General features: G+C 59.5%; 129 protein-coding genes and 1 pseudogene. 111 read left to right on the top strand and 19 right to left on the bottom strand.

Features of this window, described 5'->3' with window-relative positions; translation table 11 throughout:
• From ROTMU0001_RS06515 to ROTMU0001_RS06505, 3 genes are all read right to left on the bottom strand, one after another.
• Positions 1–273 (bottom strand): helix-turn-helix domain-containing protein (locus ROTMU0001_RS06515; RefSeq protein WP_044142744.1); only part of this gene is annotated, 273 nt, incomplete at its 3' end.
• 149 nt (positions 274–422) lie between these two features.
• On the bottom strand, positions 423–1,163 hold the full coding sequence (locus tag ROTMU0001_RS06510) for a DsbA family oxidoreductase (RefSeq protein WP_005508804.1): 741 nt from the start codon (positions 1,161–1,163) through the stop codon (positions 423–425).
• Between the two features lie 191 nt (positions 1,164–1,354).
• A complete protein-coding gene (locus ROTMU0001_RS06505; RefSeq protein WP_005508803.1) occupies positions 1,355–2,482 on the bottom strand; it encodes a polysaccharide deacetylase family protein in 1,128 nt (375 codons plus the stop codon).
• 177 nt (positions 2,483–2,659) lie between these two features.
• Here ROTMU0001_RS06505 and ROTMU0001_RS06500 point away from each other — a divergent pair, with 177 nt between their 5' ends.
• The 10 genes from ROTMU0001_RS06500 (at position 2,660) to ROTMU0001_RS06455 (ending at position 18,244) form a co-directional block, all read left to right on the top strand.
• On the top strand, positions 2,660–3,769 hold the full coding sequence (locus ROTMU0001_RS06500; RefSeq protein WP_005505793.1) for an App1 family protein phosphatidate phosphatase: 1,110 nt from the start codon (positions 2,660–2,662) through the stop codon (positions 3,767–3,769).
• Between the two features lie 774 nt (positions 3,770–4,543).
• On the top strand, positions 4,544–4,768 hold the full coding sequence (gene nrdH / locus ROTMU0001_RS06495) for a glutaredoxin-like protein NrdH (protein ID WP_005505794.1): 225 nt from the start codon (positions 4,544–4,546) through the stop codon (positions 4,766–4,768).
• Positions 4,769–4,842: 74 nt separating this feature from the next.
• A complete protein-coding gene (gene nrdI, locus ROTMU0001_RS06490; RefSeq protein WP_005505795.1) occupies positions 4,843–5,373 on the top strand; it encodes a class Ib ribonucleoside-diphosphate reductase assembly flavoprotein NrdI in 531 nt (176 codons plus the stop codon).
• Positions 5,346–7,526, top strand: coding sequence for a class 1b ribonucleoside-diphosphate reductase subunit alpha (nrdE, locus tag ROTMU0001_RS06485; protein WP_005508802.1), 2,181 nt, complete (start codon positions 5,346–5,348; stop codon positions 7,524–7,526). The genes nrdI and nrdE overlap by 28 nt, the downstream gene beginning before the upstream one ends.
• A gap of 147 nt (positions 7,527–7,673) precedes the next feature.
• Positions 7,674–8,651 carry a class 1b ribonucleoside-diphosphate reductase subunit beta gene (gene nrdF / locus ROTMU0001_RS06480; RefSeq protein ID WP_005508801.1) on the top strand — a complete coding sequence of 326 codons (978 nt, stop codon included), beginning with the start codon at positions 7,674–7,676 and terminating at the stop codon, positions 8,649–8,651.
• Between the two features lie 288 nt (positions 8,652–8,939).
• The gene (locus tag ROTMU0001_RS06475) at positions 8,940–9,983 is read left to right on the top strand and encodes a zinc-dependent alcohol dehydrogenase family protein (RefSeq protein ID WP_005508800.1); all 1,044 of its coding nucleotides are present in this window, start codon (positions 8,940–8,942) and stop codon (positions 9,981–9,983) included.
• Positions 9,984–10,216: 233 nt separating this feature from the next.
• Positions 10,217–11,929, top strand: a complete 1,713-nt coding sequence (locus tag ROTMU0001_RS06470) for a formate--tetrahydrofolate ligase (RefSeq protein ID WP_005508799.1) — start codon at positions 10,217–10,219, stop codon at positions 11,927–11,929.
• Positions 11,930–13,267: 1,338 nt separating this feature from the next.
• A complete protein-coding gene (locus ROTMU0001_RS06465) occupies positions 13,268–14,041 on the top strand; it encodes an MBL fold metallo-hydrolase (protein ID WP_044142739.1) in 774 nt (257 codons plus the stop codon).
• A 126-nt stretch (positions 14,042–14,167) separates the two neighbouring features.
• Complete coding sequence (uvrA, locus tag ROTMU0001_RS06460) at positions 14,168–17,056, top strand: excinuclease ABC subunit UvrA (RefSeq protein ID WP_005508797.1); 2,889 nt, start codon at positions 14,168–14,170, stop codon at positions 17,054–17,056.
• A gap of 45 nt (positions 17,057–17,101) precedes the next feature.
• Positions 17,102–18,244, top strand: a complete 1,143-nt coding sequence (locus ROTMU0001_RS06455; RefSeq protein ID WP_005508796.1) for a GNAT family N-acetyltransferase — start codon at positions 17,102–17,104, stop codon at positions 18,242–18,244.
• A gap of 200 nt (positions 18,245–18,444) precedes the next feature.
• On the opposite strand, the gene ROTMU0001_RS06450 is transcribed toward ROTMU0001_RS06455, so the two are convergent.
• Entirely contained in the window at positions 18,445–19,926 is a 1,482-nt protein-coding gene (locus ROTMU0001_RS06450) for a glycoside hydrolase family 1 protein (protein WP_005508795.1), read from the bottom strand.
• Between the two features lie 142 nt (positions 19,927–20,068).
• Here ROTMU0001_RS06450 and ROTMU0001_RS06445 point away from each other — a divergent pair, with 142 nt between their 5' ends.
• The 8 genes from ROTMU0001_RS06445 (at position 20,069) to ROTMU0001_RS06410 (ending at position 31,952) form a co-directional block, all read left to right on the top strand.
• Positions 20,069–20,767 carry a lipoate--protein ligase family protein gene (locus ROTMU0001_RS06445; RefSeq protein ID WP_005508794.1) on the top strand — a complete coding sequence of 233 codons (699 nt, stop codon included), beginning with the start codon at positions 20,069–20,071 and terminating at the stop codon, positions 20,765–20,767.
• A gap of 68 nt (positions 20,768–20,835) precedes the next feature.
• The gene (locus tag ROTMU0001_RS06440) at positions 20,836–21,726 is read left to right on the top strand and encodes a fumarylacetoacetate hydrolase family protein (RefSeq protein ID WP_005505816.1); all 891 of its coding nucleotides are present in this window, start codon (positions 20,836–20,838) and stop codon (positions 21,724–21,726) included.
• A gap of 870 nt (positions 21,727–22,596) precedes the next feature.
• Complete coding sequence (locus ROTMU0001_RS09165) at positions 22,597–25,311, top strand: Rib/alpha-like domain-containing protein (protein WP_005508793.1); 2,715 nt, start codon at positions 22,597–22,599, stop codon at positions 25,309–25,311.
• A gap of 301 nt (positions 25,312–25,612) precedes the next feature.
• Positions 25,613–26,038, top strand: coding sequence for an ArsR/SmtB family transcription factor (locus tag ROTMU0001_RS06430; protein WP_005508792.1), 426 nt, complete (start codon positions 25,613–25,615; stop codon positions 26,036–26,038).
• Positions 26,039–26,170: 132 nt separating this feature from the next.
• Entirely contained in the window at positions 26,171–28,204 is a 2,034-nt protein-coding gene (gene thrS, locus ROTMU0001_RS06425) for a threonine--tRNA ligase (RefSeq protein WP_005508791.1), read from the top strand.
• Positions 28,205–28,394: 190 nt separating this feature from the next.
• A complete protein-coding gene (locus tag ROTMU0001_RS06420) occupies positions 28,395–30,242 on the top strand; it encodes an AIPR family protein (RefSeq protein WP_044142736.1) in 1,848 nt (615 codons plus the stop codon).
• Between the two features lie 819 nt (positions 30,243–31,061).
• Positions 31,062–31,328: a hypothetical protein gene (locus ROTMU0001_RS06415; RefSeq protein WP_005508789.1), complete on the top strand. Its 267-nt coding sequence runs from the start codon at positions 31,062–31,064 to the stop codon at positions 31,326–31,328.
• A 42-nt stretch (positions 31,329–31,370) separates the two neighbouring features.
• Entirely contained in the window at positions 31,371–31,952 is a 582-nt protein-coding gene (locus ROTMU0001_RS06410; RefSeq protein WP_044142733.1) for a hypothetical protein, read from the top strand.
• Between the two features lie 78 nt (positions 31,953–32,030).
• Here ROTMU0001_RS06410 and ROTMU0001_RS06405 read toward each other — a convergent pair whose 3' ends face one another.
• The 3 genes from ROTMU0001_RS06405 to ROTMU0001_RS06395 form a co-directional block, all read right to left on the bottom strand.
• The gene (locus ROTMU0001_RS06405; RefSeq protein WP_005508788.1) at positions 32,031–34,937 is read right to left on the bottom strand and encodes an FAD-binding and (Fe-S)-binding domain-containing protein; all 2,907 of its coding nucleotides are present in this window, start codon (positions 34,935–34,937) and stop codon (positions 32,031–32,033) included.
• 355 nt (positions 34,938–35,292) lie between these two features.
• The gene (locus ROTMU0001_RS06400; protein WP_005508787.1) at positions 35,293–36,282 is read right to left on the bottom strand and encodes a restriction endonuclease; all 990 of its coding nucleotides are present in this window, start codon (positions 36,280–36,282) and stop codon (positions 35,293–35,295) included.
• Positions 36,283–36,407: 125 nt separating this feature from the next.
• On the bottom strand, positions 36,408–37,364 hold the full coding sequence (locus tag ROTMU0001_RS06395; protein ID WP_005508786.1) for a hypothetical protein: 957 nt from the start codon (positions 37,362–37,364) through the stop codon (positions 36,408–36,410).
• Positions 37,365–37,602: 238 nt separating this feature from the next.
• On the opposite strand from ROTMU0001_RS06395, the gene ROTMU0001_RS06390 reads away from it, so the two are divergent.
• From ROTMU0001_RS06390 to ROTMU0001_RS06265, 26 genes are all read left to right on the top strand, one after another.
• A complete protein-coding gene (locus tag ROTMU0001_RS06390; protein ID WP_005508785.1) occupies positions 37,603–39,162 on the top strand; it encodes a potassium channel family protein in 1,560 nt (519 codons plus the stop codon).
• 494 nt (positions 39,163–39,656) lie between these two features.
• The gene (locus tag ROTMU0001_RS06385) at positions 39,657–40,304 is read left to right on the top strand and encodes a hypothetical protein (RefSeq protein ID WP_005508784.1); all 648 of its coding nucleotides are present in this window, start codon (positions 39,657–39,659) and stop codon (positions 40,302–40,304) included.
• 87 nt (positions 40,305–40,391) lie between these two features.
• Complete coding sequence (locus ROTMU0001_RS06380; RefSeq protein ID WP_005508783.1) at positions 40,392–40,967, top strand: HIT family protein; 576 nt, start codon at positions 40,392–40,394, stop codon at positions 40,965–40,967.
• 503 nt (positions 40,968–41,470) lie between these two features.
• The gene (locus ROTMU0001_RS06375; protein ID WP_005508781.1) at positions 41,471–42,655 is read left to right on the top strand and encodes a hypothetical protein; all 1,185 of its coding nucleotides are present in this window, start codon (positions 41,471–41,473) and stop codon (positions 42,653–42,655) included.
• A 224-nt stretch (positions 42,656–42,879) separates the two neighbouring features.
• Positions 42,880–44,163: a Mur ligase family protein gene (locus tag ROTMU0001_RS06370; RefSeq protein WP_005508779.1), complete on the top strand. Its 1,284-nt coding sequence runs from the start codon at positions 42,880–42,882 to the stop codon at positions 44,161–44,163.
• A complete protein-coding gene (locus tag ROTMU0001_RS06365) occupies positions 44,163–44,930 on the top strand; it encodes a type 1 glutamine amidotransferase (RefSeq protein WP_005508778.1) in 768 nt (255 codons plus the stop codon). Before ROTMU0001_RS06370 ends, ROTMU0001_RS06365 begins: the two co-directional genes overlap by 1 nt.
• Before the next feature lie 133 nt (positions 44,931–45,063).
• Positions 45,064–45,822, top strand: a complete 759-nt coding sequence (locus ROTMU0001_RS06360; protein ID WP_005508777.1) for a YebC/PmpR family DNA-binding transcriptional regulator — start codon at positions 45,064–45,066, stop codon at positions 45,820–45,822.
• A 294-nt stretch (positions 45,823–46,116) separates the two neighbouring features.
• Positions 46,117–46,806 carry a crossover junction endodeoxyribonuclease RuvC gene (ruvC, locus tag ROTMU0001_RS06355; protein WP_005508775.1) on the top strand — a complete coding sequence of 230 codons (690 nt, stop codon included), beginning with the start codon at positions 46,117–46,119 and terminating at the stop codon, positions 46,804–46,806.
• Positions 46,807–47,036: 230 nt separating this feature from the next.
• Positions 47,037–47,657 carry a Holliday junction branch migration protein RuvA gene (ruvA, locus tag ROTMU0001_RS06350; RefSeq protein ID WP_005505871.1) on the top strand — a complete coding sequence of 207 codons (621 nt, stop codon included), beginning with the start codon at positions 47,037–47,039 and terminating at the stop codon, positions 47,655–47,657.
• 171 nt (positions 47,658–47,828) lie between these two features.
• Positions 47,829–48,815, top strand: coding sequence for a Holliday junction branch migration DNA helicase RuvB (gene ruvB, locus ROTMU0001_RS06345; protein WP_172855776.1), 987 nt, complete (start codon positions 47,829–47,831; stop codon positions 48,813–48,815).
• A gap of 355 nt (positions 48,816–49,170) precedes the next feature.
• Positions 49,171–49,530, top strand: coding sequence for a preprotein translocase subunit YajC (gene yajC, locus ROTMU0001_RS06340; protein ID WP_005508773.1), 360 nt, complete (start codon positions 49,171–49,173; stop codon positions 49,528–49,530).
• Between the two features lie 99 nt (positions 49,531–49,629).
• Positions 49,630–51,321 carry a protein translocase subunit SecD gene (gene secD / locus ROTMU0001_RS06335; RefSeq protein ID WP_005508772.1) on the top strand — a complete coding sequence of 564 codons (1,692 nt, stop codon included), beginning with the start codon at positions 49,630–49,632 and terminating at the stop codon, positions 51,319–51,321.
• A 2-nt stretch (positions 51,322–51,323) separates the two neighbouring features.
• Entirely contained in the window at positions 51,324–52,502 is a 1,179-nt protein-coding gene (gene secF / locus ROTMU0001_RS06330; RefSeq protein ID WP_005508771.1) for a protein translocase subunit SecF, read from the top strand.
• A gap of 381 nt (positions 52,503–52,883) precedes the next feature.
• Positions 52,884–55,361, top strand: a complete 2,478-nt coding sequence (locus ROTMU0001_RS06325) for a RelA/SpoT family protein (RefSeq protein WP_005508770.1) — start codon at positions 52,884–52,886, stop codon at positions 55,359–55,361.
• Between the two features lie 309 nt (positions 55,362–55,670).
• Positions 55,671–56,894, top strand: a complete 1,224-nt coding sequence (locus tag ROTMU0001_RS06320; protein WP_005508769.1) for a DUF3320 domain-containing protein — start codon at positions 55,671–55,673, stop codon at positions 56,892–56,894.
• Positions 56,895–56,937: 43 nt separating this feature from the next.
• Positions 56,938–60,375 (top strand): helicase-related protein, encoded by a 3,438-nt coding sequence (locus ROTMU0001_RS06315; protein WP_005508768.1) that lies wholly within the window; start codon positions 56,938–56,940, stop codon positions 60,373–60,375.
• 124 nt (positions 60,376–60,499) lie between these two features.
• A complete protein-coding gene (locus ROTMU0001_RS06310) occupies positions 60,500–63,541 on the top strand; it encodes a DNA methyltransferase (protein ID WP_005508767.1) in 3,042 nt (1,013 codons plus the stop codon).
• A gap of 185 nt (positions 63,542–63,726) precedes the next feature.
• Positions 63,727–64,998 carry an AlbA family DNA-binding domain-containing protein gene (locus ROTMU0001_RS06305; protein ID WP_005508765.1) on the top strand — a complete coding sequence of 424 codons (1,272 nt, stop codon included), beginning with the start codon at positions 63,727–63,729 and terminating at the stop codon, positions 64,996–64,998.
• 243 nt (positions 64,999–65,241) lie between these two features.
• Positions 65,242–67,308, top strand: coding sequence for a hypothetical protein (locus ROTMU0001_RS06300; protein WP_005508764.1), 2,067 nt, complete (start codon positions 65,242–65,244; stop codon positions 67,306–67,308).
• A gap of 283 nt (positions 67,309–67,591) precedes the next feature.
• Positions 67,592–69,259, top strand: a complete 1,668-nt coding sequence (locus ROTMU0001_RS06295) for a chromosomal replication initiator protein DnaA (RefSeq protein ID WP_005508763.1) — start codon at positions 67,592–67,594, stop codon at positions 69,257–69,259.
• Between the two features lie 633 nt (positions 69,260–69,892).
• Positions 69,893–70,141 (top strand): hypothetical protein, encoded by a 249-nt coding sequence (locus ROTMU0001_RS06290; RefSeq protein WP_005508762.1) that lies wholly within the window; start codon positions 69,893–69,895, stop codon positions 70,139–70,141.
• Between the two features lie 272 nt (positions 70,142–70,413).
• Positions 70,414–71,124, top strand: coding sequence for a DUF6318 family protein (locus ROTMU0001_RS06285; protein WP_005508761.1), 711 nt, complete (start codon positions 70,414–70,416; stop codon positions 71,122–71,124).
• Between the two features lie 496 nt (positions 71,125–71,620).
• Positions 71,621–72,286, top strand: coding sequence for a hypothetical protein (locus tag ROTMU0001_RS09215; protein WP_005508760.1), 666 nt, complete (start codon positions 71,621–71,623; stop codon positions 72,284–72,286).
• A gap of 189 nt (positions 72,287–72,475) precedes the next feature.
• A complete protein-coding gene (locus ROTMU0001_RS06275; RefSeq protein WP_005508759.1) occupies positions 72,476–73,213 on the top strand; it encodes a DUF6318 family protein in 738 nt (245 codons plus the stop codon).
• Positions 73,214–73,305: 92 nt separating this feature from the next.
• Positions 73,306–74,013, top strand: coding sequence for a DUF6318 family protein (locus ROTMU0001_RS06270; RefSeq protein WP_005508758.1), 708 nt, complete (start codon positions 73,306–73,308; stop codon positions 74,011–74,013).
• Positions 74,014–74,141: 128 nt separating this feature from the next.
• Positions 74,142–74,804: a DUF6318 family protein gene (locus tag ROTMU0001_RS06265; RefSeq protein ID WP_005508757.1), complete on the top strand. Its 663-nt coding sequence runs from the start codon at positions 74,142–74,144 to the stop codon at positions 74,802–74,804.
• A 170-nt stretch (positions 74,805–74,974) separates the two neighbouring features.
• Here ROTMU0001_RS06265 and ROTMU0001_RS06260 read toward each other — a convergent pair whose 3' ends face one another.
• A complete protein-coding gene (locus tag ROTMU0001_RS06260) occupies positions 74,975–76,243 on the bottom strand; it encodes a DUF349 domain-containing protein (protein ID WP_005508756.1) in 1,269 nt (422 codons plus the stop codon).
• A 302-nt stretch (positions 76,244–76,545) separates the two neighbouring features.
• Between ROTMU0001_RS06260 and hisS the strand changes: the two genes are divergently transcribed.
• Positions 76,546–77,907, top strand: a complete 1,362-nt coding sequence (hisS, locus tag ROTMU0001_RS06255; protein WP_005508755.1) for a histidine--tRNA ligase — start codon at positions 76,546–76,548, stop codon at positions 77,905–77,907.
• Between the two features lie 372 nt (positions 77,908–78,279).
• On the opposite strand, the gene ROTMU0001_RS09210 is transcribed toward hisS, so the two are convergent.
• Both ROTMU0001_RS09210 and ROTMU0001_RS09270 read right to left on the bottom strand, forming a co-directional pair.
• Positions 78,280–78,741, bottom strand: a complete 462-nt coding sequence (locus tag ROTMU0001_RS09210) for a DUF559 domain-containing protein (protein ID WP_230457244.1) — start codon at positions 78,739–78,741, stop codon at positions 78,280–78,282.
• Between the two features lie 309 nt (positions 78,742–79,050).
• Positions 79,051–79,236 (bottom strand): annotated as a pseudogene (locus ROTMU0001_RS09270) (type IV toxin-antitoxin system AbiEi family antitoxin domain-containing protein); the annotation flags it as partial.
• A gap of 408 nt (positions 79,237–79,644) precedes the next feature.
• Here ROTMU0001_RS09270 and aspS point away from each other — a divergent pair.
• The 39 genes from aspS to hemW all read left to right on the top strand — a co-directional run bounded on the left by aspS (position 79,645) and on the right by hemW (position 127,164).
• On the top strand, positions 79,645–81,417 hold the full coding sequence (gene aspS / locus ROTMU0001_RS06245) for an aspartate--tRNA ligase (RefSeq protein WP_005508747.1): 1,773 nt from the start codon (positions 79,645–79,647) through the stop codon (positions 81,415–81,417).
• A 191-nt stretch (positions 81,418–81,608) separates the two neighbouring features.
• Positions 81,609–82,136 carry a P-loop NTPase family protein gene (locus ROTMU0001_RS06240; RefSeq protein WP_005508746.1) on the top strand — a complete coding sequence of 176 codons (528 nt, stop codon included), beginning with the start codon at positions 81,609–81,611 and terminating at the stop codon, positions 82,134–82,136.
• Positions 82,137–82,243: 107 nt separating this feature from the next.
• Positions 82,244–82,678, top strand: a complete 435-nt coding sequence (gene dtd, locus ROTMU0001_RS06235) for a D-aminoacyl-tRNA deacylase (protein ID WP_005508744.1) — start codon at positions 82,244–82,246, stop codon at positions 82,676–82,678.
• A 150-nt stretch (positions 82,679–82,828) separates the two neighbouring features.
• A complete protein-coding gene (locus ROTMU0001_RS06230) occupies positions 82,829–84,340 on the top strand; it encodes a replication-associated recombination protein A (RefSeq protein ID WP_005508741.1) in 1,512 nt (503 codons plus the stop codon).
• A 680-nt stretch (positions 84,341–85,020) separates the two neighbouring features.
• Positions 85,021–85,653: a 30S ribosomal protein S4 gene (gene rpsD, locus ROTMU0001_RS06225; RefSeq protein WP_005508739.1), complete on the top strand. Its 633-nt coding sequence runs from the start codon at positions 85,021–85,023 to the stop codon at positions 85,651–85,653.
• 305 nt (positions 85,654–85,958) lie between these two features.
• Complete coding sequence (locus tag ROTMU0001_RS06220; protein WP_005508737.1) at positions 85,959–86,387, top strand: DUF948 domain-containing protein; 429 nt, start codon at positions 85,959–85,961, stop codon at positions 86,385–86,387.
• On the top strand, positions 86,387–86,881 hold the full coding sequence (locus ROTMU0001_RS06215) for a hypothetical protein (protein ID WP_005508736.1): 495 nt from the start codon (positions 86,387–86,389) through the stop codon (positions 86,879–86,881). Before ROTMU0001_RS06220 ends, ROTMU0001_RS06215 begins: the two co-directional genes overlap by 1 nt.
• Positions 86,882–87,013: 132 nt before the next feature.
• Positions 87,014–89,701 carry an alanine--tRNA ligase gene (gene alaS, locus ROTMU0001_RS06210; protein ID WP_005508735.1) on the top strand — a complete coding sequence of 896 codons (2,688 nt, stop codon included), beginning with the start codon at positions 87,014–87,016 and terminating at the stop codon, positions 89,699–89,701.
• A 2-nt stretch (positions 89,702–89,703) separates the two neighbouring features.
• Positions 89,704–90,267: a Holliday junction resolvase RuvX gene (ruvX, locus tag ROTMU0001_RS06205; protein WP_005505922.1), complete on the top strand. Its 564-nt coding sequence runs from the start codon at positions 89,704–89,706 to the stop codon at positions 90,265–90,267.
• Complete coding sequence (gene mltG / locus ROTMU0001_RS06200) at positions 90,264–91,457, top strand: endolytic transglycosylase MltG (RefSeq protein WP_005508733.1); 1,194 nt, start codon at positions 90,264–90,266, stop codon at positions 91,455–91,457. The genes ruvX and mltG overlap by 4 nt, the downstream gene beginning before the upstream one ends.
• Before the next feature lie 254 nt (positions 91,458–91,711).
• Complete coding sequence (locus ROTMU0001_RS06195; RefSeq protein ID WP_005508732.1) at positions 91,712–92,647, top strand: shikimate dehydrogenase; 936 nt, start codon at positions 91,712–91,714, stop codon at positions 92,645–92,647.
• A gap of 119 nt (positions 92,648–92,766) precedes the next feature.
• The gene (gene aroC / locus ROTMU0001_RS06190) at positions 92,767–93,984 is read left to right on the top strand and encodes a chorismate synthase (protein ID WP_005508730.1); all 1,218 of its coding nucleotides are present in this window, start codon (positions 92,767–92,769) and stop codon (positions 93,982–93,984) included.
• Complete coding sequence (locus ROTMU0001_RS06185; protein ID WP_005508729.1) at positions 93,984–95,618, top strand: shikimate kinase; 1,635 nt, start codon at positions 93,984–93,986, stop codon at positions 95,616–95,618. Before aroC ends, ROTMU0001_RS06185 begins: the two co-directional genes overlap by 1 nt.
• Positions 95,619–95,643: 25 nt before the next feature.
• Positions 95,644–96,771 carry a 3-dehydroquinate synthase gene (aroB, locus tag ROTMU0001_RS06180; protein WP_005505930.1) on the top strand — a complete coding sequence of 376 codons (1,128 nt, stop codon included), beginning with the start codon at positions 95,644–95,646 and terminating at the stop codon, positions 96,769–96,771.
• A gap of 228 nt (positions 96,772–96,999) precedes the next feature.
• A complete protein-coding gene (gene efp, locus ROTMU0001_RS06175; protein WP_005505932.1) occupies positions 97,000–97,563 on the top strand; it encodes an elongation factor P in 564 nt (187 codons plus the stop codon).
• Positions 97,563–97,973 (top strand): transcription antitermination factor NusB, encoded by a 411-nt coding sequence (gene nusB, locus ROTMU0001_RS06170; RefSeq protein ID WP_005505934.1) that lies wholly within the window; start codon positions 97,563–97,565, stop codon positions 97,971–97,973. Before efp ends, nusB begins: the two co-directional genes overlap by 1 nt.
• Before the next feature lie 563 nt (positions 97,974–98,536).
• On the top strand, positions 98,537–99,232 hold the full coding sequence (locus tag ROTMU0001_RS06165; RefSeq protein WP_005508727.1) for a hypothetical protein: 696 nt from the start codon (positions 98,537–98,539) through the stop codon (positions 99,230–99,232).
• Between the two features lie 238 nt (positions 99,233–99,470).
• On the top strand, positions 99,471–100,145 hold the full coding sequence (gene pyrR, locus ROTMU0001_RS06160; RefSeq protein ID WP_005508726.1) for a bifunctional pyr operon transcriptional regulator/uracil phosphoribosyltransferase PyrR: 675 nt from the start codon (positions 99,471–99,473) through the stop codon (positions 100,143–100,145).
• Positions 100,142–101,143 (top strand): aspartate carbamoyltransferase catalytic subunit, encoded by a 1,002-nt coding sequence (locus ROTMU0001_RS06155; protein ID WP_005508724.1) that lies wholly within the window; start codon positions 100,142–100,144, stop codon positions 101,141–101,143. The genes pyrR and ROTMU0001_RS06155 overlap by 4 nt, the downstream gene beginning before the upstream one ends.
• A gap of 30 nt (positions 101,144–101,173) precedes the next feature.
• The gene (locus ROTMU0001_RS06150; protein WP_005508723.1) at positions 101,174–102,475 is read left to right on the top strand and encodes a dihydroorotase; all 1,302 of its coding nucleotides are present in this window, start codon (positions 101,174–101,176) and stop codon (positions 102,473–102,475) included.
• 144 nt (positions 102,476–102,619) lie between these two features.
• Entirely contained in the window at positions 102,620–103,159 is a 540-nt protein-coding gene (locus tag ROTMU0001_RS06145; RefSeq protein WP_005508722.1) for a PH-like domain-containing protein, read from the top strand.
• Between the two features lie 165 nt (positions 103,160–103,324).
• Positions 103,325–104,512 carry a glutamine-hydrolyzing carbamoyl-phosphate synthase small subunit gene (gene carA, locus ROTMU0001_RS06140; RefSeq protein ID WP_005508720.1) on the top strand — a complete coding sequence of 396 codons (1,188 nt, stop codon included), beginning with the start codon at positions 103,325–103,327 and terminating at the stop codon, positions 104,510–104,512.
• Positions 104,513–107,833: a carbamoyl-phosphate synthase large subunit gene (gene carB / locus ROTMU0001_RS06135; RefSeq protein WP_005508717.1), complete on the top strand. Its 3,321-nt coding sequence runs from the start codon at positions 104,513–104,515 to the stop codon at positions 107,831–107,833.
• Entirely contained in the window at positions 107,833–108,708 is an 876-nt protein-coding gene (gene pyrF, locus ROTMU0001_RS06130; RefSeq protein WP_005508716.1) for an orotidine-5'-phosphate decarboxylase, read from the top strand. The genes carB and pyrF overlap by 1 nt, the downstream gene beginning before the upstream one ends.
• A 409-nt stretch (positions 108,709–109,117) precedes the next feature.
• A complete protein-coding gene (mihF, locus tag ROTMU0001_RS06125) occupies positions 109,118–109,498 on the top strand; it encodes an integration host factor, actinobacterial type (RefSeq protein ID WP_005508715.1) in 381 nt (126 codons plus the stop codon).
• 41 nt (positions 109,499–109,539) lie between these two features.
• A complete protein-coding gene (gene gmk, locus ROTMU0001_RS06120; RefSeq protein WP_005505951.1) occupies positions 109,540–110,097 on the top strand; it encodes a guanylate kinase in 558 nt (185 codons plus the stop codon).
• Positions 110,098–110,408: 311 nt separating this feature from the next.
• Positions 110,409–110,867, top strand: coding sequence for a DNA-directed RNA polymerase subunit omega (gene rpoZ / locus ROTMU0001_RS06115; RefSeq protein ID WP_005508713.1), 459 nt, complete (start codon positions 110,409–110,411; stop codon positions 110,865–110,867).
• Positions 110,868–110,897: 30 nt separating this feature from the next.
• Entirely contained in the window at positions 110,898–112,337 is a 1,440-nt protein-coding gene (locus ROTMU0001_RS06110; RefSeq protein WP_005508712.1) for a bifunctional phosphopantothenoylcysteine decarboxylase/phosphopantothenate synthase, read from the top strand.
• Between the two features lie 370 nt (positions 112,338–112,707).
• On the top strand, positions 112,708–113,622 hold the full coding sequence (gene rapZ, locus ROTMU0001_RS06105; protein WP_005505957.1) for an RNase adapter RapZ: 915 nt from the start codon (positions 112,708–112,710) through the stop codon (positions 113,620–113,622).
• Between the two features lie 108 nt (positions 113,623–113,730).
• A complete protein-coding gene (locus tag ROTMU0001_RS06100) occupies positions 113,731–114,783 on the top strand; it encodes a gluconeogenesis factor YvcK family protein (protein ID WP_005508706.1) in 1,053 nt (350 codons plus the stop codon).
• Positions 114,784–114,891: 108 nt separating this feature from the next.
• Positions 114,892–115,857, top strand: a complete 966-nt coding sequence (whiA, locus tag ROTMU0001_RS06095) for a DNA-binding protein WhiA (protein WP_005508705.1) — start codon at positions 114,892–114,894, stop codon at positions 115,855–115,857.
• Positions 115,858–116,078: 221 nt separating this feature from the next.
• Positions 116,079–117,236 (top strand): ComEA family DNA-binding protein, encoded by a 1,158-nt coding sequence (locus ROTMU0001_RS06090; protein ID WP_044142719.1) that lies wholly within the window; start codon positions 116,079–116,081, stop codon positions 117,234–117,236.
• Positions 117,236–119,245 (top strand): ComEC/Rec2 family competence protein, encoded by a 2,010-nt coding sequence (locus tag ROTMU0001_RS06085; protein WP_005508702.1) that lies wholly within the window; start codon positions 117,236–117,238, stop codon positions 119,243–119,245. Before ROTMU0001_RS06090 ends, ROTMU0001_RS06085 begins: the two co-directional genes overlap by 1 nt.
• A 182-nt stretch (positions 119,246–119,427) precedes the next feature.
• Positions 119,428–120,462 (top strand): DNA polymerase III subunit delta, encoded by a 1,035-nt coding sequence (holA, locus tag ROTMU0001_RS06080; RefSeq protein ID WP_005508701.1) that lies wholly within the window; start codon positions 119,428–119,430, stop codon positions 120,460–120,462.
• Between the two features lie 15 nt (positions 120,463–120,477).
• Positions 120,478–121,125: a type II toxin-antitoxin system PemK/MazF family toxin gene (locus ROTMU0001_RS06075; protein WP_005508700.1), complete on the top strand. Its 648-nt coding sequence runs from the start codon at positions 120,478–120,480 to the stop codon at positions 121,123–121,125.
• Between the two features lie 261 nt (positions 121,126–121,386).
• The gene (gene rpsT / locus ROTMU0001_RS06070) at positions 121,387–121,650 is read left to right on the top strand and encodes a 30S ribosomal protein S20 (RefSeq protein WP_005508699.1); all 264 of its coding nucleotides are present in this window, start codon (positions 121,387–121,389) and stop codon (positions 121,648–121,650) included.
• 1,068 nt (positions 121,651–122,718) lie between these two features.
• Positions 122,719–123,744 (top strand): PAC2 family protein, encoded by a 1,026-nt coding sequence (locus ROTMU0001_RS06065; RefSeq protein WP_245534289.1) that lies wholly within the window; start codon positions 122,719–122,721, stop codon positions 123,742–123,744.
• 96 nt (positions 123,745–123,840) lie between these two features.
• Positions 123,841–125,682: a translation elongation factor 4 gene (lepA, locus tag ROTMU0001_RS06060; protein WP_371260001.1), complete on the top strand. Its 1,842-nt coding sequence runs from the start codon at positions 123,841–123,843 to the stop codon at positions 125,680–125,682.
• A gap of 195 nt (positions 125,683–125,877) precedes the next feature.
• A complete protein-coding gene (hemW, locus tag ROTMU0001_RS06055) occupies positions 125,878–127,164 on the top strand; it encodes a radical SAM family heme chaperone HemW (RefSeq protein ID WP_005508697.1) in 1,287 nt (428 codons plus the stop codon).
• A gap of 642 nt (positions 127,165–127,806) precedes the next feature.
• Here hemW and ROTMU0001_RS06050 read toward each other — a convergent pair.
• Together ROTMU0001_RS06050 and ROTMU0001_RS06045 are read right to left on the bottom strand one after the other, a co-directional pair.
• A complete protein-coding gene (locus ROTMU0001_RS06050; protein WP_005508694.1) occupies positions 127,807–128,226 on the bottom strand; it encodes a DUF4870 domain-containing protein in 420 nt (139 codons plus the stop codon).
• A gap of 264 nt (positions 128,227–128,490) precedes the next feature.
• Positions 128,491–129,360 (bottom strand): DUF3097 domain-containing protein, encoded by an 870-nt coding sequence (locus ROTMU0001_RS06045; protein ID WP_005508692.1) that lies wholly within the window; start codon positions 129,358–129,360, stop codon positions 128,491–128,493.
• A gap of 232 nt (positions 129,361–129,592) precedes the next feature.
• On the opposite strand from ROTMU0001_RS06045, the gene dnaJ reads away from it, so the two are divergent.
• The 26 genes from dnaJ to ROTMU0001_RS05910 all read left to right on the top strand — a co-directional run bounded on the left by dnaJ (position 129,593) and on the right by ROTMU0001_RS05910 (position 163,042).
• The gene (gene dnaJ, locus ROTMU0001_RS06040) at positions 129,593–130,729 is read left to right on the top strand and encodes a molecular chaperone DnaJ (protein ID WP_005508690.1); all 1,137 of its coding nucleotides are present in this window, start codon (positions 129,593–129,595) and stop codon (positions 130,727–130,729) included.
• A gap of 162 nt (positions 130,730–130,891) precedes the next feature.
• The gene (locus ROTMU0001_RS06035) at positions 130,892–131,671 is read left to right on the top strand and encodes a 16S rRNA (uracil(1498)-N(3))-methyltransferase (RefSeq protein WP_005508688.1); all 780 of its coding nucleotides are present in this window, start codon (positions 130,892–130,894) and stop codon (positions 131,669–131,671) included.
• A gap of 112 nt (positions 131,672–131,783) precedes the next feature.
• A complete protein-coding gene (locus ROTMU0001_RS06030) occupies positions 131,784–132,911 on the top strand; it encodes a PhoH family protein (RefSeq protein WP_005508687.1) in 1,128 nt (375 codons plus the stop codon).
• A gap of 3 nt (positions 132,912–132,914) precedes the next feature.
• Complete coding sequence (ybeY, locus tag ROTMU0001_RS06025; RefSeq protein ID WP_005508686.1) at positions 132,915–133,436, top strand: rRNA maturation RNase YbeY; 522 nt, start codon at positions 132,915–132,917, stop codon at positions 133,434–133,436.
• A gap of 9 nt (positions 133,437–133,445) precedes the next feature.
• Positions 133,446–134,900, top strand: a complete 1,455-nt coding sequence (locus tag ROTMU0001_RS06020) for a hemolysin family protein (RefSeq protein ID WP_005508685.1) — start codon at positions 133,446–133,448, stop codon at positions 134,898–134,900.
• 125 nt (positions 134,901–135,025) lie between these two features.
• Positions 135,026–136,168 (top strand): GTPase Era, encoded by a 1,143-nt coding sequence (locus ROTMU0001_RS06015; protein WP_005508682.1) that lies wholly within the window; start codon positions 135,026–135,028, stop codon positions 136,166–136,168.
• A 139-nt stretch (positions 136,169–136,307) separates the two neighbouring features.
• Positions 136,308–137,747 carry an LCP family protein gene (locus ROTMU0001_RS06010; RefSeq protein WP_044142714.1) on the top strand — a complete coding sequence of 480 codons (1,440 nt, stop codon included), beginning with the start codon at positions 136,308–136,310 and terminating at the stop codon, positions 137,745–137,747.
• 400 nt (positions 137,748–138,147) lie between these two features.
• Positions 138,148–139,896, top strand: a complete 1,749-nt coding sequence (gene leuA, locus ROTMU0001_RS06005; RefSeq protein ID WP_005508679.1) for a 2-isopropylmalate synthase — start codon at positions 138,148–138,150, stop codon at positions 139,894–139,896.
• 184 nt (positions 139,897–140,080) lie between these two features.
• The gene (locus ROTMU0001_RS06000) at positions 140,081–140,983 is read left to right on the top strand and encodes a hypothetical protein (protein WP_005508678.1); all 903 of its coding nucleotides are present in this window, start codon (positions 140,081–140,083) and stop codon (positions 140,981–140,983) included.
• Positions 140,984–141,215: 232 nt separating this feature from the next.
• Entirely contained in the window at positions 141,216–142,064 is an 849-nt protein-coding gene (locus ROTMU0001_RS05995; RefSeq protein WP_005508677.1) for an undecaprenyl-diphosphate phosphatase, read from the top strand.
• Positions 142,065–142,222: 158 nt separating this feature from the next.
• On the top strand, positions 142,223–143,539 hold the full coding sequence (mshC, locus tag ROTMU0001_RS05990; RefSeq protein ID WP_005508676.1) for a cysteine--1-D-myo-inosityl 2-amino-2-deoxy-alpha-D-glucopyranoside ligase: 1,317 nt from the start codon (positions 142,223–142,225) through the stop codon (positions 143,537–143,539).
• A 147-nt stretch (positions 143,540–143,686) separates the two neighbouring features.
• Positions 143,687–144,028 (top strand): type II toxin-antitoxin system RelE/ParE family toxin, encoded by a 342-nt coding sequence (locus ROTMU0001_RS05985; RefSeq protein WP_044142711.1) that lies wholly within the window; start codon positions 143,687–143,689, stop codon positions 144,026–144,028.
• Between the two features lie 50 nt (positions 144,029–144,078).
• The gene (locus tag ROTMU0001_RS05980; protein ID WP_005508675.1) at positions 144,079–144,387 is read left to right on the top strand and encodes a helix-turn-helix domain-containing protein; all 309 of its coding nucleotides are present in this window, start codon (positions 144,079–144,081) and stop codon (positions 144,385–144,387) included.
• Between the two features lie 254 nt (positions 144,388–144,641).
• Positions 144,642–145,718 carry a tRNA (adenine-N1)-methyltransferase gene (locus ROTMU0001_RS05975; protein WP_005508672.1) on the top strand — a complete coding sequence of 359 codons (1,077 nt, stop codon included), beginning with the start codon at positions 144,642–144,644 and terminating at the stop codon, positions 145,716–145,718.
• 134 nt (positions 145,719–145,852) lie between these two features.
• Positions 145,853–147,679, top strand: a complete 1,827-nt coding sequence (gene arc / locus ROTMU0001_RS05970) for a proteasome ATPase (RefSeq protein ID WP_005508671.1) — start codon at positions 145,853–145,855, stop codon at positions 147,677–147,679.
• Positions 147,680–147,795: 116 nt separating this feature from the next.
• Positions 147,796–149,607 carry a depupylase/deamidase Dop gene (dop, locus tag ROTMU0001_RS05965; protein ID WP_005508670.1) on the top strand — a complete coding sequence of 604 codons (1,812 nt, stop codon included), beginning with the start codon at positions 147,796–147,798 and terminating at the stop codon, positions 149,605–149,607.
• A 189-nt stretch (positions 149,608–149,796) separates the two neighbouring features.
• Positions 149,797–149,991, top strand: a complete 195-nt coding sequence (locus ROTMU0001_RS05960; protein ID WP_005506016.1) for a ubiquitin-like protein Pup — start codon at positions 149,797–149,799, stop codon at positions 149,989–149,991.
• A 29-nt stretch (positions 149,992–150,020) separates the two neighbouring features.
• Positions 150,021–151,493, top strand: coding sequence for a Pup--protein ligase (pafA, locus tag ROTMU0001_RS05955; protein WP_005508669.1), 1,473 nt, complete (start codon positions 150,021–150,023; stop codon positions 151,491–151,493).
• A gap of 217 nt (positions 151,494–151,710) precedes the next feature.
• Positions 151,711–152,769 carry an FKBP-type peptidyl-prolyl cis-trans isomerase gene (locus tag ROTMU0001_RS05950; RefSeq protein ID WP_005508668.1) on the top strand — a complete coding sequence of 353 codons (1,059 nt, stop codon included), beginning with the start codon at positions 151,711–151,713 and terminating at the stop codon, positions 152,767–152,769.
• 115 nt (positions 152,770–152,884) lie between these two features.
• The gene (locus ROTMU0001_RS05945) at positions 152,885–153,280 is read left to right on the top strand and encodes an FKBP-type peptidyl-prolyl cis-trans isomerase (protein ID WP_005508667.1); all 396 of its coding nucleotides are present in this window, start codon (positions 152,885–152,887) and stop codon (positions 153,278–153,280) included.
• 155 nt (positions 153,281–153,435) lie between these two features.
• Entirely contained in the window at positions 153,436–155,697 is a 2,262-nt protein-coding gene (locus tag ROTMU0001_RS05940; protein WP_005508666.1) for a WYL domain-containing transcriptional regulator, read from the top strand.
• Positions 155,698–156,134: 437 nt separating this feature from the next.
• Positions 156,135–156,380 carry a Sec-independent protein translocase subunit TatA gene (tatA, locus tag ROTMU0001_RS05930; protein ID WP_005506024.1) on the top strand — a complete coding sequence of 82 codons (246 nt, stop codon included), beginning with the start codon at positions 156,135–156,137 and terminating at the stop codon, positions 156,378–156,380.
• A gap of 133 nt (positions 156,381–156,513) precedes the next feature.
• Complete coding sequence (gene tatC, locus ROTMU0001_RS05925; RefSeq protein WP_005508665.1) at positions 156,514–157,395, top strand: twin-arginine translocase subunit TatC; 882 nt, start codon at positions 156,514–156,516, stop codon at positions 157,393–157,395.
• Between the two features lie 284 nt (positions 157,396–157,679).
• A complete protein-coding gene (locus ROTMU0001_RS05920; RefSeq protein WP_005508663.1) occupies positions 157,680–160,748 on the top strand; it encodes a DEAD/DEAH box helicase in 3,069 nt (1,022 codons plus the stop codon).
• 246 nt (positions 160,749–160,994) lie between these two features.
• Positions 160,995–162,173 (top strand): hypothetical protein, encoded by a 1,179-nt coding sequence (locus tag ROTMU0001_RS05915; protein WP_005508662.1) that lies wholly within the window; start codon positions 160,995–160,997, stop codon positions 162,171–162,173.
• Between the two features lie 134 nt (positions 162,174–162,307).
• Positions 162,308–163,042, top strand: coding sequence for a polyprenol monophosphomannose synthase (locus ROTMU0001_RS05910; RefSeq protein WP_005508660.1), 735 nt, complete (start codon positions 162,308–162,310; stop codon positions 163,040–163,042).
• Positions 163,043–163,270: 228 nt separating this feature from the next.
• On the opposite strand, the gene ROTMU0001_RS05905 is transcribed toward ROTMU0001_RS05910, so the two are convergent.
• The 6 genes from ROTMU0001_RS05905 to ROTMU0001_RS05880 form a co-directional block, all read right to left on the bottom strand.
• The gene (locus tag ROTMU0001_RS05905) at positions 163,271–163,609 is read right to left on the bottom strand and encodes an RNA polymerase-binding protein RbpA (RefSeq protein WP_005506034.1); all 339 of its coding nucleotides are present in this window, start codon (positions 163,607–163,609) and stop codon (positions 163,271–163,273) included.
• Between the two features lie 189 nt (positions 163,610–163,798).
• Positions 163,799–164,794, bottom strand: a complete 996-nt coding sequence (locus ROTMU0001_RS05900; protein ID WP_005506035.1) for an SPFH domain-containing protein — start codon at positions 164,792–164,794, stop codon at positions 163,799–163,801.
• Positions 164,795–164,873: 79 nt separating this feature from the next.
• Positions 164,874–165,323: an NfeD family protein gene (locus ROTMU0001_RS05895; protein ID WP_005508657.1), complete on the bottom strand. Its 450-nt coding sequence runs from the start codon at positions 165,321–165,323 to the stop codon at positions 164,874–164,876.
• Positions 165,324–165,855: 532 nt separating this feature from the next.
• Complete coding sequence (gene trpD / locus ROTMU0001_RS05890; protein ID WP_005508656.1) at positions 165,856–166,926, bottom strand: anthranilate phosphoribosyltransferase; 1,071 nt, start codon at positions 166,924–166,926, stop codon at positions 165,856–165,858.
• A 113-nt stretch (positions 166,927–167,039) separates the two neighbouring features.
• Positions 167,040–167,393 (bottom strand): HesB/IscA family protein, encoded by a 354-nt coding sequence (locus ROTMU0001_RS05885; protein WP_005506039.1) that lies wholly within the window; start codon positions 167,391–167,393, stop codon positions 167,040–167,042.
• Between the two features lie 247 nt (positions 167,394–167,640).
• Positions 167,641–169,035, bottom strand: a complete 1,395-nt coding sequence (locus tag ROTMU0001_RS05880) for a M20/M25/M40 family metallo-hydrolase (RefSeq protein WP_005508653.1) — start codon at positions 169,033–169,035, stop codon at positions 167,641–167,643.
• Positions 169,036–169,150: 115 nt separating this feature from the next.
• Here ROTMU0001_RS05880 and ROTMU0001_RS05875 point away from each other — a divergent pair, with 115 nt between their 5' ends.
• Positions 169,151–169,780, top strand: coding sequence for a DUF3043 domain-containing protein (locus ROTMU0001_RS05875; protein ID WP_005508652.1), 630 nt, complete (start codon positions 169,151–169,153; stop codon positions 169,778–169,780).
• A gap of 172 nt (positions 169,781–169,952) precedes the next feature.
• Here ROTMU0001_RS05875 and ROTMU0001_RS05870 read toward each other — a convergent pair whose 3' ends face one another.
• A complete protein-coding gene (locus ROTMU0001_RS05870; protein WP_005508651.1) occupies positions 169,953–170,609 on the bottom strand; it encodes a DUF6318 family protein in 657 nt (218 codons plus the stop codon).
• Positions 170,610–170,800: the final 191 nt, after the last annotated feature.

Below are 170,800 nucleotides of genomic sequence, written 5' to 3'. Positions count from 1 at the left end.
TCGCACCATCGCTTCAGGCTTACTCATCCCACCGTCAACCACGGCCTTCGCTGCGGCGACCTTGGTCTCATAGTCGTATCTGGCCTGTTTTACTCCCATGGCAAGAAGCCCGCTCCTCCCGATGACGCGGTACATTTTCTGCCACTCTCTCACAGTCGCGGCGGACACACCAAGCTTTCTGGCGGTCAAACGATAGCCACGTCCCTTCTCAAACATTTGCGCTGCCTGTTCCCGAAGCAAACGGTCATGTCTTAATCCCAGATGCTCAGACATGAAAAGCCTCCTGTTTCTTGGACTTTAATTTTGGTGTCCAAGAAACGGGAGGCAGTTCAAAATAGTACGAGGGGGCTTCGCTATATCTGTGGGTGCTAGCCGGGGGCGTTAGGGGAGTAGCACCCCCGCCGCGCCTCCCTCAGCGGCTATTAGGAGCAGTTGCCGTTCATATCGCAGGACGGACCCGCCTCCGCAGCACCGTCACCTGCCGCGTCACCAGCCGCGCCCGCCAGCGGGTTCAAAAACTCAACACGGTGAGTCTCCTCCCACACCTGACGCAGCGCCTGCACCAGCATTTCCGCAGGCTGCGCACCACTGACCGCCCACTTCGACTCAATCAAGAAGAACGGCACACCATTAATGCCCAGCTGGCGCGCCAACTGCTCATCAGCACGCACATCCGCCGCGTAACGGTCGCTCTTCAACACCGCCTCAACCTCGGCAGTATCCAGGCCAATCTCAGAAGCAATATCCAGAATCGACTCGTGATCCTGCACCGAACGGCCCTGCGTAAAGTACGCCAGCTTAAACGCCTCCTGCGCCGCCGACGCCAAGCCCTGCTCCGCCGCATAGTGAATCACACGGTGCGCATCAAACGTGTTACCGTAGCGTGCCTGACGCCAATTGAAATCCAAACCCACCTCGCGGGCACGCTCCGCCAACGACTCCTGGCTCGCAATCGCCTGCTCCAACGACATCTGATACTTACCGGCAATCATCTCAGGCAGCGAACCGGCAGGATGCTCCGTAGCCGACGGGTCCAGCTCAAAACTATGCCACACCACCTCAACCTCGTCACGGTGCTCAAACTCGGCGAGCGCCTGCTCCAGGTTACGCTTGCCCACGTAGCAGAAGGGGCACACAACATCGGACCAAATATCAATACGCATGTTATCTATTCCTCTCATACTCGGATGCGGCACACTGCCGCCCTGTATGCTCACCTAACGCCCCGGCTACCGTGTTTATTCCCGCCGGGTACGGCAAAGCCCCCTCGCGCCGGTTCGTACAGAATCCCTGTATAGGAATGTCCGTACAGGAACCGGGTTATGGGGGCTTAGCACACGCGAAATACGCGACCCTATCGGCGGGCAGCCGCCGGTGCGGTCGTGGCAGTAGCCGCGGGAGCAGTCGTAGCCGCAGGTGCGGCGGTCGCACGAGCCGGCGGAGCCGTAGTGGTTGCCGCCGCAGGTGCAGTCGTAGCCTGCTGGGTCGCCTGCTGATTTGCTGCTGCCTCATCCTCATAGCGGGTGGTCGGAGCCTCAGTAGTCGGCTCCGGGGTAGGGGCCGGCGCCTCCGTAGTCGCCTCGGGGGAGGGGGTGTTCTCCTCCGGGGTGGGGGTCGGCGAAGGAGCCGCCGCCTTAATCTCTTCCTCGGATGCGTCACCGTAGTAGTCACGAATCGTCACCGCAGTCAGGCCGCGGTCATCGAGCAGGCCCTTCACCTTATCCAGAATCGGGATGATCGTCTCGTAGTTCAGGTGACCCAGCACAATCTGCTGCGGTAGCATGTAGCGGATGCAACGCATGTAAATCACGCGGGAGCTGGTCTTCGCCTCGTCACCGGTAGTGCCGTTCCACATGACCGGGCGGGTAAAACCAATCTCACCGGCAGCCTTCAGCACCGCATCGTTGTAGCGGCCATACGGCGGGCGGAAGTACGGCTTCGACGAGACACCGAACATGCTCATAATCTCGTCTTCGTTACGCTGCAGCTCTTCCTTCACACCCTCAGCATCCAGGGTGGTCAGGTCAGCGTGGTTGTAGGTATGGTTCGCAACCTGAATCTGGCCGCTCTGAACCAGCGGACGCAGCAACGACACATGCTCCTTAAAACCGGTGTAAGAAGCGTTAATGAAGAACGTCAGACGAGTATTCGTACGCTTCGAGAACTCAGCGTAGCCGCGAATCGCCTCCGGGCTTGCGCCGTCATCAACAGTCCACGCAACATACTTGCCGTCACCAACGAGGGAGTTGCCGATACCGGGCCATTCGCGCGGCTTATCAACCGGGTTGCCAGCAGCGGCAACCGTTGGCGAATTCGTGGGTGCGGGGCGAGTAGCAGCAGAGGTCTCGCCGCCAGCCTGATACGGGGTGAAATTACCGCTGGTGCCGTCGTAGTCATTCGACTTCTTCGAGCAGGCAGCAATCAGCGGAAGCATAGCAGTGCCGAGCACAAAAAGTCGGCGGTTAGGCTGTGAGTGGGTCATACTCTCCAGGATAACGCCCCCACCTGCAAGGAACGAATCTGAACAGCGAATACACCCTAAATAATGTGCACATCACACCGCGCGCTCAGCACCACAGTATTAATAGGTATAAAAACTAGGTATAAGAACACAAAATCCTAAAGCCGCAAGCCGGTAACGCTCCGCTACACTAGTGGGATGGAGAATTTGGGCACTCACGAACTGCGCAACCTTGTGAACGATGCTGCCGACGAGGCAGTCAACATCGGCTACCGCGTTGCAGACCGGCTGCACAGGTGGCGCGAAAAGCGCGCCATCGCCGCCGGTCGCGAGCCTATCCTTGTGCCCACCGAAGGCTACGGCCGCGCCGCCTCCGAAGGAAACCCCGGCTGGGTCCGCATCATCGCCCGCGCACTCTACAAGACGGTCAACCTCGAACGCCTGCTACAGGTCGTAGAAGGCACCCAAGACACCGCCAACCCCATGCGTGGCTGGCGCTCCTTCACCGCAACCGCAATGTCCGATGCGCCCGTCACCATCGTCATTGACGGCACCAAGTACGAGGCGTATACCGACCGCGGCGGCGTGCTCGACGTCAAACTCAGCATCGACTTGGAACCCGGCATGCACGAAGTCATCATGTACGTGCCCGGCTCCCGCGCCGTAGCAACCAGTGTCTACATCGTTCCCGAAAGCCAGAAGCTCGGCGTCATCATGGACGTCGACGACACCGTCATGGTCACCATGCTGCCGCGCCCCCTCGTCGCCGCCTGGAACTCCTTCATTCTCGACGAGCACGCACGCATCCCCACCCCCGGCATGGCGGTCATGACCGACCGTATCCGCCGCAGCCACCCGGATGCACCGTTCATGTACCTGTCCACCGGCGCCTGGAACATCACCCCGACCCTGCGCCGCTTCCTCAGCCGCAACGGCTACCCGCGCGGCACGTTCCTGCTCACCGACTGGGGCCCCACCCCCGACCGCTGGTTCCGCTCCGGCACCAACCACAAGGTCGAGTCCCTGCGCCGCCTCGCCGAGGAATTCCCGCAGATGAAATGGATCCTAGTCGGCGACGACGGGCAGCGCGACCCGTACATCTACAACGGCTTCGCGGTACGCTACCCGGACAACGTGGCGGCAATCGTCATCCGCAACCTGACCGTGGGGGAGACCATGCTCGCCTCCGGCCGCGTGTGGAGCGACTACCGCGCCGAACAGATGATGCGCTCGCCGCTGTGGATTGAAGCCACCGACGGCGTAACGCTCAGTAAGAAGCTGCGCGAGCTGGGCCTGATTGATTTCTAGCCGGTTACTGCTCGCCGGTTGCTAAAACCAGCGCTGATACCCAGTAAACCCACCGTGAATACCGTGAAATACCGGTATATGCGGTGGGTTTTGGTGTTTCAGCGGAATTAACCAACTTAAACCCACGACACACCGGCTGCTGAAAAAGAGTTAAAAATCTTTTCTACAGCCTTAATCACATAGCTTAAACCCGCTCGAAGGGGGTTAACCCCCGCCTTTAAGAAAGTCCGTTCTGCTTTAAAACCGCGCCGTTCCGCGCAAGAACGGGCGAGAGTTAAGATCTCTTTAAAATCAAGCCCGAATCTTCCGGGTTTTATGCCCCCAAACGCATACATGAGGTTAACTGAACCTCAACTCAGCGGGCGAATGAACCCTTAAAAATCCTGACCAACTTAAACCCCACCTGTGGATAACCCGGCACACCCCGCGAAAATACGGCGAACTAGCCCCGCGGCAGGGTGTGGATAAGCTGTAGACACCCTCTCTTAAGTGGGTTCAACTGTGGGTTTATCGAACGAAACACGACCCTCGCACCACATCATCTTGTGGTGCAGAAAAATCTCGACACTAGATGTAGTATTAATACTCGGTTCCACCACTACGGCACTTTTAGGCGCCCTGCCCCAGCGCAGGAAACCGCCACGCCCCACTAGGAGGGGGTAGCGGACGGCACAGCGCCCGCCGTAAACAACACGTGGCGAACCACCGACGAAACACGCCAGATTCATTCACGAGATAGCCCCGCCCGAGCGGGAGAAAGTAAGAGGCACTCCCATGGTAGTGACCGTGTACACCAAGCCCCAGTGCGTCCAGTGCAACATGACCTACCGCGCCCTCGACGCGAAGGGTATCAGCTACACCAAGGTTGATATCACCGAAGACGCTCAGGCCCTCGAAATGGTCAAGTCCCTCGGCTACATGCAGGCACCCGTCGTCATCGCAGGCGACGAGCACTGGTCCGGCTTCCAGCCCGACAAGATCAACGCTCTGGCAGCGTAACAACCCTGCCGAAACCCGTACAAACGGAAAATCGGCACGGAACCACACCGGCACACGAGAATAAGGAGTACAGATTGAGTACCGCCCTCACGCCCAACCCCGTCGACGAGCACGCAGAAATCCGCAAGATTCTTATGGATGCACGCAACGCCTCCGAGGGTCGAGCGACCGAGGTCGAACTGGACGACACAGCGCCGCTCATCGTGTACTTCTCCTCCATCTCCGGTAACACCCACAAGTTCGTGGAGAAGATCCGTGCCCGCCGCCTCCGCCTGCCCCTGCGCACCGGCGAAGACACCCTCATTCTTGATGAGCCGTTCGTGCTCATCGTCCCCACCTACGGCAAGCCTGAAGGCGCCGGTAACGTTCCCCCGCAGGTGGTTAAATTCCTGAACGTGGAGCAGAATCGCCACCACATGCTCGGTGTGATTGGCTCCGGCAACACCAACTTTGGTCCGCTCTTCGGTATCGCGGCAGACATTGTCGCCAAGAAGTGCGATGTGCCCGTGCTCTTCAAATTTGAGCTCATGGGCACCGATTCAGATGTAGAAAAAGTCAACGAAGGATTGGAAGCATTTTGGACGCAAAACTGCCCTCAGCACTAGAAACTCTCGGTGCAGGCCACAACGGCAAGAGCGTGCCCGAGAAGTTCAAGGGTATGAGCTACCACGAGCTGAACGCACTGCTGAACCTCTACGATGAGAACGGCCAGATCCAGTTCGATGCAGACCGCCAGGCGGCACGTCAGTACTTCCTGCAGCACGTCAACAACAACACCGTCTTCTTCCACGACCTGGAAGAGAAGATCGAGTACCTGATCGAGAACCAGTACTACGAGCCGGAACTCTTCGACAAGTACAACTTCCAGTTCATTAAGAACCTGTTCAAGCGCGCCTACGCCGTGAAGTTCCGCTTCCCGACCTTCCTGGGTGCCTTCAAGTTCTACACCTCCTACGCGCTCAAGACCTTCGACGGTCAGCGCTACCTGGAGCGTTTCGAAGACCGCGTCTGCATGGTCGCACTGCTGCTGGCAGAAGGTAACGAGAAGCTCGCCGAAGACATCGTCGACGAGATCATCTCCGGCCGTTTCCAGCCGGCAACCCCGACCTTCCTCAACGCAGGTAAGAAGCAGCGCGGCGAGCTCGTCTCCTGCTTCCTGCTGCGCATGGAAGACAACATGGAGTCCATCGGTCGCTCCATCAACTCTGCACTGCAGCTCTCTAAGCGCGGCGGCGGCGTGGCATTCGCCCTGACCAACCTGCGCGAGTCCGGTGCGCCCATTAAGAAGATTGAGAACCAGTCCTCGGGCGTTATCCCCGTCATGAAGCTGCTGGAAGACGCCTTCTCCTACGCAAACCAGCTCGGCGCACGTCAGGGTGCCGGTGCCGTGTACCTGCACGCACACCACCCCGACATCTACGCCTTCCTGGACACCAAGCGTGAGAACGCTGACGAGAAGATCCGCATCAAGACCCTCTCCCTGGGCGTTGTCATCCCCGACATCACCTTCGAGCTGGCGAAGAAGAACGAGGACATGTACCTCTTCTCCCCGTACGATGTGGAACGCATCTACGGCGTGCCCTTCTCCGACATCAACGTCTCCGAGAAGTACTACGAGATGGTCGACGATGCACGCATCACCAAGAGCAAGATCAACGCGCGTGAGTTCTTCCAGACCATCGCAGAGATCCAGTTCGAGTCCGGCTACCCGTACGTGATGTTCGAAGACACCGTCAACCGCGCGAACCCCATCGCCGGTAAGATTATCATGTCCAACCTGTGCTCCGAGATCCTGCAGGTTTCTGAGCCGTCCACCTACCACGCTGACCTCGGCTACGAGACCGTCGGTAAGGACATCTCCTGCAACCTCGGTTCGCTGAACATTGCACTGACCATGGACGGCGACGACTTCGGCAAGACCGTGGAAACCGCGATTCGTTCGCTGACCTCCGTCTCCGACCAGTCTGACATCCGCTCCGTACCCTCCATCGAGCGCGGCAACGGCATGAGCCACGCCGTGGGTCTGGGCCAGATGAACCTGCACGGCTACCTGGCACGCGAGCACGTCTACTACGGTTCAGAAGAAGCACTGGACTTCACCAACATGTACTTCTACACCGTTGCCTACCACGCAATCCGCGCCTCCATGCAGATTGCTAAGGAACGCGGCCAGCGTTTCGAGGGCTTCGAGAACTCGAAGTACGCATCCGGTGAGTTCTTCGCAAAGTACATTGAGAAGGAATGGGCACCGCAGACCGAGCGTACCCGCGAACTGTTCGCTAAGCACCACATCCCCACCCGTGAAGAGTGGATTCAGCTGGCTGCTGACGTGGCACAGTACGGCATGTACAACCAGAACCTGCAGGCTGTTCCGCCGACCGGCTCCATCTCCTACATCAACGGCTCGACCTCTTCGATTCACCCGATCGCTTCGAAGATTGAGATTCGCAAGGAAGGCAAGCTCGGCCGCGTCTACTACCCGGCACCGTACATGACCAACGAGAACCTGGAGTACTACCAGGACTCCTACGAAATTGGTTACGAGAAGATCATCGACACCTACGCCGTGGCAACCCAGCACGTGGACCAGGGCCTGTCGCTGACCCTCTTCTTCCGCGATACCGCAACCACCCGCGATATCAACCGCGCCCAGATTTACGCATGGCGTAAGGGCATCAAGACCATCTACTACATCCGTCTGCGTCAGATGGCTCTTGAGGGTACCGAGGTTGAAGGCTGCGTATCCTGCATGCTCTAGCCCGAATGCTGTGACGCATTCAGCCTGAGCTGGCACACTATAACTAAAGACTGGAAGGGGCGGTTACGGTAAACACGCAAACCGCCTGCGCGACTGGCTGGCCGCGCGTGGCACCGTAACCGCCCCTTAAGAATCGGAGAATTACTAATGAGCGAAAAGGTGAAGCTCGTCGACCACGTGGTCGAGGCTATCAACTGGAACCGTATTGAGGACGAGAAGGACCTTGAGGTTTGGGATCGTCTGACCGGTAACTTCTGGCTGCCGGAGAAGGTGCCGCTGAGCAACGACGTGCCCTCCTGGAAGACCCTGACCGAGGAAGAGAAGCAGCTGACCATGCGCGTCTTCACCGGTCTGACCCTGCTGGACACCATCCAGGGTACTGTCGGTGCTGTGTCCCTGTTGCCGGACGCTGTGACCGCGCACGAAGAGGCCGTGTACACCAACATTGCGTTCATGGAATCCGTGCACGCAAAGTCGTACTCCTCGATCTTCTCGACCCTCGCCTCCACCAAGGAGATTGACGAGGCGTTCCGCTGGGCTGCTGAGAATGAGCACCTGCAGAAGAAGGCGAAGATTGTTCTGTCCTACTACACCGGTGACGACCCGCTGAAGAAGAAGGTTGCCTCCACTCTGCTGGAGTCCTTCCTGTTCTACTCGGGCTTCTACCTGCCCATGTACTGGTCTTCGCACGCGAAGCTGACTAACACCGCTGACCTGATTCGTCTGATTATTCGTGACGAGGCAGTGCACGGCTACTACATTGGCTACAAGTTCCAGCGTGGCCTGGCGAAGGAGTCCGCGGAGCGTCAGGCAGAGCTGAAGGAGTACACCTTCAACCTGCTGTACGAACTGTACGAGAACGAGGTGGCGTACACCCACTCCCTGTATGACGGTGTGGGTTGGAGCGAGGACGTGAAGAAGTTCCTGCACTACAACGCTAACAAGGCTCTGATGAACCTGGGCTACGAGCCGATGTTCCCGGCGACCGTGACTAACGTGTCCCCGGCGATCCTGTCGGCACTGTCCCCGAACGCTGATGAGAACCACGACTTCTTCTCCGGTTCCGGCTCTTCCTACGTGATCGGTAAGGCCGTGAACACCGAGGACGAGGACTGGGACTTCTAAGCGCCCCTTCTCGCCGTGAGAAAACCAAGCGGAACCCCCGCGTGTCCACTGTGGATGCGCGGGGTTTCCGCCGTTTAACCGGGCTATTTAACGTGCCAGGATGCCCAGGCTTCCCCGGTATAACCTGGCGCGGAAGCGCTGGGGAATCGGGGGAGCGGGAGCGGTTTTTCTGGTTCCGATTGCCGGAATTTTTACCTTCACCCCGTAGCATAAAAAATTATTGATATATCGGGGTGCGGGGCGTAGTCTGATACGACTAACCATCAACGCAGATTTGAAAGGAACATCATGCGTTCAGTTGTTATGGAAGCCCCCGGCAAGGTCGTCGTCAACGAAGTTGAGAAGCCGACCCTGCTCGAACCCACCGACGCCATCATCAAGCTCGCAGCATCCTGCATCTGCGGCTCCGACCTGTGGCCCTATCGCGGCGCACAGCCCGTCGACCACCGGGCAATGGGCCACGAATACATCGGCGAAGTCGTAGAGGTCGGCTCCGAGGTCACCACCGTAGCCCCCGGCGACTTCGTCGTAGGCTCCTTCTGCATCTCCTGCGGCGAATGCGAAACCTGCACTGCAGGCTACCCCTCCCGCTGCCTCAAGGCAATCGCAGCAGGCGACGCCTTCATCGGCGCACGCTCCAACGGCACCCAGGCAGAATACGCCCGCGTACCCTTCGCAGACGGCACCCTCGTCAAGACCCCTGCCGCACCCACCGCAGAGCAGATCCCGCACCTGATGGCGGCATCCGACGTGCTCGGCACCGGCTGGTACGCAGCAGACGCAGCGCAGGCAGGCCCCGGCAAGACCATCGTCGTTGTTGGCGACGGCGCAGTCGGCCTGAGCGCAGTCATCGGCGCTAAGCAGCTCGGCGCGGAGAAGATCATCATCATGTCCCGCAACCCCGAACGTCAGGCGCTCGCTAAGGCATTCGGCGCAACCCACATCGTGGAAGAGCGCGGCGAAGAGGGCATCGCCAAGGTCATGGAGCTCACCGACGGCGTGGGCGCACACGGCGTTGCGGAGGCTGTTGGCACCCAGCAGTCCTTCGACCAGGCTCTCGGCTGTGTACGCCATGGCGGTTACATCGGCTTCGTGGGCGTGCCGCACGACAGCTCCATCGGCACCGATAAGCTCTTCGGCAAGCAGGTTCACCTGGAGGGCGGCCCCGCCCCCGTGCGCAAGTACCTGCCGACCCTCATCGACCTGATTTACAAGGGCGAAATTGAGCCCGGTAAGGTGTTCGACATGGTTCTGCCCATCGACGAGGCAGCTAAGGGTTACGAGGCAATGGACCAGCGTACCGCCACCAAGGTTCTGCTGACCATGCCGTAATAGCCTGCTGTAGCGCCGGTTCCTATACCGGGTCCTGTACCGGCAGCCCAGCGTGTATGCGCTACTAATCCCCGCACCGACCCTGCCGCTCCACGTGAGCGTAGGGTGCCGGTTGCGGGGATTAGTGCATTAAAAATTGGGTTTATTTGCCACCTTCCGGCGAGGTGAGGGACAAATGAGTGAGCCAAGGCATAGAATAAAAGAGCATGATTCGTACAACTCGAAGGATGACAATGACGAAGAAGCCTTTCCCTTCCGACCTCGAAATCGCACTTGCCGCCGATCTTTGGCCTATTAACAAGATCGCAGCAGACAACGGCATCAGCGAAGATCGCCTTGAACCCTACGGCAAGTATGTCGCTAAGGTCCTCCTCGACGAAACCACCAACGCAGAGACCGCCCGCAAGCGCGGCTCCAAGTACATCGTGGTTACCGCAGTCACCCCCACCCCGCTCGGTGAAGGTAAGACCGCAACCTCCGTCTCCCTCGCACAGGGCTTCGCACAGACCGGCCGCAAGGCAATCCTGGCTCTGCGTCAGCCCGCAATGGGCCCGACCTTCGGCATCAAGGGCGGCGCAGCAGGCGGCGGCTACTCCCAGATCGTTCCCATGGAGAAGCTGAACCTGCACCTGACCGGCGACTTCCACGCCGTCACCGCAGCACACAACCTGCTTGCCGCCATGATCGACAACCACCTGCACCACGGCAACGAGCTGCGCATCGACCCGCGCGCAATCGAGTGGCGCCGCGTTATCGACATGAACGACCGCTCCCTGCGCAACATCGTCGTGGGCCTGGGCGAACGCATGGACGGCGTGGTCCGCGAGACCGGTTTCGACATCACCAGCGCCTCCGAAATCATGGTGATTCTCTCGCTGGCAACCTCCTTCAAGGACCTCCGCGAGCGCCTGGCAAAGATTGTGATCGGCCTGAACTACGACGGCGAGCCCGTCACCGCAGCCGATCTGAAGGCTGACGGCGCAATGTCCGTCATCCTGGCAGACGCAATCAACCCGAACCTGCTGCAGACCCTGGAGCACACCCCCGCACTGATTCACGCGGGCCCCTTCGGCAACATCGCAACCGGTAACTCCTCCGTGGTCGCCGACTACGTTGGTCTGGAGTACTCCGACTACGTGATTACCGAGGCTGGCTTCGGTGCCGATATGGGTGCGGAGCGTTTCTTCAACGTCAAGTGCCGCGTCTCCGGCCTGAAGCCGGACGCAGCAGTGCTCGTCGTAACCGTGCGCTCCCTGAAGTCCCACTCCGGCCTGTACAAGATCGTTCCGGGCAAGCCCCTGCCCGAAGGCATGCTGCAGGAAAGCCCCTCCGACGTGGAGAAGGGCGCAGAGAACCTGAAGAAGCACATCGAGATTGTGCGCAACTTCGGTGTTCAGCCGGTCGTGGCAATCAACGCCTTCCCGACCGACTTCGAGTCCGAGCACGAGACCATCCGCCGTATTGCTGAGGAAGCCGGTGCTCGCGTCGCTATCCACCGCGGTGTGGCTGAGGGCGGTAAGGGCACCACCGACCTGGCGGACGTGGTTGCTGAGGCATGTGACGACGTTTCGGATCTGAAGTACACCTACGATCTTGAGGACTCCATCGAGACCAAGATTGAGAAGGTTGCGACCAAGGTCTACGGCGCGGACGGCATTTCGATTGCTCCCGCTGCCGCTAAGCAGCTGAAGCGTTTCGCTGAGCTGGGCTACTCGCACCTGCCCGTGGTTATCGCGAAGACCCACCTGTCCATCTCTTCGGATGCAACTCTGAAGGGCGCACCGACCGGTTGGACCCTGCCCGTGCGCGAGGTTCGCCTGGCTGCAGGTGCTGGCTACGTCTACGCTATCTGCGGCACCATGCGCACCATGCCGGGCCTGAGCAAGAGCCCCGCAGCTGAGCGCATCGGCTTCGACGAGAACGGCGTGATGGTCGGCCTGTCCTAAGGCTTGTCCTAAAGCGGCTGTTCCAGCTGATTTATAGCTAGTGGAGGCGGCGCTCCTTCCCCACAGCGGGGGAGGGGCGCCGCCTTTGCTGTGGCCCTATGGTGCTTTTGTGGAATGCTCTGCCCCAGATACATGGAAGCATGAGGGGCGAATACGAGGTGTGCAACGCTTGAGGGCGGGGGAGCGGAGCTCTTGAAAACAGAATGAAACTAGGCTGCAACCAGGCAGCAACCAGGGGGAGTGAAGGATCCTGAAACCCCTGGTGGAGGGGTCTTTCAACCTTTCATTGAGGCTTCTAGGGCGCCTGTTTTGAGGGTGAAATTGGTACGTGCTGGTTAATAATTGGGCTCTATTTGTGCTTGAAGGTCAGGTTTTATTAAACAATCTATAGAGGTTGATTTTTTAGTGACACACTGTCTTGCATTTTGTGAAAATACGGCATTGACTAGGTATTTTGCTTTTTGAAAGGGGTTTTAATGGGTGCACTCAGTGAACCTGAAGGTGGGGCTGGTGTTATTGTTTTGTAATAAAACCTCTACTTTAGGGGGTACCTACAGGGATAAAACAGACCAATTGATTTTGCCCCCGCGCGAATAATTGTGCAGATTTTGAACGGTGAGCAGTACATTTTTTCCCGCTTATGAAGTTGCAAGTACTTGAAGATACTTTCACCTTAACCCTCTACTTCCGCAGAATACCGGGCTAAAACTGGGTATTGAACCTTTGGGATTGCCGAGTGTGGAGCTTAAGTTAAAGGTGCACTGAAGTGCCAAAAGAGGGAAATTCTAAAATTATTTTGGGTGAAATAAGTCACGCTAAAACTCGAAAAAAATGAAATTGGTACGTATGGATACCCTAAAAAACACCCGTTTTTATTACAGAATGATTACAATGAGGCGCGGGTCACTAAATCCGGCTCTCCGTACCAAATTGGGCGGTAAAACAGCCCCCAAAAAGTTCGCTACTATTGAGTCATCAAGTAATCGTGAGATTTCCAAAGTCCTCGGGTTGCTTGTGTTTGAGTGAGTGATAGATACCCCTGGGTGTCATGAGAAGCGACTGTGTATCGATGCGCAGTCGCTTCTCTGTTTAACTTTTGAATTTCAGTGGAACCTCAGCCGGGCGGGATCCAGCCGGGCTGAATCCAGCCGGAACCTAATCCGCGCTGAACCCAATCTGTATCGAGCGTGCTCCAGAATCTGTTCCCTGTGCATCCCGCACATGCATCCCGCACAGGCAACCCGTACATGTACCCCGCGCGTTCAACGCCGAATGCGCTGATGGGGGAGCGAACCGCATAGGCGCATGCTGTGCGGTCACAACCCCTACACTGGAACTATGACTACTTACCCCGAACCCACCCTCATCTTTGAGAACCCCGAACTGACCGTCCGTGCGTTCAGTGTCTCCGAGATGGACAACAGCGTCTACCTCATCACCATGCGCGCCACCGGCGAGCAGGTGCTCATCGACCCTGCAGACGACGCAGAAGAACTCTACGCTTTCACTCTCGACGCGCTCCTGAACGACTGCCCGCAGCTCGAACTGGCAGACGGCGAAGAACGCCGCGTGCGCGTCATGGAGAAGGAAGAGGACTTCAACTCCATCAGGCCCCGCGCAATCGGCCTGACCGGCATTCTGGTCACCCACGGCCACTGGGACCACATTCGCGCTATTAAGGAGCTCGACCACCTCACCGGTGCCGTGACCTCCGCGGGTGCAGCTGACGCTGCTGAGATTAAGGAACTGGAAGACTACACCGTCGAAGAAGAGCTGACCGGCGGCGAAAGCTTCGACTTCTACCTCTCCGACACCGTCATCCACGCCCTGCACGTGCCCGGCCACACCCCCGGATCCATCGTCTACACCCTCGAAACCACCTGGGAAGACGGCACCCCCGCAACCCTGCTGTTCACCGGCGACACCCTCTTCCCCGGCGGCGTGGGCAAGACCGACTCCCCGCAACAGTTCGGTGAGCTCTTCTCCAACGTGCTCGAAAAGCTCTTCGGCGGCTTCGAAGACGACGCCATCGTACTGCCCGGCCATGGCCGCTCCACCACCCTCGGCGACGAGCGCCCCCACCTGGAAGAGTGGGGAACCCGCGGCTGGTAAACCGCGCCTGCCAGTCCGCCTCATATAAGTACTGCACCCTCATGCCTTCACCGGCCGCATAATCCCGCTGGTGAAAGGCGTGAGGGTGTAGAATTTAAGTTCGAAGATAAGACGAAAGGATTTTCGATGACACCCCGCCCGGCACACGGTAGCACCGCACTCAAAGCGAACGATCTGACCAGTATCCGGGTTCAGGGTGCCCGCGAAAACAACCTCAAGAACGTAGACCTCACCATTCCGCGTGATGCGATGGTCGTCTTCACCGGCCTCTCCGGCTCCGGTAAGTCCTCCCTCGCCTTCGACACCATCTTTGCGGAAGGTCAGCGCCGCTACGTTGAGTCGCTGTCCTCCTATGCGCGTATGTTCCTCGGACAGGTCGACAAGCCCGACGTAGACTTCATCGAGGGCCTCTCCCCGGCGGTGTCTATCGACCAGAAGTCCACCTCCAAAAACCCGCGCTCAACCGTCGGTACCATCACCGAAATCTACGACTACATGCGTCTGCTCTGGGCGCGCATCGGCCACCCGCACTGCCCCGAATGTGGCGAAGAAATCACCCAGCAGACCCCGCAGCAGATCGTGGATATTCTGCAGGAGTACCCCGAACGCACCCGCCTGCAGATCCTCGCGCCCGTCGTCAGCGCACGAAAGGGCGAGTTCGTGGACCTCTTCAAGGACCTGCTCACCCAGGGCTACTCGCGTGCCCGCGTGGACGGCGAAACCGTGCAGCTCTCCGACCCGCCCAAGCTCGCCAAGCAGTACAAACACACCATCGAGGTGGTCGTCGACCGCATCGTCATTAAGGACGGTATTCACCAGCGCCTCACCGATTCCATTGAAACCGCGCTCAAGCTCGCCGACGGTCGCGTGCTCATCGACTTCGTGGACCGCGAGCAGGACGACCCTGAACGCACCCGCTCCTTCAGCGAAAACCTCGCCTGCCCCAACAACCACCCGCTGCAGATTGACACCATCGAGCCGCGCGCCTTCTCCTTCAACTCGCCGTTCGGTGCATGTAGCGCCTGTGACGGCATCGGCTCGCGCCTGGAGGTAGACACCGAACTGCTCGTGCCCAACCCCGACCTGACCCTCGGCGAGGGCGCTATCGCCCCCTGGTCGCAGGGCAAAGCAACCACCGAATACTGGCTGCGCCTGCTTGCGGGTCTGGGGGAGGAGCTCGGCTTCGACCTGAACACCCCCTTCAAGGACCTGCCCGCCAAGACCCGCGCCGCCATCCTGGACGGCAAGGACTACAAGGTTGAGGTGTCCTACCGCAACCGATTCGGCCGCGAACGCCGCTACACCTCCGGGTTCGAAGGCGTGAAGGCGTACATTAAGCGCAAGCACGAAGAAACCGAATCGGACTTCGCCCGCGACCGCTACGAACAGTACATGCGCCAGGTTGCTTGCCCCTCCTGCGGTGGCGCGCGCCTGAACCCGACCATCCTTGGCGTGAAGGTTGGCGGCCAGTCCATCGCAGACATTACCGACCTGTCCCTGGCTGACGCGCTCGCCTTCGTGCGTAGCCTGCAGCTCAGCGCCCGCGAAGCCAAGATCGGCGAGCAGGTCCTCAAGGAAATTGACGCGCGCCTGCAGTTCCTGCTGGACGTGGGTCTGGACTACCTGACCCTCTCACGCTCCGCCGGTACGCTCTCCGGCGGTGAGGCGCAGCGCATCCGCCTCGCAACCCAGATTGGTTCGGGCCTGGTCGGCGTGCTCTACGTGCTCGACGAGCCCTCCATCGGTCTGCACCAGCGCGATAACCGCCGCCTCATCGAAACCCTGACTAAGCTGCGCGATATGGGCAATACGCTTATCGTGGTTGAGCATGACGAAGACACCATGCGCGAAGCCGACTGGATCGTGGATGTGGGGCCCGGCGCCGGCGAGCACGGCGGCGAAATCGTGCACTCCGGCAGCTTTGAGGAGCTGCTGAAGAACACCAAGTCCATTACCGGCGACTACATGGCTGGCCGCCGCAGCATTGAGGTGCCCGCATCCCGCCGCCCCGTGGACAAGGAACGCCAGCTGACCGTGCGCGGCGCCCGCGAAAACAACCTCAAGAACGTGACCGTGTCCTTCCCGCTGGGCGTGTTCACCGCGGTGACTGGTGTGTCCGGCTCAGGCAAGTCCACCCTGGTCAACGACATTCTGTACACCTCCCTGGCGAACAAGCTCAACGGCGCCAAGCAGGTACCCGGCCGCCACAAGAGTATCGACGGCTTGGAACACCTGGACAAGGTCATTCACGTGGACCAGTCGCCCATCGGCCGTACCCCGCGCTCGAACCCCGCCACCTACACCGGCGTGTTCGACCACATCCGCAAGCTGTTCGCAGAGACCAGCGAAGCGAAAATGCGCGGCTACACCCCGGGTCGATTCTCCTTCAACGTCAAGGGCGGCCGCTGCGAGGACTGCTCCGGCGACGGCACCCTGAAGATTGAAATGAACTTCCTGCCGGACGTGTACGTGCCCTGCGAAACCTGCCACGGCAAGCGCTACAACCGCGAAACCCTCGAAGTGCATTACAAGGGCAAGACCATCGCCGACGTACTCGAAATGCCCGTGGAAGAAGCCGCAGAGTTCTTCGCTGCGTTCACCCCGATTGCGCGCCACCTGAACACCCTCGTGGACGTGGGCCTGGGCTACATTCGCCTGGGCCAGCCCGCAACCACCCTCTCCGGCGGTGAAGCGCAGCGCGTGAAGCTCGCAACCGAACTGCAGAAGCGCTCCAACGGCCGCTCCATCTACGTGCTGGACGAGCCGACCACCGGCCTGCACTTTGAAGACATCCGCAAGCTGCTCGCCGTGCTGCAATCGCTGGTGGACAAGGGCAATAGCGTCATCACCATCGAGCACAACCTGGACGTGGTCAAGTGCGCCGACTGGATTATCGACATGGGCCCCGAAGGCGGTAGCGGCGGCGGCACCGTCATCGCCGAAGGAACCCCGGAACAGGTGGCTCAGGTGAAGGGCTCGCACACCGGCGCGTTCCTTGCTGAAATCCTGAGCTAGCCGAGATTCTGAACTAGTCAAAAATTTGCCCTAGAGGAAACCTACGTGACTGATACTCAAGGAACCGAACCCACGCGGGGAGCTCAGGCAACCCGTGGCGCTGCGAACCGTGGTGCTGCGAACCGCGGCGCTGTGACCACCGCGGACCGTGCGCGGCACATCCTGCACACCCAGCTGGAGGCGGACTTCTGCCAGGCGCCTGGCTCGATTAGCCGCGCCCTCGAAGAGCTACGCGACTACCCGGACGCCGAGAGCCTGCCGCTGCTCGCCACCGTGCAGCCTCCCTCCGAGAAGATGGGCGCCGCACGCCGCCGCAACGACGACATCTGGGAGTTGCGCGTCGCCAACTACGCGAGCGTCGGCATTCTCTGCGCCAAACATCCGCGCGTGCTGGACAAGGCCATCGACTACATGCTCGGCGACCAGTCGAACTGGCTCGGCGACTACGCGCAACTGCGCCAGCTCAACGAACTGCTCACCCCCTACACCCAGCAGGTCAGCGGCACTAGCATCTACTACACGCCCGGCCGCGCCCTGCTGAACTCGGTCGTACCCGAGGGCGTGCAGGCGCAGGAGGTCAAGTGCGCCGTGCCCGGTGTGGGCATGATGCGTCGCGTTGACCCCGCCGAGCTGAAGGCTGCGTTGCTTGCCGAAATCACGGGCGAGCGCACCATCCGCAGGGAGGCAAACGCTTCCGCGGGTGCGCTTGAGGTTGACCCGCAGGACACGCAGGCGCGCGTAACCCGCCTGCGCGTGGAGCTGCTGGACGCTGAAAAGTTTGAGCGTTTCCGCGGGGATAAGCGCTACTCGAACGCGCTGGGCTTTAGCGTGACCCGCCCGGATGTGCTGGTGCTTGCCGCATACCCGGTGGATGGGGATACACCTGATGCACCCGCGGCGGGGGAGAGCCCCGCGCTCGCAGACCCTATCGCTATGGTTGGCCTGAGTGACGATTCGCCGATTATGCGCCAGATTGGCATTGACGTGCTGCCCGCCTTCCGCGGCGCGGGTATTGCGAGCGCCCTGGTGCGAGATGCCGCACGCCTGACCCTGGCGGAAGGGTACCTACCGTTCTACGGTACGAGCCCGTCGCACATGCTGTCGCAGAGGGTTGCGATGAATGCCGGGTTGGTGCCGACCTGGTGGGAGTACGTGTCCACCAGCCTGAATGACCTACCTATGGACTAGATTTGCCTACAGACTAGAGCCGCCCGCGCTAGGCATAACGACATGTAGAAAGCCCCCGAGATTCGGAGTCTCGGGGGCTTTTGCTGTACTAATTTCGCGGGCTGAGAGTTTCACGCGCTGCGGATTTCGTGTGCAGGGATTTTCGCGGGGTTCAGCGTCTAGGGTTGCCGCATAAGGAACAGCCTCTAGAGCCTTACCAGTTAAAGCTCCGCGCCGTTGCTGGCAATCACCTCGCGGTACCAGTGGAAGGACTTCTTACGGTAGCGCGCCAGGGTGCCGGTGCCGTCGTCGTTGCGGTCCACGTAGATGAACCCGTAACGCTTGGACATCTGCGCGGTGGAGGCGCTAATCATGTCGATGCAACCCCAGGTGGTGTAGCCGAGCACGTTCACGCCGTCCTCAATCGCCTCGCGTACCGCGTGCAGGTGCTGGCGCAGGTAGTCGATGCGGTAGTCGTCCTCCACGGTGAGCTCACCGTTCACCTCGACCAGTTCGTCGCGGGCGCCCAGGCCGTTCTCCACGATGAACAGCGGCTTCTGCCAGCGGTCCCAATACTGGTTGAGGACCACGCGCAGGCCGGTCGGGTCAATCTGCCAGCCCCATTCGCTGGCAGGTAGGGTCGGGTTCACCACGCCGCCGAGGATGTTGCCTTCGCCGCGTTCGCCTCGTGCCGGGTCGCCGGTCGCGCAGGTGGACATGTAGTAGCTGAACGACACGAAATCCACGGTGTTCTTCAGGTCCTCGCGGTCCTGCTCGGTGATGTTCAGCTCCACGCCCTTCTCACGCAGGGCACGCAGGAAGTAGCCGGGGTATGCGCCGCGCACGTGCACGTCACCGAACGCGAAGTTCGCCTGCTCCGTCTGCATGGCGGCGAGTACGTCGGCGGGGTCGGGGGTGAGCGGGTAGGTGGGCATGGCAAGAATCATGCAGCCGACCTGGGCGCCGGGCGCCAGTTCGCGTGCCGCAGCGGTGGCGCGTGCGGAGGCGACCAGTTCGTGATGCATTGCCTGGTACAGGTCGGCGTCGCTGAGCTGATCCGCCGGGGTGTTAATGCCGCCGGACATGAACGGCAGGTGCAGCATCGAGTTGATTTCGTTGAAGGTCAGCCAGTACTTCACGCGCTTGCCGTAGCGGGCGAACACGGTGCGGGCGTAGCGTTCGTAGAAGCCGATGAGTTCGCGGCTGGTCCAGCCGTTGTACTGTTCGACCAGGTGCAGCGGGGTTTCGTAGTGGCTGAGGGTGATGAGCGGTTCCATGCCGTGCTTTTCGAGCTCGTCGAGCACGCGGTCGTAGAAGGCGAGGCCCGCCTCGTTCGGGGTTTCTTCGTCGCCGCGGGGGAAGATACGCGACCAGGCGATGGAGAAGCGGAAGACCTTGAAACCCATCTCCGCGAGCAGGGCGATGTCTTCGCGGTAGCGGTGGTAGAAGTCGATGCCCTCCAGCTTGAGGTTGTCCTCGGTGGGTTCCGCGGTGCGCGGGTACAGGCCGCCGGCGGGCAGCACATCCTGCAGGCTGGGGCCCTTGCCGTCTTCGTTCCAGGCGCCCTCGAACTGGTTGGCGGCGGTGGCGCCTCCGAAGAGGAAACCGGCGGGGAACGCGCCGAGCGGTTGCGGTTCGGTCAGGGCCGGGTTGGAGTTGGGCAGAGGGGTGGTTTGGGCGGTGATGTGCTGGTCCTGATGCACGGCATCCTCCAAGGTGCTTTAGGTCTTTCTTCTACCCTAGCGGAGGGGGAGGGGGATTACTAGGTTTTAGCTACCCGGGTGGGCGTTTTCGCATTGTGGGGAGACGTAGGAGCTGTGGCGGGCGTAACCGTAAAATAGGAACGTGCAGATTATTCGAGAGACCGGCCCCGAGTCCGGCGATATCCTCATTCACCACGACCAGACGGTGCAGATGCTCCGCGAGGTGGCAAGCGGGCAGCGTGAAGCTACCCTACGCATGTATCAGCCGAACCCGACGGTCGCGTTCGGCCGCCGTGACGAACTGAACCCCGGCTTCGCGGCCGCCTCCGCGGCGTGCGCCAAGCACGGCTTCGAGGTGCTGGTGCGTAAGGTCGGTGGGCACGCCGCCGCCTACCATCAGGGGTGCCTGGTCGTGGACCATTTTCAGCCCGCCTCCGACGCCCGCAGCGGCAACACCCTACGCTACGAACTGTTCGGTTCCATGTACGCGCAGGCGCTCCGCGAGGTTGGCGTGGACGCGCGCATGGGCGAGATCCCGGGGGAGTACTGCCCCGGCGAGTATTCGGTGCACGCGCAGCTTCCCGCCTCCGCAGGTGGTGGCCGCATTAAACTGGTTGGCACCGCCCAGCGTGTGGTGACTGGCGGTTGGTGGTTCAGCACCGGCATCGTGGTCTCCGACTCTGCGCCGCTGCGGGCGGTCACCGCGGATGTGTACCGTGCCCTCGGCATGGAGCTGGACCCCGCCACGGTTGGCGCGGCGCAGGACGCGAACCCCGCCCTGCTCATGGAAGACCTGGAAGACGCCATCGTTGAGGTGTACGCCCAAAACGGTTTTCACTAGGTTGTTTTATTTCTGACTTTTATCCGTAACTTATTCGATATATCCCCACCTGAAGCGAAGGAGCATCCATGCGTTGGGCACAGATTAAAGACTCGAAGGGCAGCCGCGCGGTCTGCTTCTTCGAAGAGACCGTGTACGAGCTTCCGGCGAAGCTCAGCCCGCTACTGAATTTCTACAGCCGGTTCCGCCTGAACTTTGGCGACCCGAAGAACGCCGTGGCAATCCTGAAGGAGAACGGCGCGACCGTCATGGGCCACGGCGAGGAACTATGGAACTCCCTACCCTTTATTCGCCCGCTGGATAAGCCCGGCAAGATTGTGTGCGCCGGCCTGAACTACCGCGACCACGCCGCGGAAATGAACCTTGAGGTGCCCGAGCATCCGGCGCTGTTCGCGAAGTTCCCGAACGCGCTGATTGGCCCCGGCGAGCAGATTCGCATGCCCGCCGCCGACGGCACCGGCAGCACGAAGGTCGACTGGGAGGTTGAGCTGTGCCTGGTCGTGGGCGCTCGCCTGCGTAATGCCACGGAGGAGCAGGCACTTGAGGCTCTGATGGGGTACACGGTCATGAATGATGTGTCGGTGCGTGACTGGCAGGGTCGTTCCTCGGAGTGGTTCCAGGGTAAGAACTGGGATGCGATGACTCCGTTCGGTCCGGTGATTGTGAGCCCCGATGAGGTTGACCCGGTTGCCGGTCTGGAACTGGTCTGTGAGGTGGATGGCGTGGTGCGTCAGCGCGGCACGACGGCGGATATGGTGTTCACTCCGGCGCAGCTGCTGTCCTATATTTCGCGGTTTATGACCCTGGAGCCGGGCGACCTGGTGGCGACGGGTACCCCGGCGGGGGTTGGTTTGTCGCTGCATCCGCGTCAGTGGTTGAAGCCGGGTCAGACGGTGCGCACCCGTATTGAGGGCATTGGTGAGCTGGTGAATGTCTGCTCGGAGGCGGGCGCGCTGTAGTTATCAGGTAGCTCTGTGAGTAACCGCTATTGAACCCACGTGAACCCACGGAGGCGGGTTCGGCACCTGCTATTGGGTGCACCGCAAGGCACCCACAAATGAATATATATGCACCCCGCATGTGTTTTTGAGGCGCATGCGGGGTGTTTCTATGCTTTCTAAAGCTCCCGGTGGGCGGCTTGGAATTCTTGGAATGTACAGTGAAGGGCGTCCTGCGCGGGGGAGTGCGGTGCATGTATGGTTACACACTGTTAAACACACGCAAACTTTAAACTTTGACCTAAATTTTAGGGTTTTGGGTGGGTTTTGTGGGTCTATAGGGATGAAACAAGGGGGTGCTCCCCGGTGGTGATTGTGACTCGAAAGTGATCGATTGGGCTGATAGAAGCCCCTGTTTTAGTGACTGAGACCATATCTACCTTTGGTGCGGAATCCCAAATTGTGGTCACGTGTGAGAAATTCAACAGACCGTTTTGGCGCGTCATTCCGGGAACTTTGAGGTTGAGGGTTTAGTTTCCCGTGCGCATTTTTCGTTTTTCTGAAGCTAAACTCGCTTGACTAGGAGTAAAGCTAAAACACTGCGGTGCAAATTCCGAAAACCTGAACATCTATCAATGCACACAGATGTAAAGAAATATGAGTCTAAGCTTGAACCTTTAGCAAAAAATCGGTGCCCTGAATCACAAACTCGTTTTGCGTTCACCCCAAAGACTATGTAGGGTATGGGGATTATCTGAGAGTTTCCTGAGAATTCCTGCCAGAAGATCAGAACCCGCCCGGGTACACCCTCAGATGCATATTTCACTCACGTCCGTGTTTGTTCATACAAACGCACTCACTCAAACAAGCCGACACGAACGGAAGAAAAACATGACCACAACTGCAACCAAAAACCCGGCACAGCGCCCGGCAAACCGCCGCCGTGCCACCATCGCTGCCTCCGCAGCACTGGCAACCGTCATCACCGGCGCGAACCTCCCCGCGACCTTCGGTGCGACCGCCTCCACCCGCAACGTATCCGGTACCACCTGCGTCGACGCAGGCTACCGCACCGTGCCGACCCTCGCGAACATCACCAACGTCGCGCCCGGTCCGACCTGCTACTGGAACCCCGACCAGCAGGCACAGACCATCGACACTCTCGCACCCGTCAACTCCTCCCTCACCAAGGAGCAGCTGACCACCACCGAGAACACCTCGCCCCTGAGCGGCAAGCTCGCCAGCGACTCCTTCGCAGCCCAGAAGCTCACCGGCACCGAAGCCGTCGCGCCCAACAGCAGCGAAATTAGCCGCACCTTCCTCGAATACAGCGGCGATGCGGGCAACCACCCCGTCACCACCGCCATCAACGGCGGTACCCTCAAGAAGATTCGCACCCAGACCGTCGGCGGCCACGAGAACATCCCGACCCTCGCCGTGAACTCCGCGAACCCGCACCAGGAGTACGTCGAGGTCGTCTCCCGCGATGGCCGCGTCAACGCCAACGCAGAGAACAAGCGCATCCTGACCGGCGGCGTCCCGATCCCGAAGTGGCTCGCTGAGGACCACGGCCTCTCCGGCGACCAGTCCGTCGCCCTCTACGATGAGGCGACCGGCATCTGGCGCTCCTACTTCAAGTTCGTCAAGGATGCAGACGCACAGACCTACACCAGCACCGCCCGTGTGCAGGTCGGCGGCGGCAACGCGTCCACCCCCAAGAGCGCCAAGATTCAGTACGACAACGTTGGCCACGGCAACGCAGGCCAGACCGTCACCATCAAGGCGCCCGTCAGCATTGACGTGAAGTCCGGCAACGCCCGCACCTCCTACCCGATTGCTCGCGGTGCGAAGTTCCGCCTGGCGAAGAACGTGCCCGGCGCGTCCATCAACGAGACCACCGGCGAGATTACCTACAAGATTCCCGCAGGCACCCGCGGCACCGTGGACATTCCCGTGGCGGTTGACTACCCGGCAACCTACCACGTGTCCTCCGGCGGTTACATGCTCGCTAAGCCGAACTTCGGCGGCGTGGGCGAAGACAACTACTGGCTGACCCTCAAGAACGGCACCTCCTCCGTGGTGGGCCTGGCAAATGAGCTCACCCAGATTGGTGTGGACGAGCTCAAGGCCGGCAAGATCAACCACATGGTGTCCATCACCGCGGCTGACTACGCTGCACTGGTCTCCTCCTTCCCCGCGAAGGGTACCGACGGCAAGATTGACGCGAGCAAGTACCCGAACGCACCCCGCGCAGGTCAGCGTGGCTTCCTGCCCGCAAGCTTTGATGTGGAAGAGCACCTGGCAAACACCGGCCACGCTGACGACCAGCTCACCCGCATGATCCTGACCGCAATGAAGGAATACGGCTTCATCCTCACGGACCACAACCTCTTCACCAACGCATTCAACCTGGAGGCGGCAAGCTCCTACGCGCCCTACGCCCGCCAGGGTAAGAACGTGTACAAGGAAGACCCGCAGCTGGCGGCAATGTTCGCGAACTTCGTGCCCAGCGGCTTCACCGGCAACCAGTTCCCCTGGCAGCAGGTGCAGTGGATGCCCGTGAACTACACCGAGTCCGCTGAGAACACTGCACGCCGCGAGGGCACCCAGGTTCTGCCGCAGAGCAACAACCAGGCTGCCGACTCGAACGCTGACGCGCACAAGATTGCACGCCCCGTGACCGTGCGCCGCTCCGCCGTGCGCACCCCCAAGGCCGTGCGCATCAGCGACGCCGAGACTCAGAACGCGGCAGTGAACCAGGCTTCGGACGCCGTGAAGTTCAAGTACCCCTCGGATTCCTACGGTAAGACCGGCACCGGCTCCGGCGTGTTCTACCAGCCCGCCGAGCACCACGCCACCGTCTACTCCGGCGAGACCGCAGTCGCGCAGAGTGTTCACCAGTCGCACAAGGTTTCCCCGAACTACCGTTACGCGCGCGACTACAACTTCCAGGAAATCCAGCAGACCCCGAACTTCCGCCCCAGCCGCTGGGTCAACAAGGAGAAGGTCAACACTGCTGGCGGCCAGTTCTCCAGTGCGGAGACCGGCATCCGCTTTGCCTCCAACGGCAAGACCGGCACCTACTCGATCGACCTGAACACCCACGACGTTACCGGCACCACCTGGGATCTGCGCCGCGACAACGGCACGAACATCACCGTGAACCGCACCGGCAAGGCACCCGCACGCATGTCTGATGTGAAGGCGAAGAGGGGCTCCGCCGCGCAGCTGTACTCGATCCCGCTGAAGGTTCACGTGGTCGATAAGAACAGCCCCATCGCGCGTGAGGACTCCGTCTCCCTGTACTCGGGCACCACCCAGAACGTGGCTGTCCTGAACAACGACGAAGCATCCTTCGGCGCATACAGCCGCGGCGAAACCGTGAAGAAGCTCGAGCTGCTCAACCAGCGCGGCCAGGCCGTCAGCGCATACAGCGACGAATACGGCACCTACCGTGTGGTGACCCTGCCCGACGGCACCCAGGGCATCGCGGTATCTGCTAAGAATAAGCAGGGCTTCGCACCGCTGGTCCGCTACCGCGCAGTGACTGACAAGGGCGTAAAGTCCGCTGAAGGTTACCTGCAGGTGGCAGTCGCTAACCGCTAAGGGCCCGCTAGGGTTGCATGCCCGCGAGCTGATGCGCAGTTAGGGCACGGCGCTAGGCATTATGACCGCAATGTGATGAACCGCTCTAGGAGGGCGGTGGTCCACGATGTTGCCGCCACAATGACAGCGCACCGACAGCTGCACCGATAGTCACAACGGCATCGGAACAGCCGCATACAGCGCACCAGCAACACCAGCGAGCATCAGCGCACATAGGGGAGAGGGGCACGTCAAGAAAGCACGCCGCGCAGGCGTAACTTCCTTGACGTGCCCCCTTTCCTGTACATAAGGTGAAAATACTATGACTCAGAGCCAGCACACAGACCAGACCGAAACTAACACCACCCACACTGACCATGCCCACGAGCATGCATCGGATCATACCCACGAGGTGCCCACCAACGCGCCCCTCCTCGAAGGCAGCGGCCCCAAAGACTGGGAGGAACAGTTTGGCCCGTCCGTGGCGATTTTCTCTGCGCTAGCGAACCCGCTACGCCTGGCGATTGCGCACCACCTGATGCACCGCCCGCACAGCGTGAGCGAACTGCACACCTGCCTGGGCATTTCGCAGCCGCTCGCCTCGCACCACCTGCGCATCCTGCGTGAGGCGCACGTGATTGACCGTGAGCAGCAGGGCCGCACCACCATATACCGTCTGAAGGACGACCATATTAGCCACATTGTGGTTGACGTGTATGAGCATACGCGTGAGCATCATGCGGACTAGTTTGTCTTCAAGCTGAGCGTTGCCTGGGAGCCGTTGTAAGATAGTGTGTGTCCGTGCACCAGTACAGTGCGGAATAGTATGCGCACCGGCGGCGCCCCGAGTGGTACGCTTGCGCCTGAGTTAAGGAGACTTATGTCTGCCGCTGATTCTTCAGCAATTGTTATTAGCGTTTCTGGTGAGGAGCGCGAGGTCACCGCGAAGACTGCCGCTGAGCTGTTCGCTGACGACCCGAAGATCGTTGTGGCACGCGTGAACGGCGTGCTTGTTGATCTCTCCCACGAGCTGTCTGCTGGCGACTCCGTTGAGCCGGTTTTCATTCACGAACCGGACGGCCTGAACGTTCTGCGCCACTCCGCTGCGCACGTGATGGCGCAGGCGGTGCAGGAGTACCGCAAGGACGCCAAGCTGGGCATTGGCCCGTACATTACTGACGGCTTCTACTTTGACTTTGATGTGGCTGAGCCGTTCACCCCGGAAGATCTGAAGAAGATCGAGAAGTCGATGATTAAGATCATCAAGTCCGGTCAGCTGTTCCGCCGCCGCGTGGTCACCCACGACGAGGCTGTTGCCGAGATGGCGAACGAGCCGTACAAGCTGGAGTTGCTCTCCCTGACCCAGGGCCCCGGTTCTGGTGCGGATGCTGCCGAGGGCGCATCCGTGGAGGTCGGCGAGGGTGAAATCACCATTTACGACAACGTGCACCCGAAGACCGGTGAGACCGTCTGGAAGGACCTCTGCCGCGGCCCGCACCTGCCGAACACCAAGCTGATTGCTAACGGTTACGCCCTGATGCGTGCCGGTGGCGCGTACTGGCGCGGTTCTGAGAAGAACCCCATGCTGCAGCGTATTTACGGTACCGCTTGGCCGACTAAGGACGAGCTGGTGGCGTACAAGGAGCGCATCGCTGAGGCGGAGCGCCGTGACCACCGCCGCTTGGGCCGTGAGCTGGACCTGTTCTCCTTCCCGAAGAACATTGGCCCCGGCCTGCCGGTGATTCACCCTAAGGGTGGCGTGATTAAGCGCGAGATGGAAGACTACGTGCGTACCCGCCACATTCAGGAGGGTTTCCAGTACGTCAGCACTCCGCACATTTCGAAGGAAGACCTGTTCTACACTTCTGGTCACCTTCCGTACTATGCGGATGGTATGTTCCCGCCCATGGAGCTGGATAACGGTCATTACCGTCTGAAGGCTATGAACTGCCCGATGCACAACGAGATTTACCGTTCTCGTGGCCGTTCGTACCGTGAGCTGCCGCTGCGTTTCTTCGAGTTCGGCACCGTGTACCGTGACGAGAAGTCCGGCGTGCTGCAGGGCCTGACCCGTGTGCGCATGATTACTCAGGACGACTCGCACTCGTATGTGACGAAGGAGCAGGCACCGGACGAGGTGCGTCACCTGCTGAAGTTCATGCTGAGCCTGCTTGAGGACTTCGGCATGACTGACTTCTACCTTGAGCTGTCGACTCGCGACACTGAGGGTGATAAGAAGGATAAGTTCATCGGTACTGATGAGCAGTGGGAGGCGGCTACCGCGGTTCTGGAGCAGGTTGCGAAGGAGACCGGCCTGGAGCTCGTCCCGGATCCGGGTGGTGCTGCGTTCTACGGCCCGAAGATTTCGGTTCAGGCGAAGGACGCTATCGGCCGTACCTGGCAGATGTCGACCGTTCAGTACGACTTTAACCAGCCGAGCCGTTTCGGTCTGGAGTACCAGGCTGCGGACGGCACCGTGCAGGAGCCGGTCATGATTCACTCGGCGAAGTTCGGCTCGATTGAGCGCTTCTTGGGCGTGCTGACTGAGCACTATGCGGGCGCGTTCCCGGCGTGGCTGGCACCGGTTCAGGTGATTGGTGTGCCGGTGGCTGAGGCGTTCAACGACTACATGACCGAGATCGCTGACAAGCTACGCGCGCACGGCGTGCGTGTTGAGGTGGATTACGGTTCGGATCGTTTCACCAAGAAGATTCGTACCGCGTCTACCGAGAAGGTTCCGTTCATTCTGATTGCTGGCGGTGAGGATGCGGAGCACGGCGCTGTTTCGTTCCGTTTCCGCGGAAACAAGCAGGAGAATGGCGTGCCCGTGGATGAGGCTGTGGCACGTATTGTGGAGCATATCCGCAACCGCGTGAACGAAGACCCCAAGCCCAGCACGGAGGCTGCTGAGTAGTAGCGGTTAGGATGCGGGTTCGCCGGCGCGGCTAGACACAGATAACTGTGGTTGGCTAAGCCGGCGAACTTGTACCGACCCTATATATAGAAACCACCCCCTTTGCGGCGACAAGCTGCGGAGGGGTGGTTTTCAAAATAAGTTAGTAAGTACATTTTTCATGGAAGTTCCTTTAAGTTGGGAGACTTATATGACTATAAGCAATTATCGAATTGTTGAAAAAGCTAGCCTCGAAGCATACAATAATGCGGAGAAATCTGGAATATTTAAGAATATAGAAGAAATAGCCACCAAGGATAGAGAGCGTCTAGGATTCTATTTCTTTATATTAAGTAGTATTACTGGTGTCAAGGATATTAAAGAAATATCAGATATGATTATTGACACCGATTATATTCGAAGGACCACAGGTAATCCTAATAAAAATGATCTTGGAGTGGATGCTTACCATATAAAAAAAGATGGTGATGGGTATAAAATTAGTCTTTTTAACTTTAAATATAAAGATAACTATAGGTCAAAAGGATCGCTAACTGAAGATGATGTTAATTCGACGGTGAAATTTATTAACCACATTAGTAGCGAGCGCTTGGCCAAGATTGAAGAGGACCCAGAATATGAATACTCTTCACGAGCTATTAAAAATATTAAGAAATTAATGGATGGGAAGCCTGTATCCACCATAGAAATATATTTTGTCTCGAATAATAATATTCGAGCAAATAAAAATATATTTAGTGGATTTGAAGAATATAAAGTAACTGAGATGTGTTTAGAGGATATCGTGAACAGAATTACCAATGACCCACGGAATACGTCGGCAGTTATTCAAGTTAAAAAAGATCAGGTAATTGAATATGAAACTACTGGAGAAAAGCTGGGTAAATCGTGTATCTTCATTGCATCCCTATTCGAGCTGATGAGAATAACTTGTACTAATCAAGCCTATCGACTGCTTGAAGGAGAAGAAGGGGAAGAAGTAGCCGAAATAAATATTGATGATTTGAATAAAATAGAAATGGATAAATCTCTATTGGAGGACAATGTTAGAAATTACTTAGGTCGCACTAAATATAATAAAGACATAATTGATACAATTCGAGAAAGCGGAGATAGATTTTTTGCATATAATAACGGAATTACAATTATTGCGGATAGTGTTAATTCGAGAGCGAATATGCCATCTGATGTTAGTACTATCACTTTGGAGAATTTTCAAATTGTTAATGGTGGTCAAACTCTAAACTCAGTCTATGAATATATTGAGAATTCTGAGGATAAGACTGGTAAAAAGATAGAGTCGTTAAAAAATTCTTTCGTTCTTGTCCGTGCCTACTCGGTGGGATTGGCAAAACCTGAAGGGGAGAAGGAGGAGCTTGAATATTCATTAGGCGCCGAAATTGCGAAATATACAAATAGTCAGAATTCTATCAAGCCGGCTGATCTGCATGCTAATGATCCCATTCAAATTTCACTGCATTATTATTTGAGGCAATTTCAATATAATTACGTGCGAAAAAGTGGAAAGTCTGAATCTTTCTCCGGGTATCGTGATATAAACATGGAGTTAGCGGCTCAAATACTTATGGCAATTATGCGCGGTGAACCAGGTAAAGCTAGTAACAATAAGCGAGCATTGTTTGGAAAAGACTATAAGTCGATTTTTCATGATGGCCTGGATTTTAAAAATGTGAAAGAGTATATAGACTTTTATTTTAAGGTGTCGGATTATTATGAAGAAAAGGGGGTTAAAAGTGTTCAGCGAAAACTCTATACAATTTATGTTGGAAATAAATTTAAAGTAGGGGGTTTGCAAATTAAAACCATTAATTACTTAGAGGACTTCTTGGATTCTCGGGTTCAAAAATATATTAATAAAAAGAATGAAGAAGAAGGTAAAAAGAATGAGGAAGAGGTTAAAAATGGTGATGTTGGTCGAAAGATTAACTATCGTGTACTTATTTCTAAAGAGTTTAAAGAATTCCTGGATAGTGAAATTGAAGCAGAGATCGATAAGGAAAAAATAAAAATTGTCTAATGCCTTAGATGAGTGTGGGTCTACTAGTTTATTTGGCAATAATCTATTGGGGATCCTATGATTATTTACAATACTATTAATTTAATAGGTTTAAGTATTTGAAGGGCTGTAAAAATATATCCCAACTGACTAAATAGTTTGACTGCTTTTCGTTCATAGCCATATAGATGTGTTGAGAGGTCGTTGTCATTCAGTGTATAGGTAGTTGAGGTAAAGATGTGGGATCGTCGGTGCGTCTAACAACTGTTAGTTTCAGGTGGCGGATCTGCACTGAATCTGTATACAGATATATAGAAACCACCCCCCCTTTGCGGCGACAAGCTGCGGAGGGGGTGGTTTTTTGTGCGTCTTGAGGGGGCGAGGATGGGGGAGTGCGGTTGGGTGCATAAAGTTGTGTTGTGAGGGGAGTTTTTAGCTCCAGAGTGCTAGCGTGGTAGTAAGGCGAACGTCCATAGTCATTCAGAAAAAGGGTAGCTGGATGGTCCTGAAAATGATGTATCGCTATTGATTATTGAGGGAGCACGAGCGTATGAAGTCGAATAAGTATGTTCCTGTCGGGATGCTGTTCTTGATCCTGGCAATTATCTTGAATGTAGTGTCAAATGTCAGCGACCTGGTGCTTGGAATTCTCTATGGCATCTCAATAGCAGTATTGATTATTGGACTATTTAATAGTCGAAAATAGATGCTGCGACAGACGAAAACAGGCCCGGCGGGTCATCCGATTGGATAGCCTGCCAGGTTCTTCGGGAAGCAAAGTTTGGTTCATGAAGAAGTAGCAGCCTTTATCGTAGAAGGCGCATTTGAAAGGATTGAAGAATGGCAAGCATTGAAGTGATGAAAGAACGAGCTCGCATCGCGGGACGCTTCAACCTGTCTGCTCGCCGAAACCCGGAACACAAGGCACTTGTTGCGCTCGCTGCGCAGAAGGCGGGAGGGGAGTGCCATGTTATCCCCGTTGCTCCCGGCGAAGATGAGGCTGACGTACTCGACCGTGCACGCAAGGTTGCGGGCGGTAAACCGGTCATTATCGTGACAGAGGCTGACGGGGAGCTTCGCGCCCGCCTTTTCAATACAGATATATAAATATCTGCGCTATCGTTCAAGAATTTCTATGAGGAGAATTTGGTGGCTATTAATATGGAAACCACAGCAAAATATATAGCAGACAAAAACCTTTTCTCGAAAGCTTTCTGCGTTTTCGTATCTGCTTACTCTATGTCGGTAATTTACTCTCTCTGGAACCATACAGGACTGAGCGGCCTCATGGGTATTTCAAAATTTCTTGAATGGGTTCATTTTGACGCTCTAGCTAAGCCAGTTGCCGATGTTGCTACTTTCCTTCAGCAAGAACCCTTGTCCGGGTCGCAGAGTATAATTTGTATTTTTGGATGGATATGCATGTTTGTTAGTGCTATTTCCATGAAGCAGATCAGGAGTGGAGGGCTGCAGATTGTAGCCTTTACGCTATGGGTGTTTACGTTGTGGGATTTTCATGCATTTAATTTTCTGGGGATTTTTTCTTTAATTTTTCTGGCGGCTTTATCTTTTTCAGAGCAGAATCCGACATGTTTACGGGATAAGAAGTCGCGTTCTGAAGTATTGGAGAGCATGCTTGTGCTGATGTTGTATATAGGGGTTTATGTAGTGTATATACCACTTGCATTTATTGCGATATTTAGCGGAATGTGGTCGTTCAAAAATAAATGATTAGCGAGGGACCCGGCGGACTATCACATAAGATAGCCCGCCGGGTCCCTTCTTTCGTCAGCTTATGCGCTCAACCCGTTAGCGGGTGGTGCGTTCGAGCAGCTGCAGCACGTTCTGGTAGCTGTGGCCGGTTGCCTCGGTCATACCCTGCTCGCAGGTGCGGTTCGCCGAAATGTATGCGGCGAACTGCTTCTGCTCGCTCAGCTCAGAAGCCTCAGCCTCCGTAGCGCTCGCCGTCAGCTCCGGGTGCAGCATACCGCGGTCACCCGCGTAACCACAGCAACCCCAGTGCTTCGGCACGTACACATCGTCACTCATCGCGTTCGCAATCTTCTCAAACGCAGGCTGAGTGCCCAGGTGAGTCATGGAGCAGGTCGGGTGCAGTGCAACCGACGGCAGGGGAGCGGACACGGTCAGCTTGTCCAGCATGTTATCGGCGGCGAACTGCACCGCGTCGTACATGCGCAGACGCGAGTAGTCCGGCTCGCCCGGCTTCAGGCCGTTCACGATCTTGTGCTCAAGCGCCTTAATAACCTTCTCACGCATCACCTCAAGGCCCTCAGTACAGGACGAAGCGTCACACACGACCGGCAGGCGGCCACCGTCAGTAGCCTCCCACAGGGACTTCAGCACGCGGTCGCTCATGATCGAGTAGCCGTCGGTGAAGCCCTTCGACTTCCACGGGGTGGAGCAGCACATCTCACCAATATTGTCGGGGATGCGGTACTTCACGCCGGTACGCTCGCACAGGCGGATGAACGCCTGGGTTGCGTTGACCGGGTCGTGCTTACCGTCGCCGTCCACGCCGCCGAACATGGAGTTCACGCAGGCGGGGAAGAACACAATCTCAGCGGTTGCGTCCTTGTGCGGCTTACGTGCCGGGCCACCGACCGGCAGGTCCTTCTTGTAGGAAGGAACCATGTCGTCGCCCATGACCTTACGGGCAATGTTGGTGGTACCGTGCACCACGAGGAACGGCAGCTTCTTAGCCACAGTCAGGGACTTACCGGCAACCTTATCCATGATGCCCCACTGCTGTGCGGCGACCTTCCAGCCGGTAGCGGCCAGCTTGTTCTGGTTCTCAGAACGCAGGCGGCGAATCAGGTCACCGGTGTTGATGTTCACGGGGCAGCGGGTCTGGCACATGCCGTCCACTGCACAGGTCTCAATGCCGTAGTACTCGTATTCCTTACGCAGGCGCTCAGCGAGCTCGTGATCGCCGTTCGCCTCAGCGGCAGCAATCTCACGGCGCAACACAATACGCTTACGGGGGGTCAAAGTCAGGTTACGGGAGGGGCAGACCGGCTCACAGTAGCCGCACTCCACGCAGCGGTCGACTTCTTCCTCAACGGTTTCGGCGACCTTCAGGTCGGTCACGTAGTCGGTGTCCGGCTCGGCGAGCAGAACGCCGGGGTTCATGAAGCCCTTCGGGTCAATGAGGCGCTTAATCTGGCGCATCACGTCGAAGAGCTCGTCACCGAACTGGCGGCTCACAAACGGAGCCATGATGCGACCGGTACCGTGCTCAGCCTTCAGCGAGCCCTCGTTACCCAGAATCAGCTGCACCATTTCCTCGGTGAAGTCGCGGTAGCGGTCCAGCTGCTTCGGGTCGCGGAACTGCTCGTTCAGCATGAAGTGGATGTTACCGTCCTTCGCGTGACCGAAGATCACGGAGTCCTGGTAGCCGTGTGCGTCGAACAGCTTGGTCAGGTCGCTACAGGTGTTGCCCAGAACCTCAACAGGAACAACCACGTCTTCCAGCAGCGCGTTAGTGCCGGAGCGGCGGTTACCCGCAACGGTGGTGTACAGGCCGCGGCGGGCAGCCCACAGTGCGTTACGCTCAGACAGCTTGCTGGTCATCGACACCGGCGATGCCACGGGCAGGCTCTTAAACATGGGTGCGGCTGCGGCGGCAAGGTCGCTCAGCTCCTGCTCGGAGTTGCCCTGGAACTCAACCAGCAGAGCGGCGTGGTCCTTCACGTCAATGGCGGCGAGCGCCTCCGCAGCCTGACCGGTACGCTGAGCCACACGAATACTGGTGGCGTCCATCAGCTCGACGGTAGCGAGCTTGTTAGCAACCAGTTCGGGCACGGAGCGTGCAGCATCAATCAGGTTGTCGAACACGAGCAGGCCGGTGGAAATGTTCTTCAGAATCGGCAGGGTGCGGTAGGTTGCCGAAGCGACGAAGCCGAGGGTACCCTCCGAACCAATCAGCAGGTGCTGCAGAATGTCCACGGGGGTTTCAAAGTCGACCAGGGAGTTCAGGCCGTAACCCATGGTGTTCTTCATGGAGTACTGCTGGCGGATCTTCGCCATGGATTCGGGGTTCTCGGTGACGCGCTTGCGCAGGCGCAGCAGGCCCTCGTGAAGTTCAGGTTCGAGGGAGCGTAGCTTCTGGTCGGCGTCCGGCTCGGCGGTGTCGATGATGGTGCCGCTGGGTAGCACGAACACCATGGAGTCCAGGGTGTTGTACGTGTTGTACTTGGTGCCCGACGACATACCGGAGGAGTTGTTAGCGACCACGCCACCGATGGTGCAGGCGGACCAGGATGCCGGGTCGGGGCCAAGCTTGTAGCCGTAGGGTGCCAGGTAGTTGTTGACCATCATGATGGTCGCGCCGGGCTGCACGCGCACCTTCTTGCCGTCTTCAAGGACCTCGATCTTCTTGAAGTGGCGGCGGGTGTCGACCATCAGGCCGTCACCGCTGGACTGGCCGGAGAGGGAGGTGCCGCCGGAGCGGAAAGTGAGCGGCAGGCCGAGGTCGCCGGCTGCGCGGAAGATGTTTGCGACGTCTTCGGCGGAGTCGGGGCGGACCAGGCCGGCGGGCACGAGCAGGTAGTGGGATGCGTCGTGTGCAATAGCGAGGCGTTCGAGTTCGGAGACGCTGGATTCGACGGCTTCTGCGCGTGCATCGGAAAGTAGACGGTTGAGGGTGTCCTCGTAGGGGGACTTGAGTGCTTCGGACGTATTTGACACGACGGTCATGATCTTGCTTCCTTACTGGTGACAGGTGTGTGAATGCTGTCCTTATTCCAGTATCTGCTCTTGAACACCGTCTTTTCCTGTTAGCTATGGCTAAGCTTGGCGACTACTTGTCACCATAAAGGGGGTGGGTCATACACCGTGCCGATGGGCGTTTTTGCTGCGTATTTGCTGGTTTTCCGGGGGAATACGCCCGGGCCTACGGAGGCGCACCCGTCACATTCTGAACGCCGCGGCTGCCCTTAGGCACGCCCGCCGAGGGCCGTAACATTCCTGTGGCTAACCAAAAAGGCGGCTAACCCAAAAGAAAGCGTGAGGCAGAAAGCTACATGCTTTCCACCCCACGCTTGTGTAACGTTTAGGCTTCGTCGAAGAAGTCCTCGTCAATCCTCTTGATGGTGTAGGTTCGTTCCACCTGCACACCGATACCATACTTCACCATAAGACGGGCCAGCTGATCACCATCCACCAGGACCACTGAGGTGCTGCCGCTGAGCTTCTTGGCGAAATCTCGAGCATCGGTGGTGAAAGAGCTCGAGGTGATGAAAACACCCTGTGTGCCCTCTGCATGTACCGCACCGACAAACTCCTGGATAGCCGGTCGGCCTACGGTGTTCTTTTCACCGTATCGCTTGGCCTGAACGTAAATCTTTGACAGGCCTAGTGCGTCTTGGTCGATAACTCCATCGATACCGCCATCGCGGGATGCCTGAGTGACAATACCACGCTCTTCGGCACCGCCGTATCCCATGGCAAGCAGAATATCTATCACCAGTTGTTCAAAAGCATTAGGAGAGATGGAACGTACGCGCTCCAAAATATCGTGCACGAGCGCGGACTCCAGCTGAGCGATACTCTCATCAATGAGCTCTTGGGGAGTGTTCTCATCTACGTTCGTCGGTTCGGATGTGCTGTGGGCTACATTAGGTGCGTTATTCTTCGCGCCGCTCTTAGACAGCTGAGCCGGGGTTTCCGAGGCGGAATTCGACTTAACGCTGCGAACAATCTCCGCGACAATCTCAGAAGGGAGACCTTGAGGATACTGAGCGGTAAGCTTCTTGCCCTCGTCTGAAATCTTCTGACGGCCGCGGCCCGGCGATTCGACGGCCCCCCACTGCTTGAGGTAGGTGAGACCCCAGCTAATGCGGTCCACGTACACGAGGCGTCGACCGTTCGACATGAGCTCCTTCATCTGGTCAGGAGAGAGCGCGGAACGTTTGGCAACGGCGGCATAGATTTCCTTATTACTGCGTTCGCGGCCGTCGGCCAGGTAGTTCAGAATAGCCGGAATGAACTCGTAGAACTTGGGCACTACAACCTGAATATGGTTGGGTGACTGAGCGGTCATAGGTATCTCCATTGATCGATAACGGCGGGTAGTCCGTTCCTAATATACCTCTGTTACAAAAGATAATCGTTGTAGGGAGAACCTGTTTTCCCTTGTGTAGGATTTATTGGTACTACGTCGAACTGTTAGGCGCGGCCGCCGAGGGCCGTAACATTCCAGCTAGCAGTACTATCGGGCGTCACCACACCACAAAACAGGGGAGAACCCGCCGAAGCACGCACCCCCAAATCCTCCACAAACACGCGGCCACCCGCAGGCACACTACGCTCCTTACGATCCACACCCGCACAATACACCGTCATCTTCGCATCCGAACGGTTCTCCACCGCAACCGAACCGCCGCCCGATTTCGACACAGTATCGTGCACAAAACCGCGGCTTCCCTGCATCTGAATCTCACCAACCTCCGCACTCTGACTCGTCAGCGGCACGCTATCAGGCGCCACAAACTCACCCGAAGAATCCGCGCCCGCCGTACGAACCGACACCATCCACTCAGCATCATCAGTCAACTGCGACGTCGAAGCCGTCACACGCGCCGAACTATACGGCACACTCACCGCACCGGCAGACTTCGCGGAACCAGAAGGACCGGAACTAGAAGAGCTTGGCGCCGACGCGCTCGCCGTATTACGAACCCACACGCCCGCACCCTCACCCGAGCCGCCAGCAACCACCTCAACCGTGGTGCCCGAACCGTCCGAAACCGAAACCTTCATCGTGCCCTCCGGCTCACCGCGACGCTCAAACTCCACATACGAATAGGAGGCGGGCGCCGCCGGTCCCTCAAAAACCGCCTCCTCAACAGGGCCGCGACCCGTAAACAGGCGGGAACCCTCAGAATCCTGAAGCACCGGCGCCGTCGCGTGACTTGCCGCAGTCGGTTTAGAAGAAGCCTCCGCAGAAGCAGAAGGGGAGGAGTTCAAGGTAGCGCATCCGCCCAGGGCGGCGGCGAGCGCACCGGAGAAGCAGAGGCTCGTGCCCAGCTGACGGAAACTCTGCTGACGGAAGCTCAGCTGGTGGAAACCCTGCTGACGGAAGTTCGGCAGGCGGAAGAAGAAAGCGGTGGTGTGTGAAGGCATGAGGCACTCCGATGTGCGGGTCGGCAACGCTACGGGGCAGTAACACAGCCGGATAGCGCAACAGAGGTGATGGGTACACCACATATTGTGTCAGGTTAAATGCCCGCAGTGCAAAGACCGACCGGCAGCGTAAAGACCGCCGCACAGTGCCAAAACCACGGCGTAAAGACCGCCGCCTAAAGGCCACAGTGCAACGAAATAGAAACGCAAACGCAACGCGCAGAGTATCATTCACACTATGGATAAGGCGGAACAGAACCAGGCAGAAAACACGGTAAAGAACGGCACAGCACCCAAGGCATCGGCGGGGAATACGGGGAAGACCTCTGGAAATATCTCGGGCAACACTGCGGCGAGTAGCCCGGCGAACAGTCCGGCTGAATCTGCCTCGGCGGAGGCTACCGCTCCCGACATGGAAGCAGTACAGGTTGATGCCGTGCAGATTGATAGCGCCCGCCTGGACAGCACCCACTCCGTCTACTCCACCGACCTGGACCCCAACGACGACTACGAAGAGGTCGTCGAAGAGTACGCCACCACCGATGCGCCGGACGGCACGCACCGCGAGGAACGCCGCATCACCCGCACCACGCATCACCCGCACGGCAAGCAGGGCGACCAGAAAGCAGGCACCCAGGGTAACCCTGATGGTGCCGCCGAGATTATTGACGCGGGCGAACCTGAAACGCACACCACGACCATCCGCACGGTCACCCGCACCGTCACGGACCCGCCGCGTCGTGCCCCGCGCACCCGCTTATTCCGTACGCTCAGCAAGTACCGCGGCGAGAAGAACCTGGCGGCGTGGGAGGAACGCTCCTCCCGGCCCATGTTCGTGGCGTCCGTGCTGTACCTGCTCGCGTTCGCCGCGCCCATCATGAGCACACGCATTCAGGAGCCGTACGATGCGTACCTCAATATCATTCAGATGATCCTGTGGGGCCTATTCGCCGCCGACTACTGCATTCGCCTGTACCTGGCGCCGCGGCGACTCTACTTCATCACGCATAACCTGATGAACCTGGCGATTGTGCTGCTGCCGGCGTGGCGTATTGTCAGCTTCCTCGCCATGATTTACATGACCGCCAACCGCCAATATAAGAGACTCTCAGAGCTGGCGATGAAGCTCTTCGGATACACTGCAATCTTCATCATCATGTTCGCCCTGGCGATCTATTCGGTGGAGTCCTCCGAGCCGGGCGCGATGATCCGTGACCTGCCCACCGCCTACTGGTGGACGTTCACGACCCTCGCCACGGTCGGTTACGGCGACGTCTACCCGATCACCGGTATCGGCAGGGTTATCGCCGTGGTCGTCATGCTGTACGGCGTGGGTATGGTCGCGGTCGCGACCGGTGCGCTCGCCAGCTGGATTATCGAAAAGATCGGTGGCAGGGAGGAGCAGGAGTATCCCGCAACCAAGGCTGACGTGGACGACCTTAGACAGGAGATTTCTGAGTTGCGTGCCCTGCTGGCTCGTGAGTACGCGCGCCGTGAGGCCCACGACTACACGCTGCGCGAGGTCGTGGATGAAGACGGCGTGCACCCGGTTCCTTCGGAGGCGGAGGCGGCACGCCGCGCCGGTTTCAGCGCCGCTGGGTTTAGCGCTGCTGATTTTGCCGCTCCTGGCGCTTCTGCAGATGCTCCGAACGCCGCACCTACTGAGGAATCCGCCGAGTCTTCGGCATCTCATGAGGTTGCGGTGCGCGAGCAGGAGCCGGTCGCCCTACTGGAGGAGACCCGCCAGACATTCACGATTATTCGTGAGAAGTTCTCGTTGCGTTCCCGCAAGCAGTAGTCCGCTCGCAAATACCCTGCGGACAGTAACCGGGCTGTAGCGGCTCGGTTGCGGTAGCGCAGATAGCAGCGCAGATATGACAGTTTGGTTGAGGCTCGGCACTCAAACCCACACCGCATACCCGTTGTGGCGGTGGGTTTGGGTGCCGAGCCCACGTTAAGGCAAGACGAAGGCAAGAAAACTGCCACCCACGCCACCATGCGGGATATTTCGCCTTGTCGAGGCAAAATTAGCCCGTGGAGAGTGCAAATTGGGGCTCGTGTGCGTGAAAAACCCCTCAACTTAAGGTCTAATGTGACCAAACTATCTTTTTAAAACTGACCGCTACTGGTGAAACTCCTAGCCAGAGCCTATAAACTATCTACTGTGCCGGTTATCGAACGCCCTGTAGCCTCAATGCGCTACGGGGTGTTGTCGTATCCCCACCTCACTCACGGGGAGGCACCACTCAACTCACAAACTCACTCAAACACATACTCTGTTAGGACACATTCGTGGTACCTAAGTCCACTCTGGGCGCGCTTGCTCTACTCGGCGCACTCTCCCTCACCGCGTGCGCACCCGCACCGAATAACGCCTCCGCAAGTGCGGTTGTTGACCCCGCAGCTTTTGAAACCGTCGAGCCTAGCGCCGTTCCCGCCCCCGGCGACGACAGTACCGGAATTAAGGCGGCGGTTATTGCCTCGCAGGATCCGTCGATTCACCCGACCGCGACCCAGCCCACTGAGACCCCCGCGCCGGATAGCACCAGTAACCAGGAGCCTGCCGCATCCGCCGTGACGGCTGTGCCCTCTTCTGCGCTCGCGACTCGTTCGACTGCGAGTGCTGACGGCACCTGGGTTCAGCAGGACTCCACCAACCTCGAGAACTACATGGACGCCGTCATTCACGACGGCATTATCGAGGTCACCTACCACCTGAACCACGAAGAGCTGGCAACCCCCTTCTGGGTCGGCACTTTCGAGGCGAAGACTGGCAACTTCAGCTACATTTCGCACGTGGACCATGCGAAGCTGAGCCACGCGCCGTACGCCTCCGATAAGGAAACCAAGGAATTCGTCATGGAGGACGGCGTGCTGAGCTTCCCCATGACCTATGAGGGAGCCACCCGCATCATTCACCTGGAAAAGCAGCACAGCTAAGCGCGCTGCCGGGGGAGTTATCTCATATCTGGCACGCATGACGGACGGGGCGTTCCCGTTGCCGCGTGCGGGCTATAGAATGGGACTATGAGCGAGAACACGACCCCCGAGCATGGCACCGCAGCCTCGGTGCAGGATTCCTTCGAGCTGCCCAGCGCACCGGACCAGTTCCAGCGCCTGTGGACCCCTCACCGCACCGCCTACGTGAGCGGTGGCCAGAAGGACTACACCGAGAAGACCTGCCCCTTCTGCACTGCGCCCAGCCGCAGTGACGAAGAGTCGCTGATTGTGCACCGCGGCGAGCATGCCTTCGTGATTCTCAACCTCTACCCGTACAACCCCGGTCACCTGCTGGTCTGCCCGTACCGCCACATCCCGTTCTATGACGATGCGACCGAGGCAGAAACCATGGAGATTGCGCAGCTGACGCAGCTCGCCATGAAGGTTCTGCGCGAGGTGTCGCATAATGACGGCTTCAACATTGGCATTAATCAGGGCAAGGTGGGCGGCGCGGGCATTGCTGATCACCTGCATCAGCACATTTTGCCGCGCTGGAGTGGAGATACGAACTTCCTGCCGATTATTGCTCAGACGAAGACCATGTCTCGCACGCTGGATGATATGCGCTCTGCGATTGCGGAGGGGTTTGCCCGCCTCAGCTAGATGGCGTGGCTCATCCGTCAGATAGTCTGGGTGGCTTGGTGATTTTGAAATTTTGCACTAATTGCTTCAATTTGCCAGCTAGTGCATAGAAATTCTGCGTCATAAATGCGCAGATTGGGCAGTCGATGCGTATTTGAATGATGTTATGTCCATTGGATATGGCAAAGTTTTAAATGCAGCGACGCTGTTGGGAAGCTTCCGGCTTCCAGAAACACCGCATAGCTCACCGAAAAATAGCGGTCACCGATCGCTTTCGGACTTGGCAGGGTAAGCACCCTGCCTCAACCACAGAGGTCAGCGCCTCAGCTGAGAACCCACCCCGTCGTGCGTGAACGCACGGCAACACTGCGGGGGTGCGGATCAGCGTGAAGGACGCTGGCCTCTTTTGCTTTCCGAGGATGTGCGCCTGTATCGAACGCTTAGATGTGCCGCCAATGGTTTGATGCCCGGATGCACCGCACCCCGCGAGAAAGAACCAGCCAGACCCGCTAGAGTGGAATGCTATGGACTACCCCAACCTGCTTGAAACTGCTTTCGACGAGTTTGCTGCTGCGCCCGCCGCCGGTAATGGTGCCGGTGCCGGTAATGAGGCCGCCGCTGGTGATTCTGCAGGCGCGCCGCAGCTACTCATCTGGAGGCAGATCCGCTGGTCCAACCGCCGCCCGCTCATTGAGGTGGAACCGGTCGTGCCCGGCGGGGTCCCTGAAGGAGCTCATAACCGGGTATCTCAGACGGCGAGGGAGAGCACCCCTAACCAGGAAAGAAGCCCCGCGCAGCGTGGCGTTCCAAGTGGGGTTCGCATCCAGATTCCGTTGACCCCCGGCGCCTACCTGGGGTTGCGCATTCCGCGCGATATTGAGGGGGAACTCTACCGCTACTGCGCCGGCTATACCACCGGCACGAGCAATGACGCCGCCCCCGAATCCGCGGGAATCCGCCGCGTACCCTGCCCCGAGGGTACCCGCATCCAGCGTGGCCAGCAGTGCCCGCGCTGCACTGCCCGCGACGAATTCACCGCCCTGCACAGCGCGCACCTGTACCCCGGAACGCTCACCGAATCCATGCGCGCCTACGCCATGCTGGAGCATCGCCTCTACATCGCGACTTTCCCCGACGGCACGCACAAGGTTGGCACCAGCTCACTGCATTCGACCCCGCGCCGCCTGGACGAGCAGGCGGTCGCCACCGCCACCTACATTGCGCTCGCACCCGACGGGCTTGCCATTCGCCGCGCCGAGGACGCCGTGACCGCCCTCGCGAAGATTCCGCAGGTCAAGCAGGTGGCGAGCAAGTACCGCGCCTGGACGAACCCGCTGCCCGGCGCGCAGCTTCGTACTGCCCATCAGGAGGCGGTCGCCCGCGCCCGCGAAGCGCTCGCCGAACTGGCGCGCACCGACCCGGAGGTGCCGCTCACCGCCCTGGATGAGCCATGGATTCCGTCGCTTGCCATGAACCGCCCGTATGCGGCACTGCGTGCGCAATCGCCCGAACCGCTGGCACCCTGTGAATCTGGTCTGGAGAGCGGGGCAGCTGGCTTCTTTTGTACGGGCGCGGCGGGTCAGTTTTTGAGCGCCCACACCGGCGATGCTGACGCGGCGTTCCTGGTGAATACTGCCGCGTGGCGGAATGTGCTGGTGGAGCCGGCGCAGGAGTTCACGCGGGTGAGGGTGCAGGGTTCTCTGTTCTAGATGGGTTCACTGTACTAGGCGGGCTCGCTGTTCTAGTACCCCCGGCGCTTCGCTCTAGCCGGAGCCCCGCGCCAATACCCTCACCCCAAAAACCCCGCCGCACCAAACGCCCACACCACCCCCTCCGCACAAAACCCCCTCACCAAAACCCCCGCACCCCGCCCCGTCCGGCATGAGCGAACGAGCCCGGCGGACCATTCAGCCGCTGGCGTGCGTGTACTAAAATGGTAAGCATGTCCAAACCCCTCATTCGTCTTCTCGGCCAGGGCGTACGCGCCGCGACTAAGCTTCGCGGCGGCGGCTCCGCCTTCCCCGGCCTTGTCATGGAAAAATTGCACCCCGACTTCGTCGCTGAAGAGCTCGCGAAGCTGCCCTACGGTGTGGTTGTTGTCTCCGGTACGAACGGTAAGACCACCACCACGAAGATGGCTGTGCAGCTGCTTGAAGCTCAGGGTCTGAAGGTTTTCACTAACCGCACCGGTTCGAACTTTGTGCGCGGTGTCGCCGCGGCACTGCTGGGCGAGATGACCCTCAGCGGCAAGCTTGACGCTGATATTGCTGTGCTTGAGCTGGACGAGGCGCACGCCGTGCACTTCGTCAAGGCCGTCAAGCCCGACTACGCTCTGCTGCTGAACGTTCTGCGTGACCAGCTGGATCGCTTCGGTGAGATTGACACGACCCGCCGCATGCTGGCGACCGTCGCCTCCGCAACGACCGGCACCGTGGTGCTCAACCGTGAGGACCCGCGCATCCGCTCCCTCGCCGAGAACGTGCAGCCGGGCGTGACCGTCAAGTATTACGGTCTGGATGAGTCCCTGCGCTCGTACTTCCCCTCGGATGATGAGATGCGCGGCGGCACCGTCGCGAAGGCAACCCTGCCCGAGGCAGACGTCACCCTGACCGCGTTCTCCGGCACCTCCGCAACCTTCGACCTGGCGGGCGTGGAGCGAGTCGGCGAGATCAACCTCTACGGCATTTACAACATCTTCAACGCCGCTGGCGCTATGGCACTGACCCGCGCCGTCATGGGCGAGAAGCTCAACGAAGATAAGCTCATCGCGGAGCTGGCGAAGATTACCCCCGCCTTCGGTCGCGGTGAGACTCTGAACGTGAACGGCCGCCCGCTGCAGCTGCTGCTGGTGAAGAACCCGAGCGGTTTCCGCCTGTCCCTGGCGAGCGCGAACGCTGACGACTACGCCACCATGATTACGATTAACGATCAGTACGCTGACGGTCGTGACGTGTCCTGGCTGTGGGATGTTGACTTCGACAGTTTGAAGAAGACCGGCGTGCAGATGGTTTCGGGTGTGCGTGCCTGGGATATGGCGCTGCGCCTGGAGCATGACGGCGTGAAGGTTGACGAGGTCAACGAGAACCTCGCCGATGCGCTCAAGGGCTTCATTGCCTCCAGTGATAACGCGCCCATGCGTATTTTCTGCACCTACACCGCAATGCTGGCTCTGCGTGAAGAGCTCGCAAAGATCACTGACGTTGAGAGGGTTTCCTAATGACGGCAACTCACACTTTTGAGGGCACCCCCGCCTCCGGCCCCAATAACGGTAAGACTCTGCGTATTCTGCAGCTGTACCCGCTCGACATGAACATTTACGGCGACTGGGGTAACACTCTGGCGTTGGCTCGTCGCGCGCAGGCGCACGGCTTTGACGTGCAGATTCTGGACCACAACCCCGGTCAGCCTTTCCCGGAAGATGTTGACATTATTCTGGGTGGCGGCGGCCAGGACTCGGGTCAGTCCGTGATTCAGGATGACTTGCACGCGAACGGTGACACGCTGCGCTCGCTGGCTGAGGCTGGCGTGCCGATGCTCGTCATTTGTGGCCTGTACCAGCTGTTCGGCAAGGAATTCCGCACCCGTGAGGGTGAGGTGCTGAAGGGTATCGGCATTTTTGATGCGCACACGGTCGGCGGCGATGACCGCCTGATCGGCAACATTGTTGAGGAGTCTGAGGAGTTCGGCACCGTGATTGGTTTTGAAAACCACTCGGGCCTGACCTACCTGGGTTCCGGATGCACCCCGCTGGCTACCGTCACCAAGGGTGAGGGCAACAACGTGACCGATGCGTACGAGGGTGCGCGCGTGCACAACGTGATTGGCACCTACCTGCACGGTTCGCTGCTGCCGAAGAACCCGAAGATTTCGGACTACCTGATCGAGCAGGCGGCTAAGCGTAAGTTTGGCGAGTTCACGCCGAACACGATCGACGACTCGCTGGTGGAGAAGGCACGCGCTTCGGCTGCGTCCCGTCCCCGCTAGCCTATTCCTGGTGGTGGCGTGCACTTTCTGAGGTGGTGTGCGCCTCCGCTACGGTATAGTTGATTGAGTTATAGTACAGTGCGCGGGGCGTTTCGCCGTGTCCGTGCAGAGGTTTTGACTAAGGGAGATACGAATGTCCGGTCACTCTAAATGGGCGACTACTAAGCACAAGAAGGCTGCTATCGACGCTAAGCGCGCGAAGGCTTTCGCGAAGTTCATTAAGGCAATTGAAGTTGCAGCACGTATGGGTGGCGCTGATATTGCTGGTAACCCCGCTCTTGACCTGGCTGTGTCGAAGGCGAAGAAGAACTCCGTTCCTAACGACAACATTGACCGCGCAATCAAGCGTGGCGCTGGTCTGACCGGTGAGACCATTGACTACACCGAAATCATGTACGAAGCACGCGGCCCGCAGGGTACCGCTCTGTACATTGAGTGTCTGACCGATAACCGTAACCGTGCAGCGTCTGAGGTTCGCCTGGCTGTGACCCGTAACGGCGGCACCATGGCTGACCAGGGTTCGGTTGCGTTCCTGTTCGAGCGTAAGGGCGTTGCTGAGGTCACCAAGACTGACGGTCTGACCGAGGACGACGTTCTGATGGCTGTTCTGGATGCAGGTGCCGAAGAGGTTCTGGACGAGGGCGACGTGTTCACCGTTGTTTCCGCACCGACCGACCTGCCCGAGATCCGTAAGGCACTGGACGAGGCTGGCCTGGAGTACAACAACGACGACCCGGTCTTCCGCCCGACCATGCAGGTTGACCTGGACGCTGAGGGTGCTAAGAAGTTCATGAAGCTGGCAGACGCTATTGAAGAGCTCGACGATGTTCAGAACGTCTACTCGAACGCTAACGTTTCTGCTGAGGTCATGGCAGAGCTGGAAGCTGAGTAATCACAGCGGAGCAATCACTCGGGTTCTGATATCTGATGCTTGAAGAAGCCGCTCCTTTAACCGAGCCGCCGTAGGGTGGCTGGTTGGGGGAGTGGCTTCTTAGCGTCTGGGGCTATTTTGGGGATGCGCCGGGTACTTTTCGCGGGACGCGCGGTGACTGTTCACGCGGTGATTGTTTACGCGGTGACCGCGCTTGTGGGGACTGTTCTCGTGGCACGCCCCGGTGCCGGGTGCTAGGATTCTGAAGGGCTAGAATCTAGATATTCTAGAGGGAGTTTGTCGAAAGGGGAGATGATGGCCGCCGCTCAACCTGCCGCACGCGATAGCATGCGTGAGAACCATGCCGCCACTGCCGTGGAACGTGTGCCGGGTGCAACCCGCATCATGGGTGTTGACCCCGGTCTGACCCGCTGCGGCTTCTCCATGCTCGATATGACCGCCGACCGTAAGGCGCACTTCGTGAACGTGGGTGTTGCCGGCACCATCCCGGCGGAGTCCCTGGACCAGCGTATTCTCTGGATTTTCAACGCCGCCTCCCACTGGCTCGACACCTACAAGCCGGATGCCCTGGCGATTGAGCGTATCTTCGCGCAGGAGCAGGTGAACACGGTGATTGGTACGGCGCACGCTTCGGGCGCGGTGATTTCTGCGGCGGCAATGCGCGGCGTGCCGGTGTTCTTCCATACCCCTTCGGAGGTGAAGGCGGCGGTGACCGGTAGCGGCCGCGCCGATAAGGCGTCGGTGGGTCGTATGGTGACCCGTATTTTGGGGCTGGATTCCATGCCGAAACCTGCCGATGCTGCCGATGCCTTGGCGATTGCGATCTGTCACGGTTGGCGTGGCGGCGGTATCGGTTCGGGTATCAACATGGCGGCCCAGACGCAGACTCACCAGGGTTCACGCCCGGCGCAGGCTCGCCGTGGCGGGGCGTTGACTCCGGCGCAGCGTGCCTGGATGGAGGCGGAGGCACGCGCTCGCCGCTAGAGGTGCCGCCGCTAGAGCTACTTTCGTGGGCTTTTTCGTACCTCTTGCTGGCTCGCATGTATTCGCTAAGAAGTTCGAATATATGCTTGATTTCAGAAGAAATATTCTAATATACTTGTAGTGTCTCCCCGTTGAACTGGGGGAGTGCGTTCTGTGGGTGCCGGAGTTCCCGGTGCTCTCACACTGCCGCGAGCCTCATTCCTGGGCGCGGTGTTGAAAGGTGGAGAGAAATGATTGCATCCCTGACCGGTCGTGTGGCTCAGGTGGGCCTTGATCATGCGGTGATTAACGTGAACGGTTTCGGCATGCTCGTGTACGCTACCGCGCGTACTCTCTCCAAGCTGCGCACCGGTGAGGAAGCTACCGTGCTGACCACCATGATTGTGCGTGAAGAGTCGATGACTCTGTACGGTTTTTCGGAGCCTGCCGAGCGTGAAGTGTTCGATATGATGCTTTCGGTTTCCGGTATTGGCCCGCGTATTGCTCTGGCGGTGTTGAGTGTTCACACTGCCGCTGAGGTGGAGCGCGCTGTGGCAACCGGTGACGATAAGGCGTTCACGAAGGTTCCCGGTATTGGTCCGAAGGGTGCCCGCCGTATTGTGCTGGAGCTTGCCGGCAAGCTGATTCTCAGCGATGGCCAGACCGATGAGCTACCGCTGAGCCAGGGCATTGTCTGGAAGCCGCAGGTGCTTGACGCTCTCACCTCCCTGGGCTGGAGCGAGAAGGACGCTTCCGCCGCTATTGACGCTTACGTGCAGCACAACCCTGCCGCAGAAACTGAGCCGGTGGGTGTGGCCCTGCGCGGTGTGCTCGCCTCCTTGGGTACTCAGAACACGGTGGGCCGCCACTAAGCGGCGCGCCCTGTTCGACGTATCCCACTCAAACTTTTGTGAAAGAAGAATTCTATGAGCCAGAATCCCTATGAGCCGCAGCCCGCGGCGTCCCTGGTTTCCGGCGGGTATTTTCCCGGTCAGGTGCCCGGCACTCAGGCATCTTCAGCTCCCGCCCAGCGCCTGGTGGCGATGGAAGAAGAGCCTGAAGAGAAGATGATTGAGGCGGCACTGCGCCCTAAGTCCCTGGATGACTTTGTGGGTCAGCGCCGTGTGCGTCAGCAGCTGTCCCTGGTGCTGGAGGCTTCGAAGATGCGTGGCCGTAGCGCCGACCACGTGCTGCTGTCGGGCCCTCCCGGTCTGGGTAAGACCACTCTCGCAATGATTATTGCGGCAGAGATGGAGGCGCCGCTGCGCATCACCTCCGGCCCGGCAATTCAGCATTCGGGTGATTTGGCGGCGATTCTGTCTTCGCTGACTCCCGGTGAGGTTTTGTTCCTGGATGAGATTCACCGTATGAGCCGCCCGGCTGAGGAAATGCTCTACATGGCGATGGAAGATTTCCGTGTGGACATTGTGGTCGGTAAGGGTGCGGGTGCGACCTCCATTCCGCTGGAGCTACCGCAGTTCACCCTCGTGGGTGCGACGACCCGTGCGGGCCTGCTACCCGGTCCTCTGCGTGACCGTTTTGGTTTTACCGGTCACCTGGAGTTCTACTCGGTGGAGGAGCTTGAGCTGGTGCTGCGCCGCAGCGCGGGCCTGATGGACATGCAGATTACCTCCGAGGGTTTCACCGAGATTGCCGGTCGTTCTCGTGGCACGCCCCGTATTGCGAACCGCCTGCTGCGTCGTGTGCGTGACTGGGCGCTGGTGAACGGCGTGGACCGCATTAACGCGACCGATGCCGCAACCGCGCTGGATATGTACGAGGTGGATTCGCGCGGCCTGGACCGTCTGGACCGCGCCGTGCTGGAGGCGCTGATTCACAAGTTCGGCGGCGGCCCGGTGGGTCTGTCCACCCTCGCCATTGCGGTGGGTGAAGAGACGGAGACCGTGGAGACGGTTGCCGAGCCGTACCTGGTGCGTGAGGGCCTGATTGGTCGTACCCCGCGCGGTCGTGTGGCTCTGCCCGCGGCGTGGGAGCACCTCGGCTTGGAAGCGCCGGAGATTCAGCTCTAGATCCGCATCAGCTTTAGCCCCGCACCAGCTGATAACACTGTAGTAGCCCGTGGGAGGTAGTAACCTCCCGCGGGCTTCTCTGTGCCCCGGTAGCTTTTCTGCAGACGTGGCAAGCTCTTCTACCGGTTCTGCAGGCGCTGTCGGGTTCCATTGGGCTCTGCCGGTCTTTACCAGCGACATAAAATTACGCCGAGAGAGTCCAAAACTCAGGTTAACCTCACAAAAACGCTGGTTCGGGTCACTAAAGCTCATGCTCTCGCGTAGGATGGATACGTACTGTATCTACGATTCCACACCTTCTGGTACGCTCAACCCTCGCGGTGAGCGGCACGGGTGCGGATGTGAAAGTGAGACCATGGATTTTAACCTCCTGATTATGATCGCCATGATGGCGCTGCTGGCATGGATGATGTTCTCCGCCCAGAAGCGTCAGCGTAAGCAGGTGGAGGCGCTGCAGGCAATGCGACGTGCGCTCGTCCCCGGTGATCAGGTGATGACTGCTTCCGGCGTCTACGGCACCGTTGTCAGCACTGACTTTGAGAACAACAAGCTGCAGCTTCAGATTGCAGAGGGCGTTGTGATTACTGCGTCCATGAACGCGATCCTGAACCTTGTTGAGGAGGAAGCCCCCGCAGCGCCCCTGACCGAGGACGTGTACGAGGCTACCGCATCCGAAGCTCCCGCTTCCGATACCTCTTCTGATACTGCTAAGTAATTCAGCGCGTATGAGCCCGGCGCCCAGTGAGCGGCGTCGGGTTTTCGCGTTACGGAATCTGTAGAACACTCAATACTATTCACACGAAGAAGGAACATTATGGCTAAGCGTTCACCGCTTGCAGCCGCGCGAGGGGCGCTCCTCTCGATGGTCCTGCTCATGGTTGTTATGGCTGCCGGTATTTTCGGCAGCACCTACTCGGGAGGTTCTTGGGCACCGAAGCTCGCCCTGGACCTTTCGGGTGGTACTCAGATGATTCTTTCTCCGAAGGTCAATGGCTCTTCGGATGAGAACGTCTCCCAGGAGCAGTTGAACCAGGCGGTTGAGATTATTCGTCAGCGCGTTGATGGTGCCGGCGTTTCGGAGGCGGAGGTTACCACCTCCTTCGGCTCGGGTAATAACGTGGTTGTTTCGGTTCCCGGAACGATTAGCGCTGAGACTCGTCAGCTGATTCAGGCGTCTGCAAATATGACGTTCCGCCCGGTGCTGCTGTCTGGTGCCGGTACTGCGGTGGCTGAGGATGCCCGCACTGCGGACGATAAGCTGCCCAAGCCGTCCGCGGAGCCGACTGATGGTTCGGATCGTAACTGGATTACTGCGGACCTGTACAAGCAGTATGAGGCGAAGGACTGCACCGCGGCACGCAATGAGGACGCCGATAGCGCGGACCCGACTAAGCCGATGGTGGCGTGTTCCACTGACGGTCAGGAGAAGTACATTCTGGGTCCTGTGGAGCTGAGCGGTAGCGATATTTCTACCGCGAGCCACTCGCAGGAGACGACCGGTCAGGGCGTGACTACGGGCCGTTGGGCTGTGAACATTCAGTTCAACGATGCTGCTCGTGAGAAGTTCCAGAACATTACTTCTCGCCTGAACGCGATTCGTGCGCAGAACGCAAATGATCCGCGTGCCCGCTTCGCGATTCTGCTGGACGGCAAGGTGCTGTCCTCCCCGGTGTCGCAGGCAGTGATTTCTGACGGTAAGCCGCAGATTACCGGTAACTTCACCGAGCAGGAGGCGAAGGCTCTCGCCGATCAGCTCAAGTACGGTGCCCTGCCGATTAGCTTCACGATCCAGTCGGAGCAGCAGATTTCTGCGACCCTGGGTTCGGAGCAGCTGCGTGTGGGTCTGCTGACCGGCCTGATTGGTCTGCTGCTGGTGTTCGTGTACTCGCTGTTCCAGTACCGTCTGCTGGGCTTTGTCACGATGATGTCGCTGATTGTTGCGGGCATCATTTCGTACGAGGCGATTGCGCTGCTGGGTTGGGCGTTGAACTACCGCCTGTCCCTGGCTGGTGTGGCGGGTCTGATTGTGGCGATTGGTGCTACGGCTGACTCGTTCATCGTCTACTTTGAGCGTATCCGTGATGAGATCCGTGCGGGCCGCACGATCCCGTCGGCGGTGAACCACGGTTGGCAGCGTGCATCCCGCACTATTCTGGCGTCGAAGGCTGTGAACCTGCTGGCTGCTGTGGTGCTGTACGTGGTGTCGGTCGGTTCGGTGAAGGGCTTCGCGTTCACCCTTGGTTTGACCGCGATTGCTGACCTTGTGGTCGTGTACCTGTTCACCCACCCGATGCTGACTCTGCTGGCGAATACCCGCTACTTCGGTGAGGGTCACCGCCACTCGGGCTTGTCGCCTGAGTCGCTGGGTGCTACGCCGCTGTACCGTGGTGCCGGTCGCCTCCGCACCCCGGAGGAGAAGCAGCTGAGCATTGCTGAGCGTCGCCGTGCAGAGCGTGCTGCCGCTGAGGCTGACGAGTCTGCTTCTGATGAGAAGAAGGAGAGCTAAGCATGGCTACCGATGTGAAACCTAATGCTTTTGCCCGCTTCGGTAATGACCTGCATTCGGGTGCCCGCTCGTACCCCTTCGTGGGTAAGCGCCGCCTGTGGCTGCTGCTTGCGGCTGTGCTGATGGCGGTTTCGGTTCTGATTCCGGCTGTTGGTGGCGGCTTCAATCTGGGTATTGATTTCCGTGGCGGTTCGGAGTTCGTGGTCTCGAAGACCGCGCACGTTGATACTGCTACGGGTGAGCGCATTATTCACGAGAAGGCGAAGGACGCTTCGGATGTTCGCGTGACCAATATTGCGCCGGGTACGATTCGTGCCCAGATGAGCAAGCTCAGCGATGATGAGACTCTGCAGGTGAAGGCGGCTCTGCAGGAGGGTTACGGCGTCTCTGAGAATGACGTGACCTCTTCGTTTGTGGGCCCGACCTGGGGTGCGGATGTGACCCGTCAGGCGTTCTGGGGTCTGGTCGCGTTTGTGGTGCTTGCGCTGATTGGTATGGCGTTCTACTTCCGTACCTGGAAGATGTCGTTGGCGTCTATTGCGGGCCTGTTCTTCACCGTGGTGGTGACGGTTGGCCTGTACGCCGCGTTCGGCTTCGAGATTACTCCGAGTGCGATTATTGGTTTCTTGACGATTCTGAGCTACTCGCTGTACGACTCGGTGGTGGTGTTCGATAAGATTCGTGAGAACACCGAGGATGTGCTGGAACGCCGTGACACGACCTTTGCCGAGCAGATTAACCTGGCGGTGAACCAGACTCTGGTCCGTTCGATTAACACCGCTATTGTGGGTGTTCTGCCGGTGGGCGCGATCTTGTTCATTGGTGCGTTCATCCTGGGTGCGGGTACTCTGCAGGACCTGTCCCTGTCGCTGTTTGTGGGTATTCTGGTGGGCATGTTCGGTACGCTGTTCGTGTCTGCGCCGCTGTATGCTTCGCTGCGTTTGGGTGAGGCTCAGATTCGTGAGCACACCGCGAAGGTGGAGAGCGGCAACTTCAAGGACGCTGAGGTTGCTGACGAGGCTGAGGGCGATTCTTCGGAGGAGCCCGCCGAGGCTGAGAAGGCTGCGAAGTCTGAGGGATCTGCTGACAAGGCGACCGAGGACGAGAAAGCAACCGAGAAGCCCGCTAAGAAGCCGGCACGTGCAACCATTGAGATTCACCGCGTGAACCTGAACGGTTAGCCAACGTTCCGCCAGCGCTACTGGCGTTGCTAACGATAGGGGAGTCGATACCGAAAGGTGTCGGCTCCCCTTTAGCGTGCCCGCTGGTTTCTTTCCGCTGGTTTGCTCCCGCGGCGGCGCGGGGCAGCAGAACCGGGGGAGTGGCGCCTCCCTCATGCCCCGCTGAACCACCTCATGTACGCCAGCCTAATATTTCACAGGTCTAATATTTCACCGGCCTAATGTGTCACAGTGCGGCATAGTTTACGCGCATATTTTGGCTCATATCCGCGTGCTGGGTAGGATAAAGGTAGAAGATACTGCGCGCCCGCATCCACGCCTTTCAACGACGAGCAGATTCGGGGGCTCAGGTCATCGCTGTTACGTCCAAAGGAGCCCGGAATGAGTGCAGAACCTGCCGTGAACACCAACGCTGAGAACCCTGCAGGGACCGCCGAGAAGCCCGCGGTTCGGCCCGCTGGCCCGATTCCTCTGCCTGAAACTGATTCGTCTGACGCAAAGAAGAAACGCGGCTCGCACCGCGTCATGGCTGCTGGCGGACGTGTGCCCAACCGCCTGGTCTTCGGTAGCCGCAGCAGCAAGATGGAAGCATCCGACTCGAACGGCGGCACCATCCGTTTCTCCCCGATGATTGCGCCGGTCGTACGTGCCGTGCGCCGCTACCACCCGGACGAAGACATTCAGGTGCTGCAGCGCGCCTACGAGGTGGCGAACCGCTGCCACGAGGGTCAGAAGCGTAAGAGTGGCGACCCGTACATCACCCACCCGGTGGCTGTGACCGCGATTCTTGCGGAGATGGGCGCGACCGGCCCCGTGCTCGCCGCGGGTCTGCTACATGACACGGTGGAAGACACCGACTACACGATGGAGCAGCTCACCGAAGAGTTCGGTGAAGAGGTCGCCTACCTGGTCGATGGTGTGACCAAGCTGGACAAGATGACCTACGGCGAGAACGCCTCCATCGAGACGATTCGTAAGCTCGTGCTGTCCATGAGCAAGGACATCCGCGTGCTGCTCATTAAGCTTGCCGACCGCCTGCACAACGCCCGCACCTGGCGTTTCGTGCCGCAGGCTTCCGCCGCGAAGAAGGCGGAAGAGACCCTGAAAATTTATGCGCCGCTCGCGCACCGCCTGGGCCTGAACACGATTAAGTGGGAGCTGGAGGACCTGTCCTTCGCCGCTATGAGCCCGGAAATTTACGCCGAAATGGTGCGTATGGTCGGCGAACGCACCCCCGCCCTCGAAAAGTTCCTGAACGAGGCGCGCACCAAGATTACGGAGCGTCTGAAAGAGGTGGGCATCGACGCGACCGTGACGGGCCGCCCGAAGCACTACTACTCGATTCATCAGAAGATGAAGACGAAGGGCCGCAGCTTCGACGAGATTAACGACATCCTCGCCGTGCGCATCATGGTCGAGGAAGAGGCGGAATGCTACACCGTGCTCGGCCACGTGCTGTCCCTGTGGCCGTCGATGACTGGCCGTTTCAAGGATTACATTAAGAACCCGAAGAACAACAACTACCAGTCGCTGCACCTGACCGTGTACGGTCCGGGCAACCTGCCGCTTGAGATTCAGATTCGCACCTACAAGATGCACGAAGAAGCCGAGTACGGTGTGGCGGCGCACTGGCGCTACAAGGCGGCGTCGCGCGGCGAGAAGGTTGCGGCTCGTGGCGGCGCGCCCGCGAAGGACCCGAAGGAGCCGGGTACCCAGACCTCGGCGATGATGAACGTCGGCATCCTGCAGTCCATTGCGGAGATTTCGAACTCCAACCCGGAGTCGGAGAAGTTCTACGAGTCGCTCGCTGACACCCTCGACACCGACGAAATCGTCGTACTCACCCCCAACGGCGAGGCAATCGCCCTGCCCAACGGCTCCACCCCCGTGGACTTCGCCTACGCCATCCACAGTGAAGTCGGCGACCGCACGGTCGGCGCGAAGGTCAACGGCCGCCTCGTGCCGCTGCACACGGTCCTGCCCACCGGCGCGACCGTGGAGATTATGACCACGAAGAACGAAGACGCCGGACCCAGCGAGGACTGGCTGAAGTTCGTTCGCTCCTCACGCGCTCGCACGAAGATCCGCCAGTACTTCGCGAAGGAACGCCGCCTGGAGGCGCTGCTCGCCGGCCGCGAGATGCTCACCAAGAGCATGCGTAACAGTGAGTTGCCGTTGCAGAAGATGATGAGCCCGGAGATTATGACTCAGGTGGCTCAGCTGCTGCACAAGAACGATGTGGCGTCACTGTACCGTGCGATTGGTGAACACGAGATCGCGCCGAAGCAGGTCATTGACACCCTGGTTGAGGTGCACCGCGGCGACGAGCCGGCACCCGAGGTTGAGGTCAGCGACTTTGACGAGACGCTGCTGAAGTCGACCCGCAAGGCGATTGGCGATAACGGTGTGATTGTGCCGGGTGCTGAGGGTGTGCTGACGAAGATTGCGCGCTGCTGCACCCCGGTCCCGCCGGATGACATTATCGGCATTGTGACCCGCTATAACGGCATTTCGGTGCACCGCCGTGACTGCCCGAACATGCGTAACGCTGACGAGGAGCCGCGCGTGACCACGGTCGAGTGGGCGTCTTCGCCGACCGCTACGTACCGTGTGCAGATTCAGGTGGAGGCACTGGACCGTAAGGGCCTGCTGAGCGACCTGATTCGTGCTATCTCTGAGTCGGGCGTGAACATTCTGGATGCGCGCGTGCACACTTCGGAGGACCGCACCGTGGTGGACCGCTTCGCCCTGGAGCTGGGTGACCGCTTCATGCTGGAGCACGTGCTGAACGTGGTCCGTAACGTGACGGGCGTGTACAAGGCGTACCGCCTGACCGGCGCGAAACCCTCGGAGGCGTAGGCTCTTTAGAAATATCCTTCATGTGTTGATTTTTGGGTGCTGGTTTTTGTACTCTTGAGTTAACCGTTCGGCCCGCTACTCTTGATGGAGTAGACGGGCCGGATTTCTATTTTCTGGTCTTTACGTTGAGAAGCCACATGTGTTTCGAAAAGCCACTTCTTTGGTGGCTTCTCGAAACACATGTGGCTTTTCGCGGTTAAGCGGGTTGGGTTCCATAATGACGAACCAGTACGCACATGTTGTTCTCATTAGGCATAATGAATGTGGTGGCAATGGTTGCTGCAACACATACAACGAAATGGTTTTTATATGTCTATTGAAAAGGCAAACGCTCACATTTCCTCGTGCCTGTACTATCTGAGCCGTGAGCTTGACCCTCTGCTGACTGAGTTGTTGGCTCAGAAGGAGTTCATGCCTCAGAAGGTTCTTGAAGAGCGTGGCTGGACCATCATTTTGAAGATTCATGATGAGAATCGTGACCGCCTCCGTCACCCTGATCTCTACAACCCGAAGGACCTTCAGGTTCAGCTTCGTATGTTTACTGAAGGTGTGGGGCCCCCGAACAATAAGTTCCCTTTTGAACCTGACGGCGCTCGCAAGGTGCGCACTTATGCGCAGGACCTGCGTATTTTCCGTAATAAGAGCGCGCATTATGTCGATTTGGACCGCAATGACGCGGTGCGTATCTACGATTCGGCGGCTCGTCTTTTTGAGGCGTTGGGTGCGCCGGAGCAGCAGGCGTGGTGTGAGGACCAGCTGGACCGTGTGCATGCTGATTTGTTTGGTGCTGGTGAGGCGGCTCCGGTTCGTCGTGAGCTAGATGATGAGGTTCGTCAGGCTGTGTCGACTGCCCGTGAGGTGAAGACTGAGGTGTCTGCGCCTCGTGGTGCGTTTACTCGCCCAGCCCGTCCGGCACCGGTTTCTCGACCTGCTCAGACGGTGGCTCCTGCTTCGGCTTCTCAGCCGGCCCCGGTCTCTGATTCCTCGGTTCCTCCGCTGTGTCTTGTGGTGGGGGAGGGCCGTTACCCGTTTGAGCCGTGGGAGCCGATTTCGTTGGGTGACCGTGACATTTTTGATTCGCTGCGCAGTAAGCGTTCTAAGGATCAGATGTCTGCTGCTCTTGAAGAGATTGTGTCTGCTGAGGGTCCGGTTCAGGCTGATCGTTTGGCGACTTTGGCGGCGCAGTGCTTTGGCGTGAGCCGTTTGGCGAAGAAGAACCGCGACTGGATTATCCGTTTGGCGGACCGCATGCCCGAGCTGCAGGTGGATGAGCATAAGTTCGTGTGGCATGTTGAGGAGCCGCGCGAGGAGTATGGCGAGTTCCGTCCTTCGGTTGATGGTGCGGTGCGCGAGTTTGACCAGATTAGTCCGGTTGAGATTGCGAATGCTTGGCGCTTCTATGAGCAGAATCCTGAGCTGATGGATGAGGGCCAGGATGTTGAGTCGGCTGTGTTGGCGACTTTTGGCCGTAAGCGTCGTACTGCGAAGGTTAAGGCTCAGCTGGAGCTGGCTAAGGCGCTGTTGGCTGCCTAGTTTTCATTCATTTTTTATTCACTCACATGTAAAGGTTATTTTCATGGCTGAAATTTACGATAATCTTGGTTACCTTCCGCAGGGGGAAGGTAAGGGCGCGAAGCTTGCTGACGCGCTGCATCGCACGATGAAGTACTATGACCGTCTGGATATTGCGACGGGCTATATGAACTTGAGCGCGTGGGATGAGTTCGCTGATGAGATTGGTCAGGCTCCGTTTGAGCCGGGCACTCCGGTGGCTCGTATTCTGCTGGGTATGGTGCCGCGTTCGATTACGGAGCAGATGCATGCTGAGGCGCAGGCGGAGATGCGCGGCGAGTCGGTGTCTTCGGTGCCGAAGAATGATGAGCGTGCGGGTTATCGTGATGAGCTGGTTCAGCATTTGCGTGGTCAGCTGATGGCTGGTGGTACGAGCTCTGCGCGTCGTCAGGCTTTGTTGACTTTGAAGGAGCATTTGGAGTCTGGCCGTGTGCAGATGAAGGTGTATACGAAGCAGGCGTTGCACGGTAAGACGTATGTTGCGCATACTCCGAAGCCGGGCAATATGCATCCGGTGATGAGTTTTGTGGGTTCTTCGAACTTTACTCGTCCGGGTTTGCACACGAATTTGGAGCTCAATGTTGAGTTGACTGATTCGGATCATGCGGCGAAGTTGAAGAATTGGTTTGAGAAGCTGTGGCGTGAGCGTACGTCGTTTGATATTACCCGCGAGATTATTGATTTGATTGATCAGTCGTGGGTTGAGCCGGCTGACCCGTATGACGTGTATATGAAGGTCTGCTACGAGCTGTCTGAGGATGCTCGTTTTGGTGAGCAGGAGTATGCGCTTTCTCCGCGTTTGGAGCATATGCTGATGGATTATCAGAAGTCGGCTGCTCATACTTTGGCGCGCCGTTTGATGCGCCGTGGCGGCACGATGTTGGGTGACGTGGTGGGTCTGGGTAAGACTTTGACTGCGATTGCTGTGGCGTCAATGTTGCAGAATGAAGAGAATATGCGCGTTCTGGTGTTGTGCCCTAAGAACTTGGAGCAGATGTGGGATAAGCATCTGAGCGAGTATGACGTGGTGGGTAAGGTGGTTCGCTATTCGATGGCGGCTGCTGAGTTGCCTGATTTGGCGCGTTATCAGTTGGTGATTTGTGATGAGTCGCATAATCTGCGTAATGAGAATACGCAGGTGTGGCGTGCCATTAAGGAGTATGTCTCGCGTAATGAGTCGCGTGTTCTGCTTTTGACTGCGACCCCGTTTAACTTGTCGTTTAGTGATGTGAAGGCGCAGCTGGCTCTGTATCTTGATGAGGATGCTGACCTGGGCATCATTCCGGAGAAGGGTCTGGAGAAGTATTCGAAGAAGTTCGACAAGCTGGAGGGTAACCTGTCGACCTTGCGTGCTTTTGAGATTTCTGAGGAGCCGGAGGATTGGCGCACGTTGATGAGTGACCATCTGGTGCGTCGTACTCGTGCGTACACTAAGCGCCAGGCACCGACGGAGATGTGGACTTCTCCTGATGGTTTGGTGACGAAGGAGCGTAGCTACCTGGAGTTGTCGACGGGTAAGTTCTATTACCCGGATTGGGTGTCGCAGCCGGTGAGCCATAGCTTTAAGGCTGATGACCCCGCCCGTTTTATGGAGGATGACCAGACCCTTGATGATTTGAGGGATTTGCGTCTGCCGCGTTATGACATTTCTGGGTATGACAACCCGAATGCCCACCATTCTCCGGAGAATAGGGCGATTATTGAGGCGGCTCGTTCGGGTCGCGGTAATGTGCGTGGCTTTGTGCTTTCGGGCCTGTATAAGCGTTTGAGCTCTTCAGGCTATTCGTTTATTCAGTCGTTGACTCGTCAGTTGATTCGTAATGAGCTGTGGATTTATGCGATTGACTATCAGCTGAGTGTTCCGACGGGTAGTTTCTCGGATGACCAGTTGGGTCTGGAGGGTTCTGACGCGGCTGACTTTGAGTCTGTGGACGGCCTGCAGGTTCAGGATTTGAGCGGGAACCTGGAGCAGATGTATGAAAGCCTGGTTCAGAGTGCGCCGGCTCAGACGAAGTGGGTTTCCTCGACGGTGTTTACGTCTCGTCTGCGTGATGACTTGCAGCATGATAGCGAGCTGATTAAGGCTATGCTGAAGCGTTTTGGCGCGTGGGAGGTTGAGACTGACTCGAAGCTGCATGCGCTGCGTGATTTGATTGAGCAGAAGCACGCGAATGATAAGGTGCTGGTGTTCACGGAGTATAAGGACACTGCGTACTACATTGCTGATGGCCTGCGGAAGCTGGGTGTTGAGAATGTGGCTGCGGTGGCTGGTGATACTGATGATCCGGCGTCGTATGCTCGTCGTTTCTCGCCGGTGTCGAACCGTGTGCCGACGGAGCAGGCATCTGACGCGGAGGCTCCTGCTCTGAATGGTCCTGAGTTACGCGTGCTGGTGGCTACTGATGTGCTGTCTGAGGGTCAGAACCTTCAGGATGCTCACGTGGTGGTGAATTATGACTTGCCGTGGGCGATTATTCGTCTGATTCAGCGTGCGGGTCGTGTGGACCGTGTGGGTCAGGTTCATCATGAGGTGAATGTGTATCTGATTTCGCATCAGACGGTGGAGAAGACTTTGAAGTTGCGTTCGCGTATTCGTGAGCGTTTGGAGTCTGCGGCTGAGGCTTTTGGTGCTGATCAGGCGTTCTTTACTGATATGTCTTCTGATGATGCTACAGCTCGTACTCTTGAGGATTTCTACTCGGGCAACCTGGATAGCGAGGAGCCTGAGGAAGAGGGTATTGACGCGGTGTCTGAGGCTGCGGAGCGTTGGGCTGATTTTGCGAAGAATCGTCCTGAGCATGCTGAGCGGATTATGAAGATGCAGGATAAGCGTTTGGCGACTCGCGCGTTGCGCGGTGAGTCGAGCGTTCATCCGGCGGATGATAATGCTTTGATGGTGTCGTATGTGCGCACGAACTCTGAGATTGACCTGTTTGCGGTGAGGTCGTATGACCCGGCTACGGACAGCGCGAAGGAGAGCATGGTGCCGCCGGCGAAGGCTCTGGGCTTGTTCTATGCGGAGTATTCGACGCCGAGTCAGGAAACTGATCCGAAGGATTATGACCTGCAGCAGAAGTTGACTCAGTATGTTTTGCGGCAGGAGGGCACGACGCACGGTAATCTGCGTGGTGTGCGCCGTCAGGTGTTCCGTCGTTTCTACGGGGCTGATAGCACGGCTTCGCTGGATACTTTGGAACTGCAGGAGCGGGAGCGGAAGGTGCTGGATAAGCTGTACCATTACCCGCTGCGTCGTCAGGCTGAGTCTGAGCTTCGCCGTATGTTGCGCCGTAAGGCGGATAACCGCTCTTTGTTGGATGCGTTGTTGCGCATGCAGCAGGATGATGAGCTGTTGGTGAAGGAATCTGATATGCAGATGGCACGTGTGGTGTGTTCGTTGGCGATTTCGGATCCTGATTTTGCGGGTAAGAATCCCGTGCGTTAGTGCGCCCCGGGTGGGTGCTATGGCCTGTGGTGCGGGGCGCGGTGAAGCGTCTCGCACCGCGGGGCTGTGTGTAGTTTTTCTGTGAATCGGTTGGTTCACTATTCTCTTGTGAAGGAGCATTTTTATGGCCGTTGTGTGGCCTGATGATGACCTGGACCAGGCGCGTTCGTACCTGGTGGAGGGTCGCCTGGGTGATTTCTTTAGGGAATCTCTGGGCTGGGATGAGTCGGATTTGGGAGACTCCTCGTTTCAGACTGTGAAGGTGGATGACCCGCTGGTTCCTTCTGGCGTGTTGAACGTGGAATGCGTGTCGGTTCAGTCGGGCATTCCGGTGTGGGTGTGCCGTGTGGACCGTATTCCGTCGAATACTTCGCAGCTTGAGGTTGACCGTACGTTGCGTGCGTTGAGCATGCACCGCCTGTGCATTTTTGTGCAGGAGGGCGTTGGTTTTACGCCGCGTCAGGTGTGGCGTTGGCCGAGCGCTTCGTCCTCGCGTTTGACTCGTCATGAGCTGTTGGTGAAGGATGAGGCTCAGGTTGAGGCGTTGTTGGAGCGTTGTGCTCTGCTGTACCTGACTTCTGATGACATTGCGAATGGCGTGTCGATTCTGGGTCTTTTGGACCGTATGCGTCGTGGTTTTGACGTTGAGACGGTGAACGAGACGCGCGAGGCAACGAACCAGATGGCGGGTCTTTTTGAGTCGTTGGCGAAGGCTGGCATGTCGGAGGCTCAGATTTCGACGGTGATGGCGCGCCTGTTGTTCTTGTTGTTTGCTGATGATACGCAGATGTGGTCTGAGTCTGAGGATTCGAACTCGTTTGAGCGGATGATTCGTGGTACTCATCAGGAGGGTACGGATCTGGCGCAGCGCCTGAATGAGCTCTTTGACCTGTTGAATAAGAAGCCTTCGGGTGCCTCGGCTGTGGCGGATGCTCCGGAGTATCTGTCTGGCTTTAAGTACGTGAATGGCGGCATGTTTGCGGATGCTGTGCCGCTTCCTGCTGAGATGAGCGGCGCGGTGGCAAAGACGTTCCGTCAGCAGCTGTTGGCGACTTCGGAGCGTGATTGGTCGAAGGTTTCTCCGGCTATTTTCGGTTCGATGTTCCAGTCGGTGCGTGACGCGAAGACTCGTCGTGAGATGGGTGAGCACTACACCTCGGAAGAGGATGTGCTGAAGACCCTGAACCCGCTGTTCCTGGATGAGTTGCGGGATAAGCTCACGAACGCGGTAGATAAGTCGGATGAGCCGACTCGTCTGCGTAATCTGCGCCGTGAGTTGGCGAATATCCGTTTTATGGATCCGGCGTGTGGTTGCGGTAACTTCATCATTATTGCCTACCGTGAGATGCGTAAGTTGGAGCTGGATATTCTGGTGCGCCTGCGTAATCTGGGTCAGATTGATGAGAGTGAGCTGGGTTCGCTGGTCGTGGGTACGGCTGGTGTGAGTGAGGGCGTGCGTAAGCGTGCCCGCTCGATTGAGCCTTTGGTGACTATCGATAATTTCTATGGCCTGGAGCTTGACCCGTGGCCCGCCTCGATTGCGCGTACGGCGATGTTCTTGGTGGAGCGTCAGATGGACCAGAAGATGATGGAGGAGTTTGGCTATGCTCCGGTGCGTCTTCCTCTGGCTCATAGCGCCCACATTCTTGAGGGTGACGCCCTGACTGAGATTGACCCTGCTTCGGGTGAGCATGTGGATCGTGACTGGTCGAAGGTTCTGCCGGTGACCGCGCAGGATGTGGCGAATGGTGTGCGCGTGTATATTGCTGGTAATCCGCCTTTTGTGGGTCAGGCGAAGAAGGGCGATGAGCAGGATTTGGGTATGCGTCTGGCGTGGGGCAAGGACTATGCTGGTTACTTGGATTTTGCGACGGCATGGTTCGCTAAGGCTGCTCGCTACCTGAAGACCTTGCAGGAACAGTCCGAGATACTGGGCGTGACCGAGGTGCCGGGCGAGTTTGCTTTTGTGTCTACAAACTCGATTGTTCAGGGCCAGCCGGTACCTTCGCTCTTTGGTCCGCTTTTCCGTGATGGGTGGCGTCTAAAGTTTGCGTATCGTACGTTCCCATGGGAGTCGGAAGCTGCGGGTAAGGCGGCGGTGCACTGTGTGATTACGGGCTTTACTCGCTCGGAAGTTCCGGAGAAGCGTAGCGTGCGTGTCTTTGACTACGACTGGTCGACCCGCCAAACGGTAGAGCAGGAGCCGGTTCATGCTCTGAACGCCTACCTGGTGGAGGGCCCGAACGTGTTGGTGGAGAAGCGCTCCAAGCCTCTCTCCTCTTTGATTCCTGAGGTAGTACGTGGAAGCCAGCCGACGGATGGTGGAAATCTAATCGTTGAGGTGGAGGACTACCCGGTGGTTGCCGCTGACCCGGTAGCGGCTCGTTATCTTCGTCCTTTCGTTGGTGCTAAGGAGCTGGTGCAGGGACTGGAACGTTGGTGCCTGTGGTTGGAAGATGCCTCGGAAGAGGAAATTGCTTCGAGTCCGGTACTGAGTGCTCGCGTGGCGGGGGTTGTCCACATGCGTGTGCAGAGTACAAAGAAAGTAACGCAGGAGCTTGCACAAACTCCTCACCTATTTGGTGAAATGCGCCAGCCGCTGGAACCCTACGTGTGCATCCCATCTGTTGTCTCCGCGAATCGTCCGTTCTTCACCGTAAAACACTTTTCCCCTGAAACAATTACGAGCAACCTTGCATTTACTGCCATCGACCCAGATGGCTTCCTGTTTGCTCTCCTCTCCTCTTCTATGCTCATTACTTGGCAACGTACTGTCGGTGGTCAGCTGAAGTCTGATTTGAGGTTCTCGAATACGGTGGTGTGGAATAATCTTCCTTTGCCGCAGATTTCTGAGGAGCAGCGTCGTAAGGTGATTGCTGCGGGCCGTAAGGTGTTGGCTGCGCGTGAAGCGATTGAGGAGCGTGCGGGTGAGCCGGTGTCTTTGGCTGAGATGTATGCTTCGTTGGCGACGATGGATCCGGCGTTGCGTGCGGCGCATGATGAGTTGGATTCTGCGGTGGATGTCGCTTTTGGTGCGTCTCGTCGTTGTTCTTCTGAAGCGAAGCGCCTGGAGATTCTTTTCGAGCGCTATCAGGAGCTGACTGCGGCTGAGGAAGCTGCGAAGCCGGCTAAGAATCCTCGCGCTCGCAGGCGAACCGCTAAGTAGCTGGTTCGATAGGTGAAAGGGCTGTGTGCTGGCTGAGTTGCTCTCAGCGTGCGCGCAGCCCTCCCGCATACCTGCACACCCTGACCAATTTAGGGGCAGAAATTCTGCGAGGAATCTATACTGAGTTTTGAGGGCGGATAGCACTCAGAATCTATGGGTATTTCCTCTTTTGATAAGGAGTTCTAATGTTTACACCCATTCACCGTGCCCTGGGCTTAGAACCTGGGAATCTCACTCTTGAGATTATCAAAAAGGCCATTGAGGAAGGCCTGGAAGAGACCAGTGACCTTGACTGGAAAAAGGATCCGTACAACCCCCTAAAACCGGCATGGTTTGATGAAGTCGCAAAGGATATCGCAGCTATGGCGAATAGTGGCGGTGGCTGGATTGTATTTGGCGTGGCAGAAGAAGAAGGCAGTAAAAATAATGGGGCCTTCTCAATAAATCCCATTCAATGGTCCGCCGCTGATGAACAGCGCATTCTTCAAACGGCATACGGTAAAATTGGTCCGCCGGTCACTGGTCTTGAATTCTTTAAAATCCCTTGCGGAGAAAATCCTAATGAGGGGTATGTTGTGCTCATGCATATTCCTGATTCAGCGGAGGCTCCTCATTTTGCGAAGAAGGGTGATGATGCCTTTGTAGCACCACAACGTAACGGACCGCATACCGTGTTCATGACTGATAGGGATATTGAGCGTGGTTTCCGTGAGCGTTTCCAACGTGGCGTTGAGCAGGAAAAGACCCTGCAGGGGTACTTTGAACAGGCGGCAGAAGCACTCAACCCTGAACAAGGCGTATTCCTTGCCATTGCAGCTGTACCCGTAACACCTAAAATTTCAGCTACTCCAGTTTCGGAAGAATCTATGTATCAATATGCGAATCAAAAGTTAAATCCTGAATTTCTCCACAACTTTGAACGCACAATGTATGAAATAGGTTTTCCTCCAAATCCTGAAGTAAAGAAGGGGTACCGGCGATGGTTAATTCGAACCAATGTTAACAGCAAGGCCCAATACCGAAAATATTTTTGCGACAATGGTTCGATGCTGGCTTCATATCAACTTGGATATATCAGAAAGGGAAATGAACTATTCTATGATGAAAGTAAGAAAAACCACTGTCTTTCGAAGCATATAGAATTTGTCATAGCTGATTTTATGTCTTTACTTCGTTCCTATAGTCAGGAGCATAAAGTGTACGGGGCGTATAGGATTCGTGCTGGCCTAGTGGGGTCTTCAGATGATCCCATTACTATTAGAACTATCAGTAACTTTGACCAGGTTCTTGAGGAAAGTTACTCCGAACCCATTAAGCGTTTTCAGCCGGTGTCTACATTTATTGATCCGCTGGCACCGATTGAGGACATCCTGCCGCCGCTGTGTACTCTGGCTCTGGATATTGTGAATCAGGGCGGTATTCAGAACCTGCAGGTTATTGCTGGGGAAGAGTCTTAGCCGGATTCATATCCCGCCCAGAAGCCACATGTGTTTCGAAAAGCCACTTCTTTGGTGGCTTCTCGAAACACATGTGGCTTCTCTCCGTTCATGAGGGGGAGGCGGCTCGTGCCTTACCCCCGGGTAAATCCCGCCCCGCTTATCGTGTCAGGGGTCCGCCCTATTCTGTAATCAGAAGCACCGAAGCCCACGCGCCGAGAGCGTCGCAGCCTCCCAGCGCATCCGAGAGAAAGGACCGTCACCATGGCACGCAGCCCTGAAGCCGAAGCCCGTTACAAGGCCTACCAGAAGAAGTACCACGCCGAACGCAACGCCCGCGCCCGCTACTCCTACGAGCGACTCGAAAAGGCACACCGCGTCGTCGTCAAGGGCAAGGACCTCTCCGCCGAACTCATGCAGCGCCGCGCCCCCGGCATCACCGGCGAAACCCCCTGGGAGAAGGACCTGACCGTCCACCCCTACAAGTGGCGCCGCCAGGGCATGCCCAAGGACCTTCCCCGCTACGTGAGCAACGCGTTCGGTGATGCGGCCCCTTACGAATCCTTCACCGACCCGCGCATGCTCTTTGACTGCACCCTCTTCGACAACATGACTGATGAGGAAATCGAGTACTTCAACGACGAGAAGCACTGGGCCGTTGAGCGACCGGATACCGACATCACCCTCAAGAACGAGCTGGAGGGTGAGCCCGGCGTGTACGGCTACCTCGTGCACGTCAACCGTGGCCGTAAGGAGGTGAACAACCCTCCGAGGGGTCGCTCACGGTATAAGCGTAAGGACGGTAAGGAACTCGTCTGGGATGACCTGCGCCTGGACGCACCCTACTGGCAGGAATGCGGCGACTACATCTACGTGTACCTGAACGAGAAGGAAGCCCGCGATGCCTTCAAGCAGCAGAAGATGCGCCTGGATGATTTGAACCAGGAGGTGCGCCTGTACCGTTTGACTAAGCCCATCAGCATCAGTGATGCCCGTGAATGGTTGAACAGTGACCACCCGCTGCGCGAAGAGAAGCACGGCGCCATCACCCTGGACGCGTTCGGTACCGGCCAGTATGGCCGCCCGGGTGCGCTGCGTCTGCCGCAGCAGCCTGCCCCTGATGAGGACGAGCAGGACCGCATCGCTGAGGAAGAGTACTGGAACAGCCTCACCCCCGAAGAGCAGCAGAAGACCCTGGACGATCTGGAGTACTACCAGGCGTTGGAAGAGAAGCGTCGCCAGATCAATAAGGAACGCTGCGACGCCATGGAACCGATGTACACGGAGCGTTTCAACGTGGATGAGTACATGGCGTGGCAGGTGACGCTGGCTGAAAACAGCGTGGATGATGATCCTGAGGATGAATTCGCTGTTGAGTGGCTCAACAAGCTGCGTGAAGAGATTCCGAACATGCCTTTGAAAAAGAAGCTCGACTTCGTCGAAGAAGGCATGTACAGGGAAGATCCTAGCGGATGTGAAGAGACGCTGCGCACTCTGAACCTTGTTACTCCGTACGAGACGATGACCCGTTTGGTGGATATCATGCCGCTGAGCCAGAAGACGATTGAAGCTGCTGTGGCAGTGCACAAGAGCCGCCTGAAGCTTGGTATCGAGACCGAGAAGCTGGGTTTCCGCCGCAAGGGTGGTCAGTACCATCTGAATGAGGCGCAGGAGAAGTACGTGCGTGCTGGCCTGGTGGATCGTTACACCCGTGAAGGTGAGGACGGTTCAGCTGAGCTGATGCGCATGGTGTACGACAGCGACTGGTACCCCTGCCTGGAACCTGACCAGTACGAGGAGGAGGGCGGCTTCTCGTGGGAGACCATCAACATGGAGGACTACCGTGCTGGCCGCCTGCTGCCCTTCGGCGACGGTTTTCCCCGCGGGGCGTTTGGCCCCAAGCATGACCGTATCGAGTACCTGGCTGATCTGCTCAAGCGTGGTGAGATTGACGTCCCCACCTTCTGGAAGCGTGTGCAGGATTCCTCCTATGTGGCGGACCAGGAACGCTTCGGCCCTGAGGGAGAAGAATCCTTCATCATCACGAAGAAGAACTGGCGTCAGTTCCTTGAGTGTTGGGATGAAGGCCGCCCGGACGACTACGAACCGGACCCGTCGGTAGATGTATCGGTCTTCCCGAGGGCTCTTGGCGGCGATAGCTGGGATGAATTCCAGAACCGTTCGTACGATTGGCACACGAAGGATTGGGAAGCATGGATTGACTCGCTGCCCGATGACTGGTGGACTCTGAACACTGATGCGGTGGATGTGGCATCGTACCAGGTGGAGGAACCCCGTCTGGTCCCCGAAATGGTGAAGCACACGCTGTAGAAGACCGAGCAGCGCTAACAGCACCTGACGTACACCATCAATAGGAGGGCGCGGCGCACCCGCACAGTTGGATGCGCCGCCCCTCCGCCCACCGTCCCTCCTCCACCCACCAAACTCGCCGCTGAGAGCGCGCTCGCCGGTGAGAGTACAGCCGTCGCATCGCGATTTATCGCGAAAAATGCGCCCTTTCCCGCTTAGCCTGTCAGGGGAGTAGCGTACAGTAAAACACATCACACACCCACACAATCGAATCCGATAAACAACCACACCCCAAGGAGGGACCATGCCGCACAACGCCGTATCACACATCCAGCAGCAGTACGCCGCACACCACCCGCAATGCAACACCTTCGCCCTGGACAAGCCCAAGAGCGCGGCCTACGGCTACACGGCCGCCTTCATCGCGTTCAACAACGCAGACGGCACGCCCACCAACGAAACCCTCACCCTCGACAGCATCCACGCCGCCGCAGAATCCTGCCAGGTCATCGACATGGGCTTCGACTACACGCCCTTCTACGACGGCGAACCGGTCAACCCGCCCACCTGCCACCTCATCATGGGCACCAACTTCGGCGAATCGAACAAGAAGTATGCGCTTTCCTCGCTCTACGGCACGGCGCGTATCTACCTGATTACCGCCGACGCACCCACCGTCAAAGTCGACGGGTTCATGACGAAGCTGTCCATGTTCGTCAACAAGATGCGTAACAGCGAAACCTGGAACCGCGCCAAAGCATACATTCTGAGCACCTCACCGGCAGGGGAGGAGCTGCAGAGCTTCGCGTGCTCCTTCACCACCTTCGCCATGCCGCGCAAGTACATCGTGGACCACGAGAAGCCCTGGCGACCCGAGAAGGAAATCGTCGTCAACAACAGCCTGCAGATGGCATTCCGACCCGGCATTTTCTGGCCGAAGCAGTCCGCCGTGGACCCCTCGCGTCCGCTGACCGTGCGTGCCTCTGAAGGCCCCGCAACCTTCGACAGCCTCTCGGATCTTACCTGCGGCGGCGTCCCCGTTGAGAAGACGGCGAAAGCCCTGGAAAAGCGGCAGAACATCAACACCTACATCTACCACTTCGCCTACCCGAAGAACCTGGGGGAGCAGCCGAACCTCGCCGTCATCAGCTACATGGTGGATGTGCTCGCCCTGCACCTGCGCGAACTGGACAAGCTGCAGCTGGCACCGAACGCACAGCCGCCGCTTGAGTGGACCATGGAGGACATGCTTTTCAGTTCGGCGTTCGTTGTTCAGGATCTTGCCGAGCAGAGTGGCGTTCCTGAATGTGAGCATCTGTGGGTTCCTAGTGGTCAGCCGCGACAGCGTACACCGCACACCGGTCCGAAGCGCCCGGCTCCCGCTCAGCCCGCACCTACCGCGAAGCCCGCTCAGGAGGCGCGCCCGGCTCCCGCACAGCGTCAGGCACCTGCCCAGTCGCAGCAGCCGAACCCGCGCCCCGCGTACTCTAACCCGCCGCGTCCCGCAGCGAACCAGGCGGCGGCAAATCATGCAGAACCCGCGTACCAGCAGGCTCCTCAGCCGGCCCCTGAGTACCGTCCGAACCCGCAGGGATACCAGGCACAGGGCTACGCGGACGCCCCGCACCACGCAGAATCCCAGTACCGCCCCGATGCCCACTACCACTCTGATGCGCAATACCACCCGAGTGCTCAGTCGCAGGCAGACGCGTACCAGGCGCAGGGTTATCAGGATCCGAACTATCAGGCACCGGGTTACCAGGCGCAGGGCTACCAGGCGAACCCGCAGCACCCGCAGGCGAACTATCCGTACCAGCCGGCGCCTCCCCAGTACCAGCAGAACCCGGCGTATCAGCAGGATGCGCCGAGCCAGCAGCGTCCGGTTTTCCAGCCGACCCCCACGGGCACCCGCAACACTGGAAACCAGAAGGGTTTCTGGGGTAAGGTCGCATCATTCCTGAGGGGCGAGTAGACCCGAATGTAGCGTGGTAATCTCCCGCGACCGGCGGTAATCCGCCCAGAGGTATTCCAACCAGGCCAGTGGTATTCCGCCGAGAAGCCACATGTGTTTCGAAAAGCCACTTCTTTGGCGGCTTCTCGAAACACATGTGGCTTCTCACTGTTCATGAGGGGAGGGTCGGGGACTCCTTCGATAGGTTAGTGTCTTCGCCGTGGGTCTTTAACCCGCAGTGAAGACAGTAACCTATCGAAACAGCTAGCTACCCACCGCCGGTAAAAATTCAGTAATGACTTAGCAATTTCAGTTATGACTTAGCGTCTTTGGTAATGGTTAAAACCCCAGCCCAGAGTCACTAACCCATGGTCGAAGTCCGTAACCCATGACCGAATTTCCGCACGGTGTGTGGGAGGCGGGGCAACGGCACACAGGAGGCAAGCCCGTCCGCGCCTAATCTTCCGTGCGGCGGGGGAGTTTGGCGGGGGAGCGCGCCTCCAGAAAACCACTCGTCACGCAATATTTTTTTGGTGTTTTTCTCCGGCACGGGCGGTGCAGCCCCTTATCTTGTCAGGGGTGCCTCGTACCTTTGGTGATAGAGAACAACGACGCGTTCTCGCCCACTCCGCCGAGCGACCAAAGGAGCCCCTCATGTACACGGTTGGTTACTACAATGACGAAGACTTCCGCGCCTTCTACTCCGGCCAGGACGCCGCCAACATTGACGACTTCTTCACTGACAACGGCGAATACCTCATGGCGTACCTGCCGGAGGTGACCGACCGCGAGTTCCTCGCTGGCCTCCGCTACGGTAACGGCTGCGACGCGCTCTGTCAGAGCGGATACGCCCTTGACGAGGCAGAAGAGGCACTCCGCGACATGTACGCGCTCGCCGTGTAGCCCGCCCGCCCATGCCAGGCACCCTAGCGGTAGGGGTCCTGGCGTCTTTTGTTGCACCCAAACGCCACAACATGTGGTCATGTGGCTCAACGGGGTGCAAACGACCGCAAACATGCGGTAGGGTGGTAACTGTAGTGTTCTACGGCGCATTGATGCGCTTGTTAGGCGCACTACGGGGCTGTTTTCCTTCCGGTAGTCAGCTTGACCTGCGAATAATGGCCCGACTAGTAACTAAACAACACACCATCACCGACGATAGGAGCGTATCTTCTATGGATTCGACCATCTTTAATCGCCGTACCCTGTTGGGTAGTGGCGCACTCATGGGCTTTGGTGCCCTGCTTGCGGCCTGTGGCCAGCAGGCAAATAACGAGGCGGCAGCCACCGCATCCGCTGCGCCGAGCGAGACCGCTTCGACGTCTGCCGCGGCTTCGGAGTCGCCTTCGGCGAGTGCTACCCCGTCTACTGTCCGAGGCTACTCGGGCGGCTCAAAGGCGCCTGACGGGGAGTACCGTAAGGCTGACAAATATGGTCCCGCCCAGAACGTACCCAAACCCACCGCGCCTGAAGACGGATACCGCGAAAAATCCCTAGAAGGCCTCCGCAAAACTTTGGATGCCTGGATTCAGTGGGCAAATTACGGTACCGAAACCGGTGATTTCACAAAAGCACGCCAGTTTATTTCACCTTCATATGAAAACGAATTGAAAGCGTATGAAGATATTGAGGATCTCTACGCTAGTGGTGGTTGGGTCATTGGAGGAGTAGACCACTTTATTGCGGACGGTAACCCCTGGTCAGAAGATGGTGAAACCTATTTTTGGAAGGCGTACCGCGAGTGGGACTATGAGACCTATGTTGAATCTGACGGCAGCTGGCGCCGATGGGAAAATAAGGACAAGACTAAGAACACTTTTAAATTTGAGTTGAAGCATAATGGTCAACAGTGGGAGATTATGCGCTACGAATCAGTAGAGGATTAAAGCGATGAGTACACGTAAAGTTATTCTCCCCATTTTTATTGCTTTACAGGTCTTATGCTTAAATCCTGGTCCTGTTATTGCAGGGGTTACGACAAAAGAATGCTCCTCAGACAAAAGCGCTAAAGTCTGTCAAACGCAGAGAGTAAAAAGAGATAAAAACGCACCTGTAGGTGAACCAACAACTGGAACGAATAAGTCTGATAGCGAATATACGTCTCAGCAACCCAATTCAGAACCTAGTACCTACACCACCAAAGGCGCCAACGGCCTTACCCTAATTCGTTCCAAAAGTGACTCTAATATCCTTGGCTGCGTAAAGGACGGAAAGGTTGGACACGTAAAACTCAACAATCTCATCGTTCGTGACGATGGGTCCTACATCGATGGTGGCCTCGGCAAATATAGCCCCACCTCAGAAGTCTGTGTCCCTGACGATACCCGCACCCTGACCAGTGCCGACAGCCCAGGCCCTGCAGGTCCGACCTACGAAGAAGTTATGACGGAAATTCGCCACGCAGCAGAATCGCTAGAGCCGGGCAAACCCACCCTCCACCAGTCCTATAACAACCCCGCAGGCACCGGACGAGCAGAAGGTGACCCCAACGTCTACAAGGGCGACCAGATCAACTTCTACGTCGATGACGGTGGCCCCTACCGCCTCGAAGCAGACATGCTCGCCGGACACGTCGAAATTGAGCTCATGCCCTCCTCCTATGTCATCGAGTACGGCAATGGTGATACAGATACCAACTACACCGCAGGCAAACCGGTCACCACCTACCCTCGTGAGCGTCCGCGTCAGACGGATACCAGCTACGCTTACCAGCGTTCGGGTAACTTCCACGCGTACGCGACTGTGCACTATACGGCTCGTTTCCGTGTGGATGGTGGCCCGTGGCAGATGATGGAGGTGACCCCGCAGGCGACCAGTGACCCGTTGCTGGTGCGTGTGTGGTGGACCGATGTGGGACGCGTAGCCGGTGACTGCAGCTATGACGACACTCGTTGGGGCTGCAAGAACGATCCGACCATGGGCAAGAAGGATAACCCGAACCCGCGCCTACGTAAGGCCGATATTCGTACCGGTCAGCGTTGGCACCTCAACGATAACGGTGACGGGGACACAGAGTATTCGCTGCACCGCGACTGGCCCGACATGTAAGGCCGTTCCCCCACTATGGGTCTTATGCTGAGAAGCCACATGTTCGCCGAGAAGCCACTTTGTTTATGGCTTTTCGAAACGCATGTGGCTTCTCAGCTATCGGGGGTTCTTCCCCTTCGGCAGGTTAGTCTTCCGGTTTCTAGCCAGCCACCTATTCACACTTCACACCGATATGAGGAATGTATTTCCATGACTTCCAACCTTTTTACCCGCCGCGCACTGTTGAGCGGCGGCGCACTTGTGGGTGTTGGTGCCCTGCTTGCGGCGTGCGGCCAACAAGCCACCAACGAGGTGAGCGCATCTGCTACAACATCCGCCGCGCCGAGCGAGACTGCTTCGACGTCTGCGGCGGTATCTGATACTGCTTCTGCATCGGCTACTCCAAGCCCGAGGGTTACGCGCGGATACTCTGGTCAGTCCAAAGCACCCGACGGTGAATACCGTAAGGCGGACGGCTACGGCCCGGCTCAGAACGTCCCCGAGCCGCGTAAGGAACCCGCACAGTACCCCGAGACTGAAGAGGGTATCGACCATATGATGCAAGACTGGTTGACTGCCCATAACTATGCTATTCAGACCGGGGATTGCGCTCCGGTTTTCCGATACGTCGAAAAGACTTCTAAGGAATACCCGTTTTATGAGTACATTGAGGATCTTTATAAGCGCGGCGGCTGGGTTGTTGATGGGTTGGATGCTTACCGATCTGAAGGTGACTTGATTTATGACAATCAGCAGAAGTTCTACCGTATGAAGGTTCGTCGTTTCTGGACCACTGTTATGTATGTGGATTCTGATGGAGAAATTACCAAGCAAGCTAATACAAATAAAGATGACGATCTTTTCAATTACTTCTATAAATATTCAGATGGCTATTGGAAGATTATTGGTAGCGGAAAAGGGGATGCCCCTGAGAGCCATGGGCAATAAAGCGGAATAATACTGCTCATGCTGGTGACTTTCCGGTTTCTAACCAGCCTCCCTCTATTTACACACCACACCGATAGAAGGAATTTACTTCCATGACTTCCGTTATTTTGACCCGCCGCGCGATGCTGAGCGGCGGTACCCTTCTGGGTCTTGGTACCTTGCTTGCGGCGTGCGGTCAGCAGGCGGCTAACGAAGCGGGTGCTTCGGCGTCCTCGACTGCTGTGCCGAGTGAAACCGCCTCCGCATCTGCGGTAGATACCGGTTCTCCCTCTGCAACCCCGTCTACTGTTCGAGGCTACTCCGGCGGCTCAAAGGCGCCAGATGGAGAGTACCGTGGAGCTGACCCCAACGGTCCGGCGCAAAACGTTCCGAAACCTGCATCACCAGAGGACGGATACCGCGAAAAATCTAATGAAGGTCTTCGCAAAACACTCAACGCGTGGATTGAATGGAACAACTACGGCACCCAGACCGGAGACTACAGTCAAGCACGCAAATTCGTTGACAGCAGCTTCACGGAACTACTAGATTCCTACGAAGGTCTTGAATCCCTCTACAAGCGAGGCGGCTGGATTATTGCGGGGCTTGATCACTACATTGCTGACGGGAACCCCTGGATTGAGGGGGAGACTTACTTCTGGAAGGCGTACCGGGAGTGGGGTTACGTTATGTATGTTGAACCTAACGGTGATTGGAAGTCTTACGAGAATGACGCTAAAGATGATGACACGTGGAAGTTCTCGTTCAAGTACACCTCTGAGGGTTGGAAGATTATCGACTTTGAACAAGTAGATGACTAGATAGGAAATTTAAAGCATTTATTAGTATCGCAAGAATTCTTATTCTTGCTTCGAGAATTATTTCTCTATCTTCCACTTTCTAATCAGCATCCCCCATTCACACCACACCGATAGAAGGAATCTACTTCATGACTTCCGTTTTTCTTACTCGTCGAGCGTTGTTGAACGGCGGTGCACTCCTGGGCATGAGCACCCTGCTTGCGGCGTGCGGCCAGCAGGCTAATAACGAGGCGGCAGCCACGACTTCCGCCGCGCCGAGCGCGACCCCGTCTACTGTCCGCGGCTACTCGGGCGGATCAAAGGCACCCGACGGCGAGTACCGCCCGGCGGATAAGTACGGTCCGGCACAGAATGTGCCGAAGCCTAACGTTCCGGAGGACGGCTACAACGAAAAGTCTCTAGAGGGCATACGCAAGACGATGGATGCCTGGATCTTGTGGGGTAATTACGGTACTCAAACTGGCGATTACTCGATGGCTTTCAAGTTCATGTCCCCTACTTTTGAAGACGAACGTAAGGCCTATACAGGCGTCGAGGAGCTTTACAAGAGCGGCGGATGGGTCATTGGCGGTATAAACCATTATCTTGCTGACGGTAACCCCTGGTCCGAAGACGGTGAAACCTATTTCTGGAAGGCGTACCGCGAATGGGATTACGAGACTTATGTTGAATCTGACGGTAGCTGGCGCAAATGGAGTAATGACGATAAAACCGATGACACCTTTAGATTTGAGCTGAAGCACAACGGTCAGAAATGGGAAATCATGAATTATGAGCCCGTTGATGACTAGCCCCTCCAGCCGAGCCTAAAATTCCGCACCCTGCAGACACCCAGCAGAGACATCTCCGCAGACACGCAGAAGCCACATGTGTTTCGAGAAGCCACCAAAGAAGTGGCTTTTCGAAACACATGTGGCTTCTCGGCGTTAATTAGACCGTTATTTAGACCGTCGGCTAGACCCTAGTTGCCGAAGCCCTGCAGGGTTGCTGCCCAGGCGCGGCGCGCCTCCAGAGCTTCCTTAGCCTTGGCGATCTTCTTGGAGTCGCCGCCCTTCTCAGCTGCTGCGAGCTCTGCTTCCAGCTCGGCGAGGGAGCCCTCGATCTGTGCGAGCAGGGAGTTCGCGCGTGCCGCCTTGGCGGGGTCATTGCGCTTCCACTTTGCCTCTTCGGCGCCGTTGATTTCGTCCTGAATACGGCGCAGTTCGCCGTCGACGCGGCGCAGGTCGTTGCGGGGTACGCGGCCTGCCGCATCCCAGCGGTCCAGGATCTTCTCGAAGGCTGCCTTCGCGCCCTCAATGTCTTCGACGGGCAGGAGTGCGCGTGCTTCTTCGAGCAGCGCTTCCTTGACCTTGAGGTTTTCGGCGTAGACTGCGTCCTGCGCTGCTTCGGCTTCGTTGCGGGCGTTGAAGAATACGTCCTGTGCCGCGCGGAAGCGTGCCCACAGCTTGTCGTCTTCACGACGGTGGCCGCGGGGTACCTGCTTCCAGGCGCGCATCAGGTCGCCGTATACGCGGGAAGTCTCAGACCAGTCAGTCGAGGTGGACAGCTCTTCCGCACGTGCAATCAGCTCTTCCTTGGCGCGCTTGATGCGTGCGTTGCGGTCGTCGAGCTGAGAGAAGTGTGCGCGGCGGTTGCGGTCGAAGGTGGTGCGGGCTGCGCGGAAACGCTTCCACAGCTCGTCCTCTACGCTCTTTGCCAGGTGAATTTCGCGCTGTGCCTTCTTCCACGCTTCGAACAGTTCGTTCATGCGGGAGTGGGAGTTCTTCCAGTGAATCTGGTCGGGGTCCTGGCCGGCAATCTGCTCGGCTTCCGCGACGATTTCTTCGCGGACGGCGAGGGCGCGTTCACGGTTTTCGGTGCGTGCCTGCTGCTGCTTTTCGCCGAGTTCAGCGATCTGCTCTGCGAGGGAGATGAGGCGCTTCTGCAGGCCGGAGTAGTCGCCGACCATGTTGCGCACACCGATCTGTGCACCGATGGAGGTGATGCCCTTCTGCAAGTCTGCGGCGGGGGCGTTGTTGGCGAGGCGGGATTCGAGCAGGGCAACCTGCGCCTCGACGTTTTCAAACTTGCGGGCGAAGTAGCTGAGCGCTTCTTCTTCGGAGGCGCCGGGCAGCTGGCCTACGGCGTATTCTTCGCCGTCGACAATGACGAAGACGTGGCCGTCCTCGGAGACGCGGCCGTACTGGCGTGCCTTTTCGAGGTTTACAGTGTCGTCGGGTTTGGTAGTCACCGCTATAACTCTTTCACTCGGGGGTGCTGGGGGTGGGGCGCCTTTGCGCTGTTCCCCGTGGTGGGCACCCGTTTGGGTGTGCGTGTGCACCTCCTAAGCATAGCCTCTGTGGGGTGTGTGTGAGTAGTGTCTGGTCGTGTTGTGTTGTGGGCGAACCTGCCGGCTGCGGGTTTGCGTGGGTTTGTGTCGGGTGAGCTGGGGGAGTGGGTGCTGTGCTGGGGTGGGTGTTGGTATGATGGGTAGATATGCCCGGAGGTGTTCCGGGGTTTTGTTGTCGAGTTCTTTGTCAAGGAGTATCGCGTATGGCTCGCAAGGCTTCGCTGTCTGGTTTTCCCGAGTATCTTCCGGCTGAGCGGTTGGTTGAGAATCATGTTCTGGACACTTTGCGTGAGACTTTTGAGTTGCACGGTTTCTCCCCGATTGAGACTCGTTCGGTAGAGACTATTGAGCAGCTGCTGCGCAAGGGTGAGATTGACAAGGAAGTTTACGCAATTTCTCGCCTGCAGGAGGACGAGGCTGCGAAGGCTAAGGAAAAGCTGGCTCTGCACTTTGACCTGACCGTGCCGTTTGCCCGTTATGTGGTGGAGAACGCCGGTTACCTGAATTTCCCGTTCTCGCGTTACCAGATTCAGAAGGTGTGGCGTGGTGAGCGTCCGCAGGAGGGTCGTGCCCGCGAGTTCACTCAGGCTGATATTGACGTGGTTGGCGACGGCGAGCTGCCGTTCCGTTACGATGTGACCTTGGCGCTGGTTGTTGTTGATGCGCTGTCGAAGCTGCCGATTCCTGAGTTCAAGCTGCGTGTGAATAACCGCAAGCTGGCTGAGGGTTTCTATCTGGGCTTGGGTTTGACTGATACTGCGGCTGTTCTGCGTTCTATTGACAAGCTGGAGAAGATTGGTGCTGAGCGTGTGGCTGAGGAGCTGCAGGCTGAGGCTGGTGCGAGCGCGGATGCTGCCGTTGCCGCCCTGGAGCTGGCGCAGATCCGCACTGAGGACGCATCCTTCGTGGAGCAGGTGCGTGCGCTTGCTGCTAAGTATTCGGTGGAGCACGAGCTGCTGGATCAGGGTCTTGCTGAGCTGGCTGAGGTCATTGAGGAGGCGTCCCGCCGTGCGCCGGGTAAGGTGCTGGCTGACCTGTCGATTGCTCGCGGCCTGGACTACTACACCGGCACCGTGTATGAGACTGTTCTGGTTGGTCACGAGTCGCTGGGTTCGATTTGCTCGGGCGGCCGTTATGAGTCGCTGGCGTCGAACGGTAAGAAGACGTACCCGGGTGTTGGCCTGTCGATTGGTGTGACCCGTGTGGTGGCTCGTATTCTGTCGCAGGGTTTTGCGCAGGCGAGCCGTAAGGTGCCTTCGGCTGTGTTCGTGGCTCTGACGAATGATGAGGGCTGGTCGGCTGCGAATGATGTTGCGGATGCGCTGCGTGCCCGCGGTATCGCCTGCGAGGTGTCTGCGAATGCGGCGAAGTTCGGTAAGCAGATTAAGTACGCTGAGAAGCGCGGCATTCCGTTCGTGTGGTTCATTTCGTCGGATGAGTCGGGTGCCCCGGTTCACGAGGTGAAGGATATCCGTTCGGGTGAGCAGGTTGCTGCTGATCCGGCTTCGTGGATGCCGCCGGCTGAGGACCTGCACGTTCAGATTGTGCGTGCTGAGGGCCTGTAAACATTAGGGGCCTGTCATTTTAGGGCCTGTAATGCCTACGGTGTTTGGCCGCTGTAGTATCTGGCTGCTGTAATAATCTGGTTACTGTAGCCTGCATATGGATGTGTACCCGCCTGGTGGGGAGGATATTGACCTCCCTGCCGGGCGGGTCTTTTTGGTCGTCATCTTTTGTCGCGTGAATTTGTGCCATGATTTAGTGTCTTTTGCCATGGGTTCTTGATTTGGGTAATGACTTAGTGACTTTGGAGGGGGCCTTTAACCCGTACCAGAGTCACTAAGTCATGACTGAAATCCATAAGTCATCACCGAAAAACTGCACCCCACACGGAACACCTCCGCCCGTCTCCTTGGTCTTCGGCTGCCAACCCCGGCTTATTTCAGAAGTAGGTTCCGCAAATGGGTCACGACCTCCAGCTCTTTGTTGAAGATGTCTGCCCATGTAAGGTGCACGACCGTCCACCCGGCGCGGGCTAGGGCACGGTCGCGGGCGGCTTCGTAGCGGTCCCTGCCGGGGTGCTCCACGTATTTCTGTTCGCCGTCGAACTCGAGAATGACCCGCGCCTCGGGCCAGGCGAAGTCCACTCGATAGTTACGGCCCTCGCATGAAATCGGGTACTGCGTTACGGGGAGGGGCAGCCTGTGCTCCATGAGTAGGCACCGGGTGAGGCTTTCACCGGCCGACTCGCTGGATGCATCCACCGCCTGCGCAAGGAAAGGCCCTGCGGAACCGCCGTACCCGGTGAGGCTCAGTAGAATCTCGGTTACCTCGTGGGGCTCCATCAGTCCCCGCCGCATGATGGAGTCAGCGAGGACCACCGCCTCCCGAAAGGGCATGCTGCGCGCGCAATCCTGTAGCGTGCGAGCCACCGTCGTAACCATGATGGATGTGCCCGGCAACCTGGTGACTTCCTCGGGGCCAGTGGCGCTGTAACGCCGGGTGATTCTTCCCTTGTCAGAGGTGCTATGACTACAGCTATACACGCTTATCATTTGGGGAACAGAGAGTACATCAAGTCCCCATAGCGCCGCGGCTGATGTGTGGGAGAAGATCCCTTGAAGACCCATCATCTGAGCAGCGATGCACCGTACAGTGAGCCGCTCTTCGGGGGTGAGCGCTTGGGCATCGCGGGTGTAAATATAGGCTCCTCGCTGGATACGTTGCAGAGACCCTTCCGCCACTAGTTTGCGAATGCGTTTTGGTCCGATTCCTCGCAGGTTGAGCATCTGGGAGTTCAGCACGAATGGGTGTAGTTCTGCGGCGCGGGTAGTTTCTGGTGTAGCCGGTAGTACGTTTGGGACGCGTTGCCACGGAATAGTTGCGGTGTTCATAGGCTTTATCCTGGCAGGCTGTGTGAGGTTGTGGGGTTTGTTCGTGAAATCTGTGGATAACTTCGCGGATTCTACCGAAAAAGTGTTTGTCCACAGGCATGCGGTGTGGATTCCTCGGTAATACTTCGATAGGTTAGCGGCTTTTCGATAGGGTAATGCCTTCACCCCGGGTTAAAGACCCACGGCGAAGACACTAACCTATCGACCGCAGACCCCCACGAACCTGCCGCCCTACCTACAGCCCCGTCTCCGCGCCCCATTTTCTGGTGCCTGACTTGCCCCGACCCGCCATCGACCTGCCCGGAGGGGATACAATATATGAGGCGCACGCAGTGTGCGCATATCATCAACCGCGTGTACCCGGCTACTGTCTATAGTCGTGAGGTGCCCGCTATGAAAGGAATGTCTGTGCTTCGCACTCACACCAACGGCGAGCTGACCGCCGCAAATATTGGAGAGACTGTTACCCTGACCGGTTGGGTGGCTCGCCGCCGCGACCACGGTGGTGTCGCTTTCGTTGACCTGCGTGACCGTGAGGGTGTCACCCAGTGTGTTTTCCACAATGAGGCTGATTTTGAGCACCTGCGCAATGAGTATGTGCTGCGTGTGACCGGTCTGGTGACTAAGCGCCCGGAGGGTAATGAGAACCCGAACCTGGCGACCGGCGAGATTGAGGTTGAGGTGTCCGCCGTTGAGGTGCTGAACACTGCCGCTCCGCTGCCTTTCCAGATTGACGAGCACGTTGAGGTGGGTGAGGAGGCGCGCCTGCGCTACCGCTACCTGGATCTTCGCCGCCCGGAGCCGGCTCGCATCATGCGTCTGCGTTCGGACGCGAACCGTGCGGCACGTAACCTGCTGGCTGAGGACGGCTACATTGAGGTTGAGACCCCGACCCTGACCCGTTCGACCCCTGAGGGTGCGCGTGACTTCCTGGTGCCGGCTCGTCTGGCTCCGGGTTCTTGGTATGCTCTGCCGCAGTCCCCGCAGCTGTTCAAGCAGCTGCTGCAGGTGGGCGGTATTGAGAAGTACTACCAGATTGCTCGCTGCTACCGTGACGAGGATTTCCGTGCGGACCGTCAGCCTGAGTTCACTCAGCTGGACATTGAGGCTTCGTTCGTTGATCAGGAAGACATCATTGAGCTGGGCGAGCGCATCGTTGAGGCTGTGTGGAACCTGATTGATGTGAAGGTTCCCCGCCCGATTCAGCGCATGACCTACAAGGATGCGATGGAGAAGTACGGTACGGATAAGCCTGACCTGCGCTTCGGCCTGGAGCTGACTGAGCTGACCGAGTACTTCAAGGACACCACTTTCCGCGTGTTCAAGGCTCCTTACGTGGGTGCCGTGGTGATGCCCGGTGGCGCATCCCAGCCCCGCCGTACCCTGGACGCTTGGCAGGAGTGGGCGAAGCAGCGCGGCGCTAAGGGCCTGGCTTATGTCCTCATTCAGGAAGATGGCGAGCTGACCGGTCCGGTTGCTAAGAACATTACCGACGCTGAGCGTGCTGGCCTGGCTGAGGCTACCGGCGCGAAGCCCGGCGACTGCATCTTCTTCGCTGCTGGTGAGGCTAAGGCTTCCCGCGCGCTGCTGGGTGCTGCTCGTGTTGAGATTGGTCACCGTACCGGCCTGATTAAGGACGGCGAGTGGTCCTTCGTGTGGGTTGTTGACGCTCCCATGTTTGAGTCTTCTGCTGAGGCTACTGAGTCCGGTGACGTGGCTCTGGGTCACTCCGCGTGGACTGCTGTGCACCACGCGTTCACCTCCCCGAAGCCCGAGTTCCTGGACACTTTTGACACTGACCCGGGTTCGGCTCTGGCGTACGCTTACGACATTGTCTGCAACGGTAACGAGATTGGTGGCGGTTCGATCCGTATTCACCGCCGTGACGTGCAGGAACGCGTGTTCGCTGTGATGGGCATTGGCGAGGAAGAGGCTCAGGAGAAGTTCGGCTTCCTGCTGGATGCGTTCAAGTACGGCGCACCGCCCATGGGTGGTATTGCGTTCGGTTGGGACCGTATTGTGTCTCTGCTGGCTGGCGTTGATTCGATTCGCGAGGTTATTGCGTTCCCGAAGACCGGTAATGGTTTCGATCCGCTGACTGCGGCTCCTGCACCGATTACTCCGGAGCAGCGTAAGGAAGCTGGCGTTGATTTCAAGCCGAAGAAGAAGGACGAGGAGTAATTCTCTAGTCTTTGGTCGTGCGCCCCGTAGGGGGTGCGGGCCTGTGCGGCGTGGACCCGGCGGGCGTTGAGTTGTGCCGGGGTCGCCGTTGAGGGTGGGCTGTGTATTCTGCTGGTGCAGGGTCGCAGCCCACCTTTTGTATCAACTGGCGTGCGTGCCGATTTGTGTACTAACCAAAGTGGGAGGGGAGCATGCGTATTCTGATTGCCGGCCCGAGCGGTAGCGGTAAGACGACGTTCGCGGCGCGGTTGGGGCGCCTCCTGGACATTCCGCATACGGAGATGGACTCGTTGCATTGGGGTCCGAGCTGGACTCCGCGCCCTAGTTTTGAGGCGGATGTTCAGACACTCATTGAGCGGCCTGCGTGGATTACGGAGTGGCAGTATCCGCAGGTGCGCGGCCGCCTGCTGGAGCGTGCGGATGTGGTGATTTACCTGCGCTATAGCCGTGCGGTGGTCATGTGGCGTGTGGTTCGCAGGACGGTGTGCCGTGCGGTGACGGGTCAGAGGCTGTGGGCTGATAATGTGGAGCCGCCGCTGAAGAATATTCTGCGCGACCCGGACAACATGATTCGGTACACGTGGAGGAGCTACCCGCACGTCGGGGAGTTGCTGGCGGAGGCTCGCGGGCAGCATCTGCAGAAGCGTTTTATTGAGTTTCGTACCCCGCGGGCGGCGAACCAATTTTTGCGTGCCGTGCAGTTGCGCGGTGTGCTCTGAGGCGGTTGCCTCTAGAACTGCGGCTCCCCCTAAACCAGCCGCTGAGAGCGGTGTCGAAAGAGATGTATGAGCCCGGTGAAGGCCGGCTCCAAGTTGAAAGGTGAACGATGCGAGTAGTTATTCAGCGCGTGACCCGCGCGGCGGTGCGCGTGGCGGGTGAGACGGTCGGCGCGATTGACCAGCCCGGCTACCTGGTGCTGGTCGGTATTACGCACGGTGACGGTGCGGCGCAGGTTGCGAAGCTTGCCGATAAGACCGCGAACCTGCGCCTGCTGGAGGGGGAGAAGTCCCTGCTCGATGAGGGCGCACCCGTGCTGGCGGTCAGCCAGTTCACCCTGTACGGGGATGCGAAGAAGGGTCGCCGCCCCTCCTGGTCTGCTGCTGCGCCCGGCGCGGTGAGTGAGCCGCTGTTCAACGACTATGTTCAGGCGCTGCGTGAGCGTGGCCTGCACGTGGAGACCGGCGTGTTCGGTGCGGACATGCAGGTGGAGCTCGTCAATGACGGCCCGGTGACCCTGATTCTCGATAGTGAGACCCTCTAGGCCGGCGCTTTCGATAGGTTAGTGGATTGCCCCGGGGTTTAAAACCCACGGCGAAGACACTAACCTATCGAAAACCCGTGTGGTGTCACGCCGCGAGCTAAATCCGCACCCCGAACCCACCTCAAGCCTTTGAAACGATAGAGTAAGACTATGGCTGATTCCCTCTTTGATCTTGAGCTGCCCGATGACGGGGACCGCGTGAGCCTGATTGGTGCGCCCGCTGAGGAGCCCTCCTCGCGTGCCTCTGCCTCGCGTGCGCATTCTGCGCGTTCGGCATCTCGTGCGCCGTTGGCGGTGCGTATGCGTCCGCGCACGATTGATGAGGTCCTCGGCCAGGAGCATCTGCTGACTCCGGGTGCGCCTCTGCGCGTGTTGGCGGGGGAGAACGCCGGCCCGGCTGGCCCGTCCTCGGTGATTTTGTACGGCCCTCCGGGTACGGGTAAGACCACTCTGGCGCATGTGATTGCGCGCGCGCCGGGTCGTAAGTTCGTGGAGCTTTCGGCGATTACTGCGGGCGTGAAGGACGTGCGCGCGGTCATGGACCAGGCGCTGCTCGACCGTGACATGTACGGCACGACCACCGTGCTGTTCCTGGACGAGATTCACCGTTTCACCAAGGCCCAGCAGGATGCGCTCCTGCCCGGCGTGGAGAACCGCTGGGTGATTCTGGTGGCGGCTACGACGGAGAACCCGTCGTTCAGCATTATTTCGCCGCTGCTCTCACGCTCGCTATTGCTGCGGGTTCATTCGCTGGAGCAGTCCGATATTGAGCGTCTGATTGACCGTGCGTTGGCTGATCCGCGCGGTTTTGACGGTGCGGCGGTCATTGATGAGGATGCGCGCGCCCACCTTGCCGCGGTTTCTGGAGGCGACGCTCGCCGCTCCCTGACCTCGCTGGAGGCGGCGGCTGCGATTGCGTTTAGCGAGGCTGAAGCTGCGGGAAATGCCCCTGCAGAAACTGGCCCCGCAGAAACCGGTGCCGAAGAGACTGACCCTGCCGCGCCCGTGCGCATCACTCTGGCGCATGCTACGGAGGCGGTGGACCGCGCCGCGATCCGCTACGACCGTTCGGGTGATCAGCATTATGACGTGGTGAGTGCGTTCATTAAGTCCATGCGCGGCTCTGATGCGGACGCCGCGGTGCACTATTTGGCGCGCATGTTGGAGGGCGGCGAGGATCCGCGTTTTGTGGCGCGTCGCATCATGATTTTGGCGAGTGAGGATATTGGTCTGGCTGATCCGCAGGCGCTGCAGGTGGCGACGGCTGCGGCGCAGTCGGTGGCGCTAGTGGGCATGCCGGAGGCGCGTATTATCCTCTCGCAGGCGGTGATTTATTGTGCGCTCGCGCCGAAGTCGAACGCCGCGTATAACGCTATTAACCGCGCGATTGCGGATGTGCGTGCGGGTGCTTCGGGTCAGGTTCCGGTGCATCTGCGTGATGGTCATTATGCGGGGGCTAAGCAGTTTGGTCACGGCGTGGGGTATGTGTATGCGCATGATGAGCCGGGGCATGTGGCGGCGCAGCAGTACCTGCCGGATACTCTGCGCGGTACGGTCTACTACGAGCCCACGCAGCACGGTTTTGAGCGTACGTTGACGGAGCGTCGTGAGCGTATTCGCCGTATTTTGGATGCGGCTCCGGTGCAGGATACGACCCGTTAGCTTACGTGGCTCCCATCGAGCCGTCTACTACTTTGAGCGCTGACCACCGGGGGAGTGGCACGCCTCGGCCGGAAAGCAGCCGTATAGGGCTGAGCGCAAACAGAAAGCGGTGCGTAGTACCTCGGTAGTACTGCGCACCGCGTCAGAGTTTTGAGTTGTGATAGACGTCTTGACCGTCGGCCTTCCCGGAAGGGCGGACGCCAAGCTTGTTATGGTTTCTAGTCTAGGCGATATGGGGGTCTGATTCAAGCTATTCCCATAAAGACACAGGTTAAAAATAACGAAATGATTACAATCCAACATCTCGGCGCCGCAATTTTTCGGGGAAGTCGCACCTAAATAGCTCTGACGGGCATAAATAATTCCTGTGGGGTCGTGTGAGTAAGTATCAAAAACCCACACGCATAGTGATTTGAACCAAAGATTTCCCAAAAGGCTGGTAAAGCCCGGGTGCATCCGGTAAGCTTGACGGGTCTGGCAATTACTATGCCCGCATTTGTGCGAGCGTCAGTAATGTAGCTGCGGGGTACTCTGCCCCGAGCTCTCCGCCCCACCGCCGTACAGCAACGACCGAACCGGTCGCGTACGGATTCCGGCGGGGTCAACCGAGGAGGCCAGTATTCAACAGACCGAGGCCCCACCCGTGAGGGTGCAGGAGCCTCACATATGAAAGGTAGATTGTGGCTAAGCACAACCGCACCCGCCGTACCGTGCGTCAGTCCCGTGCCCTGGGCATTGCACTGACCCCGAAGGCAGAAAAGTACCTCGAGCGTCGTCCTTACGGCCCCGGCCAGCACGGCCGTGCCCGCAAGAAGGCTGACTCCAACTACGCTACCCAGCTGAAGGAAAAGCAGCGTCTGCGCGCTCAGTACAACATCCGCGAGGCACAGATGCGCCGCGCATACCTCGAGGCAAAGCGTACCGAGGGCCAGACCGGTAAGAACATGGTCGAGCTGCTCGAGACCCGCCTCGACGCTCTGGTTCTGCGTGCAGGCTTCGCCCGCACCATTGCACAGGCACGCCAGATGGTTGTTCACCGTCACATCATGGTTGACGGCGTTCGCGTGGACCGCCCCTCGTTCCACGTCAAGCCCGGCCAGCTGATCCACGTTCACCCCAAGGCTGAGAAGACCACCCCCTTCCAGGCTGCGGCTGCAGGTGAGAACCAGGCAGTTCTGCCCGAGGTTCCCGCATACCTGAACGTTGAGATCGAGAAGCTGCACGCAAAGCTTGAGCGTAAGCCCAAGCGCGAAGAGATCCCCGTGATCTGCGACGAGCAGCTGGTCGTTGAGTACTACTCGCGTCTGGCATAATCTCGATTTTTCGAGAAGCAACCCGTCCTGCACCATTCGGTGGGGGCGGGTTGTTCCCGTTTAACTCGCGGGTTTTCGGGGTATATACACTACAGGGCTGTGGCGCTGCGGAACCTGTGAATCTTCCGTCGCTGGGAGTTTCATGAGAGTTTAGGGGGCGCTTGAAGGATTTTTCGACTAAAATAGGGGATTGAACTGTGTATACAGTCCTGAACTGTATGCACAATCCGGCTGTACGCCACGGTGGCGTCCAGCTTTGTACGACTATTGATAAGCATCATGCATTGAGCGGAATGGGGTTATAGATGACCGGCGGAGATATTGCGGGCCTGATTGCAGCAGGAGTTTTTGCGATTCTGGTGGCTCTTCTTGCGCTACCCATTATTCGCCTGACCAAGGTGTTTGATGAGCTTATCGTGACGATTCGTTCGCTGAACCAGAGCACCGGCCCCCTCATCGAAGAGGTGACCCGCACTGTGGTGACCACCAATGAGCAGCTGGAGAAGGTTGACGACATCACCTCGAACGTTTCGGATGCGTCCGCGAACGTTTCTGCGCTGTCCTCGCTGGTGACCTCGACTGTGGGTCAGCCGCTGATTAAGGTTGCGTCCTTCTCGTACGGTGTGCGTCAGGCGTTCCGCGGCGGCAAGACTGGCGATGCACACGGCAACACCCACGCTGGCGGTCAGTACGGTTCGGCACAGTCCTCTTACTCTGCAGGCGGTGAAAACTAATGGGTCTGCTTCGTTCAGCTCTTCTGCTTGGCGCCGGCGCGGCGGTTGGTTACTTCGCTTCCAGGCGCGCCGCCTCCGAACCTGCTCAGCGTACCCCTGGCAGCGCCCTGCTCATGCGTGAGCACGGTGAGCTTGCCCTCAACCCGGAGTCTCAGATGGGAAAGTTCTTCGATTCGCCGATTGGCAAGCCCCTGCAGCCGTATGCGTTGCGTGCTGTTGAGTTCGCCGCCCGCGTGCGTGAGGGCATGCAGGAGAAGGAGATGGAGCTCAACGCTAAGGTGGAGCGCCAGAAGCAGGATCTGCGTCCTGGCTCCCTGGATACGTGGGACCGCCAGATGAGCTCGGCTGAGATTGAGTCCACGAACCGCCGCCTGGCTGAGCGTGAACTCATTGAGGTGGAGGCTGAGATCGCCTCCTTGGAAGAGGCTCAGAAGCGAGCGCGTGAGCAGCGTATTGCGCGTGACCGTCAGCTAGGCGACGGCTTCTTCAACTAGGTTTTTAAAGGTGGTGCTTTTGTCCGTTAACCACGGTACGAGGGTGGCTCGATTAGCCATTTTGCTCTCGGACAGGCACCATAGGTCAGTAGACTAATTTAGAATTTCGCACAGATTACTCTAAGGAACGAGATGCTCTCACAGGAGATTTCTAAGCGCTGGATCGATTTCTTCGCTTCCCGCGGCCATACTGTGGTGCCTTCGGCATCGCTGATTTCGAACGAGCCCGGCGCTATGTTCACCATCGCCGGTATGGTGCCGTTCATTCCCTACTTCCTGGGCCGTGAGACCCCTCCGTTCTCCCGCGCGACCAGCGTGCAGAAGTGCATCCGCACCCTGGACATTGAAGAGGTTGGTAAGACTGCGCGTCACGGTACCTTCTTCCAGATGGCTGGTAACTTCTCCTTCGGTGATTACTTCAAGGAGCAGGCGATTCCGTTTGCTTACGAGCTGCTGACCACCCCTCAGGATAAGGGCGGTTTCGGCCTGGATCCGGAGCGCCTGTGGGTCACCATTTATGAGGGTGACGATGAGGCCTTCGACATTTGGCACAACAAGGTGGGCTTCCCGGCTGAGCGTATTCAGCGTATGGGCATGAAGGAAAACTACTGGTCCACCGGTCAGCCCGGCCCCGCAGGCCCCGACTCGGAGATCTTCTACGACCGTGGCCCCGCGTACGGTAAGGAAGGCGGCCCGGCGGCTGACGATGACCGTTACATTGAGATTTGGAACCTCGTGTTCATGCAGTACCAGCGTGGCGAGGGCATCGGTAAGGATGACTTCGAGATTCTGGGTGATTTGCCGAAGAAGAACATCGATACCGGTCTGGGCGTTGAGCGTCTTGCCATGCTGCTGCAGGGTGTTGAGAACTTCTACGAGACCGACCAGGTTCGCCCCGTTCTGGACGCTGCTTCTAAGCTGTCCGGTAAGAAGTACCACGGCTCTGAGTCTGCTGAGGATGAGGGCTATGAGGACGACGTGCGTATGCGCGTGGTGGCTGACCACATCCGTTCCTCGCTGATGCTGATTGCTGATGGCGTGACCCCCTCGAACGAGGGTCGCGGCTACATTCTGCGCCGTCTGATGCGCCGTGCGATTCGCGCGATGCGTCTGCTGGGCGTTACTGAGCCCTGCCTGCCCGTGCTGTTCCCGGCTTCGCGTGATGCGATGAAGGGTGCGTTCCCGTACGTTGCTGACGACTTCGAGCGTATTTCCCGTATTGCGTACGCTGAGGAGAAGGCGTTCCTGCACACCATTGAGACCGGTACTGAGCGTCTGGAAGAGGCTGTTGCTGCCGCTAAGAAGGACGGCTCCAACGCTGTTTCTGGTGCTGAGGCGTTTGCTCTGCACGACACCTACGGCTTCCCGATTGACCTGACCCTGGAGATGGCTGCTGAGGCTGGCGTGAAGGTTGACGAGAAGGCTTTCCGTGAGCTGATGGCTGAGCAGCGTCACCGCGCGCAGGCTGACGCTAAGGCGAAGAAGGGTGCGTTCGCTGACCTGTCCGAGCTGCGTAAGCTTGTGGACGAGCGCGGCTCCATCTTCACTGGCTACACCGAGCTGCGTACTGAGACTAAGTTGCGTGCAATCCTGGTGGACGGCGTGTCGGTTCCCGCCGCTAAGGCTGGCGACAAGATTGAGGTTGTCCTGGATGAGACTCCGTTCTACGCGGAGGCTGGTGGCCAGGCAGCTGATACCGGTGTTATTACCGGCAACGGCTTCATCATTGACGTTCAGGACGTTCAGCAGCCTGTGAAGGGTCTGAGCGTTCACCGCGCCGTTGTGCGTGAGGGCGAGGTTCACACCGGTGCCGATGTTGTGGCACAGGTTGATGTTCAGCGCCGCCGCGACGGTGAGAAGGCACACTCCGGTACCCACATCATTCACGCTGCCCTGCACCAGGTGCTCGGCAACGAGGCTACTCAGCGTGGCTCTTTCAACAAGGAAGGCTACCTGCGCTTCGACTTCGCGTGGGGCGAGGGCCTGTCCGAGTCCGCTAAGCGTGAGGTTGAAGAGGTTGCTAACCTCGCGATCCGCGATAACCACGAGGTGATTACCCGTGAGATGCCGATTGCTGAGGCTAAGGCTCTGGGCGCTATGAGCCTCTTCGGTGAGAAGTACGGCGATGTGGTGCGTGTTGTTGAAATCGGCGGCGAGTTCTCCCGCGAGCTGTGCGGTGGTACCCACGTTGGTTCGTCCGCTGAGATTGGTTCGCTGTCGCTGCTGACCGAGAGCTCTGTTGGCTCCGGTAACCGCCGTGTTGAGGCTCTGGTGGGTCTGGATTCCTTCAACCACCTGGCTGCTGAGCGTACCCTGGTGAACCAGCTGACCGGCCTGATGAAGGTTCAGTCTTCCGCTGATCTGCCCGAGAAGATTAACCAGACTCTGGCTAAGCTGAAGGCTGCTGAGAAGGAACTGGCTCAGCTGCGCCGCGAGAAGCTGCAGGCTGAGGCTGGCAAGCTGCTGGAGAACGCACAGACCATCGGTTCCGTGCGCGTTCTGGCGCATGACGCTGGCGAACTGGACGCTAACGGCGTTCGTGACCTGGCTCTGGATCTGCGTTCGCGCTTCGGCTCCGAGGCCGCTGTTGTCGCCGTGGTGGGTGTGGCTAATGGCCGCCCCGTCGTCCTGGTGGCAACCAACGAGGGTGCTCGCGAGGCTGGCGTGAAGGCTGGCGCTCTGGTCCGCGTCGCTGCCGGTGTTCTCGGCGGCGGTGGCGGCGGTAAGGACGACGTCGCTCAGGGTGGTGGCCAGGACGCATCCAAGATTGGTGCTGCACTGGACGCTGTCCGCGACGCTATCGCACAGGCTCAGGCCTAAACATGGCAGAATTCCAGCGCGGAGTGCGGATGGGTGTCGATGTGGGTAACGCCCGCGTCGGCACCGCCCTCAGCGACCCTGACGGCATTCTCGCCACCCCGCTCAAGACGCTGCGCCGCGACGCGAAGAAGAACTCTGACCGCCGTGTTTTGCGTAAGCTGATTGAGGTGAACGAGGTGGTGGAGGTTTTCGTCGGGCTTCCGAAGACCATGCGTGGTGGGGATTCTCCCTCTACGGAAATGGCTCGGGAGTACGCTCAGGCTCTGCGCTCCGAGCTGGATGCCGAAGAGAAAACACACATTAACATTTGGCTGGTGGATGAGCGACTCACCACCGTGAGCGCTCACCGTGCACTGCACGAGGCTGGGGTTTCCAGCCGAGATTTCAAGACTATGGTTGACCAGGTGGCGGCTGTGAACATTTTGCAGTACAGCCTGGATGCCCTCAAGGCGGGGCAGTCCGTAGCCGGGTACAAGGTGAGCGATCCGGCCCACGAAGAAAACCGACCGTCCGAGTCAGAAGGGACCGCGGTTGGTGCCGTCAACGAAACGGAGAACCTTCAGTGACCGAACAGAATAAACATCCCGAAGAGAGCGGGCTCGACCTCTTTAGGCCGACAGCCGAGGATGAACGTAAGGGCATCACCGGCATCACGATGGAACAGGAAATCGTGTCGGTGGCTACGTTGCGTGCGCGTAAGCGCCGCCGCCGCGCCATCATGCTGAGCGCTATTTCCTTGTTTGTGGTGGCTCTGGTCATCATTTCGGGTGCCCTGATTACTCGCTACGATCCGTTCAAGAATCGTGACTACTCGGGTGGCGGTAACGGCACGACCGTGACGTTCACGATTCGTTCCGGCCAGTCCACCGCGCAGGTGGCGCAGGAGCTTGAAGCGGCGGGCGTTATTGCTGATGCTGATAAGTTCATTGAGGTGTACACCAAGGAGAGCAAGGGCAAGTACCTGCAGCCTGGCACCTACGAACTGCAGCAGCACATGAGCAGCTCGAGCGCGATTACGACCATTATCGAGGCGAACAGCAACGTACTGTACCTGGCGATTCCGCAGGGTAAGCGCGTGAGCGAGACCATCGACCTGATTGTTTCTGGCTCCGATGGCGCGTTCACCCGCAAGCAGGTTGAGGACGCGGTCAGCAACTACACCCAGTACGGTGTGCCGAGCAACTTCCCCTCGATTGAGGGTTGGTTGCACCCGGGTGAGTACCGCTTCCCGAAGGACACCGACATCAAGAAGGTCATTCAGACCATGGTTGATAAGACCAAGGCTGACCTGAAGGAAGCCGGCGTGAGCGGCGATCAGAAGATCTTTGAGGTTCTGACCATCGCCTCCATCGTGGAGCTTGAGGCTCAGCCGAAGGACTACGTGGCGGTTGCAGGCATCATTGAGAATCGTCTGAACAACCCCGATGGTGAGACTTCGGGTCTGATCCAGTCGGATGCGACCGTGACCTACGGTCTGGGTGTCCGCTCGTACCACCTGACTGAAGAGCAGAAGGCCGATAAGAGCAATAAGTACAACACTTATGCGAATAAGGGTCTTCCGAAGGGTCCGATTGGTTCCCCGCAGCTGGCTTCGATTAAGGCTGCTGCGGCTCCTGAGAAGAACCCGTACTACTACTGGGTGACTGTGGACCTGGACTCCGGTGAGACTAAGTACTCCCGCACTTACGCTGAGCACCAGCGTTATGTTGAAGAGTACAACCAGTGGTGTTCTAAGCACCCGAACCGCTGTAGCTAAGTTGTAGCTCATTGGTTTAGCTGGTAGCTATGATTCGGTAGCTTCGGCGTGAAGGTTCCTTGCTGAGGCGGGTACCGCCTCCACGAGAGTGGGGGAGGTGCCCGCCTTTGCTATACCCGAATATTGGTTTGTCGCTTAAAATGGGTAGAGTACGCCTATGAACGCGGGTTCGTGGCGTGCGTGTCCGCAAGCCCGCAAGCCCCGAGCGTTGAGTGTTGAGAGTGTTCCCCAGCGTTGAGAGCGAGAGAGTATCGATGAAGACTGAACCGTACCGTGAGGCCCCATATCTTCGCCGCGCCTACGTGCTGGGGCACCCTATTGCGCATTCGCTGTCGCCCGCGCTGCATCGTGCCGCGTATGACTTTTTGGGTGAGCAGAATTTGGGTTATGATCGCCGCGATACTCTGCCCGATGATTTGCCGGCGATTATGCACGGTGTGCGTCACCCGAAGGGTACGGAGGACGCCCCGTATATTGCGGGTTTGTCGGTGACGATGCCGTTGAAGACCGCGGTCATTAAGTATTGCGATGAGCTGAGTGAGACTGCCCGCGTGACCGGTGCGGTGAACACGGTGTATCCGCGCGGTGAGAAGGTGCTGGGCGATAACACTGACGTGATCGGCATTGTGAACGCGCTGCGCCACGCCGGTTTGGAGCCGCAGCCACTCAAGGATTCTGCCGCGATTGTGGGTGGGGGAGCGACCGCTATTTCCGCCCTGACCGCACTGCATCAGCTGGGGTATTCCCGTGTGAGCGTGTACGCCCGTTCGTTGCATAAGCTCGGTAGCGTGCAGGAGGCGGCGGACCGCCTGGGTGTTCAGCTGGAGCAGGTTTCCCTGGCTGAGCTGCCGCAGAATCTTGTGGAGCGCGGTCATCACCCGGTGGTGTCTACTCTTCCGGCGCATGCGGCGGATGAATGGGCGAGCCAGCTGAGCGGGCTGAAGGGCGCCTCCGCGACGCACCGGCCGGTACTGCTCGATGTTGCGTATAACCCGTGGCCTTCGGTGCTGGCGAGCGCCTGGGAGGCTAACGGCGGCACGGTGGTTTCTGGCCTGGAGATGCTGCTGTACCAGGCGGTGGAGCAGGTGCTGCTGTTTACCGACCGCACCCTGTCTGAGGGTGAACTGCTGGGCTTGGTGAATGCGATGTGCGCGGCGGTTGGTCTTGCCCCTCGTGCTTCCGTTTCGTGAAAAAAGCGTGCTTTCACTCGCTCAGTAAACGGGCATTTTATACACTATTTATACACGTGAAGAATTATTATTCCTTCCTCCTGCGCTGCGGTGCGGGTGCGATGAAAAGAGGTTAACCTATGGCCCTGCGTTGGCTCACTGCCGGAGAATCCCACGGCGAGGCGCTCGTCGGCATTATTGAGGGCGTACCCGCCGGTGTGGAACTCACCAGCGACATGGTGCGTGACGCCCTGGCTCGTCGCCGCCTCGGCTACGGTCGCGGTGCCCGCATGAAGTTCGAGGAGGACCGCGTGCGCATCCTGGGCGGTGTGCGTCACGGCCTGACTCAGGGCGGCCCGGTCGCTATTGAGATTGCGAACACCGAGTGGCCCAAGTGGACTGACGTGATGAGCTCCGACCCGGTGGATCCGAAGCTGATTGAGGGTCGTGCGCGTAATGCTGCGCTGACCCGTCCGCGCCCCGGTCACGCCGATTTTGCGGGTATGCAGAAGTACAACTTCTCTGAGGCTCGCCCGGTGCTGGAGCGCGCCTCCGCACGTGAGACTGCGACCCGCGTGGCTCTTGGCGTGGTTGCCGCCCAGATTTTGAAGGCTCTGGGTGTTGAGCTGGTTTCTCACACCGTGGCTGTGGGTGGCGTGCACGCTCCCGAGGGCGCCCCGGTGCCTTCACCCCGCAACGTTGACCAGCTGGACGCTGACCCGCTGCGCTGCTTCGACAAGGCAACCTCCGACGCGATGGTTCAGCGCGTGGACGAGGCACACAAGGACGGCGAGACTCTCGGCGGCGTGGTTGAGGTGCTCGCGTACGGTATGCCTCCCGGACTGGGTTCGTACGTGCACTGGGACCGCCGCCTGGACGCGCGTCTTGCCGCAGCGCTGATGGGTATTCAGGCTATTAAGGGCGTTGAGGTTGGCGACGGTTTTGCGACCGCTGACCGCCCGGGCACTGCCGCTCACGACGAGATTTCCATCGGTGAGCACGGCGTTACCCGCGATACCAACCGTGCAGGTGGTATTGAGGGCGGCATGAGCATTGGCGACCTGCTGCGTGTGCGCGCGGCAATGAAGCCCATTGCGACCGTGCCGAAGGCTCTGAAGACCATTGACACTTCCACCGGTGAAGAGGCTCGCGCCCACCACCAGCGTTCGGACGTGTGTGCCGTTCCCGCCGCCGGCGTGGTGGCGGAGGCTATGGTCGCCCTGGTGCTCGCTGAGGCTGCACTGGAGAAGTTTGGCGGCGACTCGATTGGTGAGACTCGCCGCAACATGGATTCCTACCTGGACGCCATTCCGGCGTCTCTGGCGTGGGAGTCTAACGTGGCTGGTTGGGACGCGTAGTGCCCCTTCCGGCGGAGTCTGAGGGCCGCGGCGCTAAGGGTCGCGGTTCCGGGGAGGTTTCTGTGGAGCAGGGTGTTCGCCCGGTCGCTTCGAGCCCCCTTGCGCGTATTGCTGCGGCAACGCAGCGTGCGCGAGGGGGCGCTTCGCCGCGCCCGGAATCCGGCGCAGAATCCGGTGTATCTGAACCCGGTGTACCTGCTGCGGCTGAGCAGAGTGTTGAGGCTGCGGGCGCTGGGGCTGTTGAGGTTGCTGGCGCTGGGGTTCGTGAGACTGTTGCGCGTGAGGCTACCGCCTCGGTTTCTTCTGCGTCAGTTTCTTCTGTGCGTCCGGCTTCTCGCGTGCCCACCCCCGCTGATTTGATGCGTTCTGGCGCCCGTCCCCTGCCCGCCGCCGCTACGGCGAGCACGCAGGGTGTGCGCCTGTACGCCTCCTCGGTATCTGAGGACGCCGACCAGGCGCTCGGCCTGGACGAGGACCTGCGCCTGAAGCTGCTCAGCGCCCTGCAGGGCATGGGCACCGCCGAAGAGGAGCCCCGCAAGGAACCCGCGAAGGCGGAAGCACCCAAGCCAGCAGCTCCAAAACCGGCCGCGCCGTCAGTAGTCGCTGTGCCCAAGCCGACTGTGCCTAAGCCGACTGTGCCTAAGCCTGCCGCGCCCAAGCCGGCACCTCCGATGCAGGCTCAGCCTGCAGAGGCGGCGGGGGAGAGCGCTACCGCTTCTGCTCCCGTGCAGAAGGCTGAACCCCAGTCTGCACCGGCTGTGCCTGCAATCCCTGCAACTGCACCTGCACATCCTGTAGCTGTGCCCGCGGCTGAACCCGCCAAGCCGGTTCGTCCGACCCCGGCGCTGTTCGGCAAGGTTCAGGTTGCTGCGCCCGCAGCACCCGCCGCGGAAGAAGAGAACCAGGCGGGGGAGAAGCCCCTCGACGCTTCCGAACTGCCCGCAACCCCGGCTGAATCTGTGGCACCCGCAGAGCTCACCGTCCCCACAGAGCTTGCCGCCCCCGCAGAGGCGCTCGCAGAAGACGAGTCCGCCGGCGCTCGCATCCACCCGCAGCAGGTGCGTGAAATGCACGAGAACTTCGCGGAACGCTCCCGACCCATCGTGCTCATCGGCCCCATGGCGGCAGGTAAAACCTACATTGGTACGCACCTTGCGCGTTTCTACGGCTACGAGTTCCTCGACGCCGACCAGCTCATCGTGGAACGCTACGGCGAAGTCTCCGAAATCTTCGAGATTTTCGGTGAGGCGTACTTCCGCGAGCTCGAACGCAAAACCATCGAAGAGGTCCTCACCTCGCCCGTGTACCGCAACACGGTGTTTTCCCTGGGCGGTGGCGCGCCCATGACCGACTCGGTCGCGGAGCTGCTCAAGGACGAATGTGTGGTGTACATCCTCGTTGATGCTGACACCGTCACCCCGCGCATTACCGGCAATAAGACCCGCCCGCTGCTGCAGCCGAACCCGGTCGAGCGGTGGACCGAAATTTTTGAGCGCCGCCGCAGCCGATACGAAGAGCTGGCGCACTTCACCCTGGACGCACGAGGCGGCCGCCCCATCACCGAGATGACCGCCGAAATCCAGGCGTACGTGACCGCAACTCGCGCCTCCCGCGCGCAGCGCCCCCAAGCATAACCCCTCACCTGTGAAAGGACACATGATGAGCACTCAGCCCACCCCCACTTTCGGTGCCTCCGGCGCGGAAGATATCACCCGCATCCCGGTGACCGGCAGCTCCCCGCGTGAGAACTATGAGGTTCTCATCGGCCACAACCTGCTCGGTAAAATCCCCGAAATTCTGGGCAACCGCACCAAGAAGGTGCTCGTGATTCACCCGCGTGCCCTGCGTTCCACCGGTGAGCTGGTCATGGAAGACCTGCGCGCCATGGGCTACGAATCGTTCAGCGCCGAAATCCCGGACGCTGAGGAGGCAAAGCACTACCAGGTGGCGGCGTTCTGCTGGCAGGTGCTCGGTCAGAATGACTTCACCCGCACCGACGCGATCATCTCCGTGGGCGGCGGCGCTATTACCGACGTCGCCGGCTTCGTCGCGGCAACCTGGCTGCGCGGCGTGCGCGTCATCCACATTCCGACCACCCTGCTCGGCATGGTGGACGCCGCCGTGGGCGGTAAGACCGGCATCAACACCGCCGAAGGTAAGAACCTGGTCGGCGCGTTCTGGCCGCCCGCCGCCGTGCTCTGCGAGATTGGCACCCTGCGCACCTTGCCTGAACACGAGCTGCTGACCGGTATGGGTGAGGTCGTCAAGTGCGGCTTCATCGCAGACCCTGAAATTCTCGACCTGATCGAGGCGAACCCGAACGCCGTACGCGACTCGCAGTCCGCCGTGATGCGTGAACTCATTGAACGCAGCGTGCGCGTGAAGGCCGAGGTCGTCTCCGAGGACCTGCGCGAATCCGGCCGCCGCGAAATCCTAAACTACGGCCACACCCTCGCCCACGCTATCGAACGCAACGAACGCTACCAGTGGCGTCACGGCGCGGCAGTGTCCGTCGGCATGGTCTACGCCGCCGAACTGGCGCTGGCAACCGGCCACGCCGATGAAGAACTCGTGGCACGCACCCGCCGCATCCTCGAATCCCTGGGCCTGCCCACCTCCTACAAAGCAGACGCATGGCCCCAGCTGCTCGAAGCAATGCGCCGCGACAAGAAGGCACGCGGCAACCTGCTGCGCTTCATCATTCTTGACGGTTTGGCTCGCCCGCGCGTCTACGAGGTGCCGGACGACTCGATCCTGTACATGACCTACCAGGAGATTACCGAGTAGGTGACGGGTCCCGTACATTTACCGGATGCACCCGCCACGCGGCTGCCAGCATATGCACACCAGCATGCGGCAGCCGGGCGGGGCGCCACAGAAAAACTGTGGCGCCCCTGCTAGGCAAATTCGTGCGCATCCTGTAGAATGTACGGGACATATTTTTGCTCATTGAAAACTTAGCGCCTCGCCGGGTACCACTACGGCGTGAGCGTCGATGACACGAAGGAGAGCCCCATGGCATCCACTACCGATATTAAGAACGGCGCCGTCCTGAAGATTGACGGCAACCTCTGGTCCGTCGTAGAGTTCCAGCACGTTAAGCCCGGCAAGGGTGGCGCATTCGTCCGCACCAAGCTGCGCAACGTTACCTCCGGCAAGGTCGTCGACCGTACCTTCAACGCTGGCGCTAAGATCGAAACCGCAACCGTTGACCGCTCCGACTACCAGTACCTGTACCAGGACGGCGACGACTACGTCTTCATGGACATGAAGACCTACGACCAGATCAACGTTCCCGCAACCGTTGTCGGCGACGCAGCAAACTACATGCTCGAATCCCAGACCGCAACCATCGCAATGCACGAGGGCAGCCCCCTGTACATCGAGTTGCCCGCATCCGTGGTCCTCGAAATCACCTACACTGAGCCCGGCCTGCAGGGTGACCGCTCCACCGGCGGCACCAAGCCCGCAACCGTTGAGACCGGCTACGAGATTCAGGTTCCACTGTTCCTGGAGACCGGCACCAAGGTCAAGGTTGACACCCGCACCGGTGAGTACCTCGGTCGCGTGAACGACTAATGAATTCGCGTACGAAAGCCCGATTGCGCGCCCTCGAAGTGCTCTTCGAGGCGGATCAGCGCAACGAAGATTATATTGAGGTACTCCGCCGCCGCCGACTGTACACGGTAGCGCAGATTTCTGCTTACTCTGAGGAAATCATTCGTGGCGTCCGCGACCACGACGAAGAGATCCGCGAGTTTGTGGAGACTTACGCCCGTGACTGGTCCTTCGAGCGTATGCCCGCCGTGGACCGTGCCGTGCTGCGTATTGGCACTTGGGAGCTTCTGTACAATGACGAAGTTCCGGATGCTGTCGCAATTTCTGAGGCTGTCGGTCTGGCGCGTGTGCTGTCCACGAATGAATCTCCGAAGTTCGTGAACGGTCTGCTGGATAAGCTCCGTCAGGTGAAGCCGACCCTGCTCGCGTAAGACGTCCCGCCGCGGCCTGCTGGCTTGTAGCTGGTTGGTTCGCTGTTTGAGGATGCGCCCGCAGGGGAACGTACGTGAAACCCCCGCCGTACTGTAGTTCGCTACAGGACGGCGGGGGTTTTCTGTGTCTAGGTTGAGCTTGTTTTGTGCCTGGGGTTGGGATGCGCTCGCGGGGGTTGGGGGCAGTAGCGGATGTGCCGGGAGGCTTCACCGGACAACGCAGGCGGGGGAGTGCCCCCTCTGCGGCGCTGGGGCGCCTTGAGGACGGAGCCCCCGCCCCGCGTGCCCGGTATGCGCCTCGGCCAGTATCAGCTACTCGCTTTGAGCGGATGCGGTCGCCCTGCGTGTCCGGTATGCGCCTCTATGCATACCTCAGATATGCCCTTGTCTGCACCTATATGAACGGAACATTGCCAAAATGGACAAATAGCGAGCCAGGGTGTGTGCTCCGTGGGTATATGTTAGGGTAATGGCATCAACCGATAACATTCCGCTGAATTCCACACGTTGTTGCGTGGATAATTCTGCGGTTTACACAACCACACACCAGAAAAGAACCAACAATGATGTTTAACCGTAGTTCTATTGCCGCGCTCTCTGCGGCGATGATGCTCGCCCTGTCCGCTTGTTCCGGCGGCGCGCAGGTCAACGCAGAATCGAGCGCTTCCACTTCCGCGAGCGCTGAATCGGCAAGTGCTGAGGCTTCCGCAACCCCTACTCCTTCACACACCCCGACCGGTTCTGAGGTTGTCGAAATCCGTGCCGCCGTTGATACCACTGTTGACTCAGAAGAAGCACGAAAAGCTGCAGGAGAAGCAGCTATGCAAGTGTTGGAACAAGACGTGCGCCTTCGGAATGCCTGGATGCAGGGGGATCTGGAACATACCAGTGAAGAGGAGCTCGCTAAGTATATGGAACCGAAGGGCGTTAAAAGCACCCTGGATGGTTTTGCGGACTTACGTGAAACACTTCAGGAAGGGTCGTTCAGTGGGCAGATTGAAATCCGCGATGTAGAAGTAGTCGAAGTATCTGCCTCAACGGACCAAAACGGGCAGAGCACCCCTAACGCCATTGTGCGTGTGCAGTATTGCGAAGACTGGGGAAGCATTCGCTGGCCAACCGGCGAACCTATTGTTCTTGATGATTCTCTCGCAACAGAGGAAATGCGCGAGAACATTATGATTCGTCGACCTGACGGTGTGTATGCGCTTCAAAAGGGACGCAAAATCCAAGGTGACTGCAAGCCCTCGCGGCACTAACGCTTTCAGAAATGGGAAGGTATTTGAAGTATATCTGAGTGTGCTTCAACTACCTTCCCACTTCTATTTTTATCTCGTGCTACAGGTGTGCGCCTTCAAGAGGCACCCTCAATATCCCCGCAACCCTCTCACCGTGAGCGGTCTCTCGCCGAACCTGAACGTAGCCTGTGAACTGTGGTACCCTACTAGAAGCACAAAACCTTTAAATCCGTCCCGTGAGGCGGGGAAGGAGACGGCTATGCCTGGGTCAACTGTACCCACATCCGGCGCGAATCAGGGGCGAAACGTAACCGCAGCCCCCCATTCGGCAACCCCTCAAAACGCCTCCGAGGACGCGACCACCGTCGGCCGCACCATCCTCAGCGAGGACGAAATCCGCCGCGCCCTCACCCGCATCGCCTACGAAATCATCGAAACCAACAAAGGCGTAGAAAACCTCGTACTCATCGGCATCCGCTCCCGCGGCGTGCCCCTCGCCGTACGACTCGCCGCCCGCATCCAAGCCATCGAGCCGAACTTCAACGCAGAAACCCGACTCGGCGCCCTGGACATCACCGCCTACCGCGACGACCAGCCCGTCTCGCCCAACGGCACCACCTCCCCAGATACCGCAGGGGAGAGTATCATGCCCACCATCGGCATTGAAGGTAAAACCGTAGTCCTCGTTGACGACGTCCTCTACTCCGGCCGCACCGTACGCGCCGCCCTCGACGCACTCAACGCCCACGGACGACCCGCCCTCGTACGCCTGGCAGTCCTCGTAGACCGCGGACACCGGCAACTACCCATCCGCGCCGACCACGTGGGCAAAAACCTGCCCACCAGCGCTAGCGAAACCGTGCGCGTCGTACTGACTGAAACCGACAACGCAACAGACCGAGTTGACATTATCCAGCTGGGAGGGCTCTCATGAAGCATCTGCTCGACACCCGCGAACTAACCCGCGAAGAAGCCATCGAAATCCTTGACGTCGCCGACTACATGGCGCAGGTCAAAGCCGAAAACCGCACCCTCAACGTGCTCAACGGCAAGACCGTCGTCAACCTCTTCTTCGAGGACTCCACCCGAACCCGCCTCTCCTTCGAAGCCGCAGAGAAGCGCCTGGGCGCCGCCGTCACCAACTTCTCCGCTTCTGGCTCCTCCCTGTCTAAGGGCGAGTCGCTCAAGGACACCGCGCAGACCCTCAAGGCGATTGCCGCGGATGCGTTCGTGATTCGCCACTCGGCATCCGGCGCACCGCAGCGCCTCGCCGAGGCAGGCTGGACCGACATCCCCGTACTCAACGCGGGCGACGGCACCCACGCACACCCCACCCAGGCACTGCTCGACGCCGTATCCCTGCGCCAGTACAAGGCAGAACGCGACGGCCTCGACAGCCCCCGCGGCACCGACCTGTCCGGCATGCGCGTGCTCATCGTCGGCGACATCCTGCACTCGCGTGTGGCACGCTCCAACCTCTGGCTGCTGACCACCCTCGGCGCGCAGGTCGTTTTCGTCGCACCGCCGACCCTGCTGCCGCTGAACACCGCCTCCTGGGTTGAAGAAGCCGGCGTGGAAATCTTCCACGACTTCGACGAAGCCATCGCCACCAACCCCGACGCCGTCATGCTGCTGCGCATCCAGAAGGAACGCATGAACGCCGCGTACTTCCCCTCCGCCGAGGAGTACACCGAGCTGTGGGGCCTGACCGCCGAACGCTTCGCAACCCTGCAGGCACAGCCGCAGCCGGTCGCAATCCTGCACCCGGGCCCCATGAACCGCGGCCTGGAAATCTGCACCGAAGCCGCCGACGCCACCAACTCCTGGGTCCTGCGCCAGGTCAGCAACGGCGTGGCGTTGCGCATGGCGGTGCTCTACCTGCTTCTGACCGACGGCTCCAGCGCCAAGCTCTACGCCGGCGACGAATCCTAAACGACCTTCCTAACGAGAGGAACCAACACCATGAGCAAGTACCTGATCAAGGGCGCAAGCCTCTACGGCGAAAAGGTCGCCGACATCCTCATCGAGGACGGCGTGATTAGCCGCATCGCAGAGAACATTGACGCCGCAGACGCACAGGTCGTCGAGGCGGCAGGCCAGGTGGCGCTGCCCGGCCTGGTCGACATCCACACCCACCTGCGTCAGCCCGGCTACGAGGCATCCGAAACCGTCGAGACTGGCACCCGCGCGGCAGCCCTGGGCGGCTACACCGCAGTGTTCGCCATGGCAAACTCCATGCCCGTGGCAGACACCGCCGCAGTCGTTGAGCAGGTTGACCGCCTCGGCAAGGAATCCGCATGGTGCCGCGTGCAGCCTATCGGCGCAGTGACCGTGGGTCTGAAGGGCGAGCGCCTCTCCGACATCGGCGGCATGGCGAACTCCACCGCGAACGTGCGCGTGTTCTCTGACGACGGCATGTGCGTGTACGATCCGGCCGTGATGCGCCGCGCCCTCGAATACGTCAAGACCTTCGACGGTGTTATTGCCCAGCACGCGCAGGAGCCGCGCCTGACCGAAGGCGCCCAGATGAACGAAGGTAAGGTGTCCGCTGACCTGGGTCTGACCGGCTGGCCCGCCGTCGCTGAAGAGGCAATCATTGCCCGCGACGTGCTGCTGGCTGAGCACCTGGACTCCAAGCTACACATCTGCCACCTGTCCACCAAGGGCTCCATTGAGGTTGTGCGCTGGGCTAAGTCCCGCGGCGTGAAGGTGACCGCGGAGGCAACCCCGCACCACCTGTTGCTCACCGACGAGACCGCACGCACCTACGACCCGATTTTCAAGGTGAACCCGCCGCTGCGCACCGAAGAGGATGTCATGGCGCTGCGTCAGGCAGTTGCTGACGGCATCATCGACGTGATTGGTACCGACCACGCACCGCACCCGGCAGAGACCAAGGAATGCGAGTGGGCGTGCGCCGCGAACGGTATGACCGGCCTGGAGCAGGCACTGTCCATCATCCAAATGACCCTGGTTGATACCGACATGATTACCTGGCGCGATGTGGCACGCATCCTCTCCGAGGAGCCCGCGAAGATTGGTCGCCTGGACCACGAGCAGGGCCGCCCGCTTGCCGAAGGCGAACCGGCAAACATTGTGCTGGTCGACCCGAAGGCAACCCGCGTCATCAAGCCGGAGGAGCAGGCAACCAAGGGTAAGAACAACCCCTACCGCGACATGGAGGTGCCCGGCTCGATCCGTGCAACCTTCTACGCTGGCCACCCGACCGTGCTGAACGGCGAGCTGGCAACCCCGCGCCGCTAAACCCGCGAGGCGAACGTACGTGGTGACCGTGCCTGGCGGTGGTAGGTTCGCGCCTGCCACCGCCTCGCCGGGAGCACCGCCCCCAACCTCATCAACCCAGGCCGAGATTATCGACCGAGACCCCAACCGAAAGAGAGAACCTTCGTGGGAAAGTTCCTGACCGCCGTCATCTGCATCGCCCTGGTCGCCCTGTGCATCTACGGCATGTGGCACGGATGGCGCTCGCGCCTGGCACGCCAGGCGAACATGTTCGGCTCCCTCAAGGAAGTTCCCGAACGCTACGAGGGCATGACCGCTGACGCCGCTTTTGAGGGCGAGTACGTCAGCACCACGATCTTCGGTAACTGGCTGGACCGCGTGGGTTTCGATTCGCTCGGCTTCAAGAGCAAGTCCACCCTGCTGATTTACCCGGACAGCATCATCTTCACCCGTAACGGCGCGAAGGACCTGTGGATCCCGGCGAAGAAGCTCGCAGTCATCACCACCGACCGTGGTATGGCGGGCAAGGTTGTGGAGAAGAACGGCCTGGTCGTGATCGGTTGGACCCTGGACGGTCACCGTGTGCAGACTGGCTTCCGCACCCGCTACGCCGAGGACAAGCAGGCGGTACTGCGGGAGCTGCGTCGCATCGCCCCGAACGCTGTGGATGCGCCCGAGAAGTGGGCGGCAGAACCGGAAGCCTAAAACCCGGCGCAATATCGCGGTGCAATATCACTGCGCACCCACACCCATAGATTTTGCCTGAGGTCAGACGAACACCCGCCGAAGGCACCATAGACTACCCCGGAACCTGCACGGTAGAGGCCGTACAGGAAGCGGGGGAGAACACCAGAGAAAAGGAAGAAGAGCATGACTGACATGACACGATCCGGCGCCCTGCGTACGGACCGCGCGCTGCTCGTCCTGGAGGACGGCACCGTCTACCGCGGCTACGGCTACGGCGCAACCGGCGCGTCCCTGGGCGAGGCGGTTTTCTCGACCGGTATGACCGGCTACCAGGAAACCCTGACCGACCCCTCCTACGCGGGTCAGATTGTGGTTCAGACCGCTCCCCATATTGGCAACACCGGCGTGAACACCACCGACGCTGAGTCCCGCAAGATTTGGGTTGCCGGCTACGTGGTTCGCGACGCAGCACGCGTGGCATCCAACTGGCGTTCTGAGCGCACCCTTGACGAAGAGCTCATCGAGCAGGGCATCGTCGGTATTCAGGGCATTGACACTCGTGCCCTGACCCGCCGCCTGCGTTCGAGCGGTTCGATGCGTGCGGGCGTGTTCTCCGGTGAGCACGCAGAACGCCCCGAAGCTGAACTGCTGGAGGAGGTGCGCGCCTCCGAGCCGATGGCTGGCCGTAAGCTCGCTGACTCCGTTTCGGTTGACACCGCCTACACCGTTGAGCCTCACCAGTTCAACTGGTTCGCACCCCCGGTCGCAACCATCGTCGCCCTGGACCTGGGCATCAAGTCGATGACCCCGCAGCGTTTCGCTGAGCGTGGCGTGCGCGTGCACGTGCTGCCCGCAAGCGCAACCCTCGAGGACATCTACTCCCACAACCCTGACGGCGTGTTCTTCTCCAACGGCCCCGGTGACCCGGCAACCGCTGACGAGCAGGTTGAGCTGCTACAGGGCGTGCTGCGTAAGGGCACCCCGTTCTTCGGCATCTGCTTCGGTAACCAGCTGCTCGGCCGCGCCCTGGGCTTCGGCACCTACAAGCTGCCCTTCGGCCACCGCGGCATCAACCAGCCGGTCATGGACAAGACCACCGGCAAGGTTGAAATCACCGCCCAGAACCACGGCTTCGCTGTGGACGCGCCGATTGGCGACTACATGACCGCACCGAACGCCGAGTTCGGTCAGGTCATGGTCTCCCACGTGGGTCTGAACGACAACGTGGTTGAGGGCCTGACCTGTAAGGACATTCCCGCGTTCTCCGTGCAGTACCACCCCGAGGCTGCTGCGGGCCCGCACGATTCCGCCTACCTCTTTGACCGTTTCATCGACCTGATGGTCGCAACCAAGACTGCAAAGGAAGCATAAATGCCTCGTCGTACTGACCTTAATAGCGTCCTCGTCATCGGTTCCGGCCCCATCGTCATCGGTCAGGCAGCGGAATTTGACTACTCCGGCACTCAGGCGCTGCGCGTGCTGAAGGAGGAGGGCGTGCGCGTCATCCTCGTGAACTCGAACCCGGCAACCATCATGACCGACCCCGAGTTCGCGGACGCCACCTACATTGAACCCATCACCCCCGAGGTGATTGAGAAGATCATCGAGAAGGAAAAGCCGGACGCAATCCTGCCGACCCTGGGTGGTCAGACCGCGCTGAACGCGGCTATCTCCCTGGATGAGCGCGGCGTGCTCTCCAAGTACAATGTTGAGCTGATCGGCGCGAACATTGAGGCGATTAACCTCGGTGAGGACCGTGAAGCATTCAAGGGCGTGGTAGAGCGCGCCGGCGGCGAGTCTGCCCGCTCGGTGATTGTTCACTCCATGCCGGAGGCGCTGGAAGCCGCTAAGGAGCTGGGCTACCCGATGGTGGTTCGCCCCTCCTTCACCATGGGTGGTCTCGGCTCGGGTATGGCGTACAACGAGGAAGACCTCTACCGTATTGCCGGCGCCGGTATTCAGTACTCGCCGACCAGCGAGGTCCTGCTGGAGGAGTCCATCCTCGGCTGGAAGGAATACGAGCTGGAGATGATGCGTGACACCAACGACAACGTCGTGGTCGTCTGCTCCATCGAAAACTTCGACCCCGTGGGCGTGCACACCGGTGACTCCATCACCGTGGCACCCGCACTGACTCTGACCGACCGTGAGTTCCAGAAGCTGCGCGACATCGCGATCAACGTGATTCGTGAGGTTGGCGTGGACACCGGTGGTTGTAATATCCAGTTCGCGATTGACCCGAAGACCGGCCGCATCATCGTCATTGAGATGAACCCGCGCGTGTCTCGTTCCTCGGCGCTCGCGTCGAAGGCTACCGGCTTCCCGATTGCGAAGATTGCGACCAAGCTGTCCCTGGGTTACACCCTGGATGAGATTCCGAACGATATCACCCAGAAGACCCCGGCGTCCTTCGAGCCGACCCTCGACTACGTGGTTGTGAAGGTTCCGCGCTTCGCGTTTGAGAAGTTCCCGGCTGCTGACCCGACCCTGACCACCACCATGAAGAGTGTTGGCGAGGCTATGGCTCTGGGCCGTAACTTCACTGAGGCTCTGCAGAAGGCGATGCGTTCGCTGGAGCAGAAGGGCGCGTCCTTCTCGTTCAAGCCGCTGTCTCTGTCTGAGGCTGAGCTGGCTGAGCTGATTGAGAAGACTAAGGTTGCGACCACTCAGCGTATTTACCAGGTTCAGCAGGCTCTGCTGGCTGGCGCTACCGTGGAGCAGCTGCACGAGGCTACCAAGATTGACCCGTGGTTCCTGGATCAGCTGGTGCTGCTGAATGAGGTTGCCGGCGTGGTTCACGCTAAGCGTGACAACCTTGATCCGGAGACCTTGAAGCTGGCTAAGCGTCACGGTTTCTCGGACGCTCAGATTGCTGAGATTATCGGCTCTTCTGAGGATGTTGTGCGCGGTGTTCGCCACGCTCTGGGTATCCGCCCGGTCTTCAAGACTGTTGACACCTGTGCTGCCGAGTTTGAGGCGTTCACTCCGTACCACTACTCCTCCTACGACCTGGAGGATGAGGTTGCGCACCACGAGAAGCCCTCGATTATGATTCTGGGTTCGGGCCCGAACCGTATCGGTCAGGGTATCGAGTTCGACTACTCCTGCGTGCACGCTTCGCTGGTGCTGCGTTCGCTCGGTTACGAGACTGTTATGGTCAACTGCAACCCTGAGACTGTTTCGACTGACTACGATATTTCGACTCGCCTGTACTTTGAGCCGCTCACCCTTGAGGATGTGCTTGAGATTGTTGAGTCGGAGCGTCGTACCGGCGGTCTGATGGGCGTGTTCGTTCAGCTGGGCGGTCAGACTCCGCTGAAGCTGGCTCGTGCCCTGAAGGATGCGGGCGTGCCGATTCTGGGCACCACCCCCGAGGCTATTGACCTGGCTGAGGACCGCGGCGAGTTCTCCCGCGTGCTGGAGGAGGGCGGCCTGATTTCGCCCAAGAACGGTACCGCGTTCACTTTCGAGGGTGCTAAGCGCATCGCTGATGAGATTGGTTACCCGGTTCTGGTTCGTCCTTCGTACGTGCTGGGCGGCCGTGGCATGGAGATCGTCTACGATGAGGCGAACCTGGCACGCTACCTGGAGAACGCTACCGAGGTTTCGCCTTCGCAGCCTGCTCTGATTGATAAGTTCCTTGAGGACGCTATCGAGATTGACGTTGACGCTCTGTTCGACGGCGAGGAGCTGTACTTGGGCGGCGTCATGGAGCACATTGAGGAAGCTGGTATTCACTCGGGTGACTCTTCCTGTACTCTGCCTCCGATTACTCTCGGCCCGGACATCATCGCGAAGGTGAAGGACGCTACCGAGAAGATTGCTCGCGGCACCGGTGTTCGCGGCCTGATTAACATTCAGTTCGCGTACGTGTCTGAGAACCTGTACGTGATTGAGGCGAACCCGCGTGCGTCTCGTACTGTTCCGTTCGTGTCGAAGGCTACCGGCGTGCAGATGGCTAAGGCTGCCGTGCTGATTGGTCTGGGTAAGAGCATTGCGGAGCTGAAGGCTGAGGGTTACCTGCCGTCGAACATGGATGGCGCATCCCTGCCTGAGGAAACTGCGATTGCTGTGAAGGCTGCGGTTCTGCCGTTCGCTCGTTTCCGCACTCCCGAGGGTGTTGTGGTGGATTCGCTGCTGAGCCCGGAGATGCGTTCGACCGGTGAGGTCATGGGTCTGGATAAGCACTATGACACCGCGTTCGCGAAGGCTCAGGCTGGTGCTGGTTCGCCGCTGCCGACCTCCGGTAAGGTGTTCATTTCGGTGGCTAACCACGATAAGCGTAACGTCATTATTTACGCGAAGATGCTGGAGTCGCTGGGCTTTGAGATCGTTTCGACCGGTGGTACCGCTGAGATTCTGCGCCGTAACGGCTTGAACTCGGTGATTGTGGCCTCGAAGTTCGCTGAGGCGAATGGCGACCACTCGATTGTGGACATGGTCCGCAATGGTGACATTGACCTGATTCTGAACACCCCTGCCGGTGGTGCTGCTCGTAGCGATGGTTACGAGATTCGTGCCGCTGCGGTTTCGGTGGGCTGCCCGGTCATGACCACTATCTCTGAGTTCGCTGCGGCTGTTCAGGCGATTAATGCTCTGCGTGAGCACAGCTGGGACATCATGAGCCTGCAGGAGCACGGCGTTCAGCTGGCTGCCGCTGTGGATGCTCGTTCCGAGGGTGGCGAGGCGTAATGTCCGCTGCTTTTGGTGATCGTCTGGCGAAGGCGATGGCGGAGCGCGGCCCGCTGTGTGTGGGTATTGACCCGCATCCGAACCTGCTGGAGCAGTGGGGTCTTGAGGATTCTGCTGCCGGCCTGGCTGCTTTTACTGAGGCGGTCTATGAGGGTTGCGCCCCGTTTGCGGCGGCGTTGAAGCCTCAGGTGGCGCTGTTTGAGCGTCACGGTTCGGCTGGTCTTGCTGTGCTGGAGGCGCTGTTTGCCCGCGCTGCCGCTGATGGTGTGCTGATTGTTGCTGATGCTAAGCGCGGCGATATCGGTTCGACCATGAAGGCGTACGCGGATGCGTGGCTCGGCTCCTCGTCGCCGCTGGGTACCGATTCGGTGACTTTGAGCCCGTACCTGGGTTTTGAGTCGCTACGTCCGGCGCTGGATTTGGCTGATGAGAATGACCGCGGCACGTTCGTGTTGGCGTTGACCTCGAACCCTGAGGGTAAGAGCGTTCAGCACGTGGGCGCGTCGGAGTCTGGCCATTCCGGCGAGTCTGGGGGCGCGGTGGCCAAGCGCATTATTGCCGCGGCGGTAGCCGAGAACGCCTCCCGCCAGTGGGAGCAGATGGGCCCGTGCGGCCTGGTGGTCGGTGCGACCGTCGGCCAGGCGCTGGTTGACCTGGGTATTGACCTGGGTTCCTTCAACGGCCCGATTCTGTCGCCCGGTTACGGCGCTCAGGGTGCCTCGGCCGCTGACCTGTACCGTGTGTTCGCGGGTGTGGAGTCGCAGGTGCTGGTGAATTCCAGCCGCGGCGTGCTCGCTGCGGGCCCGTCGGTTGAGGGTTTGGCTCAGGCTGCGCAGGCGGCTCGTGATGACCTGTTGGCGGCTCGCGGCGCGTAGTCCGCGTGTTGTGTGAGAGGGGCGTGTGCTCCGGGTGGATTCTGTTGAGGGTCTGTTCGGGGTGCGCGCCCCTTTTGCGTACACCTTGTGCGTGCCTCTTTTATCGCATTTTTTCGGTACACCCGCATGCATAATTTTGCCGCCGCACACTCGCGCCGATGCGAGTTTTCTCACCTCTGTAGTGGGGGAGTGCGCCTGCTCTTTGAGGCACGTGCGTGGCTCCACTTTTGATAGGGCGAATACTCCGCTATGCTATAGGGGTACTCCCTGATATTTACGTGCTGACGTGCGTAGACGCATTGTTGGTGCGAGGGTGAGTACCGCGGGTGGAACGAGGGTTCTCGTGCTATCCGTGTTACATTAGTTGATAAGTAAAATTCTATAACTCGCAGAAATGGGGGACCCAACCATGCCGCTGACTCCGCTAACTGAGGATGCGCGCGCCTCCGCCCGCGAGAAGGCAGTACTTGCCCGAGCACACCGCCAGGAAATTAAGCGTGCACTGAGTGAACGTGAACTTTCCGTGCGTCAGGTGCTCGATATGGTCGATTCCGACCCTGCACTGGCTAAAATGCCGGTGGGGCAGATGCTGCGCGCACTTCCGGGCATTGGTGCCGTTCGCGCTGAACGCATCATTGAAGAACTTCATATTGCACCGACTCGCCGCCTTGGCGGCCTTGGTGTACACCAGCGTCGCAAGATGGTGGAGTACTTCAACCGTAATTCGCGGTATTTGAACCGTGCACGTCGTAAGACTGCTGGTCAGTCTTCCGAGTCTTCTCAGTCCTAACACATCGTGCCTTCAGCCGATGAAGGCACAGTAAGGAAGCTATGTCTCAGCCGACTCTCACCGTACTGGCTGGCCCCACTGCTGTTGGCAAGGGTACGGTGTGCCAGTACATTCGTGAGAACTACCCGAACGTGTGGTTCTCTGTTTCCGCTACCACTCGTGATCCTCGCCCCGGTGAGGTTGACGGTACTCACTACTATTTCGTTTCGATGGAAGAGTTTGACCAGATGATTGCTGACGGTCAGATGCTTGAGTACGCTGTGGTGCACGGTAAGAACAAGTACGGTACTCCGCGCGCTAAGGTCCAGGAGGCTCTGGATGCTGGCCGCCCGGTGATCCTTGAGATTGACCTGCAGGGTGCTCGCCAGATTCGCGAGACCATGCCTGATGCTCGCCTGATTTTCTTGGCTCCTCCGAGCTGGGATGAGCTGGTGTCGCGTCTGGTGGGTCGAGGTACCGAGAGTGAGCAGGAGCAAGCTCGTCGCCTTGAAACCGCGAAGGTTGAGTTGGCTGCTGAGAAGGAATTTGACGTCACGGTCGTCAACGACTCTGTTGAGCGTGCAGCGAAGGAGATTGCTGAGCTGATTGGCGCCGCCTAATCTGCATGCTTTGCGTTTGCGGTGGGGCTAGAGTTTCTTCCGACCTGTAGTTCTGCCGTGAGGAGTTGTGAAGGGTGGGGGTTTCGAAGAGTTTTCTTCGGAGCCCCCGCCTTTTGTTTGCCCTGTGCCCGCTACTCTGTGCCTGCCGGTCTGCCTTTTATCTGGGCTGGTACGTGCGTTTTAGCCGTTGAGAGGGTAGAATAGTTCTTTAGTTTTGACCGTGCCCTCAGTGCGCCCGGTTTGCGCCATAGCGCGAACGGTGTACGGGGGTGGTCGGTACGTACATTCCATCAAGCTATTTGGAGTTTTTAGTGGCAAACGAAATCAAGGAACACGAGGACTACAACTTCGTTGACGGTGTCGCTCCCGAGGGCATCGTGAGCCCCAGCGCTGACGCGCTGATTGAGAAGGCGGAGTCCAAGTACGGCCTGGTGATTTTCGGTGCCCGCCGTGCACGCCAGATTAACGCGTACTACGCTAACCTGCAGGACAATACTGCTGCGCACGTTGGCCCGCTGGTTGACGCTGAGTCGAACGAGAAGTCCCTGTCGGTGGCAATGCGTGAAATCATTGCTGACCGTGTTGTGGCGGAGCACCGCCCGGACGCAAAGTTCGACGAGGACGGCTACCCCGTTCCCGAGGATCTGTCCGCTGTGATTGATTTCAGCGCGGCTGAGTTCTCTGGCGCTATCGAGGAGGAGTACATCCCCGCAGGTAGCGAAGAGGTTATTGCTATCGAAGAGGTTATCCTCGACGAGTCCGCTGAGTAATCTGCTTCTACAAGGATTCTTTGACGTACCATGCGCATTATCGTTGGTATTGGAGGGGGCATTGCTGCGTATAAGGCGGCGATGCTCCTTCGTCTTTTTGCGAAGAATGGCGACGAAGTTATCGCCATGCCCACCCCGAACGCGACGAAGTTCGTGGGTGTTCCCACCCTGGAGGCGCTGAGCGGCAACCCCGTCTCAACGGACGTGTTTGACCGCGTGCCGGAGGTGAACCATGTGCGTCAGGCCGAGCAGGCTGACGCTGTGGTGATTGCCCCGGCGACCGCTGATTTGCTGGCTCGTTTGGCGGCTGGTCGTGCGGATGATCTGCTGTCCTCTACGGTGTTGACGACGCACGCCCCGGTGATTTTGGCGCCCGCGATGCACACCCAGATGTGGGAGCATCCGGCGACTCAGGCGAATGTGCAGACGCTGCGTTCGTGGGGTTATCACGTGATCGAGCCTGCGATTGGGCGTTTGACGGGCCCGGATTCTGGTCCGGGTCGTATGCCTGAGCCGGAGGACATTTTCGCGGTGGCGCTGGATGTGATTGAGCGCTTCCCGAAGGGTCAGGTGCACCCGGTGTACACGCCCGGTTACGCGCCGACTGAGCCCCTGTACACGGGTACGGAACAGGAGCGCATGGCGGCGGCGCGTGCGGCGACGCTGACTTCGGCGCTGCTGAATCAGGGTGATTCGGGCAAGGCTGAGCCTGGTCAGATTGAACCCAGCCAGGCAGCTGGCGCATCCGAATCACTGCGTGGTCCTCTGGCAGGTCGCCTCGTGGTCATTACCGCTGGCGGCACCCGTGAGGCACTGGACCCGGTGCGCTTCCTCGGCAACCGTTCGACCGGCAAGCAGGGTGTGGCGCTCGCGGAGGCGGCACGCGACCTGGGCGCGACCGTGCACCTGATCGGCGCGAACCTTGAGGTTCCCGCGCCGGAGGGTGTGCAGGTGACCCGCGTGGTGAGCGCCCTGGAGCTGCGTGAGGCGACCCTTGAGGCGAGCACGGCGGCGGATGTGCTGATTATGTCTGCGGCGGTGGCTGATTTTAGGCCCGCCGAGTTTGCCGAGTTCAAGATTAAGAAGAGCGCCGATTCTGAGGATGCGCCGGTGATTCAGCTGGTACGCAACCCGGATATTCTGCGTGAGGTCGTGGTGCGCCGCCAGCAGGCTCGTGAGGCGGGGGAGAGCACCCTCGGTCCGAAGCTCATTGTTGGTTTTGCGGCGGAGACCGGTTCGGCGGAGAAGACTCCGTTGGAGCTGGGTCGTGAGAAGCTACAGCGTAAGGGCACGGATTTCTTGGCGGTCAATACGGTGGGTGTGAATCGTGGTTTCGGCACGGACGATAACACGATTACGCTGCTGTCGACTCTGAATGATGAGGCGCCGGTGTTCTCCGGTTCGAAGAAGGAACTGTCGGTGCGCCTGCTGGAGCATGTGGCGGCTTTCCTGCTTGAGCTTTCTGCCTAAGAATCCTCATGCATCCGCGTAGCTACTCAGCTGGTGCGCGCTTGCTTACGTATCTTCAAAGCCCGTGCGGTACTTCCTGTGGGAGGTATCGTGCGGGCTTTACTGTACCCGCGGCAGTGTTACCGCGCGAGGTTCTTAGCCGGGGGCTGTACCCTGCGGACTCCGCCGCCCGCCTCTTGCTGTAGACCCCTTGGAGAGCATTATGCGCAAGCACTTGTGACCGGGATTTCTTTCCTTCTGGGGTTCCGCCGGGGGAGCGTCTCATATTTCTGTCATACTGGTGAAATTTCTGACCGTACCCCTGAACCGTCAGATAAAGGTCTTGTATCATGGCATAGAGAGTATTTCGCGTTGAAGGGGAAGAAGCACCATGCCCGAGAATCAGAGCAAGCCCGCCACGGTACAGTCCGCCCAGAGTGAGGAGCGTCCTCAGATTCTGGTGATCACCGGTATTTCCGGTGCAGGCCGCAGCACTGTCGCAAACGTACTTGAGGATGAGGGCTGGTACGTTATCGATAACATCCCGCCGCAGATGCTCGGTTCCCTGGCTGAGCTGGTGACCCGTGACGGTGCGCGAGTGCCGAAGGTGGCGCTCGGCATTGACGTTCGCGCCCGCGCACTGTTCTCCGATCTTCCCGCTGCGATTGAGACTCTGCGCAAGTCCGATATTGACTTCTCCATGCTCTTTCTTGACGCCAAGGACGAGACCATTATTGCCCGCTACGAGGCTCAGCGCCGCCCGCACCCGCTGCAGGGTGAGGGCCGCGTCCTCGACGGTATCCGCGCTGAACGCACTCTCTTTGAAGGTCTGCGCCTCGCTTCTGACCGCACCATTGACACCACCGGCATGAACGTTCACGAGCTGGCTCGTACCGTGCGTGAAATGTTCGCTGAGGGTGCGGATAAGAAGCTCAATCTGACCGTGATGAGCTTCGGCTTCAAGTACGGTGCACCTTCGGACGCTAACTACATGGCTGATATGCGTTTCATCCCGAACCCGCACTGGGTCCCGGAGCTGCGCCCCCTGACCGGTCAGGACGCCCCGGTGCGCGACTACGTGCTGGAGCACGCAGGTACCGAGGAGTTCATCAGCAACTACCTTGCGGCTCTTCGCCCCGTGCTTGAGGGCTACCGCCGTGAGGGCAAGTACTACGCCACCATCGCAATTGGCTGCACCGGTGGTAAGCACCGTTCCGTGGCTGTGACGGAAGAACTGGCTCGTCGTCTCTCTGCTTTCGGTGAGCTGAACGTGAATGTTCAGCACCGTGACAAGGGCCGCGAGTAAGTTCCGCCCGGCGCGTCCCAACCACCGCGTCGTGTTTCATTAGCCGCCGTCCGGCCCCGCACCCATGGGGCCGGCATACCATTCCTTCCGGGTATGTGAGGTATTACTATGTCCACCCATTCGACCAGTTATGACACTCAGGGTATTCCGCGCCTGCCGGCTCTGCCGACTCAGGCTTTGCGCCTGTTGAAGACCACGCACCGTTCGCCGAAGGTCACGGCGATGGGCGGCGGCCACGGGCTGTACGGTTCCCTGTCTGCGTTGCGCCACGTCACGCCTGATTTGACGGCTGTTGTGACGGTTGCTGATGATGGCGGTTCGTCGGGTCGTTTGCGTGAGGAGATGGGTATTCTCCCTCCGGGAGATTTGCGTATGGCGCTTTCTGCGCTGTGTGATGACACCGATTGGGGTCGCACGTGGCGTGATGTGATGCAGCATCGTTTTAGCGCGCCCGAGGGTTACGAGGGTGAGTTCCCGCTGGATTACCATGCTCTCGGTAACCTGCTGATTGCTACTCTCTGGCAGCTGCTGGATGACCCGGTTGCCGGTCTGGACTGGGCGGGTGCCCTGCTGAATGCGCGCGGCCGCGTGCTACCGATGGCGCTGGATCCGATGGTCATTTACGGCACCGTGCTGCGTGAGCATAACGGTGGCGGTATTGAGCGTGTGAAGGTGGTCGGTCAGGTGAACCTCTCGAAGGAGGAGCGGGTTCACGATATTGGTCTGACCCCTGAGAATGCTCGCCCCTGCCCGGAGGCGCTCTCCGCTATTGAAGAATCCGATTGGATTGTTTTGGGTCCGGGTTCGTGGCGTACGTCGGTTCTGCCGCATCTGCTGTTGGATGCTCAGCGTGAGGCGATTATCCGCACGGAGGCGCGCCGCTGCGTGGTCATGAACCTCTCCGACGATAAGGAGACGGTCGGCTTCACCCCGGCAACGCACCTGGATTTGTTGCGCCAGTACGCCCCGAAGCTGTACCTCGACGCGGTGATTGCTGACGCTGACATGCAGGCTGATCACCGTTCCGAGCTGGAGCGTGAGGCCTCTGCGATGGGTGCGAAGGTTGTGTGGGCGCATCTACGTTCGAGCGCCCAGCCGAATGTGCACGACCCGCTGAAGCTTGCGGCTGCGTATAACGAAGCGTTTGCGCTGAGCTCTTAGGTTTACTGGCTTGGGTTTGCTGCTCAAGTGTGTTGCTTGAGCTGGCTGTTATGTGCGCCCTTTTTCCTGATTTTTAGACTTAAACACTACGCCTAGAAGGACCTGTTCATGGCATTAACCACGCTCGTCAAGGACGAACTCGCCAGCTACGAGGCAACGAAAGTCTCTGCTCGTAAGGCAGAAATCTCTACGATTCTGCGTTTTACCGGAGGCCTGCACATTGTCTCGGGGCGAATCGTGGTGGAGTCTGAGGTCGACCACGAGGCAACCGCCCACCGCATGCGCCGCACCATCGCGGAGATTTACGGCCACGACTCTGAGCTGACCAGCGTCAGCGGTGGTGGCCTGCGTCGAGGCGGCCGCTACATTGTGCGTGTGGATCACGGCGGTGAGGCGCTGGCTCGCCAGACCGGTCTGCTGGATCTGCGTGGCCGCCCGGTGCGTGGTCTGCCGCCGGCCGTGGTGAACGGCTCCCTGCAGGACGCTGAGGCGGTCATGCGCGGTGCGTTTTTGGCGCACGGTTCGCTGACTGAGCCGGGTCGTTCCTCCTCCCTGGAGATTACCTGCCCCGGTCCGGAGGCGGCGCTCGCGCTGGTGGGTGCGGCTCGTCGCCTGGACATTATTGCGAAGGCACGCGAGGTGCGCGGCACCGACCGTGTGGTGGTGCGTGACGGCGAGACCATTTCGCAGCTACTGGAGCGTATGGGCGCGACCGGCACCCTGACCACGTGGCGTGAGGCGCGCACCCGCAAGGAGGTTCGTGCGACCGCGAACCGCCTGGCGAATTTTGATGACGCGAATCTGCGCCGTAGCGCTCAGGCTGCCGTTGCGGCGAGCGCCCGCGTGGAGCGTGCCCTGCAGATTCTGGGTCATGAGGCGCCGGATCACCTGCGCTATGCCGGTGAGCTGCGTGTGTTGCATAAGCATGCGTCGTTGGATGAGCTGGGTCGTCTGGCTGATCCGCCGATGACGAAGGACGCGATTGCGGGCCGTATTCGTCGCCTGCTGGTCATGGCTGATAAGCGTGCTTCGGAGCTGGGTGTTCCGGGTACTGAGCTGCCGCGCGAGGACTAAGCGAAGGCTAGATTCTGCTCTTAAAAGGTGCGGGAAGCTCGTGTGGCTGAGGTGTTTGTGACGGTTTTATGACAAACCAAACCCCTCCGTTTTTGAACAAAAACCGCATATTTTTCAAAAATGAGCCTGTGGATGGCCCCTTTCGCGTTGTGCGAGGGGAGTTATCCACAGGTTCTTTGCGTGCGCCCGTACGTTCGCGCGCGTGAGCCTAGGGTAGGGGTATGACGAGCATGACCCCCAACCACAAGCAGAACGCTGTACAGAGCCCTGTGCAGGAGAGTGCAGCCCAGCAGGGCGGCATAACTCAGCAGGGCGGTGCGCAGCGTAGCGCCCGCTCCCTGATGAACAGCCTCTACCGTAGCCCGCGCGCCCGCAAGAACGGTGCGCCGGATGCTGAGGACACCGTACCTCTGGCTATTGCCGCTGAGGTAACGCCCGCGGAGGCGCCTGCCGAAGAAACACCTGCCGAGCCCGCGGCATCCCAGCCGGAGTCGAATGGTTGGGCTGACTGGGATCAGCAGCCCGATTGGAACGAGGTGGACGATTGGGCGGAGTGGGAGCAGGCTGATCAGCCCGGCACCACCCGCAGTGCCCGTTGGGGCTTGTCGCCGCGCGTGTTGCTTTTGGTGGCGGTGTTGGCGTTGGTTGCCGTGGTGTGGGGTGTGACCCAGTTTTCGGCGGCGCCGCGTGCCGAGCAGGTCGCCTCCCCGAGTGCTTCCGCCGAGTCGGTGCAGGCGGTGGGCGCACAGCAGAGCCCCGGCACCCAGTCCGCTACTCAATCTACTGCCCAGCCGGGCGCTAACCCGAGTGAATCTGCGCAGGGTGGCGCCTCCGGTGAGGCTACCGTGCGGGTGCACGTGGCGGGTGCCGTGAACAACCCCGGGGTGTACACTCTGCCCGCGCAGGGTCGTGCCGTGGATGCGATTGCCGCCGCCTCCGGTGCCGCCGCGGATGCTGACCTGGACCGCGTGAATCTTGCCGGTGCGCTCAGTGACGGGGTGCAGATTTATGTGCCGCATCGTGGTGAGACGGCTGCTCCGGCGCAGATTCAGCCCAATGGTGGCACGGCAAATACGGGTCAGGGTAACGCGGCGAATGGTGCAGCGCAGAACGGCGCTTCTCAGGGTGGCACTCAGCCTCAGCCTGCACGCACGCTAACTCCTGCAGGTAGCGCACAGAAGGGCTCAACCCCGGTGAACATTAACACCGCCACCGCTGAGGAGCTGCAGACCCTGCCGCGTATTGGTCCGGCGATGGCTCAGCGCATTATCGCCTGGCGTGAGGCGCACGGCGGTTTCCGTAGCGTAGATGAGTTGGATGCGGTGCCCGGCATTGGTCCGTCGATGCTGGAGAATCTGCGCCCGCTGGTGACGGTCTAATGCGCAGGCCGAACCGCTTGCAGAACCGCCAGCAGGCAGGGGAGCGGGAGCTCTTTCCCGGTTCCTTGCGCCTCACCCGGCGCCTCACCCGGTCTGCGGCTACGGCGTATGACCGTGCCCGCTACCGCTGGAGCATCGGTGCTGAACGGTGGCGTACCCGCCGCGATGAGCAGGAGCTACGCGCCCAGGGAAGCCTCATTCACCTGGACCTTCGCCTGAGTTTCACGGTGCTGGCGCTGTGGGCTTTCACCGCGGCGGCGCTGACGGTGGGCACGTGGCGGGTGGTGCATCCGCTGGCGTGTGTGCTCATTGCTCTGCTGGGGTGCCTGGCGATTCTGTTGTTCTTTCCGCCGCGTGCGGTGATGCCCTACAGCCTGCTCTTTCGCACGACCGGTCAGCTGGTTTTTCTGGCGTGTATCGTGACGGTTCAGGCGGTGCTTTTGTGCGCTACGGGGGTGGATGCATCCCGCGCCACCCTACAGCAGGCGCAGGGTGCCTCGCTTCGTCTGAATGGCACGGTGGAGCAGGTTCGCCGCGTGGATCCGCGAACTACTCTGGTGGTTATTAAGCTGGAGGAAATTCAGGGGCGGAGCGTGCGTGCGCTGGTGAATGAGCGGGTGCGCGTGTACCGGCGTGACGGTTCGGCAAAGAGTACCGCGCAGCGTCTAGAGGCACGTTCGGCGGCGAGCGCGGCCGCTCAGCAGCAGGGGAGCGGCACCGCGCGCTCACAGGCAATTTATCCGGGCATGAAGGTGACCGCCCTCGGTACGGTGGAGTTTAACGGTTCCACGGCGAAACTGAGCGGCGCAACTATTTTTCCCGCGCCCGCCTCCGGTGCTGGATCGAATGCTACCGCCCAGACGGCGGCGGAGCCGTACCTGTCCACGGTCAAGGAGCAGCTGCGCGCCCGCGCCCTGGATGCCCTTGGCACGGAGTCGGCGGCGCTGGTTTTGGGCACCGCCTACGGGGATGATTCGCTGATGAGTTCCACCGCGCGGGAGGAGTATAAGCTCAGCGGGCTCAGCCATATTACGGCGGTGTCCGGGGCGAATATTGCCATTGTGTTTTTGGGTGCGTACCGGCTGGTGTTGGCGGTTCGCCCGTACCGCCTCGCCAGCGCGTACCTGTTGCTTCGTTCTTGGATGAAGCGGTTGCGGGGGAGAGGCGCGGCTCGTTCTCGCCGCCCCGCCCACCCTCAACAACCTACCTCGCCAAATGCCCACGCTCTGCCGCCTCTCGTGCACCGGCTGAGCACCCTCGCCATTCCGCACCGCGTCATGGTGCTGTGCGGGGTCGCGGCGGTGCTCGCCTACGCCATGCTGCTGGACTCTGAGGGTTCCGTAATTCGTTCCCTCGCCATGGGTCTGCTCGGTGCTTACGCGATGCTGCGCGGTTCGGGTCGCCAGTCCTTGGCGGCGCTGCAAACAACGGCGCTGATGTGTCTGCTTGCCGCCCCGCACCTCGCCGTGGATATGGGGTTCGCCCTGTCGGTGACGGCAACCTCCGCGTTGATTCTGCTGGGCCCGCCGCTGATTCGTCTGCTCATGCGCGTCATGCCGGTGTTCTGCGCGGAAATGCTCGCCGCGCCGATTGTGGCGTCCCTGTGGTGCACCCCGCTGATTTTGGCGATGAGCGGTAAGGTGCCGCTCTACTCGGTTCCTGCGAACCTGGTTGCGGCTCCTTTGGCACCGCTGAGTATGCTCGCCGGGCTGGTTGCGCTCGGATTCATGCTCCTGGGTCTGCCCACTGCGGCGGATCTGTGCCTGCGTGCCGGTGGCCTTGCCGCGCAGGGCATCGAGTGGGCGGCACACACTGCCGCGCATGCGCCGGGTAACCCGTGGGAGCCCGGTTCGAGTGTCCCGGCGGTGGTGTGTAGCGCCCTCTGCGTGCTGGCGTTGAGCATTGCCCTGTGGTGGGTGGATGCACGCCGCTACCGTGCGGTCACGCACCGGCAGTATTTGCGGGTGGTACCGCGCACCGCGCGCTCCCATCAGCCCGCTCGTTCCTGACTAGCTAACCCTGGGTATCTAACCGTGGGCATCTACCTCTGACCGACTACCGCTAACCACCGCTAGGAGGCATCTGAGAAGAAAACGCTATGATGGATATTCGAGACTCTACCCGCGCAGCACCTCGTGCGCAGCGGGGCCGAGTTCAGCCCATACCCTGCAGATAAAGGCGAGTGATAAGCGTGTCCGAGCGTAAGCGTTCAACCCAGCGTGCTGGTTCCCGAGGCTACGCCCGCCGAGGCGGCCCCGCCCTCGACACCGCGTGGCGTACCGTCACCCCGGCGCCCGCCGTCATGCTCTACGGCCCCGAAGAGTACTTCGCCTCCCGTGCCGCGGCACGCCTGCGTGAGCTGTTCCGCAGCATCCACCCGGAGGTGGACCGCGTTCAGATTAACGCCGCCACCTACACGGCGGGGGAGCTGATTCTGCACGCTTCGCCCTCCCTGTTCGGTTCGGCAAAGATCATTGAGGTTGAGAACGTAGCCTCCATGAGTGACGAGTTTTTGACCGATACGCTCGCCTACCTGAACGCCCCCGAGCCGGACATCATGCTCATTCTGAACCACTCGGGCGGTAACCGCGGCAAGAAGCTCATCGACCTGGTGCGCTCCCAGTTCGTGCTCATTAACTGCAAGGCGCTCAAGACCGACCGGGAGAAGAGCGAGTTCTTGGCGGGGGAGTTTGCCGCCTCTCAGCGCCCCATTACCGGCGGCGCCCTGGCGTTGCTGACTGCCGCCGCCTCCGACACTGCGGAGCTTGCCGCCGCCTGCCAGCAGCTGCTCTCAGACGTACCCGGCGAGATTACCGAGGAGACGGTGAACCGCTACTACGGCGGCCGCACCGAAGTCACCGCGTTCCGCGTCAGTGACGCCGCGATTTCCGGTAACGCCCCGGAGGCTTTGCGTCTGCTCCGCCACTCCCTCGCCACCGGCACGGAGCCGATTCCGATGCTGGGTGCGCTCGCCATGCGTATCCGCAATATTGCGCGCGTGCACCACGTGCGTATGAGCGCTAACGAGCTGGCGCGTGAGGTGGGTATGTCACCGTGGCAGGTTGAGCAGGCTCAGCGTGACGGCCGCCGTTTTACCGGCGCCCAGTTGGCGCATATTGTGCAGCTTCTGGCTGATGCGGACGCGCAGCTGAAGGGCGAGTCGCAGGACGCTGTGTATGCGGTGGAGCAGGCTGTTTTGGCGATTGCTCTACCTCCGCGCCTGTAGTGCATAATAGAGCCCATGCTCGAAATTCTGAAGAAAATTTTCTTTGCCCTGCTGCCCTTCCTGCAGAAGGCGGCAGAGGATGCCCTCAACGACGCTACTGCGTCTAAGGGCGGCTCCGAGTCCTCCCAGAAGAGTGAGTCCCGCAAGGATGAATCTCGTCAGCGTGAGGCTCGTACCTCCGGCTCTTCGGCGCCTAAGCCGAGCGCCTCGAAGTCTTCCTCGGCACCTAAGCCTTCCGCACCGGCTTCGACCGGCGCATCCGACGGTTCGGATTACCCGGGCGATTACCGCGACATAATCAACTTTGAGTACTCGCCCTCCCTGGACGGCGACGCTGACCCGGGTGAAATCGTGTGGACGTGGGTTCCTTTCGAGGAGGACCACTCGCAGGGTAAGGACCGCCCGGTGCTTCTGGTGGGTCGTGACGGTGAGTACCTGCTGGCGCTGATGATGACCAGCAAGGATCACAATAACCGTGAGCACGCTGATTCGAACTACCTTGATATTGGTTCGGGTCCGTGGGATCCGCAGGGCCGCGCCTCTGAGGTGAAGCTGAACCGTGTGATTCGTGTTCGCCCGGATTCGATGCGCCGTGAGGGTGCGATTATGCCGGAGGATACGTTCCGCCTGATTGAGCGTGCATGGACTCGCCATAACGGCTAACGCCCTGTGCCGGTAGTTTCACCGGCGACCGGTGCGGATTATCTGCGCCGGATGTGGAGGCTGCGTGTAGTGGTTTTCACAGTATTTTTCTTTCCGCGGGGGTCTGTCGTGGAGGATGTTCATCTGGTATTATGTGTGGTTGAGTGTCCGATGGTCATCGGGCACTGCTGGCCGGTTGCCATAGGCATCCCCACGCCGCTCAGTCGATGATCGGCCAGCGTCGCCCTCACCGACCAATAAGACAAAACAGAAAGTTTAATTGTGGCTAACATTAAGTCTCAGAAGAAGCGTATCCTCACCAACGAGAAGGCTCGCCTGCGTAACAACGCTGTAAAGTCCGAGCTGAAGACCGCGACCCGCAAGGTCAAGGCTGCTGTTGAGGCACAGAACAAGGAAGCTGCTGTTGAGGCTCTGCGTTTTGTGAACCGTAAGCTGGACAAGGCTGTTTCCAAGGGTGTTCTGCACAAGAAGACCGCTGCAAACAAGAAGTCCGGTCTTGCTGCGCTGGTAAACAAGGCTTTCTAAAACTTGCGGGGTACGTGAGTACCTCTCTGGTTTAAGGGCAGAGACCCCCTGTGTTCCCCCTCCTCTAAGGGGAATGCAGGGGGTTTCTTTATCGTGTATACTTGGGCTCAAGGAGTTAAACGACCCCTCTGAAACCCTGAGTCTCACCTAATGGTGCGGCAATAACGCTCGGGCGGCCGCGGCTTTATGCTTCGGTCTAGAAGACACCGGAGGCACCACCGGTTAACTCCAATAACTTTTGTGAAGGGCATCCTGCTAAGTGGCGGGGTGCCTTTTGCTATGCCCAGAAGGAACCCCTAAAGATGCGGTGCATGTGTACCATGCCAACAGAACTCAGTAAGAAGCTGGACTAGAATACTCACATGGAACCTGAAAAAATTCCTCCGACGCTGAGCGACCCTATCACCTTCTGCGTAACTAAGATTACGCCACCGGCACCAGCTAATAAGGCTGAAGCCATGAAACGCCAATGGGTTCTTGAGGAGCGCTTTAAGCGGGGGTCGCATGTCCAAATGCGCACTATCGCACGCGAGTATGATGAGCGTACCGCAGCTGGTGAGGTTCTTATCCCAGAGAGAATTCCACCGTTTCCCCCAATAAACGGAGCTTGATCAGGATAACCACTCTGATGTCTTATGAAACTGCCAGCATCATGCGTCCGTATCTGGAAGATGTGAAATTACTTGGGGCAAACCTATTTGCAGGCTACGTTAGGTCCCCGCGTAATCAGTTCAGAAGCTAATTGCCTCAGCAGCATTGTTACCCTTGCAGAAGGCATCCTGCTAAGTGGCGGGGTGCCTTTTGCTATGCCCGCACGCCGTGGTTTTATGACGCCCAGATTTGGGGAGGCGCCCGCCCGGTGACGAAACCGCTTGCGGGTCGCGCGGGAGCCCGTATAGTGGGAACTATCGGCGGTACCGCACACCGCCCGCGCCCTAGCAATAGTGCCGTATAGACGGCACCGGGGGAGTGAACACCGCCGATACACACTACACAACCACCGATGGTTTACCGGGAACATTCCATACACCCCCATGTACCCGGTGAACCGACCACGAGCTAAGGACAATGATGAGCCAGCCGAACTTCCCTCCCGCCCGACTCTTTGACGCTTTCGCCAAGCCCGCCTCCACAGAACAGCCCGCGAAGAAGGGACTGCTCGGCAAGCTGGGCCTGGGCGAATCCTCCGAGGAGGACAACTACACGACCGTCATGCTGGTCGGCTTCAACTCCGCGAAGGAACCCCCGGGCAACGGTGAGGACGCCCTCGACGTGATTCACCGCGCGTTCGACCCGTGCGACGAGAGCCCCGGCTTCGACATGGACGACTTCTACGACTATGCTTCCGTCGCCCCGCAGCTGCAGAACAGCGACGACTCCGAATCCACGGTTCTGGTGTGGCCCAAGATGTTCTACAACATGGTCACTATCCCGGAGCGTCGCCTGCGCCTGCTCGTGGTGACCGGCCCCGCTCCCAGCCTGTGCCTGCTGCGGTTCATGACCCGCTTCTTCAAGTACGTGAAGAAGCTCCACGTGGACCACGCGATCTTCGTTGAGACCTTCGAGGATGAGGTGGCGCACACCCGCCCGTACCCGTACACGCTGACCACTCACGACGAGAAGCTGGCGGCAATCCCCGGTATTCTGCACGAGGACTACACCGGTTCTACCTCGGTGACGATGGCGATGTCTGCGCTCGCCGCCGAGCACGGCCTGCGTTCCTCGGTTATGTTGCGTATGAGCATCCCGGGGTATCTGAGCTTTGACCAGCAGAACCCGCGCGCGGTTGTGAGCCTGATCGAGGCGCTGGAAGTCATCCTCGGTATCAAGGTCGAGTCGGAGGAGTACGACCGCCTGCGCACCCACGCTGATGAGTGGGAGGCGGAGCTCGCCGAAGAAATGGCGAAGGACTACGAGAAGGTTGAGCTGGTGCGTGAGATTGAGCAGAAGATGGATTCGACTCTGCGCACTGTCTCCGGCGAGGTGATTGCCGAGGATATTGAGGGCTACCTGGATTCCCTCAGCGGCGCCTCCGAGGGCGTAAACCCTGCCGATGATGGTGCGGATTCCGCGGAGGATTCTTCGGAACGTTAGGTCCGTTCGCACATATGGCGCGGGTATGGGAAAATGATAGGTAGCTATGCCCATACCCGCAGCCAGCATCTCGAAAGGATGATGTGATTGGCACCCATGTCGAAGAACCCGCCCGTTCCGGCGGCGACCGACCCCGCGATTATTCGCAACTTCTGCATTATCGCCCACATTGACCACGGTAAGTCCACCCTCGCAGACCGTATGCTGCAGGCCACCGGCGTGGTTGCCCCGCGCGATATGAAGGCGCAGTACCTGGACCGCATGGACATTGAACGTGAACGCGGTATCACCATTAAGTCCCAGGCCGTGCGCATGCCCTGGGACGTTGACGGCACCTCCTACGCGCTGAATATGATTGACACCCCCGGCCACGTGGACTTCACCTATGAGGTGTCCCGCTCCCTGGCTGCGTGTGAGGGTGCGCTTCTGCTCGTGGACGCCGCCCAGGGTATTGAGGCTCAGACCCTTGCGAACCTGTACCTGGCGATGGAGAACGACCTGACCATCATCCCGGTGCTGAACAAGATTGACCTTCCCGCGGCTCAGCCCGATAAGTACGCTGAGGAGCTGGCGAACCTGATTGGTTGCGAACCGGACGAGGTTCTGCGCGTATCGGGTAAGACCGGTGAGGGTGTTGAGGCTCTGCTGGACCGTATTGTGGAGGCGATTCCCGCCCCGCAGGGTGACGCATCCGCCCCGGCGCGTGCCATGATTTTTGACTCGGTGTACGACTCGTACCGCGGCGTGGTCACCTATGTGCGTGTTGTGGACGGTAGCCTGCAGCCGCGTCAGAAGATTAAGATGATGTCCACCGGCGCTGAGCATGACCTGCTCGAAATCGGCGTGATTTCCCCTGAGCCTGTGCCCTCGAAGGGCCTGGGCGTGGGCGAGGTGGGTTACCTCATTACCGGTGTGAAGGACGTCCGTCAGTCCCGTGTGGGTGATACCGTCACCTCCGCCGCGAAGCCTGCGCAGGAGTCCCTGGGCGGTTACGAGGACCCCAAGCCGATGGTGTTCTCTGGCCTGTTCCCGATTGACGGTTCGGACTACCCGGCGCTGCGTGACGCGCTGGATAAGCTGAAGCTCAACGATGCCGCGCTGATTTACGAGCCGGAGACTTCTGCCGCGCTGGGCTTCGGTTTCCGCTGTGGCTTCCTGGGTCTGCTGCACCTGGAGATTGTGCGTGAGCGCCTGGAACGCGAGTTCAACCTGGACCTGATTTCGACCGCGCCGAACGTTATTTACGACGTGGTGGACGAGGCTGGCAACGCTAAGCGCGTGACCAATCCGAGCGAATTCCCCGAGGGTAAGGTCGCGACGATTCGCGAGCCCATGGTGGCGTGTACGATTATTGCCCCGAGCGAGTACATTGGCGCGATTATGGAGCTGTGCCAGGCTCGCCGCGGCCAGATCGGCGGCATGGATTACCTGTCCGAGGATCGTGTGGAGATGCGTTACCGCCTGCCCCTGGCGGAGATCGTGTTCGACTTCTTCGATCAGTTGAAGTCCCGTACCCGCGGTTATGCGTCGCTGGACTGGAAGTTCGACGGCGAGGAAGAGGCTGACCTGGTGAAGGTCGACATCCTGCTGCAGGGTGAGAAGGTGGATGCGTTCAGCGCCATTACTCACCGCGATAAGGCGTACTCGTACGGCCTGATGATGACTTCTAAGCTGCGTGAACTGATTCCTCGCCAGCAGTTTGAGGTGCCGATTCAGGCGGCTATCGGTTCGCGTATTATTGCCCGCGAGAATATTCGTGCGATGCGTAAGGACGTTCTTTCGAAGTGTTACGGTGGCGATATTTCGCGTAAGCGTAAGCTGCTGGAGAAGCAGAAGGAAGGCAAGAAGCGCATGAAGATGGTCGGTCGTGTGGAGGTTCCGCAGGAAGCCTTCATTGCGGCACTGTCTTCGAGCGAGGAGAAGGAAAAGAAGAAGTAGCCTTTCGCTGCTGTAGCTTTTCCGGCTGTGTGCTGACCTGTTGATTGTGGAGAACCCGGCTGGTGCCTCGTGTACCGCCGGGTTCTCTGCACGCTGTCTGTTGATGTTACCCGCCCGCTGATACTACTCGCGTAGCCGCATGCGCGGTGCCCATATTTGATCCCCCGACCTCTACACCTAGTTCCAGGAGGCAGAATGCCCGCCCAGCCCACCGGCGCCCCCGCACCCCGCGACGGGCGCATCCCCGCCACCAGCGCGGCAGGATGCGAAACCCGCGACTTCAGCCTCTACGTACACATCCCCTTCTGCTCCGTACGCTGCGGCTACTGCGACTTCAACACCTACGCCACCGAAGACTTCGGCGACGGCATCGGCCTCGGCACCTACGCCGCCGACGCCATCGCAGAAATCCTCTTCGCCGCCCGCACCCTCGAGGCATCCGGCGTCGCAAAACGCCCCATGCACACCGTCTTCTTCGGAGGCGGCACCCCCACCAAACTGCCCGCCCGCGACCTCGTACGCATCCTGCAGGCAGCCATCGACGTATTCGGCCTCGTCGAGGGCGCAGAAGTCACCACCGAAGCGAACCCCGACTCCGTCACCCGCGAAGACCTGCAAACCCTCAAGGACGGTGGCTTCACCCGCGTATCCTTCGGCATGCAGTCTGTCGTCCCCGAGGTGCTACAGGTACTCGACCGCACCCACACACCCTCCAACGTGCCGAAGGTCGTCGCCTGGGCCAAGGAGGTCGGCCTGCAGGTGTCCGTGGACCTGATTTACGGTTCGCCGGGGGAGAGCCAGCAGCAGTGGGAGCAAAGTGTTCGCGCCGCAATTTCCTACGAGCCGGACCATATTTCCGCGTACTCTCTGATCGTGGAGGACGGCACCAAGCTTGCCGCCCAGATCCGCCGCGGCGAGTACACCATGCCCGACGAAGACCTCATGGCGGACATGTACCTGCTCGCCGAGGAGCTGCTCACCGAAGCCGGCTACAACTGGTACGAGGTCTCCAACTACTCGCGCAGCGAGGACACCCGCAGCGACCACAACCTCGCCTACTGGCGCAACCAGGACTGGTGGGGCATCGGTCCCGGCGCACACTCGCACGTGAACGGTACCCGCTGGTGGAACGTGAAGCACCCGGTGCCCTACGCGCAGAAGGTGCGTGCGGGGGAGTCCCCGGCGGCAGCACGTGAAGTGCTGGACACCGCCACTCGTGCTTTTGAGACGATTATGCTCATGATCCGTGTGCGTGAGGGCTTGGCGATGCGCGAGCTGCTCGCCGTGCACGATGAGGCACAGCTGGGCGCCTCCTTGCGCTGGCTGATTTCTCATGCTCTGATTGAACCTGATGCTTTGAATTCTCAAGCTGAACCTGACCCTGAATCCCACGTGCGACTAACCCTCAAGGGCCGCCTACTGGGCGATGCGGTCACCCGTGAGCTGCTCCCGGAGGTCCCTGAAGAGCACGAGGAGCACTAAGAAACATTGGTCTGACAAGGGGCTTTTCAATCGGGGCGGCGTTCCGGTTCTGGTCTGTCGTAGCTCCACTTGATGCTTTTCTCTAACACAGCCTGCGAATGGCGTGCGCCCCGGTATTGCCGTAATATTTCGGTGATTTCGGGGTGTTTTTGCGGGTCTCAAAAAACTTTTAAAAAAATTTTTCGGGGCTATTTGGAGGGACTTTGGGGGAGGATCACACCTTACACCGGTGTGCTAATTGTTCGCATTTGTGCTGGACTAGCTGAAAGAATTTTCCACTCTTTCATGCCACTTTTGGAGTGCGTATTTTTCGATTACTTTCCCGAGAAAAATTTTTCCAAAACACCCAATTTCAAGTTGTGGTTGAAGGTTACGCTGTGCCATAATAGGTCATGGCAGGACGGTATATGTCTAACAGCGTGTTCTCGTCTTTGCTGAAGTTGAGTGAATACGGTTGTGGGCTCCTGGTAACAGGGGCCCACGATCGTTTAACAACGATTATCTACAGCACCATTCGGTAGAGTTTGCGGCAATTCACGCGCACTAGGCAAAGAAGCCCCATTTAAACGTAGAACGCCCCACACACAACGTGCGGGGCGTTCAAATGTAAAAGCTATCAGCGCGGTTTAGGACCGGCAGTTCTTAGGATTCTGCGGATTCTGCGTTCTCGGTGGAGTAGAAGCGGTCCAGCAGGCGCGGGTTCATACGGTAGCTGTACGGCTCACCGCGATTCACCTCAATACCGGCACGCAGCGACGCAATAGCCATGAACAGCCACACGAGCGCACCCAGAACCATGGCAATGTTGCCCATGCCGGGCAGGAACGACACAACCCACAGCGCCACCAGAGCAATGGAGGGCAGGAGGGTGAAGTTCATTGCCTCGCGAGCCTCCTGCTCAGCGAAGGGCGCGTTATTGCGGCTGACGTAGAAAACCGCAGCGGAAGGGATGATGCCGAGAATGCCGCCGAAATGCGCGAAAGTCGCACGGTTGCGGTCCTGAATCACGCTAATCTTACGGGTTTTCTGAGGCCCGGTTGCCGGGCGAACATCGTTAGTCACGAAAATCCTGGTTCGATAGAAGTTTCTTGTGGTGATCACCTAAGCCGGTGGACCTGCCCTCCGAAGAGGCAAATCGTTTGAGCGGTGGTGACCTAAGAGTGTAGTGATGGTGCAACATAAACCCACAGAGGCAATGCCACACGCTCAACTATTGTACCGCTTTAGGGAACAAAACCCACAGGATAATGCCCTCGAGGGAAAGGTTCTGAGCAAATTCACACCTGCGCCCGCAGACGGGGGCGCAATAGCGGGTTTTGGGTGGGGCTAGGCACCCGGCTCGGTGAGAAAATCAATGAGCGATTCGACCGGGCCGAGCAGCGTCGGATCCAGGTCAGCGTAGGAGTCAACGCGGGAGAGAATATGCTTCCACGCCTGCGCCACATCCGCCTGCGTTTCGTGCGGCTGACCCAGACGACGCAGCGTGCCCTTCTTGAAGTCCTCACCGCGCGGCACCTGTGGCCACGCCTTCAAATCCAACACCGAGGGCTTGACCGCCTGCCAAATATCGATGAACGGGTGACCCACGATTTTCACGTGCCCGGCGGCACCCGGTACAGCCAGCGCCTCGGCAACAATGCGCTGCTCCTTCGTGCCCTCAATCAGGTGGTCGACCAGAATACCCAGGCGGCGGCCCGGGCCCGGCGCGAACTCACGAATAGCACCGGCAAGATCATCCACGCCGTGCAGCGGCTCCACAACAATGCCCTCAACGCGCAGATCGTGGCCCCAGACCTTCTCCACGAGCTCGGCGTCGTGTAGACCCTCAACCCAGATGCGGGAGGCGCGCGCCACCCGAGCGGGGGCGTTCTTCACCGCGATAGAACCGGAACGAGAAATCGTGCGCTTCGGCTCCTTCGCCGCCACCGGGGCGACAATCTCAACGGGCTCACCCTCAATCAGGTAGCCCGGACCCAGCGGAAAATTCTTTACGCGACCCTTTGCATCCTCGAGTCCGAAGAAGAGAGCACCGCCGATGCGTTCAGCCTTCACGACCTCACCCACCCAGCCGTTAATATCCTCAATCAGCAGTCCGCGGCGTAGCGGCACCTTACGCGGGGCCGGCGCCTGGCGGCTCATGCGGGCGGCGTTTAGATCCTGGGCACCCCAGCCGTAGGGGGAGTGGTGGGTACTCAACGTATTCTCCTTCGGGGCAATCTTCGCAGGCGGTAGGGGTGATAAATCGCAACTAGGACTACGGAGCCGATTTCAGGGGCACACGCACCGCAGATTAAGCGGATAGCGGGAGCGACCCCCTTTCAGCCTAGCCATTGTATCGGGTCGGGGGTAGTATCCCCTAGAATTGATACGACCATTGTTGGCGGTGCACTCATCGAGCACCGCCATCGTCTCGAGAGGAAGGAAACGCATGAGCCACTACGATACTCTCGGCGTATCGAACGACGCCAGCCCCGAAGAGATCAAGAAGGCGTACCGAAAGAAGGCACGCCAGCTGCACCCGGACGTGAACCCCTCCGAGGACGCAGCCGAAGAGTTCAAGCGCGTCACCCTCGCCTACGAGGTGCTCTCCGACCCCGAAAAGCGCCGCAACTATGACACCACCGGCGACGAACAGGGCCGCGCAGGCTACCCCGGAGGCGGCGGCTACCCGGGCGGCGGATTCAGCGGCTTCGGCGGTTTCGAGGACCTGCTGAACATGTTCACCGGCGGCGCGGCAGGTGCCCGCGGCCCCGCATCCCGCATGCGTCAGGGCCAGGACGACCTGATTACCGTCTCCATCAGCCTGCAGGACGCCGTGTTTGGTGTTGAGAAGACTATTGAGCGTCGCTCCGCCGTGACCTGCAAGTCCTGTAACGGCGAAGGCACCGCAGAGGGCACCCAGCCCGAAACCTGCACCACCTGCTCCGGTCACGGTTTCATGCAGCGTCGCGTGCAGTCCATCCTCGGTACCGTCATGCAGCAGGTTGAATGCCCCGACTGCCACGGCTACGGCACCGTCATCAAGACCCCCTGCCCTGAATGTCACGGTCAGGGCCGCGTACGTGAAGACGTTCCGCTGACCTTCAACGTTCCCGCCGGTGTGCACGACCAGGCGCGTATCCGCCTGCGCGGCAAGGGCGAGGCAGGCCTGTACGGTGGCCCCAACGGCGACCTGTACGTTGACCTGAACGTCAAGCGTGACAAGTACTTCAGCCGCGAGGGTGACAACCTGGTCACCACCGTGAACATCCCCATGGTTGCGGCGGCGCTGGGCACCACCATTCCGCTGAAGACCTTCGACGGCGACCAGGAAGTTGCAATCCCTGCAGGCACTCAGAGTGGTGACGTGATCACCCTCAACGGCCTGGGCGCAACCGTGCTCGGCACCGAGCGTCGCGGCGACCTGCTGGTGCGTATCCAGGTGGTCACCCCCACCGACATGACCGAAGAACAGCGTGAACTGCTGCGCCAGTTCGCCGCCCTGCGCGGTGAATCCCTCACCGAAGGTTCGCAGGTCAAGCACCGCGGCGGTCTTTTCTCCCGTCTGAAGGACCAGTTCAAGTAGGATCCCTACACCAAGCTGAGGATGCGGCGGGTGCGGTACTCAACCCGCACCCGCCGCTTTCCTGTCAGCGCTGAGCTGTACGCGCCCGCGCTAAGCTACACACCTATTTCACACTCCACCCGCACACTACCCACGCTTTCAAACCGCACCTCAAGGAGAACCATGAGCGCCCCCATCTTCTACATCAGCACGGAAGAATACGACGCACTCACCCCCGGCGCCACCTGCGCGCTCGGAGGCTCCGAAGGCAAGCACGCCCTCGTCAAGCGCCTTGAGCTCGGCGAACGCATCGACCTGGGTGACGGCACCGGCCGCCGCGCACTCGGTACGGTCGCCTCCATCAACGCGGACGGCGTGAGCGTGCTGGTGCAGGAGCTACGCGAGGAACGTAGCGTGCCCTCCATCTACCTGGTGCAGGCGCTCGCGAAGGACGGCCGCGACCTGCTCGCCATCGAAACCGCGACTGAGCTGGGCGTGTACGGTGTGCTTCCGTGGAGCGCGGACCGCTCCATCGTGCGCTGGAAGGGGGAGCGCGCCTCCAAGGCACACACCAAGTGGCAGAATACCGTCACTGCCGCGGCGAAGCAGTCGCGCCGTGCGCTCATTCCCGAAGTGTACGACCTGTACAGCACCGCCGACCTGGTCGAACTCATTGAAGAAGTTGCCGGGGAGGTCTCTGAGCAGTCCGCCGCCGTGTTCATCCTGCATGAGCAGGCGACCGAACGCCTCAGCGCCCTGGCACGCAAGCTTGTAGAGGCGGAGAACCTGCCCGAAGAGATCTACCTGCTCGTCGGCCCCGAAGGCGGCATCAGCGACCGCGAAGTGCAGCTCTTCACCGATGCCGGTGCGCAGCTGGCACTACTCGGTGACGAGGTGTTGCGTTCCTCCACCGCTGGCTCTGCCGCCATGTGCACCCTGAACGTGGTGCTGGGCCGCTGGTAGAGCGCCCGCTACTGGATTCCCTCCGATAGAACCTAGCTGACAGGAATCCACCGGTGCGTGGTGCATCACGCGCATCTATACTTGTAAATACATCACTAGCCAAGGAGCCCATATGACTACCTCCCGACCTCTCTCGACCGCGCGTACCGTATCCTTCAAGAGCGCCGCAGAAATGATCGCCGTGCTCGGCCCGCAGGACGCGCACCTGGCGATTATCGAGGACTACTTCGAGCAGATTAGCCTGCGCCCCAAGGACCTGGATGTGCTCATCACCGGCCCCTCCGGGGCCGTCAACACCGCCGCAAAGCTGCTGAACGAGCTGCGCGTACTCTCCAGCCACGACACGCAGATTACCGTGCAGGTCATTCACCGCCTCATGGGCATGCTCGGTGACGAACTGAGCAACCCGGCGCACTCGCTGTCCACCAGCATCCTCTCCACCCGCGGCACCACGATTCGCCCCAAGACCATTAACCAGAAGAAGTACGTGGACGCTATCGACGCGAACACCGTCATCTTCGGTATCGGCCCGGCGGGTACCGGTAAGACCTACCTCGCCATGGCGAAGGCTGTGCAGGCGCTGCAGACCCACGAAGTGAACCGCATTATCCTCACCCGCCCCGCCGTGGAGGCTGGCGAGCGTCTGGGCTTCCTGCCCGGCACCCTCAACGAGAAGATCGACCCGTACCTGCGCCCGCTCTACGACGCACTGCACGACATGCTCGAACCCGAAACCATCCCCAAGCTCATGGAGGCGGGCACCATTGAGGTCGCACCGCTGGCGTACATGCGTGGCCGCACCCTCAACGACGCATTCATCATCCTTGACGAGGCACAGAACACCACCGCCGAGCAGATGAAAATGTTCCTGACCCGCCTGGGCTTCGGCTCGAAGATGGTCATTACCGGTGACATCACCCAGATCGACCTGCCCGGTGGTGCCGCCTCCGGCCTGAAGCAGGTGCGCAACATTCTGCAGGGCGTGGAGGACATTCACTTCAGCATCCTGGAATCCTCCGACGTGGTTCGCCACACCCTGGTGTCGAACATTGTGTCCGCATACGACCAGTGGGGCGAAGACCAGAAGGCAATGGAACGCAAGCGCAACCGCAAGGTCAAGCGCGCCACCATCGAGGCCGCAGCCGAGAAGCTGCTGGACCGCGCCGGCATCAACGGCGGCTCCGAAAAGAACGCCGAGCAGAACCCCAACAACGCACAGACCACCCCGGAAGGACGCTAAACGGTGGCAGAGATCGAATTCGACTGTGAAGAACCCGCAACCGGTGCCGACCCGGTAACCGACGCCTTCATCCGCGAATCTTTCGAAGCGGTAGACACCGAGGTGCTCACCCGCCTCGTCGAGCACGCCTTCAAACGCATGCACCTTGCCGATGACACCTACCTGTCCATCGCCATTGTGAACGAAGACGAAATGGAACGCGTGCACATCGAGTGGATGGACCTGCCCGGCGCAACCGACGTGATGAGCTTCCCCATGGACGAGCTGGAACCGGGAACCCCCGAAAACCCCTCCAGCGGCATGCTCGGCGACATCATCCTCTGCCCGCCCGTCGCCGCACGTCAGGGCGCAGATGCGGGTCACAGCACTCTCGATGAGCTGTGCCTGCTCACCACCCACGGTATTCTGCACTGCCTGGGCTACGACCACGGCACCGCCGAAGAGGAAGCTGAAATGTTCGGCATTCAGCGCTCCATCCTCGAAGAGTTCCTGGGTCGCCCGGCACCGGTCGAAACCCGACACTAGGGGAGCGGCGTGGACATTCTACTCACAGCCCTCCTCGCCGTTCTCGCGCTCTGCCTGACCGTGGTTGCGGCAATCGCCGAAACCGCATTCACCTACCTGCCGCACAACGAGGCTGAGGAAGCAGTGGAGGCACACCCGGACACCCTCGGCGCCCGCGTCCTGCAGCGCACCCTCGACGGTGACTCCGAGGCGTACACGCACCCGCTGCGCCTGACCCGCCTCATTGCGGCAGCCGCCGCGGTGCTCGCCACCATGACCTGCCTGCTGAACCTGGTTGAGGTGCACGCGCTCGCCATCGTGCTGACCCTCGTGATTGTTGCGCTGGTGGGCTACCCGATTCTGCATGTGCTGGCGCGTGCTCTGGGACGTAACCGCCCGGTCGCGTCGATTCGTGTGCTGGCTCGCCCGGTGCACTACCTGTCGGTTCTGCTGAGCCCGGCGACCGGTCTGCTCGATAAGCTCAGTGTGCGCCTGGCGCCGGAACGTTCGGCTGAGGCCCCGGTGGGCGTGTTCGATGAGGAGGAGCTGCGCGAGTTCCTGGACCGCGCCTCCGACGCTGAAACCATCGAGGACGACGAGGCGCAGATGGTGCAGTCCGTCTTTGAGATGGACGATACCCGCATCCGTTCGCTCATGGTTCCGCGCACCGACATGCTCACCGCCAGCCGTGACACCCCTCTGCGTGAGGCGCTGAGCCTGTTCCTGCGTTCGGGTTATTCGCGTATGCCGGTGATTGGTGATTCGAGCGATGAGATTCTGGGTGTGCTCTACCTGAAGGACGCGATGCGCGCCTTCATCCTGCACGGCGAGGCTCCCGAAGGTACCGCCCTGCCGACCGTGGTTGAGCTGATGCGCCCGGCTCGTTTTGAGCCCGAGTCGAAGCGCGCCATGGACCTGCTGCGTGAGATGCAGCGTGAGTCCACGCACGTGGCGATTATTGTTGATGAGTACGGCGGCACCGCCGGTCTGATCACGCTTGAGGACCTGATTGAGGAGCTGGTCGGCGATATCTCTGACGAGTACGATCACGAACGCCCTGAGTACACGCTGAACGATGACGGCACGTTCCGTCTCTCTGCCCGTCTGGGTATTGATGAGCTGGGCGAGATTTTCGGTCGTGAACTCGACGATGAAGATGTTGATACGGTGGGTGGCCTGCTCGCTAAGCATCTGGGTATGGTGCCGATTGTTGGTTCTGAGATTGAGATTGACGGCATTCATATCCGTGCGATTGGTTCGTCGGGCCGCCGCCACCAGGTGGACATGTTGCAGGCGTGGTACGAGCCGCCTCGTGATGAGCAGGAGAGCGCTGAGGGTTCCTCGGAGCCTCATTCCGCGGAGGTTGCTGACATCCTCACCATGGATACGGAGCCGCCCGCTGTGGCTGAGCCGCATGCGCATCCGGATCTTCCGGGAGATGCTGCAGAGGCTGAACCTGCAATCGATCAGCACGGCAACCGCTAGATATCGAATATAGACGCCGCATTTTCCCTAACACACTTTGAGTCGGCCGCCCCGCCCCGGAAGGCGCAGGCAGATGAGGCTGGCATCCCATACACCCCGCACGGGGTTTGATAAGGAGAAACACAATGGACCAGGAGTACACCCCGCTCGATTTGAGCACTCTGGACTTGAGCACCCCGCTGCCGACCTACCCGGCGGATTTCCGTTCGGGCTTCGCGTCGCTGGTGGGCCGCCCGAATGCGGGTAAGTCTACTCTGACGAACGCTATGGTCGGTCAGAAGGTGGCTATCACCTCGAACCGTCCGCAGACGACCCGCCACACGATCCGCGGTATTGTGCACAAGGACGAGTACCAGCTGATTCTGGTGGACACCCCGGGTATTCACCGCCCCCGCACTCTGCTGGGTGAGCGTCTGAACGACCTGGTGGCGAGCACTCTTTCGCAGGTGGATGTGCTGGGCTTCTGCATTCCGGCGAATGAGAAGATTGGCCCGGGTGACCGTTACATTGCGTCGCAGCTGGTGGCGTCGAGCAATAAGCCGGTGGTTGCTATTGTGACGAAGGCTGACACTGTGAGCTCTGAGGAGCTGCGTGAGCAGCTGCTGGCTGTTGAGGCGCTCGGCGAGGAGGTCATGAGCGCTGAGCGTGCGGCTCGTGCTAAGCGTGCCGCGCATCGTGCGAAGCAGAAGGGTAAGGGCGGCAAGAATGATGCTGTGCCTTTCGCGAAGGGTTCGGGTCCTGCGGCTAAGCGCCGTGCCGGTGAGGTTGCTGAGCCGATGCCGGTTGACGGTAAGGGCGGCTGGGCTGCGATTATCCCGGTGTCTGCTGTGAAGCATTTCCAGGTGGATGCGGTTGCTGACCTGCTGGCGCAGTACACTCCGCTGTCGCCGCCGCTGTACCCGGAGGGTGAGCTGACCGATGAGCCGGAGGCAACCCTCATCGCGGAGCTGGTGCGTGAGGCTGCTCTGGAGGGTGCGCGTGAGGAGCTGCCCCACTCGATTGCTGTGACGGTTGAGGAGATGGAGTTCCGTGAGGGCCGCCCGGCGGATAACCCGCTGCTGGATGTGCATGTGAACCTGTATGTGGAGCGTGAGTCGCAGAAGTACATCATTATCGGTAAGGGCGGCTCGAATCTGCGCAAGATTGGTACGAAGGCTCGTGAGCAGATTGAGGCGATGCTCGGTACCCGCATTTATTTGAATATTCATGTGAAGGTTGCGAAGGAGTGGCAGTCTGACGCGCGTGCGTTGAACCGCCTGGGATTCTAGTAGGCATCCTTGTTTTCACCCGGTGGCTTGCAGAAATATGTGCATGCCTCCGGGTGAAACTTTTCACTCTCATTCGGCGCTCATAGGGAAGAGTGTTACTCTGAGAAAGCACTTGCTCACCGGCAGAAAGAGAAAAGGTATGCCCCAGGCACCTCGTTTACGAAGCACCGGTCGTCATATGCGCACGACGGTGCTGACCTCAAACCGCAATAAGTGGATTGCTCTGCTTACTGCTTGCATGCTCGTCATTGTTGTTGGCTTTGGTGGCGTGTTGGCTCTGCGTATGCGCAATAATCTGCATACTCAGGAGCTGAACATCAGCAATTACAAGGACGGCCTGGAGAACGGCGCCTTGGACATTCTCGTGATTGGCTCCGATACCCGTAAGGGTAATAACGGTGCGTACGGTGATGAGGATGACCGCAATTCTGAGGCTCGCGCGGACGTGATGATGCTGCTGCAGATCAGCAAGGACCGTAAGAACGTGAGCGTGCTGTCGTTCCCGCGTGACTTGATGGTTGATGTGCCGCAGTGTACTGATCCTGAGAGCGGCACCGTGTACCCGGCTGAGGAGAACGTTCAGATTAACGAGTCTCTGTCTCGCGGTGGTGCCGGTTGTACTGTGGCGACCATTAGCAAGCTGACCGGTGTGAATATTGACCACTTCATGTTGGTGGACTTTAACGCTGTGAAGGAGCTGTCGAAGGTTGTTGGCGGCGTTCAGGTGTGTGTGGACGCTCCGATTGATGACGAGTACAGTGGCCTGAAGCTTCCTGCCGGTACTTCTTCGGTTGAGGGTGAGCAGGCTCTTGCGTTCTTGCGTAGCCGCCACGGCTTCTCGGATGGTTCCGATATTGGTCGTATTCAGGCTCAGCAGGGCTTCTTGTCTTCGCTGCTGCGTAAGGTGAAGAGCGAGGGTACTCTGTCGAATCCGGGCCGTCTGATTAACATTGCTGAGGCGATTACTCAGAACGTGACGGTGGATAAGAATCTGGGTAATATCAGCACTCTGGTGGGTGTTGGTGCGACTCTTGGTGGCGTGGACCTGTCGAATGTTGTGTTTGCGACGGTGCCGACTGAGCCGTGGAGCCAGGATGCGAACCGCCTGCAGGTTTCTGCGGATGCTGCGAACGTGTTCCAGCGTCTGCGTGACGATAAGTCGCTGAAGGAGGAGAAGGCTCCGGAGGCGCCGGCTACTTCTGCCGCTCCGGTTCAGCTGGATCGTACGGTTCCGGTGAGCGTGTACAACGCGACCGGTCTGGATGGCCGCTCGGCTACGATCGCTTCGGTGGTTGAGGGCTTGGGCTACTCGAATGTTACTCCGGGTACTTCGGCTAACCCGACGAACTTCACCACGGTGTTCTACTCGACCGGTTACGAGGCGGAGGCGAAGGAAATCGCCGCAAAGCTGAACGTGACCCGAGTGGTGGCGACCGAAGAGGTTCAGGGCGTGTCGGTGACGATTGGTACTGACTTCCCGTCCGGTGAGGCGATGGAGAAGCAGGAGGCTGCGATTGCGGGTAACGCGACCGGTCAGACTGCTGATCAGAATAAGTGCCAGACTGCTTTCGCCTACTAGGTTCTAGCTAGGGTATAGCACAGATGCGTGAATATTGAGTGAGGGGCGTAGCGCCAGTAATGGTGGCTGCGCCCCTTTGCCGTTAATTCTTTCCAGATGATGGACGGCTTCCCGGGTGCCCTGCCACCGCCTCCGACCCCTGTGATAGCGTGGAGGCATGACTATTGACGGTGAGAGCATGCGCGGGGTTACCCGCCAGGCAGTGAACCTGCTGCTTATTCGCCGGAACGGGGCACGCTAGAATCTGCCGCAACCGTTCCGGCTTTTTGACGCGGCATCTCACCTTTGCATCCTTTCTGATGCACCGCCTTGACCACGGCTGCCGGGGACCGATACCCGGCACGGTACGAGCCCCACAATTGGGGTAGAGCGAGACGGACCAACCAACAGGAAATTCATCATGAAAAACCACCAGAAGCCCAGCCCCATGCCGGTACACAAGTACCGCCCTTTCCACGAGCAGATTGTTGTTGACCTGCCGGACCGCACCTGGCCGGATAAGGTCATTGAGAAGGCTCCGCGCTGGTGCGCAGTGGATCTGCGTGACGGCAACCAGGCGCTGATTGATCCCATGGACACCGACCGTAAGCTTGCGATGTTCAAGCTGCTGGTGAAGATGGGTTACAAGGAAATTGAGGTTGGTTTCCCTTCGGCGTCGCAGACTGACTTTGATTTTGTGCGCACTCTCGTTGAGGACGGCCACATTCCTTCGGATGTGACCATTCAGGTTCTGGTGCAGGCTCGTGAGCACCTGATTGCCCGCACTTTTGAGGCGATTGAGGGCGCGCCGCAGGCGATTGTGCACTTCTACAACTCGACCTCCGTGCTGCAGCGTCGCGTGGTGTTCAACCAGGATCAGGAGGGCGTGCTGGATATCGCCCTGCAGGGTGCGCGCCTGTGCCGCAAGTACGAAGAGCAGATGATCTCTGACACTAAGGTTATCTACGAGTACTCGCCTGAGTCCTTCACCGGCACTGAGCTGGAGTACGCGGCTCGCGTGGTGAACGCTGTGGCTGAGGAGCTGGAGGTCGGTCAGAACGGCCGCGAGCTGATTGTGAACCTGCCCGCTACCGTTGAGATGGCTACCCCGAACGTGTACGCCGACTCTGTCGAGTGGATGCACCGCAACCTGAACCACCGCGAGCACATTGTGCTGTCGCTGCACCCGCACAATGACCGCGGTACCGGCGTGGCTGCTGCTGAGCTGGGCTACCTGGCGGGTGCTGACCGTATTGAGGGTTGCCTCTTCGGTAATGGCGAGCGCACCGGTAACGTTGACCTGGTGACTTTGGGTCTGAATATGTACACCCAGGGTATTGATCCGCAGATTGATTTCTCTGATATTGACGGTATCCGTAAGACTGTTGAATACTGCAACCAGTTGAAGGTGCATGAGCGTTCGCCGTATGGTGGCGACCTGGTGTTCACTGCGTTCTCTGGTTCTCACCAGGACGCTATTAAGAAGGGCTTTGAGGCTCTGGAGCGTACCGCGGCTGAGGCGGGTAAGACCGTGGATGAGGTGTACTGGGAGGTTCCGTACCTGCCGATTGATCCTCGCGATCTGGGTCGTACCTATGAGGCGATTATTCGTGTGAACTCGCAGTCCGGTAAGGGCGGCATGGCGTACCTGCTGAAGCAGGATCACGGCCTGGATCTGCCGCGTCGTGCTCAGGTTGAGTTCTCGAAGATTGTTCAGGCTCGTACTGACGCTGAGGGCGGCGAGATGACCAGCCAGAAGCTGTGGAACATCTTCGCGGATGAGTACCTGCCCGCAACCGACACGGAGAAGCGTTGGGGTAAGTACCGTATTGAGTCGATTAACATTGATTCGGCTGATACCGGTGCGACTACTCTGCGTGTTGGTCTGAACATTGATGGTCACACGTACACTCGTTCGGCTTCGGGTACCGGTCCGGTGGATGCTCTGCAGAACATCCTTTCGGGCGAGGGCGTGGATATTCGCGTGATGGATTACTCGGAGCACACCATGTCGTCTTCGTCGACTGCTAACGCTGCCTGCTACGTTGAGGCTGCTGTTGGTTCTCGCGTGCTGTGGGGTATCGGTGTGGACAACTCGACGACTCGTGCGGCGTTGAAGGCGATGATTTCGGCTGTGAACCGTGCGCTGCGTGATGAGCGTCAGGCGTAGGCGATAGCCGTACATGCTTTGTGCAAGGTTTGCGGGTGACCGCTGGCTGATGACCGTTGACCGTGCATGATGTGGGGGCGGGATGCATACTGGGAGTATGTATCCCGCCCTTACGCGTTAATGTGCGCAGGTGTTGTGTGCATCGGCGTGCTGTGGGGCGAATAATCTGCTGGGAGGAACTCTCATGAAAAGCTACGCGATGGTGTTTAGCCCCGTTGATGCGGCGGGCACCGATTCTTCTGTCCGGGCCTGGAATTATGAGCTGCGCGGTGGTGATGATACTGCTCTGCCTGCCGGTTCTGCCGAAGTGTGGGAGGCTGGGTGGGTGGGTTCGACCGGTCCCGGTATTGAGCAGGATCAGTGGCCGCGCAGTACGTTTACTGGTTTGCCGATGCAGCATATTTTTACGGTGAGGTTGCCGGGGGAGTACCTGCCGGATGCGCAGAAGTATCCGGGTGTGGTGGCGTTCTCTTTCTTCGCTGGTGATGGCCAGTTCGCTGAGGATGAGGCGACTGAGGGTGTTGCTAATGCTGCTAGTGATGACCCGTTTGAGGTGCAGTATGCGCAGGCGCGGGTGCATCCGTATCAGTTGTTGTTGCGCGATATTTTGGATGCCGAGTTTGCGGTGCTGTACCTGAGCGAGGAGGAGTTCTCGTCCCGTACGGAGCCGCCGCAGGATGTGCGCCGGCCCGGTGAGCATCGCGGTGAGGAGGAGAGCTTCAGCGCCTGGGCTTTGGCGGATCGTCAACAGCCGCTGGACCGTAAGCCTGCTCTTGTGGGGTGGGTTCCGACGGATGACCCGAATGCCGGTAAGGTCCCCAGTGATGTGTTTGAGAATGTGGACTCGCAGACTGGTTATTTGAGTCCTTTCGATTGGGATGCGGAGGATTCGGCGTGGTTTGAGTGGGCGAAGCCGCTGATTGCGGTGGGTACTCACCTGGGTGGCACTCATTTTTATGCGCAGGCTCTGCCGGAGGGTCTGACGGCTCGTTATATTGAGTTCGATGAGTTTGATGTGCTGAATTTTGGGTGCGGTAGCGCTGTTTTTGATTTTGAGACTGGTGTTTTTGACTGGTCGTGCGGCTAGTGTGCTTGCGCCGTTGACGCACCTTCGACGCGCCGGAGAGCGCGCATTTGAGGTGTTTGTACGGCTTCCTCGAGCCATGGATGAGCCGTAGATAAGCCCCGGTTGCACCGCGGTGTACCGCTTGAACCGGCACCCTGAGCGTTTCACAGTGTGGACGGGGCGGTTTGCGGAGGTTCCACATCACCTTCGGTGAACCGCCCCGGGCGGGCGCGCCTCCTGTATCCTTGAATGCGTGGAATGGATTCAAGCAATTATTTTGGGCTTTGTTCAGGGCCTGACCGAATTTCTGCCGATTTCATCATCGGCGCATCTGAACATTGTTGGCCAGATCCTGCCGGAGAAGGCTGACCCGGGCGCCGCGTTTACCGCAATCACCCAGCTGGGTACTGAGACTGCGGTTCTGATCTTCTTCTGGCGCGATATTGTTCGCATCCTGAAGGCGTGGTTTGGTGCTCTTGCCGGCCGCGTGCCGCGTAACGATCCGGATGCCCGCATGGGTTGGCTGATTATTATTGGCTCTCTGCCTATCGGTGTTCTGGGTCTGCTGTTGGAAGACTACATTGACACCCAGTTCCGTAGCCTGTGGATTGTGGCGACTATGCTGATTGTCTTCGCTGTGTTCCTGGGTCTTGCGGACCGTTTCGGCCGCGAGCAGCGTGAGCTGAAGGACCTGACGTTCCGTCACGGCCTGCTGTACGGTTGCGCGCAGGCGCTGGCACTGATTCCGGGTGTTTCTCGTTCGGGCGGTACGATTACTGCGGGTCTGTTCATGGGTTACACCCGTGAGGCTGCGGCACGTTACTCGTTCCTTCTGGCGATGCCCGCCGTGTTCATGTCTGGCCTGTACAAGACCTTCAAGGTGGTCACCGGCGAGGAGGCTACCGGCTTCTACGGTATCCCGTCGACTATCGTGGCTACTCTGGTTGCGTTCGTGGTGGGTTACCTGATGATTGGCTGGTTCCTGAAGTACGTGTCTTCGAAGTCCTACGGCATTTTCATCTGGTACCGCATTGCGCTCGGTATCCTGATTTTCGTTGGCCTGGGCACTGGCGTTCTGAACGCTACTTCTTCGGCGTTCTAAGGCTTTAGCCCTCAGCGTGATATGACATACCCGTCCGTGAGTTTCTCACGGGCGGGTATTCTTATTGGAGTAGATTTTTTGGCACCCGCATGCCTTGAGGTTGGGCGGCGGGTGTGGCGCGTCCACCGGTTGTGGGCGTTTTTACGGAAAGGAAACCCATGCGAGCTTGGGATGCCCCCGCCTCTGTGACTCTGCCCGGTCAGGCTGCGCTGCCGCGCATTTTTGATACTTCTGCCGGTGAGATTGTTCAGGTTCAGGAGGATAAGGCGGCGAGCCTGTACGTTTGCGGTATCACCCCGTACGACGCAACGCATATGGGTCACGCCTCCACCTATGTTGCTTTTGACTTGCTGCACCGCGCCTGGCTGGATGCGGGCGTGCCGGTCACCTACGTGCAGAACGTGACCGATGTGGACGACCCGCTGCTTGAGCGTGCGACCGCGACGAACGTGGATTGGCGCGAGCTGGCTGAGGATCAGACGGAGCTGTTCCGCACCGACATGAAGGCGCTGAACGTGATTCCGCCGGCTCACTATGTGGGCGTGGTGGAGTCCATTGAGTGGCTGTTCCCGCTGATTGAGGACCTGTTCCGCCGCGGCCTGGCGTACCGCGTACCCGGTTTCACGGATGAGCAGGGTGTGGTGCATCCTGACGGTGACGTGTACCTGGATCTGAAGGCTGTGCGTGAGCTGCCCGCGAACGCTGAGGGCTACTCGTGGGCGCCGGGCGAGGTCTGCCACTTGAGCCGTGATGAGATGCTGGAGATTTTCGCTGAGCGCGGCGGCGACCCGAACCGTGCCGGTAAGCGTGACGCACTGGATCCGCTGCTGTGGCGTGTTGAGCGTGAGGGCGAGCCGAGCTGGGATGCCGGCGAGCTGGGCGCGGGCCGCCCGGGCTGGCATATTGAGTGCACGATGATTGCCCGCCGTTTTGTGGATGGTTCGCTGACTGTTCAGGCGGGCGGTAACGACCTGACCTTCCCGCACCATGATTTGGGTGCGGGCCATTCGTGGGCTGTGTCTGCACGCCCGCACGCTAAGCATTACGCGCACACCGGCATGGTCGGTTTGGACGGCCACAAGATGAGCAAGTCCCGCGGTAACCTGGTGCTGGTTTCGCGTCTGCGCGCGGCAGGTGAGGACGCGAACGCGGTGCGTCTGGCGATTATGGGTCAGCATTACCGTTCGGATTGGTTCTGGACTGATGAGCTGCTGGAGCACGCGAAGGCCCGCCTGGATACGTACCGTCATGCGGTGTCGGTGGCTGAGGGCCGTGAGGGTTCCGAAGGTGTCACCGATGAGGCGGCTGTTGAGCTGCTGGCCGCTGTGCGTGAGGCGCTCGGCGAGGACCTGAACGCTCCGGCGGCGTTGGCGGCTGTGGATGCGTGGGCTGTGAAGGCTCTGGCGGACACCACCGTCGGCGGTGGCGCGCTGGTGCGTGACATCCTGGCGGCACGCCTGGGCGTGGTCCTCTAGGGACAACACCCCACGAAACGTTGAAGCGCAGGAGCGGCGCTACGGTGTGAAAGCCGTGGCTGCCGCCCTGCGCTTTTCTGCGCCTTCAATACACTTTTACATTTCAACCGTATTGAAAATACAACCTACAGGGTTTATTCTTGGAGTATGTGGAACATCGACTTCCGGTATATTCAATCCTGGCTTCAAGAGCTAAGTGACGATGACTACGAGCAGGTAGTTGCCTCTCTTCAGGTTCTTGAAAGGGAAGGCCCTGCTCTTGGCAGGCCCCTGGTTGACAACATCAAATATTCAACTATTAAAAATCTCAAGGAGCTCAGGCCAGGCTCCTCAGGTCAAAGTAAAATACGCATACTTTTTGTGTTTGATCCCCGAAGGCAAGCCGTTATGCTCGTTGCAGGAGATAAGTCGGGAAACTGGAATAAGTGGTACCGCACGAACGTTCCTCGTGCTGAACAAATCTACAAAGAGCATCTACGTAATTTATAAGACTGCATGGTCTTACCCACACACAACACCATTTGGAAGGAGGACGAAAAATGACTACATCAGTAATGGACGAACTGTACGCTCTTCGTCCCTACAACCGTGAAGCTGTTGACGCGCTCACCGAAGAGATGATTGCAGAAGTACGTGCATATCGACTCCGTGAACTTCGAGAGCAGGCCCAGATGACTCAGCAAAATATTGCTGCTGAGCTGAATGTCTCTCAGAACAGCGTGTCCAAGTTGGAACGAGGCGACCTTGATAAGACTCAAATCAGCACTCTTAAGCGCTACATTGAGGCACTCGGTGGCAAACTGAGTATCGAGGCAAATTTTGGAGATACCTCATATCGTCTTGCATAGATAGTAAAAAGTGCGGGGAGTAGTACCACGGTGATAATCGTGAGCACTACCCTCGTGCTTTTTTATACCTGCGTTTTCCACTGTATCCAGGGCTGACCGCACAAGAAACCAGCTTCCCGGTTATCACGCCCGCGGGGTAATGCGCCACAGCCGATTTGCAGACTCCGCTAAAATAGAAAAGGACTTTTTCCGTCCACAGTTCGCCGCAAAGCGCGAACAGCACAGACTGACCCAAACCCGAGGAGAATCACCCCGTGAGCAGCGGCACCCACACCCCCACCGGCGCAATCAACCGCCGCGGCCCCTTCCGCCCCGGCGAGCGCGTCCAAATCACTGACGAACGCGGCCGCATCACCACCATCACCCTCGCCGAAGGCGGCGAATACCACTCCCACAAGGGCTTCCTCAAGCACGACGACCTCATCGGCGCACCCGAAGGCACCGTCATCCCCAACACTCACGGCATCCTCTACCAGGCGCTGCGCCCCCTCTACAAGGACTTCGTGCTCTCCATGCCGCGCGGCGCAGCCGTCGTCTACCCCAAGGACGCCGCCCAGATCATCGTCAAGGCAGACATCTTCCCCGGCGCACGCGTCGTCGAGGCCGGCGTCGGCTCCGGCGCACTGTCCATCGCGCTGCTGCGTGCAGTCGGCGACTACGGTTGCGTGCACTCCTTCGAACGTCGTGAAGAGTTCGCAGACGTTGCCCGCGGCAACATTGAAACCATGTTCGGTGGCCCCCACCCGGCGTGGAAGCTGAGCATCGGCGACCTGCAGGACACCCTGCCGCAGGTTGAGGAGCCCGGCAGCGTCGACCGCGTCGTACTCGACATGCTCGCACCCTGGGAATGCCTGGACGCTGTTGCGGAGGCGCTCGCACCCGGCGGCGTGCTCATCTGCTACGTTGCGACCGTAACCCAGATGTCCCGCCTGGTTGAGGGCATGCGCCTGGACGGCCGCTTCACCGAACCCGAATGCGACGAAACCATTGTGCGCGGCTGGCACGTGGAGGGCCTGGCGGTCCGCCCCGACCACCGCATGGTTGCACACACTGCGTTCCTGGTCGTGGCTCGTCGCCTGGCTGACGGTGCGGTGCGTCTGGCACCGAAGCGTCGCGCGTCCAAGACTGACTTCTCTGAAGAGGATATGAACGCGTGGATCCCCATGAACGTGGGTGAGCGTGAGGTGACCGATAAGAAGATTCGCCGCGCAGCCCGCGATGCGAAGAACCTTGCCGCTCACGCCGCACGCGCAAACGAGATTGCGCTGGAACAAAACGGCGGCGCGCAGAACGACAGCGCAGCAGCTGAGGCGACTGATTCCGCCGAATAATTTGAACCACCTTTGACCTGCGGGGGCACGGGCGTTGCCTGGAGCCCCCGCAGTGCACTCACCAGGCTACTCACTGTGCCCAACCACCCGCACCGAGTAGCCGCCGATTAGGACGAACAGCTAAAGGAGCTACCGTGTCCACCCACGAATCTGCAGATCAGGCAGGAACCCCCCAGTACGGCACCGCCCACAGTGCAGCCAGCGCGGCACCGCACTACTCGGCTGCTTTCGGGTCGACCTCCCTGCCCGGCAGTCAGCCCGTCAGCGCGCAGGAGTATGATGCCGTGCTGCGTCGACTCTCCGCGGCGGAGGCAACCCGCGACAATATGAGCCGACAGATTCGTGGTGCGGGGGAGAAGAACCGCAAGCTCGTTGAGGCAATCACCAGCATGCGCTACCAGGTGGAGCGTCTGCGCGCCTCCCTGTCGCAGAATGTTATGCCGCCGCTGAATTCGGCGATTGTGCTGGCGGTGCATGAGGGTCAGACCATGACCTACGAGCAGGTCGCGGACGATAAGACTCCCGCCGAGATTGACACCTACCTGGATGTTCAGGTGAGCGGCCGCATGATGCGTATTCCCGTGTCCCCGCTCATTGACCTGTCTACGCTGACCCCCGGCATGACCGTGCTGCTCAACGACAAGACGGAGGCGGTGCTCGCCCTGGACACCGAGCCCTTCGGTGACGTGGTGACCGTGCGTGAGGTGCTGGATGAGCAGCGCGTGCTGGTTGATACGTCCTCGGGTGCTCAGCAGGTGGCGCGTGTGGCTGGTTCCCTCGACATTGAGCAGCTGCGCACAGGGGATGCGGTCACCCTTGACACGCGCACCCGCATGCTGACCTCGCAGGTTCCCGCTTCCCGTTCGCAGGAGCTGGTTCTGGAAGAGATTCCGGACGTCACCTACGAGCAGATTGGTGGCCTGGGCGCGCAGATCGAGCAGATTCGCGACGCGGTGGAGCTGCCGTACCTGCACCCCGAGATTTTTGAGCGCTACCACCTGGCGCCGCCCAAGGGCATTCTGCTGTACGGTCCTCCCGGTAACGGTAAGACCATGATTGCTAAGGCTGTGGCGAACTCCCTGGCGGCTCGTGCGGCTGCGCTGAACCCGGGTTCGGCTACTCGCGGCTACTTCTTGAACATTAAGGGCCCCGAGCTGCTCGATAAGTTCGTGGGCGAGACCGAGCGTCAGATCCGCGATATTTTCGTGGCCGCCCGTGAGAAGGCGGAGGCGGGCCACCCGGTTGTCGTGTTCTTTGACGAGATGGAGTCGCTGTTCCGTATGCGCGGTTCGGGTCGTTCCTCCGATATTGAGACGACCATCGTGCCGCAGCTGCTGGCCGAAATTGACGGTGTGGAGTCACTGCAGAACGTCATCGTCATTGGTGCGACCAACCGTGAAGACCTCATCGATGCCGCGGTGATGCGCCCGGGCCGACTCGACCTGAAGATTCGCATTAACCGCCCGGATGCCGCCGGTGCGGCAGAGATTTTCGGCCTGTACCTGACCGAGGACCTGCCCCTGGACGCTGCGGAGGTGGCCGCCGCCGGTTCGACCCGCGCCGCCCTGACCGCGATGATTGCGGCGGCGGCAGGTCAGCTGTACGCGCGCACCCCCTCCACGGCGTACGCTGTGGCGACCGTGGATTCTTCCATGGTCGTTGGTTCTGGTGCGAGCGCGAACCTGTCCACGCACACGCTGTACCGCGGCGATTTCGCTTCGGGTGCGGTGATTCGCAATATTGTGGACCGCGCGAAGAAGGCCGCGATTAAGGAGCAGCTGCAGGCGCTGACCGCCGGTGCGGACGCTTCGAGTGTGGGTATTGGTACCCGTCACCTGCTGGAGGCGGTACGCGCCGAGTTCGAGGATCAGGTGGACTTGCCGCCGCTGCCCGATATTGAGGATGCGCTCACCGTCGCCGGTGTGCGTGGCCGCCTGGTGTCGGTGGAGCCGCCGCGCTAAACCGCGCGCCCACTCAACCGTGCGCTTAGCCCACACCGCGCGCTTATCCCGCATCAACCCAGCATTACCGCAGGTCCAAAGCCTTTAGATGGTATAGAACTTTTCAGGAGAACCCCATGAACTCCACCCCCAGTTACGGCGTGCACCGCATTATGGGTGCCGAAACCGAGTACGGCGTCATCGCCCCCTCCGCGCCGGGCACCAACCCGACCGTGCTGTCCGCCCTGGTGGTCAACACCTACGCCAAGCTCGCGTTCCGCCGCGGCGCCGCTTTCCGCGAGCAGCTGCAGCGCCGCGCCCTGGCGGATGAGCTGACCGCCGAGCAGGCACGCCAGGCAGAGAACTACTCGACCACCACCCCCGAGGGTCAGTGGCTGGGTGAGTCCGAATCGCCGCTGCGTGATGCGTTCGGTCAGGTTCAGGACGCCTCCACCGCCCACTCGAGCCAGATGACGCACACCCGCACCGAGCTGACCAGCGAAGATATCGCCCTGGAGATTATGCGCGAGGCTGGCGTGCAGGCACCGGGTGAGCCCGCCGAGCCGCGTAGCGCTCTGGATGCGCTCGCCGGTGTGCACGGCCGCGGTGGTTTCCCGGAGCGCTTGGATTGGGACCGCGTGACCATGAACGCGATTCTGCCCAATGGTGCGCGTCTGTATGTGGATCACGCGCATCCGGAGTATTCGTCACCGGAGGTTCTGACCCCCGCCGACGCGGTGCTCTATGACGCTGCCGGTGACGCGCTGGCGTACGAGTCGCTGGTGGAGCTGGGCAACCACGCGCAGGATTTGCCGCAGGTGAAGCTGTACAAGAACAACACCGACTCGAAGGGCCAGTCGTACGGCGCCCACGAAAACTACCTGATTAGCCGTGATGTTCCGTTTGAGCAGGTTGCGGAGGCGCTCCTGCCGTTCTTTGCGACCCGCGCGATTTTTACGGGTGCGGGCCGTGTGGGTATTGGTACGCACGGTGAGGTTCCGGGTTTTCAGATTAGTTCGCGTGCTGATTTCTTTGAGCGCACGATTGGTCTGGAGACCACGATTCGCCGCCCGATTGTGAATACGCGCGATGAGCCGCATGCGGATGAGGCGAAGTACCGCCGCCTGCACGTGATTCCGGCGGACGCGAACATGTCGCACTATTCGAACCTGTTGAAGTTTGGTACGGCGGCGCTGGTGATGAACCTGATTGAGTCGCACAGCGAGCAGCACCCCGTACTGCCGGGTGTGCGCCTGTCCGATCCGGTGGCGGCGATGCACGCGGTCAGCCACGATTTGTCGCTGTCGGTTCAGCTGCCGCTGGCGCCGTCTTCGGCGACCCTGCCGAACCCGGTGTCCACGAGTGGTTCGGCGAGCGCCCTGCAGATTCAGCGCGCCTACTATGAGGCCTCCCGTGCGCACGAGGAGTCGAACCCGGCGGGTGTGGATGCTGCGACCGCGCAGATCCTCAACCTGTGGGGCGAGGTTCTGTACGCCCTGGAAACCAACCCGCTCTCGCTGGCGGATCGTCTGGATTGGGTGGCGAAGTATGCGCTGGTGCGCGGTTATGTCGCTCAGGGCGTAGATTATGCGAATCCGAAGTTGAAGGCTTTGGATTTGCAGTACGCTGATATTGACCCGTCGAAGAGCCTGTATCACCGTCTGGTGGCGCGTGGCCGTATGCGTACGCTGTTCTCTGCTGAGCAGATTGAGCGTGCGACAACCGAGCCGCCGCGTGAGACTCGCGCGTTTTTGCGTGGCACGTTGATGGCGCGTTGGCCGGAGGAGATTCTGGGTATTAACTGGGATACGGTGTCCTGCCGTGGCAGGTATTCGAAGGATCTGACTCGTTTTACGATGATGGAGCCGACCCGGTACGGTGCCGCCCAGGTGGAGCCGCTGCTGGATGAGGTGAACCATTCGGATGAGCTGCTGAACCGCCTGCGCTAGTAGCACCCCCCTAAACCCACATAAACTCATATTCTTCCCCGGGGCGAATACCCCCATTCGGAAGAGTAAAAACCACATAACCCACAGGTAGGGTGCAGTAAGGTCCGGGTACCAAAACCCTTACACCCCGCACCCGACCCCACTAAAAACTTATTTGTCCACAACCGAAAACCCCTTGAGGAGAGAACCATGAGCCGCGAACGCATCAGCGCACAGCAGACCGAAACCACCGCAGCCGAGCAGGAGCAGGAACTGACCCTCGCTGCCTCCCACGTTGTCTCTGACGTGAGCGAGGTCGACGACCTGCTCGACGAAATTGACGGCCTGCTCGCTGAGAACGCTGAAGACTTCGTCACCGGCTTCGTCCAGAAGGGCGGCGAGTAACCGGCACACCCTTACGCCGGGTCAGCATCATGGAACACCGTATTTTCGGCATTGAAAGCGAATTCGGGCTCAGCTACGTCCCGCACGGGCTCGGTCGGCTGAGCATCGAAGAGTCCGCCGCCGCCCTTTTCAAGCCCGTCCTGGATCAGTGGCGTTCAACGAACGTCTTCCTGCCCAACGGCGGTAGGCTCTACCTTGACGTGGGTTCGCACCCCGAGTACGCCTCCGCCGAATGCGGCAGCATTGACGAGTTACTCGCGCAGGAACGCGCCGGTGAGCTGCTTTTCGCTGATCTGGCGCGTACCGCCCGCAAGCGCCTGCTCGCAGGTTCGGAGGGCCGCCCCCTCGACGGTGAACTGTACCTGTTCAAGAACAACGTGGATTCGGCAGGCAACTCCTACGGCAGCCACGAGAACTACCTGATCAGCCGCAAACTGCAGTTCAACGACCTGATTAAGCAGCTCGTGCCGTTCCTGGTGACCCGCCAGATTCTGGTCGGCGCCGGTAAGACCCACCCGAACGGCGGCCCGGTGCCCGGTTCGACCGACCCGGCGTCCAGCACGGGTGTGCCCTCGTACTCGTTCTCGCAGCGTGCCGACCATATTTGGGAGGCGGCATCCACCTCAACCTCGCGCGCTCGCCCGCTCATTAACACGCGCGACGAGCCGCACGCGGACGCTTCGAAGTTCCGCCGCATGCACGTCATTAACGGTGATTCGAACATGGCAGAGCCGACGACCTTGCTGAAGATTGCCAGCACCGACCTGGTGCTACGCATGCTGGAGGACCGCTTCCCGGTCACCAGCCTGGATATTGTGTCTGTTCCGGCGGCTCTGCGCGCTATCAGCCACGACCTGACCGGCACCGCAACCTTCGAAACCACGGACGGTAAGCACTACACGGCGTTGAGCGTTCAGCGTCACTACCTGGATGCGGCACGCCAGTACGTGCAGCAGTACGGCGCGCACCACCGTCACGTGGAATACGCCCTGGACTTGTGGCAGCGCACCCTGGACGCTATCGAGTCCGGCGACTACAGCAGCATTGACACTGAGATTGACTGGGCGATTAAGAAGAAGCTTCTGGATGCGTATATTGCCCGCGCCCGCGCGGCTGGTCAGCCTGCCGATTATGCGAGCGCCCGCATCCGTCAGCTGGATTTGGCGTACCACGACATCGACCCGGAGCGTAGTGTCTTCCATGCGCTGGTTCGTCGCGGTGCGGTCAAGCGCATCCTGCCTGAGGGTGCTGCGGAGGCGGCGAAGACTCAGCCGCCGAACACTCGCGCTCTGCAGCGTTCGCGTTTCATTAACGCGGCGATTGCGGCGGGGGAGCAGTTCACCGTGGATTGGGTGCATTTGAAGCTCAACGCCTACCCGCAGCACACGCTGGTGTGTAAGGACCCGTTTGCTACCGGTAGCGAGGAGCTGGAGGAGGTGCTGAGCCTGTTGGCGTCTAAGGCGCGTCAGCATCAGGAGGCGGCATTCCCGCCGCCCTGCTAAATAGCGCCGCTAAACAGCATTGCTAGAAACTCTCTGATGAGGGGAAACCCGCCAGCGGTCGGGGTTGTCAACCTTCGGGAACACCCCGGCCGCGACACAGCCTGAACACAGCTACGTGCCGTAGCATAAAACAGCTAAACCTATACCTGTAAACTGTTCTGTGGCACACGGGCACTCACACGCCCCACTCGCACAGAAAACCCCAGAGGATAACACTATGACCAAACGCTCTAAGCTCACTATTTTCGGTGCCAGCGCGGCAGCTCTCGCGCTTGCGCTGTCTGCATGTGGCGCGCAGTCCAGCGGCGACCTGTCTAAGGTGCAGTACACCCTGAAGAACGCGACCGCTGAGCCTGAGGCGTCCTTCGCGACTCCCTTCGCCGCTTCTAGCCCCTCCGCGTACGTGATTGAGGAAGGCAACGGCGACTCCATCAATGATGGTGACTACGTGCTCGTTGAGGCTGCCGTGTTCAACGGCACCGACGGCAAGCTTAACGGTTCCACTTACTCCAGCGAGCCGATTCTGCTGCCGATTAACGATCAGCTGAAGCAGGCTGCACCGCAGGTGTACGAAACCCTGAAGAAGATTAAGGTTGGCGGTTCTTTCTCGTACACCACCAACGTTCTGCAGCAGCGCAGCACTGCGGGCGTGACCACCACGACCGCTTCGCCCGGTGCCGCAACTAACGTTGAGGTGTACACCGTGAAGACGAAGCTGCCCAAGTACGCAACCGGTAAGGCTGTTGAGGCTGACCCGTCGCTGCCGTCCTTCACTCTGGATGAGTCCACCGGCAAGGCTGAAATCAAGCTGCCCGATAACAAGCCGGAGGTCACCGAGCTGACCGCTAAGACCCTCATTGAGGGCGAGGGCGCCGAGGTCAAGGAAACCGATACCGTGTACGTGCGTTACATTGGTGTGCAGTACTCCGACGGTAAGGTCGTCGACGGCAACTATGACGCCGCCACCCCGATGGGCATCTCCCTGCAGGGCGTTATCAAGGGCTGGACTCAGGGTCTGAAGGGCAAGAAGGTCGGCTCTCGTGTTGAGCTGGTCATCCCGGCAGATTTGGCGTACGGTAACGACACCGGCGGTTCCAAGCCTTCCGGCTCCCTCGTGTTCGTGGTTGATATTCTGGGTGCGGAGGAGAACCCGCAGACCCTGCAGCGTGCTCAGGCGGCTTCTAGCGCGGCTGCTGCGGAGGCGTCCGCTTCGGCAACCGCAGACGCTTCTGCGACCGCGACCCCGGCGGCTACCGCCTCGGCTACCGCGCAGTAGCCCGGGACCCACGTTTTTACGTCACATTTTTATACCGCGCTCGCCGCCTATACGGCTTAGGCGGCGGGCGCACCCACTATTTCGATGTATGTCGAACCAATCAAAGGAGACACCCATGTCTTTCGGTCAGCGTAACCTCGACCGCGAAAAGCCCGAAATCGATTTCCCCGAAGGCGACGCCCCCACCGAGCTGGTCATCACCGACCTGATCGAGGGCGCAGGCGCTGAGGTTGTTCCCGGCTCCCGCGTACTCACCCACTACGTTGGTGTGGCTTTCTCCACCGGTGAAGAGTTTGACGCATCCTGGAACCGTGGCGAGCCGCTGCCGTTCCAGGTGGGCGTTGGCCAGGTTATCCGCGGCTGGGATGAGGGTCTGCTCGGCATGAAGGTCGGCGGCCGTCGTCGCCTGGAGATTCCCGCCGACATGGCGTACGGTGACCGCGGCGCTGGTTCGGTCATTAAGCCCGGTGAGTCCCTGATTTTCGTGGTGGACCTGCTGGACGTCCGCTAAGGATTAGCCAGGTTCTCGCGTTTTTCGCGCTTCTCACGTAAGACGCGCAGAGACGCGCAGCCCGGTGCTTTCTCCCGATTGTGGGAGGGGCGCCGGGCTTTTGCGTACCCGCACGCAAAGTAAGTGCCGCGGAACACACACGGTATGATGGAATCATGTCCACCGCAGCTCAGCTTTACATGACTCTTCACCGCCTCGCCACCGCCGCCGAGGCACCCGACGAAGCCACCCGCCGCAACGGTATCAGCCGCAACGAGCTACTGACCCTGCTCGGCATTAGCACGCGCGCTAACGGCTCCCTCAGCGAGTCCCAGGAACGCGCCTTTGAACGAGCCAAGCAGACTCTACGTGATGCCGGCGCGCGCATCACCCACGTGACCACGGACCTGGGGGAGCGCTACCGCCTCGAAACCAGCAACGCCGCTAAGCTGCCCGCCTGGAACCCCACCGCCGAGGAGTTCCGCCTCATCAACACCATCCTGCGCGGCTGGGAAGGCACCGAGCTGCAGGATGACGCCTACCGCATCCTGCGTAAGATTGCGCTGACCAGCGAGAACCTCACCGATGAGGCGCTCGCCGCCGCGAAGATTCTGGAGCCGAAGACCGGCAAGCGTCAGCGCGCGAAGAACCTGTACACCTACCGCGAGCCCCTTCAGCGCATTTACTTTAGCGATAACCCGCACTTGAATGAGCTGTTCACCGCCTATGCGGAGCGTAAGACGGTCACGTTCACCTATCAGACGGCTGCCGGTGCGACCCGCGTGCAGGAGAAGGTCAGTGTTGCCGGTATTGGTTACCGTTACGGCACCTGGTATTTTGTCGGCTACTACACTGAGAGCTCGGAGCGTAAGGAGTACACGTTCCGTGCCAGCCGTATTCAGAAGCTTACGATGCTCTCGCGTATCGATTCGACCCCCATCAACGCGACGTTTAACGCCAAGAACTGGCTTGAAGACATTAAGGGCTACGAAGAGAGCCTGATTGTTGCCGAGGTCAACGCCGATTCCACAGTCTCGGAGCCCTTCACCGTGCCCTCGTACGGCACGATTGATAGCGCCGTGGCGGCGACTAGCTACAGCTGCGTGATCGAGCCGCCCGAGGAATCGGAGGCTGCCTCTACCCGCCAGCGTGACAGCTACGCCGCCCAGCAGCAGCTGTTGCGCACCCTCACCGACCTGCACAGTGGCGCAGTTGAAGACCCCGGCACCTGGGCGGATATCAACCAGCGCAACCGCAACAACTCCCTCGACGACCTTGTTGACCTGCTCCTGGGTCTGCACCGTGCCGACCGCTGGGCGAGCGCCCACGATGAGGCGCCCATGCCTTTGAATCAGCTCAACGCCCTCTACAGCGTGGACACCGAGAAAAACCGCGACCTCGGCAAAACTATCATCCCCGAGATTTTCGCGCAGGTAGATACCGTTCCCTTCGAGTCTGACCCCAAGGACCCGGACGCCCTCAAGCCCAGCTACATTAACCTGCTGCCGGACTTTGGCGGTGCCACCCCGAACACGCTGCTGAACTACGCGCGCCTCACCGACACTGAACTCGCCATTCTCGTCTTTACCCTCTCTGCTGCAGATATTCTGCACCCAGCGGATGCGCGTCTGGGCAGTATCCGTGCGGCGCTCGCCGCCGCGTACCCGAACGCGCCTGTCTATGCGCAGCACCTGTGCTTCGCCCCGGAGGAGCCTCTGCTGCAGGAGGCGACTGCCGCCCTGAGCAGCGGCAACGCCGTGACCATTGGTTACGGTACCTCTGAGCGTGCCGCGGATCGTCTGGTGGATCCGTATGCGCTGGTGTTGCACCGCGACCACATGTACCTGCATGCGTGGTGCCGTACCGCTGAGGAACGCTACTATGCGGCGCGCGGTGAAGAGGTACCCGCGCAGGTACCTGAGGCTTTTGCTCACGCAGCCACCGGCGAGGCAGCGAACAGTGCCGACAGTGAGGCGGGGGAGAAGGAACCCACCTTCTGGCGTAACTTCCGCCTCACCCGCATCAACCACATTCAGGAGGCGGGCGCGGGTCGTACCCACCCGGTCACCGGTGACACCGTGCCAAACTGGCACGCTCAGCAGCACAGCACTCAGACCAACCCGTTCGCTGAGTTGCGGATTCACCCGACCGAGCACATTCCCAGCGGTGAGCCGCTCGATACTCTCACTGCAACGTACATGCGTCGAAGCACCCACCACGTGAAGAAGGCTTCACGCACCCAGTACGTGCGCATCCACTACTACAACAACGCCCACGGCGCTGGCGATAAGAACATCCTCGACACCGTCATCGCACACCGAGGTGCCCTCGAACTGGTCGGCCCTGCGCACCTGCGCGCGGCGCTGCTTGACCAGTTGCAAACCCTCAACGCGAGTAGCCGCAGGGGTGCGCCCGCAGGTGTGCCCGCAGAAAAATAGAACTTCACCCACAAGCAAAAACGCCCTAAAAACCCATCTAAGGCGCCAAAACATTAACCTAAAACTTGTATAATGGTGCTCATGTCTTGGTGGTTCTGGATTTTGCTATGGGGCGCGCTCATCATCTGCTCGCTCCTCTATTTGGCATGGTTCACCTACAAAGCACTCACTCGCGGTTTCACACTCCTTGACGAAACCGTAACCTGGGTCGAGTCAATCGAGGGACAATTCGACGCAGCGCAAGCGAACGCAAGCCGAAAACTCCCGCGAGACACCACCCTCGGGGTATTCACACCCATCACCGAGGCATACAATAACTACGAACAAGGTAAGCAGACACGCAGGTCTGAGCGGATCAAGCGACGGGTCTCCCGACGAGATCGACTCGGCCAACCTCAAAACATCGGAGACCTGCTCTAACAGAAAGGCACACCACCATGGGCCAGATTTTCAGCCACCCCGCGACCATCATCGTCGTTATCCTCCTCATCGTCCTCCTCTTCGGCGCACCCAAGCTGCCCGGTATGGCACGCAGCCTCGGCCAGTCCATGCGCATCTTCAAGACCGAAGTTGAGGGCCTGAAGAACGACTCCAAGAAGGACCCCCGCGAGAAGGACGGCGAAGAGGTCGTCACCGCTGAGGTCGTAGACAACGGCAAGGACGGCAAGACCGAAACCAAGTAACGGTCCCGCCACCGACGCACCAAACCCGTGCCAGCCCACCGGCCGGCACGGGTTTTGCGGCACCACCCCATAAACACCCCACCAGACCCCCTCAGCCGAATCACACACGGCACCGACACCCAGAGGACACCACGTGGCAACACCTGACCAGGACGTGCGCAACCGCAAAATCAATCCTGAAGCACGCATGGAACTCAAGGAACACCTGCGCGAATTCCGCGACCGCCTCATCAAAGCGGCTATCGCAACCATCATCGCAGCCATCATCGGTACGGTCTTCCTCTACCAGCCTTTCATTGAAATGATCTCTGCGCCCCTGCAGCAGATCAACGCAGAAACCGGCCGCAACGCAAACCTGAACTACGGTAGCGTCGCATCTCCTTTCGACCAGCTGCTTAAGGTCGGTATGTACATCGGCTTGGTGATCGCCTCTCCCGTCTGGCTCTACCAGGCACTGCGATTCCTGCTGCCGGCACTGCATACCAAGGAGAAGAAGTATCTCTTCGGCTTCCTCACCGCATCTATTTTCGCGTTTGCCTGCGGTGTCGCCATTTCGTACTTCACCCTCCCCGGCGTGGTCTACGCGCTGCTGAAGTTCACCCCCGTCAACGAAAGTAACTACATTGACGCGGGCGTGTACATCTCCTTCATCCTGAAGTTCGTTGTGACGTTCTCTTGCGCCTTCATCATCCCGGTGATCCTGGTCGGCATTAACATGCTGGGCCTGATTCGCGGTAAGACCATCCTGAAGTCTTGGCGCTGGGTTGTTGTGCTCGTTGCGGTTATCGCAGCGCTGACTGCACCCGGTAGCGACATCATGATGATGTTCGTGCTCATGGCGCCGCTGCTGATTTTCTTCTTCGCAGCAATCCTCATCTGCATGATTAACGACAAGCGCCGCGACCGCAAGCTCGCAAAGCTGGCGCAGGGTGCAGACGAAGCAAGCCTGAACACCGCAACCAGCGCCGAAGACCTGGCGAAGATGGGTTACTTCGAGGACGAGAAGACTTCCTAAATTGAATAGCTCGCTTTGAGCAACCTAGCCGAAAGGGGCGGGGTACAGAGAACCTGTACCCCGCCCCTTTCGCATGTTCCGCAACAGCGTCTCGAGGCGCACGGATGAAGAGGCGCACAGACGAATTTTTACAACGCCTGCCGGTACATCCCGGCAGAAACTGAGCATAAATTGCGCCGAAACCGCGCTGCCGATGCGCTCGCTGTTCGCCCATACCGGATTAGTGCCCGTGCAGGGTGCTTTCTGAAGGCTCGCGGCGGGTGAACCGTTACACTGGACATACTATGAGCAAGCACCACGCACAGCACACATCCGACGCACACGCTTCTAACGCACAGCCCCCGGCGGAGCGCACCGACTACGCTGCCGCCTACGCCGCATCCCGAGAACGCGCCGCATACGCGAAGACCGCCCTCGGGGCTTTTGAGGCGTCCCTTGATTTTCCGCTGGATGATTTTCAGCGTCAGGCGTGTGCCGCCGTGGAGGCGGACCGCTCCGTCCTCGTTGCCGCGCCTACCGGTGCCGGTAAGACCATTGTGGGTGAGTTCGGTATCTACCTGGCGTTGCGCCGCGGCATGAAGGCGTTCTACACGACCCCCATTAAGGCGCTGAGCAACCAGAAGTACCACGACTTTGTGCGCGCGTACGGTGAGGATTACGTGGGTCTGCTCACCGGCGATACGAGCATTAACACGGAAGCACCCGTGGTCGTGATGACCACCGAGGTGCTGCGCAACATGCTCTACGCCAACTCGACCACGCTGACCGGCCTGGGCTATGTGGTGATGGATGAGGTGCACTACCTGGCGGACCGTTTCCGTGGCGCGGTGTGGGAAGAGGCGATTATTCACCTTCCCGAGCATGTGAACGTCATTTCTCTGTCTGCTACGGTGTCGAACGTTGAGGAGTTCGGCGCGTGGCTGGATACGGTGCGCGGCGGCACGGACATTATCGTTTCTGAGCACCGCCCGGTACCCCTGTGGCAGCACATGATGGTCGGTCACCGCGTGGTGGACCTGTTCGTACCCGAAGACAACTCCGCACAGGGCAAAAACCACACCCAGGGCAAGAACCAGGAGCCGGAGGAGAAGCTCTCCCGCAAGCAGGCGAAAAAGGCACAGAAAGCTAAGCAGCGCGGCGCAACCGTAGAGGCGGGCGCCAACCCTCTGCTTGCCGGTCTGCGCCTGAACCCGCAGCTGAAGGCGCTACGCCCCGGCTTCCGTTCCGCACCGGGCCGCGGACGCTACGGCGGCAAGCGTGAACGTTTCCGTCACCGCCGTGAAGGCTGGCTCAATGAGACGTTCAGCAGCGGCGAGCGCGGCCGCTCGGACCGTCGTGACCGTTTCAGCAATGATCGTTTCAGCAACGACCGAGACTTTGATGCGCGCGGTGAGCAGAAGCCTCTGCGCCCGCAGCGTATCACCCGCCCGGAGATGGTGCGCGCCCTCGACAAGCAGGGCCTGCTGCCCGCAATCTGCTTTATCTTCTCCCGTGCCGGTTGCGACGGCGCGGTCAGCCACTGCGTATCCGCCGATATTACGCTGACCACCCCCGAACAGCAGCAGACCATCCGCGCCTACATTGCGGAAGCGACCGCTCACCTGGACACCCGCGACCTGAACACCCTAGGCTACTACGAGTGGCGTGACGGCCTGATTCGCGGTATCGCCGCGCACCACGCCGGCTTGCTACCCCTGTTCAAGAAGGTCGTCGAAACCCTCTTCGCGCAGGGCCTGATTAAGCTGGTCTTCGCCACCGAAACCCTCGCACTGGGCATCAACATGCCCGCCCGCACCGTCATCCTGGAAAAACTCACCAAATACAACGGCGAATCCCACGTAGACATCACCCCCGGCGAGTACACCCAGCTAACCGGACGCGCAGGCCGCCGCGGCATCGACATCGAAGGCCACGCCGTCGTCATGTGGCGCCCCGGCATGTCCCCAGAACACGTGGCAACCCTCGCCTCAACCCGCACCTACCCGCTGAACTCCTCATTCCGCCCCACCTACAACATGGCGGCAAACCTCATCGCCTCCTACGGCGCCGAACGCACCCGCAAAATCCTGGAATCCTCCTTCGCGCAGTTCCAGGCAGACAAGTCGGTCGTGGGCGTCGCCTCCCGCGTACGCAAAAACGAAAGCGCTCTAGAAGGCTACCGCGAAGCCATGGCATGCCACCTGGGCGACTTCACCGAATACGTCCAGCTCAGCCGCCAGATCGCCGAACTGGAAAAGAAGGCGTCCAAGAGCAACGAACGTCACGCACGCGCGCAGGCACACCACAGCATCCAGCAGCTGTTGCCCGGCGACATCATCTACATTCCGCACGGCCGCTCCCGCGGCTACGCAGTCGTCATCACCCGCTCCGACTCGCACGCCGACCCGCGCATCGGCATCGTCACCGAGGACGCGCACCAGCGCACCGCCTCAACCCGCGATTTCGAAGGCGCCGTCGAACCGGTCTCACGCATCAAAATCCCCAAGCGCCTAAGCCTCAAAACCGCCAAGGAACGCCGCGACACCGCAAGCCGCATGCGCCAGGCACTCTACGACGGCCGCGCCCCGCGTGCGCTCGCACAGCAGAACATCCCGGCTCGTCAGAACAGCATTGACGCGCAGCTGGAGGCTCTGCAGGCCCAGCTGCGTAACCACCCGTGCCACGGCTGCTCCGACCGCGCAAACCACATGCGTTGGGCTGAGCGCTGGCAGAAGCTCAACTCTGAAACCGAAGGGTTGCGCCGCCAGATTGCCCGCCGCACCAACACAATCGCGCAGGTCTTCAACCGCATTGCGCGTCTGCTGGAAAGCTACGGCTACGTCGAACGCACCGAGGATAACGAACTATCGCTAACCACCGGCGGCCAGGCGCTGCGCCGCATCTACGGCGAGCGCGACCTACTGACCGCCCTGTGCCTGGACGCGCACTTCCTCGACGGACTGGAGCCCGCCGCCATCGCGGCAACCGTCGCCGCACTAACCTACCAGGGTAAGCGCGACGCCGTGGAATACCTGGCACACTACCCGCACCCGTCCCTGCGCGCACCCATCGCGACAATTACGCAGCGCCTCGCCGACCTGAACGCAGCCGAAGAACAGTTCAAGGTCAACCCGACCCCCGCATGCGACTTCGGCCTGGTCGAACCCATGTACGCCTGGGCAAACGGCGCGCACCTCGCAAAGGCAATCGAGGACACCGGCCTTGCCGCCGGCGACTTCGTACGCTGGGCAAAGCAGGTACTGGACGCCCTGGACCAGATCGCGCACATCCGCTCACTGGACCCGGTCATCCGTGCCCGCTGTGAAGAGGCAATCGAGGCGGTACGCCGCGGCGTAGTCGCACTCGACGTCTAACCCGCACCTTAGTGCTACACCGTACATAGTGCTAAACCCTGCTCGACCAGCTCGGGCCACCACCCCCGCTACTGTGCATTGTTCTACACCATCTAAGTTCCGCCTCATCTAAGGACGAACGAACTACCACAGGCAGCGGGGGTGCTTCTATACTCAAATGAGACGCTCAGCTAAGCTACGCGAGCACAAGCGAAGTGCCCGCCCTCGTGTGCGCTTTCGGCGCGCCTCAAAGGTGAAAGGAATCTAATGTCTACCCGTATTTTTGTAGATGGTAGCGTGTACAGCCCGGTCGACCCGTACGCAACCGCAATGCTCGTCGAAGACGGCTTCGTCCGCTGGGTTGGTTCCGACTCCGGGGCGCGTTCAATTGCCGACGAATCAGCCACCATCACCGAACTTGACGGCGCCCTGCTAACCCCCGCCTTTGCGCGCGCACTAGCACCGGTAGCAGGCAAAGAAGCACCCGAAATCCTCGACTACCTGCAGGCATACCGCGCAGCCGGCTACCACACGCACACCCTACTCGCCGGCATGGAAGACGTACCCGACCTCGTCTCCGCACTCAGCTACTACAGCGCCGAACACGGCGTACCCGACATCCGCCTCATCCTCAACGCCACCGGCGTAGAAACCGACGAACTCATCAGCGCCATCAAGGCACTACGCCCCCTCACCGAAGGCGACCGTGCCGTCAAAGGCCTGCAGCTAGTCGGCATCTTTGTCGCACCCACCGAAGCGCCCGCAGCAGCACAGGTAGCCGAAGACGCCGCACTCCTGCTCTCCATCGACGCATCCACCAGCTTTGCCGACGCCGCCGACGCCGCGCTCGCCGTACGCGAAACCCGCCCCTGGCTGTCCATCCGCCTCGACGCAGCAATCAGCACCCCGCAGGACCCCATCACCGACGAATACCTCACCCAGCTGGCAGAAGCACGCATCAACCTCGGCCTCAGCGTTTGCGAACCCGAAGAAGACGAAACCGCCAACGACACCGTCCAAGCACTCCTCGCACACGCCGGGGGAGAAGCACGCGAATCTGTGGCATCCGTAGCCCGCCGCGCAAACGCAGCCGGCACCTCCATCGCCCTCGGATCCGACACCCAACTCTACGCACCCGGCGCCTGGCCCCTCATCCGCGAACTCATCAACGACGAACACGGCATCTCCGCACGCAGCGCCTTCGCCGCCCTCACCCGCGGCGTATACCGCCTAGCCCACGAAGAAAACCCCTTCACCGGCCAGTTCGCACCTGACACCCCCGCATTCGTAGCACAGTGGCGCGTAGAAGCCCTCATGGTCCAGGCACCCGACTCCCGCGTAGCATCGTGGAGCACCGACCCCCGCGCTCGCATTCCGTTGCTTCCGGTGCTGGATGAGGATTCGCCTCTGCCCATCCTGGAATCTATTTACACTGAAAGTAACTAATTTTTTAGCTTGTCAACACCTTTTTAGGCGGTTTAGGGGCAGTGGAAGCCCCCGAGGATTCAGTTACCCGCATGTATACCCGGTATACTGGATACCTACACTGCCTGTTTTATATGCACCTGTGGGGGAGTAATATGCGCGTTCTAACTGTCATCCCGACGTATAACGAGAAGGAGAACCTACCCATCGTGGTAGAGCGTCTTCGTAAGGCAGCTCCCGAGGTGGACATTCTCGTGGTGGATGATAACAGCCCCGACGGCACCGGCCAGATTGCTGATGAGCTGTCGGCTAAGGATTCCCAGATTCACGTTCTGCACCGCACCGTTAAGGACGGCCTGGGTGGCGCGTACCTCGCTGGCTTCGATTGGGGCCTTGAGGCAGGCTACGACATTCTGATTGAGATGGATGCTGACTGCTCGCACCAGCCTGAGCAGCTTCCTTCTCTGGTTCGTGCCGTGGAGGCAGGCGCTGACCTGGCTATTGGTTCGCGTTACGTTCCCGGCGGCAAGACTAAGAACTGGCCGGCTCACCGCCAGGTTCTCTCTCGCGGCGCCAACCTGTACACCCGCCTGATTCTGGGCACCTCCATTAAGGACATTACCGCTGGTTTCCGCGCGTACCGTCGTGAGGCTCTGCAGCGTCTGAACCTGGACGGTATTGACTCTAAGGGCTACGTATTCCAGGTGGATTTGGCATGGCGTTCTGAGCAGGCCGGTCTGAATATTGTCGAGGTTCCGATTACTTTCGTTGAGCGTGAGATTGGCGCTTCGAAGATGGACGGCAACATTATCTTTGACTCCATGTCTAAGGTGACTCGCTGGGGCATGACTAACCGCATTCAGAAGCTGAAGAAGGCTCTGGGCAAGTAAGACTTCTTGCTCAGACGCTTCTCGCACCTGAGATTTATACGAAAGACCGGGGCAGATACGTTACGTATCTGCCCCGGTCTTTTTGTGCTTTTCTGTAGCGCTCTTTCTTGGCTCACGCCTGGCTCACGTACCGACGGAAGCCAGCATCACAATAAAGAAAAGGCCCGCTAAGAGCACGAGTGGCGCTTAGCGGGCTTCTACAGCCTTTCTACGGAGCCTACGGTGCTTTTAGAGCGCGTAGTGCTTGCGGTAGTATTCCAGGCGGTCTTCCAGGGTCTTTTCCAGCTCTTCGATGCTACGGCGTTCCATGAGCATGTCCCAGTGGGTACGTGCGGGCTTCTCTTCTTCGGCGTCTGCGGTGGAGTCGCCGTTGACGAGGTATGCTTCCTTGCCGGACTTTGCGGTCCATACCGAGGGGATTTCTGCTTCTGCCGCGAAGGTCACGAAAACGCGGTCACCGTCAGCGGTACGGTATTCGACGCGCTGGCGGGGCGCGGGCTGTACGTTCGATTCGGTTTCCATCGACTGGGAACCCAGGCGCATACCGCGCAGGCTACGATCGCTCATTTTTCCTCCAGTGTCGTCGGGTGCGCTCTTTGGCGCTTTAGGCATAACGTTGGGCGGGGGAGAGCTATTCCCTCGAACGTTTACAAAACATCCATTATATCGGTAATAGTCTCCACCCGCCCAACGTGGTGGTGTTTATTCGGCGTGATTTTTGATGATTCACGCCTTTTTATGCGTTAGATTTCGCGTTTAGCCGTTGATGCCGTAGCTTCCGGGTGCCTGCGGTGCGCTCTTGGGCGCCTCTGCTGCGGGCTTCTTCGGTGCGTCCGCAAGGTCGGATGCGGGCAGGGTGCCGAATGCGTTGCCCAGGCCGCGCAGTGCATCGCCGAGTTCGGTCGGGATGAACCAGAGCTTGTTGGCGTCGCCTTCGGCGAGCTTGGGCAGGGTCTGCAGGTACTGGTAGGTGAGCAGCTGCTGGCTGGGGTTGGATTCGTGGATTGCTGCGAAGACCTTCTGCACGGCTTCTGCTTCACCGTTTGCGCGCAGGATGGCGGACTGTGCGTCACCTTCTGCACGAAGGATCTGTGCCTGCTTTTCACCCTCTGCGCGCAGGATGGCTGCTCGGGATTCACCTTCTGCGGTCAGGATGTCGGACTGCTTCTGGCCTTCTGCGGTGAGGATTGCGGCGCGGCGGTCACGCTCTGCGCGCATCTGCTTCTCCATGGAGTCCTGGATGGATACCGGGGGCTGGATTTCCTTGATGTCCACGCGGGAGACGCGCAGGCCCCAGCGGCCGGTGGTGGAGTCGAGTACGCCTCGCAGTTCAGCGTTGATCTGGTCGCGGGAGGTGAGGGTCTGCTCCAAGTTCAGGCCACCAACGACGTTACGCAGGGTTGCGCTGGTCAGCTCGTCCACGGCACGAATGTAGTTGGTAATTTCGTAGGTTGCTGAGCGCGGGTCGGTGACCTGGAAGTACACGACGGTGTCGATGCCGACCACCAGGTTATCTTCGGTAATCACTGACTGCGAGGGGAAGGAAACGACCTGTTCACGCAGATCGATGAGGGGCAGCACGCGGTCAACTACGGGGATGACGATGTGCAGGCCGGGGTTGAGGACGGCGTGGAACTTACCCAGTCGTTCGACGATGCCGGCTCGTCCCTGCGGGATGACGCGCACGGTCTTGGCGAGCATCGTAAGTACGAAGAGGATGAGTAGAACCGTCAGAATAAGGCTGATAGGCATTGTTTCTCCTTATCGGTGAGTTATATGGTGTGTTTTTGGAGTATCTAGTCGGCTTTTGGAGCCGGTATTCAGATGGGTCTTAGTCGTGGGGGAGAGGCTCTACGATTGCGGTAGCACCCTCAATGGCTCGTACCCTCGCGTGTGATCCTGCTACGAGCGTTCCGGAAGCGGTGCGCGCCGTCCAGGTGTCGCCAGCCAGTACAACCAAACCGGTTTCACTAGTCACATCTTGAGTGATGCGCACCTCAGCACCAACAAGTGCTTCAGCATTAGTGACAGCTCCGGTGGCTGATTTATTGAGCTTTTTCAGCAGCGGCGGGCGCAGACCAAGAACCAGAATCAGGCAGATCACCACGAAAATAACGGTTCGAATCAGCATGTTATCCACGAAGGGTGATATTGCTGCGGTGATGCCTGCGCTAATCGCCAGCATGAGAAAGAACAGGTCGAGGCTGAGCATTTCTATGACGGCGAAAACGAGGGCGAGTGCAACCCAGAGTGTCCAGGGTGTCTCAAAGAGCCAATCCACGAGTTTTCTCCTTTGGTGTACATCAACCGGCGTGGTTGACGTTGGATCTGCACACGAGGCGACAGCACCTTCGTGATGCGGGGTATATCCATTATTTCAGGTGGATTGAGTGCTGGCGACAGTTCTGGTGACCGAGTGAGGTTAATACATGAACTGTTAAGACTTTATTTAGATACGGGGAATCTTGGGTTCATTCTAGACCTCCCTAAAAAGCCGATAATATACATTATGTAAAGTAGACCTATTTTTCACTACCCCACCGGCTGCTCACCGGTGCTTTCTACGCTCAGGCTGGCACGGATCAAACCTGTGCGCTCCTCGCAGTGCGACTACACTGTTCCACCCGCTATTCTGAGCTCCACGCGCCTTGCGTCTTCCTCGACACTCAGCCGCACGCTCACATGCTCCGAACCTTCGGGCTCCTCAATATGTCCCTCAGCGCCTCCCGTTAAACGACAAACACCCGAGACGAGCTCACACCATTCGGTGCGCTCTGTTCGTCTCGGGTGCCTATATCAGCTACTGAGCTTCTTTATTCTGCGTGCTTAGAGCTGAACTCTACCCATGCGTTGAGCACACGCTCCGCTGCACCGGATGCAATGGATTCGCGTGCATCAGCCAAAGCCTGGGTGAAACGGGTCTCAAAGCTCTCCCCGTTGACCGGGCGGTACGCGACCAGGCCAGCCGCAGCGTTCATCACCACAGCGTCGTGAATGGCGCGCAGCGGGCTCTTCGGGGCTTCGCCCTCCCCCGCCAAAATTGCACGGAAAACGCCCGCGTTGTACTCGGCGTCGCCGCCGCGCAGCTGCTCCAGCGGTGCATTCTGCAGACCGTACTCGGTCGGGTCAAAACGGTACTCGGTCAGTTCGCCGTCGACAGCCTCCCACAGGCGGCTCGTGGTCGCGATGGTCAGCTCATCCAGGCCGTCATCACCGCGGAAAATCAGGGCGTGGTCGCCGCGCTCCGCAAAGACGTGAGCCATCTTCTCAGCCATGACCGGGTTAGCAACGCCGATAGCCGAGGACTTCACGCGAGCCGGGTTCGTCATGGGTCCCAGGTAGTTGAACGCGGTCGGAATACCGAGCAGGCGGCGGGTCGGGCCCACGTGGCGCATTGCCGGGTGGAAAGTCATCGCAAACAGGAACGTGATGCCAGTCTCGCGAGCACATTCGGCGACTGCGGGAATGGGCATGTCGAGGCGGATTCCGAGGGCTTCGAGGACGTCTGCGGAGCCGGATTTGGAGGTGGAGGCGCGGTTGCCGTGTTTGACGACGGTGGCGCCGGTGCCTGCGATGACGAGGGCTGCCATGGTGGAGATGTTGACGGTGTTTTGCTGGTCGCCGCCGGTGCCGACGATGTCTACGGCGTGGGGGTTGATGTCGACGGTTTCGGCTTTGGCGATCATGCCGGCTGCGAGGGCGCCGAGTTCTTCGGGGGTTTCGCCTTTGGAGTGGAGGGCGGTGAGGAAGGATGCGAGGATCGGCTGTTCGGTTTGGCCGGTCATGATGTGGTCCATTGCCCAGGCGACTTCGGTGTCGGTGAGGTTTTGGTGTTTGACGAGCTGGTTGAGGATGTATTTCCAGGTGATTTCGTGCGTAGTCATGTGTTAAGTGTAAAACCCCCGCCGCGTATCTGCATGGTTGGGTGCAGTATGCGAGACGGGGGTTTGTTAGGCGTGTTGCACCGTGGGGTGCTTAGCGCTGGGGTGTCTTCGGTTTAGTGGAAGGAGTCACCGCATGCGCAGGAGCCTGCTGCGTTGGGGTTGTCGATGGAGAAGCCCTGCTTTTCGATGGTGTCTTCGAAGTCGATGGTGGAGCCGTCGAGGTAGGGTGCGCTCATCTTGTCGACGATAACTTCTACGCCGTCGAAGTTGCGGACTGCGTCGCCGTCGAGGACGCGCTCGTCGAAGTAGAGCTGGTAGATGAGGCCGGAGCAGCCGCCGGGCTGGACGGCGATGCGCAGGCGCAGGTCGGTGCGGCCTTCCTGTTCGAGGAGGGTGCGGACCTTGGTCTGTGCTACTTCGGTGAGGTTGACGCCGTGGGTCGGCAGTTCGGTGGTGGTTTCACTCATTGGTGTTGTCCTTTTGTTTTGTTGGTTGCCCGTGTGCGCCGCGTGTGGGTGCGTGTGGGCGTTTTAGCCTTCACGATACGCGCCCGAGTGTTTGATGTACAACCTAGGGTGTGCATAGTTCGCCGGGGGCGTGAGTTTTGGTGTGGGGGCTTGACATGTAATTCTGCTTCTAGGATACCGAAAAAGTGGGGGTTGGGGTTTGTGACCCTTCTCCCCCACTTTTTGTGGATGTTCCTAGCGAGCGCGTTTAGCGGGCGCCGAGTGCGCTGAGCAGTAGCGCCTCCGCGAGGATTGCGTTCTTGAAGTCCGGGATGTAGAGAGACTCGTTGGCGCTGTGTGCGCGGGTGTCGGGGTCTTCTACGCCGGTGACGAGGATCTGTGCCTGCGGGAAGAGGTCCTTCAGGTCGGAGATGAACGGGATAGAGCCGCCCATGCCGGTCTGTACGGGTTCGACGTCCCAGGCGGCGCGCATTGCGTCGAGTGCGGTCTGTGCGCCGTCTGCGTCGACTTCGGTGGCGAAGGGCATGCCGGAGTCAACGGCGGTGTAGTTCGCCTGTGCGCCGTGGGGTGCGTGTGCCTTGATGTGTTCGGCGAGTGCGCGGTGTGCGTTTTCGGGGTTGTCGCCGGGTGCTAGGCGGGTGCTGATGCGTGCGCGGGATACGACGGCGAGGGTGTTGGATGAGGTTGCGATGGAGGGGATGTCCATGCCGATGACGGAGATTGCCGGCTGGGTCCACAGGCGGGATGCAACGGATCCGGTGCCTGCCAGGGGTACGGTGTCGAGGATGCCGGAGTCGTTGCGGAAGTCTGCTTCGGCGTATTCGAGTTCGGGTTCGGGTGCGCGGTGCAGGCCTTCGACGGCTACGGCGCCGGTGGCGTCGTGCAGGGTGGCGAGTAGCTGCGCCATGAGGGTGTGTGCGTCGAGCATGGGGCCGCCGAACATGCCGGAGTGGATGGCGTGGCTGCCGACGCGCACCTCGATGTCGCCGGATGCGACGCCGCGCAGGCTGGTGGTCAGTGCGGGTACGCCGGCACGCCAGTTGGCAGAGTCTGCGACCACGATGTAGTCAGCGGACAGTTCCTCACGGTAGGTGTTGAGGAAGGAGACGAAGGAGGGCGAGCCTGCTTCTTCTTCGCCTTCAATGAAGAGCTTCACACCGAGTTTGAAGTCCTCGCCGAGAGTTTCGTTGAGGGCTGCGAGCGCGGCGAGGTGCACGAGGATACCTGCCTTGTCGTCTGCTGCGCCGCGGCCGTAGAGGCGGTCGCCCTTGCGGGTTGCGACGAAGGGGTCGGTGTCCCACAGGTCGAGGTCGCCGGCGGGCTGCACATCGTGGTGGGCGTAGAGCAGGATGGTCGGGTAGCCTTCTGCGGCGGGGCGGGAGGCGATGACGGCAGGCATGCCCTGCTTTTCGGTGCCGTCGGCGGTGGTGTAGGTGGCGCGTTCGATGCGTACGTTGTTGAAGCCGGCCTTGGTTGCGAGCGCGGCGACTGCCTCGGCGCTGCGGTCTACCTGGGTGAGGTCGTGCGATCCCCAGGCGATGGAGGGGATGGCGACGAGCTCGGTGAGGGTCTGCAGGGTTGCTTCGAAGTTTTTGGTGACGGCGTCGCTCAGGGCGCTGTGGTGGGTGAATTCAGTAGTCATGTTTCTACCTTACCCCCACCTTACCCGCCGCCGCCGGGTGGTTGGGGTTGTTTCAGTTGCTGGTGTGGGCTTGTGGGGGCGGGTTTGGTGTGTGCCGTTCGGGTATGATGGGAGGGTGTTTGGTCGTAAGAAAGAGAAGGCTGAAGCGGAAGCTGTTCAGCCGCAGGTTGTAGAGGAGCCTCAGGCTCCGGTTAATCCGAAGTTCACCCCGAAGAAGGGCCGTCCTACTCCTTCGCGTAAGGAGCAGCAGGCGGCTCGTCGTCAGCCTCTGGTTGTTAATGACCGTAAGGAGGCGAAGGCTCGTGAACGTGAGGCAATGGCGAAGGCTCGTGAGCGTCAGAATGATGCGTTGATGGGTGGCGATCAGCGTTACCTGCCCGCCGTGGACCGTGGTACGCAGCGCCGTTATATCCGTGACTACATTGATGCGCGCCGCAATATTGGTGACGTCATGTTGTTTGTCATGCTGGCGTTCTTTATTTTTACCCTGTTTATCCCCGGTTTCTTTGGTTCTGCTGAGGCTGCGGATGGTTTCCAGCGTATTACTACGTACGTCCTTTGGGGTCTGCTGCTGCTGTGGATTGGTGATTCCTGGATTCTGTGGCGTGGCCTGAAGAAGAAGGTAATTGCGAAGTTCGGCGAGATGGAGCCTCGCTCCGGCATGTACACGTATAACCGTGTGATGGTTCCTCGTCGTATGCGCCGCCCGGTTCCGATGGTGAAGTACGGCGAGTACCCGCACTAAGTCGTTAGTGCCTTATAGGTGCTTGGGGAGAGGTCCTGAAGGTTCAGGCCTCTCCCCTATTTTTATGTTCTTACGCGAGAAGCCACATGTGTTTCGAGAAGCTACTTCTTTGGTGGCTTTTCGAAACACATGTGGCTTTTGGGCGTATAACCGTGGCTAGACGCCGGTACGGTTAGGCTTCGATTCGGGAGTAGAGGATCTGCCACCTGCCGTCGCGGTGTTCGAGGGCGAAGGTGTAGATTTCTTCTTCCTTGTCGCTGCTCCAGGTTTCTTGGCGGCCGTCGGGTTCTACCTCGGTGTGTTTGTCCCATTCGTGGTTGGTTTTCAGGTAGTAGGTTTGGCCGTCATCGCTCCGGGGTATGCCTTCGGGTTCGAAGTGTTCGATGCCGTCGATGACCCAACCGCCGCGCTGGTAGAGTGCTTCTATTTCCCGGTAGATTTTGAGTTCTCCGTCGTTTGATGCGGAGAGGAATTCGCGGGCTTTGCTGTAGTCGCCGGTTTGGACGCCGTAGTTAATCCATTGGTTCCAGGCGTCCATGGTTTTGAGGAGGCCGTCGGGGGTCTTGTCACGGTATCCGTTTTCGGGAGCGTTGGGTTTGGGGACGTTCTGGGCGGGGCCTTTGGCGTCTGCTTTGCGGTATTCGCCGCTACTGGCATTGTTGCCGGCGCTACTGCTTGAGCTGCTGTTGGTGGCGGGCTTGCCGGAGGCTGTGGATCCGTCTCCTGCAGTTGTGATGTCGTGCGGCACGCAGGCGGCGAGTAGGGTGCTGAGGCTGATGAGTGTGCCTCCGGTCAGTATTGAGCGGCGGTTTAGCATGTTGGGGTTCATGGTTGGTCCTCCACATCGTTGTAGTGCATGGTCTCCCGCTTATCTCCATTATGCGCGAGCGCGCACGAGGAACCTGTCATTGTGCCTTCCCTCTGGGGGGTGTGGCGGTCTATCTTGCGGAAAGATTACGGGGCCTTCACTTTGGTAGTTGCTTCAATCAGCCAACGCTCACCGTTATGACGCAACTTAAA

This window comes from Rothia mucilaginosa ATCC 25296 (assembly GCF_000175615.1).
Lineage (GTDB): Bacteria > Actinomycetota > Actinomycetes > Actinomycetales > Micrococcaceae > Rothia > Rothia mucilaginosa.
This window is presented reverse-complemented; position numbering and strand designations above follow the sequence as displayed.

Coding starts and splice junctions, on each gene's coding strand:
- mihF (WP_005508715.1), top strand. CDS start 109,118: ATGCCGCTGACTCCGCTAACTGAGGATGCGCGCGCCTCCGCCCGCGAG.
- ROTMU0001_RS06305 (WP_005508765.1), top strand. CDS start 63,727: ATGTTTACACCCATTCACCGTGCCCTGGGCTTAGAACCTGGGAATCTC.
- ROTMU0001_RS06270 (WP_005508758.1), top strand. CDS start 73,306: ATGACTTCCGTTATTTTGACCCGCCGCGCGATGCTGAGCGGCGGTACC.
- efp (WP_005505932.1), top strand. CDS start 97,000: ATGGCATCCACTACCGATATTAAGAACGGCGCCGTCCTGAAGATTGAC.
- ROTMU0001_RS05920 (WP_005508663.1), top strand. CDS start 157,680: ATGAGCAAGCACCACGCACAGCACACATCCGACGCACACGCTTCTAAC.
- pafA (WP_005508669.1), top strand. CDS start 150,021: ATGGAACACCGTATTTTCGGCATTGAAAGCGAATTCGGGCTCAGCTAC.
- ROTMU0001_RS06290 (WP_005508762.1), top strand. CDS start 69,893: ATGTACACGGTTGGTTACTACAATGACGAAGACTTCCGCGCCTTCTAC.
- ROTMU0001_RS06465 (WP_044142739.1), top strand. CDS start 13,268: ATGACTACTTACCCCGAACCCACCCTCATCTTTGAGAACCCCGAACTG.
- alaS (WP_005508735.1), top strand. CDS start 87,014: ATGCTCTCACAGGAGATTTCTAAGCGCTGGATCGATTTCTTCGCTTCC.
- ROTMU0001_RS05950 (WP_005508668.1), top strand. CDS start 151,711: ATGACCAAACGCTCTAAGCTCACTATTTTCGGTGCCAGCGCGGCAGCT.
- ROTMU0001_RS06090 (WP_044142719.1), top strand. CDS start 116,079: ATGACGAGCATGACCCCCAACCACAAGCAGAACGCTGTACAGAGCCCT.
- ruvA (WP_005505871.1), top strand. CDS start 47,037: ATGATTGCATCCCTGACCGGTCGTGTGGCTCAGGTGGGCCTTGATCAT.
- dtd (WP_005508744.1), top strand. CDS start 82,244: ATGCGAGTAGTTATTCAGCGCGTGACCCGCGCGGCGGTGCGCGTGGCG.
- ROTMU0001_RS06470 (WP_005508799.1), top strand. CDS start 10,217: ATGACGAAGAAGCCTTTCCCTTCCGACCTCGAAATCGCACTTGCCGCC.
- ROTMU0001_RS06240 (WP_005508746.1), top strand. CDS start 81,609: ATGCGTATTCTGATTGCCGGCCCGAGCGGTAGCGGTAAGACGACGTTC.
- ROTMU0001_RS09215 (WP_005508760.1), top strand. CDS start 71,621: ATGACGGAAATTCGCCACGCAGCAGAATCGCTAGAGCCGGGCAAACCC.
- ROTMU0001_RS06065 (WP_245534289.1), top strand. CDS start 122,719: ATGATGAGCCAGCCGAACTTCCCTCCCGCCCGACTCTTTGACGCTTTC.
- ROTMU0001_RS06285 (WP_005508761.1), top strand. CDS start 70,414: ATGGATTCGACCATCTTTAATCGCCGTACCCTGTTGGGTAGTGGCGCA.
- ROTMU0001_RS06360 (WP_005508777.1), top strand. CDS start 45,064: ATGTCCGGTCACTCTAAATGGGCGACTACTAAGCACAAGAAGGCTGCT.
- tatA (WP_005506024.1), top strand. CDS start 156,135: ATGGGCCAGATTTTCAGCCACCCCGCGACCATCATCGTCGTTATCCTC.
- ROTMU0001_RS05885 (WP_005506039.1), bottom strand. CDS start 167,393: ATGAGTGAAACCACCACCGAACTGCCGACCCACGGCGTCAACCTCACC.
- ROTMU0001_RS06440 (WP_005505816.1), top strand. CDS start 20,836: ATGCGTTGGGCACAGATTAAAGACTCGAAGGGCAGCCGCGCGGTCTGC.
- carA (WP_005508720.1), top strand. CDS start 103,325: ATGACTGACATGACACGATCCGGCGCCCTGCGTACGGACCGCGCGCTG.
- ROTMU0001_RS06325 (WP_005508770.1), top strand. CDS start 52,884: ATGAGTGCAGAACCTGCCGTGAACACCAACGCTGAGAACCCTGCAGGG.
- ROTMU0001_RS06215 (WP_005508736.1), top strand. CDS start 86,387: ATGGGTCTGCTTCGTTCAGCTCTTCTGCTTGGCGCCGGCGCGGCGGTT.
- ROTMU0001_RS06000 (WP_005508678.1), top strand. CDS start 140,081: ATGAAAAGCTACGCGATGGTGTTTAGCCCCGTTGATGCGGCGGGCACC.
- ROTMU0001_RS05985 (WP_044142711.1), top strand. CDS start 143,687: ATGTGGAACATCGACTTCCGGTATATTCAATCCTGGCTTCAAGAGCTA.
- pyrF (WP_005508716.1), top strand. CDS start 107,833: ATGTCCGCTGCTTTTGGTGATCGTCTGGCGAAGGCGATGGCGGAGCGC.
- ROTMU0001_RS09165 (WP_005508793.1), top strand. CDS start 22,597: ATGACCACAACTGCAACCAAAAACCCGGCACAGCGCCCGGCAAACCGC.
- ROTMU0001_RS06310 (WP_005508767.1), top strand. CDS start 60,500: ATGGCCGTTGTGTGGCCTGATGATGACCTGGACCAGGCGCGTTCGTAC.
- carB (WP_005508717.1), top strand. CDS start 104,513: ATGCCTCGTCGTACTGACCTTAATAGCGTCCTCGTCATCGGTTCCGGC.
- ROTMU0001_RS05870 (WP_005508651.1), bottom strand. CDS start 170,609: ATGAACCCCAACATGCTAAACCGCCGCTCAATACTGACCGGAGGCACA.
- ROTMU0001_RS05905 (WP_005506034.1), bottom strand. CDS start 163,609: ATGAGCGATCGTAGCCTGCGCGGTATGCGCCTGGGTTCCCAGTCGATG.
- ROTMU0001_RS06230 (WP_005508741.1), top strand. CDS start 82,829: ATGGCTGATTCCCTCTTTGATCTTGAGCTGCCCGATGACGGGGACCGC.
- ROTMU0001_RS06380 (WP_005508783.1), top strand. CDS start 40,392: ATGAGCGAGAACACGACCCCCGAGCATGGCACCGCAGCCTCGGTGCAG.
- ROTMU0001_RS06035 (WP_005508688.1), top strand. CDS start 130,892: ATGAGCGCCCCCATCTTCTACATCAGCACGGAAGAATACGACGCACTC.
- ROTMU0001_RS06165 (WP_005508727.1), top strand. CDS start 98,537: ATGATGTTTAACCGTAGTTCTATTGCCGCGCTCTCTGCGGCGATGATG.
- ROTMU0001_RS06030 (WP_005508687.1), top strand. CDS start 131,784: ATGACTACCTCCCGACCTCTCTCGACCGCGCGTACCGTATCCTTCAAG.
- mshC (WP_005508676.1), top strand. CDS start 142,223: ATGCGAGCTTGGGATGCCCCCGCCTCTGTGACTCTGCCCGGTCAGGCT.
- ROTMU0001_RS06275 (WP_005508759.1), top strand. CDS start 72,476: ATGACTTCCAACCTTTTTACCCGCCGCGCACTGTTGAGCGGCGGCGCA.
- ROTMU0001_RS06010 (WP_044142714.1), top strand. CDS start 136,308: ATGCCCCAGGCACCTCGTTTACGAAGCACCGGTCGTCATATGCGCACG.
- ruvX (WP_005505922.1), top strand. CDS start 89,704: ATGGCAGAATTCCAGCGCGGAGTGCGGATGGGTGTCGATGTGGGTAAC.
- ROTMU0001_RS06295 (WP_005508763.1), top strand. CDS start 67,592: ATGCCGCACAACGCCGTATCACACATCCAGCAGCAGTACGCCGCACAC.
- pyrR (WP_005508726.1), top strand. CDS start 99,471: ATGCCTGGGTCAACTGTACCCACATCCGGCGCGAATCAGGGGCGAAAC.
- trpD (WP_005508656.1), bottom strand. CDS start 166,926: ATGACTACGCACGAAATCACCTGGAAATACATCCTCAACCAGCTCGTC.
- ROTMU0001_RS06500 (WP_005505793.1), top strand. CDS start 2,660: ATGGAGAATTTGGGCACTCACGAACTGCGCAACCTTGTGAACGATGCT.
- whiA (WP_005508705.1), top strand. CDS start 114,892: ATGGCATTAACCACGCTCGTCAAGGACGAACTCGCCAGCTACGAGGCA.
- uvrA (WP_005508797.1), top strand. CDS start 14,168: ATGACACCCCGCCCGGCACACGGTAGCACCGCACTCAAAGCGAACGAT.
- rapZ (WP_005505957.1), top strand. CDS start 112,708: ATGCCCGAGAATCAGAGCAAGCCCGCCACGGTACAGTCCGCCCAGAGT.
- hemW (WP_005508697.1), top strand. CDS start 125,878: ATGCCCGCCCAGCCCACCGGCGCCCCCGCACCCCGCGACGGGCGCATC.
- ROTMU0001_RS06475 (WP_005508800.1), top strand. CDS start 8,940: ATGCGTTCAGTTGTTATGGAAGCCCCCGGCAAGGTCGTCGTCAACGAA.
- ROTMU0001_RS06015 (WP_005508682.1), top strand. CDS start 135,026: ATGGACCAGGAGTACACCCCGCTCGATTTGAGCACTCTGGACTTGAGC.
- ROTMU0001_RS06085 (WP_005508702.1), top strand. CDS start 117,236: ATGCGCAGGCCGAACCGCTTGCAGAACCGCCAGCAGGCAGGGGAGCGG.
- ROTMU0001_RS06405 (WP_005508788.1), bottom strand. CDS start 34,937: ATGACCGTCGTGTCAAATACGTCCGAAGCACTCAAGTCCCCCTACGAG.
- ROTMU0001_RS05945 (WP_005508667.1), top strand. CDS start 152,885: ATGTCTTTCGGTCAGCGTAACCTCGACCGCGAAAAGCCCGAAATCGAT.
- ROTMU0001_RS05980 (WP_005508675.1), top strand. CDS start 144,079: ATGACTACATCAGTAATGGACGAACTGTACGCTCTTCGTCCCTACAAC.
- aroC (WP_005508730.1), top strand. CDS start 92,767: ATGGCCCTGCGTTGGCTCACTGCCGGAGAATCCCACGGCGAGGCGCTC.
- nrdF (WP_005508801.1), top strand. CDS start 7,674: ATGAGCGAAAAGGTGAAGCTCGTCGACCACGTGGTCGAGGCTATCAAC.
- ROTMU0001_RS06110 (WP_005508712.1), top strand. CDS start 110,898: ATGCGCATTATCGTTGGTATTGGAGGGGGCATTGCTGCGTATAAGGCG.
- ROTMU0001_RS06155 (WP_005508724.1), top strand. CDS start 100,142: ATGAAGCATCTGCTCGACACCCGCGAACTAACCCGCGAAGAAGCCATC.
- secF (WP_005508771.1), top strand. CDS start 51,324: ATGGCTACCGATGTGAAACCTAATGCTTTTGCCCGCTTCGGTAATGAC.
- lepA (WP_371260001.1), top strand. CDS start 123,841: ATGTCGAAGAACCCGCCCGTTCCGGCGGCGACCGACCCCGCGATTATT.
- thrS (WP_005508791.1), top strand. CDS start 26,171: ATGTCTGCCGCTGATTCTTCAGCAATTGTTATTAGCGTTTCTGGTGAG.
- ROTMU0001_RS06510 (WP_005508804.1), bottom strand. CDS start 1,163: ATGCGTATTGATATTTGGTCCGATGTTGTGTGCCCCTTCTGCTACGTG.
- ROTMU0001_RS06315 (WP_005508768.1), top strand. CDS start 56,938: ATGGCTGAAATTTACGATAATCTTGGTTACCTTCCGCAGGGGGAAGGT.
- gmk (WP_005505951.1), top strand. CDS start 109,540: ATGTCTCAGCCGACTCTCACCGTACTGGCTGGCCCCACTGCTGTTGGC.
- ROTMU0001_RS06075 (WP_005508700.1), top strand. CDS start 120,478: ATGCTCGAAATTCTGAAGAAAATTTTCTTTGCCCTGCTGCCCTTCCTG.
- ROTMU0001_RS06195 (WP_005508732.1), top strand. CDS start 91,712: ATGAAGACTGAACCGTACCGTGAGGCCCCATATCTTCGCCGCGCCTAC.
- ROTMU0001_RS06400 (WP_005508787.1), bottom strand. CDS start 36,282: ATGACCGCTCAGTCACCCAACCATATTCAGGTTGTAGTGCCCAAGTTC.
- ROTMU0001_RS06430 (WP_005508792.1), top strand. CDS start 25,613: ATGACTCAGAGCCAGCACACAGACCAGACCGAAACTAACACCACCCAC.
- ROTMU0001_RS06370 (WP_005508779.1), top strand. CDS start 42,880: ATGGTAAGCATGTCCAAACCCCTCATTCGTCTTCTCGGCCAGGGCGTA.
- aroB (WP_005505930.1), top strand. CDS start 95,644: ATGAGCACTCAGCCCACCCCCACTTTCGGTGCCTCCGGCGCGGAAGAT.
- leuA (WP_005508679.1), top strand. CDS start 138,148: ATGAAAAACCACCAGAAGCCCAGCCCCATGCCGGTACACAAGTACCGC.
- ROTMU0001_RS05900 (WP_005506035.1), bottom strand. CDS start 164,794: ATGCCTATCAGCCTTATTCTGACGGTTCTACTCATCCTCTTCGTACTT.
- nusB (WP_005505934.1), top strand. CDS start 97,563: ATGAATTCGCGTACGAAAGCCCGATTGCGCGCCCTCGAAGTGCTCTTC.
- ROTMU0001_RS06320 (WP_005508769.1), top strand. CDS start 55,671: ATGTCTATTGAAAAGGCAAACGCTCACATTTCCTCGTGCCTGTACTAT.
- ROTMU0001_RS06505 (WP_005508803.1), bottom strand. CDS start 2,482: ATGACCCACTCACAGCCTAACCGCCGACTTTTTGTGCTCGGCACTGCT.
- ROTMU0001_RS06395 (WP_005508786.1), bottom strand. CDS start 37,364: ATGCCTTCACACACCACCGCTTTCTTCTTCCGCCTGCCGAACTTCCGT.
- dop (WP_005508670.1), top strand. CDS start 147,796: ATGAACTCCACCCCCAGTTACGGCGTGCACCGCATTATGGGTGCCGAA.
- ROTMU0001_RS05960 (WP_005506016.1), top strand. CDS start 149,797: ATGAGCCGCGAACGCATCAGCGCACAGCAGACCGAAACCACCGCAGCC.
- ROTMU0001_RS09210 (WP_230457244.1), bottom strand. CDS start 78,741: ATGCCCTTTCGGGAGGCGGTGGTCCTCGCTGACTCCATCATGCGGCGG.
- ruvB (WP_172855776.1), top strand. CDS start 47,829: ATGGAAGAAGAGCCTGAAGAGAAGATGATTGAGGCGGCACTGCGCCCT.
- ROTMU0001_RS05940 (WP_005508666.1), top strand. CDS start 153,436: ATGTCCACCGCAGCTCAGCTTTACATGACTCTTCACCGCCTCGCCACC.
- secD (WP_005508772.1), top strand. CDS start 49,630: ATGGCTAAGCGTTCACCGCTTGCAGCCGCGCGAGGGGCGCTCCTCTCG.
- ROTMU0001_RS06300 (WP_005508764.1), top strand. CDS start 65,242: ATGGCACGCAGCCCTGAAGCCGAAGCCCGTTACAAGGCCTACCAGAAG.
- ROTMU0001_RS06100 (WP_005508706.1), top strand. CDS start 113,731: ATGTCCACCCATTCGACCAGTTATGACACTCAGGGTATTCCGCGCCTG.
- dnaJ (WP_005508690.1), top strand. CDS start 129,593: ATGAGCCACTACGATACTCTCGGCGTATCGAACGACGCCAGCCCCGAA.
- yajC (WP_005508773.1), top strand. CDS start 49,171: ATGGATTTTAACCTCCTGATTATGATCGCCATGATGGCGCTGCTGGCA.
- ruvC (WP_005508775.1), top strand. CDS start 46,117: ATGGCCGCCGCTCAACCTGCCGCACGCGATAGCATGCGTGAGAACCAT.
- hisS (WP_005508755.1), top strand. CDS start 76,546: ATGGCTCGCAAGGCTTCGCTGTCTGGTTTTCCCGAGTATCTTCCGGCT.
- ROTMU0001_RS05910 (WP_005508660.1), top strand. CDS start 162,308: ATGCGCGTTCTAACTGTCATCCCGACGTATAACGAGAAGGAGAACCTA.
- ROTMU0001_RS06265 (WP_005508757.1), top strand. CDS start 74,142: ATGACTTCCGTTTTTCTTACTCGTCGAGCGTTGTTGAACGGCGGTGCA.
- nrdH (WP_005505794.1), top strand. CDS start 4,544: ATGGTAGTGACCGTGTACACCAAGCCCCAGTGCGTCCAGTGCAACATG.
- ROTMU0001_RS06415 (WP_005508789.1), top strand. CDS start 31,062: ATGGCAAGCATTGAAGTGATGAAAGAACGAGCTCGCATCGCGGGACGC.
- ROTMU0001_RS05880 (WP_005508653.1), bottom strand. CDS start 169,035: ATGACTACTGAATTCACCCACCACAGCGCCCTGAGCGACGCCGTCACC.
- ROTMU0001_RS06365 (WP_005508778.1), top strand. CDS start 44,163: ATGACGGCAACTCACACTTTTGAGGGCACCCCCGCCTCCGGCCCCAAT.
- ROTMU0001_RS06420 (WP_044142736.1), top strand. CDS start 28,395: ATGACTATAAGCAATTATCGAATTGTTGAAAAAGCTAGCCTCGAAGCA.
- ROTMU0001_RS06390 (WP_005508785.1), top strand. CDS start 37,603: ATGGATAAGGCGGAACAGAACCAGGCAGAAAACACGGTAAAGAACGGC.
- ROTMU0001_RS06375 (WP_005508781.1), top strand. CDS start 41,471: ATGGACTACCCCAACCTGCTTGAAACTGCTTTCGACGAGTTTGCTGCT.
- ROTMU0001_RS05915 (WP_005508662.1), top strand. CDS start 160,995: ATGTCTACCCGTATTTTTGTAGATGGTAGCGTGTACAGCCCGGTCGAC.
- ROTMU0001_RS06150 (WP_005508723.1), top strand. CDS start 101,174: ATGAGCAAGTACCTGATCAAGGGCGCAAGCCTCTACGGCGAAAAGGTC.
- ROTMU0001_RS06220 (WP_005508737.1), top strand. CDS start 85,959: ATGACCGGCGGAGATATTGCGGGCCTGATTGCAGCAGGAGTTTTTGCG.